Consider the following 230,686-nt stretch of genomic DNA (forward strand, 5'->3'; position numbering starts at 1 on the left):
TTTTTTTTATTGTCACAATCAATCATTGCATATAATTATATCATAATAAGTGTAGATAATGATTTAGGATTGCTATAGTAGGCGGTTCGGGATTAGCGACCTCCTCTAATAAATCAACTATTGGCTTATAATCTGGCGCTCCATCTAAGCTGAGTTCGCCTTGGAAACAGACTGTCACCGATATTGGATCGTATTGAATACTGTAGTCTTGACCTTTGATTTCCTGAATGTCCATTGTCTTGTAGTTTCCTGAGTGAATTATTGTGGCACAACAAAGTCAATATTGAAAAAGTTAAAACTAAACACTAATTTGAACGATCGTCGTAATAGCGATCATATTGGAACTATCAGACATCCTCTCAAATTTCCAACCGATCTTAGCTGAATAGTCATTAATCATCGTCAGCAATCCCAGTCCCGATGTTTCACTTTCAGATTCAGCATTCTTTTCAAGCTGCTGTAAATATAATTCATCAGAATCAGAATTAAGCAATTCTACAATAAATTCCTGCAATTTTTTTGCCGCAGGTTGCTGCACATAGTTAGTTGCAAAAATTACTGCAATAACATCAGCTTCTCCTATAAAATGTATCCCAAATTTTACCTTATAATTGCAACTATCATCAGTAAACTTGATCGCATTTTCTAATAGTTCATTGGCAATGTAACTCACGGCTCCCTTACTTTGTTTAATCCGTTTCTCGCTGCTAGCATCCTGCTCATCCACTGGTAGAAAGCTAGACAAATAATCTGCTACAAAATGAGCAGATACCCTATTGTTGCGCCAGCGCTGCTTGATGGGGCGAGAACTGGGCGTAAATGTAAGTTCCAGGGAGTCGTGATCCGGTGGAAATTGTTCGATGAATTCTCCAAAAATTTCTGTCATAGTTTGTAAACTTCCAGATGTCATTATTTTTCTACCTCTTTTAAATTAATGTATTAATATCATTTATGGGTAAATTTTCACACACCATTCCAGTTAGCAGGAATACTATTTTCTAACAGTGATTGGATACGTTTTAGGTAAATTTTGCCGGGTTCATCAGCGGGATTTAGCGCCACTATCTGTTCAAAATAAACTTGGGCATTAGCAAAATTTTCCTGACAATATTGTTCGAGTCCTTCCTCAAAAATAGGCAAAGTTTGAATTTTGAGCGATCGCACTGGTTCTACTTCAACATCTAACACCTCACAAACAGTAATGGCTTCTTGTCTACCTTTGACAATTGCCCGATCCAAAAAACGAATATGATACTTTTCAGGTTGACTCAAACGTTTTACCACATTTCCTGAAATTAATAAAGATACGCCATAATACTTAGTCAAACTTTCCAGACGAACTCTTTCAAGCCCCCACTATATCGGTACTCCGATTAGTGGTGGGTGGTTGACTCGCTCGTACATTACTATAATTTATACGGGCGGATCTGAAAATCCGGCTTCTGCTTCGATGCTTCGCCACTAAATTCAACAGCGATGTTAGAAACCGGGTTGATGACTGTCAATCATAAATTATGCACAATATTTCCCTGTTGCTTCAATACTAGCAAAGTAATGTCATCAAATACCTTTTGTTCTCCAATAAATTCTCGCAAATCATCGATCGCAGCTTGTTTAATTTCTTCGGCGCTCAAATGCCAGTTTTGAGAAACCACTTCACAGAGTCTTTCGATACCGTAGAATTTTTTGTGGATATTTCTGGCTTCGGGAATGCCGTCAGTGTAAAGCACCACGCCGTCCCCTGGCTCTAACTCTACTAAAATATGGCCAATCAAAGCTGAAATATCCTCATCTAAGCCGATGGGAAATCCTAAATCCATTGTATCGATCCGCTCGATTTTACCGCTTTTTCTGACGACAATAGTTTCCTCATGCTGACCGCTGATGCTGATTTTCCCATCGGCATAATTTAGGATAGCCAGTGTCAGATTCTTATCTGAGTTCATGCGCTGAATATTTTGATAAATAGTGCGGTTGAGAGTATCTAAAAAGCGTACCGGATCTGATTCTCGGATTTCGTGAAGAGTGCGGACAACCGATTGAGTCATCACCATCAAAATGCCACTTTCTAGTCCGTGTCCGGTGACATCGCCAATGCAAAGCGTAACCACCCCGTCATTAAAAAGTACGTCGTAGTAATCGCCACCAACTTCATCGGCGGCTTCCATAAATCCGGCAATATCTAAATCTTTAATTGCTGCGAGTTCAGCAGGTTTGGGCAAAATTAACTGCTGCATTTGTTTGATTAGATCGAGTTCGGAACTCATGCGCCGATTTTCCGCTTTCAGCCGCTTGTTGAGTTCTGCAATTTCTTGATTAGCTGTGGCGAGTTCTGAGGTGCGTTCGGTAACTTTATATTCGAGAGTTTCAAAGGATTCTTTTAGTTGTTGTGCCATACTATTGAAGGAATTAGCTAATGTTTCAAATTCAAAAATTTTGCTATGATTAATATTCTGATTTAGAGCGCCACCTGCGATATTTTCGGAAGCCTTAGCAATTTGTAAAATCCGGCGAGTAATCTTGTTGGCGCTGAGAAAGCCGAGTCCTATTGAGGCAATTAGAGCCGCAATACAAAGCAAGATGGTGTTGCGAGTATTGGCATAAATTTGGCTCATAAAGTCGGATTCTGGTACTACAACTACAATTAGCCAGTTGAGACCGTACTTGTCAGTTAGGGGAGAAACTTGGAGAAATTGCCGCTGACCGTTGAGGTTTAAATTAAGTTGAACAGTTTCTTTAATATTGTCTAAGCGTTTGAAGCGATCGAGTAAATAAACTACACTTTTGCTCATCAGCGGGTTGCTGTCATCCTGTGCTTTGATCCGCTTTTGGTCTTGGCCTTTGCCGAGGGACAGAGCCTGATTTTTCAGCGAGCTAGCGATTAATTTGCCGTCCGGCTCAATGATAAATATTTGACCGGATTTACCAATGCTTAAGGTTTGCAGGAAGCCGCGAATTTGATCTAGCCCGATCCTGCAAGTCAGCACGCCAATCAGTTTGCCTTCAGGGTTATAATAGGGTTGACTGGCATTCATTTGCAGCGTACCGTAGGCTAAATTAATGTAAACATCGCTCCAAGCAGCCTGTTTTTTTTCGACAACAACGGTGTAAAAGGGGCGGATGCGAACGTCATAATTGGGCTGAGACCTTTCAATTTCGGTCGGATTTCCATCAGCATCAAGGTTGTAGTAAATTAAGTCTCCACCTCCGGGAGTCAGTTGCTGAGCAAGCTGAGGTTTCTCAGATACATCCAGTCGGTTCACCCAACCCATTCGCAGGTACTCGCCTTTTTCGTTGGCAATTCCCGCGTGACCGATCGCACTAAACCGCAAAAGTTGCTTCCAGAGATAAGGTCTAGATCGCTCCAAATCGTCGAAATCCAACAGTCCCAGAGGTACAGCATCATGATTGAGTTGATTGACTAACGGCGGAGTTTCGATGTAGTTTTGGACGCGATCGTAAACTCTGGCACTGATGGAGTGCTGTAACTGACTGGCGAGATCGTTGACTGTCTTCTGTCCGTTTCTGTAAGAGAGATAGCCAACCCAGCCAACAGCAGCGACAATTTGCAACACAAACGGCACCACCAAGACACGACTGAGACCGATTTGGCGCCTACTGGGGGCGATCGCCCGTTTTTGAGAAACCATTGTTAAAATCACTTCTAGCGGGTTGTTTACCTTGCTTCAGCATCGTCAGCACAAGACAAAATACGATAGTTGAATCTGCTGAAAGTATATCAAATCACCAAAAACTCTGGGCTTTTGGCGGAGTCGCTCTACAGTTATAATTAAAAATTAATTGTTTGCCAACCATGAAAATTACTCAATCCCTCCACGCCGCCCTAGTTATCTCGAATATCGAAAAATCCGAACAATTTTATAGCAAAGTTTTAGGACTGGAAAAAATCGATCGAGAATTAAAATTTCCTGGAATCTGGTATCAAATCGGCGACTTCCAACTTCATCTAATTTTAGCAGCAACAATTATACCAGATGCCATAGATTCCCAAAAATTGGGACGCAACCGACATCTGGCATTTTCTGTGGCAAACTTAGAGGAGGCAAAACAACAATTAAGAGCCAGCAACTGCCCGGTGCAAATGAGTGCGTCAGGTCGATCGGCATTATTTACCCAAGATCCCGACGGTAACATCATCGAACTCAGCGAGTAACAGATGAAAATCATCGCCTATTCATACAGCGAACCGCTGCTAGAATCCACGCCAGCAGCCGAAATTTGGGGCCAAGAGGTCGATCGCACCTATCAAGACTTAGGAGGGCGTCAGCAACTCCAGCAACTCCTCAAAGACTGCCAAACAGAACCAGTCAAATACCTATTAATTCAGCGCCTTGAAGAACTCGGCGACACAGTACAGCAAGTGTGCGCGCACCTAGAACAACTAGAAACCCTCGGCATCCAACTAATTGTCACAGACGAAAAACAAAGCGAAAACAGAGCAAACTTACTCAAACTCCTCGCAGAAGTCCAGCGCAGCCAACAAAGCCGCAGCATTCGCAAAGGACACGCCCGCAACCGCATCAAATCCCTTCCCCCACCCGGAAAAGCCCCCTACGGTTATCGGCGCGGCAAAGATAAATATGCGATCGACAAAACCGCCTCCCCCGCCGTCAAAGACTTTTTTGAACACTTCCTCATCTACGGTTCCCTGCGCGGTTCCGTGCGCCATTTAGCCAAGAAATACAACAAAAAAATCTCCGTCAGCACAGGCCGCCGCTGGCTGACAAATCCCGCCTACCGAGGCGATTTAGAATATCAAAACGGCCAAGTAATTTCTAACACCCACGTCCCGATAATTTCCAGAGAAGAAGCCGCCCAAATAGACAGATTGCTGCGGCGCAACCGTAGCCTTGCTCCCCGCAGCGCCAGCGCCCCGCGTTCCCTCGCAGGATTAGCAATTTGCGCCGAGTGCAAATCGCCCATGACAGTTGCCAAAGTCACAGCCTACCGCAAAGAAAAAGAATACCTTTATTTGCGACCGATTAACTGTCTCCAGCAGCCTAAATGCAGCGGCATTTCCTACGAAGAAGTATTGCAATCAACCATAGCAGGAATTTGTCGGGATTTGCCCAATGCTGTTGCTGGCTTGCAAATGCCGGAGATGAAGGGAATTAAAGCAGGAATTGCCGGGGCTATCTGCTCGAAACAACAAATCTTAGAGCAACTTCCCGCCATGATTGAAAGCGGCATTTTAGACACAGAAACAGCAGAATTGAGAGCGTACAAAATCCGCACAGAAATTGCAGAACTCCAAAGCAAATTAGCGCAACTGCCGCCAGTGAATTTGCGAGAAACAGCGCAAACTGTTTCTCTTCCCCAATTTTGGCTGGACTTGTCGGAATCGGAACGCAGGTTCTATTTTCGAGAGTTTATCGATCGCATTGAGATAGTCCGGGAAAAATCCCAGGTAAAACTGCAAATTATTTTCATTTTTTAATTACCCAAACCATTAATTTTATAGCATTTTTTTCTTCCTTCTTCCTTCTTTCTTCTTCCTTCTTCCTTCCGATCTAACTTACCAATTAGCTTGAAATAACTTTTTTAGCCTTGAGCCAATAGGCGATCATATCTCCTTTCCCTTTAAGCAGAATTGCGCCCCGTTCCTCAAATAAATATCCATCTTTTAACTGTTCGTAAACAGCCGCAGTAACTTGAATATACCCCGGCAATCCTTGACATTCCATCCGAGAAGCAACATTAACAGTATCCCCCCACAAGTCATAGATAAATTTTTTAGTGCCAATTACGCCAGCAACTACTGGGCCTGTATGAATCCCAATCCGAATTTGAAGTGGTTCGCCTGTGTCGGTTTGAAAATCTGCGATCGCCTCCTGCATATCCAAAGCCATATTTGCGATCGCCTCAGCATGATCTGCCCTCGGCACCGGCAACCCCCCCGCTACCATATAAGCATCTCCAATTGTTTTAATTTTCTCCAAACCGTGTTTTTCAGTTAATTCGTCAAACTTGGAAAAAATCTTATTGAGAAAATCCACTAATTCTAAGGGTGAAATTCTCGCAGCAAGAGACGTAAAATCGACAATATCAGCAAAGAGGACTGTTGCTGACTCAAACCTCTCAGCAGGAGAACCCTCGCCCTTTTTCAAATTTTCAACAATCGCTGCTGGTAAAATATTCAGCAATAAATGATCCGACTTTTTTTGAGCAAGCCGTAAAGCTAGCTCAACCCCCTGCCGCTCTTTAATTTCGTTTTGCAAACGTTCGACAAGTCCTTCTAATTGCTTCGTTTGCTCTTGAAGTAGCTTTTGCTGACTTTGAATTGTCAACTGACTTGCCACTCGTGCCAATACTTCTTTATCTTGAAAAGGTTTAGTAATATAGTCAACTGCTCCCACATCAAAGGCTTTCACCTTATCTAAAACGTCATCTAAGGCGCTTAAAAAAATCACTGGAATGGAACTGGTTTTTGGTGAAGCTTTCAACTGTGCACACACCTCATATCCATTCATCTCTGGCATCATCACGTCCAGCAGAATTAGAGTCGGCGGAAACTCCTGCACTGTAGCGATCGCCCTTTGTCCGTTCAGCGCTTTACGAACCTGATACCCTTGTGTGGTCAAAATTGTAGATAAAAGCCGCACGTTATCTGGCTTATCATCAACTATTAGAATGTTGGCGGAAATTATAGGACATTGATTGCTGTTCATGTGAGCGCTCACGGTATTTTTTTAATATAAAAGATATTAACACTGACGTGCCGTAACTGCCGATTTAGCTAGCTCTATAATATCGTCAAATAGGAAATTATGCGCTAAATTAGTTAAATATTGTGAGGCAGAAGCAAATTCTCTAGGCATTTCCTCTATCAAGCTAAAAATTTTATCATCGCAACATTCATAAGCAGCATTATATATCTTCTCCACCCACTCAAGAGGCATTTGACAGAGTTGTGATTCTACAGATTGATTGCTAAAAAATCCGCTAATTTCGCTTTCATTTTCTAGTTTTGTATCAACAGGTTCCTCGTAAATGTAGCGTACTCCTAAAAGTTCTTCTATTTTTGCAAATAATATTTTTGCCTCGAAAGGTTTACGCATGAAATCATTGCAACCTGCTGCCAAAATAGTTTTTCTATCCTCTTCAAAAGCGCTCGCAGTGAGAGCAACAATCACCGTTTCTTTTCCGAGAGGATGAGATTTAATGTGTGTGGTGGCTTCATAGCCATTCATCACCGGCATTTGCATATCCATCCAAATCAGGTGCGGCTGCCAATCCTCCCATATAGCAACAGCCTCTTGACCATTTCTAGCTTCTCGCACGACTAGGCCTAATGGTGACAATAATCTATCTATAACTAGACAATTATCGGCGCGATCGTCAACGACCAAAATGCGATATTCTGGTTGATTGGGTTCTAAACCAATTACTTTTTTATGTGGTTTAAGCATTTTAACATCGGTAGGAGCGGCAAGGCTGATTTGAATATCAAAGGCAAATTTACTGCCCAACCCAATCATACTGTTTACAGTAATATCTCCTCCCATCATTTCTACAAATTTGCGACTAATTGGTAAGCCTAACCCAGTCCCCTGTTGAGATTGCTGACCTGTTTTTGTTTGCTCAAAGGGTGCAAATAACTTATCCATTTCTTCTGCGGCAATGCCAAGCCCAGTATCTTCAATTTCAAACTGAAGGCGTAAAAATACCGGGCGAATGGAATTCGCGTCTACACAATCAAAGTCCGCCTGCGGGGACTGATCGCAACCCGCGTCGGCGGGTTTTGTTTGTGTACCCGTAAACTCTGCGGTTTTAACCGCCAAGCTTTCTTCTACCTTCATTTTCACTCGCAAGGTAACGCTACCCGTCTCTGTAAACTTGATCGCATTTCCTAATAAATTAATCAAAACTTGGCGCAATTTGCCTTCATCTCCATTGACAAACTGCGGTACGCCATCAGCCACTTCAAAAATTAGCTGCAATTTTTGAGATTTTGCTTTCAAGCGGAACATCTCTTCCAAGGTTTCTAGTAAGCGGATTAAATTGAAACTGCTTTCATTAAGCTGACTTCTGCCTGCTTCAATTTTAGACATTTCCAAAATGTCATTAATTAGCGACAGCAAATGTTCCCCAGCGCGATTAATAATTTCTAGGTGTTGCTGGTGTTGATTGTTGAGAGATGAATCGCGCACCATCACCTGACTAAATCCCAGAATTGCATTCAAGGGAGTACGCAATTCGTGGCTCATAGAAGAAAGAAATTCACTTTTGGCGAGGTTAGCAGCATCAGCAACCACAACAGCTTTTTGCAGCGCTACTTCTGCCAACTTGCGCTCGGTAATTTCAGTTTTCGCTTGTTCAAACAGGGTGCATTGCTGGATGGCGATCGCTAGCTGTACGGAAATTTGCTTGAGAGATTCTATCTCAGAAGAGTGCCACTGCCTTTGACTGCGGCAGTGATGAGCAATGAGTAGCCCCCATAATTTTTCACCTTGCAAAATGGGAACCACGAGGTTAGCTTTAATTTCAAACTGGCTGAGTAAATTAATGTGGCACTCTGAAATACCAGCCGTATAAATATTATCGATCGCGCGAATGTGTCCCTGCTCGTAAACAGAAACGTAACGTTCCCGAAAACAAGGGTCATTAATGTCAATTCCGTGAATTGGCATCACACCCCCTGCTACCGATTCGACAGCTATAAATCCGCTCCAATCTGGGTTGAATTGGTAAATAACTGTCCTATCAGTTGACAAAAACTGGCGCACTTCTTCCACAGCCATTGTCATAACTTCTTCTAGGTTAAGAGAAGAGCGAATCCGCTCTTGAATGGAATTCACCAGTCGCTCCCTTTTTAGTTGCTGCTGCAAAGCTGCTTCTGCCTGTTTGCGAGCAGTAATATCTACTCCATAACCAACACACTCCACAGGTATGCCAGCAGCATCTTTGACCAACTTAACTTCATCGTAAATCCAGCGATAACTACCGTCTTTGTGCCGTTCGCGGTATTCGTAGGAAATCCATTCTTTTTCCAATATCTGAGCGAATGCAGTATCTACAGTTTTTCGATCTTCCGGGTGAACGAGGCTGCGCCAATCAAGGGAACCTTCAAAAAAATCTTGCGCTTCGTAGCCAATCAATGAAATAATGTTTTCGCTGACAAATGTTACGTCATAATTTTCCCCTAATTTGCAGCTAAAAATAACTGCTGGAGTAGTAGCCAATAAATATTGCAAGCGTTCGGTAACAGAGCGCAAATTTAACTCGGCTTGCTGGCGCTCGCGAGCTTCCATTGCTAAGCAAGTATTGGTTTCTGTCAACTGTGCGGTACGCTCTTGCACTTTAAGTTCTAAATCTTCATAGGCGCAGCGCAGAGCTAATTCTGCCTCTTCGCGCACGGCGATTTCCCGCTGTAATTTGATATTAATTACTTCTAATTCTTGAGGGGTTTTTAATGATAAAAACTGGGGGATTAGCCCGAACAGCGTTCCAGCAGTGTAGCAGGAAACGAGGCCAGTAATTCCTTTTTCAATCCCCGACAGCCAATAAGCGGAATGCCACAGCGTCCAAATGTCTATCAAGTGACCAGTACCGCAAAGAACAATAAATGTACTAAATAAAGCAAATATTCCTGAGAAGGGAACGTCGCGTCGCTTCAAAATAAAATAAATTAGCATCGCCGGAATTGAATAGTAGGCGAGCGCGATTAAAAAGTCGCCGGTTACGTGCAGCCACACCAAAGGCGTTTGCCACAGATAGCAGTGACCGTGCGGCATATACTGAGTTGGAGAAAAAATATTTTTGAGTAATTCCCACATAATACTTGTTATTGGCAGATAATATGGATTTGATGATGCCTAAGTTAGGCAAAAAATAAAATAAACCGAAAATTGTATGTAGCTGGATTCAGCATTATTTATTAACGCCTCAACCCAGCTTGTTCATAACAGCTTGCTTCTGCACTAGGTGGCGCTCGCCAAATTGCGATCGCCAAGGAATTTCAATGATAAACTCAGTACCTCTCCCAACCTCGGAAGTGCAGCGCAAATAACCTTCATGGGCTTGAATAATCTGATAAGAAATCGCCAAACCCAGCCCGGTACCAGCACCGATAGGTTTCGTTGTATAAAATGGATCGTAAATTTTAGCGATCGCATCATAATCTATGCCAGTGCCATTATCAGCAATGTGAATCTGCACCCACTTGCCATCAACTAAAAGCGTGCGGATGCGAATTTTTAGCAGTGGGCAATGGGCATTTTGTAAGTTGTCAGATAAATTATTTTCCCAATAGCCGTTGGTCAAATCTCCCTGCTGTGCCATCTGTTCTAAAGCATCAATAGCATTAGAACAAATATTCATAAATACTTGGTTAAGCTGCCCAGCGTAGCATTCCAATAGTGGCAAATCTCCATACTCTTTAATCACTTGAATCGGCGGACGGTTTGGTTGTTCTTTCAAGCGGTGCTGCAAAATCATTAAAGTGCTATCGAGTCCTTCATGAATATTTACCTTTTTCATGTCGGCTTCGTCTAACCGGGAAAAAGTTCGTAAAGATTTAACAATTTCCCTAATTCGCTCTGCTCCAATTCTGATTGAACCAAAAAGTTTTTGCAAGTCTTTTAAAATAAAATCGAGTTCGATAGTGTGAATTTTGTCTGCAATTTCCGGCGCAGGAGTGGGGTAATAAACTTGATAAGCCTTAATCAATTCCAAAATATCTTTAATGTATTCCTCCGCCGGAATCAGATTGCCATAAATGAAGTTAACAGGGTTATTGATTTCGTGAGCAACGCCAGCTACCATTTGTCCCAAAGAGGACATTTTTTCAGTTTGCACAAGTTGAGTTTGGGCGCCTTTGAGTTGTTGCAGAGTCTTTTCTAGCTGCTGAGTTTGTTCGAGCAGTTTAGCTTCCGAGTGCCGCAATGAATTTTCAGCCAAGGAGCGATCGCGATTTTCTTGTAGCAAAAGTTCATTGGTTGATTCTAAAGCCAGCGTCCTCTCCAGAACCCGTTTTTCCAATTCCAGCATTAATTCTGAGAGTGCTTCCTGAGCTTGTTTGCGATCGCCAACCTCATTTTGTAAAGCCAAATTTGCCGCCGCCAATTGATCGGGACTGGGGATAGCCAAGATTTTTGGGATTAGTCCCACCAGGACTGCTGCTGTACATAGCGAAATCAGCGCCGTAATCCCTTTCAGAAAACCAGAGAACCAATAATTAGGATGCCACAGCGTCCATATTTCCATAATATGGGTAATGCCGCAGCAGACAATAAAAGAGCCAAACAACATGAAAATCCAGTCAAAAGGCACGTCTTTCCGCTTCTTGACAATATAAATCAGCGTGATGGGTATCAAAAAATAAGCGGTGGCAATCAAAGCATCGGACAAAATGTGCAGCCCCACTAATCCAGGCTTCCACAAGTAGCAATGACCGTGAGGAATAAAATAATTTGGGAACATTTTATGAACCATTTTCATCTAATTAACTCGGTTTTTTGCTAATATTTTGTATAGGGATTACAGGAGGAGTGTCAAACCTGCTGGCACAAAAAGAAGAATTAGGCTTTTAAACTTAACACTTGTGATGAGTAGATACAGCGATCTGAAACTACCTTTAATTAAATTAACATCAATCCACTAAGCTTTAGCAAGGTCAACTGTCACATTTTTAATTGTTGCTTTACGACCAAATGTGACACCTGCATGACATTTTGGCGAATTCGCTTTGAAAAACTGAGCACTGCTACCTGAAAGGGAACTCAGCCAACGCCTCTTGAAATTGGGTTATGGCGCTCAGCATAGGTGTCAACTTAAGTCTAGATCCCCCCTAGCCCCCCTTAAGAAGGGGGGAACCGGAAGTTATCAAAGTCCCCCTTCTTAAGGGGGATTTAGGGAGATCTCGCCAGAGGATAAAAGCGAGATGTCTCAGGTTTCATACTTAAGTTGACACGCCTTTGGGCGCTCAGTGACCAGTAAATCCTTTATTGATATTGGTGCGCCGCGGTGAGATTTAACGGATTTGACCTGTTATTCCCTGAGAAATGTAGGTACAGGCTGGCGTCGCAATCCAATAGGCGATCGGCTTTACAGTCAATCATAAGTGATAATATCAACGATATACTTACTTATAATTGCAAATTATGACGATAGATGAGGTAATACAGCTAACTCGTGCCCGATCGCAAAAAGATTTACATCCCGTACAAGAAATCATACTCCGCCAAGTTTGGGAAGGAAAGACTTATACAAGCATCGCATCTGCCTCTCATTACGGAGAGCATTACCTGAGAAACATCGCCTCCGGTTTGTGGCAATTTCTCTCTGAAATCTTGCAGACACCTATTAGTAAATCAAATTTTCGCTCCTCTCTAGAATCGCGTTCCTTGACTGCGAAGGAACAAAAATTAATTGAAGAATTCACCCGCAGCCAATGCCTAGTAACACCTTTAGAATATCCCGGCTCTCCCGTACCCCTCGGTTCGCCATTTTATATTCCTCACCCGCTAATTCAAAAACTCGCGTATCAAGAAATTGCCAAACCTGGAAGTGTTCTGCGGATTAAAGCTCCCAGGAAGATGGGTAAAAGTTCCCTCCTGCTACGGATTTTAGATCGCGCTAATTCTCTTGGCTGCCGAACTGTAAGTTTGGATTTTCAGCAAGCCGAGGAAGCTGTTTTAGACAACCTAGATAAATTTTTACGGTGGTTTTGTGCGAACATCAGCCGTCACCTAGAATTGCCACCTCTATTAGATGATTATTGGGATGAAGATATGGGTAGCAAAGTAAGCTGTACCATTTATTTGCAACAATATATATTAACGGAAATTAATAGCCCTCTGGTTTTAGCTTTAAATGAAGTCAATAGAATTTTTGAGTATCCCAAAATTGCTAGAGAATTTTTGCCACTGCTGCGAAGCTGGCATGAAGAAGCAAAGCGGACTGAAACTTTGGGAAAACTGCGGTTAATCGTCCTTCATTCCACAGAAATTTATATTCCTTTAAAGCTCACTGAATCGCCTTTTAATGTCGGTTTGCCGCTGCAATTGCCCTATTTTACAGAAGAGCAGATACTTGCTTTAGCGCAGCGTTACGGACTGGATTGGACAGATAGCCCCGATGCCAAGCGACTGATGGCAATGGTGGGGGGACATCCTTATCTGGTACGGCTCGCTTTTTACCACCTCTGTCAAAAGGCTATAACGCTAGATCAGCTTCTACAAGAAGCTCCCACAATAGGAGGAATTTATAAAGATTACTTGCGGAGTTTTTGGGTGACATTGCAAGAAGATCCCGAACTCGCAATTGCACTTAAACAAGTCGTAAAATCTGAGCGTGGCGTGGAATTAGATCCGATAGTAGCTTCTAAATTAGTTAGTATGGGTCTGATTAATATCGATAACAACCGCTGTATGCTGAGCTGCGAGTTGTATCGCCTGTATTTTGGTTCCCACAATTTTATTTAAATCGAGGTTTTAGAGTTTATTTGTGTAAGTTATATTAGAATCAAGCGATCGCACCACATCCTCACCTCTCAATAGATTCATTACATACTCACCTTTAAACCAACCTATAAACGGCATGACCAAAATTACATACCAAATTGGCGGCAGTCTCGCCAATGATGCACCTACTTATGTGGTAAGACAAGCAGATTCCGAACTCTATCAAGCCTTAAAAAACGGCGAGTTTTGTTACGTCCTCAACTCGCGACAAATGGGAAAATCTTCCCTATTAGTCCGCACCCAACACCGATTACAAGCAGAAGGCTGCCAATGCAGCACCATTGACATGACCCGCATTGGCAGCGAAAATATTACCCCTTTACAATGGTATAAAGGCATAGTTGGGGAACTTTGGCGCAGCTTCAATCTCTTAGGAAAGATGAACTTAAAAACCTGGTGGCGCGACGAAGAAGATATCTCCCTGCTTCAGAGATTGAGTAATTTTATTGAAGATATCCTACTCGTCAAATTTCCTCAAGATAGAATTTTTATATTTATTGATGAAATTGACAGTATTCTCGGTCTAGATTTCTCCGTTGATGATTTTTTTGCCTTAATCCGGTTTTGCTACAATCAACGAGCGATTAATCCAGAATATAATCGCATTTGTTTTGCAATCTTTGGCGTAGCGACACCGAGCGATTTAATTGCTGATAAAAAACGGACACCTTTTAATATTGGTCGTGCTATAGATTTGCGGGGTTTTGAACTGCACGAAGCCCAGCCATTAGTAGAGGGATTGGTAAGTAGAGTGAGTAATCCTCAAACAGTTATCAAACAGATATTGTTTTGGACTTCAGGACAGCCATTTTTAACGCAAAAGCTGTGTAATTTAGCTTATAGAGCCAGCCGGGAAGCGGCGCGAGGCTTAGTAAATATTCCACCAGGAACGGAGGCATTTTGGGTGGATAATTTAGTGCAAAAAAATATTGTTACTAAGTGGGAATCCCAAGATGAACCAGAGCATTTAAAAACAATACGCGATCGCATCCTTCGTAACGAACAGCGTGCTGGTAGATTACTCGGTATCTACCAACAAATTTTGGAATCAGAATCATTTTCAATGGTACTAGGAGGTATTTTAACCGATGATTCTCCAGAACAAATCGAACTATTATTATCAGGATTAGTAGTTAAAGAGAATGGTTATTTGCAGGTAAAAAACAGGATTTATGCTGAAGTTTTTAACCTTGAATGGGTAGAGAAACAATTATGGCAACTGCGCCCTTACTCGCAAACCTTCGATGCTTGGATTGCTTCACAACAAACAGATTATTCGCGGCTATTGCGCGGGCAAGCTTTAAAAGATGCCCAAATCTGGGCGCAAGAAAAAAGCTTGAGCAACCTAGACTATCAATTTTTAGCTGCTAGTGCCGAACTAGACAGGCGAGAAGTTCAACAAGCTTTAGAAGCAGAACGCACTAAAGAAGTTGAAGCACGACTAATAGAGGAACATAAGCGATTAATTCAAGAGAAAACAGCAGCCAAACGACAGAGAAGATTACTATTTGCAGTTAGTATTGCACTGCTGCTTGCCTGTGGTTTAGGAGTAACAAGTTATTTTCAATACCGACGTGCAGCTATTAGCGAACGCGAAGCAAGAATTAGCGAAATTCAAGCGCTGGTTTCTTCTTCTGAGGGACTGTTTGCCTCTAATCGCCGATTGGATGCACTAATAGAAGCGATTAAAGCTAAACGCAGACTGCAAAAGTTAGGCAATACAGACACAAATATTGAACATCAAGTTATCAATGTATTGCGGCAAGCAGTTTATGAAGGCGATGAATACAACCGTTTATCGGGACATAAAGCGGCGGTGATGACTGTCGATATTAGTCCTGACAGTAAGCTAATTGCCTCTGGAAGTGTAGATAAAACTATCAAACTGTGGGGGAGGGATGGTACAGAAGTGGCAACCCTCAAAGGTCATCAGGCGATCGTGAGATCGGTTAAATTTAGCCCTGATGGTCAGTTAATTGCTTCTGGAAGTGATGATGGTACTGTGAAATTATGGCAACAAGACGGCACGTTGTTAAAAACTTTTCAGGGTCACAGTGCTGGCATTTGGCTAGTAGCATTTAGCCCCGATGGTCAAACTATTGCCTCTGCTAGTGTGGACACAACTGTAAAACTTTGGCAAAAAGACGGAAGTTTGCTGAAAACTCTCCAAGGTCATACTGCTGGGGTATCCTCAGTAGCATTTAGTCCCGATGGTGAAACGATTGCCTCTGCCAGTGGAGACAAAACGGTAAAACTTTGGCACAAAAACGGCACTTTGCTAAGAACTCTTCAGGGTCATACTGCTGTGGTATCCTCAGTAGCGTTTAGTCCCGATGGTCAAACTATTGCCTCTGCCAGTGGAGACAAAACGATAAAACTTTGGAATAAAAACGGCACTTTGCTAAGAACTTTTCAGGGTCATACTGCTGTAATATCAGCCGTTGTGTTTAGTCCAGACGGTCAAATTATCGCCTCAGCAAGTCGAGATAAAACGGTAAAAGTTTGGAATATTGACGGCACAGAATTGATGACATTTAGAGGTCATAGTGCTGGGATTTGGGGGATAGCTTGGAGTCCTGACGGCAGCTTTATTGCTTCGGCGGGTGCAGAAAATAGCGTCATATTATGGCGAAGTCAAAATCCATTGCGTAAGATGATTACTGCACATAAAGCTGGGATTTGGGCTTTAGATATTAGTGCTGATAGTTCTACAATTGCCACAGGTAGCGAGGATGGCACGACTAAAATTTGGAGTCGGCAAGGTAAATTGGTAGCAACTTTGAGCGAACAAGATGCTGCGATTTATGCAGTTGCTCTGAGTCACGACAATCAGTTAATTGCTTTTGCGAAAAACGATAATATTGTGAATATCTGGGATCGTAAAGGCGTTTTGCGGGAAAGTTTTGTAGGTCATAGCGCTAGACTGACTGGATTAGCTTTCAGTCCTGACGATCGCACGATCGCATCCGCAAGTCAAGATAATACGATTAAGCTTTGGCGGCATAACAGCATTTGTAGGGGGGAAACATCCGCCGCCAAATCTCTAGGCAACACCAATAGATGCGCCCCTATCACCCTCATAGGACATCATACTCCTATTTGGCAGGTAGTATTTAGCCCCGACGGTCAATTAATTGCCTCCGCAGGGGGAGATGGTACTGTAAAGTTATGGAAGCTTGATGGTACGTTAGCGAGAACTTTCCGAGGTCATCAAGCTGCGGTATGGAGAGTGGCATTTAGCCCTGACGGTAAGATGGTCGCTTCTGGCAGTGGGGATAATACGATTAAGCTTTGGACTATTGATGGCAAGTTGTTAAGAACTATTGAAGGTCATCAAGCTGCGGTATGGGGAGTGGCGTTTAGTCCTGATGGTCAAATGATTGCTTCTGGCAGTGTGGATAATACAGTAAAGCTTTGGAAACTTGACGGTACGGAATTAACAACTCTCAGAGGTCACAGTGCGGCGATTAGGGGAGTGGCTTATAGTTCTGATGGGACGTTTGTGGCTTCCGTTAGTGAGGATAACACGCTGATTCTGTGGAATGTGCAGCGAATTCTGAGTCTGGATTTATGGAGTTATGGGTGCGATCGCGTGGGGGATTATTTGCGGGTGAATGCGGAGGTGGAAAAGGGCGATCGCTTATTGTGCTCGCGCAACTGAGATGCTCCCGTCCCCGCATAGCACAGGTTAAAGAAGCTGTGCTATGCGGGGACGGGAGCACTACAAAAGCAAAACTGAGATGCTCCCCCTTCGAGTTTCACACCCGAAGCGGTTAAAACCAATTTTTTATGAGGCTGCACATATCTCGATCCCCCCTAGCCCCCCTTAATAAGGGGGGGACAAGAATGCTCTCAAAGTCTCCCTTGCTTTCGGGGGATTTAGGGGGATCGAGATATGTGCAACTTCACGTTAAATTGGTATAAAACCGCCGCATGATACGCCGAAGCATAAAAGGGGTCACTACAGAGTAATGAAATCGCTAGCGGTGAGAGTACCGGGTGCTACACCGTTAAGCTTAGCTAACAATTGATTAGTTCCAGTCACACTAATCAAAGTTTGATTGTTGCTAGACGTAATACTGAGTTGATTGAAACTCAAACTGGGATTCAACCCAATTAAATCCTCGCCCTTGTGGAAATCAGTAATGATATCGCTACCCAAACCTTGATTTAGCAGAAATACATCATTTCCCGAACCTCCAGTCAATGTATCGTCCCCAACATCCCCGGAAAGGAAATCGGAACCGCTGCCACCGCTGAGAATATCATTACCTTTGCCGCCGTAAAGCGTATCGTTACCAATGTCGCCGCAGAGTACATCATTCTCATTGTTGCCGAACAGCAAATCATTGCCCTCGCCGCCATCGAGACTGTCGTTTTCTTTGCCTCCGTAAAGCGTATCATTTCCCGACCCGCCAAAAATCAGGTCTGTACCTTCATTGCCAAACACAATATCGTTGCCATTCCCAGCATTAATTGTGTCATTTCCCAAGTTGCCTAAAATGTAGTCGTCGCCATCTTCACCCAGCAAAATATCGTCATCTTTGCCGCCAAAAATGGTATCGTTGCCAACGCCACCAGCAACAGTATCTTTGCCGATATCTCCCCTCAAAAAGTCGTCGCCATCTCCGCCAACAACAGTGTCATTGTCTTTGCCGCCGTAGATGGTATCGTTGCCAGCGTCGCCAGAGATGAAATCGCTGCCTTCATTGCCGAAGATTGAGTCGTTATCTGCACCGCCTTGAATGTTGTCATTGCCGCCCATGCCGTAGAGAGTATCGTTGCCGGCTTGTCCGTTAATTGAGTCGTTGATGTTACCGCCCATGATGAAATCGGTAGTGTCGCCGCCGTTGATAGTTTGTTGGACGGGGTTGGGGGTGATGGCAGCAGAGTCGAAATCTGGGGCGGTCAGGTCATCTAGCAGGCAATCATCTTTGTCGGGTGTGGGTGTCGGAGTTGGTACAGGTATCGGAGTCGGAGTCGGTGCAGGTATCGGAGTCGGAGTCGGTGCAGGTGTTGGAGTTGGAGTTGGAGTTGGAGTTGGAGTTGGAGTTGGAGTTGGAGTCGGAGTTGGTGTGGGAGTCGGTGTCGGCGTGACTGTAGTTGTGAATTCAAAAGCGCCGATATCGACGATCGCACTTCCGTTACCATCACCATCAGCCGGACGAGTCACACCGCGCTGATCCTTAGCTGGCGCGCCTGCACCAGTACCTGTGTCAATGGCGGGACTTCCTGCTAGCAGCGGCAGCACGAAAGCCCCGTTAATATTTTGCAAAGCGCCAAGTTTCGGATCTGCGATCGTAATACTTGCCGTCGCATTATTGTCATTAGGATCGCCCGTCGTCAGTTTAGCAGGAAATTGCAGATTATTTCCCCCGTCAATTAGTGCCCTTCCAGTTTGGTATTTAACTTTAAAAGGATTGCCAGCCGTATTGCTATCAAAAATCGAATTCTTGACAGTAATTGGCTGATTTCCAAAAGTCGCAATACCGCCAGAATACTCTCCAGCAGTGTTCTTGGCTAAAGTCGAGTTGACAATGTTAGTGGAAAAGGAATCTCTGTTGCCGACAACTATTCCCCCGCCCTGTTTAGCAGCGGTGTTGCCGGAAAACGTACTGTTTACAATGCTGACATTTCCATCTTCTCCTATCCACAAGCCGCCGCCGTTATCATCCGCTGTGTTGTTGGCAAAAGTGGTATTTGTTACTGTCAAATCAACATTTCCGTGGCGGACTCCGCCGCCGGAACCTCCTTGACCTGCTGCATTTTTGATAGCCTTGTTGTTAACAAAAGTGCTATTTTCCAAAACTACTTTGTCTTGGTTGTAACCAAACAAAAAGGCTCCACCTCCTTCTCCTGTCCCGATATTGCCGTCAAAAGTGCTGCCTCGGATGATAATATTGCCAGCAACAGGCCCCGGAGTTGCATTGGGGCCCGAAGCATTAGCGCCATCGACGTAAACCGCCCCGCCAGGGCCTTTATCTGTGCGGTTGCCAGTGAATTTAGAGTTTTCGATCGTCATGCTGCCCAACAGGTTATTCACAGCCCCGCCGTAGCTGCCTTTGTTGTTGGTAAATTCGCTATCTCTGATACTCAGAACACCGCCGCTTTTAGTAGCGATCGCCCCGCCGCCGCGTTCGGTATTGCTAGCCAAAGAACCGTCATTGCCACTAAACTTGCTGTTAATTACTGTTGTGGTGCTGCGAAAACCCGTGTAAATTCCGCCGCCGAAACCGGCAACATTATTGTTGACTTGGCAATTTTCTAAAGTTAAAGTGCTGTTACCGCCAGTTTGAATGCCGCCGCCGCTGCTAGTTGTCTCGTTATTGGGATCGGTTCCCGAAACTTTGCCATTGGCAACAATCAGGTTTTTTAGAGTAACATTTGTTGAACCTTCGGTGAGGATTACCCGCGAAGTGTTGTTGCCACTGATGGTTAAATTACTAGCACTAATTGCATCAATTGTCAAGTTTTTGTTGATGACAAGTTGACCGGAAGTCAGAGTAATTGTTTGATTGGCAAGAGTGGAGGCAAATTGAATGGTGTCGCCGGCTGCTGCGGAGGCGATCGCACTTCTCAAGGAACCGGGCCCGCTATCATTATTGTTGGTAACGGTAACAGTCGCTAAAGTCCCTTGGTAATTTGCCATTGCTTCTGGAGTCAACGCTAGCGGTGCTTCAATATCACCCTTGGTAAACTCCAAATTCCAGTTACCACCGCGGCCAGTGCGATCGCTAGATGCCGCCATATCAGCCCCGGTTAACTCCGAAAGGCGATCGACAAAATCGCTTCCATCACCCGCAGCCACATCGCAACCATAAAGCATGATATCAGCTTGGTCGCTCAGTGCAGTGCGCCACCCTTGCAACTGGCTTTCATACTGCGGCAAATTATCGGAATTCAACGTCGCCGAACCTAGCTGCAAACTGCCAGAATTCCCGTGAGAAAAAATGTGAATTTGGTCTACAGTTCCCCCCGCAGCAGCAATTGTTTGCAGTTTCGCAGTAATTTGCTCGACTCCGTTGCTATTTTTATCTAAAATGATTGTCTCAGCATTCCCGATCACGCCCCCCGCCAGGGTTTGATAGTCATCTAAGTCCGAGTCAATGAAGACAAGAGATTTAGAACGAGACTTGCCGAGAACAGACTGTGAATCAATACTGGTAAAAGTTGAGTTCATTTTGCATACCCTATGATCGTGTTTACTATTTGCTGGTAGATTCACCTTCAAGGCAGAAGGATCTCTGATGCTGCCTTCACTCGGTCGAATTAAAACCTCCGCGATAAATCGGGGGATTTCAATTAAGAAGAAAACCAGGTTTTCCTCGATGATTTAAATTCGTGAAGTGCATCAAAATTCAAATTCTGGTAGGTGGCAATTGCTGTTATTTCAATTAACCGTAGAGGATGTAATGTCAATCCTGAAAAGAGATGCTGCGGTTCCGAATTACTGAGGATTGATTTAGCGCTGCATACATTCGTCTTACCTAGAACCATAAAATCTGCACTCCTGCTCGGTCAATCTCACCTGGAAAGCGCGATCGCAAAAAGTTCCAAAAAATCCGAAATTTAGGTAACTAACAGTAGGGTGCGTCAGGGAGAAAATCCTTGGTCTTTCGTCAAAACATTCAGCCCTGACGCACCTACAAAAACTAACAGATGTCGTGCCAGTAGTAAGGTGCGCGTTCACACCCTACCAGAGGCAATTAGATTGTTACCTGAGTGAAATCGCTAGCAGCGAGAGTACCGGGTAAACCGTTCAGTTTCGCTAACAATTGATTAGTCCCAGTGACGCTAATCAAAGTTTGATTGTTGCTAGACGTAATACTGAGTTGATTGAAACTCAAACCGGGAGCCAATCCAATTAAATCCTCGCCCTTGCGGAAATCAGTAATGATGTCGCTACCCACACTTTTAGTTAGGAAAAACACATCACTTCCCGAACCGCCAGTCAAAGTATCATCTCCTACATCGCCGGAAAGGAAATCGGAACCAGCACCGCCAATGAGGAGATCGTTACCCTTACCGCCGTAAAGCGTATCATTACCGACGTTGCCCGCAAGCACATCGTTTTCATTGTTACCGAATAGCAAGTCGTTGCCCTCACCGCCAGCGAGACTGTCGTTGTCTTTGCCACCGTAAAGAGTGTCATTTTCCGCCTCACCAAAAATCAGGTCTGCACCTTCATTGCCGAACACAAGATCGTTGCCGTTTCCAGCACTAATTGTGTCATTTCCTAAGTTACCCAAAAGGTAGTCGTCCCCATCTTCACCGAGCAAGATATCGTCATCTTTGCCGCCAAAAATAGTGTCGTTGCCCATACCGCCGGCAACAGTATCTTTGCCGAGATCTCCCATTAACGAGTCGTTGCCATCCCCGCCAACAATAGTGTCATTATCTTTGCCGCCACTGACGGTATCGTTGCCAGCGCCACCTTGGATAAAATCGTTGCCATTATTGCCGAAGAGCAAGTCATTATCCGCACCACCATCAATGTTGTCATTGCCGCCCATGCCGTAGAGAGTGTCGTTACCGGCAAGTCCGTTAATCGACTCGTTGATGCCACCGCCCATGATGAAATCGTCTGTGTTACCGCCGTTGAGAGTTTGTTGGGCGGGGTTGGGGGCGATCGTAGCAGGGTCGAGTTGCGGGGGGTTGAGACCATCCAGCGGGGAACCATCCCCAGCCGGAGTTGGAGTCGGCGCGGGTGTGGGAGTTGGCGCGGGTGTTGGAGTCGGAGTTGGAGTCGGCGCTGGTGTGGGAGTTGGCGCGGGTGTTGGAGTCGGAGTTGGAGTCGGCGCGGGTGTGGGAGTTGGCGCCGGAGTCGGTGTGGGAGTGGGAGTTGGCGCGGGCGTTGGAGTCGGCGCCGGAGTTGGTGTGGGAGTGGGAGTTGGCGCGGGTGTGGGAGTCGGCGCCGGAGTCGGTGTGGGAGTGGGAGTTGGCGCGGGTGTGGGAGTTGGCGCCGGAGTCGGTGTGGGAGTTGGAGTTGGCGCGGGCGTTGGAGTCGGCGCCGGAGTCGGTGTGGGTACGACTGCACTGCTGTATTCAAAAGAGCCACTGTCAACGATCGCACCTGGAATGGTATCGCCATCTTGAGGGCGAGTCACACCACGCTGATCCGCAGCAGGCGCACCACTTGCAACCCCTTTATCAATTGCCGGACTTCCGAGCAGCAGAGGCCTGACGAAAGCGCCGTTGATATTTTGCAGAGGGCCGAGTTTGGCGTCTGCGATCGTCACACTTGCCGTAGCATTGACATCGCTGCCGTCATTGGGGTTTTTTGCAGGCCATTGAAAATTCCCTCCTTGATCGGCGTATTGGGCAGTGACGTGTTGCTGAATTCCCCAAGGGTTTCCTCCGTTAGCCGCTGTATTGTTGGAAAAAATCGTGTTTTTGAGGGTGACATTATTGGCATCGGCGAAGATACCTCCACCAACCCAGCCGGCGCTATTATCGGCGATCGTCGTGTTGACAATAGTTGTAGGTGCACCAAGAGTCATTGCACCGCCGAGTTTGTTGAAATCACCAGCAGCAAACACCGTGGAGTTGCCAGAAAACGTACTGTTAGTAATCGTAGCAGGGGCATTGCTTGTCCACAGACCACCACCTTGATTGTTGGCTTTGTTGCCAGCAAAGGTGGTGTTGGTAATGGTCAATCCCTGGTTGGTGCTGTCGCTCAAATTCGTTACCGCACCACCGTTTCCAGAACCTCCACCGTTGGGTAGCGCCAGAATTTCGTTATTTTGGAAGGTGCTATTTTCCAAAATTACCTTGTCTTGGCTGCCGGTGAACAGATAAGCTGCTCCTCCTTCGCCCCGACCTTTATTGTCTTGAAATACGCTGCCACTAATCCGAATTGTGCCGGAAGCTTCAGTTGTAGAACTAGCTCTGTCTGTGTAAACTGCGCCACCAAAACCCCTTAAAAAGGGATTATCTTGGCCTGTTGCGTAAACGGCTGCGGTGGTGTCGTTGCCGATGAATCGGGAGTTTTCAATTGTTAACTTGCCTTGAAGGCTGTTAATTGCTCCACCATTAATTCCTTTGTTGTTGGTGAAGTCGCTGTTGGTGACAGTAAAAGTTTTGGAGCTCAAAAAGCCGATCGCACCTGCACCGCGTTCGTCATTACCTGCGGTGGCGATGTTGCCGTTAAATTTACTGTTCGATACTGCCAGGGTATTGTTGAAATTACCGAAAATTGCGCCACCACCTTGATCGGCAACGTTGTTATTGAACTGAACGTTGTCTACTGTGAGGCTTACTTCGTCGGTTGTGCCGATCGCGCCACCTGTCCCAGTCGTTTTACCGTTGACAATAGAGAGATTTTTGACGGCAAAATTCGTGGCAGTCACAACGTTTGCATTGACAAAAAAGGCGCGGGATGCGTTATTACCGCTGATGGTTAAACCCGCGGCGGCCGTGCCGTCAATGGTGATATTTTTGCCAGCAGGAATATCGAGTTGACCGCTGGTGAGGGTGATGGTTTGACCAGCCAAACCGGGAGCGAAGGTAATTGTATCACCAGCTACAGCGGAGGCGATCGCAGCCCTTAACGAACCTGCTCCGCTATCGCTATTGTTGGCTACAACGATAGTAGCTAAATCACCTTGGTAATTTGCCATTGCCGAAGACTGTAAGGCTAAAGGAGATTCTATTTGACCCTTAGCAAATTCTAAGTTCCAGTCGCCGTCTTTGCCGGTGATATTGGTAGACGCGGCAACGTCAGCTCCAGTAAATTCACTGAATTTGTTAACGAAATTAGCACCTGTACCTGCTGCTACATCGCAGCCGTACAGCATGATGTCTGCTTGTGGGGCGAGTGAAGTTTGCCACTTTTCCAACTGGCTTTTATATTGCTCGATGTTATCTGAACCCAGAGCGGTATTACCCAGTTGTACGCTGCCAGAACTCCCGTGAGAAATAATGTGAACCGAATCGATCGCCCCATTACTAGAGGCATATTTTCCAATTTCAGAGGTAATTTCTTCGATGCCATTTTTAGTGCGATCGAGTATTACCACCTGCTGTCCTGGCAGCACTCCTGCGGCAATTGACTCGTAATCTTCCACACCAGAATCAATGAAGACTAAGGAACGGGGTGGCAGTTTTTCTAAAGAAAGTTGTGAGTTAACTTGAGCGAACGTAGAACTCATATTTGATACTCCATTATGGGCGTTATTGGTAGATACAGCCCTAGAGTAATCTTATCAGTCTTGTTTGATTACATATTAACACAAATTTTTGGTTTAGTGCAATATTGAAAAGTTTTTTTTGAACATCTTTTGATCCGGATTTACTTTTGAGCGCTTGTAGGAACTGGGATTTTTGACTGCAATCACTGGGGAGTAAATAACAAAAATTATCGGGAACATTTAAATAAATTTAGCTTCTACTAGCCGAATTTTGTCATAAAAATGGGCGGTTGAAATAGTATCTATACAAACAAAACCCGATTTCAGAAAGGTTGAATATCGGGCGGTTTAAATTACCTTATTTTCTTTACCCCACGGAGGTGAAATACCCTTCCCGAAGGCTAAAGCGTTTTTATAGACGCGGTTTTAACCGCCGTCTAATCTGATATTAAATGTTGGTTAATCGATCGCAATTAAGTTGTTTTTGTGCTGCCGCGCGTACTTTGGGAAATGCCGTAGTTACTACAAAGGTTATGAGAATTATTGAGCGGGAGTTGATCTGATCGATCGCACATTCAGTCAAATTTAATCGTTGATTGCGATCGCCCCTACATCCGCTAATGAGCGTTGCACTCTAGCCAGTTGCCCTCAGCACGCTCCACATCCTCAATTAAATCTCTCCTTAATTAGCAAACAGTCGATCGCCCGTGCGGTCGTTGCTGAGTGTGTCGATATCTCGATCGGCATAAGCCGAGGTAATTTTCTTGATAAGTATGTGGGTACATATAAACATTAGATTCGGAGTTTCAAACCGCTGGAGTCAGATCATCGGAAATTGGTAGTGACCTGGTTTGTTTCGCCGATCTTTATCAACCTACATATTAGTCTCGCCTATTTCTGCGATGCTGCCATCCGCGATCGCACGGAATTTATGTTCTGCATATTTTCCCAAACGGCCGGCAGGCCCGTAATTACCGATCGATCCTGTATCCTGGCATTAACATCGCTCAAGATTCTGTGGAAGATGGCGGTTTTTTCCCAGAATTCCGAATATTAATAATCTTGTTGAGGGCATCGAACCAAAAACTAGCTCCCATTGAAATAGCTACGCCGCTCAATATCCAACCAAACAATTTTGCGATCAAAGCCGGCAACAATAAATTACCCTGCGCGTCTATTTCTAACCTGTTCGGTTCGCTCCATCCAAAAGGCAGAGCTACATTATCCAAAGCTCGATCGACATCCTGCTGAACTTGGCTCAGACCGGTTAAATTATCTAATTTAGTCTTAGCGTTTTTTTCCACCAACTGCTGAGCATACAAATTGACAGTCGATCGCAGCATCGAATCCTTCGACAACCGATTAACAATATGAATGCTATCAGCATTAACGGTAATCGCGATCGCAGTTCCCAGCAAAATCGCCACCCCTCTAGAATTCCGCTTGTAAACCCCCGAAGCGCGCTCCATCGATTGGTCAAACCAAACTTCAATTTCTTGCTGAAACCGCTGCAACTGGTCTTGAGTATCTCCGCCACCTGTTTCAGCGCGCTGAGCTAAAATATAAAGACTGCGTTTCAAAGATTCTGGCATACTGTCCAAGGTTTCTTGAATTTGCTTGTAAATCGGACTCTCCTCTCTCTCATCCATAATTTGTGCTACCGTCTCCTGAGTTTTGCTAACTTTCCTCACAGTATTTAACAGATTACTCAAACTGGGTTGCAGTTGCGCCCGCAGCGCCGCCCGCTCAAATTCGCTATCAAAACTCGCCTTAACAAAAGCCATCTGTCTCTGAAATTCTCTCCCTCCCAGCTCGGTTTCTGGCAGATAAACCTGAGAATCATTAATATAAAATCCCAACTTTTCCGACATCCGATCTAAACTGTTGTTCAAACTTCCCAAATCGTTTTTATAATCTTCAACAACTCGATTGAACTCCGCAGTCAGCCAGCCAAATTCTTGTTCAATAATCGGTTTAGTAGACTCCGGCAGATTCAGACCCTCTCCAATCACTTGAATTTGTGCCAACTGTAAATCTTTAAATCTTTCCAGTCTACTTTTAGAGAGCGATTCCACCAAACGAGAAATTTTTAAAGTATCCAAAAGGCTCGCAGCAAAACTATCTGCTGGAATATAAGAAGGCCCACTTGATTTATTACCAAAAATATTTTTAGTCCCAGTGATTTGGAGGAAAAAATGCCCCAAACGGTGCGTAATAGAGCGGAATCCCTCTGGTAAAAGTCCTTTCGCTCCCTGATTCAAATCCTTGATGATTGGATTGGCGTAAATTGAATTAGCCAACTGTCCGACTCGCTGAAATTGCACCGAATCTTTCGCGCCTTCGCTGCCTCCAGAAATCAGCACTTCGATCGACTTTTTTAAATGTTCCGCCCGCCACTGCAAAACAGTAGCAATCAATTCCTGAATTTCGGAAGCTAGCAAGCTTAATGTCAGGTAGATAAACACTAAGCCAATGATAATATCTATAATTACAGGCAAGTTCATGGTATTTCCCCGATCGCAAATAACTGCTGTCTAAGTTTACCTTCTCTTTGGGACGCTAAAAACTCTCTTAAGTTATGTCAGAAATCTTTCCATTCCCAGACCGCAAACCGAAAACTCGCTTCAATGACAGCTTGACAGACAAACTGTGGATGCTGGCTTTGCTGTTGGCTGCGGTGCTAATTTTTGGGCTGAATCTGGGCGGCGTGGCGTTGCGGGATTGGGATGAAGGGATTGCAGCCCAGGTAAGCCGGGAAATTTGGCGCGGCAATTTAAATTGGCTGTATCCAACGATCGGCTCCGTGCCTTATTTGAACAAGCCGCCGCTGGTACACTGGCTGATCGGGCTGTGTTTTGGCGCCGGCGGTGTCAGCGAATTGACGGCGAGGTTGGTACCGGCGATGCTGACAGCGGCTTCAGTGCCCCTGCTTTACGCCATTGGGCGGGAGTTGTATCCGCAGCGCTCGATCGCCATTTTTTCGGCTCTCGTTTACCTAACGCTGCTTCCGGTAGTGCGACACGGACGTTTGGCGATGTTAGACGGAGCAGTTTTGTGTTTTTTGCTCGTCTCGATGTGGTGTTTGGTGCGATCGCGCCGCGACTTGCGCTACGCCTTGGGGGCGGGGATCGGGTTCGGGCTCATTTGCCTAACTAAGGGCGTGATGTTGGGGCTGTTGCTGGGCGCGATCGGCTTTATTTTCCTGGTTTGGGATACCCCGCGACTCCTCACTTCTGGGTATCTTTGGGGCGGATTGGCGATCGGAACTTTCCCCGTAGCGGGTTGGTATTTTGCCCAATGGCTGCACTACGGCCAAGATTTCATCAACGCTAATTTACTTAACCAATCTTTCCGACGCATTTGGGAAACATTAGGAAATCACGAAGGCCCGCCCTGGTATTATCTTTTAGAAATTTTAGAATCAGCTTGGCCGTGGCAGTTATTTTATCTGCAAGGGCTGTATTTGAGTTGGGAAAATCGCAATTTTCCTGGGCCAAAATTAGTATTAGTTTGGACGGGAGTATATCTGCTCGCTATTTCTGTGATGAATACCAAATTGCCTTGGTATGTTTTACCAGTTTATCCAGCTTTTGCTCTAGCTGTTGGCAGCTATCTCGCTGAAGTTTGGGAGCAAATGTGGCTACCGGAAGAGCAGATCAAAGATGAAGCAGAAGAACATTTTAATGCTATATCTTTGTTACCTCATCCCGCGATTTTTGGAATAATAGCAGTAGTTGCTGTCGTCGGTTGTGTGTACTTCAGCGGCTTGCTAAGGCTGGGCGGACAAATTGTGTCTCCCCAGCGAGATTTGCAATTAATAATGATGTTTTTAGCTTTGACAATGACACTGGCTGGCGTATTACTGCACCGCAAAGATCGACAGTTTTTATTGGTTTTAATTTGGGGAACTTACGTCACGCTGTTAGTATTTGTGGCTTCTGATAACTGGGTTTGGGAACTAGCGGAGGATTATCCAGTTAAGCCGATCGCCGAAATTGTCCGCCAAGGAACCCCAGTCGGTCAGGAAATCTTCACCTCTCATAAATTACCTCGTCCGTCGCTGAATTTTTATAGTGAAAGACAAGTGATTGTCGCCGACGGGCTGACACTTAAAGAGAAATGGCAATCTCTCCCGCAACCTTATTTTCTGTTGGAAAAACCTGTGTTAAAACATTTAGCTTTGGAGAATGCTGAGGTTGTGAAAACAGCGGACGATTGGGTTTTAGTCACTAGAAAATAAGTGCAGCAATGAGAGTTAATATAGCCCAATATACTTCAATACGGTTCACTTAAGAAAGATCCACCCTAACCCCCTTAAAAAGGGGGGGACAAGAATGCCCTCAAAGTCCCCCGACTATCCGGGGGATTTAGGGGGATCTCCGGGGGTATAAATAGTGTTAAATGAACCGTATTGCAATATACTTGGGTGAGCGCTATATGTCATTGCGCTCTCGTATAGCGAACCAATCGCCTGGACTATGGCGCAATAAGCTTGGGTTAGCTAAGCGTGTCCGACCTCGCAATGACAGTGAGATTGCTTCGTTCCTGGCAATGACAGTGAGATTGCGATGCAAACGGACATGATCTAACAGCTAACAATCAACAGCTTGCTGTTCTATTTTTAACGCCGCTGCGACTCTTTGATATTCCGCCTCAACCTGTTGTAAAAGCCCGCAGGAGTGCCCAGATAAAGGCTGGTTCGCATTTGTCCCCATCCGGCCCATGATTTCGAGTTCCTCGCACAACTCAAACAAGCGAAAAGCACCGAGAGTTCCGCTAATCGATTTCAAGGAGTGAGCCGATCGCCTTAAAGCTAGCGGATCGGCATTGCTGAGGGCCACAGAGATGCCTCGCAGCAGTTGGGGAGCTGTTTCGAGGTAAATGTCGATCACCTCCTCCAAAGCTTCCACATCTCGCAGTCCTTCTATAATCTTGGGATTCAGGCAATCGCCAGTTTTTGGTAAAGCCCGATCGACATTTGATACATCACACCCGACAACTGCGGGAGAATTGGGCATTTTCACTTGTTGATTTTCCGCCACAGCCCCATTCGATCGCGATTTACACGCGCTCAAAGCTCGTACCAACTCCTCAATGGCGATCGGCTTACTCAAATAATCGTCCATCCCCGCAGCCATGCACTCTTCGCGATCGCCCTGCATCGCATTTGCCGTCATCGCCACAATCCAAGGGCTCGTCGATTTTAGATTTTGGATTTTGGATTTTGGATTGTTAGATTGTTCGTCAGTTTCAGAAACTTCTGATTCTCCCGTGGGATTTTCTGAGGTAAAATCCTCTAAAAATTGCTCGCGGATGCGGCGGGTAGCTTCCAAACCGTCCATTTCCGGCATTTGCACATCCATCAGCACCACATCGTAAGGTTGGCGGCGCAAAGCTTCCAGCACTTCGATACCGTTTCCTGCCACATCCGCGCGATACCCCATCCGCTGCAAAATTTGCAAAGCTACCTTCTGATTCACCAAATGATCGTCAGCCAGCAGAATCCGCAGAGGTAAGTTATCCGCCAGTAGGGGTATGCTTTGCAAGAAAGGCTTATTGGTGTGCTGTACTCTAATTTCAGTTGCCTGTTTGCCAAAAATATTGATTAAAACATTGTAAAGCTGAGATTGTTTGATCGGCTTGTTCAAAAAAGCAGCAAAATCTACCTCGATCGCAGGGGTGTTAATTTCTTGTCTGCCGATCGAAGTTAGCATCACTAACGGCAACTTTTGGCGATCGGGATACTGGCGAATTTGGGCAGCTAAATCCAACCCGTCCATTCCCGGCATTTGCATATCCAAAATTGCCAAGTCAAACTCTTCTTTGGCAGCGATCCAATCTAAAGCCAAACGAGCCGAAGCTGAAGCCCTAGGCACCATTCCCCAAGATTGAGCTTGCAGAGTCAAAATTTGGCGGTTGGTAGCATTGTCATCGACAATTAAGACTCGCTTACCAGCTAATTCTGGTTGAGAATTGCTCAAGTTAACTGGTAATGAACTATTGGAGCCAGAAACAATCGTACTGAAATAAAAGGTAGAGCCTACTGATTTGGGATTTTGGTCGATCGGCTGGTTGCTGAGTACAGATTTGCCAGAGCAATATTTTTCAGCAATTTCACAAGATTCTCCCCATTCCAAATCAAAAACTGCCGCTTGAAAATCTGCGGGAGGATTGCCCGCAATACAACCCATACTTTCCACCCACATCCTGCCGCCCATCATTTCGGCCAAACGCTTGCTAATTGCCAAACCTAATCCGGTGCCGCCGTAGTGCCGGCTCGTTGAAGAATCAACCTGGCTGAAAGATTTAAACAGTCGATCCATGCGATCGCCCGGAATGCCGATACCAGTATCTTTAACCGCAAATTGTATTTCGTATAGTTGGTTAATTTCTCGTGGTTCGCCATTAATTTCGGGCGGTTCTTGATCGTCGATCATGGACAATGCAAGCTTTTTGGCTGTCACCGAAAGCACCACTTCTCCTGCTTGGGTAAATTTCACAGCATTGCTGAGCAAGTTGATTAAAATTTGCCTCAAGCGGGCGCTGTCGCCGATCGCCGTTGGTGGTACGGAGCGATCGATCAAGTAACCCAATTCCAGTTTTTTTTCTGCCGCCTTGGTAGCTACCAAGTCGAGAGATTCCTCAATGCAAGTGCGGATGTCAAACGGATGTTCCTCCAAGTCCAATTTGCCCGACTCAATTTTCGAGAAATCTAGAATATCGTTGATCAGCGTCAGCAAAGCATCGCCGCTGCTGCGGATAGTTTCTACAAAATCACACTGTTCGCGAGTTAAGCTCGTATCTAGCAGTAAACCAGTCATGCCGATGACTCCATTCATCGGAGTGCGAATTTCGTGGCTCATGGTGGCTAAAAATTCACTTTTTGCTCTGGTAGCCGCCAGTGCTTCGTCGCGAGCTTTTGCCAAATCTACGCCTGTTTGCTGGTGTTCTAGTTCGCTTCCTACCCACTGAGCCATCAGTTTCACCAACTCTCTGTCTACAACTCGGAATGGTTCTGTTAGAGGAGTCTGAGCAAAGAAGCATAGAGTGCCGTAAACTTCACCTGCCACCGTGACGGGAATGCCCATATAAGCTTCGATATTGAAGGCAGGAACGCCCGTATTTAAGGACAAACCCGAAAACCTCACCGACTCAAAGTACATCGGTTCTGTTGACATTGCCGTAGCCACGCAGAAGGTTTTTTCCAAATCGTAGATTTCTGATTTGGCGATCGACTCATCGGGACATTCAACAGCCATTATTTGATAGTTGTCGCCTTGAATGCGGGACAAAATTCCCACGGACAGGTTTAGCTGTCGGCATCCCATTCCCAGCAGTTCTTGGAGGCGCAAATCAAACGTAGAAAGGATGCCCTGGGGGTCTGTACGGGGAGCCGAAATCACTTGGTACAAAGTTTTAATGGCAGCTTCGCTTTCTCGCAGTTCTTGCTCTGTTTGCTTCCGCAGGCTGATGTCGCGGGAAACGCCGATAATTTCTTGTACGGAGCCAGTTTGGGGATCGCGGATCGTGCGGCTGGTGGTTTCAAACCAAATGTATTTGCCGTCTTTGTGGCGGATGCGGTAGCTAAGGGTGTAAGTAACTGGGAGCGCCAGGACTTGCGAGTGAGCTTTGGCGATGCTTTCTAAATCGTCGGGGTGAAAATAATCGCTGGGGAGGTGGCCGATCAGTTCTGAAGGTTCGTATCCCAGCAAAGCTTGGCTGGCTGGCGAGACGTAAACAAATACGCCTTTGGGGTTGTGTCTGGTGATCATGTCGGTTGAGTTTTCTGCCATCAACCGATAGCGGTTTTCGCTCTCCTTATGTTCGACTTGAGAATTGCCCAATGCTTCTAGCATCTGGTTGATGGTGTCGGCCAAGCTGCTGAGTTCATCGCCTCCTGGCATTTGAACGCGCAAGTCGGGATCGCCGTTGGCTGCGATGTTGCTGACGCTAGTGCTCAAGTCCGCCAATCTCGCCAAGACTAATTTTTCTAGCAACAGCAGGGCGATCGCGCTAAATATTACACCTACTGCCAATATCGAGAAGGTAAAGAGTTCTAAAGTAGCCTGACCTTGGCGAGAGATTACTCGGTCTACTTCTACTCGCAGCAGCAGCGCTAGCTTGCCCCGGATGTCGCGAATCAGCGCGTATCCTGCGACTACGCTGTCGCTGAGCGGCTCAACTAAAATTTCTACTGATTTGAGGTTGGAAATTTTTAGTTTGAGATTTTCCAAATCCTGGCTTGAGCTAGCGAGTGCTTTAGCGCCTGGGCCTGAGTAGTTCGTGGCTCCCACTTTAAAATCTAAACTCGGCAATCTAAAATCCACTGACAGGTGAGTCAGTTTTGAAAGCAAACCGATTTCGGTGTTGTCGAGGTAGCGTGCCAGGATCAGCGTCCCCCGTGGCGGGCCGATCGCGTTGCTGTTGACGATCGGCTTTGAGGCAATTAGCAGTCTAGCTTCTGGCAGAGTCAGGACACCTGTTTTGGCGGTTGGGCGATCGGCAGAACCTGTCTGTGACTCTAGCAGCGCCTCGGTCAAGTGCTGTTTTAAGCTTGCCGGAATCGGGATTTCGGTTTGGGATTTCAGGTCGAAACCTTTGCTGAAGATGGTCTTGCCGTTGGAGTCCAGCAGCACCAATAAGTTTAGCCTCAAGTAAACAAATGTCAAATCGACAAAATTTGACTTGACAAAATCCTGGTTCCGTGTATTGACAAAAGAGTAAGTGTCATCCCACTCGGCGTAATCTTGAGCGCTGGTGTCTAAATTCGACAAATCGTCATCTAGCGCGTCCAAAGCCCGCGCCACATCCTGGCGGACGTACTGTGCCTCCAGGTTGTTAAAATCGTGCAGCAAAATGGTTGATGCAGTGGCATAGAGAACCACAATCAGGCTGATCAGGGCTGCACCGATGATTAATAGTGTTTTTTTACGGAGTTGCATGGCGTCGGCCTCCTCACGGTGCTACTAGGCAACTAGCCTGGGGAGGTTGGAGACGTAGGTTGTTTTGTTTAGCATTGGCGATCGCAGGGCCTGCGTATTTTGACTGTTGTGGGCGGATTTGGAAAAGCCCTTGGTCTGACGGGGTATCCGGTATGTCGCTCTCACATCAGTGTAATATTTTCACAGCTCTAGTCATCTATTATGCACAACCTGTAAACTCTCCTTCATCACCTAAATATCAATATTTTCTCAGATTCAACAAAATAGTGGAAAATAATTAAAATTTGATACTGTCGTATATTCGTGACAGGCGGGTGGTTTTACAGATGATGGGTAGAGTCCCAATTATTGCTGTTGCTGGGAGAGATTTTTTGCTTTTTTAAAAAGATAGAAAATAGAAAATGCTTAATTTTCTATTTTCTATCTGCGAGCCAATGTTTACTTCTAAGTTTTGAATTTGCAACTAGAGTGAAGCCAGCCGCGCTGCAAGAACCTCAATATAATGTTCGCTGTTGTGTTCTTCGAGCGCCAATTTATAACCGCATCTTGCTTGGGCTTGGGCTTCCTGGGGATTGTTTAATAGCTTTTGGATCGCCTCGCGCAAACCTTTAGCATCCCCTGAATTAACCACTGTAGCGATACCAGGATGTGCAAGATAATCAACCAACCCTTGAGTTTTCGTCACCACCACCGGCCTTTGACAGGCCATCGCCTCTAACATCGAAGTCAACCCAGCACAGAACTTATTCTCTGTAACGGTGACAGCAACTAGATCGGCATCGCGGTAGAGTTGCACCAAATCAGGCCAAGAATAGAATTTGTGTGACATATTTGCTGGCAAAGTTTCTGGGAAAGCCTTGGCCATTGCGATCGCATCCTTCGAGAAACCGCTAATCTTCACATCAACATCAAGATCAGCCGTCGCTTCCGCCAGGAGTCGATAGTCCCGCTTTTCCAGGCCCACACTAGCAATAATTGGGCGTTGCTGATTAGACGTTGAAACACCAGGGGTGAAAAAAGCTGTATCTGTCTGTTCTGGTAACATCAACAGACGACTTTCAGACACTCCCAAATTACGGAGGAAATCTAACTGAAGGCTGGCATTACTTACAAACAAGTCAATCTTGTCGGCCAATCGAAACAGTTTCATCACCAATCGGCCTCGTGGTCGATCTATATTATGGAAAAATACAGCAATTTTTGGTCGATTACGCTTAGCCCCGCAAAGTATTGCGATGGGAATACCCACATCTTCGCCAGTGCAGAAGATCGTATCATTGCTATCAAGTTGCTCAGACAGTTGGCGGGCTAGAGCCCAATTTTCCGGGCGACTAGACATTTTAGATCGTATTTTGTCGAACAATGACACCGGATGGCCTGACGGTTGATGGATAGTTGCCCCTAGTCGCTGGCTGATTCCCCACATCACATGGCGCGGAGAAAGGCCAACTTCAGCATCGTGGGCGATACTCTCTAGATTGATCGGGCGACCTAACGCTAAATGGTACATAAAATAAAATTTTAACCTGTCTAGACTATTATTCTATAAGGATAGTCCACACAGGTTAAAATTCTTAGCCTGAAACACTCTATTTTCCGTTTGTAGCTCGATTCTAGAATCGCCTTGAAACACTTATAGCCTTTGGATCTCTCATCTGAGGTACTATCCGGCATAGGGCTATGGGCATAGACCTCCGTGGGCATAATAGGGCTATGGGCCTACCTCACCACGCTTGAGAACCGCTATATTCTCTGGTTTCCCATTAACAACTGTCCGAAATATTGTTACCGGATCACGGCTAAAGCACCAGCACCTGCTGCTGCTACGGCCGAAGTAAGAGCGGTAAAAAACAGCCACCAAGAAGCAACTTCCGCTGCTTTCCGGGTTTCTTCTGCTTGTTTTTCAGCTTGAAGTTTGATGCTTTCAAGGCGAAGCTGGGCTTCTTGCTGCAAGCGTTCTGCTCTTTGCAACACTCTATTGCGGGTGACTTCAATTTGGTCGATCAAGCGGTTAGCATCGGCTTCGGAAATGTCCTCGCGGGAACTAATTAGGGCTACTAAAGTATCGCGGTTGAAATGACCTAGCCGATCGCGCAAAGCATCAAATCCGGCTTGCGGATCGTCAAATAATTGGCGCACGTCCCGCGTAATCCCTTCATAATTTAGTTCAGGGCGATCGAGCGAATTGAGGTAATCCCGAACTTTTCCGAGAATCCCGTCAATTACCGACTGAATGCCCTCCTGAATTTTCTGGATTTGCTGTGCGAATTGGTCGCGCACCGACAAAATTTGATCGACAATGCGAGCAGCTTCTGCTTCCGAAATATCCTGCCGCTGAGACAGCAGAGAAATCATAGTCTCTCGATCGATGTGCGACAGACGCTCGCCCAAGCTGTAAGCGCCGACTTTTGGGTCATGTAGCAACAGTTGCAAGTCGCGCTTGATGGCTTCGGGATTTAATTCATCCTTGCCCGTATTGCGCAAATAATCCTCTAAAATGCTCTGAAAATCCTGCACTTGGGTTTGCACCCGCTTCGCCAAACGGCGAGGCGCTTTCACGATCGACCCCAGAGTTTCCTGCACTTGGTCGATAATTTGATTGACCTGTTCCTCAGTCAAATCTTGTCTCTGAGAAAGCAGTTTTACCAAAGTATCGCGATCGACCTGAGACAGGCGGCCGCGCAGCGCTAAAGCCCCTTCTTTGGGATTTTCCATCAGTTTCGTCAAATCGCGCTGAATCCCTTCAGGATTGAGTTCTGATTTGCCAGTATTGCGGAGATAATCTGCCAGGGCGGTGGTCGTTTGGTCGTACTGATCCTTAGCTTTTTCTGCCAGTTGTTGCGGTGCTTGGAGCGCGCTGTGCCAAGTTTCCTCGGCGCTGTCGAGAAGCTCGTTTACTTGGTTTTCGTTAAGGTCTTTCCGCTGAGATAGCAATTTTACCAAAGTTTCGCGATCGAACCGAGAAGCTCTAGCTTTAAGCGCCCACATTCCCGCTTCTGGGTTGTCCAGCAGCGTTTTGAAATCGCGCTTGATGCCTTCGGGATTGAGTTCTGATTGGCCCGTAGACTGCAAGTATTCTTGTACTTTTTGCCACTGATTGTCTAGTCGGACTTGGGCGGCTTCTTGCAGGCCTTTAGCATCTGCTAAAGCGACATCTCGCGTCCTGTCCAACTCGTTGACAATCTGTTCTACTTCCTGGAAGCCGAAGTTTTCGCGGCCTCTCAGGATTTGCACAAAACTGTCGCGGGTGTAAGGAGAAAGCCGATCGCGCAACTGTTCGTAACTTGCATCGGAATCATCTAAGATTTTTTTGAAATCGCTCCCGATACCTGCTGCTGTCAGTTCCTCTTTCGGTGTCACCTTCAAATAAGTTTCCACCCGCCACTGCAAATCGCGAGCTTTTTCTTGCTCCTCGGCAAAGATCACAGTTTGCAAAACTCGCTGTCTAATTCCTTCTAATTCCTGGGAAATTTCTTTAATTTTGTCTTGGGTAAAAACGCCACGACTTGCCAAAATTTCTGCAAAATTCGACTGTTTGAGTTTTTCTAATTCGCGGCGTACAGTTCCCGGATCGGCCGTAGGATCGTAGAGCACGTCACGAAATTGGCGCTCGATCGCCTGCGGGTTCATTTGCCACGAATAAGTGTTGAGCAAGTAGTTTTCTACATCGGCACGAATTGGGCTGTAAGTTTCTGGTTCGCCTTTGACTTGAGCGGTAACTTTATCAGCTTGCTGGCTAACTTTATTTTTAGCTGTTTTGAGCTGACCGACTACTTTTTCAACATCGAAGTCGGAAATATCCGTGCGGCCCAAAACTATTCCCATTAAAGCATTGACTGCCATTGTCGTTGCTTGGGACTTCATGGTCGAGCTTTGTCCTGAATTTTGACCGCCCAGATTGCCGAGAACTTTTTCTACCCTACTTGTCAGCGTCTCTGAGAGCAAATCTCCTGATTTGGCTGATTTGAGATAGTCGATCAATTGGGCGATGCCATCTGATTTCTGGCCTTGTGTTCCTACTTGTTTCCAAGCATCTTGGAGTTGGTCTACAATCCGGTTGACATCGCGTTTTGATAAGTCCGATCGCGAACTTACTAAATCTACGAGAGTTTGGCGATCGAGATTCGGCAAATTTTCGCCCGCAATGGTTTTGAGTTGCGGATCGTTGAGTAATTTTTCAAACTCGCCGCGCATCGCTTTGATGTCTAATTCCGGCGGTTTGAGGCTTTGAATGTAATCTTCGACGTTTTCCCGCAAGCTTGTGGGGTCGATCGCGCTACCGAGTTCGTGTCCCACTGCGGCGGCTGCTGCTTTGGCTGTGGCCACTACTTGGTTGCTAGCTGCTTGCGCGCCGAGGGCTGCGGCTGCGGTGCCGAAAATCGCTTGAACGCCGGATGTCGCGGTGTTGACGACGGAACCGATCAGGGAACCCACGGTGGTGGAGCTCACCCAGACGAGAAGCGAGAAATAGGCAGCCCAGACAACTAAACCGACGATCGCACCTAAACCGGGACTGCTAATCAAGCTCAGCTTAACTGCTAGCAAGCAAGCGAAGAATAGGGCGACGGTGACGGTGATTAGCGTCCAAGTGCCGACTTTGCTGCCGATGTGGCGGACTGGGGAGCTGCTGCTATCCGAGCGGTGTTCGTCATCGTGGGATTGTCCGATATAGGAAAGACCCGCAGCTACTGATAAATTTGTTAACAACAGTTGGAAAGCGCAGGCTAGAACGACTCCAGCGATTAGGGCGATAAAAAATTGCGGCCCGGAATAGAGGAGTGCTGTTTGTTCTACTGTGCTTGTAGTTGTAGTCTGTTCTACAGGGACTTGAGCCAGCAAGAACCCGATGTTATACATTTCTGGATTTATTGGCAAATTTTGATACATAGTATATGCCTCGTTAAAGGGTGGGTGCGCGCGATCGTTGGCGCGAGTTGACTAATTTATAGTTTGAGATTCGTGCCCCCAATGGCAAGCATCGCCTTATTGACGAGCTAAAGCATCCCCCTACAGTTGGAATTGTACAAATATGTCTGCGGACTACTATCACTTTAGGCAGATTTATGGTATGTCAGTTTTGTTTAATTGGTGAACTAGACTTGTTTTTAACGCAATACAGTTCACTTAAGATTGTCCGAAGAGAGGAACGAAGCAATCGCAGTATTGATACCCCGGAGATCCCCCTAAATCCCCCTTAAGAAGGGGGACTTTGAGAAGAGTCTTGTCCCCCCCTTCTTAAGGGGGGTTAGGGGGGATCTGGCCTTAATCGCCACACATAAGACCGGCACTACGTTTGACATTTTTGTTAACACTAATTGCCATTGCCGTGTCCGGCCCCGGAGGAAACGGCATTGCCGTCTCCCTACCTTTCAGGTATTATTTGAGATTCAAACAACTCGGAAATCGCTAACACCAATTAGGCTGGCATTGACTCCAGTTAAAGAAGCAACTAATTCTCCACTTCCCTTCAACTTAATCAGCGCACTGTTATTGTCCTGAGTTATTTCTAACTGATTAAAACTCAAGCCTCCAGACAATCCGAGTAAATCTTTACCCTTGACAAAATCAGCAATCAAGTCAAATCCCTGATTAGGATTTAACACAAAAGTGTCATTTCCCAAACCGCCAACTAAACTATTATTACCCGAACCTCCAAACAAAATATCGTCACCTTCGCAACCGAGAAGCGTATCGTTACCTAAGTCTCCATAAATCGAATCGTTGCCCTTACCGCCATCGATTAAATCGTTACCTTGGCCGCCATAAATGACGTTATCTAGCTCACCGCCGCACAAAGTATCATCTCCCAGTTGTCCGAAGAGAGTATCATTACCTTGACTGCCGAGAATTACATCATCTCCTTTGCCACCGTAAATTAAATCATCTCCTTTACCGCCGTCGATAAAATCATTGCCTTCATTGCCAAAGATTAAATCATCATCTTCTTTGCCGTTAATTGAATCATTTCCCTGATTCCCAAATATCACATCTTCACCAAAACCACCAATAATGATGTCGCTACCTTTGCCGCCAAACAGGATATCGTCTCCTTTATTGCCATCAATGAAGTCATTGCCTTCATTGCCATTGAAGATATCCTTTAACTCACCGCCAAACAAGTTATCGTTGCCTTCTTTAGCATCAAAGAAATTAGGACTGTTGCTGCCAAAATAAGCTTCGTTTGCGGGAGTCCCAATTAGCAAACCACCACCATTGATAATCTTATCAATTTGTTGGTTGGGTTGGTTAAGGTTGGGATACTCAATTTTGTCGCAAATGCAGTCTGTATCCTCTTGGTTGAGAGGCGTTGGAGTCGGTACGGGTGCAGGCGTTGGAGTTGGTACTGGTGCAGGCGTAGGTGTCGGTGTTGGTGTTGGTGCGGGTGCAGGCGTTGGTACTGGTAAAGGTATAGGTTTTGGTACCGGTGCAGGCGTAGGCGTTGGTACTGGTGCTGGTGTTGGAGTTGGTACGGGTGCAGGCGTTGGTGTTGGCGTGGGAGTTGCTGTGACGGATGCCGAAATCGGGAAATCAAAGGGATTTTCGTCACTGTCATCATTGACAAATTGCAACGTACCTGTTTTATTTCCGGCTGTGGCTGTATCGACTTGAACTTGGAAAGTTGTACTCCCATTGGCGGCGACTGTTGCTGGTAAGTTTCCAACTAAGCTAAATCCGGTGGGTAAAGTTAGGTTACTCAGGTTTAAGACGGCTGTACCGAGATTTTTGACTGTGAAGGTTTTGTTGAGACTTGCACCGATTAATCCACTGCCAAAATTAATCGCACTTGTTGTACCATCAACTATATCCGTTGTGCCGTCTAATACTTGGATTTCGGGAGTTGCTGTAGCTGTGACTGATGCCGAAATCGGGAAATTAAAGGGATTTTCATCGCTGTCATTATTGACAAATTCCAGCGTACCTGTTTTATTTCCTGCTGCTGAGGTATCTACTTGAACTTGGAAAGTCGCACTACCGCCCGCTGCAACATTTGCAGGTAAGTTTCCAACTAAGCTAAATCCGGTGGTTAGCGTAGGGTTGCTGAGATTTAAAGCGGCTGTACCGAGATTTTTTACGGTAAAGGTTTTGTTGAGAGTACCGCCGATTAATCCACTACCAAAGTCGATCGCACTTATCGTACCATCAACAATATCCGTTGTGTTGTCTAAAACTTGGATTTCTGGTGCAGGCGCGACTGTAACTGATGCTGAAATCGGGAAATCAAAGGGATTTTCATCGCTGTCATCATTGACAAATTCCAGCTTGCCGGATTTATTCCCTGCTGTCGCTGTATCTACTTGAACTTGGAAAGTTGTACTCGCACCGGCTGCGACTGTTGGGGGTAAGTTTCCAACGGGGCTAAATCCGGTGGGTAAAGTCAGGTTGCTGAGGTTTAAGGCTGCTGTACCGAGATTTTTTACGGTAAAGGTTTTGTTGAGAGTACCGCCGATTAATCCACTACCAAAGTCGATCGCACTTGCAGTACCATCAGCTATATCCGTTGTGCCGTCTAATACTTGAATTTCTGGTGCAGCAGTTGCTGTGACGGTGGCTGAAATCGAGAAATCAAAGGGATTTTCATCGCTGTCATCATTGACAAATTGCAACGTACCTGTTTTATTTCCTACTGCTGTCGTATCTACTTGAACTTGGAAAGTCGTACTACCGCCCGCTGCGACACTTGCGGGTAAGTTTCCAATGGGGCTAAATCCTGTGGGTAAAGTCAGGTTGCTGAGGTTTAAGGCTGCTGTACCGAGATTTTTGACTGTAAAGGTTTTGTTGAGAGTTGCGCCGATTAATCCACTGCCAAAGTCGATCGCACTTGTTGTACCATCAGCAATATCCGTTGTGCCGTCTAATACTTGAATTTCTGGTGCTGCGTCATCGTTATTAATGGTTGTGGTTGCAGTTGCTGTAGTTATTGTTGAACTTTCCGGTGCTGGGGTTAAAGTGGGATTGGAGAGAGTGGCAATAATTGTTTCATCAGGTTCAACAAGAGCATCTCCCAAGACATCTAATGTAATGGTTTTACTGGTTTCAGTCGCCGCAAAATTGATGGTTCCCGTTGCAGTAGTAGCACCTGATGTGCCACCAATATTGTTGTAGTCGGAACTGTCCGCAGTGCCACTAAGGGCATAGTTAACTGTACTTGCTACCCCAATTCCGCCGCTACGAGTGACGGTAAATGTGACTGGTTGACTACTACTATTTCCTTCGGTTAAGGTGGCGGCTGATGTGGCAATTGCATAACTAATTGGATCGTTAGCGGCAATAGTAACAGTAGTAGAAGGGGTAATTGTGCCCGCTGTACCGCCTGTAATTGTTCCAAAATCAAGGGTTATGGTTTCGGCGTTTTCTGGGATGTCGTCGGGGTTGATGGTGGCGACGATATCCTGGGTGAGGGTAGTGGTATTGGCGAGGAAGGTAATAGATGTGGTGGAGAGGGTGTAATCTGCACCCGTCGCACTACTGCTGGCGTTGACAACAATAGGTACGGTGACATTAGCTAGGGGGACTGCTGAAAGGGTGACGGGTATCGTTACTGTGGTAGCTGTGGTGTCTTCTGTGGTGTTGTAGGTAGCCGCGCCGAAGTTAACGCTGGGTTGGTCGTCGTTACTAATAGTGGTGGTAGCATTTGTGGGAGCGGTGATGGTAGCAGCGTAACCTGTTGCAGCCGTGGGGTTGACAAGGGTGACGATGATGGTTTCGTCATTTTCTATTGTTGTGTCGCCTAGAACGCCTAATGTGATGGTTTTGCTGGTTTCGTTGGCGGCAAAGTTGATGGTGCCTGTTGTACCTGTTGCGCCGGAAGTGCCACCGATGTTGTTGTAGTCGGTGCTGTCAGCGGTGCCGCCGGTAATGGCATAGTCAACAGCGCTGGCGACTGTGGTTGCACCTGTGCGGTTGATGGTGTAGGTTCTGGTTTGGGTGCCGGTGTTGCCTTCTGCGAAGGCGGGAGTATCTACTGTAATGGCGTAGGCGATGTCGTTGTCGTCAACGGTGATGGCGGCTGTGTCGGTGGCGGTGCTGTAAGCCGTGAAGCCACCGTTAATGCTGGTGTCAGCGGTGCTGCCGTTAGTACCAGTTATTTGATCCCAAGCGCGGAAGGTGATACCGTTGGCGACTATGCCGGAGTAGTTGGGGCTTGGTTGGAAGTAGATGCGGGTGTTGCCATCGGCGGCGAGTAGGCGAGCACTGGTATCGGATACTGTACCCAAGGGGTTCCAAGTTGTGCCGCCGTTGATGGTGTATAACCAACTGCCGTTGGTGGTGTCGGCGGCGGTGATGGCTAGGCCTGCTACTGCACCAATGTCGGGGTCGGTGACATTATTTTGCCCGGTACCCATCGCAGCAATGGCAGAGATGAGAGTGCCGACTGCGCCTGTGGGTGCTAGGGAGTCTTCCAAGACGGGATTAAGAATGACGACGGTATCGGCAAGGACGGGGGCGGTGTTGATGTTGCCGTAAACATCGTTATTGTCTTGGCTGAGGCCTAAACCGTTGGCAGGGGTGTTAGCACCGGGGGTGCTTGCTTGGTTGGCGGCGGTGTTGCCGGTGAAGATGGCTCCCGATGAGGTGACGATAGGTAGCGCAGTTGGCATTCCTTGGTTGTTTCCATTGGTTTGGGTGAGGGATGTCATGGCGAAAATTGCCCCACCTTTAGCTTGACCGGTGGCCTGACTGGTGCCACCAGTAGCGTTGTTAGTGCTGAAGGTAGCGTTGTTGAGGGTTAAAGAGCCTTGGCGGATGAAGAGGGCACCGCCTAAACCAGCACCACCGCCACCATAGGTGTTACCGCCGCCGCCAAAGTTACCGCTAATACCAAAGTTACCGCCACCGCCGCCATAGCCACCGTTAGCTAGCGCACCCGCACTGCCGTCGCCACCGCCACCGCCAAATCCCCCCGGAATGTTGCCAGCACCGCCGCCGCCACCAAATCCGCCCGTGCTGCCAGAGTTGCCGCCGCCGCCGAAAGCGCCAACACCGCCCCCATAGTTGCCGTTGCCGCCGTATCCGCCAGAAACTCCAGAAGCAGAAGCAAAAAGACCGCCACCACCACCAATTACACCGTTACCGCCCATACCGCCGCCACCGGAGTCGCTGCCGTAGTAGCCGCCGGTCAAGCTGCCGCCGAGTGCCCTATTGTTACTAAAGGTGACATTATTCAACCCCACAGTGCCGTTGTAGATGAATAAAGCGCCACCCATACCAGCACCCATACCGCCGAACTTACTATCTCCCCCTTTTGCGAGTCCATTGGTGATAGTCAAATTAGAAAAATTGACAGTTCCCTGCTTGACAAATAAGGGACGAAAAGCATTCCCGCCACTAATATTATTGTTATTGCCAATAAAATCAATATTGCTGTTAATTAGGGTCAGCATTACCCCCGTAACTGTGACGTTTGTATTAAGAGTAATCGTGTCATTACCTGCTGCGACATTCGCCTGCCGAATTGCCCAACTCAGGGTATTTGCTGTCCCCCCCGTGCCGTCATCGGTTGCCACAGTTACAGGAAAATCCGCTAACACATAATCATAATCTTTCATCGCCTCCCGATTAAACGGCACGGCGGCTTCTATCTTACCCGTTGCTATTTCTAAATCCCAGTCGCCACCCTTGGCTGCATTTCCTGTTAAATTGTTAGAAGCTGCTACATCGGATTGAGTTATTTCGCTCAACTGCTTGACAAAATTCTTGCCTGTTTCTCCCTCTGCTACGTCGCATCCATAAAGTAGGATATCGCCATTTTCTGTGATGGCATTTCCCCACTGTTTAATCTGAGTTTGGAACTCGGCTAAGTCGTTCTCATTCAGTACATCTGAACCGAGTTTTACACTGCCTTCGCTACCGTGAGAAAGGATATGAACTGCTGTAAAATCCTTTTGATTTGCCAAGGCGTTAGTAATCTGTTCGATGCCGCTCAAATTGTCATTTAAAATGACAATTTGAGCGGCATCGGCATCTTTGATCAGGCTTTGATAATTTTGTACGGAAGAGTCAACGAAAATAATTTGCTTAGTCATGGTAGATGTCCTGATAATTTTTGCTTGGTCTTGTACGGGCAAACCCCCTGTGGTTGCCCGCCTTGCTGGGGGTAGGTCTGCACCATTCACTACCCCTACAAATTTGTACAATGATTTAGACGCACTGTCTAGGTTTCAGGATTTATTTAGCTTTGGCGACAATGGCACTAGCGCGGCTATTTGTGGCCTCTGTCCAAAAAGATAAACTATCAAATCGCTCAAATAAGTCTGGTGGTAAAATCGATTGTCTCTGTTTGAATTCAACTTGAGAACGCACTTCATGTAATCCTTTTGTTTTCAGTCTATTATCAAATTCCGGCTCGCTATATTGAACATTATTAAAATCATGCTCAAACGGTGCTTCACCTAAAAATTGATAAATTAGCGATATAGTTTTATCTGGCCCTTTGGTCAATAAATCGTAATCAACCAATAGGAGAGATCCACTTTGTTCGCTATAGAATGCTTCTTTCAAAGCGTTATACGCATACCCTACTAAACGCGAACCTTGGCTTAATGCCTCAGTCCGACTATAAACTGTTGCTCGTTCCGCTGGATTGTTAAATAACCGGGAAACATCAAAGGCGTTACGCCGAATCAGTAACTCGATGCTGTCCATAATCCAAGCGATGTTCCTGACACAGCAGATGACTTTCGCTTCGGGAAATAGTTCCCCAATTAAAGGTAATTTACCACACCACAGGCGATTAGTGTCGAAGATTACTTCTTTGTCAGCTTGCGGGTGATAGTAAGCTGAAAAGATGCTGAGAATTAGCTCCCGTTTTTGTTCGTCGGAAATGAACACGGAAAACTCGTTATCTTCGCTCATGGCTTCGAGCATTTGTTCTGTTAAACCACCGACAGGGCTAGTCATGGCTGCGTGAAACCTGGGGTTTTGCCGCAGGATGGCAGATAGTAGGGTGGAACCGGAGCGAGGAAGTCCTGAAATGAAATGGATTTTCTGGAGCATCGAGTTGGAAGATGTTTAAGGTTTCCAAGTAGTCGGAATTTGCCTCTAAACCTATGGTTTGGCTGTAGCTATTTGACTTGAATGCCGCAGGTGGCATTTAAGTAATTTCTGAATACAAGACAGTTCATCCAGCATCTGAGACGGTATCTGCTTGAAGATGAATGTATTGCATAACTTGACGGAATTAGTATTTAATTTTTGGTCAAATATATTCTGGGGTAAATAGCCATCAGAGGATGATGATGATAAATATACTATGGCGACTGAAAAAAAAGTGCGATCGCTGTCAATAAATAATCATGACTTCGGTCGTTGCTTTTTGTGGCGAGATGTGGTATATCGGTATTCTGCAACTAAGGCTGGGTTGGGTGGAAGTGCGATCGCCCATAAGTGCGATCGCGCCCATGATAATTTGAAATCCCTCCAATTCTCAATTACCAGCCAAACAATCTAATTGTTCCTGCATTTGAGTTGTAACTAAATCGAAACAAGCATCAACATAATCGCGATCGCCCGCCGCCTCCTTACCGTACCTCTCAAATACAATCGGTTCGCACACGCGAGTCCGAATTTGCACTGGCAAAGGCAGATGTGGCAAAGGCCCAATCCCCAATCCCCAAGGCAATCCCAAATACACCGGAAACACCACCGGATCAATGCCAAATAACCACGGCATCCCCAATTCATGCAATTGCTTAATTTCTTCGTAAAAATCCGCCAAAACTATTAAAGTGTCGTGAGCACCGTGGGATATAATTGGTACAATTGGCACTTCTTCTCGCAATGCTAATTTAATAAATCCCTTGCGTCCAGCAAAGTAGATTTTATTGCGTAAGTGATGGGGGCGGAAAGTATCTTCTGCGCCGCCCGGATAGACGAGAACCGGGACATTTTTTCGTAAAGCTGCGATCGCCATTTTCGGATGCGCCTTGATCGCGCCACACCGAACCGCCATACCAGCAATATCAGGAGAAACTTGCCAAACCGTCGGGTGCATCAATCCGTAAGCCAAGCGCTCCGTACCGTACCGATGGAACCATTCGTATAGGAACATAAACATATCAGGAGCGACAAGTCCCCCGTTGTGGGAGCCGACAACGAGCATTTTTCCGCTCGCTGGGACGTGGTGCCAGCCGTCGCTTTGGACGCGAAAATAGTAGCGGTACAGCCATTCCCAGATTGGCAGCATTAGTTGGATGAATTCGGGATTGCGATCGTCTAAGGATAAACCGTCCAAGCGAGAGGTTTGACTGTGGTTGCTGGGAGTGGATGCAGGATGTTTCATTGATTGGTGCTTAAGTGCGATCGGCAGAAAAAAGTTATCTTAAGTAATCACTAATCACAATTCAAGAGAAAAGTCAACACAGTTTCATCAATTCCCTTGAGTTTAAGCGGCTTATATTTAACAATTCGATCCTCCTCAACATAATCTGCAACCGCCGCCGAAATTAGCACAGTATTTGGTTCCGCCACCTCTTGCAAACGGGCAGCAATATTCACACTTGGCCCGATCGCAGTATAGTCCGATCGCTCCGGCCCACCAAACATCCCCACCACCGCAGTACCCTGATGAATTCCGCAGCGAAACCGCACCGGAGGCACCCCATTATCCCCAACAATTCCCTGCTCCATCCAGCGCTCGTTAAGCTCCTTGAGAGCTCGCAGCATTTGCCTTGCAGCAGCTATAGCGCGGCGTACTTGCTCATTCGGCGTTAGTTCCTCCGGCGCGCCAAAGAAAGCCATTACCGCATCTCCCACAAACTTGTCCACCGTACCACCGCTGTCAAAAATAGCCTTAGTCATTGCCGCCAAATATTCATTCAAAAGCTCAGCTACCCGGCGCGAGCGCAGCGTATTTGCCATTTCAGTAAAACCGACAATATCGCTAAACAAAATAGTAATCAATCGCGGTTCCGGGCGCAAATCCAGGGCCAAATCTCCAGCCGCTGCGGCCTTCACCATCGACGGCGGCAAAAATCGGCGCAGCACCGACTCAGTTAAATAACTGTTCAACTGCTGCACTCGGCGCTCGTTTTGTTTGAGAGCGATCAAATTCCGCACTTCTGCCAACAATTCGCGATCGTTAAAAGGCTTAGACAAATAAGCATCAGCACCCCGTTCTACTCCTTCAATCCGAGTATCTTCGTCAGCTTTCGCCGTCAGCAAAATTACCGGAGTTCCCTTCAATTCTTCATCTTGTCGAATCATCCGAATCAAATCCAAACCCGAAATTAAAGGCATCATTAAATCCGTGACAATTAAATCCGGTCTGCGGTTTTTGGCCACGGCAAATCCTTCTTGTCCGTTGCGAGCGAGCAAAACTGCAAAGCCGGAATTTTGGAGAATTTCCGACACATAAAAGCGCAAATCTGGATTATCGTCAACAACCAAAACCGTGCCGGCTGCTGTTTCTGAACTTACCGGTTGGATCGCCTCAAAACTCTCATTGGCAAATTCAGCATCAGACAAATCACCTTCCACATCTGCCAGTTCCACCGCAGCTTTTGATGAGTGAAACTCCGCAGGTATTTCTAGTACCCGTTCCGGGGGCAAGTGAGTCGAACCGAAGTGCAGCCAGACGGTAAAAGTAGTACCTTCGCCGTAAACTGACTCCACGGAAATTTGACCGCCGTGGAGTTCGACTAATTCTTTGACAAGGGCCAAACCCAAACCGCTGCCTTCGTAGGAACGGTTGGCAGAACCTTCGGCTTGGCGAAAACGCTCGAACAAATAGGGAATTTGTTCGGTGCGAATGCCGATGCCGGTGTCTTTTACTTGCAGCAAGCAATGAGCGCCTGCGGGTTCAACTGTCAGGGTGATTGTTCCGCCTTCTGGGGTGAATTTGACAGCATTTGATAGCAAGTTGTAAATAACTTTGTCAAATCTTTCAATATCCAAATAAAGTAAAGGACATTCTTGCAGTTGGGTAATTAATTGCAGTCCTTTTTTATCGCAGTAGGCGCGGAACGACTCTGCGGTAGAGTAACAGAAACTGACTAAATCGCAGGGGCGAAAACTTGGCTGCATCCGTCCAGCATCGAGTCGCTGCAAGTCCAGCAATTGATTTACCAAGCGCAGGAGACGGCGCGAATTACGCAAAGCTATTACCGCTTGTTCGTAGGGTAAGTCTTCTTGGCGGCTGCAAGCTGATTCTAGGGGGCCGATGGTTAGTGTTAGAGGTGTGCGGAATTCGTGGGAGATATTTTGGAAAAATTCGGTTTTGAGCCGATCGGCTTCTAGGAGCCGTTCTGCCTGCTGTCTGGTAGTCTGGTAGAGGCGCGACTGCTGCACAGCCAGAGCAGCTTGAGTTGCGACTATTTGAGCCAGGTCAATGTCTGAGAGTTTCCAGTGGCGGATGGTGTGATTTTGGCGCAGGGAAATGCTGCCGATGATTTGGCCTTCGGAGATTAAGGGAACGACTAACAGGGCGCGGGCTGGCGATCGCACTTGCAGTTCTGTAACATTCATATCGGGGTGTTCGTCGAGGTCTTCGATCGCCACCGGCTCTTTTGATACCATAACTTGCAGCAGCACCGGATTGCCCCGAATCGGCACCAAAGATTGCGGCAAGGAAGGATGGGCAAAAACCCAGCCACCAGCGTTCGCAGCAGCACTCTCAGCAGCAGTTTCAGGGCCAGGAGGGTTCGCAACTACCTCTGGATTGTCAATAAAACCCGGTTCTACAGCCACGATATCCCTATGTGTGTCGTAGAGCCCGACGCACTGGACGTATTCATCATCTTCTGTCCACAGAGATAGGGCGCAGCCGTCAACTTGCAAAGCTTGGCCTAGTTGTTGAGTAATGGCTGCAAAAATATTTTGGGGGTCGAGGCTCGATCGAATTGCCGTAGTAATAGTATTGACTAAAGCCTCGCGCTTGGCCAGCGCCCGCACCTTTTCGTAAGCCCTCGCTTGAGAAAGCGCCAAAGCAGCTTGGTCGGCCACCGTAATTACCAACTGTACCTCATGGTCTTGCCACTGGCGCGGTCGATCGAATTGGTGCAGCGCCAAGACTGCCATCAGTTCCATTTTATAAAACAGGGGTACCATCAAGCTCGATCGAATATTCGCAGCTTGATAAGCCTGCTGTCGCTGCTGATTGTCCCAATTTAAAACTCTCTCATCAGTTTGGGCATCTTGAATCACCTCCACATCCAGAGTTTTCCAAACCAAATCCGCCAGCAAATCCGGCGCAAGTCCAGAATCATCTAGGGGTATGGCTTCCGGCGCATGGTAAACGAACTGTTCGTCAGCCGCCCGCCCGTCTTGGAAAGGTCGCAGCAGACAGCAACTCACCTCAAACATCTGCCCTACGCTTTCCACAATTCTTTGCAGCATTTGCTGGTAATTGAGAGCCGATCGAATAGTATTGGTAACGGCATAAAGCAGCGATTCTTGCGAGAGAGCCCTACGCAATTCATTCGTGCGCGCTTTCAGGACATTGTGAGTATCAACAGCTTGACTGACAAGAACCCTGAGTTCTTCAGCATCCCAAGGCTTGGTAACGTATTTGAATACTTTGCCAGCATTAATCGCTTCAACTAAATCTTCAACATCCGTATAGCCAGTTAAAATAATTCGGATCACATCGGGGTATTGAGCCGCCGTCAGGCTGAGAAACTCCGTACCGCTCATTTTTGGCATTCGCTGGTCGGAAATAATCACAGCAACTTCTCCCGCTTTTGCCAAAATTTCAAGGGCGGCGGGGCCAGATTCGGCTCTGAGCACTTTGTAGTCTCGATGGAAGGTGCGGTAAAGCAAGTCGAGGTTATCCGGTTCGTCATCGACGATCAGAATTTTTAGCTTAGGATTTGATTGGGAATTCATGCACCGTTCTCCTGTGCCCCGGGGCAGTTCGATTTAATAAGTCTGATGAAAGGAAGAATTCGCGGGTTTCAATTGCTGAAGTCACAATAATTAGTGAATCTGAAGTTGTTGTGACTGTGCCGAAGCAAGCATCAACCTTGATGTTCGATGTCTGGGTTTTCAATTTGGAATTCTTCTGATTCATAGTTGTCTCTCGTGCACCCCAATTTTATTATTTAATGATATTCAGATAAACTCGTCTTGCGGGAAGTGTCCTTGACCTCTCACCTCTATCCTGATCGTGGAAACACGAATCTGGCACTTTTAACTGCCGTCTGGACATCTCATAATACATAGAAATAACCGTCCTGATTGTGAGTTGATTTACCAATTTTATGTGCTATTTTCGCTCCTTTGCCTGTTGTATTTGGTGTGTGAAAACTGTCTGTAGCACGATACAAGAGAGAAACAACATCTTCCCCTGTGTTTTTTCTGCCTAGATGACAGCAACTTTAACATTTCCCCTGATGATATGGCTTTCCTCTCCCGCGCCTGTGCCCCAGACTGATATTCGGGGGTGGCCCACAGACAACACAGGCGGGGAAGTGCGAGTGACGCAATTGCTGTACCATTTTAGTAAGACTGGCACTTTTTGGGCCTCGTGCAGACCTTCGAGAAGCCAATTACTGCGGCGAAACACCGCACTCTTGAGCATCCATCTGTTAATCTTAGCTAGGGATGTACTCTGTGGAAACCGATCGATCAACTCGATCGAAGTTTTGAAGGTCTCGATCGCGCGCAGCACAGTATCGCAGCACAAGACCTAGCCCCCCGGCGCAACAGGTAAGGCCAGTTCGCGAGGGGACGGGATTGCCTAGCACTGCTGAAAGCTGGGTTGTCTGGCTCTGGGGCTGGTGGCCAACATCCCACCTGCGATCATGCCCGGTATTAGTCTGGCAGATAGTTGAGTTGGTCAATTACCACTGGACGGATAAATTATATTCGATCGGGTATTTCCGCAAGCAGAGAGCGGTAGGCTTCCGGGAATCAGACGTTAAAACCTTTTTGATTGTTTTTAATAAGTTTCCCGCTACCCACAAATCTAGTATTAGGGGATAGGTTTTGATTGGCAATAAATTTAGTTTAAAATGCTGAATATTTCCAATTTACATCAGATAATAGTTAAAGTCAAGCACAAAAAAATGTGATTTAATCGAGTTCATAAACTATGCCTATAAGTTATACCATTTTAAATTTGAGATTTGAGATTTGAGATTTGAAATGACTGATGAATATCATGGTTGGGAGTTCGTCTAAAGTTACATTCTTTTTTGGAAAGTGATATTACTTAACAGTTGACAGTTGACAGTTGACAGATGAGTGCGAAGTTTTTAGGCAGGGGCTTAAATCCCCTGCCTAAAAACAATCCACCTAAAGGTGGGGGCTTAAATCCCCTGTGATGCAGGTTATCACCAGAAGTGAAATTTCTCAGATGGGCAGATCGGAACCCGCGTATAAAAATTAATATAGTGACCTGGAATTGTGAATCCTTCCTTTTTTTCCTCACCTTCTCACCAACAACAAACTCCCGGACTTTCTGGGTTTTCGATCCGGGTGGCTGCGTCGAACGACTTGACACAGCTAGCCGATATTTTGGCAATGAGTTTTCACTCCCGCGAGGGGTTTGTAGAATGGGTGTATCCGGTGTTGCGTTTGGGCATTTACGAAGATTTAAAAAATCGACTGCGTTCTAAGGCAGAACACTACATTTGTCTCGTTGCTGAGCTAGTCTCGCGGGAGTCAGGAATGCAGAATTATCGATCGCACCAAACTCAGTCTATAGCAGGAACAATAGAAATGGCTCTGCGTTCTCGATTCCCTTGGCAAATCCCGAATTCAGACTATCCTTACTTGTCAAATTTAGCAGTTCACCCAGAGTATCGGCGGCAGGGAGTTGCTCAACAATTGCTCAACAACTGCGAGGATACAGCCAGAGAATGGGGATTTTCGGAGATTTACCTCCACGTTTTGGAAAATAATCACGCGGCGCGACAATTGTACTATCAAGCCGGCTATCGCTTGCAACAGGTGGATTGGCATTGGACTTATTGGCTGTTCGGCCAGCCGCGCCGGCTGTTTTTACGCAAGCAGATTTCGCTCTCATCAACTCAGTATGTAAATTAAGCGTGAGCAATTATACCATTGTAGATTGGAAATTTGAGAATTGGGAATGACTGATGGCGATCGTGGTTGGCAACTTGCATATAGTTGCATTTTTTGGGGAAACTGGTATTATTTTGAATATCACCAATTTTACAGACTAAATTGATTCAAGGATATTCAGAAACTCGACCTTCGCCTGTTTCCTATTCTAATTCTTCCTCTTTCAATTATTACAGCTAAAGTGTTTGCTTTTTGAGCCACAATCGTGAAGCGTTGGACGTGCGTGGCTGAAATATCTGCCGAATTTCGCTGGAGCTAATTGTGATGGTGGCTGACATTAGCCTGACCTCTTCATCATTCGGCGATTATTGACTCATTGTCAGTTCCTGACGCACAGATGCGGTAATCACACCTACCAAGAACAATCGGTCGCTAACTGACAATTTTAGCGATAATTTAACTAATGTTTGAAAAGATACGTCTTTTGAATTTTCGGAAGATGTATCATTCGCACGTAGCGCAAGACTCTCATCATAACTTAATTTTTTGACTGAACTATTCTGCTCTCAAGTATTTGTTGTGTCTCTGTGTAGAAGCTCTAAAAACTTAATATCGTTGCCTAGACCGGCCGCCTCATCCTCCTCTGTATCTTCAATGACTTGTCAACGTTCTTGATAGGCATTGATTTGATGTTCAATGGCTTCTATAATAAACCTTAAATCTTTAAATGATAGATTCATGTTAGCTTACTGTCCTATAAATCACCTCTACAGGTAGTATGAGGGATCGATTTCAGAGTCATCGTCAGATGTACGTTCGGCACGAATCTCGTCCATAATTTCCTGAAAATCTGGATCGTCTTTAAACACACCCGCAAATTTCATCCAGGCGGGTTCTGAAGCCTGAATCGGTACTTCCCAGGAAATAGCTTCAATATGCTTAAGTCTTTCTAACAATGTGGTTTGAAGTTGGGTAATGGCTTCTTCCCGAGTTGCTGCTTCAACTCGACAGTGCGGAAACTCGAAAACAGAAGCAGAAACCTGTCCTGATGAGAGAGTTTCTAACAGGAGTGTCACTTTCAATTGGCTAGATGGTTGGGATTGCAATACATTTAAGCTTGTTACCATGTTTCAATCACGATTTTTAAGTGCTGTCTTGATTGTATCGCAGAAAAAAAATCCCTCACCATTTCAGGCAAGGGGCGATCGCTTTTTCAGAGCTAACTCGTCTTCAGTTGCTCTAATTTTTGTCTAACCAAGATATCAACTTCCTCAACCTCAGCACTTGATTTCGGGAGGTCAAACGTCTTGGTTGAGGCTTCAGAGGTAAAACGGTCAACAAAGGCATGAAACGCTGTTCTATCATTGGGGTGAGCAATGATATAAGCTCTTAGCTCTATTTTAGTCATCCTATTAAATTCAGGCTCGCTCACAAAAACCTCCACAAACCATTGCGATAGATTTCTATCTCTATATTATCTCCTGCCAAGATAAATAGATGACCTGTTCGCTCGTCTAGGCGGACAATGAAAACAGGGGTGAATGTATTGGTCAAGGATTGACATAGTATGACACATCTGATGCCTTGTTCAGCAGTTGGCAAGTTCATTTTAACATTCCTCGCGAAGTAATTGACTGAAACGCAGGAGTACCGGTTTTTGGGTATAACCTGGCGGTTCTGAGTACGAGGGACGGGGGCTTTATAGATTGTGCGTTTAGTTAATTTCGCTGTTAAAGTTATGCCTATGCTAAGAACCGTTACCAAAATAACAGGGCGGGCCCTACCTAAAGCCCGCCCCATCAAACGATCGACTTAATAATCGAAGTCGCCGCCGCCCATGCCGCCGCCGCCAGAAGCAGCGCCTTCCTTGGGTTCGGGCTTGTCAACAACGATGCACTCGGTTGTCAGCACCATGCCAGCAATAGATGCAGCATTTTGCAGAGCAGAACGAGTCACCTTCGCAGGGTCAACGATACCAGCTTCAAACATATCGACAAACTCATTTGTCGCTGCGTTGAAACCAACGTTGAATGGCTTTTCTTTGACGCGCTCAGCAATCACAGCGCCATTCAAACCAGCGTTTTCAGCAATGCGCTTCAGAGGAGCAGCCAGAGCCCGTGCCACAATCAAAGCACCGGTCAATTCTTCGCCCTTCAGATTGGCGTTCGCCCACTCTTCCAATTGAGGAGTTAGGTGAGCCAAAGTTGTACCGCCGCCGGGGACGATGCCTTCTTCGACAGCAGCTTTGGTGGCGTTGATCGCATCTTCAAGACGCAGTTTGCGATCCTTCATTTCGGTTTCGGTAGCTGCGCCGACTTTGATGACTGCAACGCCGCCAGCCAATTTGGCCAAACGTTCTTGCAGCTTTTCTTTGTCGTAGGAAGATTCGGTTTCGTCCATTTGACGACGAATTTGTTCGCAACGCGACTTCACTGCGACTTCGTTACCTTCGGCAACAATTGTGGTGCTGTCTTTGGTGATGGTGACGCGGCGAGCTTTGCCGATCATTTCGAGCTTGGTATTTTCCAGTTTCAAACCGGCATCTTCGGTGATCAGTTGACCGCCGGTCAATACGGCGATATCTTCTAACATGGCTTTGCGTCGATCGCCAAAACCAGGTGCTTTCACAGCAGTCACGTTCAACACACCGCGCAGCTTGTTGACAACGAGAGTAGCTAAAGCTTCTTTCTCAATGTCTTCTGCAATGATCAGCAGCGGGCGGCCGGAACGAGCTACTTGTTCGAGCACGGGTACTAAATCCTGTACCATACCGATTTTTTTGTCGGTCAGCAAGATGAAGGGTTCTTCTAGAACTGCTTCCATCCGTTCGGTGTCGGTGACGAAGTAGGGAGAAATGTAGCCTTTGTCGAAGCGCATCCCTTCGGTGATTTCGAGTTCGGTGGTCATAGACTTCCCTTCTTCCAGGGAAATTACGCCTTCCTTGCCCACTTTGTCCATTGCGTTGGCAATCATTTGGCCGACTTCATCGTCGTTACCAGCAGAGATTGAGCCTACTTGAGCGATGGATTTGGAATCTACTACTTGTTTGGCGTGTTCGGCAATTTTTTCTACCAAGAAGCCGGTTGCTTTGTCAACACCGCGTTTGAGGGCGATCGCATTTGCGCCGGCTGCTACGTTCCGCAGGCCTTCTTTGACCATTGCGTGAGCTAGAACAGTAGCTGTTGTGGTACCGTCGCCTGCTGCGTCGTTGGTTTTGGAGGCTGCTTGACGGATCAAGGCAACGCCTGTATTTTCTACATGGTCTTCTAGTTCGATTTCTTTGGCGATGGTAACACCGTCATTGACGATTTGAGGAGCGCCAAATTTCTTTTCGAGAACCACGTTACGGCCTTTGGGGCCGAGGGTTACTGCTACTGCTTCGGCGAGAATGTCCATACCGCGTTCGAGGGCGCGACGTGCATTTTCGTTATAGATGATGCGCTTAGCCATAGTTTTTGGGGATGATAGGGTTTGAGATTTGGGATTGGGGGGTGGATGTTAGTCATTTGTCCTGTGTCATTAGTTGTTTGGCGGCGTTCGCTTTAAACTAATGACTGATGACTAATGATTGATGACTAATGATTAATTAGTTAACGATCGCCAGAATATCTTTTTCGGCTAGCAAGACGTATTCGTCGGTGCCGAGTTTGATGTCGGTGCCTGCGTACTTCGAGTAGAGAACTTTGTCGCCAACTTTGACTTCCATTTCCACGCGCTTGCCGTCGTCATTGCGCTTGCCGGGGCCCACGGCCGCGACTTCGCCTACTTGGGGCTTTTCCTTTGCTGTGTCGGGCAGAAGGATGCCGCCGGCGGTTTTTTCTTCGCTAGCGCTTACTTTCACGAACACGCGCTCGCCTAAAGGTTTAACGGTAGAAACACTCAGTGATACTGCTGCCATAAATAAATCTCCAGATTACAGTTCCTAGTCAGTTAGCCGTTCGGAGTCGCTCTGAAAGCAACAGCCGACTGCTTACTACTGACATATTAGCACTCTCGACTCCTGAGTGCTAATTTAGCTTTAGTTAGGGGCGATCGCAACTTATCTGTCTGTACGGGTTCCCGAACCGAGAATGAGTGGAAGGGGCTGAAATGGGGACAGGGAGAGCGGGAGAGTGGGAGAGTGGGAGAGTGGTGATGACTTTCGATCGCCGAAAAATTAGTGTTGACAAATGAATATAATGACAAAAAATCAGGATGAATCTTGCAGCCAAGGCTTGAGGGCTTGTGTCAAAAGCCTGGGAATCGATCGAATTGATCGACATATTTTTATCTGCGCCGACCAAACCGTACCCAAGTGTTGCGATCGAGAAAGCAGTCTGGTGGCTTGGAATTACTTAAAAAAACGCTTGCAAGAATTGGGGTTGGACAAGCCAAATCCCGATCGGCCGAGCTGCATTTTTCGGACTAAAGCCAACTGCCTGCGAGTGTGCTCGTCTGGCCCGATTATGGTAGTGTATCCAGACGGAGTGTGGTACCGCGATGTTACGCCCCCCGTCATCGAGAGAATTATTCAGGAACATCTCCTAAACTCAAAGGTGGTTGAAGAATACGCTTTTTTAACTCATCCTTTGCCGGAGCCTGCTGAGGCGAAAGCAAATATTTAACGATAGCGCTGTGAAAAAGCACAGCATGATAAGTAAGGTGTTAGCTTTAACGCGGTAAAGTAGAGAGCGTGAGCGCGTTGTTCGATCGCACCTGAGTCGCGATCGAACAACTGTAGTTTCCTGTCTTTGTCTGGTAGTCCTGCTTCTCGCTTTGGTTTTTTTTAGGAGGTACATCGAAGTAGTTCGATCGCCCTCTGGCGAAAGTTTACCCAAAAGTTTCTCAGTAGCGGACATCAGGCAGTTTGCCAAACTACACTATAAATAGTTAAATACGTAAGTAGGGAGCCTGCTTAAATTTCTCTATATCAGAAGTATCATTTAAAACCGGGGCATCAACTTGTAATTGAACCGATCGAGATTAAATATTTAACTTGGACTCTCTAGCAGGAGTCTTCCATCAATCAAGGCCGATCGTGACGACGGGCGATCGTCCATTACAGGTTTTGGCTCCGTTCCCAGTCGCAAGACATTCACAAACGGGCATCGAACATTGGTTGGGAAGCGGTAATACCCGCCCCGCTTTCCCCTCGCCACCATCCCTTCACCCCACCGCCGTCCTCCACCCCCAGCCGGGGTGACAGGGGACTGACGGCAAAAACCGGAGTGAAAACAAGGAATTGTGCGGGATACTTTAGCGGGAAAAAGCATGAAGGACAATAATTCAGGAGACCAAAAACGGCTGATGCTGGTTGACGACGACCCAAACTTGATCTTGCTAGTCAAAGATTACTTAGAATTTCGGGGTTACAACGTCTTTACAGCAGAAAACGGCAGACACGCTCTAGAAAAACTCGAACAAGAAGTCCCCGATTTGATCATCTGTGATGTGATGATGCCGGAAATGGACGGGTACACTTTAGTCAAACACATCAGAGAAGACCCGCGGACGAGCTGGATTCCAGTTCTTTTCTTGTCCGCCAAAGGTCAAAGTTCCGATCGAGTAAAAGGCTTGAGCACAGGGGCTGACGTTTATATAGTCAAGCCTTTTGAACCGGAAGAACTGGTAGCCCAAGTAGAATCTTCTCTGAAAGCAGCATCCCGCTTGATTCGCCACTCAAATCCAGGTATTGAGAGCGGCCCGAAAATTAAGGCGCGCCGCAATGTCGAATTGACTCCCACGGAGTTAAAGGTGGTACAGTTGCTAGCCCAGGGTATGGCAAACCGCCAGATCGCAGAGGTGATGAATGTCAGCCAGCGGACGATAGAGAGCCACGTTAGTAATATGTTGGGCAAAACAGGTTTGCACAACCGGACAGAGTTAGCTCGCTGGGCCCTGGAAAGCAAAAAGGCTTGATCCTAGACCCTCTGCTATCAGATCAGGGGAGCATTCATCGACTGCAATGGGCTGCTGTATCCCAGCCTGCTGGGCGGTACGTCGGTAGTTGGAAGCCCTATTAACCTTGACACCGCAGTCGCCCTGGAGTTACTGGGCGTCGGGTTTGATCGGGGCCTGTCGATGGAATCCAAGCAGCCTTCAAAGAACCCTCTGGCGGTAGAGCCGAAAATATGAAATACTGAGGGGATAGAGTTTTCTGAAGTTTAATCTATTGCCTCAGTTAGCTCCATATTGCTAAAATGTGATATTTAGATTAATTTCTTTCTACAATTATTAGGTCTAAGTTCTATGACAAACTTAATGAACCGCCTTTCTATTTTTGTGGACGGGAACAATATGTTCTACGCTCAACAAAAGAACGGTTGGTTTTTTGATCCACGCAGGGTGCTCGAATATTTCAAAACTTCGCAGCCGAATGTCATCTTGATTAATGCTTTCTGGTATACGGGTTTGAAAGACCCGCAAGATCAAAGGGGATTTCGAGATGCTTTGATTAGTCTTGGTTACACGGTTCGCACTAAGATTCTTAAGGAATATTACGATGATGCTTCGGGCCGATATTCTCAAAAGGCTAATTTAGACATCGAGATTGTGGTTGATATGTTTAATACGGTGGATCAGTACGACCAAGTTGTGCTGTTTAGCGGAGATGGGGATTTTGAGCGGGCTATAGAGCTACTGCGATCGAAAAATACTCATATTACTGTGGTATCCACCGAAGGCATGATTGCTAGAGAATTGCGAAATGCTACTGATAGGTATATCGACCTAAATGAAATTCGGGAACATATCGAAAAGATGGATTATTAGTCAGTTGACAGTTGACGGTTGACAGTTGACAGTTGACAGTTGATAGGGAAGCAGTACGATTTCATTAGTCATTAGTTATTAGTTATTAGTCAGCAGTCAGCAGTCAGCAGTCAGCAGTCAGGCGTTATGGGTTGTTAATTATTAATTATTCGTTATGGGCGCGAAACACAAGACTGGTGACTGGTACTAATTGCCCAGAACAGCGGACAAGTAAAAATCAGGAGAACACTTTTTTAGAGCTATGAAAACTCAACCAAGTCAAGACCGGATTATTATTTTCGATACGACTTTGCGGGACGGAGAACAATCTCCGGGTGCATCTCTGAATGTGGATGAAAAGCTGACTATTGCTCGCCAGTTAGCAAGATTGGGCGTGGATGTGATTGAAGCTGGTTTTCCTTTCACCAGCACGGGAGATTTTGAGGCTGTCCAAAAAATAGCCCGATCGGTTGGTACGGAAAATGGGCCGAGAATTTGCGGTTTGGCAAGGGCGAGAAAGCCGGATATTAAAACAGCAGCCGAAGCTCTGAAACCAGCCGTAAATTCGCGTATTCATACGTTTCTGGCTACGTCTGATATTCACTTGGAGTATAAGCTGAAAAAGACGCGGGCTGAGATTCTGGAAATTGTGCCGGAAATGGTGGCCTACGCTAAGTCTTTTGTGGATGATGTGGAGTTTTCGCCGGAAGATGCTTGTCGTTCGGAACCGGAGTTTTTGTATCAAGTTCTGGAACGGGCGATCGCAGCCGGTGCAACTACTGTTAATATTCCCGATACTGTGGGCTACACTACTCCGAGTGAGTTTGGGGCTTTGATTCGGGGAATTAAGGAAAATGTGCCGAATATCGATCGCGCAATTATTTCGGTTCACGGTCACAATGACTTAGGATTGGCTGTTGCTAACTTTTTGGAAGCTGTGAAAAATGGCGCCAGACAGTTAGAATGCACGATTAATGGTATTGGCGAACGGGCGGGAAATGCGGCTTTGGAAGAGTTGGTAATGGCGCTTTACGTGCGCCGCCAATATTTTAATCCGTTCTTGGGCCGGCCTGCGGATTCTGACGAACCTCTGACGAATATTGATTCGCGCCAAATTTATAAAACTTCCCGCTTAGTTTCTAATTTAACGGGGATGTTGGTGCAACCAAATAAGGCGATTGTTGGGGCCAATGCTTTCGCCCATGAGTCGGGAATTCACCAAGACGGGGTGCTGAAAAATAAGCTGACATACGAGATTATGGACGCTGAGTCGATCGGCTTAACGGAAAATCAAATCGTATTAGGCAAATTATCCGGCCGCCACGCTTTTCAGACTCGCTTAAAAGAGTTGGGTTTTGAAATGGCGGATGATGAGCTAAATAAGGCTTTTGTCAAGTTTAAGGATTTGGCTGACAAGAAAAAAGAGATTACTGATTGGGATTTGGAGGCGATCGCCAATAACGAAGTCCACCAAGCGCCGGAACTTTTCCGGTTAGAATTGGTGCAGGTTTCCTGTGGCGACAAATCTCGCCCGACAGCAACCGTCACGGTGCGGACTCCGGCGGGGGAAGAATTGACCGATGCTGCGATCGGCACTGGCCCCGTGGATGCCATTTACAGGGCCATTAACCGCGTGGTAAATGTACCGAACGAGTTGATCGAGTTTTCTGTACAATCGGTGACAGCGGGCATAGATGCGATCGGCGAAGTAACAATCCGCTTACGTCATGAAGGCAAAGTATTTTCTGGACACTCAGCAAATACCGACATCATCGTAGCCTCCGCAGAAGCATACATCAGCGCCTTAAATCGCCTGTATCAAGTCTTGCAAGCTAATACTGAAAAATTCTCCGAAAAGCCAACTCAGATCAGAAATGAAGTTGTTGCAGAAGCACAGCGCTGATAAATTGATTATCAGCCATCTTGCTTAAAACAAACCGCAGACGAACCCAGAGGAAAGCAGATAAATATCAATTAATCTGCGTTAATCGGCGTTCATCTGCGGTTTAAAATTAATTATGTCATTAATAACAAACCCTTAAAAAATGCAAGAAGAAACTTTAAAAAAAGAGCGACAATTCCACGATGCTTGGGCATCTACCATCGATGTAGACGGCATTCGAGTCAATGATTACTTTGAAGCTTGTACCGCCCCGGAAAATAGATTTATCCTCAAACAAATGGGCGATATCACAGGTAAACGCCTGTTAGATTTAGGCTGCGGCGCGGGAGAAAATAGCGTTTATTTTGCTAAAAAAGGTGCGAATTGTGTAGCCGCAGACTATTCTCAGGGCATGGTAGATGTAGCCCTGAAATTGGCAGAAAAAAACGGCGTTATCATAGAAGGTTGCACTGTCAATGCAATGGCGCTAGATTTCCCGGATAACTGTTTTGATATTGTTTACGCTTCTAACTTGCTGCACCATTTACCGGAACCAGAAAAGGCAATTCGCGAAATGCAGCGCGTGCTAAAACCGGGTGGAAAAGCTTGTTTTTGGGACCCGATGAAGCACAATCCGGTGATTAATGTTTACCGCAGGATGGCTACTGAGGTGCGGACTGAGGATGAAACTCCTTTGGATATTAATATTGTGAATTTTGTCAAGTCTTTGTTTTCTGAGACGACTTATGATACGTTTTGGCTGACGGCGCTGTGGATTTTTTTGCGCTTTTATTTAATCGAAAAAGTGCATCCGAATGATGAGCGTTATTGGAAGAAGATTATTCTTGAACAAGAAAGGTTGAAACCAGAATATTCTCGGTTGGAAGGGTTGGATGGGTTTTTGAAGAAGTTGCCTTTGATGAAGCGCTTGGCTTGGAATTTGGCTGTGGTAGCAACGAAGTAGTTAAAATAAGGAAGAAGGAAGAAGGAAGAAGGAAGAGGGAAGAAGGAAGAAGGAATAAGAAGGCTTTAGTGGTAGGGTGCGTCAGTTTTTAGATTCTTGCATCAGCGCCGAAAGTATGATTTTGACGCACCATTTATTGTCCGGTGCGTCAGTTGTGAGATTGTTGGTTTGTCGCAAAAATAATCCTAGCTGACGCACGCTACTGAAAACTATAAAAAGAAGTACAATAAGTCTAAGCATTTAATTAAGAGGCTAATTATGCCAGAAACTATTACTGCTGTCTACGAAAATGGGGTTTTTCGCCCTTTGAGTTCTGTGTCTTTCCAAGATGGGGAAACTGTGCTACTCAAAATAGTGCCGGAAGTTTCAGCGGAACAGCTTAAGAACGATCGCGAATTAGCGATTAAGCTGATGGATAAACGCGGGTTAATCCGTTGGCCAAATAAGCAGAGTCAAATCGATCCAGCCGAATTAGCGCGACGCGAAAAAAAATGGCGCGAACTGTTTGAAAAACTAAAGGGAAGACCTGGAACACCTGTCTCTGAAATAGTTATCGAGGATCGCGGCCCGTGGTAAACATTGATTTTTTGGATCGCAGTGCTTTCATTCAGTCCGCGGAGGCTGACTTAGTTTGTGTAGTCGCGGTTTCAACCGCCGTCTGATCTGATTTGATATCATCCCTAAATCTATAAAATTTCTTTCAAAGTTTTAACTAATATTTGATTTTGTTCTTCGGTACCTACAGTAATCCGCAATTTGTCTTCTAATCGCGGCTGATTGAAGTATCGAATCAATATTCCCCGTTCTTTGAGTGTTTGATAAATCCTTTCTGCATCGCCGTTGGGCGGCCTGACTAACAAAAAGTTGGTTTGCGATGGCCAAACTTTAAAGCCTAATTCTTTGAAAGTAACGGCTAGTTGTACTCTGGAAGCCTTAATCTTTTCGGCGTTGGCTGTTTTGTGGTCTTGATCTGCGATCGCCCCCGCCGCCACCGCATAGGCTACAGCATCCACATTATAACTGTCTTTAATTTTATTTAACTCAGCTAACAACATCGGATTTGCTATAGCAAAACCTAACCGCAATCCTGCTAGCGAATAACCTTTTGAAAGCGTCCTCAAAACTATAACATTACTATACTTCTTTGTCAAGTCCAAAGCATGATTTTCTGCGAAATCTACATAAGCTTCATCGATGACCAGAATGCCCGATAACTCTTGAGCCAGTTTCTCCAAATCTGCCACAGATATCGCTGTTCCCGATGGACTGTTTGGCGAAGCTACAAATGTCACAGCACCTTGAGATGCTATTAGCAAATCTACTGGTAACTTGTAGTCATCGGGATAGGGAACTTCGACAAATTCTACATCCTGAATTTGTGCCAAAGTGCGGTACAATACATAGGTAGGTGAGGGACAAACAATTTGTTTTCCGGGTTCGCCCACAGCGCGAACAATCAAGTTTAATAAATCATCGCTGCCATTACCTACCGCAATCCAATCGTCAGGAACTCCCAAAACTTGACTAGCAGCAATGCGGAAAATTTTACCAGTGGGATCTGGATAGCGCCGCAGCATTTCTCCGTCTATTTCCTGAAGCACTTTTAAGGCTTTTGGAGAAGGTGGATAGGGATTTTCATTAGAATTTAGTTTAATAATTTTTGTGCCTAGGGGTGGCTGTTCCCCCGGCACGTAACCAGACATTTCGTGGATGCTTTTGCGAAAGTAATTCATTTATTAATTGACTTTTGTGGAACGGGCATCTTGCCCGTTCTTGATAATGGTGCAAGATCTTAAGTTAAACAAATTATATCAAACAATTAGTGACAATCCGAGTTATACCCAAATCAATTAACTTTTGCATATCTGCTGGATCGTCCACCGTCCAGACCACAATGTCAACTCCCTGACTCCGGCTTTCTTCAATCAGTGCGGGATTTTCCAGCAAAACGCGATACTGGCTGCTAATCAAATTATCGCAATTCACCACAGCTTGAGACAATTGAGTTTTGTATGCTTCTAGATTAGCAACGATTTGCCCGATCGCCAAATCGCCATCTACCCGCCGCACTTGTGCCAAAAATCCATCATTAAACGAGGTAATAACGCATTTTTCTTTGATTCCTGCACCATTCAAAGTATTGACAAAATCCGCAACTTCTGCATCTGACCATTCGCAGTGCGGTTTGACATCAAAGTAGAGAAATTTGTCAACATTTTTCAGGATAGCTAAGGCGGCTGTTAGGGTAGGGATTTTTCCCTCTGAAAATTCATCGCTAAACCATTTTCCCGCATTGAGTGTCTGCAATTGTGACAGGTTTGTTTCCCTGACTTTACCGGAAACTCCGGTGATTCTATCCAGGGTAGCGTCGTGGAAAACCACGGGCACGCTGTCGGCGGATAGCTGGATGTCAAATTCGATCGAATCGGCTCCACGGGCGATCGCCAGTTCAAATGCTGCTAAAGTGTTCTCAGGGGCGATCGCCGAAAATCCCCGATGTGCGATAATTTCTAAATTCACTGTTTCGCGCCCTCTAAAAAATCTGCCACAGTTTGATTAAAAGTATCCGGTTGAGTCAAAAAACACCAGTGATTCCCCGGTACTTTTTGAATTACTAGATTTTTCAAGTATCTCTGATAGGGCTGCATTTGCCAATCCATGCGATTTACACCTTTTTCCGGCTGTACAAACAAAGTCGGAATATCAATATATTCAGTTAAACCGGCAACTTTCATCACTTCGGCAAATATCTGATTTCTGGCGGTAATCGTAAATTTACTTCCCCAACTTCCGTCTAATTTTTGTTCGATTTGGTGTTGGAATACCATTTGCTGCACTTCACTCCAACCCGCGTATTCTCCCGATTGTTTGGCTGCTGCTTCTGCTTGGGCTAAAGTCGCAAACGGGCCCATACATTTGAGACAGTCTAATTTTCGGTAAACTATTGGTAGCGTGAGTTTCATCACGGCGGGCAGTTTGGTGATGAAGATCGGGTCTACTAAAATCATACTGCAAAAGCGATCGCCATTCTGCCGCGCCCAAATCGGTGCTAGTTTTCCCGTCCAAGAATGTCCTACAATATGGGCATCAGGCCAGTTGAGGTGTACCATCAAAGCTTCCAAATCTGCGATCGCCCTTGTAAAAGTATAGCCGGTTTCCGGTTTACTGCTCTCTCCGTGACCGCGCATATCTGGCGCTACAATATGATAGCGGTTCGACAAGTAATTGCCCAAGCTAGTCCAGACAACCGCACTATCCGCTAAACCGTGTAGCAGCAGCAAACGCGGAACTTTTTCAGTCCCTTTTTCTGGGTTCCATTCTAAATATGAAAGTTCGATTTCTGGCAACTGCAAAGTGTTACGAGTTGGCATAATTAGGGTACTTTATAGTTTGATAAATTTGATTTAAACTCATTTATACTATTTTTATGAACAGGCAAGATGCCTGTTCCACAAAGAGTTAATTTTATTCTACTATTTTCATAAACAGGCAAGATGCCTGTTTCACAAAGAATAAATTTTCTTGGGTGGGGTGGGCTTCTAGCCCGCCCTTATGACCTAACTTTTGCCCTTCAAGCTAAACAAAAGAAACTGAGTTTTCTGCGCTTCCTCAAAATTGTCATCGCTGACCAAAACTACACTTTTGCTGCCATCTGGCAACTGCGGGCCGAGAGTCATCCCCTCTAAATTGTACAGCGGAATTCCCAGCTCGCTCAAGTCTAACAGTAACTTTTTTCTCACAGGTTCGACCATTCCCACTTGCCCCTTAAAACTCTGGATTCTGGAAGTATCTGTAGCCGCCCCAACCGCTACTTGATAAATTTTAGCACCGTATCCCGACAGTCCAAAAGAACGCTCTAAACTCAAAAATTGACCGCCACCAATAGTTACCAATTCTGTTAATCCGTTTAAAACAGTCATCGGAACTTGGTCTAGTTTGTAAAGATTTTCTGAGACTAATTGCGGTGTTTTATCGACGATGATATAATGTAAAAGACGGAGTTTGGTTGCCTGTTCCGGGTCTAAATCTTGAATTAACGGTGCTGCCGTCGCTGTAAACAATCGAAACGGATCGAGACCGCCCGGACTAAAGGTTTCTGGATCGATACTTAAAGATTCAAAACCTAAATTTTCCTGGACTCCTTGCTGTTGTTTTTCATCGCTGGGATCGGGAATGTAGCGCTTTGGGATCGGCAAATTTCCTCGCAATTTCCCGGTGGTGAGGTCAAATTCTCCTAGAAAAGGAGGGCTGCCTTCGCTGGCAACAAATACTGAATTCCGGGGAGAAAGGGCGATGCCTTCGGGATTGATGGAACCCCAAGGGAAGGTTTCACCGTCTGCTTTTTTGAGGGAGGTAACGCCTTCAACTGCAACTTTTTTCAGGCGAATATTTGCTGGATCGCTGGATGTAAGATCGAGTCGGAGACTGTAAAATCTGGCTTCTCCGTTTTCGCTTTTGTCGTCGGAAAGAGCGTAAAAACGATAAGCTTTGGAAGTTACTCCACTAATACCTTTTGCGTCGTAGGTGATTCCTGAGAAACCGCCGACTGGTGCTCCTTCAAAATTGATTTTGGGCAATTGGTACTCGCCCAAAAAGTCTAGGGATATTTCGGGAAAAGAGCGATCTTTAGCAACTGCGGGAGGCGCGCAAGCTGTGCAAACTGTTAACAAAATTAGGGCTAAACTGAATAAGCGCAAAATGCGTTGGCGAAGCCCGCCCCTACGGGGGCTACGCCAACGAAGACGATCGCCCAACGCCTTAAAATCCCAATAATTGCTCAGTGCGCTAAATTTTATTTTGTTGCTCTTGTTGAACAGTTTGCTTTTGTGCCATCTTTGTGACATAATTTATACCATTTTGTAGATATGCAAAATTTGATGTTTCCAGCAGGGATGCCGAATCGCGGCAATCATATTTCTTTTATGAGAAATTCTGTGCCAATTGGGTGCTTGCTTTTCTTGTGGCTGTGTGCTGGTTCTGTTGCTAGCGCCCAAACTAATCCACCAGGCCTCGATCAATTTTCTCCTAATCCTCTAGAAATTACCACCCCCGATCCCCTAAAACCCGCCAGTGAATCTTTGAGTAACACTCAGCGGGACGAACTGACAGCGGCTTTGGAACAGTTAAACTTAGAAGCAGCGGCTAAACTGCAAGCTGGAGATGGGGCTGGCGCTTTTGATATTTGGTTCCGAGAATTGCGGCTGCGTAGGTATCTTGGCCCGGCGGCGGAAATTGCTGCTTTGAGTCGGGTGGGAAGTATTGCTTGGAGTAGCAGTAAAAACCTTGAACTACAGCTTATTACTAAACGGTTGCAAGCAATTCACAAACAAGTCAAATCCCAAGTACCAATTAATACTGAGTTGCTCCCGGCTTTGGCTGCGGCTTTTCAGCAGGTGCGCGCTAAAGGCCCGACTGTAGAAGTTTACCAACAAATTCTCGAAAATGCGCGCCAAAATCAAGATATATTGGCTGAGGGTCGGATTTTAAAGGCGATCGCACTTATTCACATCAATTGGCTGAGTTACGATAAAGCCGCTCCCGTGTATGAGGAATTGGCAACTTTAATTCAGGAAAACCGCGCTTTATTTGTGGCTAATGCTGCTGTACCAAATTCTGCTATAACGGCGGGAAACGGTGCGCCGCCACAGCCTGTAACTCCTCCTACTGAGGTGGATACTCTGAAACAGTTAGCCTACGCTTACCAGCAGTCGAAACAACCCCTAAAGGCGATCGCAGCTAGGGAAAAACTAGCATCTGTGTATCTTAACCTGCAAAACCAGACTGCTATACCACCGCTCAAAATTGCGATCGCCAACGATTACCAAACTATAGGTCAAATCAACTTAGCAGCTCAATACTATCAGGAAGCGTACAATTTAGCCGTCCCTATTCAACAGTATGCCCAGGCTAGCGAAGCTTTGGATAAATTAGCATTGCTTTATCGATCACAAAAACAGTGGGAACCGACTGTGCGGATCTATCAAATGCAGTTGCTGCTGGAAGAACGCGCTTATAATTGGTACGGATTGATGAGTGCTTACGACAATCTCGGTCAAGTTTATCAGGAGATGAAGGCTTACGATAAAGCTTTGGAAGCTTATCAAAAAGGGTTGGAAGTGGCTCAAAGATTAGGACACCGAAAAGAGTATTTTGACAAGAAGATTATTAAGGTTAACAAGCAATTGCAAAGGACTTCGTAGTTATCACATCCGGCTTGATTAGTTCTTATATATTCAATGTTTGTAGGGCGGGTTTAGCACCAAATATTAACATTTGGCAAACATTTTCAATACAAAAACCGCCCTTCCGATGTTTGGTCGAGCCCACAAACAATTCAATCCAAGGTGTGGATTTCGCACCCTAGAAAATATTAATTAAGGTGCGCAATTCGCACCAGAAACATTATAAAATGTCGTAATTCTTGATAAAGATTCGCAGCTAGCTTAGCACTGAGGCTTGCAGAGAGCAAATAGGATTTTATCTTTGCTGAGGGCGATCGCCTAACTTAACTGATTCTATTTGTTACAATTACTATTTGGATGTATTGTACCATTTTTGCGATCGATGACCATTTCCTCACCCGTAGCAGACACCGAAAACGAACCCCGTCGCGAAACAGACTGGCGGTTATTCATGAGGTTGGCATCTTACGCAACCCGCAGCAAACGCTTGCTGATTATTTCGATCGCACTATTAGTACCCCTAGCAGTCTCAGGAGCAATTCAACCGATTCTGATCGGACAGGCAATTTCGGTAATTCGAGCGGAACCTACATATCAATTCTTGCGAGGATTGCCTTTATCTGCTGCATTAAACATTTTAGCAGTTTTGCTGATGCTAACCATAACATTTAGATTAGCACTGCAATCAGTCCAAGGATATTTAGTCACGAAAGTAGGGCAAATTATTACTACTGACATTAGAAATGATTTGTTCGCCCACGTCACATCGCTAGCAGTGAGATTTTTCGATCGCACTCCTGTCGGTAAATTGATGACTCGCCTCACTAGCGATGTCGAAGCATTGGGGGAAGTATTTTCAAGCGGGGCGATTGGGATTGTTAGCGATTTATTTTCAATTTTAGTGATTGCCATTTTCATGTTTACCATGCAGTGGCAATTGGCTTTAATGTTAGTGCTGATGATGATACCAATTACCGCCCTCATAATTTATTTCCAGTATCAATATCGCATCGCCAATTATACTACCAGAGAAGAACTTTCCGATCTTAACGCCCAACTGCAAGAAAACCTGACTGGTATTGGCGTAGTGCAGCTATTCCGCCGCGAAAGATTCAACTCCGAATTATTTAGTGTCACCAACAAACGCTACATTAAAGCAGTTGATAAAACTATCTTTTACGACTCAGCCGTATCTGCGACATTAGAATGGATTGCTTTAGTGGCAATTGGAGCCGTTTTGTGGCTGGGCGGTGAAAAAGTTCTGCAAGGTACTCTTAACTTTGGTACTCTGTCTGCATTTATTTTATTTGCTCAACGTCTCTTCGATCCGCTACGGCAATTTGCGGAGAAATTCACCGCCATTCAAGCAGGATTTACCGCCGTCGAACGGATTAGCGATATTCTCAATGAACCAATCGAAATTAAAGATCCAACTAGCGGGGAGAAGGAAGAAGGAAGAGGGAAGAAGGAAGAAGGAAGAGGGAAGAGGGAAGAGGAAAGAAGGAAGAAGGAAGAGGGAAGAAGAGAATATTATTCGCCGTTGCTGATGGCAGGTCATCCAGAGGCACTTGCCTATAATTTATCTTCAAATGAGGAAGAATTGGCAGAGAATAATCAAACTCCTGTAACTTCTGAATATCGCCTATCAAGTAACAATCAAAAATCCCTAGTTGCCCATGCCCAATCAAAGCAATCTGAATCAGGAGAGATCCAATTTGATAATGTGTGGTTTGCCTACAAAGAAGACGAATATGTTCTGCAAGACCTTAATTTTACCATCAAATCTGGCGAAAAAGTAGCATTAGTTGGCCCCACCGGTGCGGGCAAAAGTTCGATCATCCGTCTCCTGTGCCGCCTTTATGAGCCGACACGAGGACGGATTCTGGTTAATCATGTGGATATTCGCGATTTGCCTCAAGCAGAATTGCGCAGACACGTCGGCGTGATTATTCAAGATGGCTTTCTATTTGCTGGCGATGTGAAGAGCAATATTAGCCTGGGCGAAAGTTACTCGATGGAGGAAATTCAAGCCGCAGCAGAAAAGACGAATGTTGCTCGTTTAATTGAAGAGTTGCCCCAAGGTTATGATACGCAATTGCGGGAACGGGGAACCAATCTTTCCGGGGGACAAAAGCAATTGTTAGCGTTTGCGCGCGCCGCCATTCGCAACCCCAGTATTTTAGTTCTAGACGAGGCAACTGCTAGTTTGGATGTAGGGACGGAAGCTTTGATTCAAGAGGCTCTGGAGCGTTTAATGGTGGACAGAACGGCTATAATCATTGCCCACAGGCTCTCGACCATCCGAAATGTCGATCGCATTTTGGTACTCAAACGCGGGCAGTTAGTAGAGTCTGGCAGCCACGAAGAATTGTTGCAGCAAGAAGGTTTGTATGCCAGTTTGTACAAGCTGCAAATGCTGGGAAGTTGACAGTTGACAGTTGACAGTTGACAGTTGACAGAAGGAATATTTTTCCTAAACTTGGCAAATTTGCGGTTTTAGATTTTAGATGAGAGAACAAATCTGAAAGTTGAAATCTAAAATCTAAAATCGGATCACTTGCCAAAAATGATTTTCGACAGAGTTTCGGGCAGGTGAGTTATATGTTGGAAAAGCTGATTTGGCCCGATGCCAAACAATAACTGCATCGCCAGCACAATTGCTGCTAGAGCAATCGCTGTGCCCACGCTGGCTTTCAATACTTTAAAAGCCCAATTAAATACCAGCCAAGAAACAAGTAAGGAAGCAATTAAGATGATTAATTCTAGGGGCATATAACATTTTAAACTCTAATTTTTAATTCAAGCAATACTGCCGCGCTTCCGGGTTTCTTTATTAGAAATGCCGACATTTTTTAAACCGGCTTTAATCATTTGCTGCTCTAATAAAGCGAAAAAGCTACTTCGATCGCCTCCGGTGACAACTGCTTGGTTGTGGGCTTCTGCTAGCGTCACCGGATAGCCGCCGCCTTTGTGTACTTGAGCCAGCATCATTCCTAATGCTAAATCTAGCTGTGCGCGATCTTGTGCTACCCATTCCGGCACTTCTATTCTAGCAATTTCTGTGCCAACATGAACGTAACAAAAATAGATGGGATTAAGGCCGTATAAATCTAAAATTCGAGAGTGGGATTTCCATAATGGGCTTCTTTGTCCGGGGGACAAAATTGTTGCCCACAAGATGGCATCTCGCAAGGGTTCAAATTCTTGACAAGGTGCTTTTTCGTCAAAAGCACTGGTGGCGGAAAATCCGACGTTGGGGCAGTTTGTCATGCAGTCTGGTACTTCGTGGGTGCAAGCTTGAAATCGCAAAAAAGATAAGCTTTCGCTGCTGCGAGAGGCGCTTAAGTATCCTAATAAGGGAATTTTTACTAAGCGCAATTTGTCCCACGCTTCTAAAATTGGCTGCAAAATTCGATCGCGCGCTTCGCTAGGTAACTGTTCCAAAAACCAATAAATCAGGGAACCATCTACCATTGCCAAAGTTGGCGCTGGCAGTTGATTGTCGTTAAATTTTGCCCAATTGCAGCCCATTTCTGCGAGGGCAATGGCTTCGGAAACGGCGCGTCGGTATCCCATCCACTCTTCGGTTCTAATGCCCCACTGGCGCGAAGCATACAAGTCTTCGGGTTTGTAGAAAACTTCGGGCACGCTGTCTAAAACTGGGTGGCGACTTTGGCCGTAGTGCAGCATGACTGTACCGACGTTGATCAGGTAGCAGTAGGCGATTTCGTGGTGGCTGGGCGAAATTTGCGATCCGTCTGTGGCGAAGACTGTGTGGGCGGCGGGCGGTGCGGTGATGTAAGTGCGATCGGACAAAGGCTCGATCGGCGTGGCAGCATTGAATAAAGTGCGATCGTTCCAACTTTCTTGCAATTCCACCAAATTTTCCTGTCCCGCAGCCGCCTGCAACAGTAAACGTTGAGCTACTTCCAATCGTTTGCGAGCCGCCAGAGCCTCCACATTCAAATGTTGGCTCATTCCCTGCATTCCCTTCGCTGCTTTAGTTAAATCGAGCATTGGTTTAGTTGACAGTTGACAGTTGACAGTTGACAGTTGACAGTTGACAGTTGGGGCGATGCCAAGAATGCCCGCCCTCAGTTGGCAGCGACCTCTTCCTGGAAGGAAAAGGATTGGATTAATCAATCGTCTTCTTTAAATTTCTCCCGATCGGGGTTCCGGCTTTAAACCAATTCTTTCTGGCAATTTATCTGACTTACGACCCTCAAAAAATCGGTTTATGTATACTTCTTGCCTAATTTTTTGATTCCAGCTCAACCACAGATCTAAGGCAGATTAACTAACGCAGATAATTTCAAGATATTTTTCTATTTCTGCGATAAATTTTATCTCAAAAAAAATCGATTTTTTTTTCGGGGCTTCCTTGCTTTTGTCTGAAATTAGTGTTATATTTACTTTATAATGGGATGGTTGCAAAAATAATATTTTGACAACCATCCCATTATAAAGTAATACCATGTCAATGGTAAGAAAGTCAACAAAAAAATGAAAAAGTTTGAGGATTTTTTTTGCTTGTAAAAAGCAAAAAAAACTACCTGAAAACAAGTCTAACATCAATCTTTGTCGGGCAGCCAATCGGCAAAATCTCCGGCAAACTGCGACAGAGAAAGCAATTGAACGGGTGGATTTTGAGCCACAGATTGCCGTTCTGCCAAAGTATTGTAACCCCAATCAGCCAAAAATAACTTCACCTGAGATAAATCCGGCTGCTGCTTCACAGAGAGCAAAGTTTTTAACCGGTCTTCCACAAACCAAATAGTCGTATCTTTGCCAGAAGTGGCCAAAAACTCCCGCAAAATTTGGTGTTTTGGCTTGTTGTATTCCTTGCCAAAAATCAACTCCGACGGCATTTGTACGCCCGCTAGCTGCAAGAGTTCTCGCACAAAACGTCCTTCCTTGGTTGTGACGATCGCCACTTTTACCGAACTTTCCTGCAATAATGATTTCAGGCGATCGGCTACTCCTGGATAAAAGCGGTGCAAAGACAGCCACCCAGCTAAATCCTCAGCAATCCAATTATCGCGCAATCCGTCTAACATAGCGCCGACAGACTGGGCTTTTAAATTATTTTCGGTCAATAAATGCGGGACAATATTCGGCCAATCTAGCAAAATTTGCTCTTCGGTAATTCCTGTCACGAGGGCGCGAATCAGCAGGGGCATTTCCCAACCGGTTTCAATGGCGGGCCGCACTCGGTAGAAACTCAATGCTAAATCTGGATCTGGGACTGTTTCGACTGGTTTCCAGATTTGACAGTAGCTACGCCAAGCTGTTTGGAAATATTCGATTAGTCCGTCACAAATTACACCGTCAAAATCAAGGGCTAAAATTGTTGGAAAGTTATTAGTCATCAAGCGATTTTAGATTTTAGATTTGGGTGAATAGTCTCGATCAAAAAGACTGAACTAGGGGTTTATCCGCAACTGATTCTAGTCTTTGGGACTGCAACAATTGCGTCCACTCTGCTTTCAGCATCGGATCGTCAGGAGCTTGTCGCCGCATTTGGGCTAGAGTAGTCAGAGTATCGTACCAAATCCTATTTTTAGCATAGGCGATCGCCCTAGCCATAGGGTCGGGATTTGCCAAATCCTTTTTGAGAGTTTCCTGCGGTTCAATTCGCTCCACGAACCCTACAACATAATATTCCAAAGAGCGATGACATCGGGTGGTCTAAAATTAACATTTTCACTCAGTAGAATTGGCGGAGACTGAGCCTGCATCGGTGACAGGAAATTAGGGAGAGTAAGTGCGATCGCCAGTGCAACCCCATTGAGAAAACGTTTCATTTTTTGATCACCAAAGCACAGGGGATTTAAGCCCCCAACTTTAGGTGGGTTGTTTTTAGGCTGGGGATTTAAGCCCCAGCCTAAAAACTTCGCTGTCAACTGTCAACTGTCAACTGTCAACTGTTAATAATCCCTAGGATTTTGAATGTCAGCGGGCGATCGGCTTAATTTGTCAATCTTCAGCTTATAGGAAGAAGAACAAATTAAGCCTTGAGAAATAGGGAGGCTTAAAAAGACTGAACTAGGGGTTTATCGGCGATTGCTTCTAGTTTTTGGGACTGCAACAATTGCGTCCACTCGGTCTTCAGCCGCCCATCATCGGGTGCGAGGCTGCGCATTTGGGCGAGAGTCGCAAGAGTCTCGTACCAAATGCCATTTTTAGCATAAGCAATCAGCCTCGCCCTGGGGTCGGGATTTGCCAAATCGCTCTTGAGACTTGCCGATGGTTCAATTCGCTGCATCCATCCTTTAATAATATAATCTCCCGATCTTTCCTGAGGATCGCAAGCCAGTGCAAACGACCAGACATATCGCTTACCAACCTCAATATTTTTGGTCTTGTCTTTGTCAGAAAAGCTAACTCCCACAATTCCGGCTTTGTCAATTTTTAAACTAGATTCGTAGACTACTTCCGATTCATCTTCGTTTAGCAAAACAAACTCTACTTGAGCCGCAGGTTGAGAAACATATACAAAAAATGTAGGCGACTCTGTTAGCGTTAAGCCAATATTGCTTTCAGGTATTAAGGGAGTAATGAATAAACCCTCGCGCAACTGACAGCCTCGATGCGTCCCCCCTTGCCGATTGTCGGGCGCTGTGACATCTGGGGGTGTGAAATTAACATTTTGATCCAGGGGAGTTGGTGCAGGCACAGCCTGCATCGGTGAGAGCAAACTGGGGAGAGTAACTGCGATCGCAAATACAGCGATCACCAGTGCAGTAAAATGTAGAAAACGTTTCATTTTTACACCACATAGAATAAAAGTTGGGTTGGCATTTGTACTCCTGACTAGGAGTTTGAATCAAGCGCGGGCGATCGGCTTAATTTATCAATCTTCGGATCGTAGCAAGAAGGACAAGAGAAAGCCTTGACAAATAGGGAGGCTTAAAAAGACTGAACTAGCGGTTTGTCGGCAACTGATTCTAGTTTTTGGGACTGCAACAATTGCTTCCACTCGGCCATCAGACTCGCATCGTCAGGAGCTTGTCGCCGCATTTCGGCTAGAGTAGCAAGAGTCTCGTACCAAATCCCATTTTTAGCATAAGCGATCGCCCTAGTCATAGGGTCGGCATTTGCCAAATCGTTCTTGAGAGTTTCCTGCGGTTCAATTCGCTTCACAAACGCTTTAACAAAATAATTCCCCGACGGATCTTCATTGCAAGCCACCGAAAACGACCACTGATATCGCTTCTCAACCTCAAGAGCTTTTTGGCGCTCATCTTGGTTAGGAATACTGACCTCAACTATCCCTGGTTTGTCAACTTTGAAAGTAGTTTTGTAAACGTCGGTTCCTTTTCCATCTTCAGCTTGTAAAGTAAACTCAACTTGAGTAAAAGGGTGAGAAACGTAAGCCAAGAATGTTGGCGACTCTGCTAGGGTTAAACCAACATTGCTTTTAGGTATTAAAGGAATAATAGATAAATTTTTCGGACACACGCAAGGAGATGAATCCTGCGGACAAGTATCGCCTCGATGCGTCGCCGATTGCCTGTTGTCGGGGGCCTCTACATCTGGAGGTTTAAAATTAACATTCTGGCTCAGCAGAATTGGTGCAGGCACAGCCTGCATCGGTGGCAGCAAACTGGGGAGAGTAAGTGCGATCGCCAATACGGCGATCGCCAATGCAGTAAAATTTAGAAAACGTTTCATTTTTTCACCAAATTATAGAGATTTTATAGATCGCGGCTCTACTTTTAGCCCGGAGTTTTCACCTTCCTAGCGCGATCTGGTCAAGTTTTGATTTTTCACCAAAGCACAGGGGATTTAAGCCCCCACCTTGAGGTGGATTGTTTTTAGGCAGGGGCTTAAATCCCCTGCCTAAAAACTTCGCTGTCAACTGTCAACTGTCAACTGTTAAATCGCCATCAAAAGACCGACAAAAGTTCAAGAAATAGCGATATTTAAAGAAGCCAAAACCAGCGGTTGACCTGCCACTGATTCCAGTCCTTGGGACTGCAACAATTGCGTCCACTTGGCCATCAGCCTCGCATCCCCCGGTGTCTGTCGTCGCATTTGGGCTAAAGTAGCGAGAGTTTCGTACCAAACCCATTTTTAGCATAAACGTCGAGCCTCGTCATCGGGTCGGGATTTGCCAAATCGCTATTGAGAGTTGGCTGGGGTGCTATGCGCTGCACGAGCCCTTTCACAACTGTATCTGCCGATCGATCGTCCGGTTCGCAAACCATCGAAAACGACCACACGTAACGCTTGCCAACTTCCAAGGATTTCTTGCTGTCGTCCGTAACCGGAATGCTAATTCCCACAATACCCGATTTGTCAACTTTAAATATTTTTTTATAGACAACTTTGTCCTCGTTTTCTGTCAGCAAAGTCAACTCTATTTCTGCCGAGGTTTGAGGGAGATAGACAAAAAATGTGGGATAATCTCTGAGGGTTAAACCGATATTAGTTAGAGGCATTCAATGAGTAATAGATCAACCCGCCGGACAAAGATTGCTACCACAATATGTCCTTGCTTGTCGTCCGGGGGCTGTGACATCGGGAGGCTGGAAATTAACATTCTGACTCAGCACCATCGGCGGGGATTGTGCCGGCACTAGCGCAAGTGAACTGGGGACGGTAGATGCGATCGCAGATACGGCTACCGCAAGTGTAGCCCCATGTAGAAAACGTTTCATTTTTTTTGTACCTTTCACTATAATATTGCAAACATAGACACTCCCTGCTGGCGACCAATATTTTTGAGAAGCTAGTCTCAGAGCGCAGATACAGAAGTTGAACCTTGACATATCAATAACATTAATTAATTGGATCTGCAACTGGATTCTGGGGACGGCCAATCCAGGGGTAGAGGTCGCGACTATGATTCCATACACATTCGCTGATAGCGAACTGTAAAATTTTGTTACAAAGCGGTCGGAGTTTCCGGGTGATCTAAGATGGAAGAAGTCTCGTGTAGCTGGCTGCAAGTAAAATAACTGCTGTTCGGTGAAATAAGTCAAAATTTTATATTGTGGCAATGAGTAAAATATCTAACACAATTCGATCGGCAGCGACTCACTTGAGTCAACTGTATAAACCATCACTCTTCTTTGCTAGGTCTGTATTAATTGCCAGCGCGGCAGTAACATTATCGTTGGTCGGCGCCAAACACCTAGGAATACTCGAACCAGTAGAATTAAACGCTTACGACCAAATGCTGAGGTGGCGTCCAGAGGAAAAGCCAGACCCGCGCTTGCTAGTTGTAGGGATTACCGAAGGAGACATTCAGAAACTGAAACAGTGGCCGATATCCGATCGCAAAATAGCTGAAATCTTACAAAAACTGGAAAAAATGCAGCCGGCAGTCATCGGTTTAGACGTACTGCGAGACGTACCTTTAGGAGACGGGCGCGACGAATTAACTAAAGTTTTACAAAAAAGCGATCGAATTATCGGGGTATGTTTAGTCACCGATGGCAGCCCGGACAATCCCGGTTCTCCGCCTCCTCCAGGAATTCCCACAAACCGAGTGGGATTTGCAGATTTCGGCATCGACCCCGGCGGCATACTCCGCAGGGCTTTATTATTTATGAAACCGCCGACAATCAAGGGCGAATCTTCGGTAGAAAAACATCTTTGCAATGACAATTCTCAAGTTTTAACTTCCTTCAACCTCCAGCTATCACTCCGCTACCTGCAAAAGCAAAAAATTTCTCCCCAACTCGCACCAGATCAATCTTTATGGCTGGGTAAAACCAAATTAAAAAAACTAGAAACTAATGACGGAGGATACAGAAATATTGATAATAGGGGATATCAAATACTAATTAACTATCGCTCCAGAAGCAAGGTCGCCAACCAAGTCACAATTATGGATGTTTTAGAAGGGAAAGTTGATCCCAAGTTAGTTAAAGATAAAATAGTGCTGATCGGTTACACCACAGAAACCGTTAGAGATTTATTTTATACTCCTTACAGTGGGCGGCAGCAAAAAAACCAATTCATGCCGGGGATCGTGGTACACGCACAAGTAATCAGCCAAATTTTGAGTGCTGTTTTAGACAAGAGACCCATGTTTTGGTTTTGGCCAAAATGGGCAGAAATCCTGTGGATTTCGGGATGGTCAATTGTGGGAGGAACCGTGGCATCACGGATGGCTCACCCAGGGAAGTTGGCGCTGACATTCGGGGCAATGCTGTCGGGGTGTTGCGCGCTCGGTTTTGGGATTTTTCTGTTGGGAGGGTGGGTGCCTGTGGCAGCGCCAGCCTTAGCATTAATCCTAACTGGCGGCAGCATTGTATCAGCAGACAGATTTAGTAAATCGGGATACGGGAAAGTAATTAGCGATCGAGTAAAACAAGTCTTCAAAATCGAAATAGACCAAGCCCAAAAAGAACAGCAAGTCGCAGAAATTGTAGAATCAGATTTCTTTAAAGAATTGAAGATCAAGAAAGATGAACTGAAAATTAGCAAAAAAAATAGCTCTGAAAAAGCACCCTCGGAGACCCAAGAAATAACGGTCGGTGCTGCGGATATTCCCCAGGCTGAAAGCGAGGCAGATGAATACTTAGCTCAGTTGCAGGAAAATGCCAAAAAGTACAAGCAGCGCGCCACAACGACTGCATCGGAAAGCGACTCAAAAACGGAAATCGCGATCGATCCTGGCGTGAGTGCTAGTTCTGACCAAACCGAACCCGATGAGGGGTTCAGCGATTTGCAAGCCAGGGCAAAGCAGATGCGGCAGCGCAGGAGCGCAGACAAGAGGATAAAAGATGAAAAGATTGATACTTTAACAGACCAGGAGGATTTGAGAGACAAGGAAAATTGATAGAGAACTCAATGCAATCACGAATTGCATAATAATAATTGATTCTCCCCGTTTCTACCGGTCAAACTTGCAGAAGTTATCGTCAAATATGACTTACATTCCATTTTTACGCTGTTACAGTGGGCAAACTACTACGCCCTCTATCTCTCTTGCGAATCAGGTTGTTGAGATTACTTTTGGTTGTAGACTACAGTTTGATACGCCTCTGATTAATTCCTTAGTTTCTAGGGTCTGATTGATGGCAGACTTCGCAGCTAAGCAGGGTTCCCACCTATAGAGGACATACATCAACAACCGATCTCAATAAAAGTCCAGCATCTAAAAAACTTGAAAGTCCATAAATGACTAAACTTAAATAGATAATTGTTCAATCTTGGCAATACGCATATCATGTCTAAAATCATCTCTGTCCACTCTTACCGGGGTGGCACTGGCAAATCTAACATGACCGCAAACCTGGCATCTATTATCGCTCGCGGCGGACATAGGGTCGCCATTGTGGACACAGACATTCAATCGCCCGGGATTCACGTACTGTTCGGTTTCAGCGATAAAAACATGGATCGCTGTCTGAATGATTACCTGTGGGGCCGGTGTCCGATCTCGGATACGGCTTACAATGTGAGTTCGCTGCTGCCAAAATTAGCCCGTAACGGCAGCCTCTACCTGATTCCTTCGAGCATTAAAGCAGGGGAGATAGCGCGAGTGTTGCGGGAAGGCTACGACGTGGGACTGCTTACCGACGGCTTTCAAGAACTGATCGATGTTCTGAACTTAGACTACCTATTTATCGACACGCATCCGGGACTCAACGAAGAAACCCTGCTCAGCATTACGATTTCCGACATCCTGCTGCTGATTCTGCGTCCGGATCAGCAAGATTTTCAGGGAACGGCTGTCACGGTAGATGTGGCCCGCAAATTAGAAGTCCCCAAGATTTTGATCACGATTAACAAAGCCCCAGAATCCTTGGATTTCGACGATTTGAAGCGGCAAGTAGAGAGTATTTATGACATCCCAGTTGTAGGGGTGCTGCCCCACAGCGACAAGATGATGCTGTTAGCGAGCAAGGGGGTGTTTGCCTTGCACTTCCCTAAGGATCCTCTAACTCAGGTGGTGGAAGGGATTGCCAAACAGATTTTGGGATAATTTGATGCAATGAGAGCGGTGGGGTCTCAATTCCTGGGGCGCGATGTCCTGCAAGCGCGATCGCGAGTGCTGTGGAGGAACTTTTTCGGCGACAATATTTGCTTAAGGAGTCAGGAGAATGGCGACAAAATGAGATACAAATAGATTATGATAATTTGTTAAAAAACTTTAGGAGGAGAACTCATGGATTTTGACTGGCGCATACTAATAGTATTGAGTCCCGTTTTGTTGGCGGGCGGCTGGGCTGCATACAACGTCGGCACTATAGCTCTCAAACAAGTGGAGAAATTGTTGAATAAGGAAACTTAAACTCAGCATTTTCAGCGTAATTTCGTAGCCGACTGTTTGTTGAGATACAAAAACAGTCGGCTGATTTGTGCATTGGCTTTCAGCAGAGGGAGGGCTGATGCCATTTGAGATTTGAAATTTGAAATTTGAAAATAGCGCATAACTTACTACATCAGGGTTTGGATCAAGGGTAAAGCAGTTGCATCCTGTTTGGAAAATTGTATGATGTTTGGCCCTCGATCGCAATGTACGACTCCAGACAGATAGGGCCAAAGCCAAATAAAAGTTATAAAGAAAGTTGTCCAGAAACTGGGTGCGATCGACCAAAATATTTAGTAGCAAGCGATCCAGGGTAAGAGAAGCCAATTGGCAACAGTGCTGGTAAGCGCGTAACTGGAGAGCTTGATATTTTGCGATCGGCTCAGCATTTGTGATGAGATGGCGATACAAATATTTAGCAAGCACGTTCCCGCAGAAAATATGAGACAATCGCAAAAGTATTTGGTCTGAAAATCGCCCTACAAACTGCGAAGTTTAACCTGTAGGGAATATCGGTCAAATTGTCAATGTTTAACTCCTATATCTTTAGATAGATTATGCTTTTTCCCCGAGCTAGCGGCATTTTACTCCACCCGACATCTTTCCCCAGCCGATTTGGCGTTGGGGATATGGGAATAGAAGCATATCGCTTTATTGACTTTTTAGTAGAGAGCGACCAGCAATACTGGCAGATATTGCCACTGGGCCCGACAGGATACGGCAATTCTCCTTATTCGTGCTATTCAGCAATGGCAGGAAATCCGCTGATGCTGAGCCCGGAAATTATGCGGGACGAGCAATTGCTGAGCGATGAAGATTTAAATGGTTCGCCGGAATTTCCGCTGGATACTGTAGAATTCGATTGGGCGATCGCGCACAAAATACCACTGCTCAAAAAAGCCTGCGAAAACTTCAAAGCGAAAGCATCGCCGGTGGAGCAAAAAGAATTCTCGGGTTTTTGCCAAACCAAAGCGTTTTGGCTGGAAGATTATGCCTTATTTATGGCACTCAAAGACAGCTTCAACGGAGCTAGCTGGCACACTTGGGAACCAGAAATTGCCCGACGCAAACCGGAGGCGCTAGACAAGTGGCGGCAGCAGCTAAATACTGAGATTTATTACTACAAATACGTCCAGTTCGAGTTTTTCCGCCAGTGGACAGAGTTGAAACGCTATGCGAACCTGCGCGAAATTAAAATTATTGGCGACATTCCGATTTATGTAGCTCACGATAGCGCTGATGTGTGGTCGCATCCTGATTTATTTTGTTTGGATGAAGCAAGCGGAGAACCAGCTTTAATGGCGGGTGTTCCTCCGGATTACTTCAGCGCCACAGGTCAATTGTGGGGCAATCCTGTTTACAATTGGGAGGCTTTGGAAGCAAATAATTTTGAGTGGTGGGTGCAGCGTTTTGAAGCGCTTTTCGATTATGTAGATGTGAGCCGGATCGACCACTTCCGAGGATTTGACGCTTACTGGGCGGTGAAGCGCGGGCAGGATACTGCGATGGAGGGAGAGTGGATTAAGGCGCCGGGAACGGCTTTGTTTGAGGTAATTAATGAAAAGTTTGGGAACTTGCCGATTATTGCTGAGGATTTGGGGGTAATTACTCCTGAAGTGGAAGCTTTGCGCGATCGCTTCGAGTTTCCGGGAATGAAGATTTTGCAGTTTGCTTTCGGCGCGGGCCCTGGCGATCCTTTTTTGCCTTTCAATTACGTTCGCAACTGCGTAGTTTACACGGGTACTCACGACAATGACACGACTGTCGGCTGGTTCAATCAACTGCAACACTACGAAAGAGATGAGGTTTTGCGTTATTTGGGCTGCATCGATCCCCAAGGAATTCACTGGTCTTTAATTCGCATGGGTTGGTTTTCTATTGCTAATTTGGCGATCGTGCCGTTTCAGGATTTGTTGGGTTTGGATACGGACGCGCGGATGAATTTTCCGGGGAAAACAGAGGGAAATTGGGGCTGGCGGTATCGGCGCGAGGCTTTGAATTGGGAGGTGCGCGATCGGCTAAAAACCATGACTTACATCACCGGGCGCGCTCCCCAGAGAAATTGAACAAACATTGGTAATGGGTAATGGGTAATTGGTAATTGGTACTCAGTCAATAAAGACCGACATTCTAATTAAAAGCTATGGAGTTTCAGCCATTACCGATTACCGATTACCGATTACCCGTTACCCGTTACCCATTACCCATTAACCTTGATTTTTGGGCTTTGCTGAAGGCTTGGATTCGTCTGCGGTAACAACAACTTCTTTGGCAACTCCGGGTTCTCCGAGTTGTTCGGCTTGTCCGTTATTCACAGCAATCATTACCCCGCCGGCGTTACCAGCTACAACTACCAATTTGTTTGTGGCCTGCCAAGTGCGCACAGTGCCGACTGGCAAAGTTCCCTCAAACTGGGGTTTGCCATCAACTTCAATCTGGATCCAGGATTCTGCCTTAAAAGTGAGGCTAACCATGACTGGTTGATTGCTAGATTTATCTAAATTTTGACCAGTTCTTGCTGCTTCCAGAGCATCGTAACTATCGGCTTTATGATTTTTTAAGGCGCTCGATGTCTCAGCAAATAAACGAGCTTGTTCTTGCTGCTCAAGTGCTGGTTCTTTGGTTCCCGCACCGTTTTTTGCTGTCAGAGAACCGCCCATTAACTGAGATAAGACATTGACTGAACAGATAATTAGAAATGTGTAAAAGAGGTACAGGTGCATCGGCCGCAATTGTGGCCCATTCTGCCAGGATAGCTGGGTGGCCGATCGCGCTGGCGGTTCGATCGGGAAAAAGTCAGCAAACTGAGCTGCGTCCAAACCCATTGCTTCGGCGTACCGCTTGATCAAACCCTGAGTGTAAATGGGTTCGGGGAGTTGATCTAGTTGGCCGTCCTCGATGGCTTGCAGCAGATTGCGCCGAATCATGGTTACCACGGCTACTTTGTCCAAACAAATCGACTGCTGTTCCCGGTACTGGCGGAGTTGAGCGCCAATTTCCGCTAGCTTCTTCTGGGGTGGTTCTGGCTCTTGGGAGTGCTGTTTCTGCTTAGTTATTTTGAAGAATAAAAACAATAAATTCTTTGTCATCTGCTGTGCTCCTGGGGATTCAGTGGCACGCTGATTGATGTTAGGTTGACTAGATTCCATAAAAAAATAATTTCTGAATCTTCTAGGGGTCGGTAGCAGCCCGGTGGCAATATTGGCCCAGCGGGCGGCTGCAATTGAATCGGGCCAATGGCTGTGCGGTGCAGGCGCACTACGGGATATCCCAACTGTTCGGCGGTTCGCCGAATCTGTCGGTTTCTCCCTTCTGATAGAATGACTTCTAACAGAGTTTTGTCTCGCGCGCGATCGAGAACTCTAACTTTGGCGGGCAAAGTCTTTCTACCGGACAAGATGATGCCCTGACGCCAGGCTTGCAGTATGGGTTCCGGGGGATCGCCGAGCACCCAAACCTGATAAGTTTTGGCGATCGAGTGACGCGGATGGGTCAAACAAAATGTCAGCTTACCATCATTGGTGAGCAAGAGGGCGCCTGTGGAATCTGCATCTAAGCGTCCTACGGGGTGGATGCCTTGACCTGAGCGCAGTTGGGGTGGCAGTAGGTCGAGAACTTTCGATCGAGCTCTGGGATCGCTGCAAGTAGAAACTACGCCTGCCGGTTTGTTGAGCAACAGATAAAGCTCTGCCGGTCGATCCGTTGCTTTGACTGGGACTCCATCGACTTCGATGAAATCGCGATCGGGATTTGCCTTTTGTCCTAAATGAATAATATTGCCATTAACTCGGACTCGTCCAGCTACAATCATCTGTTCTGCAAGACGGCGAGAGGCAATGCCCCACTGGGCGAGGATTTTTTGCAGCCTTTGGTCAGACATGACGGGAGTGTGGAAACCGCCAACGGAGAGCGGTGGGGGGAGGAAGTACGACACGGTTAATGGATTAACCTTACTATCAATGCTCAATTCCTGGTTGGGAATAAATTTTAATGCTGGATCAATCCTTACAGGGCGTTGCGCCCGGTGCAGATTGTCCTTATGGCATAACCCTGAATGTTGTGCAAAAACTACGAGGAAAAGACTCGTGGCAGGCGATTGCCTGCACCCTTAGTTTGTTGCTGGTTTGAGATGTGTGGGTCTGACCCGACTATTCACCAACACTACCATAAAACCGGTACTGCTGGTTAATTTTATACGCTCGATCGCGAAATTTATCTGGGGATCGCATAACTCGCCAACTCAGGAGAGATCCTGAGGGGGGAAAGGGTGAAAATTTTGCTGCTTCAGGCGTTGCTGATTCCTGATTTCTGCTTCTTTGGTTATGTTATTTAGGGGTTACACTCATCAACCCGGTTATCAGGCAAAATCAAAGGTTGACGGCGATATATCTGTGCAGAAATCGGGTTTCTGAGGCCGGATGCGCGAGTCCTAGTTGAGTTTCTGTGCTTGAATATTAAGGGTTTGTATTCTGAAATTGTTTATGACTGTCGATCGTAACTCTCTTTTATTTGACAATAGAGCTGGCGCTGCTGGCGCTGCTGAAACTCCTAATCTCGGCGAGGAACCGGGGACACCGCCACCGAGCCAAGGCAGCCGGATCGCGAGTTCGGTGCTGTCTCCGGCGGTGCAGTTGTTGCTGCGATCGCAAGTTCAGCAGGTTGACGAGTTGAAGGTGAAAATTGAGGGGAGCGATCGACAAATTTTCAGCGGTGCGATCCCCAAGGTAACAGTGGCTGCGAGCGGTGCTGTGTATAAAGGATTACACTTAACAGAAGTTGCCCTAGAGGGCTGTGGCATTCGCATCAATCTCGGTCAAGCTCTCAAAGGCAAACCACTGCGGCTGCTCGAATCCATTCCCGTAACAGGCGTTTTGAGGCTCAGCCAAGCGGATTTGAATGCGTCGCTGAAAGCGCCTTTGCTGGCTGATGCTTTGAGCGAGTTTTTGCTACCAATGCTGCCGTTGACCGATCGCGAAAAGTCGCTGAAGTTAGAAAATTCGCAGATCACAATTGAGGCAGGGAAGTTGACGCTTTCGGCGACTCTTTTGGGCGCTGGCGACACGCAAATTCCTGTTGTATTGCGGACTGGTTTGCGGATAGCCAGCGGTCGCGAATTGGTGTTTGAAGCACCGGAAATCGAAGTTGATCTAGAATTAAAGAGCAGTGATGTCAATGATTTTAAAATTGATTTTGGGCAGGAAGTCGAGATTGAGGACTTAATTTTGAGTCCGGGGGAGATTGTTTGTCGGGGTTCAATTAGAGTTTTGCCTTAGCCGGATCTCACCCGATTAGACAGGATTGCATAAATCTTTGATTGATAGATCGACCGCAGATGAAAGGCAGATCCACACAGATCAACGCAGATGCTTTTCAAGATAGTTTATGACTTTGGCAATTCAAGTTTATTCGCTCCGACTTGTCAAAAGAAAGACTCGATCGCGGGCAATAACAAAGTCACAAAATAGTAGACTAATGGTGCGGTAAAAACATAACTGTCAGTGCGATCGAGAATGCCGCCGTGACCGGGGATCAACTGTCCCGAATCCTTAACCCCCGCGTCTCGCTTCATCATCGACTCAGTTAAATCTCCCAACAAACTAGCAACCCCAATCAACAGACCAAAAGCAGCCCCAGTATAGGGCCAGCCCGGCCATTGTAAATACCAAGACCCGGCGACGGCCACGGCGATGCTGCCGCAAACACCAAATACGGCACCTTCAACGGTTTTTTTGGGGCTGATGTGGGAGAGGCTAGTGCGACCGAAGAATTTGCCGACAAAGTAAGCGCCAATGTCAGCGGCCCAAATGCAGAAGAAAGCCAGCAGCAGCGAAGTGAATCCTAAAGATAGGTTGCTGTGACTTGTCCAAGACAGGGACGGGTGAATGTTAACGGGCGCATTGCTGGCTACTGTTTGGGAAAATTGGGTTGTAGCAATATTTGCCTGGTCGAGACCGACTCGCAGCCGTACCCAATAGCTGGGCAAATAACCGCCGTAGAACAATCCTAAAATTGAGGAGGCAATATCGGCAATCGTCGATAATTTAGGTTGGAATAACAGGTAGAAACAGATTAAGGTTCCGGCTAGGGGAAACATGGCGTCTACGAGTTGCGGGGCCAAGGCCGCAGTAATTAGCAGACCTTGACTGACAGCTAAGGTCGTTTTGGCAGCGGGTAAAATCCCTTTAGCCCGGGCTAATTCAAAATATTCCAATTGACCGAGGTAGACAATGACTCCAAAACCGAGGGTGAAGTACCATCCCCCCATAATAATCATTCCCAAAGCAAGGGCGATCGCAACTATTCCACTCAGGATACGAGACCAAGGCATAAAATGAATTTCTCACAGCAGATGGCGGGTCAGTCGATTTTAGATTTTAGATTTTAGATTTTAGATTTACAAGGGCAGATGAATCTGGGAGGTTGAACTCTTAGTCTAAAATTTTGGTTTTGGGCAGGGGTTAGTCGATTTGGGATTTGGGATGCAAGGATTGTTAAGGTACGGGTTTCTCGCTTGTACAGCCAACCGCATCACCAATTGGCGATCCAAAATCTCAACTCAGGCGATCGATCCAGCTATGGTCGCCCTTATTCTAAGTATGAACGTTAAGGGAACGTAAAAAAGGTTAAGAATTACATTTAGTATTTGATTCTCAGTCATACAGCGTCTGGGCCCACATCATCATCTTTAATTTCGCGCGTGAAGTATGTCAGTCTAATGACTGATGACGAATGACTAATGACGAATGACTAATGACTAATGACTAATGACCAATGACTAATGACCAATGACTAATGACTAATCCAGCTTTTCGCCGCTGAGAATGAAGATGGGGTTGACGGCGGCAAAGGTTTGACTCAGGCCGCGAGTCTCCAAACGGTTGACGGCGGACTGGACTACTTCGATGTTGCGGACTTGCAACTCGGCGAAGCTTTCGGAAAGGGCGTAAAGATTTTCTAAATTCGATGCTGTGGCGACAACTCGACCGCGGGGCTGCAAGTACCGCCAGACTTCCTTGAGAATCATTTTAATGGGGCGACCTCCTTCGATACAGACTCGGTGGGGGGCTTGGGATAGGTTTTCGAGGCATTCTGGGGCGCTACCTTCGATGACTTCTACGTTTTTGAGCTCGAATCGATCGCAATTTCTGCGAATCAAGCTGGCTACTTCTTCGTCCCTTTCGACGGCGATAATCCGACCTTTGGGACACAGCAAACCTGTTTCTACAGCAATTGTACCAGTACCTGCGCCGATGTCCCACACCACTGAGTCTGCTTGCAGCCGCAGGTGGGAGAGTAACAGCAGTCGGACTTCTCGCTTACTCATGGGAATTCCCGGTAAACGTTCAAATAAGTCATCGGGAATACCAGGAGTCACGTAGGGCCAAAGCATAGTTTTATTTTAGATTTTAGATTTTAGATTTTAGATTGAAGCCAGACCTAAGTTGGAAGTCAGAAAAAATAGAAATTCTCCCCTTTCTCCCCAATCCTTCATATTTACTGTCGCACAACCTTGAGAGTTTGGAGGCTTCTATCGCTGCAACCTGTGATTTTTCCGCCTGCTGCAAGGACTTGTTGCAGGTAGTCTAGGGCTTCTGGGGTAATGATTTCACCGGGCATCAAAACTGGTATTCCTGGGGGATAGGGACAGATGAGTTCGGCGGCTGGGCGATCGACCGCTTGGTCTATTCCTACCGTTTCCGCCGGGGAAAAGAAGGCCTCGCGGGGGGAAAGTGGGGGAGTGGGAGAGGGGGAGAGGGGGAGAGGGGGAGAAGGGGAGAGGGGGGGAATGGGAGAGGGGGAGAGTGGGGGAGGGGGAGAGGGGGAGAGGGGGGGAATGGGAGAGGGGGAGAGGGGGGGAATGGGAGAGGGGGAGAGTGGGGGAGGGGAAAAATCTTGCTTCTTGCTTGTTGCTTCTTGCTTAAATATCGAGCTATTAAATCCGTTAAATCCCGCACATTGATCGCTGCCGAACTTGCTTTTTTCTGCTAAAACCGTGAAAGCTTTAACTAGATTTTCAATATCTGATTCTGTATTTCCCAAACTTATAATAAATGTTAAATGCTGCGGCATGGGAAGTTCTGCTGTGACTGCGAGTTCCGAGTGTAGAATTTCATCGGCTGCAAATCCTGTGATGCCTAAATCGGATACTTTTACTGTTAGCCTGGTTCTGTCTAAGGCTGCAAAACCTGGTGTGTTTAACGGTTCTAAAACTGACAATCCGGGAATTTGACTAATGTGCGATCGCGCTTTGTCTGCTAATAGTAAAGTTTCAGCCATTAATTCCTTGCCGTGGAGGGCCATTTGTTGGCGAGCCGCGTCTAATGATGCTAATAATAAGTAGCTGGGACTGGTGGATTGTACTAGCTGTAATGCTCGATCGAGTTTTTGGATATTTATCCGATCGCCCTTGACGTGCAGCATCGATGCTTGTGTCATTGCACCGAGGGTTTTGTGGATTGATTGTACCGTTAAATCTGCCCCGGCTGATAGGGCCGGTTCTGGTAAGTTTGGGTGAAAGTTAAAGTGCGCGCCGTGGGCTTCGTCTACTAATAACGGGATGTTGTATTGATGGGTAATTTGGGCGATCGCCCGCAAATCCCCGCAAACGCCGTGATAGGTTGGGTAGACGACCATGACTGCTTTCGCGTCGGGATGTTGTTTTAGGGCTGCTGCTGTGGCTTCTGGGGTGATGCTGTTGGCAATATCCCAAGTGCGATCGTACTCTGGAGCAACAAAAATCGGAATTGCACCGGATAAGATTAAGCCGGATATTGCCGAGGAGTGGATATTTCGAGGCAAGATAATTTTATCGCCGGGCCCGCAAGTCGCTACAATGGCTGCGATGATTCCGCAAGTCGAACCGTTTGCTAAAAAGCGAGTTGAGTCTGCTGCAAATGCTGCTGCTGCTAACTCTTGAGCTCGCGCAATTGCACCTTCTGGGTTGAAGAGATTGTCTAATTCTGGTAATTCGGGCAAATCTGAGCGAAATACTGCGGCACCGAATAAGTCCACTAGCTGCTGGGAGATGCCTTGTCCGCGTTTGTGTCCGGGGGCGTAAAATGGGCTGTGATGGTGGTTTGTGCGATCGCGCAGGGCATCTAATAGCGGTGTTTGTTGTTGAGAGTTTGGTGCTGACACACTTATACCATTTTAGATTTTATATTTTAGATTGGGGATGACTGACTGGATCTTCCCTACAGTTGCATTTTTTTTGAGAATTGTATTAATTTTGATTACTGTATTTGATATTTGGTTTAATACCGAAGGCATAGTTTCATGCGGGCGTAACAGTAAATTATAGCTATTTAGATAGATGTGTTACCCGCATTTTTTAGTTTAAATTATTAAAATAAAACAATACCACAACTTAGTTATTTTTGGTTTAATAAATAGCTAAAAGTGGCGACTAAATGTTTGTAAAACATCTCTTAAGCTGAGCGAAGCACTAACATGATTTTTCCCAACCCTACTCCATTTCCAGGCCCGCAAATTCCCGGTACCGAACCGGGGCTGCCGGAGATTCCCGCATCGCCACCGGTGCCGGGCCCCGTACCAGAACCGATTCCCGGCCCCGTACCAGAACCGGTACCTGCGCCAATTCCGCAGCCAATTCCCGCACCGGTGCCGGAAACTATACCTTATCCAATTCCTCAAACAGTTCCGGGGCCGATTCCTCAGACAATTCCTGAACCAATCTAAATTATGTAGGACTTACGCACATATTCCCGGTTTTTGGGGAAAATCTGGGTTTCTCACCCCGCGTCCGTAAGTCCTGTCCGATATATTGCTGATACTTATGATATTTTGAGACAGTGAAGTGATATGTTTCTAAATAGCTATGCTTACTGCCGGAATTGTCGGACTGCCTAATGTTGGCAAATCTACTTTGTTTAATGCTCTGGTTGCTAATGCCAAGGCGACTGCTGCTAATTTTCCTTTTTGTACGATCGAACCCAATACGGGTATCGTGGCAGTACCCGACGAACGGTTGAAGGTGCTGAGCAATATTGGTAATTCTGCCCAAACTGTGCCGACGCGGATGGAGTTTGTCGATATTGCGGGTTTGGTGAAGGGTGCGAGTCAGGGGGAAGGGCTGGGAAATCAGTTTTTGTCTCACATTCGGGCTGTGGATGCGATCGTCCATGTTGTCCGTTGTTTTGACGATGATGATATCATTCACGTTGCGGGTTCTGTCGATCCCCAACGAGATATTGACATTATCAATCTGGAACTGATTTTAGCAGATTTGGCTCAAATTGAACGCCGGCTCGATCGCACTCGCAAACAAGCCCGCAACAATAAGGAAGCTCAAGCAGAAGTGGACGTGCTTGAAAAATTGGTTGTAGTTTTGAATGCCGAAAAACCCGTGCGCCAGTGCAGTTTAACTGACGAAGAAGCTGAATTAGTTAAAGGTTTAGAATTGTTAACAAACAAGCCGATTATCTATGCGGCTAACGTGTCTGAAGACGATTTGGGAACTGGAAATAGCTATGTCGAACAAGTGCGGGAAATAGCAGCTAAAGAAAATGCTAAGGTTGTCATAGTTTCGGCGCAAGTTGAGTCAGAATTGGTGGATCTACCAGAAGAAGAACGGGCGGATTTCTTAGAATCTCTGGGGGTGAGTGAAGGTGGCTTAAAATCTTTGATTCGAGCTACTTACGACTTATTGGGTTTGCGGACTTATTTCACTAGCGGGCCGCAGGAAACTCGCGCTTGGACGATTATCGCCGGAATGTTAGCACCGCAAGCTGCGGGGGTGATTCACTCCGATTTTGAGCGGGGTTTCATCCGGGCCGAAACTGTAGCTTATGAAGATTTGGTTGCTACGGGCGCGATGAATGCTGCTAAGGAAAAAGGCTTAGTTCGCAGTGAAGGAAAGCAGTATGTTGTACAAGAGGGCGATGTGTTGTTGTTCCGATTTAATGTTTAGTCTTTTAAGGAGATAAGTAAATGGATATCGTTTCGCTGGCAATTGCTTGGTTGGTAACATCGGTGAGCTTTTTTATTATTTCCAAGTTGCCCATCGGGGTGGACATTGACACTTTCGGAAAAGCGATGGTTTCGGCGGCAGTTTTTGGATTGCTGAATGCTTTGGTGCGGCCGCTTTTTGTAGTTTTTGGTTTTCCCTTTGTATTGGTAACTTTTGGTTTGTTTATGATTGTTATCAATGCTGCAATCTTTGGATTGGCTGCTTGGCTAGTCGATGGATTTCGCTTGCGATGGGGAATTTGGAGTGCTTTGTTGGGCGCTGTAGCCCTCGGTTTTATTAACTCTATTCTTTATCAGTTGTTGAGTACGCTGCCAAGTGTACGGTAGATAGAGAAAGTAACGCGGAAGGGGCGGGTTTATCTGTCTTGTTAGCTATAGCAAATATCCCCGGCTAAACCCGCCCCTAATGACTAATGACTAATGACCAATGACCAATGACTAATGACTAATGACCAATGACTAAAGACCTATGATGAGTAATTGTCAGGGATAAAAGCATCTCGACTGCGACTATTTTCCACAGGCCAGTCTGGATGTTCCCCGCCGATAATCAATTCTTCAACCGTCACGAATTCTTTGCTTAGTTGCTGGAAAACATTAATTAAAATATCGATGCCGATAGCGTCGCTAGTTCCTAAATCAAACCAACAGCGAGCCCAAGCACCTTGATACTCCATTTCTCCCATATTGTGCATCAAAGCCATCATGCTTTGGTCGGCTAGATTAACATCGTAATCCATGTCACTGATATCTAAGCCTTCATCTTGAACTTGCAAATTTTCTGCATTAAATCCCCCTAGTTTTCCCAAAAAAAACCAAGAGTCAAATACTTCTTCAACATACTGTTTTTCACCGTTTGAAGGCACGTTGCTAAACTTCAGCCAAATCCAGAGGTCAAAGGGGTTAAACTCGCGAAACTGTACTTTCATGGTTTTTTGGTATTTTTATAATGGTGGTAAAGCCGTCGGCCCCCAGATGCCACCTGCATCTCTAATTTTATCGCGCATTGGGTCGCAGTTGCGAGATTTGCTGTCGAGACGGTTGCGGGTTTTGCACTGCTGAAAGAAGATTTCGGCTACTAAACTGCGCGGTAGTTGGTCTGGTTTGACTAAGGCTGCGTCGAAGTTTTGGCGGGCTTCTTCTAGTAAGGTTTTGCTGCTGTCTTTCCCTCTGGCCTCGGAAAACAAGATTTGTGCTTTGAGATAAAGAATTTCTGGATTGTTTGGTGTTTCTGCTAGGGATTTGTTGGCAAATTCTAGGGCGCGATCGTATTTTTTCAAGTCTCGATAGCCTACTGCCATGCCGCGATAAGCTAAGTAGCGGGGAGAAGCTTTTTCTTCGAGTCGTTTAATGGCTTCGCTGGGGTTGGAAAAGGGCAGGTTTGTGGCTAGCATTAAGTCCATGTAGCCTTTAAGCAGGTTGAGTTCTGGGTCGTTGGGAGCTATTTTTTCGGCTTCATCTAGGTATTGAAATACTACTCGCAGTTTGTTGAGTGCTTGGGGCGCGCCTTTGGCTGTTCCTTCTTGGGCTATGGCATTTGCTCCTTCTAGAAAGTGACCGACTGCTGTGTATAGGTTACCGCGTAATGGGTTGGTTTTGCTCAAGTTTTCGCCTACTTCGCGGGTTTTTTGCGCGTAGGAATTCATCGACTTGAAGTCCTGCTCGATGTAGGATAGGGAGGCTGCCATTGCATAGGCTAGCGGCTCGTTTGGTTCGGCTAATAGTGCTTGTTGAACTTGGACTTTTGCTTGTTTGTAGTTTCCTTGTTCAAACATTGTTTTGAAGGCTGCTTCGGTGTTTGGCCCGATCGCCTGCTGGTTGCTGCTGCGAAAGGGATCCCCCGCTACTGCGGAGTTAATGCAGATGCTCAGGACGATCGCACTTGCTCCAAGGGCGATCGCCCGCACTGTCTGTTTAGAATTTAACATTTGTTTCCCAAGCGATGCTAAAGGGTTTTTTGTCATTGTCAATTCCCACTGGTGTAATATAGTCTAAACTAGAAACCTATGAGTTGCGTTCTCAGAGCTAGAGAGCCGCGACCAAAAAAAGAATTGAATTTGCTTGATTTTTTGTTGTTCTTGCGGTATATTTTAATAATGGGGTGTGAATTTTAATATATCAACGCAAAGATTTCCATTGTTAAACTATACCATAAAAAATGTCAAATATCAAACGCCAAGGCTGAAAAAACAGAAATTTTTGTAAAGATTTATGTAAAATGAATTTGGGCGATCGGCAACAACCATAAACAGCCTTAACTATCAATAGGACAAGCAGGAGTTCCCTCATCCAACAATAACTATTTTTCTGAATGCCAACTGCCAACTGCCAACTGCCAACTGCCAACTGCCAACTGCCAACTGCCAACTAACAACTGCCATTAATGCTTTATCTAAAAAACTTAGTTTATCATCCTACAGCCTGTCCGAATGCTATTCTTAAAAATGTTAACTTAGAACTGCCATCGCAGCAAATGGGGCTGATTGTAGGCCGCAGCGGTTCCGGCAAAAGTACGCTATTAGAAATATTAGCAGGTTTAGCAGAAAAAACTAGCGGCGATATCCGCTGGCGCGAGCAAGAATTAACACCGGAACACTTGCAACAGTTAGGAGGTTTAGTGTTCCAGTTTCCCGAAAGGCATTTTTGCGGAGGCACAATTTTAGAAGAATTGCGGTTGGGGCATCCTGAATTGGGACAAGAACAAATTAACTCAGCAATGGCAGAAGTGGGACTAGGACATTTGCCACTGAAGGCTTCCCCGCACGCTTTGAGTGGTGGACAACAGCGGCGGGTAGCCCTAGCCGTGCAGCTAATTCGCCAGCCGCATTTGCTGCTTTTGGACGAACCGACGGCGGGTTTGGATTGGTCGATGCGCCGGCAGTTGGTAAGCTTGTTGGGTAAGTTGAAAAGTCACTGGACTTTGTTGATTGTCACTCACGATGCTAGCGATTTGTTGGGTGTTGCTGATAAATTTTGGACTTTAGATCATGGCGATTTGCAGGAGGTCGATCGGGCTAAGTTAGAAGCTAAGGAAACGAGTTTTGTTTAGGTATTTTTTAGGTTTGACTCGATTTTACGGCGAATAGAATTCGCGCCTACACAAACAATGTCCGCCTGCGCGGACTGAATAAAAGAGTAGAAATAAAATTCGCATTTAGCTCTTCTCCTATCCAATTGCTAGGGATAAACAAAAGGTTCGTAGTGAGGACTTTAGTCCTTCTTGATGCGGACTAAAGTCCTCACTACGAACCTGTCTTAGAAAAAAATGGTGAATATAATTTACCTGCGAAACGAATTCAGCCGATTATAACGGCATATAAAAGTTACAAGAGAATCAGATGAATGAGATTGAAATGCCCGTGTTGCCTGAAATGAATGAGTTGTGGCAACAAACGCTGAATTGGCAGCCGAATGAGTCGCAGCAGCAACAATTTCAGCGGCTTTATGAGTTGATTGTTGAGGGAAATCGTTCCTTGAATTTAACTCGAATTACTGAGCCTGTTGAGTTTTGGGAAAAACATTTGTGGGATTCTCTGCGGGGAATTTCGAGACTGTTGCCAGCTAATCAAAATTTGGCGGAAAATAACGATTCTCCCGCTGAATCGGTGTTGAAAGCGATTGATATTGGGACTGGTGGCGGTTTTCCGGGTTTGCCGATCGCGATCGCCCTGCCGGATTTATCTGTCACCTTGCTCGATTCGACTCGCAAGAAAATTACTTTCTTGGATACTGTTTTGCCGTCTTTAGGGATCACAAATGCTGTGACTTTGCTGGGTAGAGCCGATGAAATTGCCCGACAGTTGCCGCACAAACAAGCTTACGATTTAGCTCTTCTGAGGGCTGTTGGTGCCGCTTCTGTGTGTGCTAAATGCGCCCTGCCACTGCTGAAAAATAATGGTTTGGCTGTACTTTACCGGGGGAATTGGACGGCGGAGGAAGAGACGGATTTGCAAAGTGCGATCGAGCGTTTGGGCGGCACCGTCGAGTCAGTCGAATCATTCACAACGCCGACGAGTCAGGGCGCGCGCCACTGCGTTTACTTGCGGAAAACTGTACAGCAGTTCGATCGCCCCATTCTATAGTAGGGACATGGCACTGCCCATTAGTGTCAACTTAAGCCTGAAAACCTTTGTATCTCTCGTTTTTAGCAGAGGCCAGATCCCCCTAAATCCCCCTTAATAAGGGGGACTTTGAGAATGCTCTTGTCCCCCCCTTCTTAAGGGGGGCTAGGGGGGATCTGGCCTGGTAAACAGCAGTCTGTAACTACGTTTGACGTTAAGTTGACACCTATGGGCACTGCCGTGTCCTGTATTTGATCTAATTGAAAACTAACCGATCGCCTTTTCGTAGCGCTTGTTAACTTCCGTCCAATTAACCACATTCCACCAAGCTTTCAAATAGTCGGCGCGGAGGTTTTGATAGTTGAGATAATAAGCGTGTTCCCAAACATCATTGCCCATGATTGGATAGTTGCCATCCATGAAAGGAGTGTCTTGATTAGCAGTAGTTGCAATCTCTAGTTTGCCTGCTTTATTGCGAACCAGCCAAACCCAACCACTGCCAAAACGCTTAGTACCGGCCTCATTAAATTTGGCTTGAAAATCCTCAACACTACCGAAATTTTGCTTAATTGCTGTGGCAATTGCGCCAGTAGGTTCGCCGCCGCCTTTAGGACTCATGATTTCCCAAAACATACTGTGATTGAGGTGTCCGCCGCCGTTATTTCGCACGGCTGTGCGAATATCTTCCGGTACTTTGCTCAAATCTCTGAGCATATTTTCCGCACTAATATCTTTAAGTTGCGGGTGTTTGCTGACAGCTTCGTTGAGGTTTTTAACGTAGGCGGCGTGATGTTTATCGTGGTGAAATTGCATTGTCCGCGCGTCGATGTGCGGTTCTAAAGCGTTGTATTCGTAAGGCAGAGGTGGCAGTGTAAAAGGCCCTGGAGTTTGAGCTATTTTTGTGTCTTTGGGGGCTGAACTTGCTTGCACTACATTATTTCCTGATGCTTGGCAAGCACCTAGGGTAATAGATCCGACGCTAGCTGTCAGCAAATACAAGAAATCTCGGCGTTTGAGATTCATAAAAGATACCTAAGTTGATTATTAACTGTTTGATCTCAGATTAAAGCAAAATGGGAAGGTGTTTGGAAAAAAAAGTTATATCGCCCGAATGGATGAGACGGATGGGTGATGGTTGTGAGAGTTTTTTCAGTATACGCTAATTGTGTGCGCCTGAGTCAAACTCATGTGTTCCGGTTAACTAACCCGATTTCTTTGTTGAAACCGGGTTTTTTTTGATTATTCTTGGGAAAGACGCTGCACGGATTCGCCTCCAAAAAGCTGATCTGCTGCTTGCAGAATACCAGGAATTTTGGCAGCGTGGGGGCTGTGGGCGAGACAGCGGCGCAAGTCTAATTCATCCAGGCGATCGGCTTTTTTGCCCGGAAACCAGTGGCTGGCGTTACCCAAAAGGTTGTAGCGCATCTTGCAATAGTCGATCGCATCGTAAGCATTCGCCAAATTCCACAGCCACAAAATCACTCGAATGTTAACCTCTCCGGGAGTATTTTCGATAGTTGGTAAACCGACATCCCAAGTCTTAAACCAATCTTCTCCTAATTTATCAATCGCTGCCTTTTCCAACCTTGCTAATATCGGCGGCAACAATTCATCGGCTCTATCTAACAATTCTACAGCTTTCAGATGCTCGTTAAAATCTTCAGGTTTTGCAGCGCCCAAACTCAAAGTATGTACATGAGGATGCGACAAACAAAACAAATCATTAAACACCATCGGACTCAGAGGATAGCACAAATCAACCAATTTTTGCGATGGGTTGTAGAGTTGACCGCCTTTGTCAGAAGGGCTGATAATAAAAACGCCCATATCGTGACGTTTTGCCGCTTCAATTGCGGGCAAATTAATTTGATTGATGTAGTACCAGTGCAAGTTAACATAATCAAATTGATTGGTTTCAATGGTTTTGAAAATCACATCCGTAGGCCCGTGAGTTGCAAAACCAATAAACCGAACTTTGCCTTCTGCTTGCAATTGTTTAGCAACATCCATGCAGCCGCCGGGACGCATGGATTCCTCTAGCAATTCCCACGTATTAATGCCGTGTAAAGAAAATAAATCGACGTATTCTAGTTGCAAATAAGCTAAGGATTTATTAAATTCTTCGCGAAACTCCTGGGAGTTGGCTTGGGGATTTACTTTAGTTTGAACTATCAATTGTTCGCGTGGAAACTGGGGCAAAATCAAGCCCAACTGCATCTCGGAAGTGCCGTAACCGCGAGCAGTTTCTATGTGATTGATGCCGCATTCGATAGAATAGCGAATTGTGGCTTCTACATTTTGTTGATTGTCTGGTGGAATCTCATTTGCTGGCACGTCTTGCCATTTGTGGTGATATCTCATGCCGCCGCAGGAAAAGACGGGCATGGATAATTCTGTGCGGCCGAATCTGCGATATTGCATGATCAAAAAGAGGGAAGAAGGAAGAAGGAAGAAGGAAGAAGGAAGAAGGAAGAAGGAAGAAGGAAGAAGGAAGAAGGAAGAAGGAAAGCATCGGCATTCATTATACCTGTTACATTCCCTCGTCATAACAGGAAAATATCTGCGTTTATCTGTGTTTATCTGCCTTGTATCTGCGGTTGACCTCTTAATCTAAGATTTATGGAAAAGGTCTAGTCAACTGGTGCGCATTGCGCACCCTACAATAACTATTTAGAAATTTCCCGCACTACGGGTTTACCGTCTTTGATTTCGCCGACTAAAACCAAATCTGTACAGTTAACAAACAAGCCATTTTCTAACACGCCGGGAATATTATTCAAAGTTTTTTCTAATTCCGCAGGATTGTCAAGGTTGTCAAATTGAACGTCTATTACCATGTTACCTTGGTCGGTAATTACTGGGCCTGCTTTTCTGATTCCCATGCGGAGTTCTGGTTTGCCTCCCAACTTTTCGATAGCGCGAGTAACGGGGGTGATTGCCATCGGTATAACTTCGATGGGTACGCGAAAAGTCGAACCCAATTTATCGACCATTTTGGAACTGTCAACTACTACAATAAATTGAGCGGCGAGACAATCGACAACTTTTTCGCGGGTGTGCGCCGCGCCGCCACCTTTAATTAAGTTGAGGTGGGGATCGACTTCATCAGCGCCGTCTATAGCTACGTCAATTCTGTCAATTTCGTCGAGGGTTGTCAGCGGTACTCCGTATTGTTTGGCTAATACTTCTGATTGAAAGGATGTCGGGACTCCTTTGATATCTTTGAGTTTTCCTGATTTTATGCGATCGCCCAACGCTTGAATAGTATAAGCTGTAGTTGACCCCGTGCCGAGTCCGACAATCATACCTGATTTTACGCGATCGGCTGCTGCAAAGCCGACTTGCTGTTTCATCAATTTTACGGGATCTTGTTCTGTGGTCATGTTCGGTATTCCTCAATAGCTTTAAGATTATATCATTTATTATGGATTTATTTAACCGCAGAGAACGCAGAGAACGCAGAGAGGAAGAAGCAGAAGAGACGGCACTCGCAAATTGTTTCAAGTGGGAAATTCTCTCTTTATTCTCTGCGCCCTCTGCGCCCTCTGTGGTTAAACAAAAAAAATCTAGTTCACAAATCGGCGGATAATTGCCATAATGAAAATCGGTTTTCTGGATACCTACACTTGGGATTATAATATTGAAACTCCTTATCGCGAAGCTTTGGGCGGCACTCAGTCGGCTATTTGTTATTTGGCTGAGGCGTTGGCTGCGCTGGGAAATGAGGTATTTTTACTTAACAATACTTCCGAGTCTGGGATGTGGCGCGGTGTTGATTGCAGACAACGGGTAGGGGATAAAGCTAATTTAGAATTACTGCGATCGCTCGATTTTTTAGTTATAGTCAATATTGTCGGCAAAGCGCTGGAAATTAAGCCGCTTTTGGGCAAAGATACTAAGTTAATTTTGTGGATTCATAACGAACCAGGCTTTGTCTTTCTTGAGAATTTTAATAATCGTGAAGAAGTTAATGCTTGCGATGCGTTTGTTTTTGTCAGCGACTGGCAGCGCGAGCAATTTCACGCTCGTTTTGGGCTTGACTCGCATCGCAGTTATGTTTTAAGAAATGCGATCGCACCTTGTTTTACTAACATTTTTCCCGATAATATTTCAATTCTATCTCAAAAATCTCTGCCACCAATTATAGCTTACACTAGCACTCCTTTTCGCGGACTGGATATCTTATTAAAAGTCTTTCCCGAAATTCGCCAAGCTGTCCCCGGCACCAGATTGAAAGTATTTTCGAGTATGAAAGTACACCAAATAGATGACAATGATAACGAGCTTTTTTTCGGTAAACTTTACCAAGAGTGTCAGGCAACAGAAGGCGTCGAGTACGTCGGTTCCGTACCGCAACCCGAACTCGTCCGGCAACTGCGTTCAGTCGCGGTTTTAGCTTACCCGAATACCTATTTGGAAACGTCATCGATTGCCGTGATGGAGGCGATGGCTAGTGGTTGCCGGATTGTGACGAGTGATTTGGCGGCTTTGCCGGAAACAACGGCTGGATTTGCGCGTCTAGTTTCCATGTCAGGGGTGGAAAATTTAGCATCTGTGACTAATTGGAAGCGTGCCGGCCAACCGGATTGGGAGGGATATACCAGGCGGTTTGTTGAGGCGATAGTCGAAGTTTTAAAAGAGTGTACTGGTGCAGGCGGCGCAACTGCTGAAACTGAGCTGAGACAGCAGGTAGAATATATAAATAGAGGGTGTATTTGGTCTGGACGAGCCAGAGAGTGGGTAGAATGGTTGAATAGTATTAGTGTAAAACCTGTAAGAGTGGCAGAGCAAATGATAACAGAGTTTTTGGTGGATTTAGAATCAGCTCAAGCATATTTTGTCAAGGGAAATCGCCTGAAAGATACAGGAGATATCGGTGGCGCAATCGAGAATTATCAGAAGGCTTTAGAGTGCAATCCCAAAGATGCGGAAGTTCATAAGAAGTTGGCGGAAGTTTATGTTTTGCAAGGAGAATTTGACCGGGCGATCGCCCAATGTAACCTCGCCATCAAATTTCAACCGAATTTTGCGGCCGCTTACTTAACAATGGGCAATACTCTGCACGCTCAAAACCATCTGGAAATGGCGATTCAAGCTTACTTGCAAGCTTTAGAAATTCAGCCACAATTTGCCGAAGCTAGTGCGAATCTCGGCAGTATGTATTACAAGTTAGGGCAATTGGCAGAGGCGGCAATTGCTTACCAAAAAGCTGTTGCTATTAATCCCCGTTTGTGCTCTGTTCATTTGATGCTCAGCAGCGTTTTACAGCAGCAAGGAAAGTTAGATGCAGCAATTTCTTGCTGTCAAAAAGTGCTACAACTGCAACCGGGAGATGCCAGCGCTGCGGACAAATTATCGAGTTTAATCGCCCAAAAACAGCGGGAAACTACCGATAGCAAATTTCTAGAATTAGAAACGGAATCTGACGAGCAAAAACCAGTATCTGTCAACAAAGATGAAGGCTATGGATTGCAGCCTTCGAGTATCAATTTGCCGCCAGCGCCCACTCCTGAAAATTTAAATACTCCGTTTACAAACCCTGCTGAAATTTCCGAACAAGTTACTTCGCTGAATGTTCCAGATAGCACACAACTTGCTAATTTTCAAGCAGTAGAACAGTACAAAAAACTGGCAGAAAACTTTTTAGTTAAAGGTAAAATTCAAGAGGCAATCGCTGCGTGCCACCAAGCGATCAAAATTCGACCTGATTATATCCATGCTTACGTAACTTTAGGCAATGCTTTGCAAGCGGGAGGCAAAATTGAAGCTGCGATTAGATCCTATTCTCAAGCCCTAGAATTGCAGCCAAATTTTGCGGAAGTGCGCGCCAATATCGGCAGTATGTATTTCAAAATGGGGCGTTTGGAAGAGGCGATCGCACATTACCAACAAGCCATCGCCCTGAGTCCTGATTTAGCGGGTGCTCACTGGAATTTAGGCAAAGTATATCACAAACATGGCAACGTCGAAGCTGCGATCGCCTGTTTTCAGAGAACATCCGAACTCAACCCGCAACTGGTGGGCGCAGACTTCCACTTTAACCTCGGAAATCGGCTTTTTGGTCAAGGCAAGCGCGACGAAGCGATCGAAAGCTACGAAAAGGCGATCGCCATTAAACCAGATTGGGCAGAGGCCTATGGTAACATCGGCAGCGCGCGATCGCAACAAGGCAATCTCGATGCCGCCATCGCTTCCTACCAGAAAGCCGTAGCCCTCAAGCCGGAATTAGAAGTGCTGCACTTCAATTTAGCCAATTCTTTCATGCAGCAATACAAGTACGAAGAAGCGATTACTAATTACCAAAATACTCTGAAAATTAAGCCCGATTGGCCGGAAGTTCACGCGAACCTCGGCAGTTGTTTTTCCATGCAGGGGCGGCTGGAAGAAGCTTTAGCCAGCTATCAGCAAGCTTTGACACTAAAACCGGATTGGGCAGAGGTTTACTGCCGGATGGGACACATTCAGAAGCAGGATAAGCCGTTGGATGCGATCGCATATTTTGAAAAGGCGATCGAATGCAACCCCAAATACAGCGAAGCCCACCAACAACTGTGCGACTTACTAAGCCACTCCACCAACCTCGCCAGAGCCCGCAGCGTCGCCGACAAATACTGCGAATTTTGCGGCGACAATGCCCCAGTCATGTCAGCCACAGCCTACGTTTTTTCCTACCTCCAATCAGGAGTTAGCCAACAGGCAATTCAGAAACTAGAAGAAATCGAAAAACTCTGCTACGAAAAAGTCGAAACCTTTAGTGTTATCGAACTCAAACTGCTTTACGAAATCTTCCTGTTTGCAGTTTCACACCTGCGAGATCACCGTGAAAAAAATGCCAGTTTCTACCGACTAATTGCCAAAGAATACTACCAAAAAGCCGTCCCGCAGCGGCAGCAACCCAACAGAATCAAATCCGCAAATTACCTCACAAAACAACAGCCATTAAAAATCGGCTTCCTTTCCAAACACTTCCGCCGCCACTCAGTAGGTTGGTGCAGCGAAGCCTTAATTCGCGAATTAAGCCGCATCACCCCCCACGTTCACCTTTATGTAACAGGTAAACTCAACCGAGATGAAGTTACGCAACGGTTTGAAGATATGGCCGGCAAGTTTTACTGGCCGAAAAAATATCCCAACGGCTTTGCTGACGGTGGCGAAATCCTCGCCGAAGTAGTGCAAGACGATTTGGATGTTTTGATAGATTTAGACTCGATGACAGTCCCGACAAATGTCGAAGTGCTGCACCAATATCCGGCGGGGATTTGCGTTTCTTGGTTGGGATTCGACGCGCCCTATATTTCGGATAATCACTATTTTCTATGCGACGAACATACTCACCCCCCAGGTGTTGATCAAAATTACTTAGAACAGTTAGTGAGATTGCCTAATTGTTCGGTAGCAATTGGCGAATTGCAAAGCATTCCTGTGAATCGAGAGGCGATTAGAAATGCTCTGGGAATTGGCTTGGAGCAAATGGCTTATCTCTGTGTTGCGCCAGGGAGAAAAACTAATCCTGAAATGGTGCAAGCTCAAGTTAGAATACTTAAGGAAGTACCAGATAGTATGTTGATTCGCAAGGGCCAAGGCGATCCAGATATTATTCACAGCACTTATCGGGAAGAATGCGATATTCAGGGAGTAGATTTTGCTCGAATTAAGTTTATCGGCCAAACCAGAAGTGAAGAAGAACATCGCGCTATTTATTATGTAGCTGACGTGCTGTTAGATTCCTATCCTTATAATGGTGGGACTCACAATTTAGAGGCTTTGTGGGCGAATTTGCCAGTGGTAACTAGATCCGGCGACCAATATCTTTCACGGATGGGTTATGCTTTTCTAAAAAGTGCAAATCTTGATGTGGGTGCGGCTTGGAGTTGGGAAGAATATACGCAGTGGGGAGTTAAGTTTGGCCGCGATGCTAGTTTAAGAAATGCGGTGAAACAGCATTTGATTAAGTCTAAACTGCCAGAAAATCTTGCGCCTTTGTGGAATCCTAAACAGTTAGCCCAGGATATGTATGAGGTGTTTCAAAAACTGTTAGCTAAATAGGTGGGGAATTGGGAATTGGGCATAGGGCATAGGGCATAGGGCATAGGGCATTGCTGCTATAGCAATCCCTCATCAGTTGCCAACTCCTTTCTTTCTTCTCTTCCTCTGTGCCCTCTGCGCCCTCTGCGGTTCAAAAAAAAGAGATATCAGGTAGAGAAAAGCGATTTCTGGATATTTTTACCCACCAGTAAAGTTTTGTAACAATATTCGTGAAAATGCGTAAAAACTCCGCGCCGAGTCTGATAAATAAATGCTGATTCATAGTACCGCGATCGCACTGACCTTATGCCGGTTAGGGCGATCGCTTTTTTTACTAAGCCGTCAACAGTCAACAGTCAACAGTCAACAGTCAACCGTCAACCGTCAACCGTCAACTGACAACTCGATCGCGCCCGCCAGACTTAGCCCGATACAGCGCCTTATCAGCAGCTTCAATCAGCATCTTCGGCGAATTTTGACCTTCAGAAATCGTCGCCACCCCCATGCTGAGAGTCACACAATCGGTGACAACGGACTTGAGGTGGGGAATTGCTAAAGCTTTGACGCGCTGGCGGATTCCCTCAGCAAAAGCCTGTGCAGCCGCGATATCCGTATTTGGCAAAATTACCCCAAATTCCTCGCCACCGTACCTAGCAGCCAAATAAAGGCGTTCTGCGGGTGCGTTCGTGCAACAATCCCCGATCGCCCTCGCCACTTGTTGCAAACAAGCATCCCCAGCCTGGTGGCCGTAGTTGTCGTTATAAAGTTTAAAACAGTCAATATCGCACATGATCAAAGATAGCGGTTCCGAACTGCTCGATAGTTCCCATTCGCGGTTAATCACCTCGTCAAACCGGCGGCGGTTAGCTAGCTGAGTCAGACTGTCCAAATTCGCCAACCCGTCCAACCGCTGGTTAGCAACAGCTAACTGCTGGTAAAGTAAAGATTGTTCGATCGCGATCGCCACTTGAGTAGCCAACTGACTCAGCAAATCCATGTCAAACTGCTGCCACTCGCGGGGTCCCGAACAGTGGTGGGCAATCATTAAACCCCACAGTTTCGGCACTTGACAAGAAGGATTACCGTCACGGTGTTCCATTCCCTGCTGCACAATAGGCACCACCAAATTCGCCTTCACCTGACACTGGGCCAAAAAATTGACGTGACACTTGGTCAAATTAGAACCCTGAATATCCTCTATGGCGCGAATGCGGCCGTTTAAATACTGTCCGATGTAAGTATTAGCAAAACAGCAATCGTCAATTCCCATCCCCTTCAGTGGCATCCATCCTTCTCCAACCGACTCCACCACCACATCTCCGTTCCAATCTGGGCGGAACCGGAAAAGAATCACCCGATCCGTTGCCAAAAACTCCCGCACTTCCGCTACTGTAGTGTTGAGAATCTCTTGGAGATCGAGAGAAGAACGGATGCGTGATTGAATCTGCGCGATCAAGCGTTCCCGTTCTATTTGTTGCCGCAGCGCGACTTGGGCTTGCTTACTGTGAGTAATGTCCCGACCTTCCGGCAGCAACAATACTATTTTGCCAGTTTCGTCCGCCACCGGTTTGAGAGAAAAATCGATAGTTGCCGTGCGGTTTGCACCTTGAACTTCCACTTCATAGCGGACAAATTCACCTTTTGCCGATCGAGAAATCGCCTCTTGCAACTGTTCCCGAACTTCCTGAGAAACTCCCCACCAAGGCCCCTGCCAAAACGGACGATTTGCCACATCTCGCAGCTTAATTCCAGCAAAATCCAGAGAAGTTTGGTTAGCTTCCAGTAAAGTGCCGTCTGGTTTCAACAAGCTGACAAATTGAAACGAAGAATCAAAAATTGCCCGAAAGCGCCGTTGAGAATCTCCCAACATTGCCGTCACCTTTTCACGAGAAGTAATATCGCGGAAGCGCCACACCCTGCCAATAATATTTTGTCCGACTCGAATCGGCTGCGTGTAGCGCTCAAAAGTCCGTCCGTCTTTAAAATCGAGAATATCGCAGCCATTAGACTCCGCATCGCTATAAATTTCTTTAACTCTCTGCAAAAAATCCCTCGGATCTTTAACTTGCTTACTCAGAAATGTCAGCCGCACCGTTCTATCCAGCGAGTTTCTAACTTCTTCATGAATCCCCCACATTTGAACTAATTTTTCGTTAAAACTAATTAATTCTCCGCTGGTAGTAACGGCAAGAATGCCGTCTGCTGTTGCTTCCATAGTAGCGTGCAACAAAGAGCGCGAACGCTCTAATTCTGCTGCGATTAATTTGCGTTCCGTGAGGTTTCGCACTGCTTTAACCTGCACCAAACGACCTTCATAAACTACGAATTTGCTGCGCACGTCAGCAGGAAAAGCAGTTCCGTCCCGCCTGAGAAAAATCGCTTCACAGACGGTATTGCTGGCTGCGGAAATCATTTGCGGTGCCACTTTGTAAGATTTCGGCGATAGCAGTTCCAGCAAGCTCATTCCCACCATTTCCGCAGGTTCGTAAGCGAACAGCTTAGCAAAATTGCTGCTGACGCTCAAAATTGTGTCGCGGTCAGCGACGGCAACTGCTTCAAAATAAGCTTCACATTCGAGCAATTGTGCTGCTGTGTTGCCGCCACTCCCCCCGGCATAGCTGTTGTTAATTAGCTGTTGCATTTGCATATTTGCCGAGTACAGAGCGGCCATTGCCTGCCGATACATAGCAGTGCGTTTTTCGACTTTTTCAGTGAGGCGAGCGCGATTTTCTCGCAGTTCTCTTTCGACTGTAATTAAATCCGTAATATCTACTGCAAATACGATCACGCCAGCCACTTGCCCTGAGTCGTCACGGTAAGGTATTGTATCTGTCCGCACCCAGCATTTTTGACCGGAGGAAGTTGGCAGCAGTTCGACTTTTCCCAGTTTAGGAACGCCGGAATTGATTACTTCCAAATCTTCTAAATAATATTGCTCTGCTTCGTCTGGATAGATTTCATAAAAAGATTTTCCTTCTAGTTGATTTGCTGGAAAACCTCTCGATGCAGCGGCGGCTTTGTTAATTCGCAGCAGGCGGCTTTCCGTATCTTTGTACCAAATCATCGCCGGCACGGAATCAAAAATAATTTGCTGTTCTTGCTGCTGCTGACGCATTTCTGCTTCTGCTTGTTTTCTTTTAATTATTTCTTTTTGCAGTTTTTCGTTAGCTTTTTTGAGTTCGGAAGTGCCTGTTTCTACTGTTTTTTCTAATTGATCGTAGTATTTTTTCAGCAAGTTTTGATGCTGTTCGCGTCGGATTTCTTCTAGTTTCAATCTTTCGCTAGCCTCCCAACTTTCCGATACAAAGTCTGCTAAAATTTGGCTGAATTCCTGTTCTTCTTCCGTCCACTCGCTGCCAGAATTTTCCCGTTCTACTCTGACAATTCCCGCCATTTTGCCTGCTAGCATAATAGGTAAGTGCAACAGGGAAGGAGAGCCTTGATCGGCAAAATAAAGACTGGCAAATTCTCGCGTTATCGGGTCATTTTCTGCTGCCACGGTTGCGATCGCACTTGCGGATTTTAAAGCTTCAAAATATGCCTGACAGTCGGCTGCTGTGACGATTATTTGTACGGAATGGAGTTGAGTATTTTGTTCGTAAAGGTCGATGCAGTGAAGCTGCGTTTTGTCTTCGCCGTACAGCCAAATGCTGGCTCGATCGCAGTTTAAAATATTGACAGCCGTTTCTGTGACTTCGCGGATAAATTCTTCTAGATTGTTGCGTTCTTTAAGTTGACTTTTGGCTAATTTTGCGATCGCCAAAGCTGAACGGTGCCAATTGTCCTGAGAGTTTGGTGGCGCTGCGGAGGGCGAAGTGGCTTTAATTTCTTCGCAAACTAACAGTACAACCGGCTGTTGGAAATTGGCAACTGAGCGACCATCGGTATTTTCCTCTATTTTCCATTCTACCCCAGGCATGGCGCGCGCGGTTGTTTTTACCCAGATAATCCTGCCGTCTTTGCAAGTCAAGCCGCCTTCCCAACAGGCCACTTTTGGAGTTGACGTGCCGTTTTTCGGGTGAACCAATCTCGCAAATTCTGACTGCATCTTCTCTTGATCTTGGCAGTAAAAGATGTTAAAAATTGAATGACAAATTAATTCCTGCGACCTGTAGGCGAGGCGATACTGGCCGAATTGATTGAGCGAAAAAACTCTTCCCAAAGCATCTAGAACGAAATAAATGCCCGGAAAATTGTCGTAGAGAGTTTGATACCAATCCTGTTCGACTTGTTTGTTGGACAAAACTTTCGTGACTGCGAGAGCGTCGCCCGTGCCTGTCAAGTGAGAATTGTTGGTTTCTGGGTTGCTTGAATTACTTTTTTTAGCAAACACTTTTAGGTTAACTCGACTGTAATTAATTTTACTTTCTGGAATTTAACTTTCTTTTGAAACTAAATTCAACTTTTTATTTCAAAAAATTACAACTTGTAACAAAATTACAACTTGTCCAGCGCGTTGGTTTTCGCTTCCCAATGCAACCCCCGTATTTGTTTGTAATTGGTAAATTGTCTGTCGGCGATATTTGCGCCTAGTTGTAGTACCAGCAAGTTTAACTGCAATTACCCCCTGTGTAGCTGTAGTATCCTCGACAATGGAAAAAATCGGCAATTAATGGTTTTAAGTATCTATGATAACACTCAAATATCTCGTGTTGGGATTGACTTACTTGGGTTTCGGTTTGGGATATTTGCCCGGACTGCGGATGAACCGGGCAGCGATCGCAATTGTCGGGTCAGCTTTTGCCGTAGCTTTGGGGATACTCGACCTGAAAACTGCTTGGCAGGCGATCGACCCCAGTACGATCGTTTTTTTGCTAGGAATGATGGTCGTCAATTCGGCTTTGGGAGCATCCGGTTCTTTTCAACCAGCTTTAGAGTCTTCAATTCGCTTTACTCATTCTCCTTTGGGCATTTTAGCAGCCGTTACTTTTGGCAAAAAGGCGATAGACATTACCCGATACTTCGAGATAATTCCTTCTTCCCTTCCCCCTCTTCCTTCGCGACAAGAGCGGTTACGCGCGGGCTTCACCTAAAGCGCCTTCGCGGTTGATTAAAACAGCAAAACTCGCTATTTTCCAAGGCTCTATCTTAAAACCTCGCCCTTGAGGCAACTTTTCAGACAAATGTGCAGGTCGTTCTAACAAATCGACTGGCTCTACAATCTCCAACTCCAAATCGCTATCCAATTCTAACACAGCCTGTTTACCCTCGGATTCGCAGCACCGCAAAATCCACAGATTCGCATCATCTTCCGACTGTTTAAACGCCATCAACACTAAATTTTCGGCGGACAAATCCAAAAACTTGCCAACTGTCGGCAGAGTCTTATTTCTGGTTTTCTGTAACTGCGGCAACACCTTTACCAGCAGTGGCAAATTAAACTCGTAGCCCTGTCGAACAGTGCCGGCATCTTGCCAATTTCCAGCGTGGGGATAGACGGCACAAGTAAATTCCGAAACTCCAACATCTGCTTGTTCATCCGGCCAAGTCGAGCCCCGGAGTAAAGTCAGCCGGATTTGATTTGGTTGAATATCGCAACCGTATTTACAATCGTTAAGTAAACTCACTCCAAAACCATCGTTGCTGATATCTACCCAGCGCAAAATTGGTACTTCCCATTTAGCTTTTTCGGCGGCTGTTTGCGGTTTTGTGGTGCGTGCGATCGCCCCGCCGGGAATTTCGCAAGTTGCAAAATCTGCTTCTACATTTAACCCGAAGGCTGCTTTGACTAAAACGTGAGTTTCTTGCCAATCTACAACTGTCTTAATTTTCAGAAGTGACGAACCTACTTCTACTATATAATCTTGGCGAAACTCGGATTTGCCAATTTGCATAACTACGCGCAAACTCTGCCGCAATTCTCCGCGTTCTACCCAATAAATCTCTTTGAGTGTCGGCGCGGGTAAAGGATGTTTTTGATAATTCGGATCGATGTTCCAAGCATCCCAATATTGACCGCTATCTTGAAAGGCTTGCAGTTGATTGCCTCCGGCTGCATTCAACACTTCTCTATGATTTATTTTATCCCAAATACTGGATAAATTGCCAGTTTGTTGGTCTATTTTTGCCAGAATAAGTTCATTTTCTAAGATGATTTGTGGGGCGGGAAAATGCGTTTCTTGACAAAGTGCGTTTTTTTGTGTTATACCGTATGTAAGTTTTGATAAATCTGTCTTTTTTTCGGTTCCTGGGCTTGTGGAGAGATGATGAACGGTTTGAGTGTGTTCGCGACAGAGCCAAAACACGCGGTAGCCGATCGCCGGAACATCCTCTGCACAAAATAACATGGTAAATTGCGGTGGGAGTCGATCGCCCTTAACAATCTGCGAAATCAGCCGTTGTCCCGACAAATCGTAAATTTGCCAAGCTGTATCGGAGGAATCGGGAAGAGTTAAAGCGACAACCTCAGAGCGCGACCAATTGAGAGTATTAAAAATCAGAATCGGTTGAGCGTCCGACTGCGGCGGAGAAGGCAGAGAAATTTGAGCAGCGATCGCATCTAAAGATTGTAACAGGATTTGGCGACAAGCGCGATCGACCTCAGCAAAAGCTAGATTAGCATCCGTGTAGACTTGGGCGATCGCCGAACCGGGCAAAATATCGTGAAACTGGTTAAACAACACTTGTTTCCAAGCCGATTCTAACTCAGATTTCGGATAAACCGCACCAGTGCAGATTGTTGCGATCGAAGACAACAACTCCGCTTGATAGAGCAAATCTTCACAGCGGCGGTTTTGGCGTTTTTGGTCAGCGCGAGTCGTGTAACAACCCCGGTGAAACTCTAAATAAAGTTCGTCCTTCCAAATCGGGAGAGTGGGGAGATTTTTGAGTTGTGAGATAGAAGGATTTGCATCCGAAATTCTCGACAAATTAGAAAATTCTAGCGCCTGCAAATTCCCGACAGTTTCGCCAACTTGCAGACTCTCCCGATTGTCCGATTCTGGAAGATCATTTTCGGGGAAAATTGCCGCAACTTCCGGCAAAAACTGACTCTCAATCAAAGCCAAATAATCAACCGCCTTCGCAAACTCCATCCTGGGGAAAAAAGGCGACAATTTCCAGCGCTTAGCAACTTCAAGCATATCACGAGTCGGGCCGCCGCCGTGGTCGCCAACTCCCGGCAACCAAAGAGCATCTGGCAAATTAGTTTTAACTTCCCAGTCAAAAGCATGACTTGCCATTTTTACAGATTCTATACTTTCGCCGATCGCCCCCGACATCATGCTAAATATTTTAGTACCATCCAACCCTTCCCACCAAAACGCACCATAGGGAAATTCCGTCGAATCATTCCAGCGCAACTTCTGAGTCACAAAATAATCAACTCCACCGTCGCGCAAAATCTGAGGTAATTGCCATCCAAAACCAAAAGTATCCGGTAGCCAAGCCACCCGCATCAATTCCCCAAACTTCTCCCTTGCATAACGCTGTCCGTAAACAACTTGTCGCACCATTGATTCAGCCGAAATCAAGTTTAAATCCGGTTCAACCCACATCCCGCCGACAACTTCCCAACAACCCGTAGCCACCTGTTTTTGAATCGCTGCAAACAAGTCCGGGCGGTGCTCTTCCATCCAAGCATAAAGCGCCGGAGTTGAATGACAGAAAATCAAATCGGGAAACTCCGATTGTAATTTCAACACCGACTCAAAAGTTCGTTCAGCAGCTTCCCAAGTTTCCGGGACAGGCCACAGCCAAGCTAAGTCTAAATGAGCGTGACCGACCAAATAAATTTTACTTTTATATATAGATTGATCTCCGCCATTTTCACCTATATATATAGATGTACTGTACTGATTTTCTCCAACCTCAAAAACTCGATCTATTCTTCCCTCTGTGCTCTCTGCGGCCTCTGCGGTTAAATCATCCAACTCCCCAGAAAAAGATATCCTCTCGCCATTTTCTCCAGCCTCAAAAACTCGATCTATTCTTCCCTCTGTGTCCTCTGTGGCCTCTGTGGTTAAATCATCCAACTCCCCAGAAAAAGCTCGGAGATATCCCAGTAAATTGTGCCGCAAAACAGACAGAGAGCGATCGAACTTAGCGCGATTTGGCAAAGCCGACCAATCAATCAAATTAACCGCCAAATTAATCTCAGATTTTGGCAAATTCCCCTTGACAAACCAGGGAAGATTTGCTATTATTTTGGTGGGGAGGTATTGGGAATTTTTATTTTCTGAATTACCAGCTAGGGATTTTTGCAAAATCTCTAATTCATCCGCCACAAAACCCGGATCGAAACAAGCAGAATCTGCCGCTTCGTACAAGCAAATCGATCGCACTAAAGCACCATTATCGTGCCCCGGACTTACCAAGCGCAAAATAACTAAAAATTCATCTCCGGGATTGACTGACGCACTCAACAAAACTCGATCGGCACAATCGAATAAATCACCTTGTCCGACTAACTCACCGCCCACAAAAATTTGAGCATCTTCCGCCCACCAAGTCAAGCCCAGCAGCAATCGCAAACCCACCACAGGATAGCCGTGCAAATTGTTAGGAATGACAAATTTCTGCCCTAAATAAATAACTTGCTTCCCAGAGGGCCAAGCAATATGTCCTTTCCCGTTCAGTTCGGCAACTGGCCCGTTACAAATACCTACCGAACCCGTCGCCCCGTCACAATCGCAGTACCTCCAGCCAGACTGAACCTCCACTTGACTGAGGCGGCGCAACTTCTCTACTACTTCAGAAATATTATTGCTAGCGGGTGGCACGGAAGTGTTCATTTTTAGCTAAAATAGGAATTGCGTAGGAATCAGGGCTCAGCATCGAACCGCATTGGCGCAAAGGACGCGAAGAAATAAGGGTTTCAGAGGTTTTGAAACTGCGATTAATATCTCGGTTTGATTTTACAGCAAAGTTTAGCAATTCCGGCGCGAATCTAAAACCTGAATTCAATAATTAAACTTATGTCTAACGGTTACTACGGCCCATACCAAAGCCGAATATTAAATTTTATATCGAAACAGTCCCGCCAAGTCGCCGATAATTGCGATCGCACTTGGCGACAAATTAAACAAACAACGCTCAACGGCACCCAAATTCTACTTTATCCAGCTTACTTGCTGGTGCAAAGTTCCCGAATGTTGACCAGACAGTTGCGGGAATCAAGTCCCAAAGTAGATTTACCCGAATTGCAAAAAGATGTCGGGGACGAAAATCCCGATTTGCTACAAAATTGGGATGAGGGGGAAATGTCGGAAGGTGCGATCGGCAAAATCCTGCACTTAGCCGAAAATCTGCTAAACTCGTCGCAAACTGCCAAAACTTTAGCCAGCGTCCCGCTGTTAATAAATCAGACAAATCCAGCAACGGAGAAACCCGCTAGGGGTTTGCTTCCAACTATCAATTTTTTCAGTGGAAAAACCACCAAGCATCAAACAACTTCCGCCTTAGAACATCCGCTAACCAAAACTCAATTAGACAGCAAACCACAAGTTAGCGCCATCGCGACTTTCATTCCGGCGCGCACTTTAGTTTTGGTGGGAAAAGAAAATCAGGTATTAGATATTTTGACACCCCAACAGCAGGAACTGCTGGAAAATCGGATAACTTGGGAAGTCGCCAACAACGGGCCGGAACGGCGGGAAGTTGCCCAAAAAGAATTAAAATTTAATCTCGGTTTGGAGTCGGCTGCTAAAAAATCTCAGTTAGCGCCGGTGCGTCGTTTTTGGGAATTGATGGCCTGGCTCCAGTCGAGTCCGGTTGCCGTGAAAAGAAATCAGTTTGGAGAATCAATTTTCGCAGTCAAAAAATCGATCGACCGCAACGCAATCTTACTCCAAAAAGCCGCAGCGCAGATGGCTGCTGCGACAACCGCACCGCAGTGGATTGCTCAATCACATTCCACCGATGACAATACCCCAAAATTAGAAACTAATTTTAACAGCAAGTTCGATCGCACCAGCAATCAGCTCTCCTTTGTCACATTACTCGATCGCGCCGCCGTCAACCTCGAAGAATTTACCGTCCCCCCAGCAGCCAAAACCACCGCCGCCAATCCAGAAGTCAAAATTGATACATCACCCACGCAAACCAATTTAGGTCTTACCGGTCGCGAAATCCTGGAAAAATACGCTCAAAACATCGAAAAAATTATTTGGTCGTCCGTAGATCACCTGCTGGGCAAAGAAACAGCAGCCAGTGATAATACCGAGAAAGCCGTTGCAATTCAGTATTATTTGAAACAGCGACAAGAGCAAGAAAAAACGGAAAATAGCCAGGAGGTCGATCGACCTTGGTTGAATTGGCAAGACTTATTCGGGGAAATGGCGCCGCAGCAGTCGATCGAGGGAAGTTCCGAACCAGACGGCGCAACAGATGAAATCTCCATATCACAAAATAGCTCAAAAGTCAAGCAAGAAATTGCAGGAATGGCAGAAGGTCGATCGACCGCAGTTTCAATGTCGCCCTACCCCAAATCAATTCACCGCCTGCTAGCCGGACTCAAGCAGAGCTTGCTCGCACCAGAGTCAAAAAGTCAACCCCAAGAAGCCTCAAATTTAGCAGTAACTCAAAAAAATAGCCCTGCACCCGCAGCAGCATCAACCCCAGGGGGGGTACAGGAAACCCAAGTGCTAAAAGACACAAACCCCAACACCGCACAAAACAGCCAATCCCCAGCAGCAATCACCCAGCAAACCAGCAAATATACCCCAACAGCGACAGCCTCCCAACCACAAAATCGCAGCGCCAGCGTCCCGCCCGCAGACGAATACTTAGAAACAAAATCCGAATCAATGGGTTACATTAAACACCCGCTAGAACAAGTGCTCGAATGGCTCGACCTACTCATGGTGCGACTAGAAAACATTTTAGAGCAACTCTGGAACTGGGCAAAAACTAATTGGCCAACAATCCCCCAAACCAAAGATAAAATTGAGTAATCTTTAGCCTATGATAAAAAAAGTTGCACTCGCAGCAATCAGCTCAGTATTAAACCATCTTTGGAGGCTCCCATAGTGCTAACCCTCAAAATCGTAGTTAATGTAGTTGTCCTATTTTTTGTTTCCCTGTTCATATTTGGATTTTTGTCCAATGACCCAGCCCGGAACCCCAACCGCAGAGACATGGAATAAGCCAGTTATCTGGGCCGCTAGTTCGGGGGGCCGACACCGCAGCCCCCGAACCAGGGCGCGAAGCCACAAAAGTGACTCAATCAAAACTTGACCTCGCACCACCAGCGAGGTTATGTTGTGGCAACAGAAACCCGTTTGCTAGGAAATATTCGCTGATTGCCGCGAAACATCTGTTTATTCAGTTGACAGTTGACAGTTGACAGTTGACAGATGAGAGCGACCTCTACAATGTAGAAGGAAGAGGATTGGAGCAATGAATAATCTTCTTTTAATTTCTTCCTACAAGGGTTCCGGCTTTAAACCAATTCTTTCTGGTAAGCAACCAAGTTTCTGAGGATGAGTCGGTTAGCTGCGAGGCATACCTGAAGATTTCCGGTTAACCTGGAAACGCTGCCTGTTAAATGCAAAAATTTTGATGATAAATTGTCCGCTATAAAAAACCCTCTAAAATCTAAAATCTAAAATCGGATGACTCACCTGTTGTAACTATGCCATATCCGGTCCCGCCGCCCGAACCATCTGCCATCATCTACATCGCGAAACCAAAGAAAGCAGCCCTAACTGTCGCAGCCAGTGATGGAGACACCCCCAGCAACTCCGCAGAAACACCGGAACCAAGCCCAGAAATCGTTCAGCCACCCCAGCAACCGGCCCAAGTAGAAGAAGCAGCAGCACTCCTCGATACCGCCCCAGCCACCAACCAACAGCCTCCAGAAATCGCACACCCCGCAGCCACAGTCGAAAGCGACGAAGCAGTAGAAGGATTTCAGCGCCCGGTTGCTGCGGAAAAACCCGAAACTGTAGAAGCCAAGCAAGATTCCTCATTTACTGCTTACCAGTTAGGTTCAGTAGAAAATGCTGTGGCAGCTCGGAATCGCCAAAAAATAGCAGGGGAGCAGAGAAAAGACGACAAGAATGCGCTAAAACCGCAAGAAAGTTGGTATCAGGCCCAAGGCCGACAGTTAGAAGAGAACGCTCCCGTACCAGCAGAGATTCCCGTTCCAGAACCCGCACCAGAACAGCCTCCCACCGAGCAGCAACAGTTCGAGATTCCCACACCAGGAACCGCCCCCGCACCAAGAACTGCCCCCGCACCCACAACGCCAAGAGCGCCCAAACCAAAGCCCAAACCTGCCGCGCCGGGAGTCCGCACTGCGCCTTCTCAGCGGACGGTGCCATTTCCGGTGAGTCCGGCTGATACGATCGAAATTAAGGCCGATAGTCAAGAGTTTGACGACAAGCAGCAAATTGTCACGGCGGTTGGTAATGTTGTGGTGCGGTTCCGGCAAACTGTGATTGATGCCGATCGCGCGATCGTCAACCTAGTCACCCGCCAAGTGATAGCATCCGGTAACGTCGCCTATACCCGCGGGCAACAAGTAGTCCGTGGCCGGCAGATGGAATTCAATCTCGGCCTCAACTCCGGCGCAGTCGAACAAGCCAGCGGCGAAATATTCCTCCCCGCAGCAGGTAGCGAATTAACGCCCACACTACCCACAGATATTAGTGCTGGAACCATTCTAGAACAGCCCCTGAGCGATCGAATTACCAGCCAGCAGCCCCTGCGCGGAGTCAAATCCCCCGGCGCGGCCAGCATTACCGTCGGCGGCGGCGGACAGCTAGCAGCCCCCCAAGTTGTCGGCGCAGTCAACCGCATCCGCTTTGAAGCAGAACGCCTCGAACTTCTGCCAAACGGCGCCAGAGTAGCAACCAACATTCGGATTACTAACGACCCATTTTCCCCGCCAGAATTTGAATACAGGGCGCGGAGGGCGACGATTACCAGGATTTCGCCCACGGCTGAAGAATTAGTCACAAATTCGCCCCGCTTAGTATTCGACAACCGTATCAAAATACCCGTGTATCCCCGCAGACAAGTGTTTGACAGCCGACAGCAGAACGGCCCTTGTTTGACCTTTGGCTACGACGCCCGGGACAGGGGCGGTTTGTATGCCGAGTGCGGTTTTCAGGTGTTGCAAAACGGGCCGGTGCGGCTCACCCTGACACCCCAAGTTTACCTTCAGCGGGTCGTGGCAGATCACGGCGGCAATCCGTTTTTTCCCGACAGCTACGGACTCAAAGCGAAGTTGACCTCTAGGCTCGGCCCCCGTACCAATATCGAAGCCTCGGCGATATTTCTCAGTTTCGAGAATTTCCCGAATTTGCCAGAAGACAGCTTTCGGGGCAATTTGCGCCTGCGGCAGGCGATCGGCACTCACTCTCTAGCGGCAGAATACAGTTATCGCGATCGACTGTTTAACGGCTCTCTGGGCTATCAAACCGTTCAGAGCAGCCTCGGAGCAGTGCTCACTTCCCCTGTCATCCCGCTAGGCAGAACAGGCATCAATCTCAGCTACCAAGCCGGGTATCAATTTATCAATGCTGACACCGATCGAGCAGATTTGCTCGAACCAGTGCGCGAAAACAACCGCATCGATTTAGGCCGCGCCCAAGCCAGCTTCGCCTTGAGCCGCGGCTTCAACCTGTGGGAGGGTAAACCGCTACCCCGCACTCCCACCCAGGGTTTGAAGTACACGCGCAACCCAGTGGTTCCTTTCTTGCAACTAGCCTTGGGAGTCCGGGGAGTTGGCACTTATTACAGCAGCGGCGACACACAAAACTCGATCGCCACCAGCGTCGGCATTCAAGGGCAGTTCGGTCATTTCTCCCGCCCTTTCCTCGACTACACTGGATTTAACGTCACTTACACTCAGGTGGGGCGGGACGGCATATCGCCTTATTTGTTCGATCGGCTAGTAGATTTGAAAGTCCTATCTTTTGGACTTGTCCAGCAAGTTTATGGAGGATTTCGAGTCGGCTTTCAAACAGCTATTAATACAGAGAGCAAGGAAGTAATCAGTACGAATTACACTTTAGAATACAGCCGTCGCAGCTACGCAATTATTTTGCGTTTTAATCCTGAGCGTCAAGTCGGCAGCCTGACTTTTAGAATTAGTGACTTCAACTGGAACGGCACACCCCAACCTTTTTACGGGGACGTGCGAACTGTAGAAGGAGGCGTGCGTTTATCCGATTAATTCAATTGGGGGTAATGGGTAATCAGTAATTGGTAATCGGTAATTGGTAATAACCAAGCAAAAAAAATCACCAATTCCCAATTCTTCAATTCCAAATGCTCCAAATGCTCCAATTCCCAATTTCCAATTCCCAATTCCTAAGGACAACTGACTACTGACTACTGACTACTGACTACTGACTACTGACTACTGACTACTGACTAATGACTAATTACCAATTCCCATGACAGATGGACGTACAATATCTGCACAAGCAGCAGCTCTGCTGGTTCACTACGGTTTTGATCTAGGTGGCAAAAAAGCAGAGAAATTGGCTGGTGAATGGCTGACCAAGTATCCCGGCTATTGGCTGCGTTTAGCAGTAGTTGAAGCGCTTTATCAAGGGCGCTACAAAGCTATTTCTGTCGGACAGCTATTGAGTATGTGGCACCGGATAGGCCAACCACTTTATCATTTTAATCGCGAGTTTGAACGCTTAGTCTGCAACAACTTTCCTCAAGATTTAACCTTTGAAAGTTATGCTCAACCGCCGCAGGAAGAGATACTTTTATCGAACCCGGAATCGGAAGTAGGTGTCGCAGAATTAGATCCGATTGAGCACTCAGAAGCAGAACTCGATCGCACTCCAGATGCAGAAGTCCCGAATACAGAGGTTCTGGAAGCAGAACAACTGCGCGTCGCGGACGATCGCACAAAAGAAAATACAGAAGTTGTAGTATATGAAGATGTGGATGTTACCGCCCTGGCCGATCGAGCCGAACCAGAGCGCCAATTAATAGACCAAGCTGTAACAAAATCATTCCCAGTTGCCAAACACACTGATTTTCACACCAAACTAAAAGCCGTTGCCCGAGAAGGCCGTAGAAAGAAAGGAGAAAGCATCAACAAGAAATAAGCTGTGAACTTTGGGAATGAGATAGTTGTTTGTCACTATTAACTTTTTGGACTTGCACCCATCCGAATTTCCGAACAAAAAGATGCTTGTTCCGTACCGTTAGCTTGCTTAACAACGCTAGTCCGCAGCCGCAGATTGGGGATGAGATACCACAGCCTTTCTTCAGCATGGACGGTATCTGATTCTGTAATCAATGTCAGCACATCGTCGCCACCCATCACGTAGCGGGTGTTTCCCTTTGCTTGCAAAACTTTGCCTTCGCTGGGATTGTCGGGATTCGGGACGATCGCTAATATTGTAGAACCAACTTGTTTAGCTTGGTTGCGATCGGGAACACCATCCCAAGAAATCCGAACGCCCTTTAGCCCAGTTGAGTCCGGGTTAATCGAGTGCTGTTGGCAAAGTTTGACGACTGCTGCATCGCTAGCTGTCAGCATTTCTATTTTGAGGTCAGATTTACCTGCTTGCAATTCCCCAGAATTGAGATTGTGTACGGTGCGCTGAGAAAACCATTTGCCTGCACTTAACTCAAAAAACTCGATAACATCCATGAAATTTGTCTCTAAACTTAAATACTTCTTTATTTTCGATCGCCACGGGCGTACTATAAACTCAGAAACCCGGTTTTTGCCTGCGTACCTAGCGGTTAAACCAATGATTTTAGCCGATCGACCAGGTTTAAGAGTGCAAGTGCCACTCTATATTTTAAAGGAATAGGGCGCGCCTGCAAAACTTTCCGGGATTTGGGCCAAGCAGATTGCAGGTTTGGTTGAGGTAGGAAACCCCACCGGGCGACAGCAGGCTGATGCAGCCGAGTTGACAGAAAACTAGATTCGGCATCGTATTTCGCTAAAAAAGTCTTGTTCGCACATCAAATAGGATTGCGATAGCTCAAAAAATTGAGCTTTGAGAGTGTTAGCCGATCGACAATCATCGTTCCCCGACCAGCTATATTAAGAAAAACAACGATATATGTCAGGTTTTGTCGATCGGCAGATTTGGGGCTGTTGAGTTGAATTATCTTGGTGACGGTTGATGGTAATCGCAGGCCTTGAAAATTCTCAAACCAGACTCAGACTAAAAAACCAGCGATTCATCGAAGCATCACCAAACCGATGGCAGCAGCCCCGTAGCAAATAGCCTTCAAATATGCCATGCTAAGTAAACGAGCAAAGTAAGCAATAAAACTTTCTCGATCGGGTTTTGGACAAGGTGCAGCTAGCGATCGCATACATTAAAAAAAGACATCCACAAATTTATGAGCGAGTTTACACAAGGGCTAGATAAAATGCAGCCCGCAGAACAGACGCACTGTTTGGGAATCCTACCAAGTCAGCTAGCAGCGACTTCAGACTCAGAGAAATTATACAGCTTACTAACAGATTACAATTTTATTCAAGCCAAGCTGTCAGCATCGGGAGTACAAGCGCTAATAGAAGACTACGATTTAGCAACAAGTCCCGATATTATCACCGACAAAAAAGCCGACAAACTCAAATTAATCCAAGAAGCAATCCGGCTTTCTGCCCACATTTTAGCCAAAGATAAAACCCAACTAGCGACCCAACTAATTGCCCGCTTAATGCGCTTTGAAATTCCCGAAATTCAAGCACTACTAGCCCAAGCAAAACAGCAGAAAAACCCCTGGTTGCGGCCACTAACGCCCAGCTTTACCCCTCCAGGTGGCAGATTGCTACGCACCCTCACCGGACATACAGACTGGGTACAAGCTGTAGCAATCACCCCCGACGGCAAGCAGGCAATTTCTGCATCCTCCGACCACACTCTCAAAGTTTGGCACTTAGAAACAGGAGAAGAACTTTTCACCCTCAAAGGTCATCTTACCTACGTCAATGCTGTAGCTGTCACCCCAGACGGCACTAAAATAATTTCCGGTTCTTGGGACAACACGATTAAAATTTGGAATTTAGCAACTGGAACAGAAATATTAACATTAGCAGGTGATACTTTTGCAGTAGAAGCAGTAGCAGTAACTCCCGACGGCAAGCGAATAATTTCTGGTTCCTGGGACGGCAGCATAAAAGTTTGGGACTTGTCAACAGGGGCTGTGATTTTTAACCTGAAAAGTCACAGCAGTTTTGTGCAGTCCGTAGCAGCAACTCCCGATAGCAAACAGTTAATTTCCGGTTCGGGAGACAACAGCATAAAAGTCTGGAATCTAGAAACAGGACAAGAACTTTTTACCCTCACCGGACATACAGATTGGGTAAAAGTAGTAGCAGTAACTCCCGACGGTAAACAAATAATTTCCGGCAGTTATGACAGCACAATCAAAGTGTGGAGTTTGTCAGAAAAAAAGCAACTTTTTACTTTAGGAGAACATAGCAGTTTTGTCCAAGATATAGCAGTAACTCCAGATGGAAAACAAGTAATTTCAGCAGCCGGCGACAAAACGCTGAAAGTTTGGAATCTAGAAACAAAAGCAGAACTTTTTACTTTTACTAATCACATCGCGCCCGTGAATGCTGTCGCTGTTACCCCCGACGGGAAGCGGATAGTTTCTGGTTCATCTGACAAAACTCTCAAAGTTTGGCGCTTAGAAACAGGCAAAGAAAATTTATCACCTGCCAGTCACGATGACTGGGTAAATGCTGTAGCACTGACGGCGGACGGTACTAAAGCAATTTCCGGTTCAGGAGACAACAGGATTAAAGTCTGGAATCTCAAAAACGGGCAAGAAATTTTTACTATTGGGGGACATCAAGACTGGGTAAAAGCGATCGCAATAACAGCAGATAGCCAGCGAATAATTTCGGGTTCCGGCGACAAAACCGTGAAACTTTGGGATCTAGAAACCGGAACCGAAATCTTGACTTTCACGGGTCATACAGACTGGGTAAATTCTGTAGCTGTTACCCCTGACGGAACGATGGCAATTTCTGGTTCTGGAGACAAAACTATTAAAGTTTGGAGTTTAGAAACAGGAGACGAACTTTTTACATTTTCAGGTCATACTGACGGGATAAAAGCTGTGGCAGTTACTCCAGACGGAAAATGGGTAATTTCGGCGGCCGGCGACAAAACTTTGAAAGTTTGGAGTTTGGGGAAAGAAAAGAATATTTTGAAAAATATGTGGAATTTAGTCGTAAAAAATCAACTTTTTACTCTCAAAGGTCATGAGAGTTTTGTGAATGCTGTGGCAGTTACAACGGATGGCAAATGGGTGATTTCTGGCGGGCGGGAACACGATCTGAAAGTTTGGAATTTGTCAAGTAAAAAAGAAGCTTTTACTTTGGTAGGTCATGCTGATGCAATCACAGCTTTGGCGACTGTGGGAAATAAGGTGATTTCGGTTTCGGATGACAATACTCTGAAAGTTTGGGATTTGTTGAGTCGCAAAGTAGTTGCTAGTTTCAGGGGAGATAGTGCTTTGAAAGCTTGCGCTATTGCACCGGATGGGGTGACAATTGTGGCGGCGGAAGCTTCGGGACAAGTTCATTTTTTGAAGTTGGAATTAGTCAGTCGTCAGTAGTCAGTCGTCAGTCGTCAGTCGTCAGTCGTTAGTCGTCATTAGTCATTGTGACGATCGCATTTTTGCTAAACTTGAAAAGTGCGATCGACCTTTTCCCCAATCTAGTTTACAATTATTCCGGGTCAATGCCCATCGATCGCAGTCTGTCTAACTTAATTCATCTGGGTTAATTCCCATTTCTCGCAGCCGTTCCGCCAAAAGTTGCGATCGCCGCCGTTCCTCTTCTAAAGCTGTTTCTGCAAGTTCTGCCCGCTGACGTTCTTGTTCTGTCCGCTGTTCGGCTTGTTCTAGCAGTTGACAAATCTCAACGTAGGAGAAAAATCTAGTGCCATCAGGTCGATAAATTTGCAATTCATCGCCTGATAAATCGAACCGGATGGCTAACCTTGGACTCGCGTAGTTGTCCATAGATGCGATCGCATCCAAGCCGTCTTCTCCGCGCAACCAACCTCTGAGTTGATTGTTAGTAGGATTGTAAATATAATATTCTTCAACTTGGTGGCGATCGTAAAAAAGTAATTTCGTCTCCATTTCATCCTGGCTATTGCTAGGAGAGAGAATCTCAAACACAACTTGCGGTGCAATTCCTGACTCGTTCCACTGCTGATAAGAACTCCGTCTCCTTTTCGGTGTGCCGAAGACAACCATCACATCCGGGGCATTAACAATATTCGGTCTTCCCTGAACCGGATACCAAAACAAATCGCCCGCTACAAATACATTCTCCTCATTAGCATACATCCATTCTAGATTTTGCTCAATGACTAGAATCCAGCGAAACTGGTCGGTATTGTTTGCCATTGGTTTACCGTCGGTGTCGGGGTAAATAACTGCTTGCTGAGTTGGGGATGGGATTTGAGTTACCATAACTTTTGTCCGGGGTTGGGGACTGTTTGATTTAATTTAATTTTAGCTATTTGGGAGGGTGAGAAGTGCGATTCACGATCGGGATAGCTACGCTTCACGACTTTTTAACGAATTTCTGCGGTTCATTAAAAAAAATCTCATTCAGCAGCGAAAATAGGGCAGACACCGCCTGCCCTACCAAACTAATGCCTCTGCAATTTTACCCCACGAATAGAATAATCCAAAAGCTCGATCGGGTGCATCAAAGTAACAGATTTCCCTTGCAACTCCAAATGCTTCTTAATTTGCAAAGAACAACCCGGATTAGAAGAAGCAATCAACTCCGCCCCAGTATTCAGCAAATTCTCCACCTTCTGCACTCCCAATTCATCAGCAATCTCCGGCTGCAACATATTGTAAACCCCCGCACTCCCGCAACACAAAGCAGCATCCACAGGTTCTTTTAACTTCACCCCCGGAATTTGTTGCAGTAATTGACGCGGCTGCAAACTAATCTTTTGCCCGTGCAACAAATGACAAGCATCCTGATAAACAATTGTCAAATCTCCATCAATCAAAGGATTGAGTTTCGCCGTAATTCCCGCACTTGCCAAAAACTCCTGCACATCCTTCACATTCGCAGCAAAATTCTCAGCTTTCTCCCGATATTCCGGGTCATCAGCTAAAATGTGACCGTATTCTTTCAAAGTGTGGCCGCAGCCAGCAGCGTTGATAATTACAAAATCAACATTAGTATTTTCAAAGCTGTCAATCATTTGTCTCGCCAAAGATTGCGCCTGCTGGGCTTGTCCTTGATGTTCCGGTAAAGCAGCGCAGCATCCTTGACTTTTGGGAATCACAACCTCGCAGCCGTTAGCCGTCAAAACACGTACCGTAGCCTCATTAACCGGCGAGAACAACAACCTCTGCACGCAACCTAAAATCACGCCGACTCGATAGCGTTTCTCCCCTTGTGCGGGAATTACTTCCGGCAAATTATCCCGAAAAGAATCAACTGTTACCTTCGGCAAAATTGATTCCATCGCCGCCAAGCGGGGAAATACCTTTTTCAACAAACCTGTTTTACGAATGAGTTTTGGCAGTCCTAATTTTTGATAAACAAACAGCGGTACAAGCAAAGGCCGCAATCTGTGAGGATAGGGAAAGAGATTAAAAATCAGAGTACGAATTACATTGTCAGAAAAAGTGCGTTTTTGATTCCTAGTAACTTGGTGGCGAGTTGCAGAAATCAGCTTATCGTATTGAACTCCAGAAGGGCAAGTTGTCACGCAGGCCAAACAGCCCAAACAAGTATCAAAATGCTGCGAAGTTGCTTCATTTAAAGGTGCGTCGCCTTCGTTGATTGCATCCATTAAATAAATGCGGCCTCTGGGCGAATCCATTTCTTTGCCAAGTACGCGATAACTCGGACAAGTTGATAAGCAAAAGCCGCAGTGCACGCAAGTATCAATTAATTTGGGATCAGGCGGGTTGATGGCGTCGAAACCGGGAATTTCGAGGGTTTGCAAGTGAGGATTTTGCGCTAAAAAATTGCTTTCTTTAGCTGGCTTTAAATCTTTGCTGGGAATTTGTGATTTTTCTGATGTTTGCATATATGGCAGTTGACAGTTGACAGTTGACAGTTGACAGTTGACAATTGCTTAGTACGGGAATCAAATCATTTATGCTTGACGGATATCGGATATATTCATGAGGTTATTTATGTTATTTATGTCCGCGCCCGATGTGGCGGTTGCTATATTACTTAATTCTTTTGGTTTGCATTCAGGATTTTAGTTCTTTTCCTGGGATTTAAGAAGGACTGAATTCCTCACTACAAACCTTAAATTCCTGGTTCGTAGTGAGGATTTTAGTCCTCTTCCTGGGATTTAAGAAGGACTGAATTCCTCACTACGAACCTTTCAAGATAAAACGATCGCAATTCAAGATATTTTCCGGGTCAAACTCTTGTTTAATCCGGCGCATTAAATCGATCGCACTTCCAGTATAGCCCCAAACATCTAACCCTTGCTTAATGTCGGTCGGCGCTGCCAAAACAGTCAGAAAACCGCCTTTAGCTTCACAGGCCCTGCGTACCTGCAACAGTGTATCCGCAGTCGCAGTCTCAAACCGCAAAACCCCCAAACCGCTGCCCGCGTGAATCAAAGCGTCCTGTACCGGCAATTCGTTAATTGCCGTTACAGCTTCCGAGGGTCTGATTCCTATTTTGCAAATAATTGCTGACTTTGTGCCAGAATTCCACATTGTTTCTGGTAATCTTTGCCATAACTGAAGCTCATCATTCTCCCCGCAGTTAGTGCCTTGCAAACCCAACTTTTCGGCAACTTCCAGCAAGCGGGCTGATTGTTGTTTAACGCTTTCGGCGATACTTTGAAACCTCACTACCAATCCAGAACCTTTACCCAAACTAAGTTTTTCTACTAACTGCGGTGATAGCAAATCAACAGCAGTCGGTGTCAGAGCAGAAGATAATAAAATTTGAGTGGCTTCAGCTAAAGCATTAGTTTCTCCTGTTAGTATGACAGTTCCCGATGATTCCGGCAGCGGATAAACTCGGAAAGTTACTTGAGAAATGATGCCTAATGTGCCGTAAGCACCGGTAAACAGTTTCATCAAGTCGTAACCGGCGACATTTTTAACAACTCGACCTCCGGCTACAGCAATTTTACCGTCCGATCGCACAAACGTAATTCCCAACAACAAATCGCGCACGCCCCGATAGCGATGCCGCAAGGAACCCGTGTCAGCAGTAGCAATAATCCCTCCCAATGTTGCCTGTTGCGGATATGCTGGATCGATCGGCAAAAATTGACCTGCTTTACCTAAAATTTCCTGCAAATCCGCAAACTTCATGCCCGCTTCCGCAGTCACCGTCAAATCGCCCACAGCGTGTTCTACCAGCCTGTTCAGACGCCCCGTACTGACGGCAATTTTGACTCCCTTGACTAAACCGCCCCAATCGAGTTTGCTGCCACTACCACAAGGCAAGACTGCACAGCGATTTGGCTCAGCCCAAGCAATCACCGCCGCGAGTTCTTCCTGAGTATTGGGGTAAACGGTGCAGTCTATTTTCGTGCCCGGGGCAACAGCTTTTTCTACCCGTTCTTGCCAAAATGGCTCTGTATCTTGCCAGCGACAGATGCCAGCAGTCCCGACAATACTTTCTAATTCTTGTGTGCTTACGTAATTTTCGGTAGAAAAAGATTTCATGAAGGTTATCAGACGCCCGGTAAAAAAAATATCAAAACACTGCCTAAAACCATTAAATATTAATACGGGCCCGATATTCAAAACATGAACAAACAAATGTCTCAAAACCGAATTTCTCTGGGAATTACCGGTCTCAACGAAGTGATTGGCGGCGGCCTAATTTCTCAACGCTCTTATCTGGTGCGCGGCGGCCCGGGTACTGGCAAGACTACACTGGGCTTTCACTTTTTGGCAGCAGGTTTGGCTGTGGGAGAAACGCCCCTGTTTATTACTTTAGGAGAACCCGAAGCGCAATTGCGGGCCAATGCCCAAAGTCTCGGTTTTGATATTGAAGCGATGGCGTTCCTGGATTTGAGCCCATCCTCAGAATTTTTTACAGAAGTTCAGACTTATGACATTTTCTCCCCCTCGGAGGTGGAGCGAGAACCGACTACACAAAAGATTATCGATCGAGTCAAAGCTGTCAAGCCACAACGGGTGTTTTTGGATGCAATCACCCAATTTCGCTACTTAGCTGCGGATGAGTTTCAGTTTCGCAAGCAGGTTTTGTCTTTTCTGCGGTTTTTGGTGGAAGGGGGGGCGACGGTGGTGTTCACCTCAGAAGGCACTTCAAGTGCTCCCGACGACGATTTGCAATTCATCAGCGACGGAGTAATTTACTTGGAACTGCGCCCTGAAGGACGCGCCCTGTCTGTCACCAAGCTGCGAGGCTCCAACTTTCGCAGCGGCCGCCATTCGCTGCGCCTGACTCAGGCTGGTATGGAGGTGTTTCCGCGACTGCTTCCTGGCAACTATCAACAGGATTTTGTTGCTGAAGCAATTTCTTCTGGGGTTCCAGAAATGGACGAGCTGCTGCACGGGGGACTGGAACGGGGGACTGTGACGGTGATTACTGGGCCTAGCGGCGTGGGTAAAACGACGGTGGGGATGCAGTTTATGAAGGAGGCGGCGGGAAGGGGGGAGCGATCGGTAGTTTACATTTTTGAGGAGTCAATTTCTACTCTGCTGGGCCGCTGCGAATCAGTTAACATCCCGGTTGGGGCGATGATTGGGCAAGGAAGTCTTTCCGTGATACCCGTAGAACCTTTGCTGTACTCGCCGGATCAGTTTGCCTGTATGGTACGCCAGGAGGTGGAGCAGCAAAAGACGCAAATTGTGATGATTGACAGCATTTCTGGCTATCAGCTTTCGATGCAGGGGCAAGATTTGGTGAACAATTTGCACGCTTTGTGCAAATATCTGAAGAATATGGGAGTCACCGTTATCTTGATTAATGAGGTAGAAGCCATTAGCGGAGATTTTCGCCTGACTGAGATCGGGATTAGCTATTTGGCGGATAATCTGATGTTTATACGCTATCTGGAACGCCAACTGCATAATAGGACAGAAATCCGCAAGGCGATCGGCGTAATTAAAAAACGAGTCAGCAATTTCGAGAGAACTCTGCGAGAACTTGAGATTACTCGCTACGGCATCAAAGTCAGCAAACCGATACGGGGGCTGCGCGGCATTTTGAGCTCGGCGCCGACGTGGATTGAGGGGGAAGCGGAGGAAGATTGAATCGGGGTTCTCCGTGCTGTTTTTGGCCATTTGCTGCTAATTTTGCAGTTGTGAATCTACTAATCAGTAGGGTGCGCACCCCGCACCTCACCACTAACAGTAGTGCGCGCACCCCGCACCTCACCACTAGCCTAAGTTCTGGAAAACTTAAATATATTGGTAAAATTGTATATTTTCCGACTTTTATAGCAGTTTTCAATTCTATAAAATACAGTAAGGACTTAGCAACGGGGCCGTGTCCTGCGATCGAGCATCTGTACTTCACTCAACTGAAAACCGCTGTAAGAGCTCGCCGAAAAGTAAGCTAATACCAGATCAAAAAAATAATCCAACTTTAGGTAAGCTCCAAACCCATATATAATCAGTCATTCCCAATTCTTCACTTCTTTAATCTAAAACCTCAAATTGTATAATCCGTATTCAGAGGAAGCTGATAGATGACTGACAACTCAATAATTTTAGCCGTAGACCGCAATCACCGAAACTTGGAACTCCTAGCACAATTTCTCAACAAAGAAGGATACCAAATGATCGCGGCTTATAGTTTTGAAGAGGTTGCAAAAGCTATCAGTGAGCCTGCTAGGATCGGGATGGCTTTAGTAGATATTTCTGGTTTTGACCGCCAGATTTGGCACTGTTGCGAACAACTGCGAAATCACCAAATCCCTTTTCTGATACTCTCGCCCAGACAAAGCGCTGCCATTCAGCACGAAAGCCTCTGCCACGGTGCTCGGAATATGTTGGTAAAACCTTTGATCGTTAGAGATTTGCTATCCATTGTTCACAGCTTGCTAGGAGAACCTGTGTGAGTCAAATTTTATTGCTTGTCGAACAGAAAGAAAATCGCCGCCTGTTATTAGAATGGCTAGCAGTTTACTATGAGGTGTTGCTGCCAAACTCAGGAGAAAATAGTGAGAAATTTTTACCATTTAATCAATCTTTTGACCTGGCTATAATTGATGGTCTTGCCCTGAAACGCCACTGGCAATGGGTTGCAGCCCAAAAACAGGCAGAACACCCGGTATGCTTGCCTTTTCTTTTGATTACATCCCGCTCGGATGTAGGGATGGCAACGCAATTTATTTGGCAAAGTATTGACGATTTGATTATCGCTCCGATCGAGAAGATAGAATTGCAAGCGCGGGTGGAGATTTTGCTGCGATCGCGCCAGTTGTCTTTAACTCTCAAATTGTCTCACGACCAACTCGATCGCACTTTGCAAACAGCCCAAGAACTCAACGAGATGAAAACCTCTTTGCTGTACATGATTGCCCACGACGTTCGCAATCCTTTGAATTTCATCATCGGCACTACACAAGTTCTTACCCAGTACAAATCGAAATTAACAGATGAGAAAACACAAGAAATGCTAGACAAAACTCAAGCAGCCGCAAAAGGCATCGATCAGTTATTGGAGGACGTTCTGCTGCTAGGCCGTGTTGAGTCAGGAAAAACCGGGTTTTGCTTGCTACCGCTTGACTTAGCAACGTTTTGTAATGAATTGGTAGAGGAATTTCAGAGCAGCCTAAAGTTGAAACCTCAAACTGAGCCGGTAACGCTGATTTTTGTGAATCACAGTCCATCGGCGATGGCGTGTTTGGAGGTAAGCTTGCTCCGGCGCATTCTGGGCAATTTGCTGTCAAATGCTATTAAGTATTCTCCCCCAAATACCCAAGTAATTTTTGAATTAAAAGTTACTGAAACTGAGGCTATTTTTTCGGTACAGGATGCAGGAATTGGCATACCTTTAGCCGAGCAAAAACGGCTGTTTGATTCGTTTTACCGCGCTACAAATGTCGGTCGAATTCCCGGTACTGGACTGGGGCTGAGCATTGTTAAAAAATGCGTGGACTTGCACGGTGGCGAAATTACATTGAGCAGTGAAGAAGGCGTCGGCAGTATATTTACGGTAACGCTGCCGATCGATCACAAAACCTAGAAAAAAGCAAATCTCGCCTGCAACGCCTTAAACTAGATGCAGGAATTATATTGGGATTTAAAGACGGGATTTTTGGCAGGGATGATAAATCGCTGGTTTCTCATTTTTATTACGGCATCGATGCAAGGCTTTTGATGGTTTTTTCCTGGGCAATTGCAGCGAAAATTTATCATGCTCGATCCGATCGCACCGCTGGCGGAAAATCCACACTATTTTAAAGTGCATCGCGCTGCTGCTATTTCTCTGCCCAAGAGTAACGGGTTCTCGCGATTTGTTGGAAATTCGTTTAAGCTAGCAAAAATAACTCATTTATCACGGCAATTTCAAGAACTAAACTTGTCCGAAACCAGCGCCAAAATACAGTAAAATACTTTATTTTGTGTTCGTTATTACTTTTTTAGACTGACTAATTCAAAGTTCTAAAGGAGCAATAGCGTTAAACAAATTTTCTAGGATAAATCGCAGCAAAGATTGAGTTGCTAATATTAAACCTAATCGAGCTTGGGCTAGTTTTGGCTGTTCTATTTTAACTTCTCCCCAAATTCGGCACTGGCTGTAAAAAATCTGAAATGCTTCGCTCAAACTATTGGCTAATTTGAAATAATTGACAGGTTGTTCGCGGTTTTTCACGTCAAAAGTAGGATATAAATTGTCTAGCACTGTTAACAGTTGGGATATTAAACGGCGTTCTGCTGGATGCACTAACCGCAGTCGATCGCCCTCGTCAATCCAAGGGATAGGATTTGGACTCGCTAGGAACCAAATTTGCGGCGCTGTAGTGACATCGGGCTGTGCGATCGCAATTATGCGATCGCGATCGGCCATTCGCAACAGGGAACAACAGCGCGCGTGGCTGTACTGAATCGGAAACAGTCGATCGGCACACACAACAGGAGATAAGATCCGATATTCTGGAACTGGGAGCGGAATTTGAGCTAAACGCTGCAACCAGACGGCTAAACCGGCATCCGTCAACTCTAGTTCAATCATTCCATCCCGTGCGACTTTAACGGCGAAATCCGGGTAACAAAACGGTTGGAGAGTTTCGGCCAACTGTGTGGCGATCGCCTGCGGTGTCTGCTGCCAAGGTTTAGTCAATTTCAGGGCAATCGCAGACAGGTACAGCACTCGCGCGCTATTTTTACCCCGATTTAACGGAATTTCGGTCATTGTCCCCTGCTGGGCGATCGCCCTGTGGAACCTTAAGAGCAAGAAACACTTCACTGTAACTTCTGGGTAGTGCGAGATATTTGCTGTATCCATTATCGGCCGATCCTGCGGTAAAAGTGCCTAGAGACTGTTACCACTTGTGCTGTCCTTGTACGTTAAACTGCTTATGTCAGAGATAGTCGATCGGCTTATTCCGGTGGCGCTACATCGAATTAATCCACTTTCTAGCGATTTTTGGGCGAAATATACAATAATTCACGATCGACTCATTGCTGAATTCTACCATTTTCATGTATTTTTTGCTACATTAAAATTTTGGGTAAAACTGAGAAGAGTCAGCACAGTTAAGAAGCGTGTCAGCTCGATCGGGGGTTGGTTGTCTCACTTAGTATCGCAATGCAGGCCAAAGCTGTTTTTCTCACTAACTAAATATATCCCAGAGCCTCACTTATGCAATCAACTTCCACACATCCAGAAACGATCGATCGACCTTTTATCACCTGGCAGCGAATTATCGACTGGGCCCAGGAACACTACCGCTGCCGGACTTTTAGCAAAGACGAGAAGATTCCAGCCAGACCCGGACTGCTCTATTTAGTCCAGAAAGGTTCTGTGCGGCTCGTAGGCAGCGCTCAGGTTAGCGCCGCTTCAAAATCGTCGAAATCCTCTGACAAAACTACAGAAGAAGCTTTTTTGGGTTTCGTCGGTGCCGGTCAGCCCTTTGAACTGGTTGCTCAGTCTCCCTTTACGCTCCAAGCTTATGCCCACGCCGATAACACTCACGTAGTGTGGATGTACTGGCACGATTTGGATAATTGGCCTCACTTTCGTCGGGAAATTTTGGATGCGTTTCGCTACCAGCACCAGCGAAAACTGCTCTGGCTAAGCACTTTGGGACAGCGCCGGACGATCGACAGATTGCTGGGTTTTCTCACTTTGTTGATCGAAGAGTTCGGCGAACCCTACGTAGGTGAGGGATCACCGGATGTGGTTCGGGGCTACCGATTACCTTGGACATTGACTCACGCTCAAATTGGTAGCGCCATCGGCTCAACACGGGTGACGGTGACGCGGCTGATGGGTAAGTTGCGATCGAAAGGTTTAATTAATACTGAAGATGACAATTTAATCTGTTTGCCGACTAAGGCTACTCCCCAAAAGACCAAAAACCAAAAGCAGGATGTAGCAGGATTCCTGGAAGATTCCCTCAAAGATTCCCTCGAAGATGATCTCGAAGATGATCTCGAAGATGATCTCGAAGATAATCTCGAAGATGATCTCGAAGAATCTGCATAAAATCCTGCGGGTGATTCCCCACAAACAGCGCATCGCTATTAAATCAATCGCCAAAATGGTTGGGAAGTTCTTAATTGCTGAAGCATAAGCGGTCGATTGTTGCTCTCCTAGATAACTAACTAAAGCTTTCTTCCCTCTTCCTTCTTCCTTCTTCCTCGTTCCTTCTTCCTTCTTCCCTCTTCCTTCTTCCTTCTTCCTTCTTCCTTCTTCCTTCTTCAAGGTACTAATGACAATGACCGATGACAAGCAAAAATCTCCAATCCCGAACAATCAGCAACGGGTGGTATTCTGCGACTTTGACGGCACGATAACTGTTGAAGAAACTTTTGTAGCAATGCTCAAGCATTTTGCACCGGAATTGTCATCTCAACTAATGCCGGAAATACACGCAAGAAGGCTGAGTTTGCGATCGGGAGTGCGGCAGTTACTAGAGTCTATTCCCTCGGAATGTTATGGGGAAATTGTAGATTTTTCTAGGGGAAAGTTGATGCGGCCGGGATTGGTGGAATTGCTGGATTTTTTGGACGAGCAAAAGGTGGATTTTGCGATCGTTTCCGGTGGCCTGCGGATTATGGTAGAGACGGTGATGGGTGATTTGGTACACCGGGCGATCGCCATTTATGCTGTGGATGTAGACGCTAGTGGGCCTCACTTACGAGTCAATTCTGAGTTTGAAGGAGATGCGGAATTGGTGTCTAAGGTGCGGGTGATGAGCCTGCACCCATCCCAGGAACAGGTGGCGATCGGAGATTCTCTGACGGATTTTAACATGGCTTTGCAGGCGAATTCGGTGTTTGCGCGCGATCGGCTAGCCGAGTATCTAGACGAACAGCAAAAGCCGTATACTAAATGGGATAATTTTTTTGACGTGTTGGAAACTTTATCCCAGAAATGGAATTGAAACTTAACTAGGAATTGCGCAAAAATCGCACTAAGCAGCCTATAGCGGTTCTCAAAAAAGTGAGGAGAGCCTCATGCCCTATGCCCCATGCCCTATGCCCTATGCTGGAAGCGTACCTGATCTTTCTGAGAAAGGCTATATATGTACTTGTAAGGTGCATAAGCACCCTACGTTTAAAACGGCTAGCGCAATTCCTATCAACGTCAAAAATAGATCAAAATCTGAGGATTTGCAGAGAATGAGTGGCGATTTGAGATCGGATTTAATTGCAGCAGCCAAACATTTTTACGATCGCGGTTGGATGGCTGGGACTGCTGGTAATCTTTCAGCCCGCTTACCAGACGGCAGTTTTTGGATTACTGCTAGTGGGCGTCAGAAAGGGCAGTTAACTGCTTCAGATTTTATCAGAATGAGCTTAGACGGCGTTATTGTTGAGCAACCTGTTCCCGACAGCCGCCCTTCCGCCGAAACCAGCATTCATGTAGCCGTTTACAATTGTTTTCCAGACGCGAAAGCTTGCTATCACGTACACTCAATCGAGGCAAATTTAGTTTCTCGGCTAGTAGCAGGCGATGCAGTGCCTTTACCTGCGATCGAAATGCTCAAAGGTTTGGGGGTGTGGGAGGAAAACCCGCAGGTGGCGATACCCCTATTTACAAATTATTTAGAAGTCCCTAAAATAGCCAAGGAAATTTGTGAATATTTTGCGGTTTCATCGCCCTCTGTACCCGCTTTGTTAATTCGCGATCACGGCATCACAGTTTGGGCAGACTCCCCAGCCGCCGCCTACAATTACGTAGAAATTGTAGAATACATTTTTCGCTACACCCTCGCAGCCCGCCAATTAAATTTAGATTTGAAATGTTAGATTTGAAATCTGGACATTCCAGGATGCAAAACCTAATTATGTTGAGTTCCATTCACACCGCACCTTACCGCTATTACTATGCAATACTTGGGACAATTTTTGATGGCTAACCGTATAATAATGGTTGCAAAATGATTCGGCAATCGAGTTACTTTCCGGTAAATCTAGGGTTTCAGACTACGAACTAAAAACTGTCCTGACTATGGACTATGTAGACTGTATAAAACGAGCAAACATCAAGAATAGATAATAAAAATTATGGCTAAATATACCAGAATTCTATCCATAGATGGAGGCGGAATTAGAGGGATTATCCCCGCGCAAGTTGGAGTTAGCCTTGAGACCAAGCTACAACAGAAAAGCGGCAACCCAAATGCGAGAATAGCTGACTATTTTGATTTAATTGCCGGCACGAGTGCCGGAGGAATTTTAACCTGCATCTATTTGTGTCCCGATACCGAAAATCCCAGCAGACCTCGGTGGACGGCTCAAGACGCTGTTAATTTTTCCATCAAGAGCGGTCGCGAGGTTTTTAAGAGTTCATTTTGGCAAAAACTCAAATCTATCGACGGTTTGATAGATGAGAAATATCCGAGCGATGCCTTAGAAAAATTCTTTTTGGAACATTTCAAAGATTGCCAACTCAGCCAACTGCTGAAACCTTGTTTAATTACCAGTTACGATATCGAAAGAAGAAAAGCTAACTTCTTCAATCAAATAGATGCTAAAAAATATCCAGAAGCAGACTATTTTATCAGAGATATCACCAGAGCCACATCTGCCGCTCCCTCTTACTTTGAATCTCCCAAAATCTACTCTCTGACAAACGAATCCTACGCTTTAATTGATGGGGGAGTATTCGCAAACAATCCAGCACTTTGTGCCTATGCTGAAGTCAGAAATAAATTAAAAATTCCCGACGAACGCCCAGAGAGAGGCCCCACAGCAAAAGATATGGTAATCTTATCGCTGGGGACGGGACAAGCTCAGAAAAAATTCCCCTACGAAGAAGTAAAAAACTGGGGTCAAGTTGAGTGGGTTGAGCCTTTGATTAATATCATGATGACCGGAGTTTCAGAAACTATAAATTATCAAATGCTCCAAATTTATGATGCGGTTGAAAGACCAAATCAATATTTGAGAATTAGTCCAGATTTGAGCCACGAACAACCGCTGCCGATTGATGATGCTTCGGAAAAGAAGATATCGGAACTGGTGAGAATTGGCAAGGAGCAAGCCGAAAAGTATAACGAACGGTTGGATGAGTTGATCGACTTGTTGCTTGCCGAGTAGTTAGTCATATTGTAGGGTGGGTTGGGCGCGGCGATTAAGTTAAGTAACCAATAAATAAATCTCAAACCGCGCCTAACCCACCAATCGCTCCCTCTGGCAGACTGAAAATATATGTTGACAAATCGTGCAATAATTGCTGTACAATTGCCGAAAATCTCTATGTGGCAATGCTTCGTCCTGTTTGCAATTAATCGCGAGCCGTCAGTAATTGGTTAAAAAACACCAAAAGCGCGATCGACATTTAGATGAAACCTTGAATAACAGGTGGTTTCAGCGGTTTTTAGTGACGCTGTTCCTGGGCGGCCAAGTGCTGCTGCGCGTCCTGCAAGGCAAAATTGACCGCCGCAAAATCATGGAACATTTAGTCACCGTAGGCCTGGATTCTTTGCGCTCCGTGCTGCTAATAGCCTTTTTTGCGGGCATGATTTTCACCGTTCAATCGGCCAGAGAATTGATTCGGTTTGGGGCGGTTGGGGCGGTGGGAGGTGCTTTTGCTCTGGCATTTTGCCGCGAATTAGCACCAGTTTTAACGGCGGGCGTGGTGGCGGGACAAGTAGGTTCGGCTTTTGCTGCGGAGATTGGAGAAATGCAGGTGACGGAACAAATAGATGCCCTGTATATGTTGAGAACAAATCCAGTTGATTATTTAGTAGTGCCGAGGGTGATAGCTTGCTGCATCATGCTGCCGATTTTAACAATTTTTGCGGTGGCGGTGGGGATTTTGGGCGGGCTGTTTGTGGCGGTTAATTTTTATGAGTTGGAACCGTCGGTATTTTTGGAATCGGTGCGGACTTTTTTGGGGCCTTGGGATTTAGTAACTGTGGCGATTAAGAGTTTTATTTTTGGGTTGATTATTGCCCTCGTCGGTTGCGGTTGGGGGTTGACTACCACGGGCGGAGGAAAAGGTGTAGGCCAAGCTGCAACGGCGGCGGTTGTGACTTCTTGGGTGTTTATTTTTGTGGCAGATTTCTTTTTATCGCTGTTGATGTTTCATGAGTTGGGAATTACTAGAAGTTGAGGTTAATTGATTTTAGATTTTAGATTAGACAAGATTACCAAAATAATTAGGACGACGCTTTGAGCATCGTCCGAAAATTTGATTCAAAGGGCTTTTGCAATTCAAGTCTATTTTATTGCAATCTTGTCTATTTGAGATTAAACAGAGGGTTTCGGCTCAGGAATATAAGGAGGGCGATAAACTCTAATTTCCTGAATTGGAACTTTGCTGTCTGTTTCGGGAATGATTTCGAGAATGTGTTTGGAATTGCTTAAATTCTGAGCCAATGTTGTAGGATATTCTAGGCTTGAATCTACAATCTTTGGCGGAATGTATGAATCAACAAACATCGGTTTAACCTGCCAAGTAATCTCAAAACCTTTCGGAGTCAGCTTTTTAGAGTATTCATAGGCATTTTGCAGCCACCAGTTTTTCGGTTCAATCACGACGCGGCCAGATTTTGAAACAAACATTTCGTCGTTTGTACCGCTGCCGTCGTAACCTGTTTTAGAACCGATCACGTCAAATTTAAACTTGGTAGCATCGCTGTTAATCTCAGTGATTATCGCTTTCCAATCTTCGATGATTAGGGGTTTTTGGCTGGATATTTGGAGAATTGCGGGCCAAGCGACGCCCAGACTAGCGCTGGGTCTGGTGATACTGTAAAGTTCGGGAAATTCTGAGGGTTTTTTGCCGTCGATCGCAATTTTAGCAGAAATTGCCTTGCCGTTGAAGGTTTTATCAGCGATCGCATCTATCCGATTTCCTTCAAACTCCAAAACCAACTTACCATCTTGCCACTTAACATCAGTGCCAACTCTATAGGTTTTGACTAAATCCTGCGACGCTGCTTGAGGAGAGTTTGGGTTGTATCGCAGGTGCGGTTTAATCAAAGCAGCCAAGAGGAAATTTCCCCAATCATTGAGGTGAATGCTGTCACTCAATAGCTGTTTGGGCTGCAATCGATTGTCTTTTAAATATCTGCGCCAAGGTGCGCGAATTTCTGCGATTTCGCAGCCGTATTTATCTGCCAACTCAGGCAGCCATTTAGTTGAATGAGTGTTGTGCCATTCATATCCTTTGACTTCATCTGGATTATCGCTCTTGTTACCTGCGGGCAACCAGTTTATGTGGTCTGAATGCAAGAGTATTTCGCTAGCAGTGCGGCTGCGGACATTGGCAATTATCGCTTCGTAATCTTCATCGCCTCCGTAGACGTGAAAAATTAGCAAATCTGGATAAAAAGGATACAAATCGTGTGCGCTGGGACGGATTAAAATCGGCGCTGCAAATCCTCCGATTGCCCGATTTTCCACTATCAAATCTGCATAGGGAAATCGCTGTTTCAAATCCTTTGCTACATCTTGCCACCAATCTTGCTGAGTGATGGATTGACCGTAAAATAAGATGCGTACTTTTCGGCGTTGTGTGGGAGTGCTGGTTGCAAGTAACCCCATCGTCCGTTGAATTCTGGCTCCCAAATTAGCATTATTTGCAATAGGAGCGGGTGGGGGAAATGGGGTGGCGACTGCTGTTTTTTTAAGAATCGGAACTAACAGGAAGCTCAAACATAATAAAAGTAGCCACCAGTATCTATAAATCTGGGATTTTAGGCTGTTACCGTGCCGTTTTGCCATTGTTTTATGTTTCGGTTCTCTAAAAATTATCCCTAACTAAGCTGTGGAGCATTTAAATTGCATATTCGGGACGCTGCTCAAAGCCCATCCCACAAGAATTTTATTGATTTTTGACACACAATTTAAATGTAGAACAGCTTACCAAAAGTATCTCTAGCGTTCACATTGTAAACCTTTCGATAGCTTGTACGCTACATGGTGCGGTTCAGGAATAGCTTGCGGTTGTACAGTGCGCGCCTTACGAGTTGCTTTTTTATTCTTGATTCTGTTATATTAACAATATAGTGCGACAAAAGATGATATAATTCTGGCTGATTAATTGCAAAAGATCGATCGCACGTCAAATGGATTACAAAACAGCCCGCAGTTTTCTGATCGACCAAGGAACAGCCCTGGACACCAAGAAAAATCCCGACGCCTTCCTGATGCGCCTCAAACAAGGCCAGCCGCCCGTACCGGGACAGGTGACATCGATTTTATTAGCTTTAAAAATATTGTTTGAAGGGCTGCAAGAATCTCCAATGCTCGATCGCCAATTAATCTCGGCACTGCATTTACTCTCAGTCGAGAGTTTGCTACAATTTGAAGCAGGACTTCGCAGAGGAGTTTCTTGGCCGCCACTGCTCAAAGAAGACTTAACTAGAATTGCGATCGCAGTCAAGAATATCTTTTCCGGCGTCTGGCAATAGTTTAGCTGAGTCAACTCCCGACGTTTAACAAGAAAAATTGTCAAACTCTACTCGCGAAAGCTTTCTAGGGATGCCAAAAGAGCCGGAAGTCCCGCCAGCGAGGCGGACACTAAAGCCTCATCTTTGTAAACTCGCGATCGGGTAATGCCAATAGTTTTAGCAGCCGAGGTTGTAGAGCCTCGCATCTCCCTATTACTGGTTTCGACTATCCCTAAATTTCTGGTTTCTCGCTTCAAACCCAACATAGCAGTATCCTCAATTTATCCGTAGGGTTGCGCCGCCAAATTTTTCGGGGCTTGCTCAATACTTCTATTATTACTCAGATTGGCAAAAGATATGAAACGATGAAATAATTATTCACGATTGGTAGGGATCAAGTTAAACTGCATCATAACTCTTGTCAAGCTCCATAACAACTCTTATTAATTTTTTACAGAAAGTGTTTGTTTGAGCCGATCGCCCGCAGCGACACAGACACCAGCAACTAAAAAGGCGATCGTGCCTACAACCGCCGTGTTAACAACAGGAATAGCCCAAGGTTCTGCAAACATAACTGAGTACAAACTCATCTCCAGCGAAAAACCGCCAAAATAAATCCCCACGCCCAACCCTCCCTGCTGCGGTGGCACCAGAGACAAAGCAAAAGGAACCATACCGTTAGCCACCAAACTATAACTAAAAATTACAGCCAAAACAGTTACTGCTACCATCACAATCCCCTGACTGAAAGCCACCGCTAACAGCAAAACAGCAGTTGCCGCCAATCCGCCCAAAAGCGCCCGCTGATTCCCCGCACGGGTGGCAATTTTCCCAGCAAGGAAAGCAGCAAAAGCCAAAATAATAGCAAATAAATCCCGTCATTAACAATTTAAGATCGGCGCCCGCGATTCAGAATGGGGGCGAGATTTATTTGCAGCAGTTCGTTCAGTTGTCAATACTGGGAAGCTTCCCAAGCTGAGTTTTCCAACTCTTCGTCAGAAATATCAGGGATAAGTACGAGCACTTCTCCGATACCGACAGGAAAACCATTGAGTTTGCTCAAGCCATCGATTACGGTAGCTAGGAGGGATAACTCTATCTGGTGCAGATTTTTTGCTTTTTCGATCAGTTGGTAGTCCGCGTTAATCTGCGTGCATCTGCGGTTTCAATACTCCATCATCGCCTACTGCCCGATCGCTACAGCATCGATATTTCCAGCAGAAAAAGCCGGACGAATAAACTCATCCTTCTCCTCGGCTGTGATGAAACCCTTATCTACCGCTAGCTGCATCACTTCAGTCAGAAACCCTCTGAGGGTATCTAATACTTGAGCGCGATCGCACTCAAACTGCTTTTCCCAGCATGAATATCCAAACTTTCTCAATGTGCAGCTAATCTGATTGTCGATGGGTACTAACGTAATAGCGAAGGAACTTTCAGGAAAAGTTATTACTATTTTTTGACCTTGTGATAGCTTAAAAATTTCCTTGGGAAAGTAATTGTCAATCATCATACAAATATCTGGGTCTAAAAATACCTGTCTTTTCTCATCACCTATTTCAATTAAAACTTTATGGTTGTATTCAAAACAGAAACGCCACCATCCCATTTCAAAATGAGAAAGTTCTCCTAATGGATCTTCTGGAGCAATTCCCCAATCTTCTTCTAAGAAAAGTTCTGTTAATCTAATATCGAATTTTTGACTACTATTCATGGCGACTACTCCTATTTAATTAGGACAAAATTGAACAATCTACAGGATAACCATAAACCACAGACACGATCTTAAAAAAGTAGTAAGTTGGGCGAAGTGAAACCTAGGGTTAGTTTCCTCAACCCAACCTACAAATTAGGATTACGGTGTCGGATTCGGATACTTAGCGTGCACAGAATTAATTTCTGCTACAATCTCTTCAGAGAGCGTCACATCCAAACTGCTGAGATTTTCCTCAAGTTGCGCGATCGATGTTGCACCGATAATTGTGCTACTCACAAACCAGCGCGATCGCACATAAGCCAAAGCCATCTGCGCCGGACTCAAACCGTGCTTTTGAGCAATCTCAATATATCCTTTCACCGCATCGTTCAGATTAGTTTTATCGTAACGCTGACCAAATCCAGCAAACAAAGCCAGTCGCGAATTTTCCGGTATTCCATTTAAGTATTTACCCGTTAATATCCCGAAAGCCAAAGGACTGTAAGCCATCAATCCCACATTCTTAAAACGGCAAGTTTCTGCCAAATTCATGTGAAAAGTCCGATTGCTCAAACTAAAAGCATTCTGAATCGAAACAACTTTCGGCAAACCGTGTTTTTCCGCCAATTCGCAAAACTCGCAAACTCCCCAAGGCGTTTCGTTACTCAAACCCAAATAGCGGATTTTGCCAGCTTTAATCAAGTCAGCAAATACCTCTAATTGTTCTAAAATTGGTACAGTTTCGTGTTCTTGAGTAATATCGTAGTCCGGCGCGCCAAATAGCGGCACGTAGCGATCGGGCCAGTGGATCTGATACAGGTCGATGTAGTCAGTTTGCAGGCGCTTCAGGCTGTCATTCAGGGCTTTTTCGACATTTGGGCGATCGATCTGATTTTTACCTTCCCGAATCCACTTTAATCGAGTGCTTCTCCCCGCCACTTTCGTCGCTATAATAACCTTATCCCGCTGCTGTTTCACCAGCCATTCCCCGATATATTCCTCGGTTTTTCCCTGACTTTCCGGTTTTCCCGGCACCGGATACATTTCTGCCGTATCGATAAAGTTGATTCCTCGGGAAATTGCCAAATCGAGCTGTTGCGCTGCTTCTGTAACGGTGTTCTGCTGGCCGTAAGTCATCGTACCCAAACAGATTTCAGATACTGATAAATCGCTTTCGCCTAGTTTTTTGTATTCCATAATTTTGCCCATCAAAAAAATCTCTGATTCTATATTATCAAAAAAATGATTTGATTTACAAGACAGCAAAAAAGTGCGATCAACCTCCTCTCCTAATTCCTCTGCGCTCTCTATGTTCTCTGCGGTTAAAAAAAACATTTTCATAATTATAAGCGAATTTGACGATCAGAAAAATGTGTTAATTGCAAATCATACATCGGGCAAATTTAATGTTAATATAAATAATTGCTAGTCAGATTATTTATGAGTTTATACCCACAAAAAGTTCCTTTTGTCAACCTCTCCCTGCAACACCAACCAATTCAATCCCAAATAACAGAAACACTTGGGAAAATTATTGAGCGAGGAGACTTTATTTTAGGTCAAGCACTGGCAGAATTTGAAACAGCATTTGCCGCAGCTTCTGGAGTACAATACGGTGTAGGAGTGGCTTGCGGAACTGATGCGATCGCCCTGGGACTCCAAGCTTGCGGCATTAATCCGGGCGACGAGATTATTATCCCCGCCAACACGTTTATCGCCACCATCATCGCGGTCATTCAAGCCAAAGCAATACCTATCCTGGTAGATTGTGACCCGGAAACCGCCCTGATTGACCTCACAGCAGCCGAAACAGCGATTACCTCAAAAACTAAAGCAATTATCCCCGTACATCTCTACGGTCAAATGGTATCGCCCAGTCAGCTTTTAGATTTTGCCAACCGCCACAACTTAATAATTTTTGAAGATGCCGCCCAAGCGCACTTAGCCGAAAGAGAAGGATACCGCGCCGGTGCCATTGGGAAAGCTGCCGCCTTCAGCTTTTATCCCAGCAAAAACCTCGGCTGCTTTGGCGATGGTGGGATGTTAATTACTAATGATGCAAAAATCGCAGAAGAAATGCGAACTCTCCGTAATTATGGAGCACGAATAAAATATTTGCACACTAAAATTGGCACTAATAGTCGCCTTGATAATTTGCAAGCCGCCGTGCTCAACGTGAAGTTGCCTTACTTGGAAAAATGGAATCGCGATCGCAACTTAGCCGCCCAACATTACAATACTTTATTAGAGCCGCTGAAACACAAAGGCATTGTACCGATCGCCAATCACAGCGGTTCAGGTCACATTTATCACATCTATGCGATCCAAATTACTGAGAAAAGCCCCATCGACCGCAATACCCTCCAGCAAAAACTCGCCCAAGAAGGCATTGAAACAGGCATCCACTATCCCGTACCCTGCCACCTGCAACCAGCCTACCAAAACTTAGGCAATCCGGGCGACTTCCCCCACGCAGAAACTCTCTGCCAACAGATTTTATCATTGCCAATTTATCCCGGATTGAGTAATACTCAGATTGAGCAGGTTGTAGGGGCGATCGTTTGACAGTTGACAGTTGACAGTTGACAGTTGACAGAAGGAAGAGTTGACAGAAGGAAGAGTTGACAGAAGGAAGACGCAAGACTCAAGACGGAAGAAGACATACACAGTAAACTGTTTAGCGATCGGTATTTCACCTTTAATTAGGTGGATTTACTTAATTGTTTATAAAAGTTATGCTGAGGGTGTTGCAAGCCATAGGGTGGAGATCTCAAAGCGTTGGAGTTGGGAATTAACAAACTTTAACTCACAGTTCACAATCCCTTTCGCGTTGTGAACCCTCGCGCGACAATCTCAAAACTTCTCAAACCATGCACATCCAGCGCAGAATTCGCATTGTTCTCAAGCGATACCTCCTGGGGGAAGGTATCACGGTACTCCTAGTGCTACTGTACGCCCCCCTGCTAGTACACTGGTACGACGGCTGGCTTAACAAAAACATCAGCATCGAACACGAATACTTCAGCCACGGACTAATTGGTTTGCCCTACGCGGCTTATATTGCTTGGATGAACCGAAATTGCTGGCTGCGCTTGCCCAACTCGCCGCATCCTTTGGGAAGCTTTTTCCTGGTACTAGCGACGCTTTTTTATCTGAGTCGCTTAAGCGATTTGGTGAATTTATCCCTGCCACTAATGCTAGCCAGCATTTGCTTATCTTTAAAAGGAATTCCCGGATTAAAATTGGAGGGAATGCCACTTTTATTCGTATTTTTGGCCTCGCCAAACCACATTCCTTACCTCATAGAACCCTACGCATTGCCGTTGCAGCACTTCATTGCTGAAGCATCAGGCTGGATATTAATTAAGGTTGGTCTCAACGTCAGAGTCGAAGAAATTTATCTGTACGTAAACGATCGCATTGTCGAAGTTGCGCCCCACTGTGCAGGCTTGAAAATGCTGTTTACCAGTCTTTACGTCAGCTTAATTCTACTGGATTGGACGGGTGTTTGGAGTTCCCACAAAAAAAGCATTTTGTTTTTAGTGGCTACATCTATTATTAGCATAACTTCCAACATTCTGCGCAACACTTTGCTGACTTATTTTCACGGAACCGAAAGAGAGAGACTTTTTACTTGGCTGCACGCCGGATGGGGCGGAGACTTGTATTCTGCTTGTATACTAGGCTTATTGGTACTTCTCATCAACGGGATGGAAAAGTATTTCCCCAGCCAGTCTGCCAATTCATGAAACAAATGATTTCAGCACGGAAACTACTGCGGCGGTACCAATTATCTAAAATTGTGGTACTGGTGTTTTTGCTGGTACTGGTTGGAGTAGTAGCAATTCCCGGCTACGCGACGGGAAGGTGGCCTTGGACAAACCCGCCGACAGTTGCAAACCTCAAGCAATTGAAAAGTTTGCGCCAAAACGGGATGAGACTTCCCGGCTGGCAGGTGATTAGCGTCCAGAATAACGTCCAAATTGGCGGTCACAGATGGTTAGTTGAAGAAATCAAAAATCATCAAACAATTGCCATTTTATTGCTGATGCCTCAAAACGACCCCAAAAACCAGCCACAAGTAGAATGGCTAGATATCGATGGATTTCACCGGTGGCAAACAGATTCTCATCGCACTTTGAGGTTTACAGTTAAATTAGCGCCAACATCCGACAAGCCATCGCCTACCGTCGAGGCCCGGTTTTTCCGAAGCTGGACTTCCCAACAAACTTTTGCTGTCGTGCAGTGGTACGCTTGGCCTAATGGGGGTTCTCCAGCAACCAGCCGCTGGTTTTGGGAAGACAGCATTGCTAGACTGTCGAACCGCCGCGCCTCTTGGGTTGCTGTCAGTATCATCGTTCCGATTCAACCGCAGGACGATATTAAGATAGTTGAACCGCTGCTGGAATCTCTGAGTCAAAGTGTTCAAGCTCAATTAATGGCAGAAACTTTCTGAGTTTAATCAAGAGGGCGATTGAAATCGCTTCTATACAAACAAAGACCGCCTCCGCGGGCTAGAAGAATCAAGAGGTAATACCAATTATAAAAAATATTGCTACAGATAAATTAGAGAATCTCATCTTTAGGGAAACGGCATTGCCGTGTCCGGCTGGAGAGTAGAAAAAATATAAAATTTAAGTGCAGGCTTGCGGACATGAAACTTAAAAATCAGCGAATTATTCAAAATATCACCCTTTTTTATACCCTCAAAATGCGGGAAAAATTCACAATCAAAAATCGCGTTGCTTTTTCCTTGGCTGGTCTGCACTCAACTGCTTGGACTTTATCTTTTGCTGCTGTATTTTGGGGCTTTAACGGCAAAGTTTTTTCCGAAAAGGCTTTAGCCCAATCTGTTGTTCCTAGTTCTGAACAGTTCTTACCACCACCACCACTGCGCGTACCGCCACCGCCAGCCAACTTCAACAGACAAATTAACCCAGCTTTTCGGAATCGGCCTTACCGCTTGGGCCCTGGAGACCAGATTTCTGTTCAAGTTCAGCGCTTCCCAGAGCTAAATTTTACAGGTGCTATCAGCCCTGAAGGGGTAATTGTACTGCCATTAATCGGCACAGTAAATGTGCGCGGCCTTACCGTCGAAGAAGCACAGCAGCGACTCCGAGAGCGATTCACCCAATTTATCAAAAATCCTCAAGTCTCGACTGCTTTGCTGGTTCAGCGCCCGGTAGTGGTGACGGTGACGGGGGAAGTGGCGAGACCTGGTTTTTATCCGCTGCAAACTCCGCAGCTTCCGGCGGCTTTGGCTGCGGCGGCTGGGACGACTCCGACGGCCGAACTGCGGGCGGTGCGGGTGCGGCGGACTTTGCCTGGTGGCGCTGTGGCGGAGCAAGTTGTTGATATTTTGACGCCGCTGCAAACTGGTATTGCTCCGCCGGATTTGCGTTTGGAAGATGGAGATGCGATCGTCGTACCGTATAAACAGATTACAGCCGATCGCAAATCCGATCAAGATTTAGCATCCAGGTACAGCCTAGCCGCTGCGGCTGTCCCCGTCCAAGTTACGATCACTGGAGAAGTCGGCAAACCGGGTTTTTACACGCTTCCGGTGGGTTCTGGTCGAATTTCCGCTGCTGTGACGATTGCAGGCGGAGTCACGGGAAAAGCCGATTTGCGGGCGGTGCGAGTGCGGCGGACGCTGGTAGACGGCTCCTCGGTGGAGCAACCCCTCGACCTCTACACTCCCTTAGCAAAGGCTAACGATTTGTTCGATTTTCCTTTGGCATCGGGAGATGTGATTGTCATCCCGGAATTGGACGCTAGTATCAAAAACCTAGACTACGACAAAGCTCTGGTGGCGCGGTCTACGCTGATTAAGCCCAGGATCTACGTTCGAGTTTTGAGTTACGCTAGTGGTAGTTTGACTTCGTTCTACCTAGAAAATGGCAGCAAGTTTTTGGATGCTATCAACAACTTACCTGTAAATCTAGCTGACTTGCGGAAAATGGCCCTGATTCGGTTCGACCAAAAGCAAGGTAGAGCAATCAACCGCAAGATAGATGCGAAAGCTGCTTTGGAGGGAAATGTTTCTCAGAACCCGATGCTGGAAGATAATGATGTGATTGTGATTGGTAGAAATCTGGTAGAGCGCGTTGGTTATGCAATCAATACTGTTACTCGACCATTCCGCGATACTTTGGGATTTATTCTGTTCTTCGAGCAATTAAGAAATGGGGTGACAAATTTGTTTGGGCCATCCAATAATAATAGGTAGTCATTGGGCATTGGGCATTGGGCATTGGGCATTGGCCAAACAGGTCATTGGCCAAACAGGTCATTGGGCGAAGCGAAGCGGAGGGATTGGGCGAAGCGAAGCGGAGGGATTGGGCATTGGGCATTAGGCATTGGTCATTGGTCATTGGTCATTGGTCATTAGTCATTGGTCATTAGTCATTAGTAAAGAGGGCGGGTTTTGTATTCGTAAAGTCGCTTCTATCAAAGATTTTTAGCTAAACCCGAACCTACCAGATACTATGTTTTTGGCTCCGACATACTTAGTTATGATTTATCGTTAGAGGGCGGGTTTTGTATTCGTAAAGTCACTTCTATCAAAGATTTTTAGCTAAACCCGAACCTACCAGATACTATGTTTTTGGCTCCGACATACTTAGTTATAATTTATCGTTGGCAATTCTTCAATCTAAAATCTAAAATCTAAAATAGTCATGACTTTATCAGTTGTTAAACGTTATTTAATTGCTTTTGACCAATATAAGTGGGTGGGACTGGCCACTCTCGCGGTGAGTGTGGGCGTGTCGGGAGTAGTGGCTGGGCAGCCAACTCCGGCGCCGGTTTACGTTGCTGTAGGTACGCTGACCTACCTCAGACCGAGCGTGATTTTTTCATCGACTACTACTAAAATTCAACAGGAAGGACAAGAAATAACTAAAGATATGCTGCTGGATACAGAGAAGGTGCTTAAACCAGTAGCAGAAAAACTCATCAAAGCAGAAAAAAAATTAAACAAAGAAGAAGCGGCAATAGTAAATAAAGAAGAAGCGGAAAAAAAATTACAACTTTTGACTAAAAAGCTGGCAGACAACGTGCAGATCAAGATGCCGACTAAGAATAATGACCCCAGCGCTTTGATTCAAGTATTGTACAAAAATGCCGATCGCAAAAAAGCAGAAGCGGTAGTAAAGGCGCTGATGAAGGAAATGGAGGCTTACAGCAAAAATTCTAATACTTCTAGACTGCGAACAACGATCGACCAAATTAAACAGCGTTTGCCGAAAGTAACTCAGGAACTCAGGGAGGTGGAAGCAAAACTTGAAGCCTACGAAAAACAAGAAGGAACTTCAATTTTAGCAGTTCAGAGCGGTACTTTGCCGCAAGCGATTATCGGCACCGAACAGCAGCAGCGACAACTCCGCGTGCAGTTGGGAGCAATAGAAGCTCAAATTAAAAGCTTGCAGGAGCGCTTGGGATTGAATGTGGAGCAAGCTTACGTGGCTCAAGCACTGTCGGCAGATCCAATTATTGCGCAACTGCGAGTGCAACTGTTTTCGATCGAATCTCAGCTCAAAATTCTGCGCAGCGACTTGCAGGAGGAACACCCGAAAATTGTGGAATTGCTCAAACAAAAACTAGCTTTTGAGCAGCAGTTGCAGCAGCGACAGTCGGAGGTGCTAGGGGGTAACGGGGTGGCGGCTCCGCTCAGAAGTGCCGATCGAATTCGGATAGACTCTTCTTTAGACCCGGCCAGACAGCAGTTAGCTCAAAGTTTGATTGCTTTGCAAACGCAGCAGGATACGGTGCAACAGCAACTCAAAGGAGTCGAGAAAACTGAACAGCTATTACGCCAGGAATACGCGACAATCCCCAACAAGCAGTTAGAACAAGGGCGGTTAGCCCAGCAAGTGGCGCTGAAAAAAGCTCTCTACGATAAGATGCAGTCGGCTTTGGTAGATGCTGAGGCAGCGATAGCTGAGACAACGGGGAGTTTGATCGTCTCCCAAGAGCCCAAAGCTGATGATGTTGACTCAAGCCAGAGAAGTAGGCCGGTGATGCTGGCGGTGGGGGGATTTGTAGGATTGCTGCTGGGCGGCGGGTTGATATTTTTGTTGGGGATGCTCAACGGCAAGTTTTACAGTTGGGAAGAAGTGCGGGCGGCTTTGGTGGAGAAAGAGGTGCCGATACTGGCTGTTTTGCCTGAAGTAATTGTGTTTGATTCCTATGGGGAGGAGATGCCTCTGGCTTTGGAGCCGAATTCACCTTATTTGGATTTTTACGAGCGGTTGCGGACTAATTTGCGCCGAATTGGCGAAAAACCTGTGAAGGTGGTGTTGCTGACTTCGGCGGCCGGTTTGGAGGGGAAAAGTTTTAGTGCTTACAATTTAGCAATTGCGTCGGCTCGATCGGGTAAACGGACGTTGTTAATTGAAGCAGATTTGCGATCGGCTTCTAACGTAGAATCTTTGAGAATCGCTCAAGATCCTCTAGCGGCGGTGGAACCTTTACACTATTACGGCAATATCAGCGAGTGTGTCCATTTGGTTCCAGAGGTAGAAAATCTATACGTGGTGCCGAGTCCGGGCTTTTTGCGGCAGGCTTCGGCGGTACTGGAATCGAGCGAAATGCGGAGGTTGTTTGAGGATGTTCGCAACCGCTTTGATTTTGTGGTGGTGGATTCTCCGGCGTTGAGCGAGTGCAATGACGCGCTGACGCTGGAACCGTACACGGACGGTATAATTTTGGTGGCGCGGGCTGGTTATACTTTGGCGAGTATGTTGTCTGAGGCTGCGGATCAGTTGCTGGAATCTGATGATGAGGATTCGCACAAATCGGGGCCGCGGCTATTGGGGGCGATTATTAATGGTGCTGATATTGCGGTGAAGTACCGCAACGATGTTGATGAGTTGGACTTGCCTTTGAGTGCTGTGGGCGATGGGGCGATCGAAGTGCGATCGAGACAATTACCGCACCAGTCTAAGCCCAAAAATAAAGCTATTAATAGTAAATTAAACTAATAGATTTGCATGGCATCCATTCGGTTTAAATTTTTGAAGAGCATCTGCGTTTCTCTGTGTTTATCTACCTTACATCTGCGGTCGATATATCAATCAAATATTTAAGCAATTCAAATCTAAATTACACCGCTTGATGCTTGTAAAGCAGTCCTCAATAAAATTTAAATCGGGTTTGCCAAATAAAATTCAAAGGCATACCCAACAAAGGTTTTTTTTCGCAGCATCCTGATAATGGGATTTAGTCTGAAATCCAAATATAGCAACCGCCACATCGGTGAGAACATAAATAACTTCAGGAATAGAGCCGATACCCGTCAACCATCAATGATTTGATTCCCGTTATGCAACTGTCAACTGTCAACTGTCAACTGTCAACTGTCAACTGCTATATCAGCATCAAGCCAGGATGAGGCAGCATTTAAATATTCTGTCTGCCTCTCCCACTTGACATTGGTGACAATGCCAGAAAGTTGTCACCAATGATTAAAACCCACTAACGCAAATTGCTAGTCAAAAGACCTAGTTAGCAAATTGGTTGTTCAAGGCGACAAAACCAGGAATAAGCTTCGGGTCTGTGAGTGAATTTAACCAGCTAGCGGCGACACCGAAGTTGGGGACTGAGTTGGAATTAATCCCGACGTTAGAGGCTCCGATTCCGCCACCCATCAGTAGCTCGTCGGCGATAGATTTGTTCACCAAAGCTGCTGTTCCCTGCGCCGGAGCCCCAAAGCTGGAATTCTTTCGCAGACCACCGTCGAGTAGATCGTCCTTTGTCAAAGTGAGACTACTTGCCGTTTTCAGCAGCGGAGCTATAGGTGCCGGGGGGGCTGGGTCATTGTCTATGATGCTCAAAACGGTGCTGCTTTGCGCTCCAATTGTCGCATTGCCTGTCGTCGGGCCAACCAAAGTTAAACCGAGAGTTTCGTCACCCTCAAATAAAGTGTCATCGAAAATGGGAATGGTGATGGTTTTGGGTACTAAATCCCCAGCACCAAAATTGACAGCGATTAAACCATTGGTGTAATCAGAGCCTGCTGTAGCAGTAAGATCGGACAAGTTCACGAAAGTTGAGACTGCACCGACAGCACTACCAGTACGAGTGACTGTCACGGCTTGAACAGGCGTTCCATTTTCGTTGACACTGAAGAACGGGGCGCTGAATTGCAGGGTGCTGTCATTGTCTATGATCGTCGTAACGGCCGTACCTTGGGTTCCAATCGTGGCATTGCCGGTCGGGTTAACCAAACTTAAATTGACAGTTTCGTTACCCTCCACCAAAGTGTCATCGATAATGGGAATATTAACTATCTTGGGTGCAGAATCCCCAGCGGCAAAATTGACAGGGATGGCAGTATTGTCGTAGTCAGCAGGGGCTGTAGCACTTCCATTACTGAGGTTCACGCTAGCTGAAACTGCACCGGTACTACTGCCAGTGCGAGTGACTGTCACGGCTGCAACGGCCGTTCCATTTTCTCTGATCCTGAAGGTAGGAGCACTAAATTGCAGGGTGCTGTCATTGTCTATGATGTCGAAAGTGGCCGTACTTTGGGTTCCAATCGAGGCGTTGCCTGTCGGGCTGCCCAAAGTTAAGTTAGCAGTTTCGTTACCCTCCACCAAAGTGTCGTTGACGATCGGAATATTGACAGTCTTGGGTGCAGAATCGCCAGGGGCAAAACTAACAACGATCGGATTACCGTTGTAATCAAGGCCGCCTGTAGCAGTACCATCGGCCAAGCTGACGGTGGCTGAGACTGTACCAGAGGTTACACCAGTGCGAGTGACTGTCACGGCTGCGATCGGCGTTCCATCTTCGTTGAGACTAAAGGTAGGGGAACTAAATTGCAGGGTGCTGTCATTGTCTACGATGGTCGTAACGGCGGTACTTTGGGTTCCAATCGTGGCATTACCTGTCGGGTTAATCAAACTTAAATTGACAGTTTCGTTACCCTCGAACAAAGTATCGTTGACGATCGGAATATTGACCGTTTTGGGTGCAGAATCGCCAGCGGCAAAATTGACAACGATCGGACTATTGCCGTAATCATCAGGCGCAACAGCAGTACCATCGGCCAAGCTCACCGTCGCTGAGACAGCAGCGGCACTACTGCCAGTACGAGTGACTGTTACGGCTGCGATCGGCGTTCCATTTTCGTTGATCCTGAAGGTAGGAGCACTAAATTGCAGGGTGCTGGTCGGGAGAGTGTCATTGTCCACTATGCTCAAACTGGCAGTACCTTGCGTCCCAATCGTAGCGCCTGTCGGATTGGTCAAGCTTAAGTTGACGGTTTCGTTACCTTCCACCAAAGTGTCATCGACAATGGGAACGACGATCGTCTTGGGCGCAGAATCCCCAGCAGCAAAATTGACAGGGATGGCAGTATTGGCGTAATCAGCAGGGGCTGTAGCAGTACCATTGGTGAGGTTCACCGTAGCTGAGGCGGCAGCCGTGCTGCTACCTGTGCGAGTGACTGTCACGGCTGCAACCGGCGTTCCATCTTCGTTGACGCTGAAGGTGGGGGCGCTAAATTGCAGGGTGCCGACAGGGAGAGTGTCATTGTCTACGATGTTCAAACTGGCAGTACCTTGCGTTCCCAAGCTGACACGGCTGGTGCCGGTGGGATTGGTCAAGCTTAAGTTGACGGTTTCGTTACCTTCCACCAAAGTGTCATCGACAATGGGAATGACGATCGTCTTGGGTGCAGAATCCCCAGCAGCAAAATTGACAGGGATCGCAGTATTGTTGTAGTCACCAGGGGCAACAGCAGTACCATTGGTGAGGTTCACCGTAGCTGAGGCGGTGCCGGCGCTGCTACCTGTTCGAGTGACTGTCACGGCTGCAACCGGAGTCCCATCTTCGTTGACGCTGAAGGTTGGGGCACTAAACTGAAGGCTAACCGGATCTTGAGTTCCTTGATATTGAATATCCCGCAGCAGGTAGTCCGAACTATCGTCTTTGAAGGAGGTGGCGGTGTACGCAGCGGTGGGGCTATCGTAGGCTTTGCCTGAGAACCGCAGTTCGTCAAAACTAATGTTGCTGAGAGGGTTTGCTTCTATCTTGAATTTGAAATTGCCATCGGTGCGATCGCCCGTGAAAGTCACTCCATCTGAACCCACAGTAATGGGTTTTGCCGCTCCCGGAGCGTTGAAGCGAGTAATCGTAAAATTGCTGGCCGGTACGAGAGTCCCATTATTAAAGATTTGCAGCAAACCAACTTCATTACCTTGATCGCCGACTCCGGGGTTAGTTTTGGGACTCAATGCGCTGAGGTCGATCGTCGCGCTACTAATATCTTGGTCTTCTGCCCATTTCAGCTTCAGTACCTGAGATTGATTGGTATTGGGGTCATAATTGATTTCCGCCCGAATTTTAGTAGGATCGGTGAACCAACCACTATAAGAGGATGGCACACCAATACCAGGGGTGCTGCCGTAACTCAACCAGCTTTTAGGGTTTTCATTCGTTGGTAAGGTGAGGTTGGCGATCGTAGCAGAACTAAGATAATCTGTTTCCGCGCCATCAAAAGCTACCCCAGACAGTTTAATACCTTGATTCTGGGCAGCAGTAGGCCATTGTGTAATTAGGTCATTGACGTTGGTGAAATTAGTGGTTTGACCCAAAGAACCATTGAAAGAAGTAGGCATAGCTTTTCTTTTGCTAGTAATTAAGGATTGGAAGTGACTTAAATTTCAGCGTTGGGCTATAGTTCTCTGTCACTGTAAGAAACATTTCACGGTCAATAACTTCGATCCGGAAAAAAATCTGATATTTTTTTTATTCCTGGACGCACTCCGACAAAAAAACCGCGTTTTTTACCTTATTTGCCGATAACAACGGGTATTTTCGTAAAAACCCGGTTTCTGGCGATCAATGCGTAAGTTTTAATTTTTTTATTCCTGTAAAAAGCGGTTTTCCACATCCGTAGAGGAGAGCTTAAATAATTGTCGCAATCCGTAAATTTACTGATAAGAATCATCAAAATATGTGAAGCAATACGGTGCAGATACAGACGGCGGTTGAAACCAGGTTTACACAAACGATGTCCGCCGGAGGGGACTGAATAAAATAACGTAATTTTAACTGCCCGGTTTTCAACCCGGACTCCTCGGCTGCAAGCTTGTACAGACGAGGTTTCAACCGCTTTTGTGTTATTAGCCCAAGCGTATTGATATGTGAAGGTGCAGTTGCACGCTAGCAGGGCTATTTTTCTTGCACCCTAAAGCTTTGAGGCGTTGCAGAGTAGAGAGATGAATTAAGCAGGTAAAGTAACATCCCAGAATTTAAAATAGTGAAGTAATACCATTTTCCCCAAATCCTGCAAAGCCGTAGCTGTAGGGTGCGTCGCTACGAACAATTCCTCGGATTTCACGCCAGACATCTCGTGCGACGCACCCTACACATTAGGTGGGCAAAACACACTCAAATATTCTATTTTAGCAAGCTTTTTCACGCATGGTATAACAATCGAATATAGTGCTTTTACATTTCCTCAGATTTGGAATAATATCGTTTCCAGTCGATTGATAACAATAAGATTGGTTCGCGCGAACCGTTTTTGTGATGGTAATCGACCGGACATGATATTACTGATAAAAATGCTTTGAAATAATTTCACTATCTGTGTCTATTTTTATAACCAGTTAGATATAGCAGTCCTAAATGATTTTCTGTAGTAGGGAGACGGCACTGCCGTGTCCCGGAGGATCGATTTTGGGGAAATCACCGCCCGTGATAATGATTTAGGATTGCTATAGTTGAACCTGTGATAGGAGATTTGATCGCTAATAGCTGTCAGCTACGAATTCACTATCTCAAATAATAAATTATGTCGGTTGAGCCGCATTCACCCCACTCGATCGCATATCCAAACAATTCACAGACAAAGACTAACCACAGTATAACCGCTGGCCCGATCGCACTTGAACGGCAAAATCCAACCGGGGCGATCGCCCGCCAGCATATATCATCCGTCATTTGCCGGACACGATCAATTAAAAATGTGTCGAACTATTGATTAGATTCCGGGCGTTTCTGGCGCTTATTCTGGATAAACTGTTCTAAATCTGCGATCGCATCTTCAAAATCCGACAAATTAATCTTCGTAGATTTAGCCTTCTGCGGCGGACTCGAAGGCTGACTCGCAGACTTAGCTTGAGGCTGCGGAGACTGAGGCTGTGCCACATCAGGGTTGGAAGCTTCTATATAATCAAACAATTCATCCAGGGACTGAAAAAAAGATTGAGCCGAGGCCCGGCGTGAATCTTTCAAATCATCGTCATCCATCATAAGCTACTCCATAGACTCTAAAACTTGCCGAGAAACTCCGCCCCCGGCGCGTACAAATATTTAGACATCAAAACCCCAATCAGCTAAAACCCTTGAGAAATTTTGCTTTGATCCGAGGCCAGATCCCCCTAAATCCCCCTTAGGTCGGGGGACTTTGACCGCCTCTTGTTCCCCCCTTAAGAAGGGGGAGTAGGGGGGATCAGGCTTAAGAATGGCTTAACAAGGGGAACTTTGAGCACTTCCGGTTCCCCCCTTCTTAAGGGGGGCTAGGGGGGATCAGGGACTATAGCATCAAACAGTAAACCCGCACTGCATTTGACGTGGTTGTTGACATCAATCGGCATTGTCAGCCCTCAAAGTCTATCTAACTTTACCCGCCCAGTCAGTGATTTGAAACTTGGGGCGCACCGAGATCGAAATCATTGACCCTAAAAAAATCTCAGTTACTGTCTAATTAACCCTAGTCTAGTCGAGAATAAGGACACAGGACTTATGCAACTATTACCGCTGTTCAAAGGTTGCGATCGCAACCTACAAGCTTAAAATGACGGACAGACGGTGTTTTTTGCTTGAGTCCTAAGATTTCAAAGGCATTAGGAGATTTTAAGGTGACTCAGGGATTTGATTACGATTTAGCAATTATCGGCGCTGGCGTGGGCGGACACGGCGCGGCCATACACGCGGTTAGCTGCGGGCTGAAAGTGGCAATTATCGAAGCGGGCGATATGGGCGGGACTTGCGTCAATCGCGGCTGCATTCCCTCTAAGGCGCTGTTGGCCGCTTCCGGGCGGGTGCGGGATTTGCGAAATGCCCATCACCTCAAGATGCTGGGTATTCAGTTGGGAAGCGTGGATTTCGATCGCGGGGCGATCGCAAATCACGCTAACACAATCGTTAGCAAACTTCGCGGCGACTTGACCAACAGCCTCAAACGTTTGAACGTGGATGTCATCCAAGGTTGGGGCAAAATCGCCGGTTCTCAAAAAATTACCGTCGAAACGGATAAAGGCGAGAAAACTATTACTGCCAAAGATATTATTCTCGCTCCCGGTTCGATTCCCTTCGTCCCCCCCGGGATAGAAATTGACGGCAAAACAGTATTTACTAGCGATGATGCTGTCAGATTGGAATCGCTACCAAAGTGGATCGCAATTATTGGCAGTGGCTATATCGGTTTAGAGTTTTCGGATATTTACACAGCATTAGGCTGCGAAGTTACGATGATTGAAGCTCTAGATCAATTGATGCCGACTTTTGATCCGGATATTGCTAAATTAGCAGAACGAGTGTTAATTGCACCCCGCGATATTGAAACAAAAGTGGGCTTGTTGGCTAAGAAAATTATTCCCGGTTCCCCGGTAATTATTGAATTAGCTGATTTCAAAACTAAGGAAGTTGTCGAAGTTTTGGAAGTTGACGCTTGTTTAGTAGCGACTGGCCGAGTTCCGGTAAGCAAGAATTTAGGGTTAGAAATTCTTGGTGTGGAAACGATGCGCGGTTATATCCCAGTTAACGATAAGATGCAGGTTTTGGTAGCGGGAGAACCTGTGCAGAATTTGTGGGCGATCGGCGATGTTAATGGCAAAATGATGTTAGCCCACGCTGCATCTGCCCAGGGAATTGCAGCAGTCGAAAACATTTGTGGCCGCACTCGCGAAGTTGACTATTTGAGCATTCCGGCGGCGGCTTTTACTCACCCGGAAATTAGCTATGTGGGAATGAATGAACCTGCGGCGAAGGAGTTAGGAAAAGCCGAAGGGTTTGAGGTCGCTTCTGTCAAGAGTTATTTTAAGGGAAATTCTAAGGCTATTGCGGAGGGTGAAACCGACGGTATGGCGAAGGTGATTTACCGGAAAGATACTGGGGAATTGTTGGGAGTTCACATTTTTGGTTTGCACGCTTCGGATTTGATTCAGGAGGCGGCAAATGCGATCGCCCAGCGCGATTCTGTGAACTCTTTAGCATTCCGAGTTCACACTCACCCGACGCTTTCGGAAGTGCTAGATGAGGCTTTCAAACGGGCGGCTGGGGCGGCGGGCGGTCATTAATTTGGGCGGGGGCTTCCGAAGGCTGTCAACTCAAGTTTTAACCGTTGAGCGATCGCGTTTGTAGTCGAGTCTCGATCCCCCTAAATCCCCCTTAAGAAGGGCGACTTTGAATGTTTTGTCCCTCCCCGTCTTCGTAGGGCAACCCCCCGTGGTTGCCCGAATTCGGGGGGATGGAGGGGTTTATTGGAGCGACAGGAGGCTGATAGTTTGATGTGTTTGTTGGGAGCATCTCATTTTTGCAAAAACCATTTTTTTACAGTGCGAGCGTCCCCGCTCGCGAGCTGTATAATACTCGCTAGCGATCGCGATCGCCCCCGCTCGCGAGCTGTATAATACTCGCTAGCGATCGCGATCGCCCCTTTTTGATAATTGTGTTTAAATGGAACTAAATCAGCGAAAAGAACAATTTAGTAAAGCTTACGTCCGCGCTGTGGCAGCAGTCGCTGGCTGTTCGGTAGATCAACCAGAAAATGATTATGATAGTGTTGACCTCTGTATCAAGGCTGTCGATCGCGATCCAGTACAGCCACACCGTCTCGAATTGCAGTTAAAATGTACGTCAAGAGATGTACTCAATGCCCAATGTGTTCGATATCCGCTCAATGTCAAAAATTATAACGACTTGAGAGTAACTGCCTTTATTCCCCGCCTGTTAGTTGTGGTGTTAGTACCGGAAAATATCGGGGAATGGATACAACAGTCAGAACAGGAAATGTTGCTCAGGCATTGTGCCTACTGGTTATCTTTGCGGGGAATGCCGGAAACTCAAAATACCAGTCGCGTGACTGTTGAGTTGCCCCGCAACAATCAGTTTACAGCAGAGGCTCTACAGTCCATTATGCAGCGCATTAGCCAAGGAGATATCCCATGAAAGTAACTGTACGGGATTTTGAAGTTTTTAAGAATTTAGATGTCAATGTAATCATAGCATATTTACAAAAACATGGCTGGCAAGAACACAGCCGAATTTATGACAATAAAGGGGCGATTTGGGTCAAGAAAAATGAGGCGGGAGAGTTGTTTGATATCGGATTGCCTCTGACGCGGGATTTTGCGGATTATCCAGCTAGGATGGGAGATGCTGTCAAAAAGCTGGAACTGACAGAAAAGCGTTCTCAATTAGAGATTTTAAGCGATTTAATTACTTGTTTAGAAAATACTGAAATTCAAGGATTTATTGTCAAAGTCGATCGCCAAGCAGGGGAGAAAATTGGTAAGGTGGCGATGATGGGATTTGTGGTTGGTAAGTTGCAGAAAATCTATCTCGAATTGCAAGAAAATGATTTGATTTTGGCACTGAAAGCTTATCAGGAAAGAATTCCGGTAATATGCGACGGCGATTTTGTCAAGGAGGGAAAATATTTTGCTGGGAAAAATCTGCGAAATTTTGCTTTGATGGCAGAGGAAGAAGCGAAAGTGGTAATTTGAAGGGCTTGCCCTAATTACAAATTACCAAATCTTTCCTCCTAACTCATTCCTGCTTAATAGCTTTTAATGCTGCTAAATATCGCTCTTGAATATCTTTCCGATCTAATTCATCAAAATTTGCCTGCTGGCTGGCGCGATCGGTCAAATCTGCGTGTCGCTTGAGTGCTTTTCGGTGTGTGGTTCGATCGGTGAAACGCGCCACAACTGCGATCGCCTCTAGCAAGCGCATGGTGACAGCTACATTCGATTTTCCATTCTGTCGAATTTGGTTAAAGGCTGCATCCATCACATCTGCAAAGGCGATGGGTTCAGCAATCATCCGCAACTGGTTGCTGTCGTCGTAGCGGTAGGGAGAGGGAATCTCTCTTTGGGTTAAACGACAAAGGGCTGCACTAAGTTGGTCAATACAGCGGATAGCCGTAAACGGATCGTTGATTCCTGGGGAAAGAGCGCGTACTGCAATTTCAACGAGTTGGTCGATCGAAAACTCCACATCCTGCATTTCTGTACGCTGTGAGCCAATCAGAAAGGCATCGTTAATCTTGGATACAAGTTGCTCGTTTACCTCTTTTCCTGGAAAGACTTGTGCGAGTTCAATTCCTTCGACAATAAAGCGACCGGGGCGTTGGAGAATTTGTAGCAACAGGTTATGCTCGCTCGCAATTTGCATTAGTTCGTAATTATTAATGGCTTGAATGTAACCGCCATTGATTGCTTTAATTGGACGGGAATCTTGATCGAAATTAGCTGGAATGTCAGCGGCAATATCCGATTGGTTGTCTTGCTGTTTGTTTTGGGATTTGCTGGTGCCAATATTTTTTGGAAACAGTCGATCGATCGCACGATCGAGTTCGTCACCAACTAATTTAATCACGTGATCTACCTGAATCGATGAGGCAGAATGATGAATAAAGTAAATCAATACGCCAATGCTGGCGATCGCCAAACCGATGCCGCAAGTTACCGCCAAGTGGGGGACAAACTCATTTTTTTCTGACCCATTGATGGTTCGCAGCACCATCAAGCTATACACAAATGTAGAAATGAAAGTTCCCAGCACAATTTGGTTTCCTTTGTCTTGCATGAAGTTTCGCAGCAAGCGAGGGCCAAACTGGGAAGATGCAAGCTGAAGGGCAACGATCGTAATTGAAAAAGCAGTGGTTGCAACGCTCATCATTGAACTGGCGATCGCAGAAAGAATGGCGCGCGATCCGCTAGGGCCGAGAGTATAGGCCCAACCCAATTCTCCAATCAGGTTGGTTTTTTGATTTTGGTCAATCCCGATGGTGAGAAACGAAAGTGCGATCGCCAAAAAAACCATGACGGTTGGCACAAACCAGAAACTCGAATTTAAGGAATCCCAAAAGTTGCTGAATTTCGTATTTTTCACCGATCGTTCCCCTCAGTATATTTATTGTTGGAAATTACTTGGCCATCCTCAGATTTATTGCGTTTAGACTCGATTGCGGCAAGTTGTCTGAGGGCGTAGCTGATACTGCGCGATTTGGGAACTTCAGCTTGTCCGGCGGGCCAGCCTTCTCGTTGACGTTTGCGATCGCCATCTGTGTCTTCTGTCTGATCGTGGAACAAAATCTGCTGAGTTGGGAAGGGCAGATCGATCCCATTTGCTACTAGCTTGTTTTTAATCTTAGTTAATACGCGGTCTTGAAAATCTAATAATTCGGCACGGCGAGGCGGCTGCACCCACCAGCGGGCCCGAATGTTAACACTGCTACCAGCTAATTCTACGACGATCGCATCGGGAGCCGGATCTTTTAGCACTCCATCGACTTCATGAATTGCCTCTAAAATTAATTTTTTGGCAGTATCAATATCATCGCCATAGCCAATGCCAATGTCATACTGCAAACGGCGATTTTCAAAGGCTGTGTTCACGATTACAGAGTTAGTAAATAGTTCCGAGTTCGGAATTACAATCCGCCTACCATCATAGGTTTTTATTATCGTCGCCCGCGTTTGAATATTTTCTACAGTTCCCTCAAAGTCTTTGAATACAATTTGATCGTCAATGTGGAAAGGTTCAGTCAGCAGGATCAAAACACCCGCCAGAAAATTTTGCAGGATATCGCGAAACGCAAACCCGATCGCCACACCACTAATTCCCAATAGCTGAATGAGATCGCTGGCTTTGATGGAGGGAATGACCACCGACAGAGCAATAAACAATCCTGTAAGAACGGTTGCTCCTTGTGCTAGTCGTCCCAGCACTAATCCTAAATTGCGAGCTTGACGGTGAGCGCTGGTTAGTTTTCTGACTGCCCGTTTCAGGGTTCTGCCAATAAAAAAGAAAATTGCGAAAACAATCAGTGCCAGTACAATATTTGGTAATAAAATCAGGAAATCATTGGCCATTGCCTGGATTTTACTCCAAACATCGGTGATTTTTTCTGTTGTATTCACAATAGTTTTAGCCAATAGGTCAAGTCAGATTCTATACCTAAGCGATGGAATCTGCCTCTACCAAAGGTTAGGAATTTGCGGAAGTGGAGCGCCCTGAATGCTTGCTATCTTGGTTGGGGCGCTGGTAGATGGGCGGCGGTTAAGGTTTAAGTTAAAGTGCGATTCCCTACGGGATAGCTACCCTAGAGGAACGCGAAAGCGAACGCTGGTGCGTACTTTTAGTAATTCAGTTAAGATGAGATATTTGTGAGGAACCGCTGTTAAGAATTACCTCAGCAATCTCTTGGCGTGTAGCACCGAAGGTAAGCAAGGTGCGAATCAGGAGATCGAGGGAAGCGGAAGGATCGCCAGCTTCTATTTTAGCAACTCTTGACTGACTAGACTTTATTTTTTTGGCAAGTTCGTGCTGCGTCATCTGTTGGCTAATCCGGTTTTGTTTGATGGCTTTACTCAGTGCAAGTTTCATTTCTATGAAGGCTGTTTCTTCTGCTGAAAGTCCTAGAAATTCCTCTGCTGTTCCGATAGTCCATCCTGCTGCTTGTAGGCGTTGGCGTTTAGCTGTGTCCATAAAAATACCTTCCTGATATCAATTCAAAGTTGGTCGTATTGTTTCAACCGTTTTTTACATTTTTCAATGATAAAATCCGGTGTTTTGTTCGTAGTTTTGTTAAAGACATCGAGTATAATTATAGCATCTACGTCTATTCGATAAATGATGCGCCAATCCTTGCTTGTCCCTGAATCGGCTAGACGGATCTCGTGACAATGAGCTCCGATGCTTGGCATAGGGCGAGAGAAAGGCATGGATAGGCTTTCGCCATCCTGTAGCTTTCGCAGGAAAAATCCGGCTTGAATACGCGCCTCAGTAGAAAAAGGCGGTGTTTTTACTTCCCCACTAAGCCAGACAAGGGGTTTGCTTTCCGAATCTACCATCTATATTTTAGGTTTTTTTAGATCATATGTCAAATCAGACATATTAGCAAACTAGCTTGTCTGCTGCAAATCCGGCTGACTTTTGGCAACAACAAAGGGAGATTCGAGATCAATTAGCCAGTTTTCATCAATAACTGTCTGATTCGTATCTAAAATCAGAGTTAATTCGCCAATTTCATCATCGCCATCATCGCTAACCAGGTTGTTTTCGCTAGCAGATAAATCTGCTTTGAGTAAAAATTGAAGTTTAATCCAGTGAGAAGTGGAATGGTTGTTGATAATGTTTGTGCCGAGCGATCGCCCGATCAACTCAGCACAGATGGGATGAATAAAAGCAATCTCTTCATAGAACTTATTATTGTTATCCCAGTAGCCTTTTATTTTGTAATTACAGGATTCTAAATGTTGGGTTGCGAGGTGATTTATATGAATAGGTTCTAAGATTTTAGCAAGTTGATCCCAATTATTGGGTAGAGATTCCATTGGGTTGTGTGCGAGCGGGATTCTTTGATCATACCAAATATCGCACTCCGATTTCTCCTACTGACTATAGCTTGTCTTATGAATGGTTCTCAAAGCGGTAAAAATTCCCTACGGTGTTGGATAAAAAAAATTAGTAATACTCAAAAAAAAGCGATCGCACTTCGGTAAGGAAAGGCCGATCGCTCTTAAAAATGAGGTAAAAGAAACAGTGCTCGCTCTTTACGAATATTAGGCGAGCGCCGCGAGCCGTTTACCTTTTCTCCTATTTCACACTCGGGCAATAGAAAGGTAGCTTTCTTGCAACAAAGTGTTATGTAAGAACGGTACTTAGTTGTAGATTCGCTAGCTTGATAATCGACTTACTTACAAGTTACTTTCGTCAGGTACATTGTACAGCTTTCACAAAATTCCCATCGTTCACTTTTGGGATTCCACTGCATAGTACCGATGGTACCATCACGTTCGTAATCAAAACTTATGGCCTCGCTATATTGATTGGCCTTGCAAAAAGCATTGGCGCCTTGCTGACGTGCTTTCTCATTTAGCCCACTAGCGCCTTTTATTGCTACATCCACTGGAATATCATCTCCTTCCCTTGGATTGCGAAAAACACGGATATCTGTAGCAGCAATATTACCTGACTTACCAGTGTTTCCACTATTTTGATTGCTTTGGGCGTTTGTTGGGAGGTTAGAAGCAAGAGTGGATATAGTGAGACCGAGAACACAAAAAACACCGAAAATTCGTTTCATACCTTTCATAACGGCAACATCTATGAACTTTTGTCTGATGATACACTATTTTTAGGTGATTTAGCATCTTTACTGCATCAGCCATTTGATCGCTTATCCGAGTCAGAAAAACAGGTAATGTCATGGCTAGCGATTGAAACTGCGCCAGTTTCAATCGCCAAACAGCGATAAAGTATGCAACTATCTCGATCGCGCCAGCGTTGCGTAGCAGTATCGCAATTTTTGAAAATCATGCAATTCTTGGGCCGGCGTTCATTCATTGAAAAAATCCCGTAGGCGATCGCCTTTATAATATTCTTAGTATTGGCAAGCGCAAAACCATGTCACTCACACAAACCCAAGTCACCTATACTGAAGCTCAAGCGAATCTTGAGGAACTGTGCGAACAACTCATCAACGATCGCGATGCCATCATCATCACCCGCAAAGACGGCGAAAACGTAGCCTTAATTGCCGCTGACGAATTGGCAAGCTTAATAGAGACAGTCTACCTGCTGCGATCGCCCAAAAATGCCGATCGCCTGTTAAGCGGTCTGAAAGACGCACAAGCCAGAATTGTCAAACCTCAGACTGTCAGAGAATTACGCCAAGTAGTCAACGAGTAGTTTAGACTGATTGCATCGCAGCCGATTCAGCAAAATTTCCTTCATTTTCGTCGCTAAAACCCGTCCCAAATTCAGTATATTCCCGCACTCTAGGATGGCGAAAACCGAGTACAATATCTTCTTTCGGAATTCCTGCTGCTAGTAAATCGGTAGCCACTCCTTCTTCAGTATCATCATATTGAATCCAGATTTTATCCTCGATTAAATTGATGTGGATTGGTGTAGCGTGAAGGTAATTGTCATCATTCCAACCAATATCCAAGACTAAGTAGCCTCCTCGTTCATCATCAAATAAAATTTGAGATTGATATCCGTCAGGTATAGTATTGCGGAAGTTAGCGTGTTCCTGAAGTATAGCTTTGATAATTCCTTGGTATCTCAATCGGGTATCCATTGAAGTATTGCCTCACTTTTTTTATCAAAAACAATCAGTTTAACAAGATTATTTTTTAATAATACTTGCCCTAATTCTATGGTAAATACGCTCTGAAAAGTCAGTTGATAAATTGCCCGATCGCCATTTACGCACTCAGACTAAAGAAACCGGGTTTTTATCAAGGTTAAACGCATTAACCTAGAAATTTCTGAAAAAACCCGGTTTCTGCCTCAGCGCCCGATCGCCATTTACGCACTCAGACTAAAGAAACCGGGTTTTTATCAAGGTTAAACGCATTAACCTAGAAATTTCTGAAAAAACCCGGTTTCTGCCTCAGCGCTAGAGATAAAGACTGCCGATCGCCCTTCGTCCTCCCAAGCAGTAATGGTAGAATTAAGGGCGGTCATAACGACAAATTGAAATCAAAGCCCGATCGCCCTTTATCCCCCTTACCATGCTTCAAATCCGCCGCCGTCCACCCAGCACCTCAGTCTCCGTACTCTACCTCAGCTACGAAATCGCCGTACCCGACTCCGAACCCCGCCACATCCTCGAAGAAATCGTCTGGCAAAAAGAAGCAGAAGTGGCCCAAAAGCGCGATCGCACGCCCTTAGCCGAACTTCACAAAAGACTCCCCTTTGCACCCCCCATCCGCGACTTCCTCGGTGCGCTCAAAAACGGTAAAACCACACCCGCAATCATCGCCGAAGTCAAAAAAGCTTCCCCCAGCAAAGGCGTAATTCGTGAAGATTTCGACCCCGTGGCGATCGCCCAAGCATACCAACAAAACGGCGCTAGCTGCATCTCCGTACTCACCGATGAAAAGTTCTTTCAAGGTAGCTTCGAGAACCTCTCTAAAATCCGTGCCGCCGTCGAATTGCCGCTACTTTGCAAAGAGTTTATTATCTATCCCTACCAAATCTATCTCGCTCGGATTCACGGCGCTGATGCTGTATTATTAATTGCCAGCATTCTATCTGACAAAGACTTACAATACTTTGTAAAAATTGTCAAGACATTGGGCATGACTGCTTTAATCGAAGTTCACACACTCGAAGAACTCGATCGAGTATTAACCCTACAAGGCGTCGAATTAATCGGCATCAACAACCGCAACCTAGAAAACTTTTCCGTCAGCCTAGAAACCACCGGTCAACTATTAGCCGATCGCCAAACCGACATCCAAGGAAAAAATATCCTCACCGTCAGCGAGTCAGGAATCCACACAGCAGACGACCTCAACCGAGTGGCCAGCGCCGGAGTCCAAGCCGTCCTCATCGGCGAATCCCTAGTCAAACAGCCAGATCCGGGCGCTGCTTTAGCCTCCCTAGCCAAGGCTCATCCGCAAATCTAAAAGGCCAGACCGCTTGACAAATACCCCTGAATTCTGATAGAAATTGATTAAGTATGTAAATAATCAGCATTTCTAGCCTGTATCGACTCAGGCGCTTAATTTATGAAAAATTAGCGTCCCCAGCTAGATTTCATAGAAATAGCTGGCAAAAAACCAATTAAATCTACTCACTCTGGTTAGTCGATCGCGAAATTTAGCGCTACCAACGCACCCAGCCCCCGAAAAATCGATCGGCAAAGCTGGGGTTTTTGTACGGCTAGCAAACAGATAAAAAAATCAGGCATCTAATGTTCACTTGTGATGCTCCATGCAATTGCAATGGGGTTTCTGTTCGCTGAGGTATGTTAGCTTTCATGGAGCCAATTCCCCTGCCTTCGTACATTCATTATGAATTGTTACTTCAATTGTTAGAACGTAAAACAATGTTTGCTGTCAGTCCACAATCACCGCAGCAGCAACAAGTTCACCAACTTATTATTACACTGCGTAAAGCCCTTGCCATTCAAAAGCAATTAGAACAAAGCTGCCAGCGATCGAACTTAGCGGTAGAATACCGCTGGTCTCTAAATGAAACTAACTCTACGGGAGTTAAAAATTAAAAGTTAAAAAACTTATAGTGCAGACTTTAAAGTTTCAATTTTTGATTTATTCTATTAACTCCCACCGAAAAAGTTAGGACAGAATTATGGACAACAAATTAATGCTGATGATTCCCGGCCCGACACCGGTGCCCGAAGCAGCTTTGCTGGCGATGGCTAAACACCCGATGGGCCACCGCAGCAAGGAATTTGACGCGATTTTTGCAGAATGTACCGAAAACCTCAAATGGCTGCACCAAACCAAAAGTGACGTGTTGAGTTTGACGGTTTCCGGTACCGGCGCGATGGAAGCTGGGATAATTAATTTCTTGAGTGCGGGCGATCGAGTTTTAGTCGGCACCAATGGCAAATTTGGCGAACGCTGGGCCGAAGTCGCAGAAGCCTACGGTTTAAATGTCGAAATCATCAAAGCCGAGTGGGGTCAACAATTAGACCCCGAAAATTTCCGCGAAAAACTGGAAGCTGATAAAGAGAAGCAAATCAAAGCTGTCATCATCACCCACTCGGAAACCTCGACGGGCGTTCTCAACGACCTCGAAACCATCAACCGCCACGTCAAAGCCCACGGCGAAGCTTTAATTATGGTAGATGCTGTCACCAGTTTAGGTGCTGCGAATGTACCGATGGACGCTTGGGGAATTGACGTGATTGCTTCTGGTTCTCAGAAAGCTTACATGATTCCCCCTGGTTTGGGTTTTGTGGCCGTCAGCCCGAAAGCTTGGAAAGCTTACAAAACTGCGACGCTACCTCGCTATTATTTGGATTTGGGCAAATATAGCAAAGACGCTGCCAAAAATACCACTCCTTTTACTCCGCCGGTCAATATGTTTTTTGGACTGCAAGTAACATTGCAGATGATGAAAGCCGAAGGGTTAGAAAACGTTTTCGCGCGGCACAAACGCTTAATGACAATTACCCGTGCGGCGATGAAAGCTTTAGGTTTGCCATTATTCGCTGCTGACGATGCCGCCAGTCCTGCAATTACCTCGGTGATGCCGCCTGAATCTGTAGATGCTCAAAAAGTGCGGACTTTGATGAGTAAGAAGTTTGATATTGCTCTAGCCGACGGACAAGACCATTTGAAAGGTAAAATCTTCCGAATCGGTCATTTGGGCTTTGTGTGCGATCGCGATATTCTAGCAGCTATTTCCGCTTTAGAAGTCGTATTGCAAGAATTGGGCCATGAAGGCTATACTCCTGGTGCCGGCGTTGCCGCTGCTGCGAAACTTTTGGCTGGATCTTAATCTGAGTTATTAAAGGATTTTGGATTTTGGATGATTTCTAAAATCTAAAATCCTTTTAATATGCTTCGGACAACCAATCAAAGATTTTATCCAACTGGTCGAGAGTGACTAAACCGTACTGCCACAGAACCATCGGCAACGAATTCGGGTCTTTGTCGCGCTGCCGCTGTTTGTCGCCGCGACGTTCGGCTACGGCTATTGAAGCGGGAGAAATTGCCAAATCTTCTTGTAAAAATCGAATTAATTTAGTGTAAGTAGCGGGTGCCATGTCATTTTGTCTCCAAGTATAGGACACCATTTTCTGATGTGAACCTGATGTTTGTGATTAGTAATAAGCCAGTTTTAAATCTGTCTTTTAACCGTGGATAGCTGTTAAAACAGTATTAGCGGTTGTTGAAAATGTGAAACTTAGTGCTGGGTGGGACTTGAAAGCCCACCTTTCCCAAAAAGCGAAAGGTTTTGCACTTTTGCGGATCGCTCGATAGATCGCGATCAAAACCTAAACTGAATACCTCGGCATCTGTGCAGCGCGAATCTGAAATAAATTCTGCTACTTAAAACTAATAAACCAGGTTCAGAGTTTAGCTTCATCTGCGAAAATGCAGAATCCGCAAATTTACTGCTGCAATATTGGTCAGATATTTTGCTCGAACCCGAATCTGCTACCTTAGATCAACTTTGCCAATTAATTTAGCGCGTCGCATCTTACTTCAGATAGGTTTAGTAGATAGAGGTCGATCGCCTAAAGTTCCAGAAAATTGCCTTTCGCGATCGAGGTCTTGGAGACCACCACCGTCTCTCAGGATTGATAACGAGTCGCTGACTCGTCTCATACCTGCGACCCACAATTTACAGATTCTGCAAACAAGCTCAAGCCCAGCCTGACTGAGATTGACATCGTAGCAAATCTTTTCCTGTTTGTGCTGAATCTTACATTAATAATCTAACAAATTTTGTAAATTTTTGTAAACTTTATTAATTTTTGCGGGTTTTGCGAATCCGAACTCAACCGGATCTGAAGAGGGGAGTTACCTCAGAAACCCGGTTGCTAGGAAATTTTGCGTTTCATTAGAGAAATATGGGAAGAAACCGGGTTTCTAGTCCCGATGGGTAAGCCATGAAAATATCCGAAGTTTTAGTTTAAAAACTCGATTTCAATCCGATCGCCCACTTTGACACCGAGTTCAGCAGCCCGCCCGCCACGAAGTTCAATCACTCGATCGACAGGAGTATCAGGCCCGTAGGTAGGACAAGGATCGGCTGTACAGGGAGGCGCCTCGGCTGCGATAGCTGTGACTACTCCATCCCGCAGAAAAATCATATCCAGAGAAATCTGGCAATTTTTCATCCAAAAATTGACCCACCGCGCCGGTTTAAACTCAAACAGCATTCCTCTGTCATCGGCCAGAGAAGTTCTGTACATTAAACCCATAGCCTGTTGTTCCGGTGTTTTAGCGACTTCGAGTTCGATTGGGCGATCGGCTATCCGAGCTCTAGCAGAAACAGGCAAAACTTGACCGGATGTTGTCGCCGTTGGAGACTGCGAGGCCAAAATGCCAGTAACAGCATTCGCGACAGGTAAAGCCGGCGAACATCCCAGCAAAAATATAATTACCCCAATATTTAGGAAAGTAGCGAAATAACTCATAATGATTTAAGATTTTAGATTGGCAATGGGAAATTGGTAATGGGGAATTGGTAATTTTTAACCAATGTCAACTCACAACTGTCAACCGTCAACTGACAACCGTCAACTGACAACCGTCAACCGTCAACTGTCAACTGACAACTGTCAACTGACAACTGTCAACTGTCAACTGTCAACTGACTTCAAGCTTCGCGCATCACGTAGCCAACACCTCGCACCGTCTGAATCAAGCGCTTTTCGCCTTCATCTTCAATCTTGAGGCGCAGATAGCGGATGTAAACCTCAATCACATTCGACTCGCCCAGAAAGTCGTAACCCCAAACATTCTCTAGAATTTGTTCCCGAGTCAAAACCTCGCGGGGATGTTCCATCAAATACTTTAGCAGCTCAAATTCTTTCATCGTCAGGTCGATCGTCCGTCCGTTGCGCAGGGCCCGCCTAGAGGCTAAATCCAAGACTAAATCGCCAAACCTCAATTGCTGGTTGCTGCTAGTATCGGGCTGCAAATACAAGCGCACCAACTGCAAAAACTCCTCAGTGCGATAAGGTTTGAGAAAATAATCGTCCGCCCCAGCTTCCAGACAAGCCACGCGATCGTCCACTGTATCACGACCGATCAATAGTAGCACGGGCGATCGATTGCCGATACTTCTGAGATGAGAACATAGCGTCAGTCCCGACTCAGAGCCAAGTATGCGATCGATTACAATCAAAGCTGGCTGCAATTCATGGGCTAAATGTTGGCCGGTGGCGATATTAGATGCTATTACCGGTTCGTAGCCGGAGGATTTTAAGTCTAGACTCAAGTGTCCGGCGAGAACTTCGTCTGTTTCTACTAGCAGAACACAGGGATTGCGATCGAGAGAAATTGCAGCCATTGAATTGACCGGTGAATGACCATAACTGTTCTAGCACGTATCGAGGGACAGTTGACAGTTGTCAGTTGACAGTTGACAGTTGACGGTTGTCAGTTGACAGTTGACAGTTGTCAGTTGACAGTTGACAGTTGTCAGTTGACAGTTGTCAGTTGTCAGTTGTCAGTTGTCATTGGTTGAAAATTCCCAATTCCCCATTACCGATTACCAATTACCAAATTCAATAATCCATGACCATAATCGTATTCGGCAGTATCAACATCGACCTAGTAGCAAGAACTCCCAGATTGCCACAGCCAGGGGAAACTATCATCGGTAGCAATTTTTTCACGGCCGGCGGTGGTAAAGGAGCAAATCAAGCAGTTGCGGCCGCCCGTCTCGGCACTTTTACCAACATCATCGGCCGCGTTGGTAATGATAAATTTGCTGAAGAATTATTGACAAATTTACAATTTTATGGTTTAAATACAAACAATATATTAATTGATAAAAGCACTCATTCAGGTGTGGCAATTATCGCCGTAGACGAGACTGGTCAAAATAATATTATTGTGATTCCTGGTGCAAATCACAATGTCGGTGAAGCAGAGATAGAACGTCTCAAAAAACTGTTGCTGTCAGCTACATCGTTGCTGTTACAGTTAGAAATTCCCCTGGAAGTTGTGATCAAAGCCGCCCAAGCTGCGGGTGAAGCGGGGGTGCGAGTGATTCTCGATCCAGCGCCTATGGCGGATTTGCCACTCGCACTTTATCCATTAATCGACATCATCACGCCGAATGAAGTGGAGGCCAGTCAGCTAGTGGGTTTTCGGGTGCATGATACTGAAACAGCGATTATGGCTGCTAAACAGTTGCAGCAGCGCGGTGTCCAGAATGTTATTGTCAAATTGGGCGATCGCGGGGCTGTTGCTGTGACTGAGGATGAGAGCTTTTTTGTGCCGGCTTTTGCTGTGGAAGCGATCGACACTGTAGCTGCTGGTGATGCTTTTAACGGCGGGTTGGCTGCTGCGTTAGATGGCGGGCGATCGCTGTCAGAGGCAGTGGTGTGGGGCTGTGCAGCGGGCGCTCTGTGTACAACTAAGGTGGGTGCTCAGGTTGCTATGTGCGATCGGGCAACCTTTGATAATTTTTTGCAGAATTTAGATCGGACGTACGGTTGAAACCGCGCCTACACAAACGATGTCCGCCTCCGCGGACTAAGAGAGGATCACGTAATTTTCACCGCCTGTGTCTTCAACCCGCGGAGGCGGGTTTTGCTTGTATAGACGCGGTTTCAACCGCCCGGTCTTCTTTTATGGCCGCTGAATAATTGTTTCAACTACTCGGCGCTTGACTTTTGGATCGATACCAATCAGCCGCACGTATTCCCCGCCATGTTCGGATAAACAAGTTTCCAAAGATGCAACTACATCTTTTTCCTGTGTTGTTTTAATTGTCGCACAACTTTGCCAAGAACCAGTCTTAAATCGGCGATTGTCTGCATATTCCATGCCAATTTTGCAGCCTCTTGCTAACAACTGCTGCACTTGTTCCAATACCTCGGAACTTAGCCGCGCCGCATGACCGTTACCACCTTCAGAACCTGGCTCGACGTAAGCCTTATAATATTTGGATGACGGATCGTTTAACTGATTTTGCGTTGGGGCGGCTGCGGGAACATTGGCGGTTCCTTGAACGTTGAAAAGTCGCGATTGGTTGTATTCATCCACTAAGCGCATTTCCTGAATCCGCTTTTGTTGACCCACCATCAAACCGCCCATTTCTACTAAACGAGCGAGGCTGAAATCTGGGTTATGGAAATCGGGCGGTGCTTCTGTACTGTTTACCAAACGTTTGGAAACTCGCTCGATTCCTATTTTGTGAATGAATGTGCGGACTTGTTCGTCGTAAATGCGCGATCGCAAAGCGCTAAAAAAGTCGAGCGACTGATCGGGAAAATTATCTACCAAAGCGACAATTTCGGTTTTGGACAATTTGTCCGAATCAAAAATTCCGCCGACAACCCCAATTTTATCATCGCGGCTGGGTTCCCAATAAAACTTTTCCATCCGCCCGTCGCGAATCAGCGGCGCGTACAGCGTTGAAAAGTCATTTCCGGTGACAATAATCGGCACTCGGTGCAGCGGCGTGCTGTCATAACTTCCCGGTAACTGCACGTTAGTTGGATTGTCGGCAATATTCATCAGAGTGGCATTCACCATCTGAGTATTGACGGTATATTGAGTATTAGAATCGAACCGGCCAGCACCGGCATCCAAATCGTTAATAAAAATGGCGCACATCTCGCCCCGCACCCGAATTTGCTCCGCAGCTTCCCGGTAGCGCAAGCGAATTAAACGCGACGGATCTCCCGCATCTGGACTTTCTAATTCTCCGCCAGAGATCATCACGGGTTCAAAGCCCATCCGCCGAAAAACCAGTTCGGTTTGAAAAGTTTTACCTTCTCCTTTGCGGCCGTGAATTCCCAAAATTAAGGGAACTCTTATCCCAGGCAAATTTAAAAAGTTTTTAGTGATGTGTACTGCAACTCGATCGAGAAAGCTAGGAGAAATGTAATAACTCATCAGTAGATTTTTGAGGGATTAATTGATGTTACTGTTATGATTTTATGACAAAACTAACAGCCTGCACCGCTAACCTGGATTTTTACCGTACAATCGAGGTCTACATATGATCTTTTAAGGAGCGATGCGTGAGTCAAGAAACCTTACTAAAAGAACCAACCGTGCAAGCCGAAGCCAGTCCCTTCAGTTCTGAGAGCTTCGACAGCTATGTAATGTCAACCTACGGGCGTTTTGCGATCGCCCTAGAACGAGGCCTCGGCTGCCGCGTTTGGGATACCGAGGGCCGCGAATATCTCGATTTTGTGGCGGGTATTGCTACCTGCACTCTGGGACACGCTCACCCGGCGATGATTGCAGCGGTAACTCAGCAAATTCAGACGCTGCACCACGTTTCTAATCTTTATTACATCCCAGTACAGGGCGAGCTGGCAAAGTGGCTTGTAGACCATTCTTGCGCGGACAGAGCTTTCTTTTGCAACTCCGGCGCGGAAGCTAATGAAGCGGCAATTAAACTAGCGCGCAAGTACGCTCACGAAAAATTAAATATCTCGAATCCGACAATTATCACCGCTGTTGCTAGTTTCCACGGGCGGACTTTGGCGACGATTACGGCGACGGGACAGCCTAAATATCAGAAGGGTTTTAGTCCGTTGGTTCCCGGATTTCACTATGTGCCCTATAACGATATCAGTGCGATCGAACTTGCGATCGACGAACTCGACAAAGATGAACGCCAAGTAGCTGCAATTATGATGGAAGCGCTGCAAGGTGAAGGCGGAGTTCGCCCCGGAGATATCGCCTATTTCCAACGGATTCGGGAAATTTGCGACGAAAAAGGCATTTTGCTGATTCTCGACGAAGTGCAAGTCGGGATGGGACGCAGTGGCAAATATTGGGGTTACGAAAACCTCGGTATTGAACCGGATATCTTTACCTCTGCGAAGGGCTTGGGCGGTGGTATCCCGATCGGCGCTATGTTGTGTAAGTCGAACTGCGATGTATTTGAACCGGGAAGTCACGCTAGCACTTTCGGTGGTAATCCTTTTGTCTGCGCTGTCGCTTTGTGCGTGTGCCAAACTTTGGAACGGGAAAACCTGCTGGAAAACGTCCAGCAGCGCGGGGAACAGTTGAAAGCTGGCCTCAACAAGCTGGCGGCCACATTTCCGCATTTGATTGCTGAGGTGCGCGGCTGGGGCTTGATTGTCGGGCTGGAATTGCAGGCTGACATCGAACTGACATCGGCTGATATTGTCAAATCTGCGATCGCCGCTGGTGTGCTTTTGGTTCCCGCCGGGCCGAAAGTGCTGAGGTTTGTGCCGCCTCTGATTGTTTCTGCGGCTGAAGTCGATCGGGCTTTGTTGGCAGTTGAGTCAGCGCTGCGTTCTCAAGCGTTACACTAAAATCGACTGAGTTGATTTTAGTTCGCTTTAGGGCTGCAACTGGCGATCGCAATACTGTAGACGTGCTATTGCTCAGAAACCCGGTTTCTTATCGAGATTTCTCGTTACCAAACCCCGTAGTTTGCAAGAAACTGGGTTTCTGAGTCTAAAATCTATCAGGGTAAAAATTAAACCCGCCCCGCTGCAAATCTGTGGGGGCGGGTTTGTCAAGTTTTAGGACTTGCGCGGAAACCTGTTTTTTTAGGCAAATACGTTGTGGCGATAGTTATGGTAGAAAAAGCTAGTTTCTTTAATCTCCCTCGGCGACTCCTACCTCCGGTTAGAGATTGAAATTTAAACCAGGAAGTGATTTAATTGCTGCACAGAAGCAGTGATCGTATCGTTAATAGTTCGGCGGAATGCACGATGGACGAACAGCGTCGCGAAACTGATGTTAATATGCTCCGAGCGCTGCTGGAACATCCTGTGGACTCAGGAATAGATTTGATTTTGAGGGCTGACTCAAAGTTGATCGACTTTGGGTTCGTACAAACGCTTTATTTGGAAGATCCCGCACTGACGCGAGACAGTTTGCTCAGGGCTGCCAAATTCTTCCAAAAAGTGATCGCACCCTTAGAGTCTGCAAAGGGCAATTCTCAATTATCCGTAACTGGGCTATCATATCTCACTTTTTTAGCAGAAGTATTGCAGGCGGTGGCGCGCAGCACTGATTCGCAGCATCTATACTCGCTGCTGAGAACCAATTTAGACAAACTTGACCATAATTTTGCAGAACTGCTGCGCCGCTGGGGAAGTTTGGTAATCCCTGCTGTTAAAGAATCGGAGACGACACGCATTGCAGCCCTCATCGGCAATCTGAGCAACAAAATTGGGGGGTTTCCCCTCGGTAGCAAGGCGAATAACTTAGAAATCGAAATTGCCGGTTACGAAACAGTTGCTAAGGTTTTTACCCGCAAAGACTTTCCGCAAGAGTGGGCGGTGATGCAAAACAATCTGGGCAACGCTTACAGCGGTTATCCTAAAGGTGATAAGGCTCACAATCTCGAACAGGCGATAGCTTGCTTTGAAAATGCCCTGCAAGTGCGCACTCGCCAACAGTACCCATCCCAGTGGGCGACACTACAAAATAATCTCGGAAGCGCTTACAGCGATCGCCTCAGAGGAGATCCGGCCGACAATCTCGAACAGGCGATCGCTTGCTATCAAAACGCGCTGGAAGTGCGTACCCGCGAGGCTTTCGGGGGAGATTGGGCGAGCACTCAACACAATCTCGGCCGCGCTTACAGCCGCCGACTGCGGGGCGACAAAGCCCAAAATCTCGAACTGGCAGTCGCTTGCTACCAAAATGCTTTGCAAGTCTACAACCGCAAGGCGTTTCCCCGACGCTGGGCCACGACTCAAAATAATTTGGCAAATGCTTACTATGAGTTCCTGCGGGGCAATCGAGCCGCAAATCTCGAATACGCTGTCAACTGCTACCAGAGAGCTTTGCAAGTGCGGACTAAGGAAGCTTTTCCGGTGCAATGGGCGACGACTCAAAGGAATTTGGGCCGGGTGTTTATCGATCGGATTAAAGGCGATCCAGTGGAAAATGTGGAAATGGCACTCGCCTGCTTTCAAAATGCTTTGCAAGTCTACAGTCGCATCAAATTTCCCGAAGCCTGGGGTTCGATCCAAACTTACCTCGGCAGGATCTACAGTCTGCGGGTGAAAGGGGAAAAAGCCGAAAATATCGAAATGGCGATCGCCTGCTATCAAAATGCTTTGCTCTTTTGCAACCGCCAAAAAACTCCCGAACGCTGGGCAATGCTCTGTGCCTACCTCGGACGCGCTTTCAGCCAACACGTGAAAGGGGAAAAAAACCGCAACCTCAAAAGCGCGATCGCCTGTTATCAAAATGCAGCCCAAGTCTACACCAAGCAGCGATCTCCCAACCGCTGGGCAATGCTGCAAATTTATCTGGGCCGGGCTTTTTCGGAACTGACGGAGACGGAAAACTCGTCTTACCTGGAAACTGCGATCGCCTGCTATCACAGTGCCGGCGAAATCTACACTCGCGAAAGCTATCCCCACAGATGGGCGCAAATTTTAGTTTATTTGGGCCAAGCTTACCGAGTTCGAGGCGAGTTGCTGCGCGCCTACGGGGTTTTTACTACTGCTGTTGATACTGTTGAATTCTTGCGCAGCGAAGTTGGGGTTGATGCGGCCGATTTGGGCGATCGGGCGAGTACCGCAACAGTCAAATTAGCCAGCACCTGGAATGGACTCTATAAATGTCTAATCCAAGTTTGTCTAGAACTCGGCCGCAGCCAGCCGGAATATTTCGCTAGAGCCCTGGAATACGCCGAACGTCACAAAAATCGGAATTTGGTAGCACTGCTGGTTAAATGCCCTCTGACGCCGAAAGGCGACATTCCGGCAGCGGTGCGCAGCCAGTTGGAGTCGCTGCAACTGGAAATAGGGAGGGAACAGCGGCAGCAACAACAGCGAGAACCTGAGCCGAACACTACCTTGATTTCTGAGGGCGACAGCCACGATTTGAACAGCGGTTCTCTGCTGCCGAATTCAGATTTCATCCACTTAAATCAATTGTGGCGGCAGTTTGATGAGTTGATTGCTCGTGAGGTGCAGGCAAACGACCCTTTCTTCAGCTTAGCTCGCAAAGTTGAACCGATCGCTTTTGAGCAAATTCTCCAATTGTTGCCCGATGCCAATTGCGCTGCTGTGGTGTGGGCGAGTTTGGGGGATTTGTTGGTGGCTTTTGTGGTAGTGAAGAGTGCACAATATCCCGCCGTTCACCTGTGTTCGCCGAAAAATGCTTTGGCTGCCGAAAGTTGGGCCGGGGAGTACCTCAGCGCTTATTCTGAGCAAAAAGGTCGCTGGATCAATCATCTCCCGGCTCGCCTCAAACGCTTGGCGTCGCTGTTGGAAATTGATCGAGTGGTGGCGCTGATTCCCCAAAATTGCGATCGGCTGATTGTTGTGCCGCACCGATTTTTGCACGCTTTGCCGCTCCATGCTTTGCCTCTGGGGGTGAGAGACGGGTTTGAGGATACCGGGGCAGTTTTTAGGTCTCACTGGGGCGATCGCAGCGGTTGCGATCTGCTGGATACGCACAACGGTTCGGATTTTTCTCAAAGTTCGGCTTTTGGGGATATTTCACCCCCTGCTGCTTATTTGATCGATCGATTTGCCGGAGGAATTCGCTATGCTCCTAGCTGTCAGATCTTGCGGTTGAGACAAATCGCGCGCAGCGCAGCTATTGGCCGATACAGACCGAATTTACAGCACCTGTTGGCAGTTCCCACTTTCAGCAAAGATGCGCTTTACAGCAACCTTGAAATCGGAAATATTTCCCAGTATTTTTCCAGTGCAGAAGTTTTGCGCCACAAGCCAACGATTAAACAGGCTTTTTCCCGATCGATATCTGTTAATGATGGGGATTCATCCATAAAAATAGGACAGTTGCAGCAGAAAAAATGCGCTCACTTTGCTTGTTTGAGTGTGCTTGATTGCGATTTTCCACTCAAATCTGGCGTGTTTTTGAGAAATGACTATATGAGTTTGGAGGAAATTTTTAATCTCGATTTTCGGCAATATTTTTTAGTTACTTTATCGGCTTGCGAAATTACTGCCGGCTCTCGAGGCGGTGCTGAAGATTTTGTCGGTTTGTCGGCGGGTTTGTTGTATGCTGGCACGTCTAGTGTTGTCAGCACTCTGTGGAAGGTGAATGATGTTTCGACGCTGCTGCTGACGAGCAAGTTTTATGAAAATTTAGGGCGGTTTCCTCGGTTGCAGGTGGGAGATGTGGCCCTAGCGCTTTCGGAGGCTCAAAGGTGGCTGCGGGATTTGACTGGCGAGGAATTGGAGGTGTTGCTGGCGGATTTTCAGCCTCAAATTTCGCAAACGTTCGATCGGCTTTCTCAAAGTTCTCGCGTTATTGCTGAGGCTTCTTTGCAGCAAATTCGCAACCGCAAACCCTATCCTTTTGCTAATCCGTATCACTGGGCGGCTTTTACGGCTGCTGGGGTTTAGTCATTGGTCATTGGTCATTGGTCATTGGTTATACAAAATCATGTTTAAATACCCCGTTGATTTCTTAGTCCGCGGAGGCGGACATCGTTTATGTAGGTGCGATTTCAATCGTACGTCCGCTCTTTAAGGCGGATTTAACGCGGATTTGAGAGCGTTAAATCATAAAAAAACCCGACACTGACAATATATTTAAAATTGTCAGTGTTGGGTACAATTCAACTAATTACCAGCAAGAATTTAGGACTTTTTGCCAAAAACTTGTTCTTTCAAAGCTTGAATTTCTTGGCCTAATTGTTGGCGGTTGGAAGAGCGCAACAAATAGCGGTAGACAAACCATGCGGCGTATCCAATACCAATTAGCTCAAATGTGGGTGCTAGCAGGGGGATGTCATTGAGTTCGTCTACAATGCCCAAAAGCACTTTCAAAGAAACAATTGAGGCTAAAATTAAACCAACAACTGTCAGAGGACTTTTGTACTGCTCGTAAAAGCTGCCGATGTAAGCAGGAAACTCGGACAAAATTGAGATAATTTGTTCTTTGATCTGCTGGGTCTGACTTGGCGGTTCTTCGGTAATTATGACTTTTGTTGTACCGCTCGAACTGTCTGCTTCATTTCCGGCAGGAATTTCGGTGATGATAACGGTTGTTTCTGGTTCGTTTGATGAAGTCATTTCTCCACTCGCAATAGTTTTTTGCTGGTTGGCGGCAGGTATTTCCACTGCTGCTGCGGTTGTTTCAACTGCCGAAATATCGACTGCTGAAACCTCCGTTCCGACTGTTGAAACAGCCGGCGTTTCGACTGATGTAACTTCCGCTGCTGTTTCAATAGTCGGTGTTTCGACTGTTGAAACCTCGACTGCTGGCTGTTCCGGCGCGGGAGTTTCGGCGGGAGTTTCGGCTTTGGGTTGTTCTGGGGTAGGAGTTTCTACCGCGACACCAACTGCCGGCAAATTCAAGTTGCTAATGGCATCAAGCAAACGGGTTTTAGCTGTCCCGCGCTGGTGAAGGATTACCCAAGATTCTATCAGGTCGGGGCCGTGCATTGCACCTGTCAGAGCTGCTCTGAGCGATCGCATAATCAGCCCTTTGTTAAGATTTTTCTCTTTACTGAGCTTTTTAGTGATTTTCTGAGCTTCGGCTGACTCCAGGGTGGAATGACTTTCCAGAACTTCTAGAACTGCTTGCAAAGCCTGTGCAGCCCCTGGCTGCTGCAACTGTGCGAGTGCTTCTTCTTCGTATTCCACAGTGGGAGAGAAGAACAACTTGCACATATCGACAGCATCGGTTAAGCGAACGAGACTCGGGCCGATTAAAGCAGCTATTTGTTCGAGCCAGGGGCGATCGGCCTCGGAGTCAAACTCATAACCGGCTTTCTGCCAATAAGGTATCAGCAAATCTGTCAATTGCGGTACTGGCATTTTGTGGAGATATTGACTGTTCAGCCAATTGAGTTTATCCCAATCAAATTTTGCACCGGCTTTGTTGACTCGATAGAATGTAAATAATTCTGCTGCTTCCGACAGTGTAAATATTTCTTGCGTTGAATCCGGCGGAGTCCAACCGAGCAAAGTCATGTAATTGACTAAAGCTTCGGGCAGATACCCCATATCTTTGAAGTCAGAAATCGAGGTTACGCCGTCGCGTTTAGAAAGCTTTTGCCCTTGCGCGTTTAAAATCAGCGGGGTGTGGGCAAATTCTGGGATTGTTGCGCCCAAAGCTTCGTAGAGCAATATTTGTTTGGGAGTATTGCCGATGTGATCTTCGCCGCGGATGACGTGGGTGATGGCCATGTCGATGTCATCGACAACTACGGCGAGGTTGTAGAGGGGTTGGCCGATGACGCCGCCGCTGGATGCCCTGGCAATTACCATGTCGCCGCCGAGGTCGCTACCTTTCCAGGTTACGGTGTCGCGCACCATGTCGTTCCAAGAAATTGTGCGATCGTCGTCGATTATAAAGCGAATCACAGCTTGTCGCCCTTCGCCTTCAAAAGCTGCGCGCTCTTTGCTTGTCAAGTTGCGGTGGCGGTTGTCGTAGCGGGGGGCTTGTTTGTTGGCTTTTTGTGCTTCCCGCATTTCGTCGAGTTCTTCCGACGTTGTGTAGCAGCGGTAGGCTAGTCCATTGTCTAGAAGGGTTTGGACTGCTTGGCGGTATATTTCCAGACGCTGCGACTGAAAACTCGGGCCTTCGTCCCAGTTCATCCCCAGCCAGGTGAGTCCTTCGAGGATGTTGTCGGTGTATTCGCTTTTAGAACGTTCTACGTCTGTGTCTTCTACCCGCAGGATGAATTGGCCGCCTTGGTTGCGGGCAAACAGCCAGTTAAATACGGCGGTTCTGGCGGTACCGATGTGGAGGTTTCCGGTGGGACTGGGGGCTAGACGGACTCTGACGTTCATGTATATTTTTGTTTTTAGATTGGGGGCAATTTGCTGGTTGGGGAATTTGCTGTGGCTGTGACTACAAATTTTAATATAGTTTGTTGCCGGATTAACAGTTGTACTTGACAGTTGCTGTGATTGGATTTGGTCGATCGTGCGTCATTGAGCGATCGGGCGAAAGTCTCTTTTAATTGAGCAGACGACATCTTGACGATATTAACATTGCAGGCGACGAAGACTCGATTCATCTTTGGGACTATTTTTCAAAGCACGAAGAACTGCGGCATGGGTGCTCAAGACGCGCCGAATAACTATTAATTCTTGTAAAATGCAGATGTGCGATCGCCCTTAAAATATATTTCCCTATGTCTGCTGCTAAAACCGAGTTTTCCAATTTTGTTGAGGTTAACCCCTCTTGGCAAATCGAATTGCTGTACGACGGTGAATGTCCGCTGTGCGTGCGAGAGGTGAACTTTTTGAAGAAACGGGATGCAGGGCGAGGTTTGGTGTCGTTTGTGGATATCGCGGAGGATGGCTACAACCCGGAAGCCCACGGCGGAGTTGACTATGAAACGGCGATGGGCAGGATTCACGCGGTGTTACCCGATGGTACGACGGTTAAAAATGTGGAGGTTTTTCGCCGGATTTATGAGATTCTGGGAATGGGCTGGATTTATGCTGTTACTAAGTTGCCGGTGATTGGGGCGATCGCTAATTTGCTGTACGGAATTTGGGCAGATTGGCGGCTGAGGTTGACGGGAAGGCAGGATTTAGCAAGTATTATGAGCGATCGAACTGCGCGGGTTGAGTGCGATGTTCAAGGTCGCTGCCGGTCTAACTGAAAATGAGTCATATTGAGTAAGTGCGATCGACCGATTTGCAGATTTCAGCAGGAACCAACTGCAACTAACATTAAAGATTGATTGATCGAAAGCAGGTAAAAACAATGCAAGATGCAGGATATACAGTTTTCATGGGCTTCGGCGGCCTCTGGGTAGTCATGGGAATTGTCGCTGTGACTTTCCTGTTCAAATCGGATGGTCAAAAGTTGAGGTTTGGTAAATGGGGATTGTTGGTTGCGATTCCGATTATTGTGCCGATCGCGCTGGTGTTACTCTATCAAATAGCCAGACCTTTTCTGAATTCGTATCTGTGAGTCCGAAATATTTGATGGGGAAACCGCAGATTTAAGGCGGATAAACACAGATTAACGCAGATGGTTTTAAGAAGAGCAAGGGGCTATAGTTTAAGTATCATTGTTCTGTTGCGGAGGGCGATCGCAATTTCTCTCTCACCCATACTCGCAAAGCATCAATTATCGTCATATCATCCTCCGTCTGGGCCATCTGCAAAAATTGATTGATTATCTCCGCAGAAACAATCGGAAAAGTATTGCTGTATTCACAGATTACATATTCTCCATTCTGAAGTTGAACAAATTGTACAGTCTCTCCAAGATATCTCCATATTTCAGGAACTCCAAGGCTTTTGTAGATAACAAACCGATTAGTAGATGGACTGGTGAGATCTACTTCAATGATTAAATCTGGTGGCGGATCGGTTGATAAGTTAATTCTTCTGCCGCGAATGCGATCGACATTTTGGATATAAAAACACGAATCTGGTTCTGCACCTTGTTTTAAATCTTCACGGTTGAGAGTCGTAGAACCAAATCCCTTACGTTTCAATTTTAATTCGTCACTTAAAGTAGTCACAAACTGTTTTAGTAAACAGTTAATAGTTTCATGCAAGTCTGATGGCATGATAATTTCTAAGACTCCTTGAGAATAATAAAATCGCGAGGATCTCTTGTCCCCCGCTTCTGCTAATAAGCTTTCGTAAGTCTGCCAACTGATATTAGATAATACTATCCGTTGTGTAATTGTTTCCGGTGACGGCTTAATGGGCGTAACGAGCATATTTTCTCACTCCCCAGACAATTTTAGATTTTAGATTTTAGATTTTATACCCAAACTCTGAAAATTATTGCTACATAGAAACTAGAGGCTATCCTATGGGCGAGAAACCCGGTTTCTACGAAATTTTGCGTTTAGTAAGTAGAAATATGGGAATAAACCGGGTTTCTGAGGTGAGTTTGCACACAGAAACAGACTTAATCAAAAGCTTAGCTTTTTGATTGATGACTTGCGATTTACGAGAGAACGGGACAGACGGGGCTCGAACCCGCAACTTCCGCCGTGACAGGGCGGTGCTCTAACCAATTGAACTACTGTCCCTCGTTTTGCCGTTTTTTCAGGCACAATTTCTATTATGCCTATAACCTCACCTTTTGTCAAGAGGTTTTTTGAACTTTTATTTGGAAGCCCAAAATCTGAGTCTCTTGCAGGGGACTGAAGTTGTTGTCACTCACCAAAATCAGACCTCTGCTACCATCGCCTAACTCGGGGCCGAATGTCAACCCCTCAATGTTGTCTAGGGGAATTTTTAGGGTTTCCAAATCCAGCAGCAGCCGTTTTTGAGCGGGAGAAACCTCGCTGATACGACTTTTGAGGCTTTCGATCCCTTCTATGCGATCGGCTTTTTCCAAAGAAACCTCAAATAGCCTAACAGTAATGCCGGTTTCCAGGGAGACAGCGCGCTCTAAACTCAGTAAGCGCTTGTCGTCGATCGCCAACAAATCCGCTAAACCGTTGGTAGTGAATTTTCCCACAGGATTTGCACCAGAAGGTAGCGGTTCGGTGATGTAGGCAAAGGAGGCATCTGGATTGCCGCTTAACGCATCGTAGCGCAGAATCCGGCACGGGCTGCCTTTTTCCAAGGAAGGCACGGCGCCATCCTGTACCATAGCGTTTTCGGTGGCGGTGAATAGGTATTTGCGATCGGGCGTTAGAGTCAAACTTTCAAAAGCGAAATTGTTGCGGATGCCTTTAGTGCCCTTGTCATCTGGCAAAAATAGATCGGGAATTGGCAGCGTTTTGAGCAGTTTACCGTCGAGGGAGAATTCTTTGATGAAAGGATTGATTTGGCGATCGACATCTCCCTCGGAAGAAACAAACACGCTATTGCCAGCAAAAGTTATCGCTTCGGGATCTAAACTTAAACTCGGAAAACTTTCGCCCTTTTCATCTAATAAAGTAGTGACACCAGTAAACTCAATGTTGTCTTTTGCCAATTTCCCCGATTTTAAGTTTATTTTGAGAGAATAAAAACGAGCCGAATTCTTGATGCTGCGGTCATCGGAAATGGCATAATAAACTTGTTTTTCGGCATCATAAGTAATCCCCGAAAGTCCGCCAATTTCTGTCCCCCGAAACGGAGAACCAGTAGGAAATATTGCTCTACCGATAAAATCTATTTTGGTGAGGGCGAAAGATTGGACTGACAAATTTATCAAAATTGCCACAGTTGCTGCTATCAAAAAACAGGCAATAAATATAGTTGCCTTTGCTAAATTTCGCATTTTACTATCTTCTTCTCTTTCTGACTTCGTGCCCTTTGCGCCTTCGCGGTTCGTTTAATCATAAATTCACTGTTTCTGACTCAGCAAAAAATTAGTCAACCAATCTTTAACTATATATGTAGCGCGACAGTCGTCCTCATTGTAGCGGACGATCGCCTCCAAGATCGATCGATCGCCAGTTTGGAGCCAATCATCGTACCAACAGACACACTGAGCCCCATTAGCCTTAGCGTCACGCCAGTCAAAACCCAACCAACGGGCGATGGGTTTTAGCGCGTAACTTTCCACCGGCATAATCGCCTTTTGCGTCACTTGTTTGTGAATATCTACAAACCGTTTCAGCACTGGTTTCCACAAATAAGCTGGAGTATGGTAAAGTTTAGCTAGGCGTTTGAAAGTCTTGACTTCGTAGTCGCAAAAGTGGAAAATCGGAGCAATGGGATAAGCCCACATTAATTCTAAAAATTGCTCCCAAATTGCACCTTCCTCTGCTGCTGATTCTGCCAGAAAACCGTGGAATTTTTCAGTTTTGTTGTACCTATCGACAACTAAGACTCCGTGGAGATAATCTAAATTCATCTCCGGTTCCGCTTCAATGTCAAAATAGAGTTCGATTGGGGCGATCGGCAAAAAGACAGATTGAGAATAAGGAATTGGCTTGCTGCGGAGAATTGGCGCTGGTTTAGAAAGTGCAGCAGATTTATTTTCTGTCGTTTTTACAGACTCAATTTTAGCTATTACTAAACTATTTATTGCATTTTCTGGTATTATGATCAACTGATTAACTTCTACCTCTTCCCTTCTTCCTTCTTCCTGATTCTTTCTTCCTTCATCTGCCATTCTGCCTTCCTCTTCATCTTCCCTTCTTCCTTCTTCCTTCTTCCTTCTTCCTTCTTTTTCATCTTCCCTTCTTCCTTCTTCCTTCTTCCTTCTTCCTTCTTCCCGCAACAGCGGTTGATTTAACAAGTGAGATTGAGCTTGACGCACCACATCAAAAGCAACTCCGTCGGGAAATTCTGGATAATCTGCCAGCAATTCGTAATTAGCATTAGCGAGAGATTCTACATCAGTAATTTCGAGAGTTTTTAGTCTAGCATAGCGGCCAGCAGTAACTCCGGGCAATAGTGAAAGATGTTTAATAGATTCTGCTTCCCCATGACAAGTAGTATACCAACCGCAAAGATTGCATTTTTGGCGGGAAATGAAAACTTCTGGTTTATCCCGATTTTCAATCATCTGAATGCAGCGATCTAATATCTCGAACATCTGAGGATTTCGCTGGTCGAGATCCACTTGCCAAAACCCTTTTGTTCGCAGCATCAGCCACGCAGAATCGGGGATTTTCCCCTGCACTGCTGCTAATATTCGGGCGTGAAAAGCGGCAATAATTTGATAATCGAGTTTTGGCCGCTTGCTGAGCCAAATATCGGCAGTAACGTAACTCCAATCGCCAAATTTGGATTCTCCGGGCTGTTTGATTAATAAATGCGGGCGGCTGACGAGGGTACTATTTGAAGGGTGCGGAGTGGAGGATGAAAGATGAATATTATTTTGGGAAACTTCCCCGGTATCTGAGAAATATTGACCGTCAATTCCTACCAGAGAAGTTGAGTTACCGTTGGTTTTGTCCAATTCGCCTTGGATTAGAACTCCTCGGTAAATGCGATCGACTCCTTGCTGCATTAAACTCAAAGTAGCGATCGCGCCAGCTTCCCAATCCCCTCTAGGATATGATGGTTGTTGGTAAGTCTCGTGTTCCAAAACTTGCTGCTGGTATGCGGCGCTGTCGCGCATCAGTTTCAACAAAAAGTCGCTGGGGGGGTCTAGTTGTTTCCAGTCTCCGCAGGTGTCTAAAAATGCTCGGAGATTGCATCGTTGATAGGAAAGTAGCAGTTTGTCAGTTATTAACATTTAGTATTCGCAAGGGCATAGAATAATTAGAAGGAAGAAGGAAGAAGGAAGAAGGAAGAAGGAAGAAGGAAGAAGGAAGAAGGAAGAAGGAAGAAGGAGGAAAGCCTTTCGACTTCGCTCAAGGTAAAAGGAAGAAGGAAGAAGGAAGAAGAAGCCTTTGTTAGTGAGGTTTTGGACGATCGACATTTATGCAATATTAACGTTATCAACAATTCCCCAGAAAAAATGACAAAGGACAATCACCGGCAACAATTTCCAGCTTTGGCCAATAAAGCTTATTTTAACTACGGCGGACAAGGGCCGCTGCCTGAGTCTGCTTTAGAGGCGATTTATGAGGCTTACAAGCGGGTGCAGCTTGGGGGGCCGTTTTCGGGGGAGGTGGGGGCTTGGGTGGTTCAGGAGGCGATGCTGACGCGACGGGCGATCGCATCTGAGTTGGCCGTACCTGCTGAAACCATCGCCCTGACTGAGGATGTCACCGTGGGCTGCAATATTGCGCTGTGGGGCATTGATTGGAAAGCGGGCGATCATTTGCTGCTTTCTGATTGCGAACATCCGGGCATTGTAGCTAGTGTAATGGAACTTCAGCGCCGTTTCAACATTGAGGTTTCGATTTGTCCGTTGGCGGCAACTTTGAATGAAGGATCTCCCGTTCAGGTAATTGCTGATAGTTTGCAGCAAAATACTCGGTTGTTGGTAATCAGTCACATTTTGTGGAATACCGGTCAAGTTTTGCCTCTGACTGAGATTGTGAATGTCTGCCATCAAGCAGGAGTAAAAGTGTTAGTTGATGCGGCTCAATCTGTGGGGGTTTTGCCTTTGGATTTGATTGAGTCTGGGGTTGATTTTTATGCTTTTACTGGTCATAAATGGTGGTGCGGCCCGGAAGGTTTGGGCGGACTTTATGTAAGTGCGGCTGCTTTGGCAGATTTGCATCCGGTATTTATCGGTTGGCGGGGAATTGTGACTGATTCTAGTGCTAAAGTTCTGGGCTGGAAGGCTGGATCGCAGCGCTACGAGATTGCGACTTCGGCTTATCCTTTGTATGCGGGTTTGCGAAGTGCGATCGCCCTTCAGCACGAATGGGGAACAATTGAGCAAAGGTATGCAGAAATTTGTCGTTTGAGCAAGTATCTTTGGGAGCGTTTGTCGGAACTTCCCGATGTGGAATGTTTGCGAACATCTGCGCCGGAAGCTGGTTTAGTTTCGTTTCGATTGATGAATGGGATGCCGCACAACCAGTTAGTTAATTTGTTGGAGAAGCAGGGGATTATGGTGAGGACTATTCTTTCTCCTGACTGCGTGCGGGCTTGCGTTCACTATTTTACCACTGAGGCGGAGATCGATCGGTTGGTTGAAGGTGTTTTGCGTCAAGTTAGTTAGAAATTCCTGATAATAGTCGGCGGTTTTAACCGCCCCTAGACAAACAAAGTCCGCTTCCACGGACTAAGAAATTGGGATGGTTGTAGCAAATATGCTAAAATATAATTACCAGTCATAACAAATCAATATGAGTGGAATCGACCGCGAACTTACTCTAGAAACCAGAACCAGTCTCATTGATAAACATCTGCCCGGAACCAAAAAAGCCCAAAGCGAACTTGAAGGCGAAGGAATTGTCCATCTGTTTAATGATAGAGAAACAATGGAAAGAGTCGCTGCCGAAATCAAGAGTAGAGGGGAACCCACAGGAGCGGACGATCCAGAGGACAATTATGAACGTTATGGATTATTCTTTTTAGAACCAATTGGTTATATACTAAAAGTAGACGGTACTAGGATACCACTAGAATACGGTGAAATAAAAATTAAGAAAACCACAGGTAAATATCATGTCATACCTCGCACCAGACCCCGTACAAGCTACTAAAATAAGTCAAAAATCCGAGCAAGAGATTGAGTGGGAGTTTGCCGAAATCTGGGCTGACACTCTGATATCTCCTCCTTATATCCTGATGCTAGTCAAGGAAAAATCAGGGAATTTTTGCATTCATAATCCGGCACAAAACTATAAAATTATTTTTTCTAGTGATAATTACGAATCTGCTAAAATGTGGCTACTCGAAGATGAATACGAGCGTTTGAATAGTCGCATTTTACAAGAAGTATGAAGAGATTTCACTAAAATGTTGCCGATCAACTCAAGTGGGACTTACCTCCAAGCGAAGATTTAGCAGTAGAGGGGTGAGATTACAAGGCATTGTGATAAACTAATAGTTATAGTCTATATATATTCCCTATGACTAACCAGCGCCTAGAATCCTTCCAAACAGCATTCCAGAATCTTCAGTTACTTCCTTTGGTCACAATAGAGCAACTGAATAAATTTCATGTGGAATATGGCACTGAGATTTTAGAAGAATTGGAGCATTTGGTTGAAGATTGCTCGCCAGACAATAACAAAATCATTTTTACGGGGCATCGTGGGTCAGGCAAATCGACATTGCTTGGTCAATTTTGCCAGAACACGCAGAATCGCTACTTTGTCGTGTTCTTTTCAATCTCTGACCTGATTGAAATGTCAGATGTGAATCATGTCAACATTTTGTTTGCTATGGCAGTAAAGCTTATGGAAGCAGCAGAAGAACGCCATATCAGAATCGGTTCTAAAACAAAAAAAGCTTTTTATCAGTGGTTTAGTAAACATACTCGAACAGAGGGAAGTTCAATTGATTCTAGCATTGAGCTAGAAACGAGTGGAGAAGCTGGTGTAAATGCTTTATTTGTGAAATTTTTTGCCAAGTTGAAAGCAAATTTGAAAGTCAGTTCTGTGATTCGTGAGGAAATTACGATTGAGTTTTCGAGACGTATTTCCGACTTGATTGATCGGATTAACGATATCGCTAGCGCGATTCAAGCGGGGTGCGGGCAAGAAGTTTTGGTTGTGATTGACGATCTTGATAAACTCGATCTAGAGATTGTCGATCGTGTTTATCGAAATAATATCAGTGCGTTGTTTCAGCCTCAATTTCGGATTATTTATACAATGCCAATGGCAGCGACACGAGATCTGTCGTTGCGAGGAATTATTCATAATGCCACCAATAATAAGATTCAATCCATGTGGGCGACAAAGTTGTTTCCGCGTGGAGAAGATAGAGTTCCAAATGCCTCTCCTGTCGCAGAAGCGGTAAAAGTATTTGAGGAAATTCTTTACAAGCGAATCCCCAAGCAGTTGATTGAACCGGAAGCAACTCAGATGATGATCGTCAAAAGTGGTGGTGCATTACGAGAATTTATTCGCTTGGCTAGTCAGTGTTGTGGGTTATGTTTGAAGCAGTTACGTCGCACACCAGACAAGCAAGATTTGATAATTACGTCTGAGATTTTGAAAAATGCTATTAAAGAATATCGGATTAATTTAACAGAACCCCTTGGAGAAAACCGCTATCAAATTCTAGTGAATGTCTACGAAAATTATTTACCAAAAGATGGGATGGATCAGGATTTCCTAGATTTATTGCACACGCTCTACATCTTAGAATATCGCAATGACGATTTGTGGTTTGGAGTGCATCCAGTAGTTCAGGAAATATTGCAGCGGCGTGGACTAATTGGATCGGAGGGGTAAATGCTCAACACTGAGATCGTGGACGATAAATCAATCAATGAGGATAGTTACGATGGCCTTGTCTCTTTAATTGAAGCAAGTCAAGGTGTATTATCATTGTTGATTGCTTCCTGTAAACCGGGATATTTTCAAACCCAGATTATTAATCGTTACGAAGCGGAACTTGCTCCCAATATCCCCTGTTATCGAGTGGTGTTGAATCAAAAAGAACCTAGCCTGAGATCGGGGTTGGAGCAACTTGTCAAAGATAACCCAGAGTTAAAAGCGCCCCAGGCATTAGCCGCAATTAGTGTAACGGGTACGGAGGCTTTAAGGGATAGTGTGTCACAAGCTGACTCTAACCATCAGTCCGAGTTAAGCCGTTTTTTCGGCTATTTGCAATGGACGCGGGAGGGGTTGCGGGAGTTTCCTTTTCCGATCGTACTTTGGGTAACACCAAATATTCTGAGTCGCTTGAGTCTGGAAGCACCGGATTTTTGGAGTTGGCGGAGTGGCGTATTTCGATTTGTGTCGCCTGCGCTGCAAGAAACGGGTGTGGTTAACCAGACTGGGGAAAGTTCTCTGCTGATTGAGCCAGAGAGAAGACTGAGTTTACCCCTAGATGAACTGTTAGAACAGGTTGAAAATCTGGAGCAACAAGCTAGAGAAACTCCTGCATTAGCAACCATATACAATCGAGTTGCTAATGCTTATGCAAATCGGGTAAAGACGCGCCAAGCACAGGATTATTCACAGGAAAGGAGTCTGGCAATTGATTTCTTCCATAAGTCGCTCGCTTTACAGCAAAAATTGAATTTACTTAGGGCGCAATCAGACACTTTGTTAGGGCTGGGCGATCTTTACTATACTACTGCTGACTATTCTCGAATAGTCGGTTCGCGGGCGGATAATCTGGAACGGGCAATCGCATTTTATGAGGCTGCTTTAACAGTTCGTACCCTTGAGGATTTCCCTGAACAATGGGCAGCGACTCAAAATAACCTAGCTAATGCCTACAGAAACAGAATCAACGGTTTGCGGGCGGATAATCTGGAAAGGGCGATCGCATTTTATGACGCTGCTTTAACAGTTTATACCCTTGAGGATTTCCCTGAAGATTGGGCAATGACTCAAAATAACTTAGCTAATGCCTACTTATACAGAATCAACGGTTCGCGGGCGGATAATCTGGAACAGGCGATCACATTTTATGAGGCTGCTTTAACAGTTCGTACCCTTGAGGATTTCCCTGAAGATTGGGCAATGACTCAAAATAACCTAGGAGAAGCCTACAGAGACAGAATCAAGGGTTCGCGGGCGGATAATTTGGAACGGGCGATCGCATTTTATGAGGCTGCTTTAACAGTTCGTACCCTTGAGGATTTCCCTGAAAAATGGGCAATGACTCAAAATAACCTAGCTATTGCCTACAGAAACAGAATCAACGGTTCGCGGGCGGATAATCTGGAACGGGCGATCGCATTTTATGAGGCTGCTTTAACTGTTTATACCCTTGAGGATTTTCCTGAACAATGGGCAATGACGCAAAATAATCTGGGAGAAGCCTACCGCAAGAGAATCAAGGGAGATAAAGCAGAGAATATCGAACAGGCGAAAAAGTGTTATGAAAATGCTTTAACAGTTAGAACTCTTGAGGATTTCCCGCAAGAGTATACAGAAACTTTGTTTAATTTAGGTAATCTTGATCGAAGCAACCAGTAAAGGCAATTAGATGATGATACCTACTCCTCTGCCATTACAACAGTAGAATTTTTAAAGGGTTAAATTCATTAATCAATCTCAACCTACGCACCCCAAAAAAAGAAACCGGGTTTTTCACCAAATCTGCCATTTCCACGCAGTATCTTCGCAAAAAACCCGGTTTCAGAACTCTCAGGCCCAAGTCCTATTAGTGACTGTGCCCGTGCCCGCCATGAGAATGCCCACCGTGAGAATGACCATGATCTCCATGAGAATGCCCATGATCTCCATGAGAATGTGCATGATCCCGAACAACCAAATTCGGATTTACCGCGATCGCACTTTCACTCAACAACGCTTCAATCTGCGGATTAGCCCACTCAGCCGCCATTTTCAAGAACTCAGGACGATCGTTCACGCAAGGCAATTTGCGGTAAGTTACACCTTTACGCTGTTTCTGCAAAGACTCAATAACGTGGTCAACATCTAACAAAGTTTCGTGATTTTCCGTCGCAAATCCGATCGGCATAAACACGATCGCAGTTGCACCCAAATCAATCAAATTCTTCGCAGCCAACGTCGCATCCGGCTGAGTCCACTCGATCAGCGGCGTGTCATGGTTCAGCCAGCCCACCGAAATTAAAGGATAGCGATACATCAAACGTTCCCGCACGCGATCGAACAAAGCCTGACTTTCCACAATACCCGAAGTAAAACCCTTCGCCTTGTGCGGACAACCGTGATTCATCAGCACAATCCCAATCTGAGAAGGCAAATGCGCCACAGCCAAATCGTTCTTAATTTCCTCTTCCACCATATCAGCCATTAGCTGAATGTAAGCCGGTTCATCGTAAAAAGAAGGAATGTAGCGCTGTCCTTTTACCCAATGTTCTTTGCCATCAAAGGTTTGTACTAAAGCTTTATTCACCTGTTCGACTGCAATGCCGCTGGTGAAAACAGAATCAACTACCAACAGCGGATAAATCAGAATTTTGTCAAATCCTTCTGCTTGAATTTGAGGGATTACTTGTTCCGGCAAAAACGGCGCGCAAAAGTTAAAAGCTTTGAACACTTTTACTTTCTCGCCCCATTTTTCCTGCAAATTCTTTTCAATCCCGGCGCGCTGCTGTTCAAAAATTGCATTGTGCGGCGAAACAAATTGACCGTGTTGGTGACTCCACTCGTGCAAGTCAAAAATTGCTAAAATCTTCGCCAGCGGCGGATAAATCCAAGTGGGTACCGGCGCGAATTTGGCGGTAAGTAAATTTAAAGCTTGTTCGTTGTAGTTGGCAAAATCGTCGTAGCTTTCGACTTCGCCGTAACCCATCAGCAAGACTGCAACGCGATCGTTACTTGCAGGTGCAGCAGATGTTTTTAACTCAATTTTTTCTGGAGAAGCAACCACTTTGTATTCCTCAATTTGAATGTTTTTGACTTAACCCGCAATATTGCAAGGGGTTAAAACCTCTGCCGGACTGCCGGACAGGTCTGTTAAGTTTTATGTTTTCTTAAGACTTTCTCACTTTGCCTCAAATGCCAGCGGTTTGGAGCGTTCCCAGCGTTAAATTTGGGGGGATACTCTTCAAATAGCACTCTGTTGTAAGTTTAACATCCTATCCCCCCGCATGGTATATAATTTATTAGGTATACAATAACGTAAAGTTATGTTAAGCTTATAACTAATATTATTCAAGCACGATGAGACTGGTAATTTGCCCCGGAATCCACGACCCAAAGCTAACCGATCGCTTCCTAGCGGGACTTTCGGAAGTTTGGGGAGACGAATGTCCTCGGCAAAATACCCAAACTTCCTACCCTGTTAAGATTTTTCCCGCTCATAAACATCCACCTTTTTCGGCGCTTGACATTTTGCACTTTTTATGCAGTCAGGAATTGGCTGGAGAAAGTCTAGTATTTATCAGCTTTTCGGCAGGAGTAGCGGGGGCGATCGGGGCGGCTTGGATGTGGCAGCAACTAGGCGGCAAAGTCGGGGCATTTTTTGCCCTAGACGGCTGGGGAGTACCCCTGGGGGGCACTTTTCCCATCCACCGCATCAGCCACGATAGCTTCACGCACTGGAGTTCAGCCATTCTCGGCAGCGGTGGAGATAGCTTTTACGCAGATCCAGCTATCGCACATTTGGATTTATGGCGATCGCCCCAAACGGCAAAAGGCTGGCACATCAGCCACACAGCCGCCGGCACTGAGACAGCCGCACCCACAACCGCAGCAAAATTTTTAGTCCACCTATTGAAACAGTACGGAGTCCAATCAGTTGTTTAATTTAGATTTAGTATCATCTGCGATCGCACCTATTGTCACCGTTTCCAGCCTAGAAAATTCTGTCACTTCTGACAAAACCAACAGCATCAAACAGTGGCTAATATTTAGCGCCTCAGCATTCTTAGTCTCAATTCCCGTCTTCGTGCAAGCACCTTTAGTTAGATTATATCCAACTATCAGCTTGCTTTCCACAATTCCCTGGTTCGTCCTCAGTTTAGTGCTAATTTTTCGCCCCAAAACCCAACTGTGGGGAGATTTATTATTAGGATTTGCCGGATGTTGGCTGGCAGGTTCCATCTATTGGGGCTGGTTTAGATGGGAACCTATTTTACATCTACCTATAGAAGCAATTGGCTTGCCTTTTGCTGTTTGGTGCTTGAACAAATCCTGGGGAAAAGTTGGCAGTTATTTTTACTTGGGCTCCCTATTTGGCACGGCTATTACTGATTTATATTTTTATTTAACTGGGTTGATGCCTTACTGGCGCAAAGTCATGCACGCAGAACCGGAATTCGCGATGCCGATTTTTCAAAGTGCGATCGGGCAAATTGACACTCCTTGGGGCATAAGTTGCGCTTTAGTTTTAATCGCTGTGTTGCTAACAGTGGGTTTGGTGAGTTTGCGCGACAAGCAATTGCACTGGCGCGCCTTCAGCGGAGCAGTTTTGAGCACGCTTTTGGTGGATGGTTTGTTTTGGCTGGCTGCTTCTGCTGTTTGAGATTTTTGGATATTTTTGACCGCAGATGTGGGCGGATTGACGCTGATTGACGCTGATTTTTTGATGAATCATTTGTAGTTCTGTTGTAGAGTGCGTCAGTTTTCGGTTTTGTAGAAAAAATTTTGGTTTCTCAACTGACGTACCTTACTTGTTGTGGCTAGGTATTATATTTTTTATTATCCCCCTGTTCGCTTGATATAAGTCACAGGATAATCAGGATTAGTTGGATTCCTGATTAACTGCTGATTCTTACAATCCACGAGCAAATCTAACTTCTCCAAAACCACCTGACCAATTAATACCTCATCACCTGTCACCAGAGCATCCTCCGTAGTCCTGCGTCCATCAATTTCAATTAATATAGCCTCCGTTACTCCTACTGTGTCTTGACGACCATCGGCATACTTAACAGCCTGCTGTCCTATAATCCGCAAACCTAGCTGCTGCAAAATTTCTGCTGAAATTACTAGGTAAACCGATCCTGTATCGACTAGAGCTTCTGTTTCACACTCGCGCAACAGCCGAGGCGCGAGCAATCCGCGACTAATTAGAGCTTCATCTATGGCATTTGTCAGCTTTACCTGAGTCTTAACTGCCCCCATATTCTTGATTCCATCCAATTCTAATTTATTTAATTCTTTCATAATAAATTGTCGGTGAATCTTTTTATGCTTACATTATACGAATTCTGCTAACCCAGACGCGATCGCCCCTGATTAACCCAGATTTTTTGAGATGAGTATTTAGCTTTAACAATTATGAGTTACAATCTAAAATCTAAAATCTAAAATCTAAAATCTAAAATTAAGCTCATGGCTTTTCTTTCAATTGGCGGTGTAGAACATTATTACGAGTGGATAACCGCAGACAACAGCGCCCAACCCAGCGGCAAACCAGTAATGGTATTTCTCCACGGCTGGGCAGGCTCGGCGCGCTACTGGGAAAGCACGGCGCGGGCTATTGCTGATGATTTTGATTGTTTGCTGTATGATATGAGAGGTTTTGGTCGATCGCCCTTACCGCCATCACCTCCTGAGTCCAGCTACGAACTCGAAACCTACGCCCACGACTTAGCGGAATTATTAACATCTCTGAATTTAAGCCGAGTCTTTCTGAATGCTCACTCCACAGGAGCATCTATTGCGACTTTATTTCTCAACCTTTACCCCGAAAAAGTAGAAAAAGCCATACTCACTTGCAGCGGTATTTTTGAATATGACGAGAAATCCTTCACCACCTTTCACAAATTCGGCGGCTATGTGGTCAAATTTCGCCCGTCTTGGCTGGCTTCTATCCCGTTTGCCGATCGCATCTTTATGGCCAGATTTCTCCGCCGTTCCCTCCCCACAGCGGTCAGTTTAGCATTTCTCAAGGATTTCTTAATGGCTGACGAGGAAGCTGCGATCGGTACAATGGTGACAGCAGTCAGCAAGAGAGCAGCCGAGGAAATGCCCCAAGAATTCGCACGGTTGAGTGTTCCCACGCTGCTTGTAGCCGGAGAGTTCGATCAAATTATCCCCGCCGTCATGGCAGAGCAAGCAGCCTCCCTCAGCAAAAAAGTAGAATTTGTTATAATTCCCAATACAGCTCACTTCCCAATGCTGGAGGATGCCACCACATATTTGCAGCTAATCCGAGACTTTTTGCCAGCAGTAGCTTAGCTGAGTTATAGTGCATCCAATGTACGATCGGACAAACAAGCTTTTATAGCCGTTTTTGCTCCGATCTTAATTTTTAGTTAATAATTTCTTAAAGCGAAAGGTGGTAATATGAACGACCTCGACCAATATTATAAAGTGCTGGGAATCTTGCCGGGAGCTTCCCGAGAAGAAATTACTCAAGCCTACAAGGATTTAGCGTTCATTTGGCACCCCGATCGCATCCCCAAAGATAATCCTAGACTACTACATAAAGCTGAAGAAAAGATTAAGGAAATTAATCAAGCTCGCGAACAATTGCGATCGATTCATCCCAGAGGTGATAATCAGAACGTTCAGCACAGAAATACTCAGCACAAACACACCCAGCCACAAAATACTCAGCAGCAAAAAACCCAGCAGCAAAATACTCAGCAGCAAAACACCCAGCAGCAAAATACTCAGTACAGAAACACCCAGCAGCAAAACACCCAGCAGCAAAATACTCAGTACAGAAACACTCAGCAGCAAAACACCCAGCAGCAAAATACTCAGTACAGAAACACTCAGCAGCAAAACACCCAGCAGCAAAACACTCAGTACAGAAATACTCAGTACCAAGACAGTCAGCAACAAAACACTCAGTACAGAAATACTCAGTACCAAGACAGTCAGCAACAAAACACTCAGTACAGAAATACTCAGTATCAAGACAGTCAGCAACAAAACACCCAGCCGTCGCCAGCAACACCAAAAGAGCCCCGCTACTATTCCGAGCCCTCTTCAGGAAAATATGCTGGCAATTATGCGGGAAATTATGGTGGAAACTCTTCTGCAAATCCGACGGGGCCCTATTCAGATACCTCCCGCTACCAATCGCCGCAGCCATCTCCGTCTTACCGCCAAGCTGCGCCACAAGCTCCAGATTTAAGCGGTTCCAACTTCAAAGGAGCTGCGTTAAAAGAAAAGGATTTTTCAGGGAGAAACTTGAGCAATGCCAACCTGAGTGAAGCTGATTTAAGCGATACTTTTCTGCACAACATCAACCTCACAGGTGCGAATTTACAAAAAGCTAACTTGTTTAGAGCTAACCTGTTAGGAGCTTGTTTGATCAATGCCAATTTGAGAGAAACTAATTTAATCGGAGCCGATTTGAGTGGTGCAGACTTGAGCGGTGCGGATTTAACAGGTGCTAAAATCGGTTATGGCGATCGGGTTATGGTAAAACTCACGGGAGCTAGATTAACAGGTACAATCTTGCCCGACGGTACGGTGCACAATTAAAGGATTAAGTTTTTTGTCACTTCTACAGGCAAAAATCTGCCCAGGGCGAATTTCCCCTCCAAAATTATATTATGTCCCCTAGAACAACCGCAATAAAATTGGTTTGTAGCGAGGAATGCAAGTCCTCTGAACTTGAAGAGGACTGGCATTCCTCACTACAAACTTATAGCGTTTACGTTACTTGACATAATAAAATTTTCCACATTTAACTTTTGCACGCTTCAGTATTACCTTACAACGTAAGCCCGGCGAGAAAACCGCTAAAACCCGATCGCAGATCGAAACCAGATTAAAATTAGGTTGACATTAACTCTTAAATTCCCATGCGTATTTGGCAAGCCGATTTCTACCGCCGCCCTCTCCGAGACGAAACCGGCAAACCATTGTGGGAACTCCTCATCTGCGACTGGGCACAAACATTTCAATTTAGCGCTCTTTGTCGCCAGTCAGAAGCAAACTCTAATTGGCTAGCCGCCCAATTCCAGCAGCAAGCACTAACCCAGAAATTGCCCGACATAATTCAAGTATTTAGGCCTCAGTCTCTCGGTTTAATCGAAGCTGCGGGCAAAGTTTTGGGTGTCAAAGTAGAAGCAACTCGGCGCACTGCGGCTTTGAAAACCCTGCTGCAACAACGCGCCCAAGAATATTCGAGTTTGCCTAATTATACAGGTGAAGCTTATCGGGCGATCGCCCTTGACACACCACCACCCCTTCCCCTACCCGAAAACCTGTGGGGCGATAGCTGGCGTTTTGCATCCCTACCCGCCGGCGACATCGCAGAAGCCTTCGCAGGGCGTCCCCTGCCAATATTAGAAATGCCAGAATTGCTGTTACCGCTGAATTTGGGCTTAGCCTCCACAGTACCCGTACCGGGAGTTGTGATTGACGGCGGGCGACAGTCAATGCGCTTAGCTAGATGGCTTCAGGAAGCCAAACCCTTCGCATTGAACTATATCGCCGGAGCTCCCGACGGATTAATTTTGGAAGCTGGATTAGCCGATAGATGGGTTGTCGCGACTTTTGAAGATAGCGAAGTAAAAGCCGCCGCCGAAATTTACCAACAGCGCAAGCAATTAAGTAAAGGATTGCATTTCTTATTAGTCCAGCCCGATGATACTGGCATGACTTATACAGGCTTTTGGCTGCTGAATTTTAATTCCTAATAGTTAATGCCGAATCCTAGACATCCGCAGCTAGTAAAACTTTAACAAAACGATCGCCCTTTCTAGCTGTGGACAAATGAAACTATCGGAGATTATCTTATTTTTTATTTCAAAACTCGATCGCCGAAAACAGATTACCGCCCGAACTTTCGTCGCAGCAGATACAGACTCAAACACAAATTTTTAAAGTTAATCTATTCCACAACCAGAATCAATCCATCTTGGATTCCCTGATGCACTCGGTTAATCTGACACCTATCCTTCTCGTTGAGACGGGTTGTCGAAAGCATTGCAGACTTCAGCAGCCGCCTGTCGAGAGGCGTAATTTGGCGGAAAGCAAAAATTCGTTGGACGATCGCCTCGATCGCGATTTTGGGTACACTAGCAGAACTGACTGTCATTCTTTTAACACCTTAAAAATAGATCACAGAACTCTGTACCTTTATTTTTAAAGATTTCGTAAAGATACGTTGTGATTAAGATCATACTTATTTTGTGACAATACAGTGTGTTTACCGTAACAATTGCCATAAAAATTAAATTATCTTTACGCAAACTTAACAATGGCCCGATAGAATCACTAAGTAAAACTCAAGCAGAGAGTCAAATGGCACAGGCAAAAATCGGCATTATCGGCGGCAGCGGTTTATACAAGATGGAGGCCCTCAAGGATGTTGAAGAGGTGAAAATCGATACACCTTTTGGCGCGCCATCTGATGCAGCCATTGTGGGAACATTAGACGGTACGCCCGTCGCATTTCTGGCAAGACATGGCCGCAACCACACCTTTTTGCCCTCAGAAGTCCCTTATCGGGCAAATATTTATGCGATGAAGAGTCTGGGAGTTGAGTATTTAATCTCAGCGTCGGCGGTTGGTTCCCTCAAGGTAGAGGCCAAACCTTTAGATATGGTAGTACCAGATCAGTTTATCGATCGCACAAAAAATCGAGTTTCTACATTTTTCGGAGAAGGAATAGTCGGTCATATCACCTTTGGCGATCCGATTTGCGGGGAATTGGCTAAAGTGTTAGTAAGTGCGATCGAATCCTTGAACCTGCCCGACGTTTCCTTGCATCGCGGCGGCACCTACGTCTGCATGGAAGGCCCCGCATTTTCCACCAAAGCAGAATCAAATCTTTACCGCAGTTGGGATGCAACAGTCATCGGGATGACAAATTTGCCCGAAGCAAAATTAGCCAGAGAAGCCGAAATTGCCTACGCAACTTTAGCATTAGTCACCGATTACGACTGCTGGCATACCGAACACGACAGCGTAACCGTAGAAATGGTAATTGCCAATTTGCACCGCAATGCTGAAAATGCTCAAAAAGTAATTCAAGAAACTGTGCGGAGGCTAACCGAAAATCCTCCTGTTTCTGACGCACATTCAGCTTTGAAATATGCAATTCTGACTCCGCTGGACAAAGTGCCGGCCGCAACTAAGGAGAAAATGGGTTTGTTGTTGCAGAAATATTTGTAAGTTCCTAAAAGTTCTACGAAACCTGGTTTCTCGCTACTTACAAAGTCTGGGTACACGCTAATCTCAGAAACCGGGTTTCTTGCTAGATTTTTCATACTCCAGCGAAATCATTCGGAGAAACCCGGTTTCTCGCTACTTACAAAGTCTGGGTGTACGCTAATATTAGAAGCCTGGTTTCTTACACCTAATCTCAGAAACCGGGTTTCTTTCTAAATTTCTTGTACTGAACCGAAATTATTCGTAGAAACCCGGTTTCTCACTATCCACCATGTATTAATTTATCAACTGCTTAAAGGCATCGTGTTCGCGAAGTTTTTCTAAATCAGCTTCAGTTTTTGCCAACTCTTTGCACAAATTAGGATTGAGATTCACTGCGCGGTTTAAATTTTCAATTGCTAAATCAATTTGGCCTTGGAGCGCATAACATCGGGCTTTATTGTACCATATTCTGTAAAAGTCAGGTCGAATTTTAGCAGCATTGTCGTAGGACTCGATCGCCGCTTCGTACTTTTGCAATTTGGAGAGTGCCACGCCTCGATTATTCCAAGCGTCAGTATAATCGTTTTTGACTTGTAGAGCTTGATTGTAAGAAATGACTGCTTGTTCGTACTCCTGCATTTTGGAAAAGGCAACGCCTCGGTTGTTCCAAGCGTCGGCATAATCGGGTTTGGCTTGGATGGCTTGTTCGTAACAGCCGATCGCCTCCGGGTACTTCTGCAACTCCAATAATACCACGCCTCGGTTGTTCCAAGCGTCGGGATAAGTCGGGCGAATTGTGGTAGCTTGTTCGTAGGATGCGATCGCCTCTGGATACCGCTGCATTCTAGTCAGCACAACTCCCCGGTTGTTCCAAGTATCGGCTAAATCCGGCTGAATTTGCAGTGCTTGATTGTAAGCACTGATCGCATCTTCATAGCGGTTTTCAAAGAAACAAGCATCTCCCTGTTTAGCATAGTCATCCGCCGTCAATAACTGTTGATAATTGCCGTAGTTAACCGGAGCAAATTCTTGAATTTGAGCATCCGGCAACAAAAGGTCTGTTTCTACATCCGCTGGGTGACTTTGGTGTTGAATTTCGCCTAAGATACTTTCAGCATCAGAAATTAATAGTTTTAATTGAGAGATGGTATCATAGTGGAGACTTTCGATTTCTTGGCGAGCAATTGTTGTCTGCTTTGACAGTTTGCTCCACAGAAACCAAACACCGACTCCGGCTGCTGTCGGCAACAAAGTTAAGGCAATTACCAACCCGTTGAGTAGTACCGCCGTGCGCCCAAAAGCGATGTCAACTTCTTCTTGAACTTGATCGCGAATTTCGTCTTTCAGTTGCTGCTGGGGCAATTCCTGCGTAACCAAGAGTGCCGCCCTCGGTTCTGACGCAGAAACGGCACTGGCGCAGACTAGAATAGTCAAAAGGGCGATCGAGCTAATACTTGTTCTAAAAATACTTGACAAACGCATTGCCTTAGTGATACGCACCTGATTTGCGATTTTCATATGTCAAGAGAGATGCTGGTAAACATGATCTCAGCCTAGCCGATTTGTTCAAAAACTATTAAATACAGGATATCTGTTGTGCAGCCTGCTCCGATTAAGTGTTTGACGCAAGAATTGCTAGACGAAGTTGCAGCTTCCTCCCGCAGCAGTCCCCGCGGGCGACAAAACTACAATTTCCACGATTTGACGGAAAAGGTGCAGCGGTTTGTCAACGTGCTGCAAATGGGTACTTACGTGCGCCCTCACCGACACCTGCGCGCGCCCTCCGTTAACGGTTTTGAGTTTTTTGTGGTGATTCAAGGAGAAGTGGGTATTCTGATTTTGAACGAAAATGGTCAAATATTGCGATCGTTGCGAGTTAGCGCTAGCGGGCCCACTCGCGCTGTGGAACTTCCAGAGGGTACTATTCACACCCTGGTAGCCTTGGTACCGGATACCGTGATTTTGGAGTTCAAGGAAGGGCCTTATGAGGTGGCGGCGGATAAAGACTTTTTGCCCGATTTTCCGGCTGAGGGTACTGCGGCGGCGCGGGAATTAGTCCTGATTTGGGAAGCGGAATTTAAATAAGAAGGAAGTTCGGCAACGGATGTAACGGATAGAAGATACTTATTGCATAATTCTTTGATTGATGCAGAAACCGCAGATGCTAGGCAGATAGACGCAGATAAACGCAGATAATTTCAAGATATTTATGCCCCATGCCCCATGCCCCATGCCCCATGCCCCATGCCCCATGCCTAATCATTAATGAATCTAATTGTTGTCATCCGATTGTATAAATCTGGGGCGGTGCGAATGATTTTTCTTAGAAGTTCATCCGTCACCCAAAAGACGACGGGAAAGGCAAATTTTTTGCTAAATTCGCTGCATACTAGGTTGGTCGAAGTCAGCAATCGATCGATCGACTCCACTGACTCCAAACCGAGGATCATTAAAGCTGGAGGCGGTTCGTCGTCTACGAATGCTGCGATTGTCGTGTAGAGAGATGTCGCCGATTTTGGCACAAATAGTGGCTGCGGTTTCTGGGTACAAGTTGCTTGTAGTCGATCGACTATTTGCTGCCGCAATTCCAGGGAGTTGCAGTTGACTAAAACGAAAGAAAAGTAACCTTGGGAAAGACGGAGCGCCCGAATTAACGTTGAGAACGACCGCTCGTTATATTTGGCTAAGTCGTACCTCGCTGCATCGTTTTTATCTGTATTTTCTGAGCTGTTTTCGACAAACATAAATTGCAGGTCTGTTCTCTAGTTTTAGGGGTTTTCTATCTTAAATGCTGTTTATAAAGAAAATATGAAGGTGGAACAAAAAAAAATGATAAATATTCCGGCGATTGTAGCACTGTTTGAAATTAACATCAATAGTGCGATCGACTAATTTTGCTGCACCTGTACGCAACCCACCTGTTACGCTTAAACTGAATGATCAAATCTAGTTAAGAATACAAACAACTCACCGGGAATTTTCAGCCAGCGGCAAAGTAAACCAAAAAATTGCCCCAGCACCGGGACTGCTAATTACCCCAATTTCCCCGCCGTGAGCACCAATAATTTGCCGACAAAGATATAAACCCAAACCCAAACCGACGGAGTGTCTGGATCGATCGCCCCTAACGTAAAGGTCAAACAGATGTTCGCACTGTTCCGGCAATATTCCCACGCCGTCATCTTCTACTGTACAGTAAATCATACTACTTGGGAAATTGGGGATTGGGAATTGGGAATTGGGAATTGGTAATCGGTAATCTTGCCCTGAGCGAAGCCGAAGGGTGGTAATCGGTAATTTCTCTATGTCCTGTTTCGCTTCCTTTTGATTTATAATTAATTTTTCCGCATTTATAACTTGAGCGGAAACCGTTAAATTCAATCCAGGCAGATTGTGCTTCAAAGCATTAGCAATTAAATTAGAAAACACGCGCCACAACTGAGTCGTGTCAGCGTTCACGGCGGGCAAATTATCAGGCAATAAATTTGTAAAAGTAGCTTGCGCCTCATTGATTAAAGGCTCCAAATCTGTGACCGTAGCTTCAACTAATGCCCTCAAATCTACCCGATCGCAGTGCAGAACCAAACCGCGCAATTCCCCGGCGTGAACTTCCAACAGCGAATTTATCAACCGCAATTGCTGCTCGCTACCTTGAATCATCCGCTCCAAAATAGAACGGGGAATTGCGATCGAATCCCCTGTTTTCGTCTGCCAATTTTTCAGCACCATTAACATTCCCGCTACCGGGTTGCGCAAGTCGTGAGAAAGAGCGTGAATAAACACCCGCAGCGATTCTTGTGCCTGTTTGCGCTGCGTGATATCCTCAATCAAACCCTCATAATAAAGCACGGAACCGCTGCTATCTCGTACCGCCCGCGCTTTCTCGGAAATCCAGACAATACTGCCGTCTGAGCGATAAATTTGCGACTCAAAATCCGAGACTGTGTTACTTCCGGCGATCGATCGCAAAAACTGATTTCTGCGAACCGGATCGACATACAACTGCCGCTCGATATCAGTAAACTTTGCCGTCACCTCTTCGGGAGAATCGCAGCCGTAAATCCGCGCCAAAGCTGGATTAGCCGTAATATAGCGGCCGTCGGGAGTGCTTTGAAAAATTCCCTCGCCAGCATTCTCAAAAATGCTGCGGTACTTCGCCTCCGCCACCTCCAACTGCTGGTAAGCAGATTCCAACTCACGCCTGGTACTAAACTCTTTCCGTTGCAGACATTCGTACCAATAAACCGACAAATCGCAAATCAAACAAAACCAAAACAAATATAAGTACAACCCGGTCAACTTAAAAGGAGTATACTTAGCAAAACTTAGATTTAAAACCAAATTTATCCCGACATGGCAGCACAAAACGCCTAGTTGAGAAATTAGGTGAAGTCGCCAGCGGACGGGCATCAGCGTAGCTTGGATCAGAAACGCTAAACTCCAGGTAAAAATTGGTAATTCCCCGGCTTGTGCGACAGCTAGCCCAAGCTGTACAACCAGCGTCAGCGACCACGAAAAACCCAAAAATAGCAAACCGGGATAGCGCTGTCCGAAGGAGGTTTTTTGCAACACAAAACAGGTCAATAAACCCAATTCTACAGCAGCGCTCGTGTACAAATAAACACTTTTAAACTCTTGGTGAGCGAAGAATCTTTCGCCCAGAAAATAGACAGTTATTGTGAAGGCAAAAAAGATGGCAATTGCGACAGCAGGGCGCAGCCGATCTCGGAGGAAGCGATCGCGCCACACTTCGTAAACCGTTAACGCCTGAACTGATTTTTCATGGCCTGGATAGTTCATAACTTAATGTAGGGTGCGCAGCACGTTAGCCCTAGATGTTGACAGCAGGTAGCGAAAACCAGAAAGTCGAGCCACCTCCGGGAGTGCTTTCTACACCGATTTCGCCGCCATGAGCTTTGATAATTTGCTTGGAGAGGTACAATCCCAAACCCAGCCCTGTTAATTGTGGGCTATTGGGGTCTTGAACGTAAAGTTCAAACAGAGATTCCCGCTGTTTGGCGCTGATTCCCACTCCATTGTCTGTTACAGTGCAGCGAACCATTTTTACGGTGACACCGGGCAATTTGCTGCCGATATTGCCAATTTGACTCTGATAGCGGGGCATTTGGCAACTGCCATCGAGGTGAAATTTGGCGCGGATTTTCTGTTTTTTCTGGTCGAGTATCGAAGTGCGATCGCCCTTTTCAAATATCCGGTTAGCGATACAGCGGGCGACGGGATTATTTTGGGATGTTAAAACCTGTAAATTCTCTTGAGCAATTAGCGCTTTTTCAACTTCAATCACCTCGGCTTTAAAAATTATATTGACTCCCGGATGATTGTGTTTGATCGCATTAGTCAGCAGATTTTCTAACACCCGTTGCAAGAGTTTACTGTCGGCATTAATTCGCGGCAAATTCGTCGGTATTTCCTGAGTTAAAGTTGCTTGATTTTTTGCCGATATCGGATCTAAATCGGCAATAATTGCTGAAGTTAAAGACTGCAAATGCAGCGGTTCGGGATGGATGAAAATACCTTTGACTTCGCTAGCATGAGCGTCGAGGAGGGAATTAACCATAGTCAATTGGTGTTCGCTAGCCTGCACGATGCGCTCCAAGATCGATCGCGAAACCGGAACATCCTGTGGACAATCAGATGCCGATTTGTTGAGCAAATTTTTCAGCAGGATTAACATTCCCATAACTGGAGTGCGGAGATTGTGAGAAACTGCGTGCAAAAATAGGTCTTTCAGGCGGTTGCTTTCTTGCAGTTCGTGCATTTTTTGCTGTAGTTGGCGGGTGCGTTCTTCCACTTGAGATTCCAAGTTGGCATTGAGATCTTTTACCTGCTGCAAAAGTTGGGCTTGCTGGAGGGCGATCGCCACTTGGGTAGCCAGTTTTTCTAATAAATCAATTTCAAATTCCTGCCACTGGCGGGGCCCAGAACACTGGTTGACGGCCAAGATTCCGAAAAGTTCATCGCCGAGGACGATCGGCACATTTAACGTCGCCCGAATTTGATAGTCGCTGTATAATTGGACAACTCGATCGCCCCTTTGCACCGTAGCAGTATCGCAGACAATTCGGACGCGGTTGTTAGCATAAAAAGTTTTCTGCTTTTCGAGGTGATTCTCGTCAGTGAGCAACAACCCCAAAATAGAACGGTATTGGACGACAGACTCAGCGACAATTTTACCGTACACCGGGCTAGGAAGATTTGCCCCGCCCGCGTCCATAATACCGATGAAAGCGCGATCGGCCTTAAAAAATTGCCGGACTTCGGCAACAGTAGTATTGAGAATTGCTTCGAGATCGAGGGATTGGCGAATTCGCAGGGCCATTTCTGAGAGCAGCCGATCGCGCTCGGAGGAAGCCCGCAAAGCAGCTTCCGCGCGGTGGCGTTCGGTAACATCTTGGACTGTGGCGGCGATGACGTTGGAGTTAATTGCCGACTGTTCGCAGACAGTGCGCTCGGAGCCGTCGGTGAGTACAATTCGATAGTTAATGGAATAGGGTTGGCGATCGAACATCGCTTGAGATTGCGATCGCGCCACCAATTCTCGGTCTTCTGGATGTACCGTCTGCAAAAAAACTTCTGGTGTTGGTTTAACAGTTCCCGGAGTCAAACCCAAGAGGCGATAAAGTTCATCCGACCACCGCAATTCGATATTAGATATATGATGTTCTGGGGATTCTGCGCAGTTTTCAATTGTGGCGACGGCGGCGCAATTTAAATCCCAATTTCCCAACTGAGCGATGCGTTGAGCGTTAGCTAAACTGGCTTCGCGATCGTGCAACAGAGCGGCCGTGCGGCGCACGAACTCCAGCGCTTGCTCGCGTTCAGCCACGGCGGCAGCCAACATCAGGGCCACAAGGGCGATCGTACCGGTAAAAGCTTGTAAGAATAAAACCGCCTGTTGCAAATTTTCGCTTTTGACCAGAAACGGGCCGCCTCCCTGCACAGCTCCCCAAATTGCGATATAAGAGACGATTGAATAAGCAAAAATCGCTCCCGGCTGACGAAATCGCAAAGCGGCCCAAACTATCAGAGGAAAAGGCAAATACTCCAGCGGATACAGAGCGCTCGCAGCTTGTGTTTTCGAGCAAAAAACCAGCCAGCTTACGCTTAGCAATAAAGTCAGCCATAGAGCTATTTCTGAATAATTTAAAAGTAAATTTTGCAGGTTGTAGCGATTTTTAATTCCCTGAAATTTGGACAAATAATTAGTAATTGGCAAGCGGTAATTTGCCCAGTTAGAAAATGCTAAGAAATTTGAAATAATTCGATCTTTTCTTGAAACATGAAAACTTTTAAAGGCGTAATTTAAAGTCAGCAGCACCGGTGTGACGATCAAGATTCCCATACCGTCTCCGAGCCACGTAGTCCACCAATTCCGAGAGAAATTGCTCCACTGATCCCAACCAAAAATGCACGTACCCAAATTGCCGAGGGTAGAACCGACCAAAGTAGACCCGATGACAGCGCCGGCTACCAAACCCACAACATCTCGCAGTCGATCGAGCTTAGTACAAAATCCGATGCGCCTCAACGCGGATTCCCCCACCAGCGCTTGCATGGTGACGCTAAAGGCCGATGTGACCACGACAGCCGAGGGTATACCGGAAGTAGAGTTTAACAGCACCGAACCGAGGGCAATTCCCGGCCACATCCGTCGCCCTTGTAGCAGCACTGCCGCCAAAGCAATGCCTGCGGGCGGCCACACGGGCGAGGCTTCGGCTTTCACCAGTCCCAGTACGGACGCTGCGAGTTTTCCGGTGACAAAGTAGGCCAGGGCCAGGATGCCGGCGGAAAGAAAGGGTCGAGTGCGGTGGTTGAGCAGTTTCATGGTTTGTGCGATCGAATCCTCCATTGCTACTCTTTAATTTAGGTGGCGAAAGGGCGATCGAGCTTCCTCCAGAGGAATCACCTGACTGGGGGAAGGGGAGAGGGGGAGATTGGGGGAGTGGGAGGGTCGGAAGAGGGGGGAGAGGGGGAGATTGGGAGATTGGAAGAGGGGGAGATTGGGAGAGGGGGAGATTGGGAGATTGGAAGAGGGGGAGATTGGGAGAGGGGGAGATTGGGAAAATCTTCCTTCTTCCTTCTTCCTTCTTCCTTCTTCCTTCTTCCTTCTTCCTTCTTCCTTCTTCCTTCTTCCTTCTTCCTTCAATTAAAATCCAAAACCCCGCTTACCATCGGGCTTAGTAGTCAGCCAATTAGTCTTTGCCATTGCCAGTTGTTCATCGCTAACTGTAGCGTCAGTCAGATTCGCGCCGCACAAATTCGCGCCCCGCAAATTCGCCTTACTCAAATAAGCGCCCGTCAAATCAGCACCTCGGAAATCCGCGCCTTCAAAATTAGCAGTGCTGCAATAAGCTTCAGTCAAATTTGCCGATCGCAAATTCGCCTTAATTAACCTCGCGTGGCCCAAATTCGCCCCCGACAAATCCGCTGCTTGCAAATTTGCCTTCACCAACCTAGCCTGATAAAAATTCCCCCCCGCCAACTGCGCTTTTGGCAATTGCAAACCCGACAATTCGCAGTCAGCAAAATCGCGTTTACCTTTAAAATATGCCGCTCGCAAGCTGTTGCTTTCCCACTTCACAACAGCTTTCGTTACCTTTGGCGGTGCTGAATTGCCGTTGGAAAATGCCGCAGTTCCGAAAGTTCTGCCGGACTCTGCCAGAGTCCGAGAAACTCTCGGCTGCATTCCCGTATTTCCCGATTGGGTTAATGAACTTCTAGCACGGATGCTTTGGTTCGATCGCAAATCTTGATTAATTTTGCTTTTCGACGACGACCACGAAGTAGCCTCACCGTTAAATATCGTCGCTTCTTCAATTGTGCGACTAGAGCCGTTAAATTGAGTTGCCAAGCCGTCGCAAAGGTCTGCGTCTTCAAATTGACCGTTCAGAGCTTTGACGACATCTGAGGCCGATTGAAAGCGGTGGCCTACCATCGGCTTGAGCATTTTCTCAAGAATCCGCGCAAAATTTGGGCTCACCTGAACGTGGGGCTGCCAAACAATTTCGCCAGTTACGGAATCAAAATCTAAATCCTTGGGCGACTTTGCTGTCAGCAAATACAAGCAAGTCATGCCCAAGGCATAGATGTCGCTGGCAAATATCGGCCGCAGCGCCATTTGTTCCGGGGGAGCAAAACTAAACGTGCCGACTGAAAATTTCGTGTTAGCGCCTTGGTCGGCGGGGTCTAATAATATTGTTTGGCTAACTTGGTCTTTCACCGCTCCGAAATCAATCAGAACTAAGTGATTGTCTTGACTGCGGCGAATAATGTTTGCGGGTTTAATGTCTCTGTGAATTACTCCTTGACTGTGGATATATTGCACCACTGACAAAATTTCTAATAGAAAATTTTTAACATCTGATTCGTTGAAACGCCCTGATTGTTTGACTTCTTGTTTCAAGGTCGAGCCTTTAACATACTCTTGAACTAAGTAAAATTGCTGTTCGGTTTCAAAATAATCTAACAGCCTCGGTACTTGCGGGTGGTCGCCCAGTTGGCCGAGGGTTTTCGCCTCTCGCTTGAATAATTCCCGCGCCATTTCTAAAACTCGTGGCGACGAACTACTGGGTCGCAGTTGCTTGACCACGCAACTCGGTTGACCGGGCAAAGAGATGTCTTTTGCCAGAAATGTAGCTCCAAAACCTCCTTGTCCTAACGGTTCAATGACTCGGTAGCGAGCGCGCAGCAATAACCGCGCACCGCAAGTCTGACACTGGAGAATAGAGTCAGGAGGGTTTTGAGGATGTGGACAGCCCGGATTTACGCAGTAGCTCATGTTGATTGAGTTTGCCTATATTTTTCTGATTTGGCCAGCGTCGCTCCACTGCACAAATTCCCTGAAACCGCTTCTGCTAGAAATACTTATCTATCAGTTGCTGGCGGGCCGTGCTGCGGCGTGCGAATTGGAATTGCACCTAAGTCTTTTATGCCGATATCTTTTCCCTATTTTGATTATGTCTCTGCTGTGAGTTTTTGCGGTAGATTATCCTTGAAAATAGTTTAAAGACTTGCTAAAGTTGCCCTTTTTTGTGTAAAGTCTTTCTAAACTTAGGTGCTTTTTGCGCTGTTAGATGTCTCTAGCATACCTCATTCTCTCAATGAGAATGTTACTCATGCCTCAGCAGCCATCGACCGAAAGGGCGATCGCTCGTTTTTGCTTATATGTATCACAATTGTCTTGACAAAATTTAACTAATGTGGTATTAAAAGCTTTCCGTAATAAATTCTGGGACTCAACAGTCGAAGCCCGACGGCGCAGGCTAATGACGAATAGCTACCGAGCACTGACAACTAACTACTGACAAAAATATGCGTATTTCTCTAAACTGGCTGCGGGAATTGGTCGATGTGACAATATCCCCAGAAGAATTAGCCGAAACCCTGACAATGGCCGGATTTGAAGTCGAAGAAATCGAAGACCGCCGTACTTGGGCCGACGGCGTAGTATTGGGCAAAATAGTCGCCTGCGAACAGCATCCCAACGCCGACAAATTGAGAGTTTGTCAAGTCGATGTCGGCAAACCAGAAGCCTTGAATATTGTTTGCGGCGCACCAAACGCCAGGGCGGACATTTACGTGCCCGTCGCCGTTGTCGGCACTTTTTTGTCAACAATTGATTTAAAAATTAAACCTGCTAAATTGCGCGGCGTTCCTTCCGAAGGCATGATTTGTTCCCTAGCTGAATTAGGCTTGTCGAAAGAATCCGCAGGAATTCACATTTTTGAGCTAGAAAATCCCGAATTAGGTAGCGATATTCGCCCGCTTTTAGGTTTGGATGATGTGATTTTAGACTTGACAGCAACTGCAAACCGTGCAGATGCTTTGAGTATGGTGGGCGTGGCGCGAGAAGTGGCGGCGCTGACTGGGGCGAGTTTGAGAATTCCCGCCGCCGGTGGTGTTGCAATTGAGGGTAAAGAAAGCCCCGGTTTAGCAGTAGAAATATCGGAACCGCAAGCCTGCTCGATTTACATCGGCACGGAAATTGCAGGTGTGAAAATTGCACCGTCTCCAGCTTGGTTGCAGCAGCGGTTGGAGGCGGCGGGAGTGCGGCCGATTAATAATGTAGTTGACGTAACTAATTACATTTTATTGGAATGGGGACAACCGCTGCACGCTTTCGATCGCGATCGGCTACAATCTTTCACAGGTAATTCCGATGTCAGCATCGGCGTGCGCTTTGCCAAAACCGGGGAATCCTTCAAAACATTGGACGGACAAAACCGCAATTTGCAACCGCAAAACTTGTTAATTACTGCTAGCGACAAACCCGTAGCCTTAGCTGGTGTAATGGGCGGGGAAGATACGGAAGTTCACGAAGGAACTCAAAATTTGGTCTTGGAAGCAGCGATTTTTGACCAAGCAACGATTAGGCGTTCTGCCCGCGCTCAAGGCCTCCGCAGCGAGGCATCGATCCGCTACGAACGGGGGGTGAATCAGGCGGCTTTGACGACGGCGTGCGATCGCGCTATTGCCCTAATTTTGCATTTGGCTGGCGGTGCTGCGACGGTGCAGAAAACGGCGAGTTCGGGGGAAGATTTGAGTTTTTCGCGGACGATTGAATTGCGTCTGGATCGCGTAAACTCAATCTTAGGACAATTGAAAAGAGGAGAAACGGGTGGTTCTGCATATCTGGAACCGGAGGAAGTGAAAAATATCCTCACAGCCTTGGGATGCGAAGTTGTTGCTACAGAAAAAGCACGAGTTTTTGCGATAACTGTTCCTGCTTACCGCTACCGCGATTTAGAAAGAGAAATCGATTTAATTGAAGAAGTCGCCAGACTTCACGGTTATGACAATTTCTGCGATACTTTACCCAGCGAAACAGAACCGGGTTATCTATCACCAGAATACGCGCAAATACGGAATGTGCGATCGGCTTTTCGGGCCGCTGGCTTAACAGAATTGATGCACTATTCTTTGGTAAAAACCGAGGGAGATAATCAAGTTGTGCTAGCTAATCCGCTGTTTGTCGAGTATTCGGCTTTGCGGACAGAAATGCTGTCGGGTTTGATCGATGCTTTTCAGTACAATTTGGAGCAAGGAAACGGCGCGCTTAACGGTTTTGAGGTCGGACGCATTTTTTGGAAAGAAGGGGATGTAAAGAAAGAAGCAGATGCCGTAGCGGGGATTATTGGCGGCGATCCGACTGTGTGGAAATGGCAGCAGGGCGGGCGCGATCGACCTTTGACTTGGTTTGAAGCAAAAGGTGTGCTAGAAAGTGTGTTTCAGGGCTTGGGTGTGATGGTGGAATATGCGGGGGATTCGTCTAATCCGCGCCTGCATCCGGGGCGCACAGCCGCGCTATCGTTAAACGGGAAACCGTTGGGAGTTTTCGGACAGTTGCACCCGCAATTGCAGCAGGAAAAGGGTTTGCCGGAACAGGTTTATGTGTTTCAATTAGATTTAGCGGTGCTGTTGGGTGAGTTAGGGCGATATACAAATTCGACTGGCAAATTCGCGGGTTATTCGAGTTTCCCCGCTTCTGACAGGGATATTGCCTTTTTTGCACCGATGGAGGTTCCGGTTGTGGAGATGCAAAGTGCGATGAAGAAGGCGGCTGGTAGTTTGCTTTCTTCGGTGGAATTGTTCGATGAGTATCGCGGCGACAATGTACCGGCGGGACAACGTAGTTTAGCATTTCGGTTGATTTATCGATCGGGCGATCGAACACTAAGCGAAACCGATGTCGAACCAGCCCAACAAAAAGTCCGCGACATCCTAGTCGAAAAATTCGGCGTTAGTTTAAGAAGCTAACTGTTCGTAGTGCGGACTGAAGTCCGCATTCAAGAAGGACTAAAGTCCTCACTACGAACCTAAATCCCAGGTTGGTAGTAAGGACTTCAGTCCTCAAAATTCAGACATAACATTAATAACTTAGTGGACGCAACATCTCCGATACAAAAAAAGAACAATCAGGAAATTGTAAAGGAGAAATACTCGCATCATCCCCCAGAATCACCCGACTTTGATAACCATCCTGACTCGGTTCTCGAAAAACATGAAGTTGCCGATTATTCACATCCAAAACCCAATAATCAGCAATCCCAGACTCAGCATAAATTTTTGCTTTTATACCGCAATCCGTTCTCAGAGTAGTATCAGCAACTTCAATAATCAGATAAATTTCTGAAGGAATTGGATGGTGGTCTTCATAGTAGAGTGGATCTGGTATAACTACAGAAATATCCGGTTCAGGTTCAGAGTAATTATTCATCCGAACCGGATCTTGCAGTCGCACAAAAACCTGCTGTCCTAAACGGTTATCCAGTAATATTTTCGTGCGTGCAATCGCCGCACCGTGGGCTGTTCCTTTTGCTGCCATCTTTACTATCTGTCCTGCCAGTAATTCTACCCGTTCATCTTCATCAAGAATACCAATTTCCGTCATCAGGTCATATTCTTGAACCGTCAACAGCCGAATATCCAATAAAGTCATAGCTTGCTCCTCTATGAATTTAGTAATATTATAGTATAAGTTATAATCAGTCCCGTACTCCGACTGAAGAAACCGGGTTTTTAGTCGAATCGCGGGTTATAACAAGGTCTTTTGGTAAAAAACCCGGTTTCTGGGCCCCGTGGGACTAATAATTTAAATAGCGATAATGTCAAACTTATGGAAGAATTAATGGAGTTGAAGGAGTTGCTACACCGAGGTAAGGTTGCAGAGGCTCTAGTGTTGGTGGAAGAATTGGAAGAAATGAGTAAGTCCGATAAACTTAATAAAATTTTTAGTTATGGGATTATTCTGCTACTGCATCTGATTAAAAAAGTTGCTGAAAACCGTACTACTAAGTCTTGGGAAACTTCGATTTTTAATGCGGTTAAGCAAATTCAACGCACTAACAAGCGACATAAAGCGAAAGGCACTTATCTCACGGAAGAGGAATTAGTCGAGACTTTGGAGGATGCCTATGAATCTGGGTTGAAGTCGGCGGCTTTAGAGGCTTTTGAAGGAATTTATGATGTCGAAGAAATTGCCAAGATGGTGAACCGAGATGATATTATGAAAATGGCGATCGGGTTGATTTTAGATAAACAACCTGAAATTTAGATTTTTTGAGAGGTTGACAGATATGACTAAATATGTGATGTGGGGAAGTTACTGCCCAGACGTTCTCGAAAAACGCGCACCATTTCGAGACGCTCATTTGGCTGGATTGGCTAAGCAGAAGGAATCGGGTGTATTAAGTGCGATCGGCCCCACCAAAGACTTAACTAAAGTTTTCGCGATTTACGAAGCCGCAGACGAAGCCCAAGTGCGAGAATTAGTTGAAACCGATCCCTATTGGGTAAATCAGGTTTGGACAGAATACGATGTGAAAGAGTGGATTCAAGCGTTTTGAACCTCTATGGAATTTAGGAATGATTTCGCAAGTCGGTACAAAAATAAATTTACTTGACTAAGAAATCAATATCGGCTATCATAGCTGAATTGCATAAGTTATCCAGCGGTGCGAGGAGGTTGCAGAGTGAATACCCTAAAAACGGCAGGCGGGAATTTAGTTGCGGTTGACTGTGGCGACTTATTGGACAAGATTCTCGAAGTTTTAGAGCAGTCGCCGACTCAGAATCCTTTTAAGATACATGGTAAGTGCGATCGGCTGCTCATCGACATTGACAGCATCGCCGAAGCAGTCGCAGGTTTGGGAGTAGAAAATCCTTTAGGTGCTTCCGAACGCGGTGCTCGTACGGCCACAGTCAACTTTACTCCCGGTTTCAAAGAACGCTTTCCAAGTCAAATTACCAAAATCAAAAACAGTTTAAAAGCTCGACTGGAATCTGCAATTAAGCAAGAAAATCAACAGTTTGACATCGAACAATTTGTTGTTAACTTAATCACAGATTTGCAAGATTTTCAAAGTCCTTCTGCCAGATTAGACTTTAGCTATCCCTTTGGCAACTATTCAGGGTTACAAAAGCAACGTTTGAGCATCACAAAAAATCCTAGCAGCAAAGAACTGCTAAAATTTCATAAACTAACTATCACCGTTGGTAAAACTAGCACATTTAATAACGAACTCAAACAAGGCTTAGAAAATTATATCAAATCTCAGTTTGCTAGCGCTATTGACAGCCAGCGGGAAGACTTAGATTTCATTCTTCAAGATTTAGAAGCAGATCCCAAATCAGACTTTTACAAGCTCAAAGAAATTGTAGATACAGAAACTATCGGCAAACTGAAAAAGCAAGCACAGATATGTTATTTAGAATTCCTGGAAGACAATCTTAGCACCAGCAATAACTCGTCAAATGCTGAGGGTATCATCTATTTACAAGACCTAATCCGGCGTCTCAAGCTCATTGATAAATATATCAGCAATCTCGAACAAGGCGACGGTCATTACTCGGTCAACTATGCGGGCATTGACATGAATTACCGAGATGCTTTTGCTCGTGCTGAATCCTTCGATATGCTGCCGATTATTCCCAAAATAGAAGGATATTTAGGAGAAACAAAAGACGAAAGCAAGGGAGATATTCAGTTTATTTTTGGACTAAAGCTCAAATTTAATAACGCAGTTCAAGCCTATGAGGGTAAAACAGTCTTTGAGTATTATCTCAATCTGCTTGATCCAGAGAGTAAGGAACATCAAGATGAACTTGATAACCCTGCTAAAAAAGGAATTTTCGCTAAGAAAATCTTGAAGTTACTATTGTTGTACTACTTCGTTTTTATCGGAAAAGACCCGTCATCAGATGGTTATACAGTTAACTCAGACTTAGAATACAATCCTATTCCAGAATTTGAGGAAAAAGTATTAAAAGTTTTCAAAGGTTCTGCTCAAGAAGCGAAAAAAAGAGTTTTACAAGACATCAAAAAAGATTTTGAACAATATAATATTACCTCTAAAATAGATACGCTCAAGAATCTCCTGCAAAAAATTCTGAAACAGAAGCATTTACCGAAAGAATTTCCGCTTCACATTTCGGTCAAAAAAAGCATTTTAGAGGATAGTATGAAAACTATTTTTACAAACTCTACATTCTTTAAGCCTGAGCTACGAACCAAACCCAAAGAAGTATTAAAATATATAGCTATTGGTCAAGCAAAGGCTACAGAAAATTCCCTATGCACTCTCACAGCTAAAATTGCAATTAGTGATGTTCATTATTTTGCTACTGACGACCTGCAAAGCTTCAGTATGGAATATGATATCACAGGGGTGAAAGCTCTGCCAGTGCTGCTAATGCCAAAAGAGCAACTATCCAGAACAACCTATGACAACCTGTTTACAAAACGAAAAATAGTCGCTTTTCCATACAGTTTATCTAGCAATAAATGGGATGCTAAAAAAACTTTTGTCTATCGATTTACCTTCGATTTACTTGCTTATACTTGCCTCAAGTTGTTGTTGGAAAAGCAAAGCAGATTATTCATTCCCATACTGCGGTTGCAACTGAGCAACCAACAGTCTGATTCACCAGTGGAAGAGTTCATGCGTTCTTTATCTAAAAGGTTATCGCATTTACTCAACGAGGAACATCGCTCTAATTCTCAGGGTGTAGATATCAGGAATTTAGAATACAAAGCTCCCAATGTGATGAGTTCTCTATATTCTGTGCTACCTAAAAAATTTACCTTTGCCAACCCGTCAGATTCTCCAAAAGAATTGGAAAAACTCGCTATAGTTATAGTTTCTAGTCGCGAGAGCGATGCTAGGTGGAATAGCGACCAAAAACTGTCGAATTTGCAGGGAGAAATTGTCGGAGCAATTCGTCAAAAAGATGGTTCTGTCCGGCTACAATTGCTCAAAACCTTCTCGGAAACCTACGAACACGAACAGATGTTTAAAGAACCTACTGTGGTGCGAGATGAAATAGGGAAAGTTTACAAATTGGGATTCAGGCATTTTCTATACATAGCCAAAGCTCCCTATTCTAGTACATTGCACATGACACAAAAAGAGGAAGCTTTATTTTTCATGTCGAAAGATGTGATTGCATATTTCAAAGAAAACTACGACGATATCAAAATTTATCCGATGTTTTTTGATAAATACTATGCAGTTAAGCTATCAGAAAGATTGGGAGTAAATTCTTTGTATATTCAGGATACGCTGGAATTGACAGCTTTAGTAAAAGACCCCAGCAGGCGCTCCATTGTATTTTTCAACCTGTTTAATGGACTGGTAGTAGGCGCAGAGGCAGAACGCAATTATAGGGGTGTAATTTCCTATGCTACTTTGTTGAATATCTATAAAGATATACTGGACGATCGACATATTTACCAGGGATTGATTGACGATACTCAGCTAAAAAATGACATTTTGCAGTATTTGACTTTATTCCACTTTTCTCGCTACGAAAAAGAAAGCGGTAAAAATGGTAAAATTAGTTTTAAATTAGATCCTTACGAAAACCTCATAGGAGATCAATCCGTAGGTAAACTATCTCTGTACAAGCATATGGGAGGAATTGCGGAGTTTAATGCCTTGGCATTTTTAACCAAAGTTAAAGAAGTCTTAAATACACCAACAGGAGGCGCACAGTCATGAAATCTAAAATAGCAGAAGATTTGGGGCGTTTGTTTGAAGTTGGGTTTAATATTGGGATTCTTGCTTGCATTAAAGAGAAGCAAATTAAGCATAAGTTTGAAAACTTGTACTTTCAGGAATTGCAGCAGCTAGAGTTTCCGAAGATGCTGAGGAAAATTACTGATAAAATAACCAGTCCTCTGGAAAGAAAGATGGCTGAAAAGTGGAGCGTATTTTTTTTGCAAAAAGGCTTTCTATCAGGTTTAAACTTTTTTCGAGAATACCTCGAATCTACAGGTTGGAATGAGCCAAATAAACTGCGACGTTTGGAAATATTGTATTACCAATCCTGTTTTTGCGATGAGAGCAGTATTGGCACTTATGTTAAAGGTGAGAAACAATGGTTTGGAGAAGTATTATCTCAATTTGACCAGATTGATAATGTTTCTCAGTATATTGAAGATTACAAAGAGAAAGGCGAGTTTCTGAGAGCTGATACTCTAATATTACTGCGATATGGTAGGCAATTTAGGATTCTGTGTGTAGATTTGTCGGTGTTTTCGATGAGGACATTCGATGATGTTACGGATCTCAACTATTTAGAGATTATCAGACGTTCTTTGAGACGAGATATGAACTATTTGCGCTCGAAAAGTGTGTTTTCTAAACTTCGCATAGATACTGAAAGTTTTGATGTCCATTTTTCGGAAGGTTTGAAGAGTTATTTTACTGCTTTTAAGTATGACAATAAGGAGAGTGCTAAGTTAATTCAAGCTGGTGGTTATGCTTATAGTTTTTATGGATTTCTCCGAAAAACGGGGATACTTGCTGATGATTCGCCACTAATATTTAATGCGGTGGGATATAGCGATCGCGGAATTAACGCTATGTCTGTCCGTCCCGAAAATTTAGATGTTTTGAAAACTTGTCACCTAATTTATAAGCATGATTCTAGTCCTCAAGAAATCGCCGATGCTCGCAAGCTAGTTTTAAATAAAATCAAGCGGAGTGCTTATCACAGCTTCGATCGCGGAAAAGAGCTTGTTGACGATATATTAGCAGTGTCGGCAGATAAAATCAATGTTGTGCGTCACACAGAGCGACTTGAGGGTTTTGTCAACTGGGTGGGAATTGTGCCGGATGAATTGATGCAGCAGTTGGGATTGAGCGGAAATTTGAAACTCCGCGATGCTCATGCTCAACTGATTGAAAAAGCTCTAGAATCTGCTGCTACTTATATCTTTTTGACTGGAAATCCTGGTATTGGCAAAACGACTGCGATCGCCAATTTTCTCACAGATCATGTAGATGATGGATTTCTGTTCTTTTATGTCAGTCCCAGAAAACAGGTAAATCTAGATATTATCGACAAATTCAAAAAACCTGGTACTGATGATTTATGGAATGATAAAATATTAGCAATTAATACTTATAGCGACTTAATTAAAGATAGTGGCCATAAATGTACTGTGCAGTATCTCTCGAATCAGCAGCAGGGAGAATTTTCATTGAAGACTGTTAAGTTTCAAGATAGCAGAGAAACTCAGCGTCAAAATAGGCGATCGAACCGACTGGAAAGACAAGCAGAAAATTTAATCAAAGATCGTGGACGGAATACTAAGGGCGTACTTAACAGCATTTGTGAAGCGATTTATACCTTGATTGATACTAAAGATTTCAACAACATTGTCGCGACTGTTTCTATCCAATCTTTAAAGAAAACTGATGCGGGGGACACGTTAAAACATTTTGAGAAAATTTTTAGTAATGCTTACAGTGCAAGGGAAAATAAGGTGCATCCCGATTGCATGAAAGACATCTCCAGTCGCATCAAGCATTTATTTATCATGATCGATGAGATTACTGGGGATGAGGGAGGCGTAGAATTTTTAAACGGCATCAACGAGATCCTAAACAAGTATGAATTGAAAAATAATTCTCACGGGTTTAATACAAAGGTGATTGTTGCAGATGCTTCTATCGTTGACAAGGCTGTAATTAATCAACACTTAAGCGATACCTCTGCTGAACCAGATAAAATCTATTTTCGGAAAGCTGAAAATCCAGGTTTGCCTCTGTCAGTGGAGCATTTTAAGTTTAAAGATACTGACTCAACTCTTATTAATACTAACTCGTATCCTGCCAAAAGTTTAAGCATTACCTATAAGGTTTTTATTGAATCTTGCAAGTTTAGTGAAGATACTTTGCTAGATAAAGAGACTGATTTAACCAAGACAAGACAATGCGAAATCTTACAGGATATAGAAGCTCTGTTAAAACGCTCAGATGTTGAACAACTGATAGTTTATATTCAGGACAAACAAAGATTGGGTGATTTGATAAACAAGATTAGGGAGCATCGAGGTGAGTTTAATAAAGGAACGGATTATATAGAAATACACGCTAATATTGGTGAGGAAGAAAAAGAGTTAGTTCAAAAATGCAAAGAAGATGTGAAGGTAGTATTTATGACTGCTTCAGGTAGTCGTGGGTTATCTTTTCCCAAGGCTAAACACATTTTGGTTGAGATTCCGAGGTTTGAAATAGAGAAAAACCTGATGGAATTGATTCAGGTGATTTATCGGGGGCGCGGAAAGGATGAGATTGATAATCAAGATAAAGAATTGATTTTCTATTTAGGCGATCGGGCAGTGTATTTTGAAGAGAACAAAGAGATATCGATACAGGAAAGTAAACTGAGTATTTTAAATATTTTGTTGATTTTGAAAGCATCTATAATGACGCGAATTTATGGTTGCGGGCAAATTGGTTCAGATAAGTTTATCATTATACCGATCGGCGGCAAGTCTGTATTGGCTGCTGGTGAAACATTTTCGTCCCAAATGAAAAACTTAATCGATTTGTTGAAAAGCGAGCACAGGAAGAATAGGAGCGATCGGCGTTTACTACAAGTATATAATAGTCTAGAATATTTACTCGGTCAAGCTGATTTTGTCTTGAGAGAGAATGTTGAGTCTAGTGGTAAATCTCAGGCTTCATATCTGACACAGCGGGAGTTTTTCAATAATCAATTTTCTCAGTTAGTAAGTGAAGGTTTCGAGAAGTTATTAAGCCTTGAGAACCTGGAACTCGGCTACATGAGCGGCGGTTTGTTAGTTGTGCCGATCGCATCGAAAACTTTGGAGGAAACCTACATGATGCCTCTGGTAAAAATAGCCCAAACTGCTAATAGTGAACTTTGGCATAATATGCAAACAATTAGCCGTAGTAGTTCCTATTCAGAGACTTTGCAATTTGCGATTAAAGATGCAATGGAGTTAGTTGAAAAACTGACAAATTCTGTTGACAAAACACAAAAATTTGAGCAAAATAGCCAACGAAATGACCAGTATTATGCCTTGCCATTGTTTGCATTTATTGCTGGGGAAGTATTCAGCGAATATTTTGCTAGTAACCCGGAAGAACCGAAATACCAACATTTCCGAGATATCTTGACTCAATATATCCGGGCCTTGTATCCTGCTGGTAATGTTTTGCCTATTGGAAATAAGTATCAAGATTTCCCGTTTGTTGTGTTTAGGAGCTACAGTTTAGAGCAGGTGAGGGAAAAGATATTTACGGACAAGTATCTTTTGAGTTCAAATGAGTTGAATATACTAAATTTAATTTTATCGGAAAAAATGTGAACTTGGGGGTTGACAGGGTGAATGTTTTAAGATTGGATGATAGCGATTTAGTAATGGTAGATTATGGCGATTTGCTGGACAAACTTTTAGAAGTTGTGCAGGGGAAAAACCCGTTTAGCGTTTCGGGCGATCGCAAACGTTTACTAATAGATATTGATACACTTGCTAATCAAGTCGCTACTTGCAAAAAAGTACAGAATCCTTTGGGTAATTGTGAAAATCAAGCAGATTCTGCTACGGTGAACTTTCTCCCGGAAGTTGAGGTGCGTTTTCGCAGTCAAGTTAGGGAGATTCAAGCTTGTTTGCGCCATAAATTAGAATCTGCTGTGGGAAATACTATTGAAATTGGCAAATTTGCAGCTAGTTTAACCAGTCCCCTAGAGTCTTTTAAAGGTAAGGGAAGTGAGTTAGGTTTCAAGTATGATTTTGGTAAATGCTATGATAGTTTGCAGAAACAGAAGCTGAGTTTGGAATGCTTGGATTCTGGTGTTGATTCGCTGCTGAAGTTTCATAAAGTAACTATTGTCGTCCGCAATGCAGATATTTTTCAAGAAGAATTGAAAGCTGGCTTAAAGAATTATATTGCTGAAAATGCTGAGAATAAAAACGATCGGGAAGAACTTAATTTTCGGCTTGATGAAATGGTGGAAAATCCAACTTCTGATTTTCACCGTCTGGTGCGAGTTGTGGATCGGGAAACTCTGGGACAATTAAAGAAAGAAGCGACAATTACTTACTTGGAGTATCTTTTAGAAAATCTTGATTCAACTACCGAAAATGTGCGCGGTTTAATTTATTTGCAAGATTTGATTCGCCGTATGAGGTTAATAGAAGCATATATCAGGGATATTAATAAACCGGACGGCGATTACTTGGTTAGCTATCAGGGAACTCAGGTTAATTACAGAGATCTGTTTTCGCGATCGGAAGCTTTTGATTATTTGCCGATCGTTCCGATTATAGCAGGTAGTCTGGGAGAAACTACGGATGATGCTGGGGGCGATCGCCAATTTGTTTTTGGCCTCAAACTCAAATTTGGCAATCCTGTTCAATCGCGGGGAGGCGATCGCGTATTGGACTACTATCTTAATTTGCTAAATCCCGACAGCGAGGAACATCTCGCCGCATTGGAGACACCAGCAAATCGTGAGACTTTCTTCCGCAAGGTATTAAAAATAGCGTTTTTGTATTATTTTGTGTTTGCTTCTCGCAGCAATCCACTAGCACCAAATTACGACACTGACTCTGAACTTAATTATAATCCGATTGCTGGCTTTGAGCAAAATGTAGTTTCTATATTGCAGGGTTCTGATGAGGATGCTAAAAAAGAACTTTTTCGCAATTTTATCCAAGGATTTGAGAAGTTTAATATCGCTCATAAAATCAACTGTCTCAAGCAATTGCTGCAAAAACATATTTTAGATCAAACTATTTTATCACCTCGAACAGAACCGCGACTGATTTTGGTTAAAAGAGGTCTGCTTGAAAATATAGATCGTACTTTGACAACCGGAATTTTTTTTAAGGAGGTTGTGGGGCGCAATCCCAAGGAAGCACTTCAGTATATTTCGGTGGTAAAGCCAAATGTCAGCACAAGAGCGATTTGTCAATTGCCTCTGAATATTACTATTGAAGATGTTCGCTATTTTCCAACCGATGAATCTCAAAGTTTTAGCATGGAATACAATATCAAAGGTATGCAGGTTTTACCAGTAGTTTGGGTTCCTAAAGCCGATCGCTCTAGAGAGGTTTTTTATAAAAATTTTCCGAATAAATCCATCGTATTTCCCTACGACAACCGACGGTTAGATAGCAAGGGAGGCTTGAAACCACAAGCGGCTTTTGTTTACAAGTTTGCTGTGGCCCTGATGTCGTATATTTGTCTGCAAATCTTGTTAGACAAATTACCAAATAATTTATTTGTCCCGATGGTCAGACTTCATGAAGGCGACTCAAAAAATCCTTCACCTTCGGAAAAGTTTATTGGGCATTTCTCTAAAACATTATGTCATATTTTGAGCGAAAAACAGCGATCGAACTCCAAGGGATTCCGCATCATGGGAACTCCGAGTGGTTTGACAATCCGAAACGGTTTGAGTTCACTGTATTCAATACTACCTAAAAAATTTCGATTCAACAATGTACAGTTATCTTCTGAGTTGGATAATTTAGCGATTATTGCGGTATCTACCAGGGATAGCGATGTAAAAAAGGGTAAGGGCAATCGTGCTGACAGAAAAGCCTGTTTGATGGGCGAAGTGACCGGAATCAGGCGTCAAGAAGATGATAGTATTCAGGTGGGAATGCTGAAAACTTTTTCGGAAAATTACAGTCTTCAGCATCTTTATACTCAGCCATCAATTCTCGGAGATATTGTCACCCAGTTATATAATCGAGGCTATCGAAATTTTTTATATATCTCGCAAGCACCTTATATGAGTACGCTGCATATTACTCAGAATGATGAAGATGATAAATTATTTTTTATGTCAAAAGATATCATCCGAGTTTTGAAAGGAGAGCGGGAAGATATTAGAATTTACCCGGTATTTTTTGATAAATACTACGTCCACAGTCCCAAACAGCATAGAGGAGAATCTTTTTATATTCAAGATACAGCGCAGCTTAGCAGCTTGTTTACAGATACGAGCAAGCAAGCTGCTGTGTTTTTTAATTTGTTTAACGGGATTAAAGTAGAGCAAGGTGAGAAAAACTTTTACAATGGAGTGATTTCCTATTCGACGCTATTGAATATTTATGAGGGAATTCTTGATGACCAAAATATTCGTCAAGGTTTGATTTATGATGGTATAATCAAAGATACTTTGCTGCATTATCTCACAATTTTTCACTTCTCTCGGTACAAAGCTCGGCAAAAAATCAGTCTCAAGCTAGATCCATTCGATCGCATTATTGGCGATGATTCTGTTGGTGCTCTATCTATATTTAGTCATGAGGGCGGGGTGGCGGATTTTAACTCGCTGGCTTTTTTGAATAAGGTAAGAGAAGTATTGAGCGTAACGGAGACTGTATAATAACCCAAAAGGAACAAAAAAAACTCAGTTCAAAAAAATATGGCAGTCAAAGTAGGAGATACGGCACCGGATTTTACCTTAACGTCGCAAACTGGCGCATCAGTTAGCCTCAAGGACTTTCGAGGTCAAAAAAATGTCATTGTCTACTTTTACCCCAAAGACGACACACCGGGATGCACGGCGGAAGCTTGCGCTTTTCGAGATAGTTATCAAGTTTTCAAAGACGCTGGTGCGGAAGTGATCGGAATTAGCGACGATTCGCAACAATCCCACGAGAAATTTGCCTCAAAATATCAGTTACCTTTTACATTGTTGAGCGATGCGGGCAATAAAGTTCGGCAGTTGTACGGGGTTCCGGCTACTATGTGGATTATGCCCGGTAGAGTGACCTATGTGATTGACAAACAAGGTGTTGTCAAGCATATTTTTGACTCCATGTTGGATTTTAAGGCTCACGTTTCAGAAGCGCTGAAGACTTTGGAAAGTATTAAAGGTTAGATTAGTTTTTTCATGTTTAAAGAGTCATATCGTTTATGATTGGATCGGAATGATTTAACCGCAGAGAGCGCAGAGAACACAGAGAAAGAGTTTTTAGATCGCTCGGCGGTTGAAACCGCGTCTACACAAACGAAGTCTCAGCAGAGAGGGACTAAGAAAAAGAGAGGAATTTAGTCCTCTCTTTTTCTTAGCAATTATCTAGCTTTTCCCAACACTAGATTTCTAATGTGCTGCGCTTTCGGCAGTTTTGCTACTTTTGCTATTACCGTTGCCGTTGCGCGGTTGGATAACTCCATAGCCACCGTGAGTCTTGCGTTCGTAGAGCACGTTAATTTCGTCAGTTTCCGCATTGCGGAACATATAGAAATCGTGATCGATAATCTGCAATTGTTCCAAAGCTTCTTGCACAGTCATTGGAGGCATAGCAAAATACTTAGTCCGCACTACCTCGGCAGGAAGTTCGGGAGTTCGATCGCCAATCAAATCCGCTGCTACAGGATGTTCATCAACTACCGCAATTGTTTTGGGACTATTCTGGATTTTGTTGTCGTGGCGTTTTTCCTTAAATTTCCGCAGTTGACGAGCTATCTTGTCGGCAACCAAATCTATGCTGGCATAAAGGCTTTCCGTGCTTTCTTCAGCCCGAATCACGCTACCGTTAGCATAAATTGTCACCTCAGCAGTCTGCTTAGGATTGATCCTGGGGTTACGAGCCACCGATAGATGAATGTCCACTTCAGTAGTCAAAGTTTGAAAATGGCTAACCGCCTTTTCAATCTTTTCGTTGACGTACTCGCGAATCGCATCGGTGATTTCTATATTTTTACCCTGGATAACAAGCTTCATAGAGCTCCCTCCCTTCTGTAACTTGGGTATAGTTTATACAATAGCATTATGTATTCAACAAAACACTTTTCTTTCAAATCTTTTTTATATGTTGACAATTCTTGATTTAAACTGCACCAATATTCCGTAAAAACACTATTGATTTTTTTCATGCTTTCCCCTATTATCCCTCAAAACCTAAATGCACAACCCTGCTTGCTCCTCGATTGGGGACAAGTGCCTTACTCCCAAGCTTGGGAAATCCAGCAAAAATTGGTGCAAGAGCGTCGGGAAAATCCTGATTTGCCTGATGTGCTGATTTTGCTGGAACATCCGCCGGTTTACACTTTGGGGCTGGGATCAAAGTTGGAATTTCTGAAATTTGACAGCGAAACTCAGCCAGAATTGCACCGAGTTGAGCGGGGCGGTGAGGTGACTTACCATTGTCCGGGCCAGTTGGTGGGCTATCCGATTTTAAATTTGCGCCGTCACCAGCAGGATTTGCACTGGTATTTGCGCCAGTTGGAGGAAGTGCTGCTGGGGGTGTTGGAAGTTTGCGGGCTGAAGGGTTCGCGGGTTCCGGGTATGACTGGGGTTTGGGTGGATGGCACTAAGGTGGGGGCGATCGGGATTAAAGTCAGCCGCTGGATTACGATGCACGGTTTTGCTTTAAATGTTTGCCCGGATCTCGCAGGTTTTGGGCAAATTGTACCTTGCGGGATTCCCGATCGACCCGTTGGCAGTTTGGAGCAATTTATACCGGGAATTGAGGTCGATCGAGTGCGATCGATCGTTATTGCACAGTTTGCTCGCGTTTTTGGAGTTGAAATTGTGCGATCGAATGTGTAGGGTGCGTCGCTGTCAACCTTACTACTAACGATAGCAGCCGATCGCTATCCGACTATTGTCTAGTTAAAACTCCTGATATCACAGCCTTGCATCAGTTCCCGAACTCCTGCGCGAAGAAATTCCCGACGCACCCATCGGAAAGCAACCAATCCGATTGTTGATTTGCGGGATTCCCAAAGCAGTAGAAAGCATCATCAGCCTGCTGCACGTTTTAGTAGGTTTTGCAGAAATTGGGGAATGGAGTCCGCCTTTACAGTCCCCGATCGCAGGCGAAGTAATGCGGATTTTAACCCGATTAATGGAAATAATAATTTTTCAGGGCGATCGTCCTTGATTGAGCAAAGTGCGATCGCCCTTAAATTATCAAAAACATCAGGCTTAATTCTCCACCCAATCACTGAAAAACTCCAGATTAAGGATGCTAAATATCGAATCGAATTAACGCGGCGGTGTTTGCGAGACTTGGGGGTATTATAGAGATCATTTTAACCGTCTGTACTTACTGACTCAAGAATTGACATAATTGGTGGTATAATTCGCGATCGCGGGCTTCTCTAACCTTAGAGAGAAGCAATACCGATGCAAAAATACGTCCTAAGAGTTTTGCGATCGCCCCTAGCGTCTGGTAGCATTCTTATTAATTATTGCGCTCCGCTCAGGAGAAAAAATTTATGGCAGATATGTCCGGTCAAGACCCCTCGGAAATTAAAATGGCGACGGTTGATGAAGAACAAAAAGGCGCAACGTTTAGCGGTACGGTCATCCTTGCTATCGATGCCGAGCGTGGGGAAGTCGTTTTCTTCAGAGACTTTTTGATTGAAGATTATAAAGGCGAACTTACCGCTTATCTGGCAACAGATGGCAATATAACGAAAAGCCTTGATTTAGGCGAACTTAAGCATAAGAGCGGCAGCTTTAAGCTGCCAATTCCGCTGGGGACGGATACATCACCCTACAATACAGTCGTGCTGCGCGACGAAAAAAGCAAGAAAAAAATTGTGACGATCGAGCTGTAAAATTTGCAATTTAGCTCGGAGTTCAGCCAAATTCGTTAGCGCAGCCATCGAAGAGGATCGCCCTTTTTTTCCTGAAGTGCGATCGCCCTTAAATTAAGGTGCTTAACAGTTGACAGTTGACAGTTGACAGCGAAGTTTTTAGGCTGGGGATTTAAGCCCCAGCCTAAAAACAATCCACCTAAAGGTGGGGGCTTAAATCCCCTGTGCTTTGGTCACTTTCGATCGAACGGCAAAGTTTGGCGATCGCACGTAAAGTGACGCACTCTACTTTTTAAAACGGAATCGGATCGTAATCGGGATTTTCCGGCTCGTTAGGCGAACTCGAATGGCGATCGGACTCAGAATTTGAAGACTGATGCGAGTTCCAATCAGAACTAGATGGGCGGTTAGCAGGGGCTGGAGCGCCGTTAGAACCGCGGCCTCGCGAACTCATGGGAACCACATTGCTCGGCACATTAGCGGGCGCGCTGTCGCGAATTTGAGCCGGTTCGGGGGCGGTTCTAGCTGCTGGTGCAGCGCTCATCGCATCTGCGCCAACACTGTAAATCCTTTGGGCTGTGAGTTCAGCGCGCTTTTCTTTGATACCATCTCTGTCGATCGTATTCATACTCAGCCGCCCCTCAATAATCACGCGATCGCCCTCGTGATATTTATCGTGAATTTCTTGAGCTAAATTGCCCCATCCTATCACCTTTAAATGTTCCGGCGGATCTTCAGGTTTTGGGCCTGGAAACTGCACCAACATCTCAGCGATTTGAAGTTGATTATCGGGAGTATAACGGAGTTGCGGCTGTTGAATTATTTCCGCCATTAAAATGCAGCTATTCATCTTTTTTCTGTGCGTAATTGATCATTAGTCATTAGTCATTGGTCATTAGTCATTGGTCATTGGTCATTGGTCATTAGTCATTAGTCATTAGTTATTAGTCATTGGTCATTAGTTATTGGTCATTGGGAGTGCAGGATTGTTGATTTTTCTCTACTAAGTAACCAGACAAAAATAATTACATAAAGACTCTTGACGCTGACAAGGCTTTCAGGCGAGATGAGTGTGTAATTAATTATGCACAACTACTTATTCGCTGTTAGTTGTCACCGATTACCCAATTACCAATTACCAATTACCAATTACCGATTACCGATTCCCAATTACCAATTACCCATTAGCGTTACCAAATTTATCTTGACGAACCGCCGCCTCGGCTTGGATGACAAAATCGTGAACCAGGGCGCGGTACTCCTTCAAAGTTTCCGATACCCAATCTCGATCCTCGCTGTTGGCGAAGATATGAACGGTCGGTTCGCTAGCATCGGGCAAAACTAATACCCAATTGTCATCGCTGTAGTTAAAAATCTTCACTCCATCTATTAATTCTAAACGATCGGGCGAATGACTTTCTACCAAATGCCGCATCAGCGAACCCTTGACCGTCCAAGGACAGCGGACACTGTAACTGCGGTGGGTGACGCGGGGAAGTTCAGCCTTAATTTGTCCGAGCGATCGCTCCTGAATCGTCATCATTTCTATCACTTTAGCAATGCAGAACATTCCGTCAAAGCCCGGATGCAACTGCGGGAAAATAAAACCCATATTGCCGCTACCGCCCAAAACCACATTGGGGTTTGCGTGAGCGGCTTCCATCAAAGCAGTTGGGTTTGCCTTAGTGCGGATTACCTTGCTTTGATAGCGGCGGGCGATCGCCTCCACCGCAGAAGACGCATTCACCGGCACTACTACTGTACCTTTGGGATGAGAAGTCAGCATCAAATTTACCATCAGCGCCGTCAGCATTTCCCCACGAATCGCGATTCCCGACTCATCTACCAAAATGAGCTGTTCGCCGTTCGCCGACACCTGCACTCCAAAATTAGCGCTGAGTGCTTTCACAACTCGGCCGAGTTGATCGAGCAAATATTCCCGTTCTCCGTTGCTCAGAGAAGTCTGCTTGAGACTGGCATTGAGCACCACCGCATCGCAGCCGAACTTGGCAAGCACTTGCGGCAGAATTGCCCCAGAAACTGCGTAAACGTAATCGATTACCACCTTAGAATTGCTGTAGCGTATTGCATCAACATTCATCTGCCGCTCAAACATCCGGTTGTAAATGTCGAGAGCTTGGTTAAAGTACGACATTTCTCCAATTTCGGGAATTAGAGCTCGCCGCAAATCTTCCTTAAAATAAGCCCCCTCAATTTTTTTCTCAGCACCTTTAGTAATATTGATGCCTTTGGTATCGAAGAATTCAATTAAAATGTAGTCGGAGCGATCGGGCGAAATCCGAACGTGAATACCACCAGCAATTGAGATCGTAGACGAAACCGTGCGTGCGATCGGAATAGCCGTCGATTCCAAATTCACCACATTAATTCCCACCGACATCAAACCCGCAATCAAAGACCTCGAAACCATCCGCGAAATGCTCCGCTGATCGCGAGAAACCGATACCGAAGTCCCAGATTTCAAAGTCGATCCATAAGCTGCGCCCAATTTTACTGCAAATTCCGGGGTAATATCGACATTTGCCAGTCCTTCAACGCCACGCTGACCGAATAAATTACGCTTAGCTTGTTCTCCCCAAATTAAATTTTGATTTAACAGAGCGCCGGATTCAATGTTTTTGCTCGGCCAGATACGCACGGAAGGGCCGACTTGCGCTTCTTCTCCCACGATCGACATCGAACCGACAACAGCACCTTCGAGGATGTGAGCGCGCCTGTCTACGCGGGTGCTCCGGCAAATCACGCAGGCCCTGATGTGAGCATCTTCGCCGATAATTGCTCCGTTCCAGACAATGGGACGTTTGAGGTTAGCATCAGCCCCGACTGTCACGTTATCTCCGATTACTGAACCCGCGTCAATTTTAACTCTGGCTCCAATCCGGCAATTGCTGCCGATCATCGTCGGTACTTCGACGATCGCGCTATCGTCAATAAAAGTATTCTGACCTATCCAAAGTCCCGATCGAACTTGATTATAGTAGGTCAAATCCAGTTTGACCTTTCCGTGCAGTGCATCATACTGAGCTTCCCGGTAAATATCAAGCTGTCCGACATCGCACCAGTAACCCTCGGCGATGTAACCGTACATCGGCTCGTTTTTTTCCAGCAACAGGGGAAACAAGTCTTTCGAGAAGTCGCACTCTTGATTGACCGGCAGGTAGTCCAAGACTTCCGGTTCTAAAATGTAGATACCCGTATTGACGGTATCGGAGAAAATTTCGCTGCTAGAGGGCTTTTCCAGAAAGCGGCTGATGCGGTAATTTTCCTCGGTAATCACCACCCCGAATTCCATCGGGTTGGGAACGCGAGTTAAAATTAACGTGGCTTTGGATTGCTTGCGACGGTGAAATTCGATCGCTTCTGTCAAGTCGAAGTCTGTGATGCTGTCGCCGCTGATGACTAGAAAAGTTCGATCGAGCAATTCCGCAATATTTTTGACACAACCAGCCGTACCCAGCGGTTGGTCTTCCTCCACAGCGTAAGTCATTTGAACGCCAAACTCTGCCCCATCAGTAAAATATTCGCGCATGACATCAGGAAGGTAATGCAGCGTCGCAATAATTTCCGTAATCTTATGCCTTTTTAGCAAATTGATAATGTGTTCTGCGATCGGGCGATTCAGAATCGGCACCATCGGTTTGGGCAAATCGCACGTCAGGGGTCTGAGCCTAGTTCCCGACCCCCCAGCCATCAGCACTGCACGCATAAAATCCTCCTTGCTTAGAAACCTATCTACCGTCATTGTCCGCTAGAAAAAGTTTGCCTGCTGTAATCTGTGGGGCACTAACTATCAGTGTTAATTATCTGTCAATTACCCATCATCAATCGGAGTACCGATATGATGAGGGCTTGTGTCTACGCTCCACCGCAATCCTGAAAACCTTTGCAGGATATCAGCTTTGGTTTCATTGCGCGACACATCGGGGGATACTGACAAGCTCCCCGTACTCGTCCAGTCTTGCCGGACGAGCAACGTTCTCATTGCAATATTTCTGCTTCCCACCAAATCAGCGTGTAATTCATGCCCACAACATTCACAACGAAACATTAGCCCCTTGTTCGGTCGATTAGCCTTCGAGGTATGTCCACACTTGGGACAACTCTGAGAAGTATAATGTGCTGGTACTTTAGTTGCTAGGCTGCCAACCAAATTAGCTTTATAATCGATATAGCCGTGCAATTCGGCAAATGACCATTTAGCTTTGTTTCGATTAGCTTGGCGCTGTTTCTTGCTTGCCTTTTTTCCAGACTTGGACTTAGTTCTGTCGCGGATTCCGGTCAAGTTCTCTAGTCCAATTAAGCTATTTGGCTTGGCAATTTCTTTGCTAATTTGGTGATTCACATCAGCGATAAACCGTCTCTCCCGTCCCGACAATGCGATTAATCGTCGCTTCGCAGAACGGGTGTCTTTACGCTGTAGACTCCTTCGAGCCTTTTGATATTGATTAGCTTTGTGCCGAGATGCTTTCCCAGAGTAGAAGGTAGACTTATTGTTTAAATCCGTTTCTACTGCCAGATACCTCATTCCAACATCTACACCGGAAAT

The 230,686-nt window shown here is 45.6% G+C and carries 174 protein-coding genes, 1 tRNA gene and 2 pseudogenes (1 of these 177 cut by a window edge); 82 read left to right on the forward strand and 95 right to left on the reverse strand.

Annotated features, from left to right (window positions below; genetic code table 11):
* Positions 1 to 40: 40 nt before the first annotated feature.
* The 4 genes from QUB66_RS00005 to QUB66_RS00020 all read right to left on the reverse strand — a co-directional run bounded on the left by QUB66_RS00005 (position 41) and on the right by QUB66_RS00020 (position 3,650).
* Positions 41 to 235 (reverse strand): hypothetical protein, encoded by a 195-nt coding sequence (locus QUB66_RS00005; RefSeq protein ID WP_332965668.1) that lies wholly within the window; start codon positions 233 to 235, stop codon positions 41 to 43.
* Positions 236 to 298: 63 nt separating this feature from the next.
* Positions 299 to 886, reverse strand: coding sequence for a DUF6272 family protein (locus QUB66_RS00010; protein ID WP_265235755.1), 588 nt, complete (start codon positions 884 to 886; stop codon positions 299 to 301).
* 77 nt (positions 887 to 963) lie between these two features.
* Positions 964 to 1,326, reverse strand: a complete 363-nt coding sequence (locus QUB66_RS00015) for a hypothetical protein (RefSeq protein ID WP_332965670.1) — start codon at positions 1,324 to 1,326, stop codon at positions 964 to 966.
* A 179-nt stretch (positions 1,327 to 1,505) separates the two neighbouring features.
* Positions 1,506 to 3,650 (reverse strand): SpoIIE family protein phosphatase, encoded by a 2,145-nt coding sequence (locus QUB66_RS00020; RefSeq protein ID WP_265235757.1) that lies wholly within the window; start codon positions 3,648 to 3,650, stop codon positions 1,506 to 1,508.
* 164 nt (positions 3,651 to 3,814) lie between these two features.
* Between QUB66_RS00020 and QUB66_RS00025 the strand changes: the two genes are divergently transcribed.
* The gene (locus QUB66_RS00025; protein ID WP_265235758.1) at positions 3,815 to 4,174 is read left to right on the forward strand and encodes a VOC family protein; all 360 of its coding nucleotides are present in this window, start codon (positions 3,815 to 3,817) and stop codon (positions 4,172 to 4,174) included.
* A gap of 3 nt (positions 4,175 to 4,177) precedes the next feature.
* Entirely contained in the window at positions 4,178 to 5,458 is a 1,281-nt protein-coding gene (locus tag QUB66_RS00030; protein ID WP_332965673.1) for a recombinase family protein, read from the forward strand.
* Between the two features lie 85 nt (positions 5,459 to 5,543).
* On the opposite strand, the gene QUB66_RS00035 is transcribed toward QUB66_RS00030, so the two are convergent.
* The 3 genes from QUB66_RS00035 to QUB66_RS00045 form a co-directional block, all read right to left on the reverse strand.
* Entirely contained in the window at positions 5,544 to 6,689 is a 1,146-nt protein-coding gene (locus tag QUB66_RS00035) for an adenylate/guanylate cyclase domain-containing protein (RefSeq protein WP_332965674.1), read from the reverse strand.
* A gap of 36 nt (positions 6,690 to 6,725) precedes the next feature.
* Positions 6,726 to 9,797, reverse strand: coding sequence for a response regulator (locus QUB66_RS00040; protein ID WP_332965676.1), 3,072 nt, complete (start codon positions 9,795 to 9,797; stop codon positions 6,726 to 6,728).
* A gap of 109 nt (positions 9,798 to 9,906) precedes the next feature.
* Positions 9,907 to 11,460: a sensor histidine kinase gene (locus QUB66_RS00045; protein WP_332965678.1), complete on the reverse strand. Its 1,554-nt coding sequence runs from the start codon at positions 11,458 to 11,460 to the stop codon at positions 9,907 to 9,909.
* Between the two features lie 662 nt (positions 11,461 to 12,122).
* On the opposite strand from QUB66_RS00045, the gene QUB66_RS00050 reads away from it, so the two are divergent.
* Both QUB66_RS00050 and QUB66_RS00055 read left to right on the forward strand, forming a co-directional pair.
* Positions 12,123 to 13,445, forward strand: coding sequence for an AAA-like domain-containing protein (locus tag QUB66_RS00050; protein WP_265235763.1), 1,323 nt, complete (start codon positions 12,123 to 12,125; stop codon positions 13,443 to 13,445).
* Between the two features lie 115 nt (positions 13,446 to 13,560).
* Complete coding sequence (locus QUB66_RS00055; RefSeq protein ID WP_332965679.1) at positions 13,561 to 17,145, forward strand: AAA-like domain-containing protein; 3,585 nt, start codon at positions 13,561 to 13,563, stop codon at positions 17,143 to 17,145.
* Between the two features lie 300 nt (positions 17,146 to 17,445).
* Here the strand turns inward: QUB66_RS00055 and QUB66_RS00060 are convergent, their stop codons facing one another.
* The 3 genes from QUB66_RS00060 to QUB66_RS00070 all read right to left on the reverse strand — a co-directional run bounded on the left by QUB66_RS00060 (position 17,446) and on the right by QUB66_RS00070 (position 27,117).
* Positions 17,446 to 20,664, reverse strand: coding sequence for a DUF4347 domain-containing protein (locus tag QUB66_RS00060; RefSeq protein ID WP_332965680.1), 3,219 nt, complete (start codon positions 20,662 to 20,664; stop codon positions 17,446 to 17,448).
* A 526-nt stretch (positions 20,665 to 21,190) separates the two neighbouring features.
* On the reverse strand, positions 21,191 to 24,634 hold the full coding sequence (locus QUB66_RS00065; RefSeq protein ID WP_332965682.1) for a DUF4347 domain-containing protein: 3,444 nt from the start codon (positions 24,632 to 24,634) through the stop codon (positions 21,191 to 21,193).
* 986 nt (positions 24,635 to 25,620) lie between these two features.
* Entirely contained in the window at positions 25,621 to 27,117 is a 1,497-nt protein-coding gene (locus QUB66_RS00070) for a hypothetical protein (RefSeq protein WP_265235767.1), read from the reverse strand.
* Positions 27,118 to 27,191: 74 nt separating this feature from the next.
* On the opposite strand from QUB66_RS00070, the gene QUB66_RS00075 reads away from it, so the two are divergent.
* Positions 27,192 to 28,853 (forward strand): ArnT family glycosyltransferase, encoded by a 1,662-nt coding sequence (locus QUB66_RS00075; RefSeq protein ID WP_332965683.1) that lies wholly within the window; start codon positions 27,192 to 27,194, stop codon positions 28,851 to 28,853.
* Positions 28,854 to 29,205: 352 nt separating this feature from the next.
* Here the strand turns inward: QUB66_RS00075 and QUB66_RS00080 are convergent, their stop codons facing one another.
* The 5 genes from QUB66_RS00080 to QUB66_RS00100 all read right to left on the reverse strand — a co-directional run bounded on the left by QUB66_RS00080 (position 29,206) and on the right by QUB66_RS00100 (position 45,549).
* The gene (locus tag QUB66_RS00080; protein WP_332965684.1) at positions 29,206 to 33,555 is read right to left on the reverse strand and encodes a response regulator; all 4,350 of its coding nucleotides are present in this window, start codon (positions 33,553 to 33,555) and stop codon (positions 29,206 to 29,208) included.
* Between the two features lie 463 nt (positions 33,556 to 34,018).
* On the reverse strand, positions 34,019 to 35,065 hold the full coding sequence (locus tag QUB66_RS00085; RefSeq protein WP_265235770.1) for a glycosyltransferase family 4 protein: 1,047 nt from the start codon (positions 35,063 to 35,065) through the stop codon (positions 34,019 to 34,021).
* A gap of 275 nt (positions 35,066 to 35,340) precedes the next feature.
* Positions 35,341 to 38,442, reverse strand: coding sequence for an MFS transporter (locus tag QUB66_RS00090; RefSeq protein WP_332965685.1), 3,102 nt, complete (start codon positions 38,440 to 38,442; stop codon positions 35,341 to 35,343).
* 500 nt (positions 38,443 to 38,942) lie between these two features.
* Positions 38,943 to 44,579 (reverse strand): choice-of-anchor D domain-containing protein, encoded by a 5,637-nt coding sequence (locus tag QUB66_RS00095; protein ID WP_332965687.1) that lies wholly within the window; start codon positions 44,577 to 44,579, stop codon positions 38,943 to 38,945.
* Positions 44,580 to 44,721: 142 nt separating this feature from the next.
* Positions 44,722 to 45,549 (reverse strand): sulfotransferase family protein, encoded by an 828-nt coding sequence (locus QUB66_RS00100; RefSeq protein ID WP_332965688.1) that lies wholly within the window; start codon positions 45,547 to 45,549, stop codon positions 44,722 to 44,724.
* Between the two features lie 256 nt (positions 45,550 to 45,805).
* Between QUB66_RS00100 and QUB66_RS00105 the strand changes: the two genes are divergently transcribed.
* Positions 45,806 to 46,003 carry a hypothetical protein gene (locus tag QUB66_RS00105; protein WP_332965689.1) on the forward strand — a complete coding sequence of 66 codons (198 nt, stop codon included), beginning with the start codon at positions 45,806 to 45,808 and terminating at the stop codon, positions 46,001 to 46,003.
* On the opposite strand, the gene QUB66_RS00110 is transcribed toward QUB66_RS00105, so the two are convergent.
* The 3 genes from QUB66_RS00110 to QUB66_RS00120 all read right to left on the reverse strand — a co-directional run bounded on the left by QUB66_RS00110 (position 45,980) and on the right by QUB66_RS00120 (position 51,175).
* Positions 45,980 to 46,834 (reverse strand): glycerol acyltransferase, encoded by an 855-nt coding sequence (locus QUB66_RS00110; RefSeq protein WP_332965691.1) that lies wholly within the window; start codon positions 46,832 to 46,834, stop codon positions 45,980 to 45,982. The genes QUB66_RS00105 and QUB66_RS00110 overlap by 24 nt on opposite strands.
* Positions 46,835 to 46,884: 50 nt before the next feature.
* Positions 46,885 to 50,376, reverse strand: a complete 3,492-nt coding sequence (locus tag QUB66_RS00115) for a response regulator (RefSeq protein ID WP_332965693.1) — start codon at positions 50,374 to 50,376, stop codon at positions 46,885 to 46,887.
* Between the two features lie 475 nt (positions 50,377 to 50,851).
* On the reverse strand, positions 50,852 to 51,175 hold the full coding sequence (locus tag QUB66_RS00120; RefSeq protein ID WP_332965695.1) for a hypothetical protein: 324 nt from the start codon (positions 51,173 to 51,175) through the stop codon (positions 50,852 to 50,854).
* A gap of 722 nt (positions 51,176 to 51,897) precedes the next feature.
* On the opposite strand from QUB66_RS00120, the gene QUB66_RS00125 reads away from it, so the two are divergent.
* Entirely contained in the window at positions 51,898 to 52,539 is a 642-nt protein-coding gene (locus QUB66_RS00125) for a GNAT family N-acetyltransferase (protein WP_265235776.1), read from the forward strand.
* Between the two features lie 746 nt (positions 52,540 to 53,285).
* Here QUB66_RS00125 and QUB66_RS00130 read toward each other — a convergent pair.
* The 5 genes from QUB66_RS00130 to groES all read right to left on the reverse strand — a co-directional run bounded on the left by QUB66_RS00130 (position 53,286) and on the right by groES (position 56,416).
* The gene (locus QUB66_RS00130) at positions 53,286 to 53,645 is read right to left on the reverse strand and encodes a hypothetical protein (protein ID WP_265235777.1); all 360 of its coding nucleotides are present in this window, start codon (positions 53,643 to 53,645) and stop codon (positions 53,286 to 53,288) included.
* A gap of 92 nt (positions 53,646 to 53,737) precedes the next feature.
* Complete coding sequence (locus QUB66_RS00135; RefSeq protein WP_332965698.1) at positions 53,738 to 53,950, reverse strand: DUF6887 family protein; 213 nt, start codon at positions 53,948 to 53,950, stop codon at positions 53,738 to 53,740.
* Positions 53,947 to 54,318, reverse strand: a complete 372-nt coding sequence (locus tag QUB66_RS29710) for a DUF6888 family protein (protein WP_442923466.1) — start codon at positions 54,316 to 54,318, stop codon at positions 53,947 to 53,949. The genes QUB66_RS00135 and QUB66_RS29710 overlap by 4 nt, the downstream gene beginning before the upstream one ends.
* Positions 54,319 to 54,330: 12 nt before the next feature.
* Entirely contained in the window at positions 54,331 to 55,968 is a 1,638-nt protein-coding gene (gene groL / locus QUB66_RS00140) for a chaperonin GroEL (RefSeq protein WP_332965700.1), read from the reverse strand.
* 136 nt (positions 55,969 to 56,104) lie between these two features.
* Complete coding sequence (groES, locus tag QUB66_RS00145) at positions 56,105 to 56,416, reverse strand: co-chaperone GroES (protein ID WP_194008182.1); 312 nt, start codon at positions 56,414 to 56,416, stop codon at positions 56,105 to 56,107.
* A gap of 280 nt (positions 56,417 to 56,696) precedes the next feature.
* On the opposite strand from groES, the gene QUB66_RS00150 reads away from it, so the two are divergent.
* Positions 56,697 to 57,122, forward strand: coding sequence for a (2Fe-2S) ferredoxin domain-containing protein (locus tag QUB66_RS00150; protein WP_265235780.1), 426 nt, complete (start codon positions 56,697 to 56,699; stop codon positions 57,120 to 57,122).
* A gap of 366 nt (positions 57,123 to 57,488) precedes the next feature.
* Here QUB66_RS00150 and QUB66_RS00155 read toward each other — a convergent pair whose 3' ends face one another.
* Entirely contained in the window at positions 57,489 to 57,770 is a 282-nt protein-coding gene (locus QUB66_RS00155; protein WP_332965704.1) for a hypothetical protein, read from the reverse strand.
* Here QUB66_RS00155 and QUB66_RS00160 point away from each other — a divergent pair.
* The 6 genes from QUB66_RS00160 to QUB66_RS00185 all read left to right on the forward strand — a co-directional run bounded on the left by QUB66_RS00160 (position 57,769) and on the right by QUB66_RS00185 (position 62,669).
* Positions 57,769 to 58,416, forward strand: coding sequence for a response regulator transcription factor (locus QUB66_RS00160; protein WP_265235782.1), 648 nt, complete (start codon positions 57,769 to 57,771; stop codon positions 58,414 to 58,416). The genes QUB66_RS00155 and QUB66_RS00160 overlap by 2 nt on opposite strands.
* A gap of 330 nt (positions 58,417 to 58,746) precedes the next feature.
* Positions 58,747 to 59,268, forward strand: coding sequence for a LabA-like NYN domain-containing protein (locus tag QUB66_RS00165; RefSeq protein WP_006633075.1), 522 nt, complete (start codon positions 58,747 to 58,749; stop codon positions 59,266 to 59,268).
* Positions 59,269 to 59,509: 241 nt separating this feature from the next.
* Positions 59,510 to 61,150, forward strand: a complete 1,641-nt coding sequence (locus QUB66_RS00170; protein ID WP_332965705.1) for a 2-isopropylmalate synthase — start codon at positions 59,510 to 59,512, stop codon at positions 61,148 to 61,150.
* A 142-nt stretch (positions 61,151 to 61,292) separates the two neighbouring features.
* Complete coding sequence (locus QUB66_RS00175) at positions 61,293 to 62,093, forward strand: class I SAM-dependent methyltransferase (RefSeq protein WP_332965706.1); 801 nt, start codon at positions 61,293 to 61,295, stop codon at positions 62,091 to 62,093.
* Positions 62,063 to 62,185, forward strand: coding sequence for a hypothetical protein (locus QUB66_RS00180; protein WP_332965708.1), 123 nt, complete (start codon positions 62,063 to 62,065; stop codon positions 62,183 to 62,185). Before QUB66_RS00175 ends, QUB66_RS00180 begins: the two co-directional genes overlap by 31 nt.
* Positions 62,186 to 62,351: 166 nt before the next feature.
* Positions 62,352 to 62,669, forward strand: a complete 318-nt coding sequence (locus QUB66_RS00185) for an antitoxin family protein (protein WP_332965709.1) — start codon at positions 62,352 to 62,354, stop codon at positions 62,667 to 62,669.
* Between the two features lie 110 nt (positions 62,670 to 62,779).
* Here QUB66_RS00185 and hisC read toward each other — a convergent pair whose 3' ends face one another.
* The 4 genes from hisC to QUB66_RS00205 all read right to left on the reverse strand — a co-directional run bounded on the left by hisC (position 62,780) and on the right by QUB66_RS00205 (position 66,937).
* Positions 62,780 to 63,826, reverse strand: coding sequence for a histidinol-phosphate transaminase (hisC, locus tag QUB66_RS00190; RefSeq protein ID WP_332965711.1), 1,047 nt, complete (start codon positions 63,824 to 63,826; stop codon positions 62,780 to 62,782).
* 73 nt (positions 63,827 to 63,899) lie between these two features.
* A complete protein-coding gene (locus QUB66_RS00195; protein WP_332965713.1) occupies positions 63,900 to 64,613 on the reverse strand; it encodes a glycerophosphodiester phosphodiesterase in 714 nt (237 codons plus the stop codon).
* The gene (locus QUB66_RS00200; RefSeq protein WP_332965715.1) at positions 64,610 to 65,464 is read right to left on the reverse strand and encodes an alpha/beta fold hydrolase; all 855 of its coding nucleotides are present in this window, start codon (positions 65,462 to 65,464) and stop codon (positions 64,610 to 64,612) included. The genes QUB66_RS00195 and QUB66_RS00200 overlap by 4 nt, the downstream gene beginning before the upstream one ends.
* A 186-nt stretch (positions 65,465 to 65,650) precedes the next feature.
* Entirely contained in the window at positions 65,651 to 66,937 is a 1,287-nt protein-coding gene (locus QUB66_RS00205) for an esterase-like activity of phytase family protein (protein WP_332965716.1), read from the reverse strand.
* 21 nt (positions 66,938 to 66,958) lie between these two features.
* Here QUB66_RS00205 and QUB66_RS00210 point away from each other — a divergent pair, with 21 nt between their 5' ends.
* Positions 66,959 to 68,293: a tetratricopeptide repeat protein gene (locus tag QUB66_RS00210; protein WP_332965717.1), complete on the forward strand. Its 1,335-nt coding sequence runs from the start codon at positions 66,959 to 66,961 to the stop codon at positions 68,291 to 68,293.
* A 364-nt stretch (positions 68,294 to 68,657) separates the two neighbouring features.
* A complete protein-coding gene (locus QUB66_RS00215) occupies positions 68,658 to 70,703 on the forward strand; it encodes an ABC transporter ATP-binding protein (protein WP_332965844.1) in 2,046 nt (681 codons plus the stop codon).
* A 125-nt stretch (positions 70,704 to 70,828) separates the two neighbouring features.
* On the opposite strand, the gene QUB66_RS00220 is transcribed toward QUB66_RS00215, so the two are convergent.
* The 9 genes and pseudogenes from QUB66_RS00220 to QUB66_RS00265 form a co-directional block, all read right to left on the reverse strand.
* Positions 70,829 to 71,047 carry a hypothetical protein gene (locus QUB66_RS00220; RefSeq protein WP_265235792.1) on the reverse strand — a complete coding sequence of 73 codons (219 nt, stop codon included), beginning with the start codon at positions 71,045 to 71,047 and terminating at the stop codon, positions 70,829 to 70,831.
* Positions 71,048 to 71,074: 27 nt separating this feature from the next.
* Entirely contained in the window at positions 71,075 to 72,292 is a 1,218-nt protein-coding gene (locus QUB66_RS00225) for a DNA double-strand break repair nuclease NurA (RefSeq protein WP_265235793.1), read from the reverse strand.
* 554 nt (positions 72,293 to 72,846) lie between these two features.
* Positions 72,847 to 73,644 (reverse strand): HAD family hydrolase, encoded by a 798-nt coding sequence (locus QUB66_RS00230; RefSeq protein ID WP_265235794.1) that lies wholly within the window; start codon positions 73,642 to 73,644, stop codon positions 72,847 to 72,849.
* Between the two features lie 40 nt (positions 73,645 to 73,684).
* On the reverse strand, positions 73,685 to 73,942 hold the full coding sequence (locus QUB66_RS00235; RefSeq protein ID WP_332965720.1) for a DUF928 domain-containing protein: 258 nt from the start codon (positions 73,940 to 73,942) through the stop codon (positions 73,685 to 73,687).
* A complete protein-coding gene (locus QUB66_RS00240) occupies positions 73,924 to 74,079 on the reverse strand; it encodes a hypothetical protein (RefSeq protein WP_265235796.1) in 156 nt (51 codons plus the stop codon). Before QUB66_RS00240 ends, QUB66_RS00235 begins: the two co-directional genes overlap by 19 nt.
* A 227-nt stretch (positions 74,080 to 74,306) precedes the next feature.
* Positions 74,307 to 75,041, reverse strand: a complete 735-nt coding sequence (locus QUB66_RS00245) for a DUF928 domain-containing protein (protein ID WP_265235797.1) — start codon at positions 75,039 to 75,041, stop codon at positions 74,307 to 74,309.
* A 143-nt stretch (positions 75,042 to 75,184) separates the two neighbouring features.
* Positions 75,185 to 75,949, reverse strand: coding sequence for a DUF928 domain-containing protein (locus tag QUB66_RS00250; RefSeq protein WP_332965723.1), 765 nt, complete (start codon positions 75,947 to 75,949; stop codon positions 75,185 to 75,187).
* A 234-nt stretch (positions 75,950 to 76,183) separates the two neighbouring features.
* Positions 76,184 to 76,719 (reverse strand): annotated as a pseudogene (locus tag QUB66_RS00260) (DUF928 domain-containing protein).
* Positions 76,720 to 76,734: 15 nt separating this feature from the next.
* Positions 76,735 to 76,938 carry a hypothetical protein gene (locus tag QUB66_RS00265; protein ID WP_265235801.1) on the reverse strand — a complete coding sequence of 68 codons (204 nt, stop codon included), beginning with the start codon at positions 76,936 to 76,938 and terminating at the stop codon, positions 76,735 to 76,737.
* Between the two features lie 341 nt (positions 76,939 to 77,279).
* On the opposite strand from QUB66_RS00265, the gene QUB66_RS00270 reads away from it, so the two are divergent.
* The 4 genes from QUB66_RS00270 (at position 77,280) to malQ (ending at position 82,612) form a co-directional block, all read left to right on the forward strand.
* Entirely contained in the window at positions 77,280 to 79,070 is a 1,791-nt protein-coding gene (locus tag QUB66_RS00270) for a CHASE2 domain-containing protein (RefSeq protein WP_332965724.1), read from the forward strand.
* Between the two features lie 390 nt (positions 79,071 to 79,460).
* Positions 79,461 to 80,219: a MinD/ParA family ATP-binding protein gene (locus QUB66_RS00275; protein WP_265235803.1), complete on the forward strand. Its 759-nt coding sequence runs from the start codon at positions 79,461 to 79,463 to the stop codon at positions 80,217 to 80,219.
* Between the two features lie 183 nt (positions 80,220 to 80,402).
* Positions 80,403 to 80,528, forward strand: coding sequence for a photosystem II protein Y (locus QUB66_RS00280; RefSeq protein ID WP_265235804.1), 126 nt, complete (start codon positions 80,403 to 80,405; stop codon positions 80,526 to 80,528).
* 575 nt (positions 80,529 to 81,103) lie between these two features.
* On the forward strand, positions 81,104 to 82,612 hold the full coding sequence (malQ, locus tag QUB66_RS00285) for a 4-alpha-glucanotransferase (RefSeq protein WP_265235805.1): 1,509 nt from the start codon (positions 81,104 to 81,106) through the stop codon (positions 82,610 to 82,612).
* A gap of 141 nt (positions 82,613 to 82,753) precedes the next feature.
* Here malQ and QUB66_RS00290 read toward each other — a convergent pair whose 3' ends face one another.
* Together QUB66_RS00290 and QUB66_RS00295 are read right to left on the reverse strand one after the other, a co-directional pair.
* Positions 82,754 to 83,635, reverse strand: a complete 882-nt coding sequence (locus tag QUB66_RS00290; protein ID WP_332965728.1) for a helix-turn-helix domain-containing protein — start codon at positions 83,633 to 83,635, stop codon at positions 82,754 to 82,756.
* Positions 83,632 to 84,426, reverse strand: a complete 795-nt coding sequence (locus QUB66_RS00295; protein WP_265235807.1) for a pseudouridine synthase — start codon at positions 84,424 to 84,426, stop codon at positions 83,632 to 83,634. Before QUB66_RS00295 ends, QUB66_RS00290 begins: the two co-directional genes overlap by 4 nt.
* Before the next feature lie 601 nt (positions 84,427 to 85,027).
* Between QUB66_RS00295 and QUB66_RS00300 the strand changes: the two genes are divergently transcribed.
* Positions 85,028 to 85,819, forward strand: coding sequence for an LmeA family phospholipid-binding protein (locus QUB66_RS00300; protein WP_332965729.1), 792 nt, complete (start codon positions 85,028 to 85,030; stop codon positions 85,817 to 85,819).
* 146 nt (positions 85,820 to 85,965) lie between these two features.
* Here QUB66_RS00300 and QUB66_RS00305 read toward each other — a convergent pair whose 3' ends face one another.
* The 3 genes from QUB66_RS00305 to QUB66_RS00315 form a co-directional block, all read right to left on the reverse strand.
* Positions 85,966 to 86,874 (reverse strand): phosphatidate cytidylyltransferase, encoded by a 909-nt coding sequence (locus QUB66_RS00305; protein ID WP_332965732.1) that lies wholly within the window; start codon positions 86,872 to 86,874, stop codon positions 85,966 to 85,968.
* 468 nt (positions 86,875 to 87,342) lie between these two features.
* The gene (gene cbiT / locus QUB66_RS00310; RefSeq protein ID WP_265235810.1) at positions 87,343 to 87,936 is read right to left on the reverse strand and encodes a precorrin-6Y C5,15-methyltransferase subunit CbiT; all 594 of its coding nucleotides are present in this window, start codon (positions 87,934 to 87,936) and stop codon (positions 87,343 to 87,345) included.
* 104 nt (positions 87,937 to 88,040) lie between these two features.
* A complete protein-coding gene (locus tag QUB66_RS00315) occupies positions 88,041 to 89,684 on the reverse strand; it encodes an aminotransferase class I/II-fold pyridoxal phosphate-dependent enzyme (RefSeq protein WP_332965734.1) in 1,644 nt (547 codons plus the stop codon).
* Between the two features lie 312 nt (positions 89,685 to 89,996).
* On the opposite strand from QUB66_RS00315, the gene QUB66_RS00320 reads away from it, so the two are divergent.
* The 3 genes from QUB66_RS00320 (at position 89,997) to QUB66_RS00330 (ending at position 91,862) form a co-directional block, all read left to right on the forward strand.
* Positions 89,997 to 90,245, forward strand: a complete 249-nt coding sequence (locus tag QUB66_RS00320) for a gamma-aminobutyric acid A receptor, epsilon-like protein (RefSeq protein WP_265235268.1) — start codon at positions 89,997 to 89,999, stop codon at positions 90,243 to 90,245.
* Between the two features lie 139 nt (positions 90,246 to 90,384).
* Positions 90,385 to 91,476, forward strand: coding sequence for a redox-regulated ATPase YchF (gene ychF / locus QUB66_RS00325; RefSeq protein ID WP_332965736.1), 1,092 nt, complete (start codon positions 90,385 to 90,387; stop codon positions 91,474 to 91,476).
* Positions 91,477 to 91,496: 20 nt separating this feature from the next.
* On the forward strand, positions 91,497 to 91,862 hold the full coding sequence (locus QUB66_RS00330) for a phage holin family protein (RefSeq protein WP_332965737.1): 366 nt from the start codon (positions 91,497 to 91,499) through the stop codon (positions 91,860 to 91,862).
* A gap of 140 nt (positions 91,863 to 92,002) precedes the next feature.
* Here QUB66_RS00330 and QUB66_RS00335 read toward each other — a convergent pair whose 3' ends face one another.
* Positions 92,003 to 92,464: a DUF3531 family protein gene (locus QUB66_RS00335; protein WP_265235271.1), complete on the reverse strand. Its 462-nt coding sequence runs from the start codon at positions 92,462 to 92,464 to the stop codon at positions 92,003 to 92,005.
* Positions 92,465 to 92,479: 15 nt separating this feature from the next.
* On the reverse strand, positions 92,480 to 93,463 hold the full coding sequence (locus tag QUB66_RS00340; RefSeq protein ID WP_332965738.1) for a Sll0314/Alr1548 family TPR repeat-containing protein: 984 nt from the start codon (positions 93,461 to 93,463) through the stop codon (positions 92,480 to 92,482).
* Between the two features lie 455 nt (positions 93,464 to 93,918).
* Here QUB66_RS00340 and QUB66_RS00345 point away from each other — a divergent pair, with 455 nt between their 5' ends.
* Positions 93,919 to 94,584 (forward strand): ABC transporter ATP-binding protein, encoded by a 666-nt coding sequence (locus QUB66_RS00345; RefSeq protein WP_265235273.1) that lies wholly within the window; start codon positions 93,919 to 93,921, stop codon positions 94,582 to 94,584.
* 289 nt (positions 94,585 to 94,873) lie between these two features.
* Entirely contained in the window at positions 94,874 to 95,617 is a 744-nt protein-coding gene (gene rsmG, locus QUB66_RS00350; protein WP_332965740.1) for a 16S rRNA (guanine(527)-N(7))-methyltransferase RsmG, read from the forward strand.
* Positions 95,618 to 95,863: 246 nt separating this feature from the next.
* Here the strand turns inward: rsmG and QUB66_RS00355 are convergent, their stop codons facing one another.
* Both QUB66_RS00355 and QUB66_RS00360 read right to left on the reverse strand, forming a co-directional pair.
* Positions 95,864 to 96,619: a superoxide dismutase gene (locus QUB66_RS00355; RefSeq protein WP_332965742.1), complete on the reverse strand. Its 756-nt coding sequence runs from the start codon at positions 96,617 to 96,619 to the stop codon at positions 95,864 to 95,866.
* Between the two features lie 216 nt (positions 96,620 to 96,835).
* Positions 96,836 to 98,017, reverse strand: coding sequence for an aldo/keto reductase (locus tag QUB66_RS00360; RefSeq protein ID WP_332965743.1), 1,182 nt, complete (start codon positions 98,015 to 98,017; stop codon positions 96,836 to 96,838).
* On the opposite strand from QUB66_RS00360, the gene QUB66_RS00365 reads away from it, so the two are divergent.
* A complete protein-coding gene (locus QUB66_RS00365; protein ID WP_332965846.1) occupies positions 97,980 to 98,210 on the forward strand; it encodes a hypothetical protein in 231 nt (76 codons plus the stop codon). The genes QUB66_RS00360 and QUB66_RS00365 overlap by 38 nt on opposite strands.
* 52 nt (positions 98,211 to 98,262) lie before the next feature.
* Here the strand turns inward: QUB66_RS00365 and rpiA are convergent, their stop codons facing one another.
* Complete coding sequence (gene rpiA / locus QUB66_RS00370; protein ID WP_265235278.1) at positions 98,263 to 98,979, reverse strand: ribose-5-phosphate isomerase RpiA; 717 nt, start codon at positions 98,977 to 98,979, stop codon at positions 98,263 to 98,265.
* 214 nt (positions 98,980 to 99,193) lie between these two features.
* On the opposite strand from rpiA, the gene QUB66_RS00375 reads away from it, so the two are divergent.
* Positions 99,194 to 103,642 carry a tetratricopeptide repeat protein gene (locus tag QUB66_RS00375; protein WP_332965745.1) on the forward strand — a complete coding sequence of 1,483 codons (4,449 nt, stop codon included), beginning with the start codon at positions 99,194 to 99,196 and terminating at the stop codon, positions 103,640 to 103,642.
* A gap of 370 nt (positions 103,643 to 104,012) precedes the next feature.
* On the opposite strand, the gene QUB66_RS00380 is transcribed toward QUB66_RS00375, so the two are convergent.
* Positions 104,013 to 107,954, reverse strand: coding sequence for a PAS domain S-box protein (locus QUB66_RS00380; protein WP_332965747.1), 3,942 nt, complete (start codon positions 107,952 to 107,954; stop codon positions 104,013 to 104,015).
* A 295-nt stretch (positions 107,955 to 108,249) separates the two neighbouring features.
* On the opposite strand from QUB66_RS00380, the gene QUB66_RS00385 reads away from it, so the two are divergent.
* Complete coding sequence (locus tag QUB66_RS00385) at positions 108,250 to 108,654, forward strand: SLC13 family permease (RefSeq protein WP_332965749.1); 405 nt, start codon at positions 108,250 to 108,252, stop codon at positions 108,652 to 108,654.
* On the opposite strand, the gene QUB66_RS00390 is transcribed toward QUB66_RS00385, so the two are convergent.
* Positions 108,634 to 112,353 (reverse strand): alpha-mannosidase, encoded by a 3,720-nt coding sequence (locus QUB66_RS00390; protein ID WP_332965751.1) that lies wholly within the window; start codon positions 112,351 to 112,353, stop codon positions 108,634 to 108,636. The genes QUB66_RS00385 and QUB66_RS00390 overlap by 21 nt on opposite strands.
* A gap of 183 nt (positions 112,354 to 112,536) precedes the next feature.
* On the opposite strand from QUB66_RS00390, the gene QUB66_RS00395 reads away from it, so the two are divergent.
* From QUB66_RS00395 to QUB66_RS00410, 4 genes are all read left to right on the forward strand, one after another.
* On the forward strand, positions 112,537 to 114,513 hold the full coding sequence (locus tag QUB66_RS00395; protein WP_332965754.1) for a hypothetical protein: 1,977 nt from the start codon (positions 112,537 to 112,539) through the stop codon (positions 114,511 to 114,513).
* 75 nt (positions 114,514 to 114,588) lie between these two features.
* Complete coding sequence (locus QUB66_RS00400) at positions 114,589 to 114,705, forward strand: photosystem II reaction center protein I (protein ID WP_039887172.1); 117 nt, start codon at positions 114,589 to 114,591, stop codon at positions 114,703 to 114,705.
* Between the two features lie 488 nt (positions 114,706 to 115,193).
* The gene (locus QUB66_RS00405) at positions 115,194 to 117,743 is read left to right on the forward strand and encodes a DUF3769 domain-containing protein (RefSeq protein ID WP_332965755.1); all 2,550 of its coding nucleotides are present in this window, start codon (positions 115,194 to 115,196) and stop codon (positions 117,741 to 117,743) included.
* A 223-nt stretch (positions 117,744 to 117,966) separates the two neighbouring features.
* Positions 117,967 to 118,638, forward strand: coding sequence for a hypothetical protein (locus tag QUB66_RS00410; protein WP_265235285.1), 672 nt, complete (start codon positions 117,967 to 117,969; stop codon positions 118,636 to 118,638).
* 38 nt (positions 118,639 to 118,676) lie between these two features.
* Here the strand turns inward: QUB66_RS00410 and QUB66_RS00415 are convergent, their stop codons facing one another.
* Positions 118,677 to 119,189 (reverse strand): phycobiliprotein lyase, encoded by a 513-nt coding sequence (locus QUB66_RS00415; protein ID WP_265235286.1) that lies wholly within the window; start codon positions 119,187 to 119,189, stop codon positions 118,677 to 118,679.
* Between the two features lie 707 nt (positions 119,190 to 119,896).
* Here QUB66_RS00415 and QUB66_RS00420 point away from each other — a divergent pair.
* Positions 119,897 to 122,131, forward strand: coding sequence for a hypothetical protein (locus QUB66_RS00420; RefSeq protein ID WP_265235288.1), 2,235 nt, complete (start codon positions 119,897 to 119,899; stop codon positions 122,129 to 122,131).
* A 147-nt stretch (positions 122,132 to 122,278) separates the two neighbouring features.
* On the opposite strand, the gene QUB66_RS00425 is transcribed toward QUB66_RS00420, so the two are convergent.
* The 3 genes from QUB66_RS00425 to QUB66_RS00435 all read right to left on the reverse strand — a co-directional run bounded on the left by QUB66_RS00425 (position 122,279) and on the right by QUB66_RS00435 (position 126,208).
* The gene (locus QUB66_RS00425; RefSeq protein WP_332965758.1) at positions 122,279 to 122,998 is read right to left on the reverse strand and encodes a Uma2 family endonuclease; all 720 of its coding nucleotides are present in this window, start codon (positions 122,996 to 122,998) and stop codon (positions 122,279 to 122,281) included.
* A gap of 182 nt (positions 122,999 to 123,180) precedes the next feature.
* A complete protein-coding gene (locus QUB66_RS00430; protein WP_332965759.1) occupies positions 123,181 to 124,590 on the reverse strand; it encodes a (Fe-S)-binding protein in 1,410 nt (469 codons plus the stop codon).
* A 298-nt stretch (positions 124,591 to 124,888) separates the two neighbouring features.
* Positions 124,889 to 126,208, reverse strand: coding sequence for an FAD-binding oxidoreductase (locus tag QUB66_RS00435; RefSeq protein WP_332965761.1), 1,320 nt, complete (start codon positions 126,206 to 126,208; stop codon positions 124,889 to 124,891).
* Between the two features lie 96 nt (positions 126,209 to 126,304).
* On the opposite strand from QUB66_RS00435, the gene QUB66_RS00440 reads away from it, so the two are divergent.
* The 3 genes from QUB66_RS00440 (at position 126,305) to QUB66_RS00450 (ending at position 129,707) form a co-directional block, all read left to right on the forward strand.
* The gene (locus tag QUB66_RS00440) at positions 126,305 to 127,768 is read left to right on the forward strand and encodes an ATPase domain-containing protein (RefSeq protein WP_265235292.1); all 1,464 of its coding nucleotides are present in this window, start codon (positions 126,305 to 126,307) and stop codon (positions 127,766 to 127,768) included.
* Between the two features lie 437 nt (positions 127,769 to 128,205).
* On the forward strand, positions 128,206 to 128,577 hold the full coding sequence (locus QUB66_RS00445; protein WP_265235293.1) for a response regulator: 372 nt from the start codon (positions 128,206 to 128,208) through the stop codon (positions 128,575 to 128,577).
* Complete coding sequence (locus tag QUB66_RS00450; RefSeq protein WP_332965765.1) at positions 128,574 to 129,707, forward strand: hybrid sensor histidine kinase/response regulator; 1,134 nt, start codon at positions 128,574 to 128,576, stop codon at positions 129,705 to 129,707. Before QUB66_RS00445 ends, QUB66_RS00450 begins: the two co-directional genes overlap by 4 nt.
* A gap of 411 nt (positions 129,708 to 130,118) precedes the next feature.
* Here QUB66_RS00450 and QUB66_RS00455 read toward each other — a convergent pair whose 3' ends face one another.
* A complete protein-coding gene (locus tag QUB66_RS00455; RefSeq protein ID WP_332965767.1) occupies positions 130,119 to 130,970 on the reverse strand; it encodes a DALR anticodon-binding domain-containing protein in 852 nt (283 codons plus the stop codon).
* 357 nt (positions 130,971 to 131,327) lie between these two features.
* Between QUB66_RS00455 and QUB66_RS00460 the strand changes: the two genes are divergently transcribed.
* The 5 genes from QUB66_RS00460 (at position 131,328) to QUB66_RS00480 (ending at position 136,253) form a co-directional block, all read left to right on the forward strand.
* Entirely contained in the window at positions 131,328 to 132,173 is an 846-nt protein-coding gene (locus tag QUB66_RS00460) for a Crp/Fnr family transcriptional regulator (RefSeq protein ID WP_442923271.1), read from the forward strand.
* 232 nt (positions 132,174 to 132,405) lie between these two features.
* Entirely contained in the window at positions 132,406 to 133,074 is a 669-nt protein-coding gene (locus QUB66_RS00465) for an HAD-IB family phosphatase (RefSeq protein ID WP_332965845.1), read from the forward strand.
* A 238-nt stretch (positions 133,075 to 133,312) separates the two neighbouring features.
* Positions 133,313 to 133,942: a methylthioribulose 1-phosphate dehydratase gene (mtnB, locus tag QUB66_RS00470; RefSeq protein ID WP_265235319.1), complete on the forward strand. Its 630-nt coding sequence runs from the start codon at positions 133,313 to 133,315 to the stop codon at positions 133,940 to 133,942.
* 258 nt (positions 133,943 to 134,200) lie between these two features.
* Positions 134,201 to 135,235, forward strand: a complete 1,035-nt coding sequence (locus QUB66_RS00475; RefSeq protein ID WP_265235298.1) for a patatin-like phospholipase family protein — start codon at positions 134,201 to 134,203, stop codon at positions 135,233 to 135,235.
* 208 nt (positions 135,236 to 135,443) lie between these two features.
* Entirely contained in the window at positions 135,444 to 136,253 is an 810-nt protein-coding gene (locus QUB66_RS00480) for an MlaE family lipid ABC transporter permease subunit (RefSeq protein WP_265235299.1), read from the forward strand.
* 137 nt (positions 136,254 to 136,390) lie between these two features.
* Here the strand turns inward: QUB66_RS00480 and QUB66_RS00485 are convergent, their stop codons facing one another.
* Entirely contained in the window at positions 136,391 to 137,869 is a 1,479-nt protein-coding gene (locus QUB66_RS00485; protein ID WP_332965768.1) for an SGNH/GDSL hydrolase family protein, read from the reverse strand.
* A 344-nt stretch (positions 137,870 to 138,213) separates the two neighbouring features.
* On the opposite strand from QUB66_RS00485, the gene QUB66_RS00490 reads away from it, so the two are divergent.
* Complete coding sequence (locus QUB66_RS00490) at positions 138,214 to 138,558, forward strand: Dethiobiotin synthetase (protein WP_265235301.1); 345 nt, start codon at positions 138,214 to 138,216, stop codon at positions 138,556 to 138,558.
* Positions 138,559 to 138,605: 47 nt separating this feature from the next.
* On the opposite strand, the gene QUB66_RS00495 is transcribed toward QUB66_RS00490, so the two are convergent.
* The 4 genes from QUB66_RS00495 to QUB66_RS00510 form a co-directional block, all read right to left on the reverse strand.
* Positions 138,606 to 138,803, reverse strand: coding sequence for a hypothetical protein (locus QUB66_RS00495; protein WP_265235302.1), 198 nt, complete (start codon positions 138,801 to 138,803; stop codon positions 138,606 to 138,608).
* 177 nt (positions 138,804 to 138,980) lie between these two features.
* The gene (locus QUB66_RS00500; protein ID WP_265235303.1) at positions 138,981 to 139,394 is read right to left on the reverse strand and encodes a hypothetical protein; all 414 of its coding nucleotides are present in this window, start codon (positions 139,392 to 139,394) and stop codon (positions 138,981 to 138,983) included.
* 326 nt (positions 139,395 to 139,720) lie between these two features.
* Positions 139,721 to 140,251 carry a hypothetical protein gene (locus QUB66_RS00505; protein WP_265235304.1) on the reverse strand — a complete coding sequence of 177 codons (531 nt, stop codon included), beginning with the start codon at positions 140,249 to 140,251 and terminating at the stop codon, positions 139,721 to 139,723.
* A gap of 141 nt (positions 140,252 to 140,392) precedes the next feature.
* Entirely contained in the window at positions 140,393 to 141,430 is a 1,038-nt protein-coding gene (locus tag QUB66_RS00510; protein ID WP_332965770.1) for an NADP(H)-dependent aldo-keto reductase, read from the reverse strand.
* 243 nt (positions 141,431 to 141,673) lie between these two features.
* Between QUB66_RS00510 and QUB66_RS00515 the strand changes: the two genes are divergently transcribed.
* The 5 genes from QUB66_RS00515 to QUB66_RS00535 all read left to right on the forward strand — a co-directional run bounded on the left by QUB66_RS00515 (position 141,674) and on the right by QUB66_RS00535 (position 149,217).
* On the forward strand, positions 141,674 to 142,798 hold the full coding sequence (locus tag QUB66_RS00515; RefSeq protein WP_265235306.1) for a DegT/DnrJ/EryC1/StrS family aminotransferase: 1,125 nt from the start codon (positions 141,674 to 141,676) through the stop codon (positions 142,796 to 142,798).
* 305 nt (positions 142,799 to 143,103) lie between these two features.
* Positions 143,104 to 143,982: a cyanoexosortase B gene (gene crtB / locus QUB66_RS00520; protein ID WP_332965771.1), complete on the forward strand. Its 879-nt coding sequence runs from the start codon at positions 143,104 to 143,106 to the stop codon at positions 143,980 to 143,982.
* Positions 143,979 to 144,689: a cyanoexosortase B system-associated protein gene (locus tag QUB66_RS00525; protein WP_332965772.1), complete on the forward strand. Its 711-nt coding sequence runs from the start codon at positions 143,979 to 143,981 to the stop codon at positions 144,687 to 144,689. The genes crtB and QUB66_RS00525 overlap by 4 nt, the downstream gene beginning before the upstream one ends.
* 198 nt (positions 144,690 to 144,887) lie before the next feature.
* Positions 144,888 to 146,462, forward strand: coding sequence for a polysaccharide biosynthesis/export family protein (locus QUB66_RS00530; protein ID WP_332965774.1), 1,575 nt, complete (start codon positions 144,888 to 144,890; stop codon positions 146,460 to 146,462).
* Positions 146,463 to 146,913: 451 nt separating this feature from the next.
* A complete protein-coding gene (locus QUB66_RS00535; RefSeq protein ID WP_265235310.1) occupies positions 146,914 to 149,217 on the forward strand; it encodes a polysaccharide biosynthesis tyrosine autokinase in 2,304 nt (767 codons plus the stop codon).
* 519 nt (positions 149,218 to 149,736) lie between these two features.
* Here the strand turns inward: QUB66_RS00535 and QUB66_RS00540 are convergent.
* From QUB66_RS00540 to QUB66_RS00550, 3 genes are all read right to left on the reverse strand, one after another.
* The gene (locus QUB66_RS00540) at positions 149,737 to 152,859 is read right to left on the reverse strand and encodes a Calx-beta domain-containing protein (RefSeq protein ID WP_265235311.1); all 3,123 of its coding nucleotides are present in this window, start codon (positions 152,857 to 152,859) and stop codon (positions 149,737 to 149,739) included.
* A gap of 1,162 nt (positions 152,860 to 154,021) precedes the next feature.
* Entirely contained in the window at positions 154,022 to 154,189 is a 168-nt protein-coding gene (locus QUB66_RS00545) for a hypothetical protein (protein WP_332965776.1), read from the reverse strand.
* Positions 154,190 to 154,222: 33 nt separating this feature from the next.
* Positions 154,223 to 154,501 (reverse strand): hypothetical protein, encoded by a 279-nt coding sequence (locus QUB66_RS00550; RefSeq protein ID WP_332965778.1) that lies wholly within the window; start codon positions 154,499 to 154,501, stop codon positions 154,223 to 154,225.
* Between the two features lie 608 nt (positions 154,502 to 155,109).
* Here QUB66_RS00550 and lpdA point away from each other — a divergent pair.
* The 3 genes from lpdA to QUB66_RS00565 all read left to right on the forward strand — a co-directional run bounded on the left by lpdA (position 155,110) and on the right by QUB66_RS00565 (position 157,977).
* Positions 155,110 to 156,549: a dihydrolipoyl dehydrogenase gene (gene lpdA / locus QUB66_RS00555; RefSeq protein ID WP_332965779.1), complete on the forward strand. Its 1,440-nt coding sequence runs from the start codon at positions 155,110 to 155,112 to the stop codon at positions 156,547 to 156,549.
* 379 nt (positions 156,550 to 156,928) lie between these two features.
* On the forward strand, positions 156,929 to 157,420 hold the full coding sequence (locus QUB66_RS00560; RefSeq protein ID WP_265235314.1) for a DUF4365 domain-containing protein: 492 nt from the start codon (positions 156,929 to 156,931) through the stop codon (positions 157,418 to 157,420).
* The gene (locus QUB66_RS00565; RefSeq protein WP_265235315.1) at positions 157,417 to 157,977 is read left to right on the forward strand and encodes a hypothetical protein; all 561 of its coding nucleotides are present in this window, start codon (positions 157,417 to 157,419) and stop codon (positions 157,975 to 157,977) included. Before QUB66_RS00560 ends, QUB66_RS00565 begins: the two co-directional genes overlap by 4 nt.
* A gap of 43 nt (positions 157,978 to 158,020) precedes the next feature.
* Here QUB66_RS00565 and QUB66_RS00570 read toward each other — a convergent pair whose 3' ends face one another.
* From QUB66_RS00570 to QUB66_RS00595, 6 genes are all read right to left on the reverse strand, one after another.
* On the reverse strand, positions 158,021 to 159,367 hold the full coding sequence (locus tag QUB66_RS00570) for a DUF2254 domain-containing protein (protein ID WP_332965780.1): 1,347 nt from the start codon (positions 159,365 to 159,367) through the stop codon (positions 158,021 to 158,023).
* Positions 159,364 to 160,398, reverse strand: a complete 1,035-nt coding sequence (locus tag QUB66_RS00575; protein WP_332965782.1) for a mechanosensitive ion channel family protein — start codon at positions 160,396 to 160,398, stop codon at positions 159,364 to 159,366. Before QUB66_RS00575 ends, QUB66_RS00570 begins: the two co-directional genes overlap by 4 nt.
* 226 nt (positions 160,399 to 160,624) lie before the next feature.
* Complete coding sequence (locus tag QUB66_RS00580) at positions 160,625 to 160,966, reverse strand: helix-turn-helix transcriptional regulator (protein ID WP_332965784.1); 342 nt, start codon at positions 160,964 to 160,966, stop codon at positions 160,625 to 160,627.
* Positions 160,967 to 160,989: 23 nt separating this feature from the next.
* A complete protein-coding gene (locus tag QUB66_RS00585; RefSeq protein ID WP_332965785.1) occupies positions 160,990 to 161,331 on the reverse strand; it encodes a type II toxin-antitoxin system RelE/ParE family toxin in 342 nt (113 codons plus the stop codon).
* 51 nt (positions 161,332 to 161,382) lie between these two features.
* Positions 161,383 to 161,814: a hypothetical protein gene (locus QUB66_RS00590; RefSeq protein WP_332965787.1), complete on the reverse strand. Its 432-nt coding sequence runs from the start codon at positions 161,812 to 161,814 to the stop codon at positions 161,383 to 161,385.
* Between the two features lie 359 nt (positions 161,815 to 162,173).
* A complete protein-coding gene (locus tag QUB66_RS00595; protein WP_332965788.1) occupies positions 162,174 to 162,575 on the reverse strand; it encodes a hypothetical protein in 402 nt (133 codons plus the stop codon).
* A gap of 311 nt (positions 162,576 to 162,886) precedes the next feature.
* Between QUB66_RS00595 and QUB66_RS00600 the strand changes: the two genes are divergently transcribed.
* Entirely contained in the window at positions 162,887 to 163,171 is a 285-nt protein-coding gene (locus tag QUB66_RS00600; RefSeq protein ID WP_332965789.1) for a type II toxin-antitoxin system Phd/YefM family antitoxin, read from the forward strand.
* A 1-nt stretch (position 163,172) separates the two neighbouring features.
* Here the strand turns inward: QUB66_RS00600 and QUB66_RS00605 are convergent, their stop codons facing one another.
* Positions 163,173 to 163,565 carry a XisI protein gene (locus QUB66_RS00605; RefSeq protein ID WP_332965791.1) on the reverse strand — a complete coding sequence of 131 codons (393 nt, stop codon included), beginning with the start codon at positions 163,563 to 163,565 and terminating at the stop codon, positions 163,173 to 163,175.
* 436 nt (positions 163,566 to 164,001) lie between these two features.
* Here QUB66_RS00605 and trpC point away from each other — a divergent pair, with 436 nt between their 5' ends.
* From trpC to QUB66_RS00620, 3 genes are all read left to right on the forward strand, one after another.
* Positions 164,002 to 164,901 carry an indole-3-glycerol phosphate synthase TrpC gene (gene trpC / locus QUB66_RS00610; protein ID WP_332965792.1) on the forward strand — a complete coding sequence of 300 codons (900 nt, stop codon included), beginning with the start codon at positions 164,002 to 164,004 and terminating at the stop codon, positions 164,899 to 164,901.
* A gap of 353 nt (positions 164,902 to 165,254) precedes the next feature.
* On the forward strand, positions 165,255 to 165,500 hold the full coding sequence (locus QUB66_RS00615) for a DUF5340 domain-containing protein (protein ID WP_106333603.1): 246 nt from the start codon (positions 165,255 to 165,257) through the stop codon (positions 165,498 to 165,500).
* Between the two features lie 86 nt (positions 165,501 to 165,586).
* Positions 165,587 to 166,744 (forward strand): pyridoxal-phosphate-dependent aminotransferase family protein, encoded by a 1,158-nt coding sequence (locus tag QUB66_RS00620; protein WP_332965793.1) that lies wholly within the window; start codon positions 165,587 to 165,589, stop codon positions 166,742 to 166,744.
* A 55-nt stretch (positions 166,745 to 166,799) separates the two neighbouring features.
* On the opposite strand, the gene QUB66_RS00625 is transcribed toward QUB66_RS00620, so the two are convergent.
* The 4 genes from QUB66_RS00625 to nblR all read right to left on the reverse strand — a co-directional run bounded on the left by QUB66_RS00625 (position 166,800) and on the right by nblR (position 169,270).
* On the reverse strand, positions 166,800 to 167,012 hold the full coding sequence (locus tag QUB66_RS00625; protein WP_265239307.1) for a DUF2949 domain-containing protein: 213 nt from the start codon (positions 167,010 to 167,012) through the stop codon (positions 166,800 to 166,802).
* A 442-nt stretch (positions 167,013 to 167,454) separates the two neighbouring features.
* The gene (locus QUB66_RS00630; protein WP_332965794.1) at positions 167,455 to 167,577 is read right to left on the reverse strand and encodes a hypothetical protein; all 123 of its coding nucleotides are present in this window, start codon (positions 167,575 to 167,577) and stop codon (positions 167,455 to 167,457) included.
* Positions 167,578 to 167,879: 302 nt separating this feature from the next.
* The gene (locus tag QUB66_RS00635; protein ID WP_265239305.1) at positions 167,880 to 168,392 is read right to left on the reverse strand and encodes a DUF192 domain-containing protein; all 513 of its coding nucleotides are present in this window, start codon (positions 168,390 to 168,392) and stop codon (positions 167,880 to 167,882) included.
* Positions 168,393 to 168,574: 182 nt separating this feature from the next.
* Positions 168,575 to 169,270: a response regulator transcription factor NblR gene (nblR, locus tag QUB66_RS00640; protein ID WP_265239304.1), complete on the reverse strand. Its 696-nt coding sequence runs from the start codon at positions 169,268 to 169,270 to the stop codon at positions 168,575 to 168,577.
* Positions 169,271 to 169,497: 227 nt separating this feature from the next.
* Between nblR and rbsK the strand changes: the two genes are divergently transcribed.
* Complete coding sequence (rbsK, locus tag QUB66_RS00645) at positions 169,498 to 170,427, forward strand: ribokinase (RefSeq protein ID WP_332965795.1); 930 nt, start codon at positions 169,498 to 169,500, stop codon at positions 170,425 to 170,427.
* Positions 170,428 to 170,559: 132 nt separating this feature from the next.
* On the opposite strand, the gene QUB66_RS00650 is transcribed toward rbsK, so the two are convergent.
* Positions 170,560 to 171,831, reverse strand: a complete 1,272-nt coding sequence (locus QUB66_RS00650) for a ribulose bisphosphate carboxylase small subunit (protein ID WP_265239302.1) — start codon at positions 171,829 to 171,831, stop codon at positions 170,560 to 170,562.
* Between the two features lie 128 nt (positions 171,832 to 171,959).
* Here QUB66_RS00650 and QUB66_RS00655 point away from each other — a divergent pair, with 128 nt between their 5' ends.
* A complete protein-coding gene (locus QUB66_RS00655) occupies positions 171,960 to 173,231 on the forward strand; it encodes an aspartate aminotransferase family protein (RefSeq protein WP_265239301.1) in 1,272 nt (423 codons plus the stop codon).
* Between the two features lie 405 nt (positions 173,232 to 173,636).
* Positions 173,637 to 177,266 carry a CHAT domain-containing protein gene (locus QUB66_RS00660; protein WP_332965796.1) on the forward strand — a complete coding sequence of 1,210 codons (3,630 nt, stop codon included), beginning with the start codon at positions 173,637 to 173,639 and terminating at the stop codon, positions 177,264 to 177,266.
* Positions 177,267 to 177,503: 237 nt separating this feature from the next.
* Here QUB66_RS00660 and QUB66_RS00665 read toward each other — a convergent pair whose 3' ends face one another.
* The 3 genes and pseudogenes from QUB66_RS00665 to QUB66_RS00675 form a co-directional block, all read right to left on the reverse strand.
* Positions 177,504 to 177,938 carry a CAAD domain-containing protein gene (locus tag QUB66_RS00665; RefSeq protein ID WP_321161653.1) on the reverse strand — a complete coding sequence of 145 codons (435 nt, stop codon included), beginning with the start codon at positions 177,936 to 177,938 and terminating at the stop codon, positions 177,504 to 177,506.
* 303 nt (positions 177,939 to 178,241) lie between these two features.
* Positions 178,242 to 179,663, reverse strand: a pseudogene (gene gltX / locus QUB66_RS00670) (glutamate--tRNA ligase); the annotation flags it as partial.
* A 14-nt stretch (positions 179,664 to 179,677) separates the two neighbouring features.
* The gene (locus QUB66_RS00675) at positions 179,678 to 179,893 is read right to left on the reverse strand and encodes a hypothetical protein (RefSeq protein ID WP_332965797.1); all 216 of its coding nucleotides are present in this window, start codon (positions 179,891 to 179,893) and stop codon (positions 179,678 to 179,680) included.
* 117 nt (positions 179,894 to 180,010) lie between these two features.
* On the opposite strand from QUB66_RS00675, the gene QUB66_RS00680 reads away from it, so the two are divergent.
* Entirely contained in the window at positions 180,011 to 180,487 is a 477-nt protein-coding gene (locus QUB66_RS00680) for a thiol-disulfide oxidoreductase DCC family protein (RefSeq protein ID WP_332965799.1), read from the forward strand.
* A 104-nt stretch (positions 180,488 to 180,591) separates the two neighbouring features.
* Positions 180,592 to 180,801, forward strand: coding sequence for a hypothetical protein (locus QUB66_RS00685; RefSeq protein ID WP_332965800.1), 210 nt, complete (start codon positions 180,592 to 180,594; stop codon positions 180,799 to 180,801).
* 97 nt (positions 180,802 to 180,898) lie between these two features.
* On the opposite strand, the gene QUB66_RS00690 is transcribed toward QUB66_RS00685, so the two are convergent.
* The 4 genes from QUB66_RS00690 to QUB66_RS00705 all read right to left on the reverse strand — a co-directional run bounded on the left by QUB66_RS00690 (position 180,899) and on the right by QUB66_RS00705 (position 184,977).
* Positions 180,899 to 181,564: a Uma2 family endonuclease gene (locus QUB66_RS00690; protein ID WP_265238887.1), complete on the reverse strand. Its 666-nt coding sequence runs from the start codon at positions 181,562 to 181,564 to the stop codon at positions 180,899 to 180,901.
* Positions 181,565 to 181,808: 244 nt separating this feature from the next.
* Positions 181,809 to 181,882: transfer RNA gene (locus QUB66_RS00695), tRNA-Asp, on the reverse strand.
* A gap of 56 nt (positions 181,883 to 181,938) precedes the next feature.
* Complete coding sequence (locus tag QUB66_RS00700) at positions 181,939 to 183,066, reverse strand: esterase-like activity of phytase family protein (RefSeq protein ID WP_332965803.1); 1,128 nt, start codon at positions 183,064 to 183,066, stop codon at positions 181,939 to 181,941.
* Between the two features lie 66 nt (positions 183,067 to 183,132).
* Entirely contained in the window at positions 183,133 to 184,977 is a 1,845-nt protein-coding gene (locus QUB66_RS00705) for a TM0106 family RecB-like putative nuclease (RefSeq protein WP_332965806.1), read from the reverse strand.
* Between the two features lie 225 nt (positions 184,978 to 185,202).
* On the opposite strand from QUB66_RS00705, the gene QUB66_RS00710 reads away from it, so the two are divergent.
* From QUB66_RS00710 to QUB66_RS00730, 5 genes are all read left to right on the forward strand, one after another.
* On the forward strand, positions 185,203 to 186,360 hold the full coding sequence (locus QUB66_RS00710; RefSeq protein ID WP_332965808.1) for an aminotransferase class V-fold PLP-dependent enzyme: 1,158 nt from the start codon (positions 185,203 to 185,205) through the stop codon (positions 186,358 to 186,360).
* Between the two features lie 127 nt (positions 186,361 to 186,487).
* Positions 186,488 to 186,847 (forward strand): DUF6972 family protein, encoded by a 360-nt coding sequence (locus tag QUB66_RS00715; RefSeq protein ID WP_332965809.1) that lies wholly within the window; start codon positions 186,488 to 186,490, stop codon positions 186,845 to 186,847.
* Positions 186,810 to 187,088 (forward strand): hypothetical protein, encoded by a 279-nt coding sequence (locus QUB66_RS00720; RefSeq protein WP_332965811.1) that lies wholly within the window; start codon positions 186,810 to 186,812, stop codon positions 187,086 to 187,088. The genes QUB66_RS00715 and QUB66_RS00720 overlap by 38 nt, the downstream gene beginning before the upstream one ends.
* 128 nt (positions 187,089 to 187,216) lie before the next feature.
* A complete protein-coding gene (locus QUB66_RS00725) occupies positions 187,217 to 188,548 on the forward strand; it encodes an ATP-binding protein (RefSeq protein ID WP_332965812.1) in 1,332 nt (443 codons plus the stop codon).
* Entirely contained in the window at positions 188,549 to 190,249 is a 1,701-nt protein-coding gene (locus QUB66_RS00730; RefSeq protein ID WP_332971181.1) for a tetratricopeptide repeat protein, read from the forward strand.
* Positions 190,250 to 190,436: 187 nt separating this feature from the next.
* Here QUB66_RS00730 and QUB66_RS00735 read toward each other — a convergent pair whose 3' ends face one another.
* Positions 190,437 to 191,633 carry a ferrochelatase gene (locus QUB66_RS00735; RefSeq protein ID WP_332965815.1) on the reverse strand — a complete coding sequence of 399 codons (1,197 nt, stop codon included), beginning with the start codon at positions 191,631 to 191,633 and terminating at the stop codon, positions 190,437 to 190,439.
* Between the two features lie 293 nt (positions 191,634 to 191,926).
* On the opposite strand from QUB66_RS00735, the gene QUB66_RS00740 reads away from it, so the two are divergent.
* Positions 191,927 to 192,511, forward strand: a complete 585-nt coding sequence (locus QUB66_RS00740; protein ID WP_332965816.1) for a hypothetical protein — start codon at positions 191,927 to 191,929, stop codon at positions 192,509 to 192,511.
* Positions 192,504 to 193,229, forward strand: a complete 726-nt coding sequence (locus QUB66_RS00745) for a DUF3120 domain-containing protein (protein ID WP_332965817.1) — start codon at positions 192,504 to 192,506, stop codon at positions 193,227 to 193,229. The genes QUB66_RS00740 and QUB66_RS00745 overlap by 8 nt, the downstream gene beginning before the upstream one ends.
* 176 nt (positions 193,230 to 193,405) lie before the next feature.
* Here QUB66_RS00745 and QUB66_RS00750 read toward each other — a convergent pair whose 3' ends face one another.
* Positions 193,406 to 193,873, reverse strand: a complete 468-nt coding sequence (locus QUB66_RS00750) for an aspartyl protease family protein (protein WP_332965818.1) — start codon at positions 193,871 to 193,873, stop codon at positions 193,406 to 193,408.
* Between the two features lie 168 nt (positions 193,874 to 194,041).
* Between QUB66_RS00750 and QUB66_RS00755 the strand changes: the two genes are divergently transcribed.
* The 3 genes from QUB66_RS00755 to QUB66_RS00765 all read left to right on the forward strand — a co-directional run bounded on the left by QUB66_RS00755 (position 194,042) and on the right by QUB66_RS00765 (position 197,313).
* Positions 194,042 to 194,890, forward strand: coding sequence for an alpha/beta fold hydrolase (locus QUB66_RS00755; protein WP_332965819.1), 849 nt, complete (start codon positions 194,042 to 194,044; stop codon positions 194,888 to 194,890).
* Positions 194,891 to 194,998: 108 nt separating this feature from the next.
* Entirely contained in the window at positions 194,999 to 196,150 is a 1,152-nt protein-coding gene (locus QUB66_RS00760; RefSeq protein ID WP_265238899.1) for a pentapeptide repeat-containing protein, read from the forward strand.
* A gap of 323 nt (positions 196,151 to 196,473) precedes the next feature.
* The gene (locus QUB66_RS00765) at positions 196,474 to 197,313 is read left to right on the forward strand and encodes a Tab2/Atab2 family RNA-binding protein (protein WP_332965821.1); all 840 of its coding nucleotides are present in this window, start codon (positions 196,474 to 196,476) and stop codon (positions 197,311 to 197,313) included.
* Positions 197,314 to 197,507: 194 nt separating this feature from the next.
* Here the strand turns inward: QUB66_RS00765 and QUB66_RS00770 are convergent, their stop codons facing one another.
* Positions 197,508 to 197,714, reverse strand: a complete 207-nt coding sequence (locus QUB66_RS00770; protein WP_265238901.1) for a hypothetical protein — start codon at positions 197,712 to 197,714, stop codon at positions 197,508 to 197,510.
* Between the two features lie 206 nt (positions 197,715 to 197,920).
* Here QUB66_RS00770 and QUB66_RS00775 point away from each other — a divergent pair, with 206 nt between their 5' ends.
* Positions 197,921 to 198,793, forward strand: a complete 873-nt coding sequence (locus QUB66_RS00775) for an S-methyl-5'-thioadenosine phosphorylase (RefSeq protein WP_332965822.1) — start codon at positions 197,921 to 197,923, stop codon at positions 198,791 to 198,793.
* A gap of 273 nt (positions 198,794 to 199,066) precedes the next feature.
* Here QUB66_RS00775 and QUB66_RS00780 read toward each other — a convergent pair whose 3' ends face one another.
* Positions 199,067 to 200,272 carry a tetratricopeptide repeat protein gene (locus QUB66_RS00780; protein WP_332965823.1) on the reverse strand — a complete coding sequence of 402 codons (1,206 nt, stop codon included), beginning with the start codon at positions 200,270 to 200,272 and terminating at the stop codon, positions 199,067 to 199,069.
* A 96-nt stretch (positions 200,273 to 200,368) separates the two neighbouring features.
* Here QUB66_RS00780 and QUB66_RS00785 point away from each other — a divergent pair, with 96 nt between their 5' ends.
* Entirely contained in the window at positions 200,369 to 200,857 is a 489-nt protein-coding gene (locus QUB66_RS00785) for a WbuC family cupin fold metalloprotein (protein ID WP_332965824.1), read from the forward strand.
* Between the two features lie 170 nt (positions 200,858 to 201,027).
* On the opposite strand, the gene QUB66_RS00790 is transcribed toward QUB66_RS00785, so the two are convergent.
* The 5 genes from QUB66_RS00790 to QUB66_RS00810 all read right to left on the reverse strand — a co-directional run bounded on the left by QUB66_RS00790 (position 201,028) and on the right by QUB66_RS00810 (position 208,571).
* Positions 201,028 to 201,516: a hypothetical protein gene (locus tag QUB66_RS00790; protein ID WP_332965825.1), complete on the reverse strand. Its 489-nt coding sequence runs from the start codon at positions 201,514 to 201,516 to the stop codon at positions 201,028 to 201,030.
* Between the two features lie 223 nt (positions 201,517 to 201,739).
* The gene (locus tag QUB66_RS00795) at positions 201,740 to 203,572 is read right to left on the reverse strand and encodes a PAS domain-containing sensor histidine kinase (protein WP_332965827.1); all 1,833 of its coding nucleotides are present in this window, start codon (positions 203,570 to 203,572) and stop codon (positions 201,740 to 201,742) included.
* A 31-nt stretch (positions 203,573 to 203,603) separates the two neighbouring features.
* Complete coding sequence (locus QUB66_RS00800; RefSeq protein ID WP_332965828.1) at positions 203,604 to 206,642, reverse strand: sensor histidine kinase; 3,039 nt, start codon at positions 206,640 to 206,642, stop codon at positions 203,604 to 203,606.
* A gap of 9 nt (positions 206,643 to 206,651) precedes the next feature.
* Positions 206,652 to 206,939 (reverse strand): hypothetical protein, encoded by a 288-nt coding sequence (locus QUB66_RS00805; RefSeq protein ID WP_332965829.1) that lies wholly within the window; start codon positions 206,937 to 206,939, stop codon positions 206,652 to 206,654.
* The gene (locus tag QUB66_RS00810; RefSeq protein WP_265239130.1) at positions 206,940 to 208,571 is read right to left on the reverse strand and encodes a serine/threonine-protein kinase; all 1,632 of its coding nucleotides are present in this window, start codon (positions 208,569 to 208,571) and stop codon (positions 206,940 to 206,942) included.
* A 533-nt stretch (positions 208,572 to 209,104) separates the two neighbouring features.
* On the opposite strand from QUB66_RS00810, the gene pheT reads away from it, so the two are divergent.
* Positions 209,105 to 211,549 carry a phenylalanine--tRNA ligase subunit beta gene (gene pheT / locus QUB66_RS00815; protein ID WP_332965830.1) on the forward strand — a complete coding sequence of 815 codons (2,445 nt, stop codon included), beginning with the start codon at positions 209,105 to 209,107 and terminating at the stop codon, positions 211,547 to 211,549.
* A gap of 112 nt (positions 211,550 to 211,661) precedes the next feature.
* Here the strand turns inward: pheT and QUB66_RS00820 are convergent, their stop codons facing one another.
* The gene (locus QUB66_RS00820) at positions 211,662 to 212,231 is read right to left on the reverse strand and encodes a Uma2 family endonuclease (RefSeq protein ID WP_332965832.1); all 570 of its coding nucleotides are present in this window, start codon (positions 212,229 to 212,231) and stop codon (positions 211,662 to 211,664) included.
* A gap of 177 nt (positions 212,232 to 212,408) precedes the next feature.
* Between QUB66_RS00820 and QUB66_RS00825 the strand changes: the two genes are divergently transcribed.
* The 6 genes from QUB66_RS00825 to QUB66_RS00850 all read left to right on the forward strand — a co-directional run bounded on the left by QUB66_RS00825 (position 212,409) and on the right by QUB66_RS00850 (position 223,450).
* Entirely contained in the window at positions 212,409 to 212,846 is a 438-nt protein-coding gene (locus QUB66_RS00825) for a DUF29 family protein (protein WP_332965834.1), read from the forward strand.
* A gap of 22 nt (positions 212,847 to 212,868) precedes the next feature.
* Positions 212,869 to 213,138: a YciI family protein gene (locus QUB66_RS00830; RefSeq protein ID WP_332965835.1), complete on the forward strand. Its 270-nt coding sequence runs from the start codon at positions 212,869 to 212,871 to the stop codon at positions 213,136 to 213,138.
* A 126-nt stretch (positions 213,139 to 213,264) separates the two neighbouring features.
* Positions 213,265 to 216,291 (forward strand): hypothetical protein, encoded by a 3,027-nt coding sequence (locus QUB66_RS00835; RefSeq protein WP_332965836.1) that lies wholly within the window; start codon positions 213,265 to 213,267, stop codon positions 216,289 to 216,291.
* On the forward strand, positions 216,288 to 219,917 hold the full coding sequence (locus tag QUB66_RS00840; protein ID WP_332965837.1) for an ATP-binding protein: 3,630 nt from the start codon (positions 216,288 to 216,290) through the stop codon (positions 219,915 to 219,917). Before QUB66_RS00835 ends, QUB66_RS00840 begins: the two co-directional genes overlap by 4 nt.
* A 17-nt stretch (positions 219,918 to 219,934) precedes the next feature.
* A complete protein-coding gene (locus tag QUB66_RS00845) occupies positions 219,935 to 222,952 on the forward strand; it encodes a hypothetical protein (protein WP_332965838.1) in 3,018 nt (1,005 codons plus the stop codon).
* A 39-nt stretch (positions 222,953 to 222,991) separates the two neighbouring features.
* The gene (locus QUB66_RS00850) at positions 222,992 to 223,450 is read left to right on the forward strand and encodes a peroxiredoxin (protein ID WP_332965840.1); all 459 of its coding nucleotides are present in this window, start codon (positions 222,992 to 222,994) and stop codon (positions 223,448 to 223,450) included.
* Positions 223,451 to 223,672: 222 nt separating this feature from the next.
* Here QUB66_RS00850 and hpf read toward each other — a convergent pair whose 3' ends face one another.
* Positions 223,673 to 224,296, reverse strand: a complete 624-nt coding sequence (hpf, locus tag QUB66_RS00855) for a ribosome hibernation-promoting factor, HPF/YfiA family (protein ID WP_265239138.1) — start codon at positions 224,294 to 224,296, stop codon at positions 223,673 to 223,675.
* 150 nt (positions 224,297 to 224,446) lie between these two features.
* On the opposite strand from hpf, the gene lipB reads away from it, so the two are divergent.
* The 3 genes from lipB to QUB66_RS00870 all read left to right on the forward strand — a co-directional run bounded on the left by lipB (position 224,447) and on the right by QUB66_RS00870 (position 226,140).
* Complete coding sequence (lipB, locus tag QUB66_RS00860) at positions 224,447 to 225,124, forward strand: lipoyl(octanoyl) transferase LipB (protein WP_332965841.1); 678 nt, start codon at positions 224,447 to 224,449, stop codon at positions 225,122 to 225,124.
* Positions 225,125 to 225,361: 237 nt separating this feature from the next.
* Complete coding sequence (locus QUB66_RS00865) at positions 225,362 to 225,601, forward strand: hypothetical protein (RefSeq protein WP_332965842.1); 240 nt, start codon at positions 225,362 to 225,364, stop codon at positions 225,599 to 225,601.
* A gap of 194 nt (positions 225,602 to 225,795) precedes the next feature.
* Positions 225,796 to 226,140, forward strand: coding sequence for a hypothetical protein (locus QUB66_RS00870; RefSeq protein WP_265239141.1), 345 nt, complete (start codon positions 225,796 to 225,798; stop codon positions 226,138 to 226,140).
* Between the two features lie 271 nt (positions 226,141 to 226,411).
* On the opposite strand, the gene QUB66_RS00875 is transcribed toward QUB66_RS00870, so the two are convergent.
* From QUB66_RS00875 to QUB66_RS00885, 3 genes are all read right to left on the reverse strand, one after another.
* Positions 226,412 to 226,969: a single-stranded DNA-binding protein gene (locus QUB66_RS00875; RefSeq protein WP_265239142.1), complete on the reverse strand. Its 558-nt coding sequence runs from the start codon at positions 226,967 to 226,969 to the stop codon at positions 226,412 to 226,414.
* A gap of 327 nt (positions 226,970 to 227,296) precedes the next feature.
* A complete protein-coding gene (locus tag QUB66_RS00880) occupies positions 227,297 to 229,846 on the reverse strand; it encodes a mannose-1-phosphate guanyltransferase (RefSeq protein ID WP_265239143.1) in 2,550 nt (849 codons plus the stop codon).
* Positions 229,847 to 229,951: 105 nt separating this feature from the next.
* Positions 229,952 to 230,686: the 3' portion of an RNA-guided endonuclease InsQ/TnpB family protein gene (locus tag QUB66_RS00885; protein ID WP_332971183.1), read on the reverse strand. 591 nt of this gene lie beyond the right edge of the window; only the last 735 of its 1,326 coding nucleotides appear in the window; its start codon lies beyond the right edge, outside the window — the gene reads right to left on this strand; the stop codon is at positions 229,952 to 229,954.

Source organism: Microcoleus sp. A2-C3, assembly GCF_036706065.1.
Taxonomy (GTDB): Bacteria; Cyanobacteriota; Cyanobacteriia; order Cyanobacteriales; family Microcoleaceae; genus Microcoleus.

Excerpts from the sequence above, each read along its gene's own strand:
- QUB66_RS00005 (WP_332965668.1), bottom strand. The coding sequence starts at position 235 with ATGGACATTCAGGAAATCAAAGGTCAAGACTACAGTATTCAATACGAT.
- QUB66_RS00010 (WP_265235755.1), bottom strand. The coding sequence starts at position 886 with ATGACAGAAATTTTTGGAGAATTCATCGAACAATTTCCACCGGATCAC.
- QUB66_RS00020 (WP_265235757.1), bottom strand. The coding sequence starts at position 3,650 with ATGGTTTCTCAAAAACGGGCGATCGCCCCCAGTAGGCGCCAAATCGGT.
- QUB66_RS00025 (WP_265235758.1), top strand. The coding sequence starts at position 3,815 with ATGAAAATTACTCAATCCCTCCACGCCGCCCTAGTTATCTCGAATATC.
- QUB66_RS00030 (WP_332965673.1), top strand. The coding sequence starts at position 4,178 with ATGAAAATCATCGCCTATTCATACAGCGAACCGCTGCTAGAATCCACG.
- QUB66_RS00035 (WP_332965674.1), bottom strand. The coding sequence starts at position 6,689 with ATGAACAGCAATCAATGTCCTATAATTTCCGCCAACATTCTAATAGTT.
- QUB66_RS00040 (WP_332965676.1), bottom strand. The coding sequence starts at position 9,797 with ATGTGGGAATTACTCAAAAATATTTTTTCTCCAACTCAGTATATGCCG.
- QUB66_RS00045 (WP_332965678.1), bottom strand. The coding sequence starts at position 11,460 with ATGAAAATGGTTCATAAAATGTTCCCAAATTATTTTATTCCTCACGGT.
- QUB66_RS00050 (WP_265235763.1), top strand. The coding sequence starts at position 12,123 with ATGACGATAGATGAGGTAATACAGCTAACTCGTGCCCGATCGCAAAAA.
- QUB66_RS00055 (WP_332965679.1), top strand. The coding sequence starts at position 13,561 with ATGACCAAAATTACATACCAAATTGGCGGCAGTCTCGCCAATGATGCA.
- QUB66_RS00060 (WP_332965680.1), bottom strand. The coding sequence starts at position 20,664 with ATGAACTCAACTTTTACCAGTATTGATTCACAGTCTGTTCTCGGCAAG.
- QUB66_RS00065 (WP_332965682.1), bottom strand. The coding sequence starts at position 24,634 with ATGAGTTCTACGTTCGCTCAAGTTAACTCACAACTTTCTTTAGAAAAA.
- QUB66_RS00070 (WP_265235767.1), bottom strand. The coding sequence starts at position 27,117 with ATGAACTTGCCTGTAATTATAGATATTATCATTGGCTTAGTGTTTATC.
- QUB66_RS00075 (WP_332965683.1), top strand. The coding sequence starts at position 27,192 with ATGTCAGAAATCTTTCCATTCCCAGACCGCAAACCGAAAACTCGCTTC.
- QUB66_RS00080 (WP_332965684.1), bottom strand. The coding sequence starts at position 33,555 with ATGCAACTCCGTAAAAAAACACTATTAATCATCGGTGCAGCCCTGATC.
- QUB66_RS00085 (WP_265235770.1), bottom strand. The coding sequence starts at position 35,065 with ATGTACCATTTAGCGTTAGGTCGCCCGATCAATCTAGAGAGTATCGCC.
- QUB66_RS00090 (WP_332965685.1), bottom strand. The coding sequence starts at position 38,442 with ATGTATCAAAATTTGCCAATAAATCCAGAAATGTATAACATCGGGTTC.
- QUB66_RS00095 (WP_332965687.1), bottom strand. The coding sequence starts at position 44,579 with ATGACTAAGCAAATTATTTTCGTTGACTCTTCCGTACAAAATTATCAA.
- QUB66_RS00100 (WP_332965688.1), bottom strand. The coding sequence starts at position 45,549 with ATGCTCCAGAAAATCCATTTCATTTCAGGACTTCCTCGCTCCGGTTCC.
- QUB66_RS00105 (WP_332965689.1), top strand. The coding sequence starts at position 45,806 with ATGGCGACTGAAAAAAAAGTGCGATCGCTGTCAATAAATAATCATGAC.
- QUB66_RS00110 (WP_332965691.1), bottom strand. The coding sequence starts at position 46,834 with ATGAAACATCCTGCATCCACTCCCAGCAACCACAGTCAAACCTCTCGC.
- QUB66_RS00115 (WP_332965693.1), bottom strand. The coding sequence starts at position 50,376 with ATGAATTCCCAATCAAATCCTAAGCTAAAAATTCTGATCGTCGATGAC.
- QUB66_RS00130 (WP_265235777.1), bottom strand. The coding sequence starts at position 53,645 with ATGGTAACAAGCTTAAATGTATTGCAATCCCAACCATCTAGCCAATTG.
- QUB66_RS29710 (WP_442923466.1), bottom strand. The coding sequence starts at position 54,318 with ATGGGGCGGGCTTTAGGTAGGGCCCGCCCTGTTATTTTGGTAACGGTT.
- groL (WP_332965700.1), bottom strand. The coding sequence starts at position 55,968 with ATGGCTAAGCGCATCATCTATAACGAAAATGCACGTCGCGCCCTCGAA.
- groES (WP_194008182.1), bottom strand. The coding sequence starts at position 56,416 with ATGGCAGCAGTATCACTGAGTGTTTCTACCGTTAAACCTTTAGGCGAG.
- QUB66_RS00150 (WP_265235780.1), top strand. The coding sequence starts at position 56,697 with ATGACAAAAAATCAGGATGAATCTTGCAGCCAAGGCTTGAGGGCTTGT.
- QUB66_RS00160 (WP_265235782.1), top strand. The coding sequence starts at position 57,769 with ATGAAGGACAATAATTCAGGAGACCAAAAACGGCTGATGCTGGTTGAC.
- QUB66_RS00155 (WP_332965704.1), bottom strand. The coding sequence starts at position 57,770 with ATGCTTTTTCCCGCTAAAGTATCCCGCACAATTCCTTGTTTTCACTCC.
- QUB66_RS00165 (WP_006633075.1), top strand. The coding sequence starts at position 58,747 with ATGACAAACTTAATGAACCGCCTTTCTATTTTTGTGGACGGGAACAAT.
- QUB66_RS00170 (WP_332965705.1), top strand. The coding sequence starts at position 59,510 with ATGAAAACTCAACCAAGTCAAGACCGGATTATTATTTTCGATACGACT.
- QUB66_RS00175 (WP_332965706.1), top strand. The coding sequence starts at position 61,293 with ATGCAAGAAGAAACTTTAAAAAAAGAGCGACAATTCCACGATGCTTGG.
- QUB66_RS00185 (WP_332965709.1), top strand. The coding sequence starts at position 62,352 with ATGCCAGAAACTATTACTGCTGTCTACGAAAATGGGGTTTTTCGCCCT.
- hisC (WP_332965711.1), bottom strand. The coding sequence starts at position 63,826 with ATGAATTACTTTCGCAAAAGCATCCACGAAATGTCTGGTTACGTGCCG.
- QUB66_RS00200 (WP_332965715.1), bottom strand. The coding sequence starts at position 65,464 with ATGCCAACTCGTAACACTTTGCAGTTGCCAGAAATCGAACTTTCATAT.
- QUB66_RS00205 (WP_332965716.1), bottom strand. The coding sequence starts at position 66,937 with ATGTCACAAAGATGGCACAAAAGCAAACTGTTCAACAAGAGCAACAAA.
- QUB66_RS00210 (WP_332965717.1), top strand. The coding sequence starts at position 66,959 with ATGCAAAATTTGATGTTTCCAGCAGGGATGCCGAATCGCGGCAATCAT.
- QUB66_RS00215 (WP_332965844.1), top strand. The coding sequence starts at position 68,658 with ATGACCATTTCCTCACCCGTAGCAGACACCGAAAACGAACCCCGTCGC.
- QUB66_RS00220 (WP_265235792.1), bottom strand. The coding sequence starts at position 71,047 with ATGCCCCTAGAATTAATCATCTTAATTGCTTCCTTACTTGTTTCTTGG.
- QUB66_RS00225 (WP_265235793.1), bottom strand. The coding sequence starts at position 72,292 with ATGCTCGATTTAACTAAAGCAGCGAAGGGAATGCAGGGAATGAGCCAA.
- QUB66_RS00230 (WP_265235794.1), bottom strand. The coding sequence starts at position 73,644 with ATGACTAATAACTTTCCAACAATTTTAGCCCTTGATTTTGACGGTGTA.
- QUB66_RS00240 (WP_265235796.1), bottom strand. The coding sequence starts at position 74,079 with ATGAAACGTTTTCTCAATGGGGTTGCACTGGCGATCGCACTTACTCTC.
- QUB66_RS00245 (WP_265235797.1), bottom strand. The coding sequence starts at position 75,041 with ATGAAACGTTTTCTACATTTTACTGCACTGGTGATCGCTGTATTTGCG.
- QUB66_RS00250 (WP_332965723.1), bottom strand. The coding sequence starts at position 75,949 with ATGAAACGTTTTCTAAATTTTACTGCATTGGCGATCGCCGTATTGGCG.
- QUB66_RS00265 (WP_265235801.1), bottom strand. The coding sequence starts at position 76,938 with ATGAAACGTTTTCTACATGGGGCTACACTTGCGGTAGCCGTATCTGCG.
- QUB66_RS00270 (WP_332965724.1), top strand. The coding sequence starts at position 77,280 with ATGAGTAAAATATCTAACACAATTCGATCGGCAGCGACTCACTTGAGT.
- QUB66_RS00275 (WP_265235803.1), top strand. The coding sequence starts at position 79,461 with ATGTCTAAAATCATCTCTGTCCACTCTTACCGGGGTGGCACTGGCAAA.
- QUB66_RS00280 (WP_265235804.1), top strand. The coding sequence starts at position 80,403 with ATGGATTTTGACTGGCGCATACTAATAGTATTGAGTCCCGTTTTGTTG.
- malQ (WP_265235805.1), top strand. The coding sequence starts at position 81,104 with ATGCTTTTTCCCCGAGCTAGCGGCATTTTACTCCACCCGACATCTTTC.
- QUB66_RS00290 (WP_332965728.1), bottom strand. The coding sequence starts at position 83,635 with ATGACAAAGAATTTATTGTTTTTATTCTTCAAAATAACTAAGCAGAAA.
- QUB66_RS00295 (WP_265235807.1), bottom strand. The coding sequence starts at position 84,426 with ATGTCTGACCAAAGGCTGCAAAAAATCCTCGCCCAGTGGGGCATTGCC.
- QUB66_RS00300 (WP_332965729.1), top strand. The coding sequence starts at position 85,028 with ATGACTGTCGATCGTAACTCTCTTTTATTTGACAATAGAGCTGGCGCT.
- QUB66_RS00305 (WP_332965732.1), bottom strand. The coding sequence starts at position 86,874 with ATGCCTTGGTCTCGTATCCTGAGTGGAATAGTTGCGATCGCCCTTGCT.
- cbiT (WP_265235810.1), bottom strand. The coding sequence starts at position 87,936 with ATGCTTTGGCCCTACGTGACTCCTGGTATTCCCGATGACTTATTTGAA.
- QUB66_RS00320 (WP_265235268.1), top strand. The coding sequence starts at position 89,997 with ATGATTTTTCCCAACCCTACTCCATTTCCAGGCCCGCAAATTCCCGGT.
- ychF (WP_332965736.1), top strand. The coding sequence starts at position 90,385 with ATGCTTACTGCCGGAATTGTCGGACTGCCTAATGTTGGCAAATCTACT.
- QUB66_RS00330 (WP_332965737.1), top strand. The coding sequence starts at position 91,497 with ATGGATATCGTTTCGCTGGCAATTGCTTGGTTGGTAACATCGGTGAGC.
- QUB66_RS00335 (WP_265235271.1), bottom strand. The coding sequence starts at position 92,464 with ATGAAAGTACAGTTTCGCGAGTTTAACCCCTTTGACCTCTGGATTTGG.
- QUB66_RS00340 (WP_332965738.1), bottom strand. The coding sequence starts at position 93,463 with ATGTTAAATTCTAAACAGACAGTGCGGGCGATCGCCCTTGGAGCAAGT.
- QUB66_RS00345 (WP_265235273.1), top strand. The coding sequence starts at position 93,919 with ATGCTTTATCTAAAAAACTTAGTTTATCATCCTACAGCCTGTCCGAAT.
- rsmG (WP_332965740.1), top strand. The coding sequence starts at position 94,874 with ATGAATGAGATTGAAATGCCCGTGTTGCCTGAAATGAATGAGTTGTGG.
- QUB66_RS00355 (WP_332965742.1), bottom strand. The coding sequence starts at position 96,619 with ATGAATCTCAAACGCCGAGATTTCTTGTATTTGCTGACAGCTAGCGTC.
- QUB66_RS00365 (WP_332965846.1), top strand. The coding sequence starts at position 97,980 with ATGGATAATTCTGTGCGGCCGAATCTGCGATATTGCATGATCAAAAAG.
- QUB66_RS00360 (WP_332965743.1), bottom strand. The coding sequence starts at position 98,017 with ATGCAATATCGCAGATTCGGCCGCACAGAATTATCCATGCCCGTCTTT.
- rpiA (WP_265235278.1), bottom strand. The coding sequence starts at position 98,979 with ATGACCACAGAACAAGATCCCGTAAAATTGATGAAACAGCAAGTCGGC.
- QUB66_RS00375 (WP_332965745.1), top strand. The coding sequence starts at position 99,194 with ATGAAAATCGGTTTTCTGGATACCTACACTTGGGATTATAATATTGAA.
- QUB66_RS00385 (WP_332965749.1), top strand. The coding sequence starts at position 108,250 with ATGATAACACTCAAATATCTCGTGTTGGGATTGACTTACTTGGGTTTC.
- QUB66_RS00390 (WP_332965751.1), bottom strand. The coding sequence starts at position 112,353 with ATGAACACTTCCGTGCCACCCGCTAGCAATAATATTTCTGAAGTAGTA.
- QUB66_RS00395 (WP_332965754.1), top strand. The coding sequence starts at position 112,537 with ATGTCTAACGGTTACTACGGCCCATACCAAAGCCGAATATTAAATTTT.
- QUB66_RS00405 (WP_332965755.1), top strand. The coding sequence starts at position 115,194 with ATGCCATATCCGGTCCCGCCGCCCGAACCATCTGCCATCATCTACATC.
- QUB66_RS00410 (WP_265235285.1), top strand. The coding sequence starts at position 117,967 with ATGACAGATGGACGTACAATATCTGCACAAGCAGCAGCTCTGCTGGTT.
- QUB66_RS00415 (WP_265235286.1), bottom strand. The coding sequence starts at position 119,189 with ATGGATGTTATCGAGTTTTTTGAGTTAAGTGCAGGCAAATGGTTTTCT.
- QUB66_RS00420 (WP_265235288.1), top strand. The coding sequence starts at position 119,897 with ATGAGCGAGTTTACACAAGGGCTAGATAAAATGCAGCCCGCAGAACAG.
- QUB66_RS00425 (WP_332965758.1), bottom strand. The coding sequence starts at position 122,998 with ATGGTAACTCAAATCCCATCCCCAACTCAGCAAGCAGTTATTTACCCC.
- QUB66_RS00430 (WP_332965759.1), bottom strand. The coding sequence starts at position 124,590 with ATGCAAACATCAGAAAAATCACAAATTCCCAGCAAAGATTTAAAGCCA.
- QUB66_RS00435 (WP_332965761.1), bottom strand. The coding sequence starts at position 126,208 with ATGAAATCTTTTTCTACCGAAAATTACGTAAGCACACAAGAATTAGAA.
- QUB66_RS00440 (WP_265235292.1), top strand. The coding sequence starts at position 126,305 with ATGTCTCAAAACCGAATTTCTCTGGGAATTACCGGTCTCAACGAAGTG.
- QUB66_RS00445 (WP_265235293.1), top strand. The coding sequence starts at position 128,206 with ATGACTGACAACTCAATAATTTTAGCCGTAGACCGCAATCACCGAAAC.
- QUB66_RS00455 (WP_332965767.1), bottom strand. The coding sequence starts at position 130,970 with ATGGATACAGCAAATATCTCGCACTACCCAGAAGTTACAGTGAAGTGT.
- QUB66_RS00460 (WP_442923271.1), top strand. The coding sequence starts at position 131,328 with ATGCAATCAACTTCCACACATCCAGAAACGATCGATCGACCTTTTATC.
- QUB66_RS00465 (WP_332965845.1), top strand. The coding sequence starts at position 132,406 with ATGACCGATGACAAGCAAAAATCTCCAATCCCGAACAATCAGCAACGG.
- mtnB (WP_265235319.1), top strand. The coding sequence starts at position 133,313 with ATGAGTGGCGATTTGAGATCGGATTTAATTGCAGCAGCCAAACATTTT.
- QUB66_RS00475 (WP_265235298.1), top strand. The coding sequence starts at position 134,201 with ATGGCTAAATATACCAGAATTCTATCCATAGATGGAGGCGGAATTAGA.
- QUB66_RS00485 (WP_332965768.1), bottom strand. The coding sequence starts at position 137,869 with ATGGCAAAACGGCACGGTAACAGCCTAAAATCCCAGATTTATAGATAC.
- QUB66_RS00490 (WP_265235301.1), top strand. The coding sequence starts at position 138,214 with ATGGATTACAAAACAGCCCGCAGTTTTCTGATCGACCAAGGAACAGCC.
- QUB66_RS00495 (WP_265235302.1), bottom strand. The coding sequence starts at position 138,803 with ATGTTGGGTTTGAAGCGAGAAACCAGAAATTTAGGGATAGTCGAAACC.
- QUB66_RS00505 (WP_265235304.1), bottom strand. The coding sequence starts at position 140,251 with ATGAATAGTAGTCAAAAATTCGATATTAGATTAACAGAACTTTTCTTA.
- QUB66_RS00510 (WP_332965770.1), bottom strand. The coding sequence starts at position 141,430 with ATGGAATACAAAAAACTAGGCGAAAGCGATTTATCAGTATCTGAAATC.
- QUB66_RS00515 (WP_265235306.1), top strand. The coding sequence starts at position 141,674 with ATGAGTTTATACCCACAAAAAGTTCCTTTTGTCAACCTCTCCCTGCAA.
- crtB (WP_332965771.1), top strand. The coding sequence starts at position 143,104 with ATGCACATCCAGCGCAGAATTCGCATTGTTCTCAAGCGATACCTCCTG.
- QUB66_RS00525 (WP_332965772.1), top strand. The coding sequence starts at position 143,979 with ATGAAACAAATGATTTCAGCACGGAAACTACTGCGGCGGTACCAATTA.
- QUB66_RS00530 (WP_332965774.1), top strand. The coding sequence starts at position 144,888 with ATGAAACTTAAAAATCAGCGAATTATTCAAAATATCACCCTTTTTTAT.
- QUB66_RS00535 (WP_265235310.1), top strand. The coding sequence starts at position 146,914 with ATGACTTTATCAGTTGTTAAACGTTATTTAATTGCTTTTGACCAATAT.
- QUB66_RS00540 (WP_265235311.1), bottom strand. The coding sequence starts at position 152,859 with ATGCCTACTTCTTTCAATGGTTCTTTGGGTCAAACCACTAATTTCACC.
- QUB66_RS00545 (WP_332965776.1), bottom strand. The coding sequence starts at position 154,189 with ATGACGGATGATATATGCTGGCGGGCGATCGCCCCGGTTGGATTTTGC.
- QUB66_RS00550 (WP_332965778.1), bottom strand. The coding sequence starts at position 154,501 with ATGATGGATGACGATGATTTGAAAGATTCACGCCGGGCCTCGGCTCAA.
- QUB66_RS00560 (WP_265235314.1), top strand. The coding sequence starts at position 156,929 with ATGGAACTAAATCAGCGAAAAGAACAATTTAGTAAAGCTTACGTCCGC.
- QUB66_RS00565 (WP_265235315.1), top strand. The coding sequence starts at position 157,417 with ATGAAAGTAACTGTACGGGATTTTGAAGTTTTTAAGAATTTAGATGTC.
- QUB66_RS00580 (WP_332965784.1), bottom strand. The coding sequence starts at position 160,966 with ATGGACACAGCTAAACGCCAACGCCTACAAGCAGCAGGATGGACTATC.
- QUB66_RS00585 (WP_332965785.1), bottom strand. The coding sequence starts at position 161,331 with ATGGTAGATTCGGAAAGCAAACCCCTTGTCTGGCTTAGTGGGGAAGTA.
- QUB66_RS00590 (WP_332965787.1), bottom strand. The coding sequence starts at position 161,814 with ATGGAATCTCTACCCAATAATTGGGATCAACTTGCTAAAATCTTAGAA.
- QUB66_RS00595 (WP_332965788.1), bottom strand. The coding sequence starts at position 162,575 with ATGAAAGGTATGAAACGAATTTTCGGTGTTTTTTGTGTTCTCGGTCTC.
- QUB66_RS00600 (WP_332965789.1), top strand. The coding sequence starts at position 162,887 with ATGTCACTCACACAAACCCAAGTCACCTATACTGAAGCTCAAGCGAAT.
- QUB66_RS00605 (WP_332965791.1), bottom strand. The coding sequence starts at position 163,565 with ATGGATACCCGATTGAGATACCAAGGAATTATCAAAGCTATACTTCAG.
- trpC (WP_332965792.1), top strand. The coding sequence starts at position 164,002 with ATGCTTCAAATCCGCCGCCGTCCACCCAGCACCTCAGTCTCCGTACTC.
- QUB66_RS00615 (WP_106333603.1), top strand. The coding sequence starts at position 165,255 with ATGGAGCCAATTCCCCTGCCTTCGTACATTCATTATGAATTGTTACTT.
- QUB66_RS00620 (WP_332965793.1), top strand. The coding sequence starts at position 165,587 with ATGGACAACAAATTAATGCTGATGATTCCCGGCCCGACACCGGTGCCC.
- QUB66_RS00625 (WP_265239307.1), bottom strand. The coding sequence starts at position 167,012 with ATGGCACCCGCTACTTACACTAAATTAATTCGATTTTTACAAGAAGAT.
- QUB66_RS00630 (WP_332965794.1), bottom strand. The coding sequence starts at position 167,577 with ATGAGACGAGTCAGCGACTCGTTATCAATCCTGAGAGACGGTGGTGGT.
- QUB66_RS00635 (WP_265239305.1), bottom strand. The coding sequence starts at position 168,392 with ATGAGTTATTTCGCTACTTTCCTAAATATTGGGGTAATTATATTTTTG.
- nblR (WP_265239304.1), bottom strand. The coding sequence starts at position 169,270 with ATGGCTGCAATTTCTCTCGATCGCAATCCCTGTGTTCTGCTAGTAGAA.
- rbsK (WP_332965795.1), top strand. The coding sequence starts at position 169,498 with ATGACCATAATCGTATTCGGCAGTATCAACATCGACCTAGTAGCAAGA.
- QUB66_RS00650 (WP_265239302.1), bottom strand. The coding sequence starts at position 171,831 with ATGAGTTATTACATTTCTCCTAGCTTTCTCGATCGAGTTGCAGTACAC.
- QUB66_RS00660 (WP_332965796.1), top strand. The coding sequence starts at position 173,637 with ATGGACGAACAGCGTCGCGAAACTGATGTTAATATGCTCCGAGCGCTG.
- QUB66_RS00665 (WP_321161653.1), bottom strand. The coding sequence starts at position 177,938 with ATGACTTCATCAAACGAACCAGAAACAACCGTTATCATCACCGAAATT.
- QUB66_RS00675 (WP_332965797.1), bottom strand. The coding sequence starts at position 179,893 with ATGAATCGAGTCTTCGTCGCCTGCAATGTTAATATCGTCAAGATGTCG.
- QUB66_RS00680 (WP_332965799.1), top strand. The coding sequence starts at position 180,011 with ATGTCTGCTGCTAAAACCGAGTTTTCCAATTTTGTTGAGGTTAACCCC.
- QUB66_RS00685 (WP_332965800.1), top strand. The coding sequence starts at position 180,592 with ATGCAAGATGCAGGATATACAGTTTTCATGGGCTTCGGCGGCCTCTGG.
- QUB66_RS00690 (WP_265238887.1), bottom strand. The coding sequence starts at position 181,564 with ATGCTCGTTACGCCCATTAAGCCGTCACCGGAAACAATTACACAACGG.
- QUB66_RS00700 (WP_332965803.1), bottom strand. The coding sequence starts at position 183,066 with ATGCGAAATTTAGCAAAGGCAACTATATTTATTGCCTGTTTTTTGATA.
- QUB66_RS00705 (WP_332965806.1), bottom strand. The coding sequence starts at position 184,977 with ATGTTAATAACTGACAAACTGCTACTTTCCTATCAACGATGCAATCTC.
- QUB66_RS00710 (WP_332965808.1), top strand. The coding sequence starts at position 185,203 with ATGACAAAGGACAATCACCGGCAACAATTTCCAGCTTTGGCCAATAAA.
- QUB66_RS00715 (WP_332965809.1), top strand. The coding sequence starts at position 186,488 with ATGAGTGGAATCGACCGCGAACTTACTCTAGAAACCAGAACCAGTCTC.
- QUB66_RS00720 (WP_332965811.1), top strand. The coding sequence starts at position 186,810 with ATGTCATACCTCGCACCAGACCCCGTACAAGCTACTAAAATAAGTCAA.
- QUB66_RS00725 (WP_332965812.1), top strand. The coding sequence starts at position 187,217 with ATGACTAACCAGCGCCTAGAATCCTTCCAAACAGCATTCCAGAATCTT.
- QUB66_RS00730 (WP_332971181.1), top strand. The coding sequence starts at position 188,549 with ATGCTCAACACTGAGATCGTGGACGATAAATCAATCAATGAGGATAGT.
- QUB66_RS00740 (WP_332965816.1), top strand. The coding sequence starts at position 191,927 with ATGAGACTGGTAATTTGCCCCGGAATCCACGACCCAAAGCTAACCGAT.
- QUB66_RS00750 (WP_332965818.1), bottom strand. The coding sequence starts at position 193,873 with ATGAAAGAATTAAATAAATTAGAATTGGATGGAATCAAGAATATGGGG.
- QUB66_RS00755 (WP_332965819.1), top strand. The coding sequence starts at position 194,042 with ATGGCTTTTCTTTCAATTGGCGGTGTAGAACATTATTACGAGTGGATA.
- QUB66_RS00760 (WP_265238899.1), top strand. The coding sequence starts at position 194,999 with ATGAACGACCTCGACCAATATTATAAAGTGCTGGGAATCTTGCCGGGA.
- QUB66_RS00765 (WP_332965821.1), top strand. The coding sequence starts at position 196,474 with ATGCGTATTTGGCAAGCCGATTTCTACCGCCGCCCTCTCCGAGACGAA.
- QUB66_RS00770 (WP_265238901.1), bottom strand. The coding sequence starts at position 197,714 with ATGACAGTCAGTTCTGCTAGTGTACCCAAAATCGCGATCGAGGCGATC.
- QUB66_RS00775 (WP_332965822.1), top strand. The coding sequence starts at position 197,921 with ATGGCACAGGCAAAAATCGGCATTATCGGCGGCAGCGGTTTATACAAG.
- QUB66_RS00790 (WP_332965825.1), bottom strand. The coding sequence starts at position 201,516 with ATGTTTGTCGAAAACAGCTCAGAAAATACAGATAAAAACGATGCAGCG.
- QUB66_RS00795 (WP_332965827.1), bottom strand. The coding sequence starts at position 203,572 with ATGAACTATCCAGGCCATGAAAAATCAGTTCAGGCGTTAACGGTTTAC.
- QUB66_RS00800 (WP_332965828.1), bottom strand. The coding sequence starts at position 206,642 with ATGGAGGATTCGATCGCACAAACCATGAAACTGCTCAACCACCGCACT.
- QUB66_RS00810 (WP_265239130.1), bottom strand. The coding sequence starts at position 208,571 with ATGAGCTACTGCGTAAATCCGGGCTGTCCACATCCTCAAAACCCTCCT.
- pheT (WP_332965830.1), top strand. The coding sequence starts at position 209,105 with ATGCGTATTTCTCTAAACTGGCTGCGGGAATTGGTCGATGTGACAATA.
- QUB66_RS00820 (WP_332965832.1), bottom strand. The coding sequence starts at position 212,231 with ATGACTTTATTGGATATTCGGCTGTTGACGGTTCAAGAATATGACCTG.
- QUB66_RS00825 (WP_332965834.1), top strand. The coding sequence starts at position 212,409 with ATGGAAGAATTAATGGAGTTGAAGGAGTTGCTACACCGAGGTAAGGTT.
- QUB66_RS00830 (WP_332965835.1), top strand. The coding sequence starts at position 212,869 with ATGACTAAATATGTGATGTGGGGAAGTTACTGCCCAGACGTTCTCGAA.
- QUB66_RS00840 (WP_332965837.1), top strand. The coding sequence starts at position 216,288 with ATGAAATCTAAAATAGCAGAAGATTTGGGGCGTTTGTTTGAAGTTGGG.
- QUB66_RS00850 (WP_332965840.1), top strand. The coding sequence starts at position 222,992 with ATGGCAGTCAAAGTAGGAGATACGGCACCGGATTTTACCTTAACGTCG.
- hpf (WP_265239138.1), bottom strand. The coding sequence starts at position 224,296 with ATGAAGCTTGTTATCCAGGGTAAAAATATAGAAATCACCGATGCGATT.
- lipB (WP_332965841.1), top strand. The coding sequence starts at position 224,447 with ATGCTTTCCCCTATTATCCCTCAAAACCTAAATGCACAACCCTGCTTG.
- QUB66_RS00865 (WP_332965842.1), top strand. The coding sequence starts at position 225,362 with ATGGAGTCCGCCTTTACAGTCCCCGATCGCAGGCGAAGTAATGCGGAT.
- QUB66_RS00870 (WP_265239141.1), top strand. The coding sequence starts at position 225,796 with ATGGCAGATATGTCCGGTCAAGACCCCTCGGAAATTAAAATGGCGACG.
- QUB66_RS00875 (WP_265239142.1), bottom strand. The coding sequence starts at position 226,969 with ATGAATAGCTGCATTTTAATGGCGGAAATAATTCAACAGCCGCAACTC.
- QUB66_RS00880 (WP_265239143.1), bottom strand. The coding sequence starts at position 229,846 with ATGCGTGCAGTGCTGATGGCTGGGGGGTCGGGAACTAGGCTCAGACCC.